Source organism: Siminovitchia sp. FSL H7-0308, from assembly GCF_037980985.1.
GTDB lineage: Bacteria > Bacillota > Bacilli > Bacillales > Bacillaceae_C > Siminovitchia > Siminovitchia thermophila.
Map to the genome: position 1 here is coordinate 173015 of NZ_CP150282.1, position 230686 is coordinate 403700.

Sequence of the window (230686 nt, forward strand, 5' to 3'; positions counted from 1 at the left end):
GCTTCACTATTTATCCCACCTTTAGATACTTTATGAGTTTTTCGACCCATTATAAAAATATGCGGAAACCACAAAAATGGTTATATTCAAAAAAACATTTGCTTTTCTTACCTGTACAAAAAATGAGTTAGAGGCTTAAAGTGAATCCAGCTTGAGGTGTTATGACAGTAAAAATAATCATCAGCATTCAGTACACTGGCAGAGAAAAGAAGAGTGGTGATGATAGCCGTCTCGATGTGTGCATGTATCGATATTTTCCTTGCATTTACGACAAAATCTTACTAAACTTCATATTTTTTTAAAAATTATGTTGCGGACTATTCAAAAATAATATATAATTCGGTTTAAAGTAAAGCGCTTTACTTTTGAATCGAGTGAGGAGATTGAAAAGTCTATGAACAGAGTAAAATGGGGAATACTCGGAGCCGCCAATATTGCATACGATCAAGTTGTACCGGCCATTCGCCGTTCTGGTATGGGGGACGTAATTGCTGTTGCTTCTAAAAGCAAAGAAAAAGCTAAGCGCTTTCATATCTCCAAGGTATATGACTCATATGAGGAATTGCTGCGGGACGATCAAGTCGATGCCGTATATATTCCCTTGCCGAACGCACTACATAAAGAGTGGGCCGTGAAAGCCATGGCGGCACAAAAACATGTATTAGTGGAAAAGCCTGCGACCATTTCTGAGGATGATATGCAAGAAATGTGCGAAGCGGCGCAACAGAATCATGTAATCTTTATGGAAGCCTTTATGTATCAATTCCACTCTCAGCATCAGTATGTAAAGGAGCTGATGGATTCAGGGGTAATCGGTGATTATCGATATGTAAAAGCACACTTTTCATTTTTTCTGGAAGATCGGGAGGATATCCGGTTTAACAGAGAACTTGGCGGGGGAGCGTTATGGGATGTCGGATGTTATGGCATACATGCAGTTACCCAGATTGTGGGATTGCAGCCGACACATATTTCCATGATTGGAAAAGTGGATCCCGAGCATCAAGTGGACACGACCTCTGTTTGTTTTTTACAGGATGATAACAATCGTTGCGCGGAAGTCAGCGCCTCTTTTGAAGGATCATTTCTTGATCGCTATGAAATTTTTGGGGAAAAAGGCGCGATTATCGTTGAGTCGGCCTTTAGGCCGGATGTTTCAAAAGATGGAAGCGGTATCGTAAAAATGTTAGATCTCAATGGTCATGAAATACAGAGAAAGTCATTTGAGGATGATCAATATGTAAAACAAGTTAACCACTTTCAAGAGTGTGTCATCCACAATAAAACTCCGATTTATAATGAAAGCGATTCACTGAAAATCGTAAAATATTTAGAAAGTGCTTACAAATCAATGCGGAATGCTTCCAAAGTGATAGAAATATAATACAATATACATATACTTTGGAAAAACATGGTGATAAAAATTGAAAGTAACTATTTATGATGTAGCAAAGGCGGCCAATGTTTCAATTGCGACCGTTTCAAAAGTGATCAATAATACCGGGAACATCAGTGACAAGACGAGACAAAAAGTAAAACGAATTATGAAAGAGTTGGATTATTACCCCAATATGTTGGCTTCCGCATTAATGGGCAAGCAAACGAAAACAATAGGATTGCTCATTCCCGATTTAGTCAACCCGTTTTTTTCTGAATTAGCTAGAAGGATTGAAGATAGAGGGCATGAATTAGGTTATAACATTGTCATTTGCAACACCGATTATGATAGTGCCAAAGAAAACAAATATCTATTGTTATTGAAGCAAAAAAGGGTAGACGGTTTTATACTGGCTTCAGGTTTCGAAGATCTCAAGAAAGTGGAAGAATTAATAAAAGAAGAAATTCCCGTAGTGATCGTCGCCCGCGACTTTCCCATGTTTTCGGTGAATGCCGTAGCAATAGATGACTTTATGGGCGGCTATGTGGCGGCGAATCATCTAATAGAATTAGGGCATCAAAATATGGGAGTCGTCGCCAGAGATTTATGGAGTAACCGGGAAAGGCTAAGAGGCTTTCATTATGCCTTGGAAAGTCATGGTTTGCAGATCAATAAAAACTTTGATTTTATAAAGGACATTAACGACCATATTAAAGCTGGAAGACATATGACTGAAAAGTATCTTACAGGAGATAACCGGCCTACAGCCATATTTGCCTGCAATGATTTGTTGGCCGCCGGTGTCATTCAAATGGCAAAAGAATGGGGCTTACAAATTCCGGAAGATTTGTCGGTTATTGGCTTTGACAACACATCTATTGCCACAGTCATAGACCCGCCGCTAACGACTGTTGCGCAGCCAATTGAAAGTATGGGTCGAGAAGTAATGGATTTGATGGTGTCTATTATCAATGGTGAAAAAGAAGAAAAGAGCCGAGTGACTCTTCTCCCTTCATTGGTCACCAGAAAATCAACCCAAGCTTTGAATGTAGCTTGTAAAACGAATTAAACTTTTAAATTTGAAAGCCGTGCTGCTTGAATGCGTTTTTTGTATAAGTAAAGCGCTTAATCCAATCAATAAGGAAGTGTTCAACGTTGGCAGGGAACTGTCTGATTGTCCAATCGGGCGGACCGACCGCGGTCATTAATAATTCTATGGTAGGACTGCTTGATCAAATGAAACTGACAGGCATGAAAGGGAAGGTGTATGGATCAATTGGCGGCATACATGGTTTAATCAATGAATCGTTTATTGATTTAAGTACGCTGTCAGACAATGATTGCCATCGGTTGCGCTGGACACCGGGAGCTGCTCTTGGCACTTGTCGGCATAAATTGACCGGTGATGAAGTAGATCAGATCGTTAATTTATTGAAGAGAAAGGAAATTCGATATTTCTTTTATATTGGTGGGAATGGTTCTATGAATGTGGCTAAGCTGATAGACGACAGGGCAAAGACGATGGGGTTTGATCTAGTTGTAGTTGGAGTGCCGAAGTCAATCGACAATGACGTAATGGGAACGGATCATTCACCTGGATATGGAAGTGCCGCTAAGTTTCTGGCGACTTCCATATTGGATATGAAGATGGATGTGGCGAGTTTCCCTTATAGTGAGCGAATTACCATTATTGAAACGATGGGGAGGCATACTGGTTGGCTGGCTGCGGCATGTTCATTGGCCACTTGCCAAACGGATGCCAATCAAAATCTGGTATACATTCCGGAAGTTCCATTTCATCTGGAGGAATGCCTGATGAAAGTGATGCAGGCGCACGAAGAAAAAAGAGATACTTTTGTGATTGTCGCGGAAGGAATTAAAAATGATAAAGGCCAGTTGATAAATGAAAAGGATGTGGAATTTGACGCGCTGGGCCGACCGAAACTAGGAGGAGTATCAACTTATTTACAAGCTGTCATTGGGTCTGAAACCGGAATAGAGACCAGATCCATTGCCCCGAGTATTTGGCAAAGAAGCAGCATGTTGCTTTCTTCCAAAACAGATGTCCAAGAAGCGTATGAGCTCGGAAAACAGTCATGGATGTATGCGGAAAAAGGATATTCAAGCATCATGGTCGGCTTGGACAGGGAGGAGAACATTCAACATGATTATGTCATTGCTTATCGTCCCAAACCATTAGCGAGCGCGGCCGGAAAAGAAAAATTTGTGCCAATCGACTGGTACGATGAAAAAGGCAATACCATGACTGCTGAATTTATCAAATACGCAGAGCCGTTAATTCAAGGAGAAGTTTCCCTCCCGATGGAAAGGGGTCTGCCCATCTATCAACATGTAATTTAAGGATTGTTTTTAAGCATTAGTTAAGCGCTATACTGAAAACGATAATCTGTTTAAGGGAAGTGGAATCGTGAGAAAGAAAGTGAGATGCGCAGTCATAGGAGTTGGACGCCTGGGCATGATCCATGCGGCAAATCTCGTTTATCATATACCGAATGCCGAAGTTGCCACAATTGTTGCTTCGCGAATGGAGAGCGCTGAAAAAGCTGCCCGAAAGTTGGGGATTGACAAATTTACAAGCAACCTTCGGGAAGTATTAGAAGACGATGCCATTGAAGCGGTTATCATCGTCACACCAACAAATACACATGCTGAAATCATTATACAGGCTGCCAAACATAAGAAGCATATTTTTGTGGATAAGCCCATCACCGAAACGAGTGAAGAGGCGGACTCGGTGATTGAAGAATTGAAAAAACATCAGATCATTTGTCAGGTCGGTTTTATGAGAAGGTTTGATCCCTCTTATTTGGAGGCCAAAAAAAGGATTGCGCAAGGCGATATTGGTGAACCCCTTCATTTTAAAGGAGTGAGCAGAGATCCCGGGTCGCCGCCTGAGGCATATATAAAAACAAGTGGCGGAATATTCTTGGATTTGTGTATACATGATTTTGATATAGCGAGATTTTTACTTGGAAGTGAAGTGAAATCTATTCAATCCTTCGGCAAAGTACTCGTTCATCCGTTCATGAAAAAATACGATGATGCGGATCAGGCCTTGTCATATCTTGAATTTGAAAGTGGCGTGACAGCTGATATAGAAGGAAGCAGGAATTCTACCTTTGGCTATGATATTAGGGGAGAAGTGTTAGGAACTGAGGGCATGATACAAATTGGCTCGCTGCAACAACATAACAATATTATTTTTACAAAAAATAAGTCTTATTATGATACGATTCCCGACTTTCCCACTTATTTTAAAGATGCCTTTTTAATAGAAATGGAACACTTTATTGAATGTATACAAACCAATACGCAACCGAGTGTGAATGCAATGGATGGAAAGATGGCATTGCAGATTTCTGAAGCGGCCACAAAATCGTATAAAACGAATAAAAAAATATATGTGCGTTAAATAAGGGGAGTTGAAAGTGATGAAAACGATTCGACTAACGATGGCACAAGCATTGGTCAAGTTTTTAGACAATCAATATGTTCATTTTGATGGAGAAGAAAGAAAATTTGTAAAAGGTGTATTTGGAATATTCGGACACGGGAATGTGACGGGAATAGGTGAAGCATTGGAGAATCACAAAGGCGAGCTGACATATATTCAAGGTAAAAATGAACAGGGGATGGTCCATGCCGCCACTGCCTTTGCTAAACAGAAAAACCGGCTGGAGATTTATGCTTGCACCACATCGATTGGACCGGGGGCATTGAACATGGTGACTGCCGCAGCCACTGCGACAGTCAATAGAATACCCGTCTTGTTGTTGCCGGGTGATATTTTTGCCAGTCGTCAGCCCGATCCCGTTTTACAGCAAATAGAAGACCCGCGTGACTATACCGTTTCCTCTAACGATGCGTTTAAACCGGTCAGCAAATACTGGGACTGTATTTCTCGCCCTGAACAGTTGATGACCGCGGCTTTAAACGCGATGCGGGTGCTGACCGATCCAGTGGAAACAGGGGCAGTGACACTTTCCATGCCGCAAGATGTTCAGGCGGAGGCATACGATTATCCAGTCGAGTTTTTTAAAAAGAGAGTTCACTATATTGAAAGGAAAATACCATCAGATGAAGCAGTTGAGCGCGCTGTTCAACTTATCTCGAGAAAGAAATATCCGGTAATCATCGCGGGTGGAGGAGTACATTACTCATTTGCGGAAAAAGAACTGGCCCAGTTTGCCGAAGAGTTCCAAATTCCGGTAGGCGAAACCCAAGCCGGAAAAAGCGCTTTATCATGGAAGCATCCATTTAACATGGGCGGTATGGGAGCAAACGGTTCCCTGGCATCGAATGTTTTGGCGAAAAAGGCTGATTTGGTGATCGCAATTGGAACAAGGTTAACCGATTTTTCCACCTCTTCCAAATGGGCCTTTGAAAATCCGGAAGTCGAGTTTTTAAGCATAAATGTAAGCGGATTCGATGCGATGAAAATGGAATCTCAAATGCTTGTGGCTGACGCTAAAATAGCTCTTGATAAATTAACAGAAGAGTTGAAAAACAAAAGTTATCAAAGCGATTATGACCTGAATAGATTAAAAGATTTGAAAGATGAATGGACAAAAGAAGTGGATCATTATTATTCTCAAACGCTTGAAAGCGGTTTATCGCAAACCCGGGTAATTGGCGAGATTAATAGATTTATTGGTGAAAAAGATATTATCACTTGCGCGGCTGGAAGCATGCCCGGCGACCTTTTGCGATTATGGAGAACAACGGAGCCAAAAACATACAATATGGAATACGGTTTTTCCTGTATGGGTTATGAAGTGGCGGGGGCTCTGGGGGCCAAAATGGCCGCGGATGATGATCAAGAAGTATATGCTTTCGTTGGCGATGGGAGTTATCTGATGCTTCATTCAGAACTCGTGACAAGCATTCAAGAAAAGAAGAAAATAACGGTGCTTTTATTGGATAATAATGGGTTTCAATGTATACATGGCTTGCAGGTCGGTCAAGGAAGTGAAGGGTTTGGCAATGAGTTTCGCTATCGTTCGGAGGAAGACAACCGGTTAAGCGGTCCATATCTGGATATCGACTTTGCGGCCAATGCCAGGAGTATGGGGGCAAAAGGTTATACAGCCCACACAATAGATGAATTGAAAAAGGCATTGGAAATGGCTAAGCAAGAAACAGTCACTACATTGATTGATATAAAAGTTTTACCTGGCACAGGTTCTAGCACTTATGAGTCTTGGTGGCATTTGGGGGTTGCGGAAGTGTCTGAAAGTCCGAAGGTCGAACAAGCACATACGGTGATGGAAGCACATAAAAGCAAAGCAAGAAAATATTAAAACGATTAACAAATAGGAGGAATGCGCCTTGTCTACATTATTAGTAAAACCAAAAGAACAGCCTGCTGAAGATGGAAATATTCTTCGTGTCACACCGGAATCCGCCAATTGGGAATATGTAGGTTTTGAAGTGTACACATTGCGACCCGGAGAAACGTTTGCAAAAGAGACTGGGGATAGAGAGATGGCCATCGTCCTTTTATCCGGCCGTGCCAATGCAGCAACAAAATCCCAATCGTGGGCCAACATAGGAGAAAGAATGAGTGTGTTTGACGAGACCCCGGCATATACCGTGTATATTCCAAATGATGACCAAGTAAAATTGGAAGCTTTGACTGATCTGGAAATCGCTGTTTGCACGGCTCCTGGAAAAGGGACTTACGAAGCACGGCTAATTCGGCCGGAAGATGTCGATGTGGCACAACGCGGCTCTGGTTATATGGAAAGGGAGATTAATGGAATTATTCCAGAGGATAAGCCGGCCGACAGCCTTTTCGTGTTTGAAGTCTATACCCCGGCCGGAAATTGGTCCAGCTACCCGCCGCATAAGCATGATACGGATAACTATCCAAACGAAACGTATTTGGAAGAGACTTACTATCATAAAATCGATCCGGCAGAAGGTGGGTTTGCCATCCAGCGAGTTTATACGGATGATCGCACTCTTGATGAAACGATCATCGTCAACGACGGCGATGTCGTCCTCGTGCCCAAGGGGCACCATCCTTGTTCGGCACCTCCAGGTTATCGACTATATTATCTAAATGTCATGGCCGGCCCCATCCGAAAATGGAGATTTACCAATGACAAAGACCATGAGTGGTTAACAAAGCTATGATGAGGAAAATAAAGTCCATATCAGGCTTGGCTATAGGTTTTTCTATAGCCAAACCTGCAAATTCAATATAGGGGGAAGAGCTATGCCGATTGATCATCTTCCATTTAAACTGGGCATTCATCCGATTAATTGGGTTGGCGAGGATGTTTTGGAGCATGGTGACTTTTTTACATATGAGCAGGTGATGCGGGACATATCTACATTGGGATTTAGAGGGACAGAAGTCAGTAGAAAATTCCCAAAAGATCCAATTGCTTTAAAAAACGCCTTGAACAAATACAATCTTGTTTTAACAACGCAATGGAAATCTGTCTTTTTCACAGACCCAACAAGACATAAAGCCGAATTACAAGCTTATCGGGATCATGTGAAATTTCTGGCATATTTCGGGTGTAAGGTTGTGAGCACAGCCGAAATTGGCGGATCGATGCTTAATCAAGATCCCCGCCGTAAACAGGACGAAACGTTCGTTGAGCGATTGGATGATGATGGTTGGAAGTATTTAGTAGAAGGACTGCATAAAGCTGGAGAAATATGCAAGGAACATGGAATGGATTTAGTGTACCACCACCATGCGGGCACCGTGGTGGAGCAGCCGGATGAAATTGCCAGGTTGATGGAGATGACGGAACCTCATCTCGTTTCATTACTATATGATACGGGGCATGGTTATTATGGCTCCAATGATCCCGTGACATTATTGGATACGTATTTTGACAGAATAAAATATATTCATTTAAAAGATGTCCGGGAAAATATTCTGCAACGCGCTAGAGAAGAATCTTTTAGTATTCGTCAATCAATCCGCAGTGGTATTTTCACAGTCCCGGGAGAAGGTTGTTTAGATTTTGAACCGATTATCACAACGTTAATAAAAAGAGGGTATACTGGCTGGGCGTTAATAGAAGGAGAGCAAGACCCGACAATTTATCAGCCAGTTGAATATGCGAAGCGATCGTTATCATATTTACAAAAAATGGTTCATCCATTCGTTTAAAGCGGAAAAATAGTCTGGAGGGGAATTCATGAAAGAGTTCATCAGGTGTGCGGTTTTGGGACTTGGCCGCCTTGGTTACTGGCACGCTGAAAATCTTGCCACCAAAATCGAGGGCGCCAAATTGGTAAAAGTTGTAGATCCGTTACAAGGAAGAGCTGAGCAGGTTGCGCGGGAGTTGAGCGTGGACAAGTGGTCACATGATCCAATGGCCGCTTTTGAAGACGAACATATCGATGCTGTCATTATCGTTACACCAACCAGTACACATGCCGAAATGATAAAACTGGCTGCGCGACATGGGAAACATGTCTTCATAGAAAAGCCATTGACTCAAAAATTGGAAGAAGCAGATGAAGTATTGCAAGTCATCGCGGAAAACAAAATTACTTGCCAAGTGGGCTTTATGCGCAGGTTCGACCCTGCGTATGTAGAAGCCAAAAGAAGGATAGAAGCGGGAGACATTGGAACACCTCTTTACTTTAAGGCGGTCAGCCGAGATGGCAACGTGCCCCCGGAAGAGTTCATCAAATACAGTGGAGGAATCTTTTTGGATGTAGCGATTCATGATTATGATATTGCGCGCTTTCTGATGAACGATGAAATTTACTCCGTTCAATCAAGCGGGAACATCTTAATGGAGTCCAATCGGTTGATGGAGAAATATAAAGATGTAGATCAGGGCTTGTCACAAATCAGATTCAAATCAGGCGCTGCAGGAGACATTGAAACGATGAGAATCTCTTCATATGGCTATGATATCAGAGGTGAAGTGGTCGGCACCGATGGAGCCATTCAAATAGGGTCCATGAGAAATAATGATGTCAGGATCTTTAAAAAGAATGAGAGCAGCCATGATCTGGTTCAAGATTTTCCAACAAGATTTAAAAACGCGTATTTATTGGAAATGATCCATTTTATTACAGCCCTGCGCAAGGGAGAGCAGCCATTGTGTACGGCTTTAGATGGAAAAAGGGCTCTTGAAATTGCCATTGCGGCTACAAGATCATTTAATAATGGTTGCCCCGTGTTACTAAGAAATCAAGAAAAATATAAAGAAGTGATGTTATGAGTGTTCATATTGGAATATGTCATTGGTCATTACCGATTGAAGGTCCTTACGCAATCAAATTGCGAATAAAAAGAATTTGTATGCGTTTTCAAAAAGGGCAAATGATGAATACTGGGAGTCTATTGCATTACTTTTGAAAAGATAGGGGTGATTTCATATGTTGCTGGAACTAAAAAACATTAGTAAAGCTTTTTCCGGTGTTCAAGTGCTGCATGATATGAATATCGACATCAAAAAAGGTGAAGTCCATGTTCTTTTAGGAGAGAATGGGGCGGGAAAATCAACCATTATTAAAATCATCACTGGCGCATATCAAAAAGATACGGGAGAACTAAAATGGAAGGGTGAAAATCTTGTCATCAATAAACCAAGCGATGCGATTAACGCTGGAATTGGAACCATTTATCAGGAACTGAACCTTATTCCGGAGCTTTCCATAGCGGAAAATATTTTCTTGGGGCATGAAAAAAAGCGAAGTGGCAAGTTTTCATTATTAGACCGTTCGACAATGAAAAATGAAGCAAAGCAGCTGATGGAGCGTTTAGGTCAAGATATTGACCCGGATGAACTGATCCAGAACCTGGGGGTTGGTCAACAACAATTAGTAGAAATTGCGAAAGCCCTTTCTTTAAATTGTGAACTCATTATTATGGATGAACCAACATCAAGTTTAAGTGAACGGGAGGCCGAGCAACTATTAGTAACGATAGAAAGATTAAAAAAGCAAGGAATGACGATTATATATATTTCTCATCGATTGGAAGAAATCAAAAGAATCAGTGACAGAATAACGATTTTACGAGATGGCAGCAAAATTAGGACTGTTGAAACCGCCGCAACATCAATAGATGAAATGATTGCGCTGATGGTTGGCCGTTCGCTTGACAATAAATTTCCCAAAATCCAGTTTGAAAAAGGCCAAGAAGTATTTAGTGTAAAAAACGTTAAACTAACGCCGGATGCGCCAGAAATTAACTTCTCCGCATATCAAGGTGAAATTTTGGGAATTTCTGGATTAGTGGGGGCGGGACGTACTGAATTGGCCAGAGCGTTATTTGGCGCAGACCCCATTTATTCGGGAGAGGTATTTGTTTTTGGAGAAAAGCAACATATTAGAAATCCGATTGATGCCATTAAAGCCGGTTTAGCCTTTATATCTGAAAACAGAAAAGAAGAAGGATTGTTTCTCGACCAATCCCTCACCTTTAATAAGACAATCACAAAGTTAAATAAAGTAAAAAGCAAAGGACTTATTAATGTAAGGAAACAAAAAGAAGTAGCGGAAAAATATATAAAAGATTTGAGCATTAGACCCAATAATATCAACTTGTTTGTAAAGTATTTTAGCGGAGGAAACCAACAAAAAGTCGTCATTGCCAAGTGGCTCTTTACGGATGCCAAAGTGTTTATCTTTGATGAACCGACAAGAGGAATTGATGTCGGCGCAAAAGTGGAAGTATATAAATTAATGAATTCATTGGTTGAAGAGGGTGCCGGGGTAATTGTTATTTCCTCTGAGTTGCCAGAGATCCTTGGCATTTCAGATAGAATCATTGTGATGCACGAGGGAAAAATCACAGCGAATTTAAATAGAAATGAAGCAAATCAGGAAGTAATCATGAAAGCCGCGACAGGAGGTTGTTCATAAATGAAAGATCAATCAGAAGTGATCCAACAAAGCGAAATGCGTATAAAGGATCAAAACAAGTTTCGGGATATGAAATATATGGTGAATAAGTTTGGCGCATTATTTGGATTGGTCATTCTGTCGGCTGTATTTGCGATCCTTTCACCGAGCTTTATGAAATTAGACAATATTATGAATATAGCGAGGCAATTATCTATCAATGCGTTGTTGTCAATTGGCATGTTATTGCCCATTTTAACAGCGGGCATTGACTTGTCGGTAGGTTCTATTCTCGCATTTTCCATTGTGATCACCGGTGTTGTAACGGTCATGTGGGGCATGCCCCCGATTCTGGGAATATTTGTTTGTCTCTTAGTTGGAGCGTTAGCCGGTTTACTCAATGGATTGCTGTTAACCAAATTAAAATTGCCGCACCCCTTTATTTCCACTCTGGGCACAATGAATGTGTTTCGGGGGTTGGCATTAATTATTACTGGCGCGTCTCCCATTTTTGGATTTTCCTACTTAATCAACTTTGCAGGACAAGCCGATGTTGGATTTATCCCTTTTAGTTTTATTTTAGTACTTTTTGTCTGTCTCCTTTTCCATATCTTTTTAACCCGAACTGCAACAGGAAGATATATTTATGCGATAGGAGGTAATAAAGAAGCAGCTCGCTTGTCGGGTATTCCTGTTGATCGCGTATTGGTGATCGTATATACCATTAGTGGTTTAATGGCGGCACTAGGTGGATTGGTTTTGATTGGGAGAACGAATGCCGCATCCCCAATTGCCGGATTAACATATGAATTGGATGCCATTGCCGCAGTCATTATTGGCGGGGCAAGCTTTTTTGGCGGGGTCGGCACCGTATGGGGAACTTTGATAGGAGCAATGATTATTGCGGTGCTTCGCAACGGGCTTAATCTATTAGGCACTTCAACAGATGTTCAAACCGTCGTAATAGGAGTAGTGATCATACTGGCCGTTTTTGTGGATGTATTGCGCAGACGTTCCAAAAATCAGTAAATGATTTAGCGGGGGAGGATTGAAATGAAAAAAAGACTCATCATTATTATGGTTGTATCTGCTTTATTCATGATAAGTGCTTGTTCCGCGAACAATAAAGCAGGCTCAAAAGGCGATTCCGACAAGAGTCGAGACAGTGGACAGGTAAAAATTGGCGTTGTTCTAATGGCGTTAAATTCCGAATATTGGAAACTCCATATGGCCGGAGCTAAAGAGGCGGCGAAAGAATTGGGTGTGGAAATTGAAATACTGGGACCGGCTGAAGAAACGTTATATGAAGAACAAGTAAAAATGGTAGAGGATTTAATTTCCGCTAATGTAAATGGGCTGGTCATTGCGCCAAGTTTACCCGAAGCGATTTTGCCGGCGCTAGAAAAAGCAAATAGCGAAAACATACCTGTTGTTTTAGCTGACGCGAATGTAGAAGCGTTTGATAACCGTGTTACTTTTATTGGAACAGAGAACTATGAAGCTGCCTTCAAAGGTGGAGAATTTATACGAGATCAGTTGGATAAGGGTGATAAAGTCTTGATTGTTCGCGGACAAATGGGGGCGAAAGTTCATGATGAAAGAACCCAAGGCTTCCAGGATGCTTTAAAGGAGAAAAATATTACTTTTATTGTACAAGATGCCCAAAGTGATCGTGTGAAAGCGGTCAATATTGTTGAAAATGCTTTAACGGTTGACTCGAATATAAAAGCGATATTTGCTACTTCCGACGAAATGGCTCTAGGTTCTTTTAAAGGATTGGAAAATAAAGATAGTCAAGACATTCCTTTAATCGGCTTTGACGGCACCCCGGACGGGCTGCAAGCTGTTGCGGATGGAAAATTGATCGCAAATATTGCACAGGACCCTTACCAAATGGGTTACCTGGGAGTAGAATCCGCCTACAAAGCGATAAAGGGAGAAAAAGTGGAGAAAAGGATTGATTCTGGTACTGAAGTGTACACAAAAGATAATGTTGAAAAAAGAATCGCGGAAGTTGATCAGTATTTAAATAAATAGTTACTTCTGATTTTTTTCAGTAAGGAGTTGAATATATGTTAGCGGCAGTATTTGAAGACATAGGAAAATTGACATTACAAGAAATAGAGGAGCCTGACATCACAAGAGATGATGAAGTGAAAATAAAAGTGGAAGTGGCAAGTATTTGCGGGTCAGATATTCATATTTTGGCAAATCCTCCCTCTCATCCCGCAACGAAAGGCATTATTCAAGGACATGAATATGTCGGGGAAGTAATCAAGATTGGAAAAAATGTCAGAAATGTTTCTGTAGGAGACCGGGTTGTTGTTGATCCAACGACTGTATGTGGCCATTGTTATTATTGTCAAACGGGCATTCAAAATGTATGTGAAAACTTCTCGACGATCGGGATTTTTCAAAATGGAGGTTGGGCTGAATATAGTGTGGTTCCTTCCAGAAATGTATGTAACATTTCAAAGGATGTGCCAGTCGAATCAGCCGTTTTAGCTGAACCCCTCTCATGTGTCATAAATGGCTGTGAAAAAATAAGGATCAACCCTGGCGATCGTGTAGTTATACTAGGCGCCGGCCCAATGGGACAGCTATTTACACAAGTACTAAAGGCGTCTGGAGCCGGACAGATTATCGTAAGTGATCTATCTGATTACCGTCTGGAACAGGCGAAGCGATCAGGCGCAACCCATATGTTAAATCCAGCAAATAACGATATAGGGGAGGTAGTAAAAGAGATAACGGGTGTAGGGGCTGACGTCGTTATTGATTGTGTTGGCGTTCTATTTGACCAAGCGTTACAAGTAGTTCGAAAAGGCGGTAAAGTTTTATTGGTAGGGATGAATGAAAGTGCCAATCGTCCCATAAAACAATATGAAATTACAAAAAAGGAAATAACCGTTTTCGGTACGATTATTCAAAACAATCATTTTCCCAAAGTGATCAAAATATTAGAGTCAAATATTTTAAATATTGAAAGCCTTATCACTCATCGGACATCATTGCGAAATATCCATCAAGCAATCGACGCGATGCGAAAAGGAGAGGCAATCAAAATCATGGTATATCCACATCATATGGAGGAGTAAAAAATATGATCAAAAAGTCTTTCCTATCAGTTGGTATGTTAATCGCTATATTATCAATAGTTGGTTGCGGCAATCAGGCAAGTGAGGACCATGCCGAATCCGCCAATACAAAAAAGAATGGCGGCGGGAAGCCACAAGTCGCTGTTGTGTTAAAAGGATCTGATCAAGAGTATTTTAAATTGGCGGAAGCCGGAGCAAAACAGGCGTTTAAAGATTTTGATGTTGAAGGAAAGTTTCTTGCAGCAACAAAGGAAACACAAGAGCAAGAGTTAATCAATTTACTAGAAGATTTATTGACCAATAATCCGGACGCGCTGGTTGTCATGCCAAGTACTAGCGCGGTTATTCCAACCCTAAGTAAATATCACGAAAAAGATATTCCGGTTCTATTAATTGATACGGACTTAGAGTGGGAAAATCAATTAACCTATATTGGTACTGATAATTATACGGCTGGCCAGAAAGCGGCCGAGCATTTAAGTTCCATGTTGTCTGAGGGGGATGAAGTGGCTATTATCGAGGGCGTTTCTGGTGCGGCGCAAAATGAAGCCAGGATTGCTGGCGCAAAGGATTATTTTAAGAAACATAAAATAAAGGTTGCTTCTGTTCAAGCAGCCGATTTTGACAGAACAAAGGCCGTGAACACGATGGAAAATATGATTACAGCTCATCCGAAAGTGAAAGGAGTATTCGCTGCAAATGATGAAATGGCCTTGGGAGCATCCCAGGCGATTCAAACAAACAAACTCGATATACCTATTATTGGGATTGATGGCACAACAGACGGTTTAGCATCTATTGCGCAAGGCGATGTCACAGCAACAATCGAACAGCAACCTTTTAACATGACGTATCTCGCTGTTGAAAACGCATTAAAAGCAATAAAAGGTGATCCGGTAGAGAAAAACATCAATAGTGGGATTGAACTCATTACCATTGAAAATGCGCAAGATAAATTGGAGAAAGTGAAGCAATTGCTCGGAAAATAAAATCATATGATCTGGCATCACTACATGCATCGGTAGTGCCAGTTTTTGATGATCCCGAAAATGAAATAATCGCGGAGTAACTATCCATCGAACAATCGCCGGTCAATCCAATCTAACATCATCCAAGCCAGCCAGATAAAAGAACTTGATGATAAGAAAATAGATAGCGGATTTCCTATAGACAATGATAAAGACATCCAAAAACCGCGGCCCAAAGGGACTACCGTGTAAAAGCTTCCAGAAACGTTTTAATGAAAAATATTTTATTAAAGAAAGATGGTTGAGAACAATGCCTCATGCAATCACGATTGGCATTATCGGTGCAGGGCGAATTGGCAGACTGCACGCTGAAAATATCGTTCATTTTCCCAATGTGAGACTGAAAGCAATTTCCGATTTATTTACAGAACATGTAAAAGACTGGGCAAAAGCAATCGGGGTTGAGCAAATAGTAACTCATTATGATGACATTCTTATGGATAAAGAAATTGACGCTATTTTTATTTGCTCCCCAACAGATACTCATGTGCCGATTATTAAACAAGCTGCCGAACTGGGCAAACATATTTTTTGCGAAAAACCAATCAGTTTTTCAGTAGAAGAAACCAAAGCCGTTTTAGAGTCTGTCAAAAAGGCAAATGTTACATTTCAAGTCGGCTTCAACCGCAGATTTGACCGGAATTTTTTGAAAATACATGAATCAGTGAAAAACGGTGTCATTGGCGCACCACATATCATAAAGATTACATCGCGGGATCCCGAGCCGCCACCGGTTGGTTATATAAAGCAATCAGGAGGGTTGTTTTTCGATATGTCCATACATGATTTTGATATGGCGCGGTACCTTGCCAATAGTGAAGTGGTTGAGGTTTTTGCAACCGGGGCCAATTTGATAGCATCATATATTGAGGATGCTGGAGACATAGATACCGCTATTACTACATTAACATTTGCCAATGGCGCTCTTGGAGTAATAGATAATAGTAGAAAGTCCGTTTATGGTTATGATCAAAGGGTGGAAGTGTTTGGCGAAAAAGGCAACTTAACTTGTGAAAATGATCGGCCAACAACGGTAGAACTAAGTACTTATGGAGGCTGTTACAAAGATGCTTTACAGCATTTCTTTTTGGAACGTTATAAAGATGCCTATATAGCTGAGACTCGGGCATTTATAGAGGCGATTCAAAACGATTGTCCGCCAGCTTGTGACGGAAACGATGGTTTACAAGCAGAGCGAATCGCCCAGGCCGCAAAACAATCATATATCGAAAAGCGCCCTATTAAAATGGATTCGCATATTGGTCAGTTAAGCTAACCCAGTGGGATGTTGCCACCATTGGAAACAAGCGCTTCATTCATTCATGATCCACATCAAAAAGTAGCGATGGTACCGAAGGAACAGTACTATCGCGATCTTTTAAAAACGATCTGGTTCAAGGTTCTGGATGCGTATGCTCTATCCACAAAAATGAGCAACTCTACTGAATGTAAAAAGAAAAGATCATGAGACAGTGATAGACGGAATACGGATGAAAGAAAGCTTTCAGTGTTATTCACTGGACGATGCGAATATACGCTTTTGCTCTCTTTTTTTAAAGAAAGTAAAGCGCTTAACCTTTTTTGAGACATGATCAACTTTATTATATCTGTTCCAATGTGGTTTAAATTAACTGTTTAAGTGCGCTACTTAGAATACAAGTCGAGCACGTTCTTTTTTCCATTCATGATTTATGACTTCATTCACGACAATAACTAATTGGAGATGTACTTTTAAAGAGATATCCGGCAAGTCCAAAATGAAATTGGAGGGATTTACATGGCATTATCAACTGCGGAATTAATCTATAAGGCGAAGAAGGCGAGACGTCACGTTATTGAAACAGTCCATTACGCCGGAGCGGGACACATAGGTGGTCCTATGTCAGCGATTGATCTATTAACTTATTTGTATTTTAACGAAATGAATATCGATCCAACAGATCCACGGGCTGAGAACCGCGATAGATTTGTTCTATCGAAAGGACATTCAGCGATTGCTCTTTATGCTGTAATGGCTTTGAGGGGATATATGCCGGTGGAAGAATTGAAGACTTTTGATTCCTTGAACTCCAGATTACAGGCACATCCCGATATGAACACACTTCCCGGTTTAGACATGTCTACGGGATCTCTCGGTCAAGGAATATCGGCGGCAGTGGGCATCGCATTGGGAGCCAAATTGCAACATAAAGATTTCCGGACTTACTGCATGATTGGCGATGGCGAGTCACAAGAGGGGCAGGTATGGGAAGCGGCGGATATTGCCTCTAAGTATCGGTTGGATAATGTAGTCGTTATGTTAGACAATAATAGACTTCAACAATTTGGCTGGAATGGCGAAAATGGCTCCAGGGAAATTCCTGTTACGAATCCTCAAAAACGCTGGGAGGCTTTTGGATGGCATGTGATCACTATCGACGGACACGATTTTGCCGAGATGTCAGCAGCCTTTCACGAAGCAAAGAAAGTGAAAGGAAAACCTGTGATGATCGTGGCCAATACAGTAAAAGGAAAAGGTGTCAATTTTATGGAAAATGCCTATCTTTGGCATTCAAGAGTTCCAACAGATGAAGAACTAAATAACGCGTTAGCAGAATTAAACATAGGGGGATAAACGATGGATCATTTACTAATGGACAAGCAAGAGACAATGAGAGAAATCTTTGGAGAAACATTGCTGCGGTTGTCAATGGAAGATGAAAGGGTTTATGTTGTGGATGGAGATTTGGCAAATTCAACGAAAATAGATGTGGTAGCCGAAAAAAATCCTCAAAAGTTTTTGCAAATGGGTATCGCCGAACAAAATATGCTTAGTGTTTGTTCCGGATTGGCTACAACTGGTTTGCAACCTTGGGCTGTCACATTTGCCGCATTTCTGTCCAAACGGGCCATTGATCAAATTCAAGTTCAAATTGCCCAACCGAATGTAAACGTCAAGATGATTGGGGGGTACAGTGGCTTGCTTACCGGTTTAACCGGAAAAACACATCAATCATTGGAAGATATCGCCATTTTCCGTTCATTAGCGAATGTGATCGTTCTTGCCCCGGCTGATAGTGTGGAAGTGAAAAAGATGATGCGGTTCGCCCATCAATATGACGGACCGGTTTATATTCGTTTGGCGCGAGATCCTTATCCAGTTATATTCTCCGAGGATGATGAATTCCAAATAGGTAAAGCAGTTTGCCTGAAAGAAGGAAAAGATTTAACCATCATTTCAACCGGTACTCAAACGAGCCGTTCGATAGAAGCCGCGAGACGATTACAAGAAGAAGGTTTTTCCATTGCTGTCCTCCATATGCCATCAATCAAGCCGTTGGATAAAGAAGCAATTGTAAAGGCCGCTGAGACAACAGGATTCATCGTCACCGCTGAGGAGCACAGTATTTATGGCGGGCTGGGCAGCGCTGTTGCCGAAGTTCTAGTTGAGGAAAAGCCTGCTCCTATGCTGCGGATTGGTGTAAAAGATCGAAATGCCGAGTCTGCCCCCAATGAGCAGCTTTTAGATAAATATGAGTTATCGGCAAGCTCCATGGTAAACGCAATAAGAAACTTTTTAAAAAGAAATAACCGGCCAGTAAAGTAAATAAAAATGGTCAATCATTTGTTGCATCACTCCATAGATTGTCTGGTTGTATAGCCAAAAGATGCTCAAACGATCCGGTCTAAAAAATGCAGGAACAAGCCGCAATTTCCGAAGTGAAAAGCAGGGTGGGGAAACCTCATTGGAAACAGTGGAGATTTTTTGTTGAAAACTTTTCAAAAGCGTTATAGAGCTAAAGCGGGAAGCAAAGCGGCAATAGAAACATAGGAATTCGTTCTGCGCCATAACTCAGGTGCTGGAGGTTTTATGATCGAACAAATCAAGGAATTAAACGCACAGCAAAAAATCACCAGGAGCAATCACCTTCATTTTCATGCAGCGGTTTTTTGCTTCTGGTTTTCTATTTATACTTACGCGCCATTATTTAGTGTTTATTTAGAATCCATTGGTTTTTCCTATGCCGAAGCGGGCATCATTTTAGGAGGTTACGGGATTTCTCAAATTCTTTTGCGTTTTCCATTAGGTATTTTATCCGATATGTTACTGAGCGTTAGAAAGCATTTGCTGATAGGCGGTTTTGTTTGCGCTTTCGCCAGCTGTCTGATATTGATCTTCTTTAAAGATTTTTGGGCTGTATTGTTCGCTAGATTATTGACCGGCATTACGGCTTCTATGTGGGTAATGGCGACTGTCCTATATTCAAATTATTTCACTCTTGAAAAAGCCACAAAAGCAATGGGAGCCATGCAATGTAACACGGTTGCCACCCAGCTTGTCTGTATGACCACAAGCGGTTATTTTATTCATGTCGGAGGCTGGGATTTTCCTTTTTGGTTAGGAGCCACTTTCTCCATAATGGGGATCTATTTTGCTTGGCATATAAAAGAAGTTGAGGGACAGCCGTTTAGCCGCCCCCATTTACATACCGGAGAGTATATAAAGAAGACATGTAGCATATCCGGCCTAAAAATAGTCACTTTTCTTTCTTTAGTGGCTCATGCGATTTTGTTTATAACCATTTTCGGATTCAGCCCTATTATCGCCGAGTCGATTGGTCTGAAAAATACACACGTTTCTTGGTTAATGGGAGCCTTTTTTATTCCACATGCCTTAACTTCATTAGGGCTCACCTTCTTACATTTAAACAGGAAAAATCATAAAGTGATTTTAATCATCTCTTTTGGATTAACCGCCTTTTTTCTGGCATGTATTCCATTTGCGAAGTCGTTGGTAGCGATCAGTATGTACCATGCAGGCTTGGGGCTTGCGCTCGGTTTTATTTTTCCTTTGTTGCTGGGAGAAGTAGTGAAGATTAGTCCCAGTCATTTAAAAACCTCGGCAATGGGCTTTTATCAGTCGTTTTATGCAATCGGGATATTGATCGGTCCTATGATTGCCGGGATCATTGCCGAAAAATCAGGGGTACATGAAGTGTTCTTTATGACAGCAATCATGTCTCTTTTATCAATAGCCAGTATAGGTTTTTACCAAACAAAATAACCTTTCATCTGTTCATACAGCCCCGTAAAAGCAAGCGATTTATGGAAGCGAAAAAGTTGCGATATCGAAAAAGAGGTTGTGTTTTGCCATCCGAGATTCCAATGGTTCATCATATCCGGGTCTAAAAAGGCGGTCATTCCTTCTTGGGCCCGTACAAAAAACTTAAAAGGATAACCGCTCAACCGAGGCATAAAATGAATCAAGACCATTGATCTGGAGGGTTATCATGAGTATACTCGCAGGAGAACTTACATGGAATATGTTCCTCTTGTCTGTCCTTATCATAACGGCCATTGTGTATGCCACATTCATCCACCGAAAGGAACAAGCAAAATGGCATGACAAGCGGCCCGTTCTTTTTTATACAGGCCTCGGCCTTTTTTTCTTGGCGGGAGGAACTCCTTTCACGCAGTTAAGCCATGTTTCTTTTACTCTCCATATGGTAAACATGAGTATTCTGTATTTCTTAGTCCCGCCGTTATTGCTGCTGGGCATTCCCCGCAAATGGTTCAATCCCAAAACAGGACCTCTCATTTCCGGCATCTTTCTCACTGTATTCGCCGCATTATTTCTTTTATATCACCTGCCCTTTTTGATCCAATACTTGCTAAACCGCCCAACCATCCACTCCCTATTTAAGTTCGGCCTTTTTGTCGCAGCAGCAGGGATGTGGTGGCCGATTATTTTTTCAGTAAAAAAAGAAGAGACGAAACGTTATGCCGTTTTAAGCGGAATATTGTTGATGCCGGCCTGTCTGCTTTTTATTGTAAATGGATTTATGAGCGGGGGAATCGGAGCGAATACGAATCCATTTCTCAAACAACTCTCCGCTCAACTATGTATCGCTCCCGAGCAAATCGACCATATTTTTCCTTATCAATTGAAATACGATCAGGTGATTGGTGGAATCGCCATGCTGGGTCTTCATAAATGCTCGATAATGTTGGTATGTAATCTTAAAGGCCGAGCGATGAGAGGGAACATAGGGAACTCCGAAAAGGATGTGTCCTTTAAAAGGTCAAATTCAAAATAGCAAAGGTCGCTTTCCTGCGGGATCTTCAGCTCGAGCTATTCCCGCAGGAGCCTACCTATTTTGCCGACGCTAAAAGCTTTCGTATCATACACTGGGATAATTTATCCCGCATGTAAGGTGCCGTAAAAAAGACTCCCACTTCAAAATCTTGGGTGAATACAAAAGGTCCAAGTGTGAGAAAACGGCACCTAAATGCCCGATTGGTTCAACTAACATTCAGTAGGGAAAACGCCTACTGAATGAAGTTTCACTTTATCCCGCATGTAAGGTGCCGTAAAAAAGACTCCCACTTCTGAATGAAGTTTCACTTTATTGTTTGTTTTTTAATCAACTGATTTAGTTGTGTCCCAGACTCGCGCCAACCCTTTATAGGAAATCGGGATTATGGCAATGACCCACAACTTCCTGAAAGGCGCGGGCCCCTGCCAGCGCGCATCCTATAGATGTTAAATAGGGACGGAGAAAACGATTTGTTGCCTTTCTCCTGGATTGATGTGCAGGAGATTTTTAGACAGTCTCCTGTCAAATTTTTTGAGGCCAAAAACTCCATTTGCGAAGGAGCGCCAAGGTAGCTGGAATCATGAGTGGCCGGACGATAAAGGTATCCATTAAAATCCCGACGGCCATCATAAATCCAAACAACTTTAGCTCGTAAATGGGCATTGTAGCCAAAACAAGAAATGTCGCAGCCAGGATCAATCCAGCCGAGCTGATGACGCCGCCGGTTTTATCTACGCCTCTTTTAATGGCCTCTTCAAACGGCATTGATTTCAATTCCTCACGAATCCGGGCAATGAGCATGATCGAATAATCGACTCCAAGGGCAACAAGAAATACAAAAACATACAATGGAATTCTGTAATTAATCGCATCAAGCTCCAAAAAAACTTTGAATAACCATATTGAGAGCCCAAGCGTGGCGGCGTAGGAAAGGACAATCGTACCGATCATATATAAAGGCGCAATGATGGAACGAGTCTGCCATCCGAGCATGACTGAAATGAAGATCACCATCAAGACCATTACAACGATTGTATCCCGATCATTGATATCTTGAAGATCCGCATTTACCGCACTTTCACCCGCAACGTACAGTTTTGTCTCGGATAATCCTGCGTCTTTTACAATGGCCTCACTGTTCTCACGTATTATGTTTACTGTTTCGAAGGCTTCGGTTTCATATGGATTTCCTTCTACAATAAACGAGAACTTGGCGCTTTTTCCATCTTTGGAAAGCGGATTTCCCTGAGCCGTTATTTGTTCAACGCCTTTTATATCGCCAACTTCTTTCAGGACAGATTGGAGTTGTTGCATGTCAAGTTTTTCCTCGGAAACGAGTAACAATGTTCCTGGAGCAAGACTTCCTTCCGAAAAGTCTTTGCTTAGCTGTTCGTAGCCTACGCGGGATGACAAATCTTCCGGGAATGACGCAATCAAATCATAAGATTCCTTTAAATGGGTTGTATTCCAGGCGCCAACCCCCATGACCACAATCAGAGGCAAAAGAAAGAACAGCGGGCGCTTTACCACAACTTCTGCTATTTTTCCCCATATCGATTTTTGATCAGTATTCTCTTCCCCAAATTTCGGAATAGACGGCCAGAATGCTCTTCTTCCAATCACGGCAAACAGGGCGGGCAGCAATGTCAATCCGGCAATTAGCATGGCGCCAGCCGCGATCGCAAAGGCAGGGGCGAAATTTCGATACGGTTCGTATAAGGTGAAAAATAAGGTGGCCACTCCGAGCAAAATCGTGCTTCCACTGAAAAATATCGGCTCTTTTACGTGACGCATCGTTTCGCGCATTGCCGCGTCTTTTAATTCATGTTTCCGAAGCTCCTCCCGGTAACGGGAGAAAATCAGCAATGAATAGTCCGTGACGACCGCAAACAGCAAAATCGTCATGATCGATACCGCCTGGCTGTCGATGGCAAAAAGTCCGGCTTTTGAAGCCAACCCTATGACTCTGTCCACGACTGCATAAACAATAGCCGCACCGATAAGCGGAATAAAAGTGAGCAAAGGAGAGCGATAAATAAACAATAATAACACAACAATCAAGCCTACCGTTGACAACAGCAAAATGATATCAGCGCGGCTGAACAATTCCACTGCATCCGCGGCGATACCGGCTGGACCGGTCCATGATAATGTCACATTCTCAGGTACAGAGATTTGCTTTTTAACTTTCCGAACCGCTTCGTACAGATCATTTCCTTCCAACTCTTCTGAAAGTGTAATCGGGATGAAAAAGGTTTTGCCATTTTCTGAAACAAAAGATTGCACTACTTCTGGCGGCATGTTGGATAATGGCAACAGTCCGACTTCTCCATACTGATCATCCAACTTGATTGCTTCCACTTTTTTTGAAAATCCAATGACTTCCTCTTCGGAAAAACCTTCTTTCTTGGAAAAAACAGCAAAAAGCGGTAATCCTTTGTCTTGAGGAAAGTGTTTTTCCAGCTGCCGGTCTGCAATGATGGATTTTGCATCAGCTGGCAATCCTGCGTTTTTATTCGCCGCGACAAACTCTTTTGCCCCGGGAGCAAAGCTTGATAAAATACCCGCGACCAACAGCCAGAGCACCAAGAAGAACCACCAGCGGCGATTATTTTGTATCGGCTTGTTAACCAATCTGCTTCACGTCTTTCTCAATCATAAATGTGATGAAGATAAACAAGGCAAAGCTGATAAGCAGGATAGCTCCGCCGCAAATATAAAAAACCAAAGAGAAAACTTCATTGATCCCAAAAGGCTTAATAAATTGGAGCCACATGCCGGCTGTTAAACCAATAGATCCCAAAATGGCCGTCCATCCATGAGCAGTGAGTAATTTTTTTGCACGCACTTTGTAGATTTTGTAAAATGCTCCCCAGGCAAACATCGATAACCATCCTACCAATAAAATATGCGCATGGATAGGGCGGAATGCATATGATTCGGCTCCCGCCATATGGGAACCTATTAACGCCCCAATCAACCCAAAAATAGCCGCAATTCGAATAAAGCGAAGGCTCCATTTTTCTTGTTCCATGTAAAATTCCTCCATCCAGTTCATGTGTTAGCCTAATGATAAGCTCCCAACATAAACGGAACATGAACGGATCATTACAATTTCGGTAATGAGATGATAAAAGTCATGCCTTGCTGTCCGTTTCTCTTTGCTGTAATATTGCCGCCATGCAGTTCGACGACCTGCCGGACGATGGCCAAACCAAGCCCGCTTCCTCCAATTTCTTTTGTCCTTGAATCATCCACCCGATAAAAACGTTCAAAAATGCGCCCTATTTTTTCTTCTGGAATACCGATCCCTGTATCACAAAACGTTGCTATAACGGTATTGTCCTGTTCCGTCAAAGTAATTTCGATGGAGCCGCCTGTCTCGGTATACTTAATGGCATTGGAAAGGAGATTGGCCCACACTTTTTCCAAAAAAGCCGGATCTCCTTGCAATTCAATCTCATCCAGCTCCAACGATAATGACATTTCTTTCTCTTCGAGTGCCCACCTGTAACGGCGAATCGTTTCTTTTAATTGCTCGTCCAGCCTGAATGTTTTGAGTTGAAGAGGTGATAAAAGCTGGTCAAGTGAGGTCAAGAGCATAAGCTGTTTCGTCAGTGCGGAAAGCCGTTCTGTTTCAGCTTGAATGACCTTGGCGTAATTTTTTCGTTCAACTGCTGGCGGGTCATTTTCGATCAGGTTGGCATATCCTTTTATATTTAACAGCGGTGTTTGAAAATCATGAGATACATTATTGATAAATTCCTTTCGGATCCGGTCATTTTCCCCAAGCCGCTCCGTCATTAATTGAAAGCTTTGTGCAAGCTGGCCAATTTCATCTTTCCGATCAATTTGCAGCGGGTCGGTGAATTTCTCTTCGCCAACCCTTTTCGTTGCTTCAGTCAACTTTACAATCGGTTCAATCAGTTTTTTCGCCATAAACAGCATGGCCAGCAAACTGAGTATCGCCATCGTTACGATCATTCCCGCAAGCAGGAAGTGAACTTCTGTAAACAGGAACTTAATGTCCGGTCGCAGAAATAGTGCGTAATTCATCCCGTTATAGGTGAAGGAGGTCCCAACCGTATTGGCCGACTCGTCGGCAAAAAAGCCGGTCATAAACGTTTCTGTTGGAAAATGTTTCATTCCATGATAGTCTTCGCCTTTCAGAACACGGTCAATGTTTTGCGGGGACAGATTATCGACACGAAAAGGAGTGCCATACGTTTCTTTTTCCCGTTTTTCATTGATAGCGATCAATTTATAACCGGCATCCGCTTGTGTTTGAAGAAATTGTTTCAAGTCATTCTCCTTCGTGCTTTCAACATAAGAAACGAATGATTTCACAATCTCCATATTTTTTTCATCATTGGCCGCTTTTAATGTTTGGTGGTAAAAAGTGTTGACTGCCAGAAAAGCAACCAAGGCACTTGTGAGCATGATAACGAGTGTAAAAATGAGAAATTTGCTATATAGTGACTTCATTTATCCAGGACCTCTAGTTTATATCCGACACCCCGGACTGTTGAAATGACAACATTCTTTGCCAACTTTTCCAGTTTATCGCGAAGTCTTTTAATATGGACATTCAATGTTTGTTCATCACCTTCATAATCAAACCCCCATACCCTCTCGAGCAGCATTTCCCGTGTAAGCACCTGGTTGGGACGGGAGGCAAGTATGGAAAGAAGTTCAAACTCTTTTAAAGGAAAGAGATAAATCTTTTTTCCAGCGGATACTTCATAACTTTTCCTGTTGATTGTCAGAGGACCGGCTTCAATCAGCATATCGATCGCTTTTTCGTACCGCCGTAAAATCGCATTCACACGAAAAAGCAGTTCTTTCGGCTCAAAGGGTTTTACGACATAATCATCCGAGCCGGCGAGAAATCCTTTTTCTTTATCTTCCAACTCGCCTTTGGCAGTCAGCAACAATACGGGGATATCGGCTCTGGCTCTTAATGTTTTCGTCAATTCATAGCCATCCATTCCGGGCATCATCACATCGACAATCGCCAAGTCGGGTATGTCGTTTTCAATCAGTTCAAGTGCTTGATAACCGTTTGCCGCTTTTTCAACCGCATAGCCCGCTTGGGACAAGTGAATATTCACAAGCTCCAAAATATATGGATCATCATCTACAACAAGGATTTTCATATTTCGCCAGCTCCTTCCCCTTTTTTCTGAAAATGATATTTATGCTTGTTTCATTATAAAAGATTGGCGGCGGGGAAGCGAGTGTATGGAAGATCATTCTAATTCAGGCCCATATAGGAAAAAGAATTTTTTGTATTTTGTAGTATTTTTGCTTCCGGAATCGTCTAATTAGGAGGAAAGGAGGAAAGTTTTATAAAAAAAGTTGAAACCTTTTCTGTTATCGTACGTAGAAGGAGCGACAATCTTTTTTTCTTTCAAAGGTAATAGAATAAACAGAAGAAAGCATGATTAGTAAAATCGGGGGGAATATCGTGAAGAAAAAAGTATGGATCTGGATTTTGTCTATTGTCGTAGGACTGGGGATCATAGCGGCCATTGTCTTTTTTTTCATTCAAAACAGAATCGCAAGTGTCTCGGAAGAAATGTCGGAGGAAACATTCACCGTTCAGAAGGCAGCGGAACGGGAATTGTCTGAAACGATACTTGTTACGGGAAAAATCGTTCCTGAAAGTGAACAGAAAGTCTTTATTGAGCCGGATAAAGGGAGCATCATAGAATATTCCGTAGCGGAAAACCAAAAAGTGAAAGCGGGAGATCCTCTATTTAAATATGATGCTTCCAAACTGCAAAGCGAGTTAAATAAAGCTGTTAGGGAAAGAGATTTAATTCAAAAAAGAGCGAAAGCAGAAGAAAAGCAAATAGCGGACATGAATAAGCGAATAAAGAATGCAAAGGCGAATTCCGGGTCTGCGTCTGCATCAAGTGAACAGGAAGCAGAAGTTCCTATAGAAAGCGTCGATGACCTGACGAAAGAAAAAACGGAAATAGAAATCCAACATGAAACCACAAAGGCAGAAATTGTTGCTGCCCAAGAACAAATTAATGATTTGGACAAGCAAATCAAAGAGATGACTGTCGTCAGCAAAATAGACGGAATGGTCGTTAAGGTAGACAAAAATGCTGTAAGTACAGAAAACGCATCACCTGAGCCTGTCGTACATATCATTTCGAACCAACCGTTTAAGGTCATTGGAACGATGAGTGAATTTGATGCGGTTAAAATTAAAGAAAAACAATCCGTTATTATCCGTCCAAAAGTTTATAAAGATAGGGAATGGAAAGGGGAAATAGAATCTGTCTCACAATTTCCAAATGAGGAAGGAAGCGGCGGCGGTGAGGACTTCTCCGGCGGTGGAGGTAGCGGCGGCAGTGTAACGATGTATCCGTTCAAGGTAAAGATAACGGACGATACATCTGAATTAAGGCAAGGATTTCACGTCTCTCTGGAGATTAATGTTGCCGCTGAAGGAAAGTCTCTTGCTATTCCACATGCCGCGTTGCACGAAGAAGACGGCGCGGATGTCGTATATGTATTAAAAGACGACAAACTTGAAAGGCGCGAGGTTCAAAAGGGCGCGATGAATGATGAGTTTGTTGAAATAAAAGAAGGCGTCAAAAAGGATGAACTAGTCGTCATTGAGCCAACGGAAGGATTGCATGATGGAATGGAAGTGACCTCTTTTGATGAAGTTGAGTAATATTACAAAAGTGTATGGAAACGGGTCACTGAAAGTTCCTGTATTGCATGATATTAATATAACCATTGAAGATGGCGAATTTATTTCGATCATGGGCCCGTCGGGTTCGGGAAAATCCACATTAATGAATATTATTGGATTTTTGGATTATCCGACAACAGGCACGTTTGAATTAAATGGTGAAAAAATCAGTTCCGCCAGTGAAAAAAAACTGGCGGAATTAAGAAACAAGCATATTGGATTCGTGTTTCAGCAGTTTTTTTTACTGCCGAGATTAAATGCTTTGAAAAATGTCGAGACGCCGTTAATCTATGCGGGTGTTTCAAAAAGAGAAAGATCGGACAGGGCGATGCAAATGTTGACGAAAGTCGGGCTGAAAGACCGGGTAAAGCATTTGCCGAGCGAACTTTCGGGAGGTCAAAAGCAGCGTGTCGCCATTGCCCGTGCTTTGGTGAATAATCCTTCGATCATATTGGCAGACGAGCCGACGGGAGCGCTTGATTCCACAACGAGCAAACAAATTATGGAACTGCTCGTCCAACTGAATAATGAAGGAAAAACAGTCATTATTGTTACCCACGAAGATGAAATTGCAGAATATACGAACCGAAGGATTATGTTAAAAGACGGCAGGATTACAGATGACCGGAGGAGAACGCCATGAGTATATGGGAAAGCTTTAAAATTGCGTTATCCTCGATTTGGAACCATAAGATACGCTCACTGTTAACGATGCTCGGCATTATTATCGGGGTGGCGGCCGTTATCATCATCGTGGCCATTGGACAAGGTGCCAAGACAGAAATGACAGACGAGTTATTCAGCATGGATAAAAATATTGTGGAACTGTATTATGAGGAGGATATGTCAGAAGATGGAATGGCCATGATGACGGGGGAACAGCCGGAATTATCTACGGCCGATATAGAAACTCTTGCCGAAGTTCCGGGGGTAGAAGCCGTTTTGGCAACAAACATGGCTTCGGGAAGCCTGTTGGTGGATGATGAGCAGGTTGACCTGGAGATTACGGGTGTTGGAAGCGAGTTTTTTTCGGCAAGAGATATTCAAGTTGTTGAAGGGCGGCCCCTGAACCAACTGGATAATGACGGGATGAACCGGGTACTCATGATTGATACCGTAGCCAAGAAAAAGCTTTTTAAAGACAGCGATGAAGTCGTCGGAGAAGTGGTTGATGTAAACGATAATCCATATAAAATTGTCGGTGTTTATGAGTCCCCGGTTCCGGAGCAATTCCGATTTTCAGAAAATGGGGAAGCGTTAATGCCGAGGTCGGTTGTTTCCATGATGTTTGGAACGATGGAAATAGAAAGTCTGGCGGTTATAGCCAATAATCCCGAGAGAATATCGGAAATAGGGCAGGAAGCGGCAGACACACTGACAGAAGCGAAAGGATTGGAAGAAGACCAAGGCCGGTACGCTATCTTCGATTTCTCCGAATATGAAAAAGAGTTTAATACGGTTATTACAGTAATGACATTGTTTATCGGCAGTATCGCGGCCATATCCTTGCTCGTTGGCGGGATTGGTGTCATGAATATTATGCTCGTATCCGTGACGGAACGAACGAGGGAAATTGGTTTGAGAAAGGCGCTTGGAGCCACACGCGGGAAAATACTTCTACAGTTTTTAATTGAGTCGATTACGCTAACCTCGTTGGGCGGTTTGTTGGGAATTAGTTTGGCTTTCTTTGTCTCAATGCTGATTTCCATTTTTGCGCCGATAAACGCCATTGTGAGTCCGCTCGTCGTCCTAATCGGAGTTGGATTTTCTGCATTCATCGGGGTTATCTTTGGAATTCTTCCAGCTAATAAAGCTTCCAAATTGAGCCCGATCGACGCATTGCGTTATGAGTAACAACTAAATATACGAATATGAGTAGCACAGACCAAGACCAAGGTTTGTGCTACTTTTTGTTAAAGCAGAAGTGAAAAAAGGCAAAACAGCTCATGAACAGTTTATATCTCTATTTAAAAGAGACGGCCTCTAACGTCTCAGATGCGGAACTGGCAATACCTGCTCTTGGAAAATGTTTAAATTGGCTAACCATACAAGAAGCTTTTCGGGAAGAACTATTGTACTTAATCCTAAATTGTCATAAAAATACAAAAATATCAAACGTGGGAAAATATAGAAAATTAAAGCGATTTATGTTATTATATATGCTGTTAGATGTAAGCGTGTTATCGGTAAATTTTATAAAAAGGGGAGGCATTTTATAGAGCAGCATAATCTTAAGTACCATAATAAATATTAGTTGTTAAGCTTTGAAACCAAATAGGCGCAAAATAATATCTATAGTGATAACGCTGGTGAAGAGTGAGATATTAAACTTCGCAAGCAAGTTAAAAAGAGGAGAAATGAAAATTGAAAAAAATAAATTTTTGTTTTTTTACTGTGCCTTGTTTTTTAAAAGTAATATTGCTCTTTCCCAATTTAATCATTGCTGAAAATAAAGACCAAGAGAGGGATATCCTTTTCTTAGGAAAATATTCTAAAGACGAAATACACCAAATCACGGAAACTAGAAATTCAATAAAAAAAGTAGAAGGTGCGGATATAATTCCTAGTTTTAGTGATGATATTAGTTCAGAAAATATAAACAAATATGATTCTATAGCTGTTTCATATGAAGTAGTTAAAAACAACAAATCACTATCAAAAAAGTTAAAAGAGAATCTGGAGAATGGAAAGAAAGTATATTTATATGGGGATCTTACTTTTGAGGATTATAGTAAAGTTTTAGAAGTTGATATATCGTTAGACACAAAGACTAGAAATAATGAAGTGAAGAAATTGGTATTTGGAAATAATAATAACAATGGCAACGATAGTAAAACTTTGGAAATAGAGGCTATTGATAAGTTGCAAATAATTGGGTATTCCCTAAACAAAGAAGATAATATTAAAGTTCTTGGTTTAAATATAAGTCACCATGATGAGAATGGAAAAACAGAAATTATACCGGACTCACTTTACTTAAAAGGAATATTAAGATATGAACAAAAAGATATAGAAAATGACTCAGTTACACTAAATAATGTTCCTGGTGAGCCAGTTTTACGAAATGATGTGTTACTTGTTGGAGAAGCATTTTATATAACAGATATAGTAGGAGAAATTCAGTCGAATTGGTATTTGTATAAATTACTTGACGAACAAGACCCTGATTGGGATTATTTTTTACTTGATAATGCTGTAAAACCAAAAATCATGAAACATAATGGGAGTTTTTTTGGATCCACATGGAGAGCAACCTTTATGCGTATAAATCATATCTTACCATCTCACCTAAAAAGTAGATTGATAGAATCTACTCCAAAAGATACTGAAGGAGATGATTATGGAAATTACTCTCTATCAATTTCTTTTCCCTGGCAGATTTCATTTACAATACCTTACAGAAGTAAGCCCACTATACAATTAGATGAAGATTTGAAACTGAATCAATCTGATTGGTATGTTGAAGCACAAATGTTTGGTAAATACAGAGGGCTTGAATCGAGTAGAGAGCAGTATAGATTTATTACTGCATGGACAGCTGGAACTGACCATCCTGTAGGTAATAATATAACAGAAATGATAGTTAGAAACTATGTTGAATTTACATCAGGAATAGATGCTTCAACAGATACGGGAAATCAGTTTTTAGTTAGGTATAGGCACTAAAATTAGAATTAACTAAATTTTAAATATATATTTTTTTCTGCGCTTGAACCTTTTTCAAGTTCGTTGTTGGCTTGTTGAAGGTTTTTTCTTTTTTGCGAACTGGAGATGAAGAAGCATTTATGGTAAAAAGCAAAGGAGGACAAACCAATTGAAAACTGCTTTAGAAGCTTTTGTAGAAAGAAACATAGAGTACTATGAAGAAAAATGGAAAAATGAATACAGTTGGAATTGGGCAGCTTTCTTTTTAACATTTTTATGGTTAGGTTATAGAAAAATGTATGGGGTTATCTTTGGTTTCGTGGGGTTAAACTTATTGATTGATTTTATATTATACTTTGTTACACACGAGATTTATTCGACTACTAGTAGTACCATAATGAGCATTATATTTTTCATAATTCCCTCAACTGTTTTAGGCTATACAGGTAACTATTTTTATAAAAGACAAGCTGAAAAAAATATAATCTATCTAAATAAGTTGAATTATGATACAAGTGAAAGCATGAGCGAACTAAGAAAAAAGGGAGGGGTGAGTTCAATTGGATTAATGTTAGCCATTAAAATAATGATGATGTATTATTTTCTCTCACAGATTATGTATGTGATACTATGAGATTTGAGCGCTTATCATAGTAATGCAATGGTAGAAAATAAATGATTGTAATCTAAAGGAAGTCGATGTTCCCTAAGGTTTTTGGTTAGTAATGAATGTAGTATCCTGTCTCATTATCCCGAATGGGGAAAATAAGTTACTGACCATTCATGTAAAGCTGGATGGCAAAAACCTATAACCTCGCATATATTTCAAGAGGCGGGGCGACGTAGAGGATGCACAAAGTGCAAGCGAAGTGTCAGACAAGGAAAGCACGGACTACATCGCCTACGCCCAAAGATAAAGCGCAAGCTTTTTCAGGGACGTTTGCTGGCTGGCTTGTAAACAGAGTTGCGGATTCGTTGTTGCATTCCGTCATTTGATCGTTGATATGACGGCTTTTTCGATTTCCTGGTAACTTGTACATCGGCATATATTGGATGACAGCCAGTTTTTCATCACATCTTTTGACGGGTTGCCATTATGTTGAAGGAGCGAATGGCAATTGAGGATGAAGCCCGGTGTACAGTAGCCGCATTGGAATGCGAAATGCTCGACAAAAGCCCGCTGTATGGGGGCATCCCGCAAACCTTCGATTGTTGTGATGGTATGGCCGGAAGCTTCGACAGCAAGCATAATACATGATTTAAAAGGCAGAGTGTCAACGAGTACAGTACAGGCCCCGCAATCACCATTCAGGCATCCTGGTTTCGCGCCCGTCAAGCCAAGCTTTTGGCGAAGAACGTATAAGAGCGTTTCCCCTGCGAGTACCTCAACTTCAACGATTTCCCCGTTTATGTCCATCTCGACTGTAAATCTTTGTTTTTCCACTAAGCTCCCTCCATTTCCATGATAAAATCCATCAACATGTTTCGCAAAACGAACAGGCGATATTCTCTTGATCCTTCAATGTCATCAAGGATAGGATCAGGTACTTGTTGCAAGGTGTGTTCAACTCTGCTTGCAAACGATAAACCCGTCCTGTTGATGGCTGTTTCCATTGCGGATGAGCGAAAAGGAAAGGGGCAAAGCCCGCTGAATGCCAGTCTGAGTTGTCCATCCGCTTTGACAGCCGCTCCGGTAATGAGGGGATAGCCGGTATCCCATTGCTTTCGTATTTTTCGCGAAATGTAGGGAAGCTGTAGAAAGTCTGTATCTGTTAGAATTTGGACGAGAAGCCGCCCTTCTTCCAGAATTAGTTCTGTGATCGGCACTTCTTTTACCCCTTGCATATCTGCGACTAGAACATGGCTGTTCGCCAGCAGAAAAGGCAAAATCGCTTCCCGGTAAAATATTTTTCCGCATATATTTCCTCCAATCGTAATCTTGTTTCGGGCGGTACGGTCGGCCACTTCACTGGAAACATCCGCTAATAATGGAAAGATATTTCGATTTTCAAGAGCGGTCAAAGGAACGGACGCGCCAATCGTTAAAAATGGAGATGATGTTTGTAAAACCATACATTCCGGAATTCCTTTTATATCAATAATGGAACCTGGCGTATCTATGTTCAATCGGCCAAGTGTTAAAATTTCGGTTCCTCCGGACCAATACATCGGCTGTTTATCGTCCTGTTTTAGTGTTTGGAACAAATTCACGGCTTCCTGTAATGTTGTTGGCTTGTAATACTTTACATAGGCTGGCAGCACTGCTTACATCCTCCTTTCTTTTGTTCTCCATAACAATTCAGGGGTGAGAGGCAAATGGTGAAGATCCACTTGCAACGCCGTGGACAAAGCGTTTGCCAACGCGGCCGGCATGCCGATGAGGCCATGCTCGCCAACTCCCCGCGCCCCATACGGCGCATCTATTTGAAGGGATTCTACAAAGTCGACGATATACTCGGGCTGTTCCCCGTACCGAATCGGCTGGTATGTTCGCAATTGCGGGTTAAGTACTCGCGCGTGTTGATCAAAAATAAAGGTTTCCCGGCCTGCAAAGGACAGGCCCATGCTCATGGCTCCCGTTACTTGCCCTTCTGCGGACTTTTGATTTAATACTTTGCCAATGTCGATGACGGATATCGCTTTTACTAAACGGTATTCGTATGTTCTTGTATCGACTTCAACTTCGACACCTTGGGCTCCGACAGTCCACTCAGGCCCGTGTTTGCCTGCGCCGGTTTCTTTATTGAGCTTCGTCATGTGTCTTAAGGTGTATGTTCCGTTTCCGATAATCTGTCCGCCAATTGATATGCCGCTGGGAAACGTATAGCCGTAGGCTATCTCTTTTACCGCAATATGAATCGTTGGGTCATCTCGTAAAAATATTTTTTCATAACCGACTTCCAAATCTTCAATCGGGGCAAGCAAAATGCAGGAAGCTCTCTCCTTTAATTGAAAAATAACATCATCCGCCGCATTCAAAAGGGCTCTTCCAGCCATGAAAGTTCCCCGGCTGGCAACGGTTTTCCAATGTTCCGGTGTATGTTGCGTATGAACGGTCATTTGAACGTGGATGTTCTCAACCGGCATTTTTAATTTTTCCGCTAACATCTGTGCCAAGATCGTTTTAGTTCCCGTGCCGATTTCAACAACGCCGGAAATGATATTGATGCTTCCATCCGGATTGAACGTTAAAATGACTCCTGAACTAGAATTTGTGTCGATCGTGGAGTTTTTCCAAAGGCAGCTGATCCCTTTGGCTCTTACTTTGTTCTTGCCAACGGCGGTGATCCGTCCTTCATCCCAACGGATCAGTTTCTTCAATCTGGATAGGCACTGTCGTACATTTCCGACATTGCTCGTATTCAGTTTTACTTGGGAAGGTGACGTATCGCCGGGCCTGATCGCATTTTTATATCTGAACTCGAGGGGATCCATGTTCAATTTATTGGCGAGCATATCCATCGTCCGCTCAAAGGCAAAGTGGACTTCCGAGTGGCTGAATCCTCTAAACGGACCGGGATACGGATGGTTCGTGTACATGCTAAGTGAGTCGCAATAAATATGTTCAATCCGGTAAGGCCCCGTACAATCGACGGCACCCGCCCGAGCCAAGTCAGTCGATTTATCGGAATAGGCTCCGCTGTCCCATAAATACAGCAATTCCGCCGCCTTTAATATTCCATTTTTCGTGCATCCAAGTTTTATCGTCGCGTCCAGCCCGATATGCCCCGGAGCCGTGACCATATCTTCTTCCCTGTTGTTGGCGATTTTCACTAATCTGCCGTTTACCGCTTTGGAGGCGATATACGCCAGAATCTCTAGTTGTATGGACGCTTTTCCGCCATATCCTCCTCCGACCAAGGGTGTTTTGACAATGATGTTGCCTGAGGGAATTTGAAAATACGCGGCAATCAGTTTTTTGATCATAAAGGGGGCCTGCGATGACGAAGTAATTTCAATGATCCCATTATCATGAATTTGAGCGAGGGAACAACGTGTTTCCATTGCGGCATGGTCTGAGGGATGGAACGAATAGGAGGCAAGTACAGTGACATCGCTCTCTTCCCAGCCCTTTTGCATATTTCCTTTGCGAATTTTTATTTTTGATGCGATGTTTGTTCCGGGTACGGGATACACGCCCTCTATTTTGTGATAACTGCCAAGCTGTTCATGAAGGAGCGGGGCGGCTCGGTGCAGTGCTTCGCGCGGGGAGTTTACAACTGGAAGGGGATCATATGCAACTTGGACTTGATTGGCCGCAAGCTGAGCGGTTGCCATGCTATCCGCGACAACAATCGCAACAACTTCTCCGTAATAACGCACCCGGTCGACAGCGACTGGCGGACGATCCCGAATCTCTTCACCGGTGAGCGGTAAGTTATCGCCTGTAATAATCGCTCGGACCCCTTTTATTTTGAGGGCATCGGATATGGTAATCTGGACGATTTTTGCATGAGCGTAGGGGCTTGTAACCAGTTTTCCGTGCAACATGCCCACTGTTTCATCATCATTTGTATATTTCGCTTTCCCGGTCACTTTTTCCCAAGATTCTTTACGATACACACTTTTCCCAATAACATTCATCGTTCAGTCACTCCATCCGTTTTCGGTTATAGTAACATCTTATGATGATGGTAACCGGTAACATTCATCAACCTTAAGGGAATTAACCAAGACTTGATGATCCGTTGAAATGGATGGGGCGTAAAGGAAATAAGGGATTACCATATTTTTGTTAAATGGCGAAAGTCGGCTAGTCGTATTTTCGGTTCTTTCGTTATGAAGCTGGTGTATAGGTTGTACCGGTCAGATTGCTTTGTTAATTTTTTGTAAATATCCTTTGTTTTTATGTTAAGTTCCTGTAAATGCGCTTAAATTGTAACGATTTATGTCGATTTAATGTATAACAAATTGGAATTCCGGAGTTGATGATCTATTTGAGTTGACGAACGTGCAATGCCATTGTTCAAAATTTTATCGGATAAAAAAGTGGGCGGTGTATGAGTGATGAATTGGTTTTTCAATTTAAAAGTGGGAGTGAAGTTGACCTCGGCTTTTCTCATTATCGCACTCCTTCAAGCCGGTACAGGTATGATCGCACTATCGCAAATGAGCAAAATCAATCAAGAGGCAGAAACGATGTATCGTGAAAGCCTTATCCCCACTCAAGAACTGGGGGAAGCCCGGAACCTTGTTCAGCAATTAAGATTGGCGAGCCGGGACTTATATTTATACCCGGAAGAAGCGGACAAGAAAGTGGAAGAAATAAAAAAAATGAAAGAACAAGTTGCGGCACACATTGAGGCATACAGTTCAAGTCAATTAACAAAAGAGCAACAAGTGAAGTTGGCGCAATTCAATAATAAATGGGAATCCCATAATATTTCTTATGATCAAGCCGTTCAGTTAATACTTGAAGGCAAACAGGCCGATTACTTGTTAACCATTAATGCGGGTTTGCTCAAATTTCAAAATGAGATGTTTGATGGGTTGAATGAGTTGATGAAATCAGAGATAGCATTGGCTGAAAAAGATCAAAAAGATGCCGAATCGGCTTATGAAACGACTCTGGTCATAATGAATGGCATTATTTTTTTCATTTTTATACTCAGTATGGTGTCTGGTATGTTCATTGCCAGAATGATTTCCCGTCCGCTGCGGCAAGTAGCTCGTTTAGTTGAAAATGTGGCTGATGGCGATTTATCGGAGACAACCAAAATACAGACAAAAGATGAAGTGGGAGTTCTTGCCCAATCGATCAACAAAATGATCTTAAACTTGAGAGCCACAATCCAACATATTTTAAGTGCGGCGGAAAATTTATCCGTTTCTTCCGGGCAGGTTTCCGCAAGCACTGACGAGGCTGCAAGAGCCAGTACGAACCAGGCAAATGTTGCACAAACGATGAACGAGTTGTTGAAAGAATTATCGGACGCTATCAGCTCGGTTGCACAAAACACGGAAGAAGCTGTAAAATTGGCCCATGAGACAATAGAGATTGCTGAAGATGGAGAAAAAGTCGTTCAATCTTCTGTAGAAGGGTCCGAAAAGGTTAGTGCGCAAATATCCAGCTTGGAAGATGGATCAACAAAAATCGGAGAAATCATCAAAGTGATGGATGAAATTGCTGAACAAACGAACCTCCTTGCTCTGAATGCGGCCATTGAAGCAGCCCGGGCAGGTGAACAGGGACGGGGATTTGCAATCGTTGCAGAAGAAGTTCGTAAATTGGCAGAAAGAAGTGTTGAAGCGACAGATGAAATCTCAAGGATCGTAAAAACGATGCAAGAAGCGATTATCCGCAGTGTAAAGTCTGTTGAAGAAGGAGTCATCAAAACGAAACAATCAGGTGAGGGTTTTGAAAAAATCATTACCATGATTCATCACACGAGAGATAAAGTAACAGAAATTGCGAGTGCAAGCGAAGAGCAAGCCGCACAATCTTCAGAAGTCCTTTCTTATATAGAAACCATTTCGGCCACAACCGAAGAAACGGCTGCCAGCAGTGAAGAAACGGCATCAACGGCAAATAACTTGACCAATTTGGCGACGAAATTAAATGCTTCAGTCGCAGCGTTTACTTTACACAAAAAAGACCGTATTTCTTCTTCAATTGAAAACCCCAAAGCGGCTCCATAATGATTTTCAACAGCGGCATAACGGTCTGATCCCGAAGCAACAGCGGGTTCAGGCTTTTTTTCTGAATAAAGGGCTGTAGTTATTAACAATTAGTGAAAATTCCCCGATATGTAGGTTTTAGACGAAAATCATATTATAATGGAGGGAGAATATTACGATCTGATCATTGTTAAGGGGACGATAGAAAATGAGTCAACAGAAGACAGGTGCAGAGCATGCATCTTTTGGAAATCAGCTTCAAATCACTTCTTTTTTAGCTGATGTAATTGCTCTTTTTAAAGGGGTTGTGTTAATAGCCAATGTACTGCCTGTCTTTACGGGTTTTTGGCTCGCCGCCCACTTTACAAATACAGTCATTGATCCCAATTTATTTTTCTTGATAATCATTGGAAGCACACTAGTCATGGCCGGGGCGCTCGTCCTTAATAACTGGTATGAGGCCGATATAGACAGAGTCATGGCCAGAACCCAAGTGCGACCGACAGTGACAGGCAATATTTCATTAAAAATGGCGTTGGGGTTGGGTATCGCATTAAGCGTCCTGGGATTTCTTCTTTTGTTTTTTACAACGATGGAGGCTGTCCTTTACGCTTTTATCGGGTGGTTTACGTATGTCGTCATGTACACGATGTGGACAAAGCGAAAATATACATTTAACACGGTGATCGGAAGCATCTCAGGAGCAGTCACACCGTTGATTGGATGGGGAGCAATTGATTCTGCCATGCATATTATCCCAATCGTTTTATTTATGATTCTGTTTATTTGGCAAATGCCTCATACATTCGCGATCGCGATGAAGAGGTATGACGAATACAAAGCGGCAGGCGTTGCCATGCTCCCGGTGATCCGGGGCTTTGAAATGACAAAGCGACAAATTTTTGTGTATGTAGCCTGCTTGTTGCCTCTGCCGTTTTTTCTGGTGTCGCTCGGGACCACCTTTATTGTGATTGCGACTTTACTAAACCTCGTCTGGCTGGTACTTGCGATCCGGGGCTTTTTTGTAAAAGATGATGTGAAATGGGCTCGTGCCAACTTTGTTGTTTCTGTTAATTATATTGCGATTTTGTTTATCACGATGGTGATTGTGACGATCTAATGTTTGGAAAGCAGTTAAAGGCTGCGACATAAGCAAATACGAAGTAGCAAAAACCGAACATTTTATTTATAATTGTTCGGTTTATTTGTGTAAAAAAAATCCCTATCATCGCTACGTCAACATATTTCGCTTTCCGCAGGTCTCTTCAGCTTCCTCGGAAAGCAAAGATCGCTTTCCTGCGGGATCTTCAGCTCGAGCGATTCCCGCAGGAGTCTACCTATTTTGACTACGCTAAAAGCTTGCATATTATACATCAGGACAATTGATCCCGCATGTAAGGTGCCATATACACCACTTCAAGACATGAGTTGATACCAAAAGGTCTAAGTGTAAGAAAACGGCATCTAAAAGCCCGATTGGTTCAACTAACATTTCTTGGAAAAGGCATACCAAGAAATGAAGTTTCACTTTATCCCGCATGTAAGGTGCCGTAAGCCTCCCACTTCAAAATTTTGAGTGAATACAAAAGGTCCAAGTGTGAGAAAACGGCACCTAAAAGCCCGATTGGTTCAACTAACATTCAGTAGGAGATGGAAGAAAACTCCTACTGAATGAAGTTTCACTTTATGGTTCGTTTTTTACTCGGCTGATTTTGTTGTGGCCCAGACTCTTTTTCGTGATTTCTAGGAAACGTTTAGGCCGGATATTGATGATTAAACTCGTGCTTTGCAAAAGTATGGCATACCCCAAATTTTTTTAACTAATTCAAAACACTTTCTTGCTTTAGTCTCTTATAGTCTCCACTGGAATAACCTGTTTCCAATAAGACCTCCTCATTATGCTGTCCAAGAAGGGGAGCAGGTTTTGTCAGTTCTCCGGGTGTTTCTGAAAATTTGGCAGGAAAGCCCAATGTTTTGACCGCCCCGGCAGCCGGATGTACATATTCCAGTATCATTTCCCGTTCTAGAATATGGGGGTCACTCAAGGTCTGATTGTAAGTATAAATCGGACCGCAAGGAATTCCGTGTTGTTCTAAAAGCTCCAGCCAATACACGGAATCGCGCTTTGATAATGTTTCTTCAATATCTTTTTCAAGTTCTTTGAGATGAAGCGTGCGCAGGCTGTTTGTCAAATAACGCGGATCTTCCATCCAATTTGGCCGATCGACGACATGCAAACAAAATGTTTCCCATAACTTTTGATTGGCGGCCCCGATTAAAATGAAGCCATCCTTTGTTTTAAAGCCTTGATAGGGTGCGGCGGCACGGTGGGCTGTTCCGGTTTTTCCCGCTACTTGTCCGCTGCCAAAATAAGCTGCTGCTTCCCATACCGTCCAGGCAAGCCCCGAGTCAACAAGAGACACATCAATATACTGCCCTTTTCCGGTTTTCAACCGGTAAATGTAGGATGTCAAAATGGATTGAATGGCTGTTTGGGCGGCAGCCAAGTCGTGAATGGCAATTCCGACTTTGACTGGCTTTCCGCCTTGTTCGCCTGTCATTTCCATGAGACCGGACAATCCTTGCGCCATAATATCGAACCCGCCTTTATTTCGATAAGGACCGGTTTGGCCATATCCCGATATGGAGCAATATATGAGCGCGGGATTTAATTCTTTTAAGGTGTCGTAGTCGATCCCGAGCTTCTTCGCTACCCCCGGGCGAAAGTTTTCTACGAAAACATCTGCTTTTTTGACTAATTCATATAAAATGTCTCGGCCTTCTTCCTTTTTGACGTTCAGGCACATGCCGCGTTTATTGCGATTGACCATCATATACATATGGCTTTCATTGTTGTGAAACGGTCCCATGGCCCGCGTATCATCGCCATTTGGATATTTTTCGATTTTAATGACATCTGCTCCCATATCGCCGAGCACCATCGTGCAGTATGGTCCGGCCAATACTTGTGACAGATCAATCACTTTCATGCCTTGTAATGCTTGATTCATGTCGTTTTCACCTGTTTCTAACTCTGTTAAAGTTCGGACGGCGCTTCTCTAAAAACGCCTGAATGCCTTCCTCGTAATCTTCGGAGCTGAACGAATCGAGAATGGATTTTGCCAATTCTTCATCTTCATCGGTGGCTCCGTCTATGATCTTGTGGATCACCTGTTTTATTCCTGAATTGGCCACCAAAGATTTTTCGGAAATGTTACGAGCAAACTGGATGCATTGTTCCTCCAGTTCGTCAGAAGCATACACATAATCGATCAAACCGATGTCGCGCGCTTCTTCCGCCCCGATTAATTTTGCCGTATAAAGCAATTCTTTTGTCTTAGTTACCCCAATTAGATTCATAAGCCGCTTCGTGCTTTTTACATTATAGATAATCCCGATATTGGCGGCTGTAATGCCGAATGTTCCGTCAGCAGATGAAAAGCGGAAATCGCATGAATTGGCCAGTTCCAGTCCACCGCCAATCGCAAGCCTTTGTATAAGGGCGATCGTTGGCCGGGAAAATCGGTACAACTTTTCAATCGCTTCTAGCGCGGCTTTATTATAGGCTTTTGCTTTTTCGGCCTGGTAGCGGACATCAAGAAATTCGGTAATGTCCGCTCCGGCGGAGAAGGCTGTTTTATCAACGCCGCGGACGATTAAAACTCTAATGGCGGGGTCCTTTTCCAGTTCATCCAAAATAGAAGACAGCTTGCGAAACATCTTGAGCGTAATGGCGTTTTTTTTCTCAGGGCGATTCAAAACGAGAATGGCAATATCTTTATTTCTTTCTACGTATAAAGGATTTGTCATTTGAAACCTCCGGTTGATTAATCGTTTCACTCTTACTCCCAGCTTACGATGATAGAGCCGCGGAACTCTTCTTCGATGAATGTTTTCACCTCATCAGATTGGTAAGCTTTCACAAGCTTTTTCACTACAGCGTCATCTTTATTTTCGTCCCTTACAGCAATGACATTTGTATAGGGCGAGTCCGTTGATTCCAGAAGGATGGCGTCTTCTTTTGGGTAAAGGCCGGCGTCGATGGCAAAGTTTGTATTGATCGCTGCCGCGTCGACCTCGCTGAGCTGCTTGGGAATTTGTGCGGCATCAAGCTCGATAAATTCAAGGTTTTTCGGGTTTTCTTTTATGTCTTTCAGTGATGCTGTCTCTTTCGCATCATTAGCCAGTTGAATGTGGCCGGCTTTTTCCAAAATAAACAGCGCCCGGGAACCGTTTGTCGGATCGTTGGGTAGTCCAAACTTGGCTCCCTTTGGAAGGTCATCAATACTTTGATAGTCTTCCGAATAAACCCCCATTGGATTTAAAATCGTTTTGCCTACAGATACCAAATCGGTATCGTGGTCTTTATTAAACTGATCCAAGAAGGGCTGGTGCTGATAGCTGTTCGCATCCAGTTCACCGTCAGCCAATGTTTTGTTTGGCAGGATATAATCAGAAAAAATCTTTAACTCAATGTCCAATCCGTCTTTTTTCGCCACTTCTTTAACCTTTTCCATAATTTGCTCATGGGGGCCGGCTGTAGCGCCCACAATAAGCTTTTCTTCTTCCGTCTTTGTTCCCGTCGCATTGTTTCCACATCCGGAAACAATAACAGCCAATAGTAATCCTAGTAACAATATTCTAATGTTTTTCATTTTCTTCCCCCCAGTTTTTTGGGGAATATCAAGAAACAAAAAAGCCTCTCTTCTTAAAAAAAAGAAAGAGAGGCTTAGTCATATACTCATCATAACTGGTTCCTCTCTTATCTTTCAAAACACATTCATGTTTTGCAGGATTTAGCACCTTTCTATTTTTAATAGATGGTTGCCGAGCTTCATTGGGCCAGTCCCTCAGCTACTCTTGATAAGAGAACGCTATTTCATTTACTTGTATTTCCCTATTATTTAAGAATGTAAAGCATGGGATAGATAATGTCAAGTTCATTTTTGGAAGTGGGCGAATATGGTACATTGTCAAAAGGCAGTGGTATAATGGACACATCAATATGCGGGAGAGAATGTAATGAAGAAATACATTGAGGCTTTAAAACCAACGGTTTACTCGTTGTTTGACCATTTTCACAACCATCCGGAGGTAAGCTGGAAAGAATATAAAACGACTGAATATATCCGGGATTTTTTAGTCAAAGAAGGATTTGCCGTTCAAACATTTGATGATGGCACTTGCACCGGTCTTGTAGCTGAAGTTGGAGCAGGAGAGCGGTGCGTTGCTTTGCGTACGGATATAGATGCTTTATGGCAGGAAGTCAATGGAAAATTTCAAGCAAATCATTCATGTGGTCACGATGCCCATATGACGATGGCAATTGGAACGATGTTGTTGCTCAAAAAAGTGGGATTTCCCGAAAATGCCAAGCTGAAATTTATTTTTCAACCGGCAGAAGAAAAAGGAACAGGCGCTTTAAAAATGTTGGAGAAAAAAGTGCTCGATGATGTAGATTATTTATATGGTGTTCATTTGCGACCTATCCAGGAACTGGAAGATGGTTATGCGGCACCTGCGATCCTTCATGGCGCCGGGATGTTTTTATCAGGTGAGATCAAAGGGGACGATGTTCATGCAGCAAGGCCCCATCTAGGAGCGAATTCCATTGAAATTGGCGCATCCATCGTGCAGCAAATCCAAGGCATTCATCTTGACCCGATGGTTCCCTATTCGGCAAAAATGACCAAATTCCAGGCAGGCGGCGCAGCGAGTAATATTATCCCTGGCAACGCATCCTTCAGTTTGGATGTAAGAGCGCAGACAAATGAAGTACTTGAGCAATTGGCCACAAAAATTGAACATATCGTCGCATCACTTGAAAAGCTTCACAACGTTAACATTCAGTTGGAGACGAAAGCGCATATCGCGGCTGCGAAAGCGAATCATGATGCCATTCGTATGATGAGAAAGGCGATTGTTGCAGCACTCGGAGAGGACAGATTGGAAGAGCCCATTGTTACATCCGGAGGGGAAGATTTTCACTTTTACACATTAAAAAAGCCACAGCTTAAAGGAACCATGCTAGGGCTCGGGTGCGGGCTTGCACCTGGTCTTCATCATCCGGAAATGACGTTTAATCGTGAGGCCATGCTTTCAGGTATAGAAGTTTTAGCTTACGCGATATTGAAGACATTGGAGGGAGGATTCAAGCATTGAGTTCGGAAGTACTCATTAAAACACTACAAAGTGTGGAGGAAATGGCTCTTGTAAAAGAATTGGAAGAATTGGTATGGAAGTGGGATGCCATTCCTGTTCACCAAACGGTTACGGCCATAAGAAATGGGGGCCTCATCGTAGGTGCCTTTCATGACGAGAAACTTGTTGGTTTCAGCTACAGTTTTCCGGGATTCTTGAATGGAAAGGTTTATTTATGCTCTCATGCGCTTGGCATCCATCCTGATTATCGGGTAAAAGGGATCGGCTATCAGTTGAAAGAAAGGCAGAAGTCTGAAGCAAGAAAGTTGGGCTATGACATGCTCACATGGACTTATGATCCGCTTGAAAGCCGAAACGCCTATTTGAATTTGACCAAACTTCGCTCAGTCTGCAATACTTATATCGTCAATTCATATGGCGAGGGGAAAGACGAGCTGAACAATGGCTTGCCGACAGACCGATTCAAAGTAGAGTGGTGGATCAATAGTGATCACGTAGAAAAGCCGTCTTCTTTTAAAGTAGATAAGAGTAACGCTTTTCAGGTGCCGTATCAGGAAGGTGAGGGAGGTTTACCGCGACTGGGAAATTTGGACCTTCCTTTTTCCGCCGAACAAATAGTAGTTCCCGTGCCTGCATTTTTCCAACAAATGAAAAAAGAAGACATGGGGCTCGCCATAGATTGGCGAATGAAGACAAGATCGATCTTCCGACAGCTTTTTAATGCTGGATACACGGCTGTGTCACTCATTCGCCATGAAGATGCGCCAGTTCATCACTACCTGCTTGTGAAAAGGTCTGAGCTGCAATTGGATGAAAAAGCAAATTAGTTAAACCGATTGCGGGGGTGAGAAAGTCCTCGACAGCCTCATTCGGCTTTTGATTGTGCCCAGTTTTCTGGAACGAAGAGGAGCCCTATAAAAAAGCTTGTAGAGAAAGAAGCGATTTTCTCTGCAAGCTCTTTTTTTACGGTATTGGGTGTGCCGTTTCAGCTGTTGAAATCCGTTCTTTATGGATGGTAACCCGATCCAATTTTTCACGGTCGACAGCAAAGCCGATCCCGGGACCAGTTTGCACTTGAATAATCCCGTGGTCCATCGTTACTTCCGGCTGGATGATGTCCTCAGTCCAATAATGGGAAGATGGCGCCGTATCTCCCGGAATCGTAAAGTTCGAGAGGGATGTCAAGGCGATATTGTGTGCCCTGCCAATCCCCGTTTCAAGCATGCCGCCGCACCAGACGGGAACACCGTTGTCTTTGCAAAGGTCATGGAGCCGCACCGACTCGCCAATTCCTCCTACGCGTCCAATTTTAATATTGATAATCCGGCAACTCCCCAACTGTAGTGCTTTTCTCGCATCTTCCAGGCTGTGGATGCTTTCATCGAGGCAGACAGGGGTTTGCAATTGTTCCTGAAGGGTGGCATGGTCGATAATGTCGTCATGGGCAAGCGGCTGCTCGATCATCATGAGATTGTATTGATCAAGTTTCTTCAAATGATTAATGTCATTTAATGTATAAGCAGAGTTGGCATCCGCCATGAGTGGAATATCCGGAAACTCTTTGCGTACGGCATCTATATAATCAAGGTCGGCGCCTGGAGCAATTTTCACTTTTATTTTCCTGAAGCCTTCATCCACATATTCAGCGACTTTTTCAACGAGTTTTACAGGCGAGCTTTGTATGCCGATGCTTTTGCCCACTTCAATCTCTGTTTTTGTGCCGCCGATCAATTCGGATAAAGCGATGTTGTTTTTCTTGGCAAATGCGTCCCAGATCGCGGTCTCAATCGCCGATTTGGCAATTTGATTTCTTCTGACAAAAGTCAGCATATCATGCACTTCAAGCGGATGTTGAATCGTTTTGTGCATCACTTTCGGAATGAGAAAATCTTTTAACATATATGTGGCTGTATACGTTGTTTCCTCATTATAATACGGCTCATCACTCGTAACCGTTTCGCCCCAGCCGGATACACCTGATTCGTCGACCGCTTCTACAAGGCACACATGTTTTTCCAATGCGGTGCCAAAGCTTGTCGTAAAAGGCGCAATCAATTTCATTTTAATCGTATGAAGAACAACCTCTGTCAATATGACGGGTTTCATTGTGACTCCCCCTTTGATTATTCGTAAATAAAGCATACGCTACTATCATCGCATTTTCAATTGACCCCGCAGGGCATTTTTATCTTCTAAACCAATCTGCATGTTCATCCATATGAACAAACGGGATGTCTGTATCCACTTCGCCTGTGATTCGTTCCATGGAAATGTCTTTTCCCGCGAGCCAAGCGCCAAAATCCAAGACAGTGGGAAATTGATCACCGCCAAGCGCAAACCAGACTTTCAATTCATTTGGAAAATAAGCGGCCGTATGAATCGTCCCTGCCCAGCTTGCATATAAATCGGAAAATATGCCTTTATCCGTGTCATTAAGCAGATGAAAGGCTTCTCGCGCTTCGCTCAAATGGGCCTGGTGTTCTTCCAAGATGGCAAGCCTTCTCTTTGAGTCGACGAGATGCCCCCGGTTTTCATGTTGTAATAGTTCAAAATGATTCGTACATATGCGTGATTCCCGAACTTTTACTTCACGTGGTGTCGCTTCTGCGATGAATGTTCGGCCACTGCGATCATGCATAATGTAACTAAAAGAATGCCGGTGGGGAATTTCTTTTAAAAGAGCCACGGCCTCCTCTACATGTGCACACGTTTCCAAAACAGTCCTGTTGATCATGCTGCAAATGAATCCGTCACCAGGTTTCTTCCGATTCATGAAATTATACCCCATAACCAATCCTTTTTCGTTCATCCCATCGGAGCGGCCCGTTATTCTTTGGCTTGGCCCGGCCGTTGCATATCCATGATCGGAAGGATGGAAAAATACAAACCGCCCTTCATATGTTTTCGGGTGGTAATCGTAATTACGTATAAAATAATCATTTCCCGTCAAAATTGAGCAACCGGAGCGGGGAATTTCCAGGCGGTAACCACCAAATTCCGTCAATACTTTTTCAATCGGCCACTGAAGCGCTTCTTGAAAACCAAGAAGCTCCTCCCAAATCGCGGGAGCAAACGAAGCGATCGCCTGTTTTGCTTCCGCGGCATTTATCTGAAATCTGGGTCTGCGGACTTTCCATTGATTCTCCCGATTTATAAGTGTAAGCGAGTCCTTTAAAAGCTGGCCTTGCATTTTGCCAAAATCGTAGTGCGTTCCGCGAAACGGGATGATGTCGCTATAAATAGTTTTCAAGGTATGCAACCTTCCTTTCCATTCTATACGGTTCATTTTATGGAAAGGAGGAAAGGAAAACAAATGGGAAGTCTTTAAGATAAAGTCAATGGTAAGTGAATGATAACAAGCGTTTTTACTTTTTCGATTAAAAAACCTTATCAGCAAAGTATTTTGACAGCGGGGAAGCAATCCTCGTATCTATTCTGGGTTCGCGCTTTGAGAATATTGGGGAAGAGAGAGAAGACGAAGAAACCTCGTTAAAAGTTCGAACGGCTTCACGCTCGCAGGCATGGTTGGTTTTCTGAAACGGCTTTGACCTTGCCTTATTTTTGAAAACTCTTGGCAAGCGGTCCGACAATTGATCACCACTTGAATTGGAACGATTTCCTATTACTTTACTGTTGGAGTGTGGCAATGGCACATATTCCAGAAAGTGGCGGCAATCCTAAATGAACATCGGGCGGATCATCATTTATCTCAATGACAAAAGGAGCCGGGGATAAGAAGTCTTAAATGAACCTATATGAGTTTTCATGATGTAAAGAGGCATGGTGTCCAGGAGCCCAAAGTCAAAGTTATTTCCCCCAGATGAAAAAGAAAAAAGCACACGATGCGATAGGGCACCGAATGCTATTAAAAGGGAGATTAAACATGAAACCGTTTTCTAAACTTTCATGAACCTGTTATCATTCTAAGCTTACTGTTACGAAGGATAATGTTCAAAACAAGGTTCTTTTCAACACTTTTCCCCAACCATTTTCTTCTGTGGCGTAAAAGTCTCCTTTTACAACCCCGCCGCCAAGGATATGAAGCGGTTCTAGTAAATGTAAAGGTTCAGTCACTGTTTGTGTAACACGCAGCTGCACAGGATGGAATGTCTTTTCATGCAATATGAAATCAGGTGATGTATCTCTTTCGATAATCTCTTGCATGTATATCCCGCCATCCGGTTTTGAAATCGTTCTCAGATTCAAATGTGGAGTGGTAATCGGTTCTTCTAAAGCGGGCATGGTCTCGTTCAAATTTACTGTCATTTTAATCAGTTCTTCGCCATTTTTCCTGGCTGCTCCATGAATTTCCCTATTATTCTCTACTATTTGTATATTGGCATATTTTTTCGGATAACCCCATAAATCTCTGCCTGCCGCAATTGCTGCATCATTATTTTCATATTCATATATATAATATCCACCGTATTGATTGCCATATGCTGCTGGAACAACGAAGGCGCAATCCATAAACGATACTTTGTCCGTGTTGCTGAAGTCTGTAATGGAAATAACGATTTTGTTGGTCACATATTCAAAGGGTGTATAAGATAGGATGCGTTTGATTTCGGATTCATTTGCTTCTGCAACCGCAAATACCGATAAATAATTTTTACATGAATAGGGAACAAACGGATCCGGAAATAATGGCGCATGAATCGGGACGTTATTTGTTGCTTTATTCAAGAACATCTACCTCCTAAACATCTTTTTTACTTACCAATAGCAAGACAAGTGTAGAGGCAATAGCAGCCGGAACTAATTCATATAGATAATCTACCCATGGTGTGTTAACCCAAATGATTGTCACTACTGTTCCCGTGATGATGCTCCAAACGGCCCCTTTTTTGGTAACGATATTTGTATAAAGCAGGAAAATCAATAATGGCCCAAAACTGGCGGCGAGACCGGCCCATGCATACAAGACGAGTTGAAAGACAGACTGGAGATTTAACAATGCGATTAAAGTGGAAATGATGCCAAGGCTAACCATCGTTATTCTTGAGATGAGCATGGACTGTTCATTGGTAAACGTTTTATTTGTAATCCCTTTTAACAGGTCGCTCGCGAATGCTTGTGTTGCGATCATCACTTGTGATGAAAAGGTGGATTGGATCGCGGCAAAAATGGCGGCTAGTACAACACCTGCCAGAATTGGATGCAAAGTATCTACTGAAATCTTTGGAAAAACATACTCAGGATCATCTAGGGTCGGAACAATTATTCTTCCAATTAATCCTAGTAAATTAGAGCCAGTCATAACCACTATTACCCAAAACATGGCGATAAACGCCCCTTGCGTAATGGTTTGATCATCTTTGGCAGATAAAAATCGCTGGACAATATGTGGTTGTCCAGGTTCGCCCACTCCAAAAAGGAATAGGCCCAAAAACACACCAATACCCGCTGCTCCGGTTGCTCCTCCCAACGAAGAAACTAAAATGGGGTCAATGTCATGTAAAGTTGAAAAAAACTGTACCGGTCCTCCAAATTCAAAAAAGATCATATAAAGCGGAAAGAGGATGAGGACAGCCAACATAACAAGCCCTTGGGTAAAATCTGTCAATACGACTGCCCGATACCCGCCAAAAATGGCGTAACCGATCACAAAAGCTGCAGATAAAATAAGACCGATGTTGTAATCAAAAGAAATCGTTGCATCGAGTGTTTTCCCGGCGGCGGTTAATTGGGAGGCCATCGATGCCACAAAGAAAACGATAATGACGATACTGGAAATAATTTTAATTGTTTTTTTATCACTATCCAACTTTAAACTGAAGTAATCCGGTAAACTTAATGCTCCCAATGCTTCTCCTTCTTTTCTCAGTTTGGGAGCTATTACGAACCAGTTTAAGAGATATCCAATGATGAATCCAGGCAGCATCCACATAGTGGATATGCCGGCTGCATAGGAATAACCTGCAGCCCCAATAAATATCCAACCACTCGTGTCGGTGGCACCTGCACTGATGGCAGTCGCCCATGGACCGAAATTTCGATCTCCCAAATAAAATCCTTCTTCACTTTTAGATATATATTTTTCCGACATGACGCCAATGATAAAGACGATAATCAAATAGAGAATAAAAACGGTTATCATGAATGTCCCCCTTCTCTATTTTTATATTTAGTGAGAATATAGGTTGCTAAAAACCCGAGCAGTGGGACAATAATATACAGAAACACGATTAAAAATGTATTTTCCACCTTCACTCACTCCTTTTCTATTTTTAAAGATTATTTTGTTATCTCGTCTATCACTTTTCCATACGTCAATGTAAAAGCTCCTTCTATATACATAGCGCCTAGTATTTCTTTCACCCCTAGTTGGTATAGTGGATCAGCCGCTGATTGTTCCATTATTAATTGTGCTTTGCCGTAAACTTGTTTCTTCAATACCGCATTTTGCAACTCATTTTTGATAATTTTATTGATATCCGTGCCATCATGCTCCGGATGCGGCATTCGTTTTACTTGTAGTCTGGGAGATAAGTTCGGGATGACTATTTCTTGGTCATCTCTCTCGAACACAATATCAATCACTTTTTTTCCTTTTCTTTGAACGCTTCCTTTGACCATATGTTCATTGCACTCAAATTGTACTTCCGCCAGTTTTTTCGGGTAACCCCATATTTCTCTTCCCGCACAAAGTGAATCATCAGTATTCACATATTCGAATGCCACGCATGCGCCTGAAATTCCCTTGTAAGCACATGGGATCACTACGCCTCCCTCGCTGTATACATCCAAACCTTCAATTTCATTATTTTGTAAAATAAATACTTCAAATATATCAGAAATCAGTTCAAATTCTTTTGGCAAAAATTGCTTTAACTTTTTAACATCTCCCCGGCAATATACGCTCACTTTCTGATAATCCTTATATTCATAAGGAAGCTTTGGATATAGTGGTGAATATTCGGGTAAGATGTTGTATTCATAGTTTGACATGTTACATTCCTCCTTCTGTTTTGCCAATATAAAAAGCAAGTTTTATGCCAATAAAAAAACCCTGATTTTACAGGGTTTGATCATTGTATAACTAGATTTTTACCTATATTTCAAGTATTAAATTGAGTAATTACCCATTTTTGAGTAACTTTACTTCTAAAATATACGTTCCTAATTGATACTTTTTGATTTTATTGCTTAGTGACTGTTGGGGCATATCCAAATTTCTTGCAGCTTGTGAGATATTTCCCCCCGAATGAAGCAATTCTTTTTTGATGATGTCAATTTCCGTCTCTTCCATCATTTCTTTGAAGCTTTTTTCTCCGTGCGGATAAGAGGCAAGTCTCGCATAGGCCTTGTCAATGATGCGCAGATCTTCCAAAACATTGTAGTATTCAATGTCACCGGCTTCAATATACCCGGAATCTTTCACGTTCATGAGACGTTCGACGGCATTTTTTAATTGTCTAATATTCCCGGGCCACTCATAATGGAGGAACTTCTCATAAGCCTCTTCGGTCAAGCCGAGAATGTGTTTATCGAACAATCTATTATAGTGGTCGATAAAATGATTGGCCAAAAGAGGAATGTCGATTCGTCTTGCACGTAAAGGAGGAAGTTCAACATTGATCACACTTAAACGGTAGTAGAGATCTTCACGCAACTCATTGTTTAAGAGAAGTTCTTTAGGATTAACATTGGAAGCAGCAATGATTCTAACGTTAATAGGCAGTTCTTTCGTTCCGCCGACTCTCCGTACTTTTTGTTCCTGAATGACTCTTAATAATTTGGCTTGTAATTCTATTGGAAGTGAATTCAACTCATCTAAAAATAATATTCCTCCATTAGCCAGTTCAAACAAACCTTCACGATCAGTTGCACCCGTGAAACTTCCTTCTACTGTTCCGAAAAAATACGTTTCCAGCAAATCTTTAGGAATTGCCGCACAATTTTGTGTGATTAATGGCATTTGTTTTTTGCCGGCCTTATGGAGCGCATTCACATATATTTCTTTTCCGGTGCCAGTTTCTCCATATATGAAAATAGGGGAGGGGCTGTTGGCAATGGCCGGTATTTCCGCCTTTATTTTCATAATCATTTGACTTTCTCCGATAAAATCAGAAAATAAAACATCCATATTGCCACTATCATGATTCGCATCCGTATGTTTATGTTGTTCTACTTGCAACTTCCGTAATTGATCCGAGATATCTTGGAGGGTTGAAATGTCTTGAAAAGTTTCAAATGCACCCGTTACAGAGCCATTTTGGATTAAAGGATAGGTAGATGATAAAGTAGTCTTTCTTTCACCCCGATAAGTGATGAACGTTTGTTGCTTTTCTATGATCGGTGTTTTTGCTTCAAAAACATGACAGAAAGTACTGTTTTCTTTCGTCAGGTTTGGAAAAACCTCGAATATTGTTTTGCCAATGATGGATTCATGATCTAAACCAATTGCATGAATCGCGTTATTCGCGTAAATAAACTTAAATTGGTGATCGATGATCATGACGCCTTCTTTAATTGTCTCGATGACATGCTTAAACTTTTCTTCCACGTCGCCACCCCTTTTGCTTATATTATAAACATAGTGCAAGCGGTGATCATTGAACAACCTGTTTATGAATGGAAATTGCTATTGTAAATACCAACAGGCGTCCCGACTTGTCACCGTTCCTTTAATTCTGGATGTACACTTCAAAAATACAAAGTAATGAGGATCAACTGTCAGTAAACGCCCAATTAAGTAAAAGCTTCGTTAGCGACACACCGCAAGTTTTTCAAAACGATGGCGATCACAAAGGCATCGCGCTGTACAGGAAGTACGAGAGCAAGCGAAGTGACAGGAGAAGGAAAGCTTGGACAGCCATCGGTAATACGAGATTCGAGGACGTCGCTGCCTGAGCTTGCAACAGGACGCTTTTAATCTAGCTTTTGTGCCGCTTCTTATCAGCGGATCGCAGTCTTAGAACACCCACATCACCAGCACGACCTATATCCCGCGGGCCTAACGCCATTGATTGCAAGTTTCGCGCATCTTATGGTTGGGTGTCCCCGTTTATGCGTCGAAAAAACGAGCGCTTGCCCTTTTCTTTGTAATAATAGAAAGAACTGGAGATTGTTATGGTGCATTTTTCTCTTGTCACAAACGCTTCTGTTGATTATGATAATTGTGCAAAGATTTCCTAAACAGGGGTGAAACGGTTGGCGGATGAAGTTGAATTGATGATTGTGGACGATTTAATGGAGGCGATTGTTCAGGGGAAGTTTAAGAAAAATAAACGGCTTCCATCTGAAACGGAGCTTACGGATTATTATAAGGTACCCCGCATTAAAGTGAGAAACGCTTTCCTCAAATTGGAGGAGATGGGCTATATCTATTCCAAGCAAGGGAAAGGCCGTTTTTTGAAGGACAAGCACCAGCAAGTCGAACTGCATTTGACAGGGAGTACAAGCTTCACGGAAAAAATGTTGAATGCCGGTTTAACACTCGAAACGAAAAATATTAGTTGTGAAAAAATTGCTTATCATCCCCGAATATATAAGACTTTACAATTGTCCGAGGATGCCGAGGTATTTAAAATTTCCCGCCTCCGTTTGCTTGAAGGGAGACCCATTGCCTTGCATAGCTCTTACTTGGCCAAGTCCACTTTTCCACATATCGAACAGGAAGGAAAGGAACTGAAATCCATCTTTTCCTATTACCGGAAAATGGGTTTTACGGAATTTACGAGCGGTGAAAGCCTGTTAAGCATCTCTTTTCCTACAAGAGAAGAACGTACCATATTGGAATGTCCCGTGTTGGTGCCGCTTTTGATAGTGGAAAGCAATTGCATTGCGGTTCCGCAAGATAAAGTGTTGGAATACACAAAGATTATTTATCGCAGCGATTCCTTCAACTATTTTATCACTACAAAATAACATAAAGGTATCACTTTTCAATAAAAATACCGGATGAATCACAAGATGATTCGTCCGGTATTTTTATTGAGTGGAAAAACGCCCAAAGGCGGCTTTTTTCCGGCGACACCGCTCGAAATAGAGCGCAAGTAACTGGGAAGGTTTTTATTCGGATAGCGAGATGTTTTTTCATAAAGTCCTTGTCATAATCTGTCCGAAGGCTAGGCGATTATAACGCTCCGCAACTTTACGCTTTCTTTGTAAACTCTTTACACAGGCTAAATTGGCAACAAGTTAAGATGGGTTTGTAGGAGGTGGAGTCATGAATAGAAAAAGAAGAATGCACATTTTAATAGACGGCTCCCGTGATTTATCAAAAAAAATGGCTCGTCAAATAGAGGAAAGCCATTCTGTTGAAGTGTTGATGGAACCTCAGGAAGCATTGACGATGATCAAGATGAGAGAAACAGCCCAAAAGTCACTTTTCTACCTTGGAGAAGTGCTGGTGACAGAATGTAAAGTAAGCGTAAATCATCAAGTCGGGATGGGCATTGTGGTGGGCATAGAGCCGGATCTTGCCTATTATCTTGCGGTCATCGATGCGGCATTTGAGGCTCAATGCGGTGAAGTGGATGGGTGGTTGCCGTTGCTGGCTGCAGAAGAACAGCGGATTGCTGCTGAAAAGAACGTGAAAGCGTCGGCGATTCATAAAACAAAAGTGAGTTTTGAAACAATGGATGTTTAACAGGGGGTGGAGAGATGTCGATCGATATGGTTCATGATACGCAGAAAGTATTTCGCACGATCCTTCATTGCATGTCGAGACCTGGAACGATTGAAAGTTTGAAGGAGGTGACGGACCGCCTTACAACTGCGGTGGAAAGTCTTCCCGGAACTTTCGTAACGGCTTTAACAATACTCGATCGAGAAGCTTCTTTTGCGGTTGTTGGTTTAGATACGAAGAAGACTGAAGAACTGATGGTTGCTTACACGATGGCCGCCCAAGAAAAGATTTCCGAAGCCGATTATGTGTTTATCACAAAAGAAGCCGCGAAGGAGCAAATTGCTGATGTATTTCAGCAAGTGAAAATCGGAACGCTGGAGGACCCGCAACAGTCGGCAACGATTATTTTCGAGACAGAATTTAGCCAGGGAGGTAAATGGTCTTTGGCAGGGCCGGGCATTAAAACGACAAGAGAAGTCTCCATTCATGATGAGTGCGAGTGGCTTGAAGCGCGAAACAATTTAAACAAAGAGTTTCCGTTGGGGATAGACATGATTTTCGTAGATGAACTGTCGAATGTCATGTGTTTACCGAGGACGACAGTCATTAAGAGGTGTGAGGTGTAAAGGATGGCTTATGTAGCTGTAAAAGGCGGAACTGAAGCGATAGAAGAGTCGCTCAAGCGCTTGACATATGAACGGATTCGCTCGGAAGAAGCGATGGAAGTGAAGGCAATCATGGCCGGAATGCGAGGAATGATTGATCAGGTCATGTCGGAAAGCAGTCTGTATTCCGAATTGCTGGCTGCCCTGGCAATCAAGCAGGCTGAAGGAAATATGGAAGAGGCTGTTTTTCTGTTGCGCGCCCATCGCTCCACTTTGCCGAGAAATTACTATACACGAGTGATCGAGACGGAAAACATGTTTGTCGAAAGAAGGATTTCCGCCAGTTTCAAAGACATTCCCGGAGGCCAAATCTTGGGAGCCGCTTATGACTATACGCATCGGCTCATGGATTTTGATTTACTTTCAGAATCGAAGGAAACGATACAAGATTGGTTGAGTGCATACGAGAAGCAACACAGTTCACAATTGGAAAGCAATGGAACAGATTTACAGGCTTTGCCGAAAGTCGTGGATTATTTGCGCAAAGAAGGATTATTTTCTTCCTATGAAGAGGATGATACGGAGCCGCTTGATGTAACAAAGCGCAGCGTCCGATTTCCAACTACTCGCAGTGAACGCCTGCAAATGTTAACGAGGGGGCAAACAGGGGCTGTGACGTCCCTTGGATATGCGGCAATACGAGGGTATGGCGCGGTGCATCCGACGGTCGGCGAATTGCGTGTCGGAATGTTGCCTTTGAGCATCGCGGACCCAATCGACCCGACAAATGAAGAGGAAAACGATTATTATATCGGTCAAATAAAAGTAACGGAAGTAGAATCATTCATTCCAATTACATCTAAAAATGAACAAAATGAAGATGAAATTGAATTCGAAATCGGCTATGGCATTTGTTACGGCCAAAATGAAACAAAGGCGATCGCGATGAGCATATTGGATCAAGCGTTGGAGCATGGCAATAAAGATTATCCAACACATGATGAAGAATTTGTGCTTTTGCATATTGATTCAGTTGAATCAAGCGGATTTATCTCTCATTTAAAGCTCCCTCATTATGTCACCTTCCAATCAAAATTAGACAGTGTGAGGAAAATCAAAAAGGGAGATGAACAGCATGAAGAATAAACTTCACTTTGCTTTGCTTGATGAAGGATCAAAAAAAGAGATTCGCAGGACAATCCTGAAAGCAGTCGCCATTCCCGGTTATCAAGTTCCCTTTGCATCACGGGAAATGCCAATTGCGCGTGGCTGGGGCACTGGCGGATTACAAATCACTCTATCCATTATTGGCAAGGAAGATGTGCTGAAGGTCATTGACCAAGGAGCAGACGAATCAGTCAATGCCGTGAATATTAAAAAACTTGTGAATCGAACAACAGATGTCCAAACAACGACGGAAACGGAAGAGGCAACAATCATTCAATCAAGACACCGAATTCCCGAAGTGCCGCTGACAGAAAAGCAAGTGCTCGTTTTGCAAGTTCCCATTCCCGAGCCGCTTCGTTGGGTTGAACCAAGTGAACGGAAAACGAAGCAGTTACATGCGGAAAGAGAATACAGCGGTGCTTGGCTTATGCTGTTTGAACAGATTATGAAGTATGGAAAGACAGCCACAAACGCGGACCACCCGGTTCTTGTACACGACAGATACGTCATGGCGCCGAGCCCGATTCCCCGCTATGATAATCCAAAGATGGATCAATCGGAATCACTGATATTGCTTGGAGCCGGCCGGGAAAAGAAAATTTATGCGGTACCGCCATATACGAAGGTAATCTCATTGGCGTTCGAAGATTATCCGATGGAAACAGAATCGTTTGCAGGCAAGCAATGCCATTTATGTCATTCGACTGATGTGTTCCTGGATGAGTTGGTCAACCCGGAGACGGACGAGACCTATTACCAATGCAACGATACAAGTTATTGCCTTGCGACTTTAAATAACAATGAAAAGAAAGCCGGGGTGGCGGTGCAAGATGCAAGATGAGCCTATTTTAAAAGTGGTGAACTTGAAAAAACAGTATGGTCCGGGCTGTCAATGGTGCAGCAACGGACATGAGTCCATTTTTGAGAAAAACCGTTGTCTCCGCTGCGGTACAGTTTATGCCTGTAATGATCTTTCCTTTGAATTATATCCTGGAGAAATTTTAGGGGTCGTTGGGGAAAGCGGAAGCGGGAAGTCCACCATGATGAAATGTCTGTATTTTGATGAAGAAGTGACATCGGGAGCGGCGTATATTGGCACATATGACGATGGTGAAACAAATGTCTTTCAACAATCATCACAACAAAAGCGCCATATCCGCAACACGATTCTGGGAATGGTCTATCAAAATCCGGTATTAGGCTTAAAAATGGACTTTTCCTCGATCGGCAATATAGCAGAGAAGATGATTGCCGCAGGAGACCGTCATGTAGAGAGGATGGAGAACCGGAGCAAAGAATTGCTCACACATGTTCATATTCCCCTTGCCCGCATAAAAGATGAGCCGAAAAAGTTTTCGGGCGGCATGCAGCAACGTGTGCAAATAGCAAAAGCATTATCAAATCAGCCGCCGATTTTATTGTTGGATGAAGTGACAACAGGATTGGATTTATCTGTTCAGGCAAGTGTTTTGGATTTGATCAAAACGATCCAACAGAAGTTTGGAATCAGCATGATTGTCGTTTCCCATGATTTGGCAGTGATACGCATGTTGGCAGACCGAACGATTGTAATGCTGGACGGAAAGATTATCGAACAGGGATTGACAGATCAAATTTTGGAAAATCCCCAGCATGCCTACACGCAGCAACTTGTATACTCGTTGATATAACGGAGGGATTTTGTGTATTTACTAACAAATGGCCAACTTGTTTTGGAGAATCAGATTTTGAGCGAGCATGCCGTAGTAATTGAAAATGATAGCATTGTTGATATTATCCCTGAACAGGATGCTGTGAAATACAAAGGTTATAAAATCTTGGATGCCAATGGCGGGTATATCTCACCAGGTTTCGTCGATATTCATTCCGACTATATCGAGGGGATCATCTCTCCGCGTCCAACGAGCATGATGGATTTTACGTTGGGGATTCGTGAAGCGGAGCGAATCTTGATCAGCCACGGGATTACAACGATGTTCCATTCACTATCCATTTACAAAGATGACAGCTTTGGAAAAAAACCGATACGTCATTCAGAAAACGTAAATCGGTTGATCAATGCTATTAACGAGACACATACGAGCAAGCATTTGATCCGCAACAGAATGCATGCAAGATTTGAAATTGACAATATTGAACAAGTAGACATATTTATCCAAAACATTCAGGAAGAAAAAGTTCATCTTATTTCGTTTATGGACCATACACCAGGGCAAGGACAGTTTCGCAATTTGGAAATTTACCGGGAAACACTAAAAGGTTACAACGATATTTCAGATGCTGAAATAGATGAAATCATTACCAACGGTATGAAGAAAAACAAAATTACGCTGGAACAGATGAGGGAAATAAGCAAAATCGCGTTGGATAAAAATATTGCCATTGCTTCCCATGATGACGATGAAATTGAAAAGCTGACTCTGGTCAAGAGTTATGGCACATCCATTAGTGAATTTCCGACAAGTCTTGAAGTGGCGAAAGCGGCAAAAGAAATGGGGTTGTGGACCATTGCGGGTGCACCAAATGTCATGCTGGGAGGTTCACATTCCGGTAATCTATGCGCTACAGAAGCTATTCGGGAAGATGTCATTGATATTTTGTGCAGTGACTATTATCCACCCGCGCTTTTGCACGCGCTCTTTAAATTAAGCGAGGAACATGACATGGCTTTACACAAGATGTTTCAGCTTGTCACTTTAAATCCTGCCAAAGCAGTCCGGATGGATGATCAAATCGGCTCTATTAAGAAAGGAAAAAAAGCGGATATCATCATTATCGAAAAAATGGATGATGGTTATCCAGTCATAACAGCCTCGTTTGTAGATGGAAAACTAATAACAAGGACGAATTATCGATGAATACAAAAGAAGTGAAATTGGGCTATGAACCGTTCATTCATGAGCATGTCACACTGAAAAATGTTCAGTTCGGCCAATATAACGAGATCGGCCCGTACAATTATTTTGAAAATGTGGCGTTGGGTGACTATTCTTATACAGGCCAATTTTGTTTCATCCAAAACACTGTCATCGGGAAGTTTTCCAACATTGCCGCGATGGTCCGGATTGGGCCGACAGATCATCCTTATGAGAGACCTTCGCTCCACCATTTTACTTACCGCAGAAGGATGTTTGGCTTTAGTGAAGAGGACGATGAAGAGTTTTTTGAGCAAAGAGTGAGCCGGAAAGCTTTAATTGGCCATGATACATGGATTGGACACGGCGCCATTATTCATCCGGAAGTCACGATTGGAAACGGAGCAGTGATTGGAAGCGGTGCGGTAGTCACAAAAGATGTCCCGCCATATGCCATTGCAGTCGGCGTACCCGCCAAAATCATTAAATATCGCTTTCCAAGTGAAGTCATCGACAAACTCCAAAGTATTCAATGGTGGAATTGGCCGTACGAGAAAATCAAAGAACAGGTGGATGATTTTCATCTGCATGTGGAACAGTTTATTAAAAAACATAGTGAGAGGTAAGATGGAATGTCTCAATTGCTTGAAGTGAAATCATTGTACAAATCCTTCACCATCCATCATCTTGCCAACAATATTCAGGCACTGAACGACATCAGTTTTACGTTGGATGAGGGAAAATTCATCGGAATCGTCGGCAAGAGCGGTAGCGGTAAGTCTACTATTTTAAAGTTGATTTATCGAACATATTTGCCGGAGCGCGGAGAAGTTATTTACAACTCCGAACGTTTTGGAAGCATTGATTTAATGAAAGCCAGCGAAAGAGAAATGATCTATTTACGCCAATATGAAATTGGTTATGTTTCGCAGTTTTTAAGTGTCATGCCGAGAACGACAGCCCGTGAAATTGTTGAACAATCCGTTCTGGAAATGGGTAAATCGCTTGATACGGCAAAAGTGACAGCAGAGGAAGCCCTTGCCCATTTCGATTTAGACCCGGAGCTGTGGGATAACTACCCTGTGACTTTTTCGGGAGGGGAGAAACTGCGGCTCAACATCGCCAGCGCCATTGTCAAAAAACCACGCCTGTTATTGTTGGATGAACCTACTGCCAGCTTGGATAATGACTCGAAGGTAAAGGTTCGGGAAGTCCTTGAAAAGCTAAAAAAAGAGGGAACGACACTAATTGGTATTTTTCATGACTTGGAGTTTATGGAAGGACTATGCGACAAAGTCTATGACTTTCACAAAGGAAAATGTGTGGAGGGAATAAAAGTATGAAGGCCGATTTGCATGTGCATTCCGACTTTTCCGATGGATCGAATACAGTGGAAGAAATAATGGAATTGGCTGCCGAAAGAGGCATTACACATATCAGTCTTACCGACCATGATACAGTTAGCGGAATTGAGCATGCCCAAAAGGTCGGTAAGCATCGGGGGATTACAGTGATCCCAGGGATTGAAATTTCTGCTTATGATTTTAAGAGAGAGCGCAAGGTGCATATATTGGGCTATGCCTTTTGTAAAAGCGCCCACCATATCCAAATGCTTTGTAACCCTCTTCTTCAGAGGCGGCATGCGAATTCTCTATGGCAAATTGAGCAGCTTCAAAAAAATGGGATAGACATAGAGGTTCAGGAAGTGATGAGGCGCGCGGCCGAAGGCGGAATCATTTATAAGCAGCATATTATGTCTTGTTTAACGGATGATCACTTTACAACCCCGGCATATCAACAGTTGTACAAACAGCTTTTCAAAGGCGAGGGCATATGTGCAAGGGATATCATCTACGTCGATGCAATTGATGCTGTTCAAGCGATTAAAAAAGATGGTGGCTATGCCGTTTTGGCTCATCCGGGCCAACTGGATTCATTTGACATGGTTGAAGAACTTGTACAGCATGGGCTGGATGGCATTGAAAGAAATCATTACGATCACTCCGAACAGGACAAGAGCAGAACAGAAGCCTATGCCAAGAAGTTTGATCTGTTCATGACGGGCGGAAGTGACTATCATGGCAGCTTTGGTGCTCCGATCCAACTCGGGGAATTTGATAGCCCTACAGAAGCAGTTTATTCAATTATCTAGATATTGTAAAAACTACTTAAGAAATATGTAAAACACCTCTTTAAGCCGGCGGGATATGTTTGAATAGTAAGTAAAAGAAGTCCATCTGTATCAGTGGGGTGAAATCATAACGAAAAAAGAAGCAAAAATACTCCAAACGAGTAATAAGAACTATTTTTTTAAAAGGAGACAGTGATGAAAAAATCATTCTTACCATTAGTAATGTTAATCGTCATTTCTGTATTTCTGGGAGCTTGTTCGAACACGAAGAAATCTGCTAGTTCAGAAGAAATTACAATGGTATGGTATCCAAATGAATCTGGAAATGATTTAAAAGCGGCTCGTGATGAGATTGGTAAAGTGATAGAAGAGGCAACAGGAAAAAAAGTAACCCATAAATTGACAACGGACTATGCGGTAGCCATTGAGACGATTGCCAATGGCAACGCCCAAATGGCATTTATGGGTGCACAAGGATATATCGAAGCAAAGAATAAAAGCGAAGACATTGAACCCGTTGTCGTGCCAAGTGGCGCATCGGGAACGTTAGAGGATGCGGTTTACCATAGCTGGCTGGCTGTCAGAGCTGAAGATGCGGAGAAGCACAAGGAGAACGGCGAATTTACTATAGATAAAATCGTTGATTCCAAATTCTCTTTCGTGTCCAATAGCTCAACATCTGGATTTAAAGTACCTTCCAACAGTATCGTTACTCATTTCTCTAAACAAGATCAATGGAAAGACTTGACTCCGGAAGATTTAATGGAGGGCGGAAAATTCTTTAAAGAAGTGCTATATGGCGATTCGCACCAGGGTTCAGCTGTAAATCTGTTAAGCAAACGCGCTGATGTCGCGGCGTTTTGTGATACATGTGTTGGAAATTATGTAGAAGTAGCGGACGGTGAAGAAAATACTGCAGGGTCAACTTATAAAGTAAGAGATGACGCCGCTGAGCCTTTTAATACATTGACTGGCGAGGAGTTTACTTTAATTAGCGTGACTCCGGTATTAAACGCGCCTTTCGTAGCCAATGCATCCACTTTAAGTGAAGAAGATTTCAAAAAGATCCAGGAAAGCCTCGCTTCGGATGAAGTGGCAAATAATGAAACAATCTTTGTTCCGGAGGATTCAGAACAAGCAGGGTTATTCAAGAAAACAGACAAGGAGCGTTTTGTAGTTACGGATGATGCCTGGTTTGATCCAATTCGTGAACTGGCAAAATAGCAGATACAGTTGCAAAGGAGCGTATTTCTCAAACTTCCATACGCTCTTTTGTTTGAGTAAAAACGAGTGAGGAGTAATATAGATGCCGCTTTTAGAAGTGAAAAATATCTCTAAACAGTATGAACAGGATAAAAAGGTGCTGGAGGAAGTCAACTTTAACATCGAAAGTGGAGAGTTTGTATCTATTATCGGACCTTCAGGGGCCGGTAAATCGACATTGCTTCGCTGCCTCAATCGCTTGGTGGATATTTCAAACGGGAAAATTATTTTTCAGAATGTCGATGTCATGAATTTATCTAAACGAGACTTGCGTAAACATCGAACGCAAATTGGCATGATATTCCAGCATTATAATTTGGTGTCTCGTTTGACTGTCATCGAAAATGTACTGCATGGCAGATTAGGCTATAAGACCAATATTCAAGGCATTTTAAAGCGATATTCAGAGACGGAAAAAGAGGAAGCATTTACCCTGTTGGAAAAACTGGGCATGATGGAGCATGTGTACAAAAGATGCGATCAATTAAGTGGCGGGCAAAAGCAACGGGTCGGTATTGCCCGGGCATTGATACAGCATCCGCAAATACTGCTTTGTGACGAACCGATTGCCTCATTGGATCCGAATGCTTCCAAAGTAATTATGGATCATTTACAAAATATATCCCGAAGCATGAATATTACGTGTATCGTTAATTTACATCAGGTGGATGTGGCGAAACGGTATTCAGACCGCATTATCGGGTTAAACGGCGGCAAGATCGTATACGATGGTCCGGCAGAAGGGCTGACACCGGATATCATTCATAGTATTTACGGATCTGAGGCTGGCGACCTGATTATGGAATAGGGGGAAAACAATGAATATCGATGTGCTTAGAAAAAAGAATCGCCAATTAACGCTTCTCATACTCGTTCTTATTGGAATGACACTCCTATCAGCCAATATAACCAACTTTAAATTTATGCATAGCCTCTTATCTGTCTCTGAGGCTTTTAAATGGATTGCATCGAATCTTATGATAACGGGTGAATCGTTGCAAAAGCTGCCCTCCATCCTGGATAAGTTGCTGGAAACCATCATCTTATCCATCATTTCCACTACTACAGCAAGTGTCTTTGCCTTATTGCTTGCCATTCTGGGATCACAAGCAACGAGAGTGAATATGTTTTTTAGTACGTTAAGCCGCTTTATCGCCTCTGTATTTCGTAATGTACCGATTGTTGCTTGGGCCTTAATTTTATTGCTATCATTCGGACAAAATGCCCTTACCGGTTATTTTGCTTTGTTTTTAACAACATTGGGATTTTTAACACGTGCATTTACTGAAACGATTGATGAAACGAGCAACAGTTCCGTAGAAGCCCTTAAAGCAACAGGGGCTACTTATTTCCAAGTAGTGCACAATGCCGTAATCCCCGAATGCGCTCCACAAATCGTCAGTTGGATTTTGTTTATGATCGAAACGAATATTCGCAGCTCGACATTGATCGGAATTTTAACGGGAACAGGAATTGGTTTTTCCTTCGATTTATATTACAAGAGCATGGATTATAACATGGTAAGACTGATTACCATGAGTATTGTCGTTGTTGTCATTGGAATAGAGCTAATCTCAAACTATGTAAGGAGGGTGATTTTATAATGATTACGGCCAAAAGCAGCCCGGCCTTGGAATTGAGGACAACCCATTCAGGTAAAATAAAGATCACGAACTGGAATAAATCAAAGATTGTCATGACAGCAACGTTTGTGAGCTTGGCGCTTCTAACCGTTTATGGGTTTTTTGCGCTTGATTATAAAGATATTCATTTTGCGCAGGCGACAATTGATACGCTAAACAATTTAAAACTGGTATTTCTGCAACCTTCCCTCAATAATTTTTCTTTGGGAGAGGCTTTATATCAAATAACCTTGACAGTCGGTCTGGGGTTTTTAGCTACGATAGCAGGTGCTGTATTATCTTTGTTTATTGCCTTATTTGCCGCCAGAAATCTCTCGCCAAAACCGATCGCCAATACAATCATTGTGATTGTGGCTTTTATCCGGGCTGTTCCTACAGTATTATGGGTACTTATTTTTGCGATTGCCGCGGGGCTGGGCAGCGAAGCAGCCGTCTTGGGCATGCTGTTCCATACCGTTGCCTTCTTGGTTAAGGCGTTCGCAGAGTCATTTGAGGAGCTGGATGACGGTGTTATTGAGGCTTTGCGTGCTTCCGGGGCAAGCTGGTGGCATGTTGTGACAAACGCTGTACTGCCTTCTGCGGCTACATCCCTGTTATCTTGGACATTCCTGCGGTTTGAGACAAACTTTACCGTAGCGGTTGCCATGGGAGCGGCGGCAGGTGCCGGAGGAATCGGTTTTGAATTGTTTATGGCGTCAAGCTTTTATTTTGACGTGCGGGAAGTCGGCTTTATTACGTACGCCATCCTTCTTGTCGCTGTGCTGTTGGAATTGACGTCTACTCGATTAAAGAAGCGCTATTTAATGAAAGAAGCTGTTCGATGATCGCAGAGCATCTCTACACATGATAAGTGATGGTTGTGTGTTTTTAATGATCGTAGATATACTTCCAGCTTTCAAAATTCTTAGGGACGATGAATAACACGCTGAGAAGAAGTCAGCCTGCAATACTACACTCTTGCAGGTTATTGGCTGTCCTATTTGATAGCACTACGTTTTAAATGAAGGGGGGAAGTCTAAGGGCCGAAAAATGGCTATTAGATCTCCCCTTCTTTTGCTGATCCATTCGACTATTCATATGAAGAGATACGAAAGCAATAACCATTGCTCCGTGCAAACCAAGGTAATCTCATCAAGGGCGATTGGCCGTTCCGTCTCTGGATTGTTGCGGAAAATTGGAAAGGTATACATGAAATCGGATGGATGACTACTTGAAATCTCCACTGCTATCAGAGGGAATCCTAACGATTTGATTTTAACCGCTTGCTTGATTCCAGCGGCTTTTTGACAACAGGAATGGTAAACAAGAAAGTCCATGAGCTTGATGTTTCATCCATTCTGCGCGTTAGAAAAACAAACAATGGGTTTTTTACGAACACAGCGATTTTATGCGACTGGTTATTTTAAAAATAGGAGGTAAGGTTTATGACACCGTTTAACCGGGAATGAAACAATGAAAAAGCAGGACAAATAACTAAAAAATCAGAATAAATGGTCGTGAAGGAGAAAAACCTCATCATATAAGAAAAAAAGAAAAATAAGAGAATGTGTCTAGTTATTTTCCACCTTCAAACAATTTACCAAAAAAAGGATAAATAAAGAGAGAATAGTAATGCTTCATAGAATGATTTTATTACTTTTGTTATATGTAAATGTTCATTGATAGGTACTTGTAAATGTATAAGCGTTTTTGATGGCGAATGAGGGCGCATTGACCTGCTGTACGGAAAGATGTTATTAACTATTATAGTAGGAAACTTTTTTTCTAACTTGATATTAAAGGAGTCACGAGGGAGAAAATGCTGGAATCGAAAAGAAAAGCGATTATATTTTTTTCTATATCCTTATTGCTGGCAATAACAGCAGGTATGCTCATATTAAAAAAAGTCCAAGCCCTAAATACAAATTTAGGAACAATGGTTCAAGTTGTGGCTGCGAACCAAGACATTCCATCCAGAACTTTAATACGGCCTGAGGACATAACGTTTGAAGAGATTCCTCAAAAATATTTAAAAGATTACCATATTACTAACACCGAAAAATTGGTAAATAAAGTGTCTATGGTTCCTTTATCAAAGGGAGATATTATTACAGGCAATATGCTCAAACAAACTTCTTCCGTAGTTGAAGAGAATAACCGTCTCATTTCCGTCATGAGATCGGACAGAATTATTTTTGATGAACAGTTGGAAGCGTTGGATCGCGTTGATATTATTGTTTCCCATCGTTTCGATTCCAAAGAACAAACGACCTATTTTATGAAAGATGTAAAAGTTGCCCGCGTTTCGAAGGAAAAAAATAAATTTAAAGGTGTCCAGTTGGAAATTCCTACTGAACAGGCGCCACAACTGATACATATGCAAAATTATGCGGACAGCGTTCGAATCGTAAAGGCAAATGTGGGAAAGCCGGGGGAAGGTCGAGATAAGGCCAAAGCAGCGCCGGAACAGCCAGCACCGGAAACACCAGCGGCGGAGCAACCAACTCCAGAACAACCCGCGCCGGAGCAGCCAACTCCAGAAAAAAAGTAAAAACACCTGAAAGAAAATGGGGAAAAATAGCGAAAACGAAATAAAATGAGAGCAGAAGGCAAACCCAAAAGAAACAGCCTAATTCAATATCGCTGTTGACCGGCACGGAATGAAGAAAGCCGTGATTATAGTTGGAGGTAACCATGAATACGAGTAAAGCCATAGTAATAGTTGGTGAACAAAATGAACTTTACCAATCGATTGAACAAAGACTAGATTCGTACGAGCTGCAGTTAATCCATCCCAATCAAATTCAGTCTCAGTTTCAACAAGTCGGTCTGGCTATTTTAATAAAAAACGAATCAGCCTCACCGCTGGATATAATACCTCAATTGCTGGAAGTAAATCCACATATGGCGATTTTATACATCCACGACAGTCAAGACTTTCTTTTGCTTCGTGATGTTATCCGGCTGGGCGCAATTGACTATATTGTACTGCCGGATGAAATCCACGTGCTGGAAAATCGTATTCGGGAACTGAGCATAAGGGAAGAAACCATGGCGGAAACAGCTTCTACCAGCGGTTTCAAGAGAGGAACCGGGCAAATTTTCGCCTTTTACAGCGGAAAGGGCGGTTCTGGCAAGACATTTCTCAGCACCACTTTTGCCCAAACCTTAAAATTGGAATCTACAGCCCAGGTACTGCTTATAGATTTGAATTTACATTTTGGCGGGGCAGAGACTTTTCTGGGGATGGATAGCGAAAGGTCCATCATCGACTTAAAACCAGTCATAAAAGAAATTAACGAAAACCATATTCGAAATATCGCAGAAGGTGAACCTTCCTCCAAATTGGAGATGCTGATCAGTCCCCGTGATGCAGAATTGGCGGAAAGTGTTGACGGCGAATTTATCACCCGGCTCCTTCGAGCCTGCCGAAGAACATATGATTTCATTATTATTGATCTGCCGTCAACGATTGATGAATCGACATACGCGGCTCTCGTAGAGGCGGATCGCATCTATTATCCGATTACGATGGACACCCCATCTATCCGCCTATTAAAAAGCGTAGAAGATCTCTTTCAACGGCTCGGCATTGCAACCGAAGACCGTTTCGAGTTTGTCATCAATAAAAAAGGCAGAGAGAATGAATTGACAAAGAAAGATTTGGAGAGATTTGTCTCCTACCCTGTCGCCGCAGAAATTAGAAGAGATATCAAAGGTGTTCAGGCAGCAATCAACAAAGGGAATCCTATTCGCACCCAGCCAAAAGAGAAGAAGATGATTTTGGCGGCAAAAGATATACATAAATGGGTACATTCCATGCTTAAATAAAACAGTAGTTTCAAAGAGTGAGGATAACACTAGGAGGTGCCGTCATTGTCGCTCTTTCGGAAAAAATTCGATCCAGTCAAAATTGAAGAGCCTGTTGAGGATCACCTTCATTTGTCTAAATCCAATCCGTTTATTGATGAATTGGTAGAGCACTATAAATTGCGCCTGTTGGCAGAAACGAATCTGGAACATTTGATCAGCTTAAGCGAAGGGGAAAGAAGGCTGACGATCGAACGGCTGATCAACCAGTTTATGGCCGAAGAAAAAGTCATCATTCCCCGAAGCGATAAAGATATTCTGCTATCACGCATTATTGATGAAAGTGTCGGATTCGGACCTTTGGAGTCCTTATTAAACGACGAAAGCATCACAGAAATTCTTGTGAATGGCCCCAATGAAGTCTTTATAGAAAAAAAAGGAAGATTAGAGCGGTCAAATATCACATTTAAGGATGAAGCACATATTCGTCACATCGTTGACAGGGTGATCGCCCCCCTTGGGAGACGCCTTGACGAAAGTTCGCCAATGGTGGATGCACGCTTGCCGGACGGCAGCCGTGTCAATGCGGTTATCCCTCCCATCAGCTTGAACGGGACGCTCATTTCAATCAGGAAGTTCAGAAAAACCCCATTTGAAATGGAGGATTTGATTTCCTTTGATTCTTTAAATGAGGAAATGGCCCGCTTTATTGAAGCACTTGTAGAGGTGAAAATGAATGTGCTGATCTCCGGAGGAACGGGAAGCGGGAAAACAACACTCCTCAATGCGGTGGCAAAAGCCATTCCGGGTTATGAACGTGTTATCACCATAGAGGATTCAGCGGAACTTCGCCTGAACCGTTCAAGTGTGGTCGGCATGGAAGCCCGCCCTGCCAACGTAGAAGGAAAAGGGGAGGTCACCATCAGGCAATTGGTACGAAACGCCTTGCGGATGAGACCCGATCGTATCATTGTCGGTGAAGTCCGCGGAGCAGAGGCTTTCGATATGCTTCAGGCAATGAATACGGGACATGAAGGATCATTGACAACCGTGCACGCCAACACGCCGGCGGATGCCATACGCCGAGTGGAAGGGATGGTGGTGATGGCCGGGATGGATTTGCCGCCCCATATCGTCAGGGAATATATTGTCGGAGCTCTTGACTATATTTTTCAGGCAGAAAGATTAAGTGATGGAACGAGAAAAATTGTGAATATCGCGGAAGTTTATGTCGATGATCAAAATCGGATTAAAGTCCAGGATATTTTTCGTTTTAATAAAACCGGCATTGATTCTAAAGGAAAAGTAGAGGGGCATTTTACAGCAACAGGCGTCATCCCAAGATGCCTGGAACAAATGAACGTGCAAGGCATCCATATAGATCCTGCGGTTTTTGAAGCAAAAGGAGGAGCAGCCCATGAATCTAAGCATTCCTATTTTGTATAGCTTATCTGTTTTGCTCCTGTTGTTTTCCGGTTATTATTTCCTTGGTTATCGATCCCAAAAAAAAGAGTGGTACAAAAAAGTCCGCAGCTGGTTTCCCGAGGAACAAAGAAAAAGCTTTATCAGCGTATGGGGCGACCGCTACGATCAATCTAGAGGCGCGGAAAAGATCAGTGGCAAGCTCCAAAATGCGAATTTAAAAATTCTTCCTTCAGAATACATAGGAATCCACATCTTGGGCTTTCTTGTTTTCACGGTATTATTTTTAAACATTTTCAACATGCCTCCTATTGTAAGCATATTGATTGCCATAGGTTTGCTGATCGTTTCACATTATACATTATTTTATCTCAGAAAAAATAAATACGAAGAAAGATTCAATGAACAGCTTGGCGATGTTTGCAGAATGCTTGGAAACGCTGCCCGCTCCGGCCTGACGATCAGCCAAGGAATTGACTTGGTAGCGAAGGAAATTCCGGAACCGGCGGGAACAGAGTTTAAACGGATATCCCATGAATTGAAGCTTGGGGTATCACTGGAAAGTGCTTTAAAATCAACACAAAAAAAGAATAAATCAAGAGACTTTCAATTGTTTATTGCGACGTTGCTCATTCAAAAGAAAACAGGCGGAAACTTGGCTTTGACGCTGGAAACGATGGCCAATACGCTGGAGGAAAGAAAAGTTCTCACCCAGGTGATCAAGACGATGACATCGGAGCAAAAGTATATTTCCTATATTGTCCCGGCATTGCCGATCTTTCTTTTGCTCGTGATGAATAACATCATCGAAGGTTTTATTGAACCGCTATGGACAGCCCCGGGCTTGGTCATTTTGACTTTGTTTTTACTGGGAATTGCCCTTTCTTTTTTCCTGATCCGCAAAATTACAAATATTAGGGTGTAACACATGGATGCATTAATCATTTTATGCGTAATCCTTTTCTGGCTGACAATCATACTGACAATGAGCCATTTATCCGCTTATATCAAACAAAAACGTCTGCTGATTGACCACGTTTCCGAGGTCACCCATACAGATGCGTTCAGCAAGAAAAAGATGAAAAAAAGCAGTCGGGCAACCATCGTCCAGAAAGTATTAAGATATGCAGATGAATTTTCCGATCTGGGAGAAAGGATCAATTTTTTCAGTGAAAATGAAGATGTTGCCGTTTGGCTGAAAAAATCCGGGAATGTATATCAGTTGTCCATTCAACAATTTCAAGGGATAAAAATATTCCTGATGGTGGTTGGCTTTTTTGTGGGAGTGCTATCTTTCATTATCGGGCTTCCTTTTTCCCAATATGGCTTGATCTTCCTTCCGCTTGCCGGCTACTTCACGCCGATTATCATCGTGCGGACACAAGCGAAGCAAAGGCAGGAAGCCCTGCGGCTTGATTTGCCGGATTTTCTCGATACGATCAGCACAAGTCTCCAGGCAGGAGTCAGTTTAGACCAAGCATTAAAGGAGGTGATTCGCTTCTTTGACGGACCTCTGAGGGAAGAATTTTCCCGTTTCCTTTATGAAATTAATTTAGGGGTGCCGCGCGATACAGCTTATCGGAATTTATTGGAAAGAAATGACAATCGGGAATTTCAAGGCCTCATTAAAGGTTTGATTCAAGGAGAAAGATTAGGTGTGCCAATAGCGACAACATTTAAAATCCAGGCGGAAGCCCTGCGTCAAATCCGTGAGGAGCAAATCAAGGAATTGGCGGCAAAAGCCTCGCCGAAAGTCACAATGGTGACCACTTTTGTAGTGGCGCCAGTATCCATTTTAATGATTGCCGGGTTGATGGTCTTGAACTTGATTTTTGGAGACAATAGCATTTTTAATTTATTAAATTAATAGTAGGAGAGATCAATATGAAAAAATTAACTGCATTATATGTAAAAAGCGTCAACAAAATGAATGGGTTCGTTAAAAATGAAAGAGGCTCGCAGACCCTTGAGTGGATTGGTATTGCGGCAGTTGTCGTCATCGCTGTCGGTGTTATTTCAACAGCTTTTTCGGGCGGGGATTTTGGTAACACGGTAAAGGATAAATTTGTAGAGTTTATTGATAAAATTGGATAAAAATTCAGATCGAGGGAGGTAACACAATGAAAAAATACGCATTCAGTTTGCTTTTTACCTTCCTTGTTCTTGCCGGCTGCAATGCCCAACAAGATGTGGACTCCAACAAGGATGATGTCAAGAAAGAACCAGTCCAAGAGGAAGCAAAAGATAAAGGATCTGAAAGAGAAAAAGATGGCAAACAAGCGGATAATGAAGAACAGCAGGAATCTTTTTTCTCCGACTTACAAGAAATACCGAAAAATGCAAACGATCTGATTAACCAGCCGGCAGGTCCGTTCGGAGACCGGGTTTTGGACTTGAATGAGGACAAGGAGAAAATCATCGAGGCCATAAAAGATATGCCTGCCTTGCCTAAAGAGGCGACGGAAGAGGATTATGACAAGTATTTTCGTTATGTATATGGCCAAGTGGCCAGCGACTTTCCTGATCCGCAAGATATAATGAGCAAGTGGGAATTTGCGATGTCCGGCAATCCTGATCTTCCAGATGAAAAATATCAATTCAAAGAAAACTATAATATTGAAGTCATTCTTGATTCGAGCGGCAGCATGGCAAATGTCATCAATGGAAAAACGATGATGGACCTTGCCAAAGAGACGATTACGGATTTTCTTTCAAGTGCTCCGGCAGAGGCGAATGTATCCTTGCGTGTGTATGGTCATAAAGGGAGCGGTTCAGATGGGGACAAGAAAATGTCTTGTTCCAGTATTGAGCAACTATATGGTTATGAAACCTATAATGAATCAACGTTTCAAGAAGCCTTGAAAACTCTTAAACCGAGCGGATGGACACCGATCTCAGGTGCTTTGAAGCAGGCGAGGGAAGCGATGGAAGCTTTTGATCCGAAAACAACTACCAACTTAATTTATTTGGTGAGTGATGGGGTTGAAACTTGCGACGGGGACCCCGTACAAGAGGCCAAGGCATTAAGCGATTCCGGTATTTCCCCCATTATCAATATTATCGGGTTTAATGTGGACTCGGACGCCCAGAAGCAGTTGAAAGAGATGGCAAGAATTGCTGACGGCACTTACACAACTGTCAACAATGGGGAGGAATTACAGGAAGAATTCAAACGTGCTGATGAAGTTTTGGAAAGATGGGAAGAGTGGAAGAAAGATTCCATTAGGGATGTTGACCATCAAAGAGTGGAACAGAGTTTTGAGATTATCGGGTTTTCTAATAATTGGGGAAGCAAAACGAGACAGCAGTTTCTGAATCTCAATAAGGTTCTAACAATCATGAAAGATGAAGGAAAGATCGATGTTCATCAGAAAGATGAATTAAGAAATAGAAATAAAGAGGTAGACGCACTGGCGAATCAGATACAGGATGAGATCAGAGATGAGTTGGACCAATTAAATGTGGAGAAAGCGGAAGAAATTAAAAAGCAAATAAATGAAAAATACCAATCGAATACAACCACTGAATAGACAGCCTTGGGTAATAAAGAGAGGAATCAAATATGAGGAACCCGAAAATATTAAATAGAACTGCTGCACTGATCGCGCTGTTTTTCATTTTGTTTCAATCGTTTGCGCTGCCAGTTGCAGCAGTCGCTCCTTGGACTGGCGATCCTTGGAAGGGTGACACTTGGGAAGGCGATACCTGGGAAGGTGATTCTTGGGAAGGTGATTCTTGGGAGGGTGACACCTGGGAAGGCGACACTTGGGAAGGCGACACCTGGGAAGGTGACACCTGGGAAGGAAAGTCTTGGAACCAGGGACCCGGAGAAGGAGTCAGCGACTGGAACGGATCAGAATTTAACGGGAATCCGTGGAATGCCCCTGGCTATAACGGGAATCCGTGGAATGCGCCCGGCTATAACGGGAATCCGTGGAATGCGCCCGGCTATAACGGGAATCCGTGGAATGCCCCCGGCTATAACGGGAACCCATGGAATGCCCCCGGCTATAACGGGAACCCGTGGAATGCCCCTGGCTATAACGGGAACCCGTGGAATGCCCCCGGCTATAACGGGAATCCGTGGAATGCTCCCGGCTATAACGGGAACCCATGGAATACCCCCGGCTATAATGGATCCCCGTGGAACGCTCCTGGAAATTCCGGTGGAGGAGCCTCAACCAACAGTCCCACTGCTTACGATGTAACCAAATATATAGCCAACGATGTCGTGGGCGGTCAAGTTAGTATGATAGGATCCTATACGAGTGGCGGAAGCGGTGGTTTTGGCGCTGCCGGCGGTTATATGACCGGGATGCTATTAAATGGCGTAAAAATGGGCATGGGGGAGAGGACCCCGTGGTACGTAAACGCTGCTTCTGATGCCAAAGATTTTTATGATAAAGGGAAAGGCGTCTACGACGCGGGTAGTACACTTCACCAACTTCGCACGGGTGGAAGTTTTGGCTCGACAGTTGCAAGAGGGGCATCCACCACCGCCCCTGCGATAGGAGCTGTTTCTAAACTGTCAGCAGTGGGCGCGGGAATCAGCGCCGGATTCTCTGCCGTTGACACAGCAATAAATACAAAGAAGGCAATTGATGTATGGAATAGCAATGCCAGTGGTGCCGAAAAAACAGCCGCCACTGCAGATGCTACGGCAAGTTTTGGGGAAACGCTTTTTAATGCCGGTATGGTATCATCCGCCATTCCGGGCGGCCAAGCCGTCGGTGCCGGTTTAATGGTTGCCGGTGGAGTTGTTTGGGGAGCATCCAAAGTAACGAAATTCTTTGCGGATGGCACTGCCAAAAAGGCATGGAACAAGACCAAAGACGTTGCCAAGAATACTTGGAACAAGTTCAAAGGCTTGTTTGGCAAATAATGATTGCGTGTTGTAGGGACAGCCTTGTCTGACGCTAAACATTCATCCATATTTGTTTATGAGTGCCAATCATTTACGTTTTCAGATGAGAAGGTTGGGATACAGATGGAGCATAAAAAGTTAATGAAGGAAGCCGCACGCTATAAAAAATGGTTTGAAGGTTATACCTTAAACCCTTTTGCTTATGACATAAACGGCAGAAAATATCATTATGTTCTTTATCATGGAAACAAGACGAGTGACTTTAAAGGGTACGCCATCATATCACTTGATGGCGGCCCCAAAAGTGAGTACAGGGAGGCCATTTTTCCGCTCAAAATGATGTCGGCTGCTTCCGCCAATATTTTTGAGGTAGTCGGTCCGCGAAGCAAAGTGTTGCCCGAATACTTTAAAGGTGTTATTGACACAGTAGAAACCTATTTTTCAGATGACCCCACAATGCGGGAAGGAAATCAGCTTCTTAAGGAAATAATGGACCTGCAAGTCCGCTTCAACAGTATTTATCATGAATATGAGAGTTACTATGATCATCATATATTAGTGAAAAGAGAGATTACGGATCAGGATATTGATGACACGTTCACTGTTTTAGCAAAACTCGATCTCCTGCAATTCAAACAGGGGCTTATGCTGGAAAAACTGGACAATCAATTTTCGGATTTCTTTCAAAAGATCATGAAAGAAAGAAAAGTACTGTCTAATCAAAGCCGACAATTTATAAAAGGGATGCAGTCCAGCAAAGATAGCTTAGAACAAGGGTTGGCGGGGTTCACTTATGAGCGGGATATAATGCATCTTCCGGAAGCAGAGCAAATCGAGAAAAAGAAAGAATACATGATAAAAGCCGCTGAAAAATTAATACAAGACAGGGAAAAGCTGTTGAGAGGTCCGGCGGCTTTATGAATGAATCCTGGAGAGTAAGGAGTTTTATATCATGAATAAGCCAATACCATATGCTTTTTCATTATTTGTCGGCAAGTATGAAAAATTTTTGTTGATTGCTTTTTTAGTGCAGGTTCCGATATTGCTCCTGCATTCATTTACAACCAATTACGTTCATGCAGTGACACCGACAATCGGTTCCATTTTTTCAGTTGCGGATATTTACTATGCCTACATTACAATGCTTCTATTAATCTATGCGATGGTTCCTTTTATCAAGTATACAGTTAATGAATATGAAGGAAGAGAGAATCCATTAAAAAATGCTTTCTATACATTTGCGGCACAGGGCTTCCATATCTTTCTGTTTTCGGCTGTTATTTCACTACTGACAGTATTGGGTTTTATTCTTTTTATTATTCCCGGGTTCGTCATATTGGCGGCATTTATTTCGGCTCCCATTATCGCAATCATGGATGGAAAGTCTGTATGGAAAAGCACGAAGGAAAGCTTTCAAATTTTTAAGAAGCATTCTTGGAAAATCATTTTGTTTATTTTCCTGATTAGCATATTGGAGTTTATCATAGGGATCGTATTAAATTTTCTTCTCTTATCAATAACGGATTCTTACGCCGCGGTCGTCATTACGCAAATCTTTTTAAATACGATCTTTTTTCCGGTGTTTGTCGTTATTTTAACCAGCTTGGTCATCAAATGGCGTGAAGGATTAAACTCTCTTGAAGTCAAAAATGAGGCGGTCATTTAAATGGAGGGGCTCACACATGATGAAGTGGATAAAAAAGTTAAAAGATGAGAAAGGCTCTGCCACCATAGAGTTTTTGGGAATCATGCCTTTTATGTTGCTTATTGCGGTCATTATATGGCAATTGGTTGTGACCATCCACGGCGTTGTGCTCATCCAATCTGCGGCGAATGAGGCGGGAAAGGTTTATTCCATTACGAAAGATAAAAGTGAAGCGGCTTCGGCGGCTCAGGATATTATTTCGACGGGCAGCGGTTATCTTACATTTCAAAGCGCGCCGATAAGTGGAGATCAGAATTATACGGCAGAGGTCAACGCGAAAATTCGGTTTGTGTTTCTTCCCAAAAAATATTTTGGTACAACCTCCTATCCTTTCTCTTCCACCGCAAAAGGCAGGGTTATTGAATGAAACAAATATGGAGCAAAAGGTTGAACAATGAACGAGGCAATGCGGCCATATTCATGATCGGCATTTTATCGGTTATGATGATCATGTTTGTTTTTGTGTTAAATTTATCCAAGGTATTGGCCGTAAAAGAGCAGGCAAACACGACTGCCCAACAGGCGAGCCTGGCGGCGACTGCCGTTTTATATGAACAAATTTGGGATTCAATTGATGCCTATGAAGATGACTTGAACAAAAAGCTGCTTGAGGGTTTAGATCCTGAATCGGAGACGACCATCAGTGAATTGTATCCGAAAACGATTGCCGAAAGAGTAGATGAAGAGACTGTAAAAATCCAATCAGCCAAACCCGAACTCAGTCAAAACGAAGCAAGAAGAAAAGCGATGAATCAAGTGATTTCAGATGAAATTAAGAATGGAAAATGGGGAGATATGTTACGGGATCAATTAGATGATGATTTGCGTTTTCACATTATACCCGCTATGAAAGCCGCGGCAAAAGATACAATCCATGAAAATAACGGAAATACGAGCGAAGCGGAAATTCGCATTTTTGAAAAAGAAAGAATCTATGTAAAAGCATCGAACAATGTGGAATCCACAGCTTATGGCGACTACCTCAAAGGAATCAAAAAGAAATTATTCCAAGAGTCAGCCGGACCCAAGATTGATTTTGTCAAGTTTTTATCGATTCGAGGAACCCATTCCCTGGATGAATAAAATGGAAAGTGGGTATGCGTGACATGACAAAGGAAAAGAAGTGGCGCAGAATATATCTGTTTATCATGATTTTTGTATACGGAATTTATACTCCTGTTACCGTCATCGAGTGGGTTGCAGGAGACGGTAAATTCCCGCTTACGGTAATCATTGCATGCCTGGCAATACCTTTCATAAGAAAGAATCATCTAATGAAGCTCAGAGAATAGTCGATCGTTTACCGAACAAAGATAAATTTTCAAAAGTAATACAAAGCAGAAGGAGAAAATGACTTGGTTCTTTCTGCTTTTTTTACATGTTGGATCGTAAACAGGTCAGAAGTTCCATTTGGAAATGCAATGAAAATCAATGGCGGATGGTGTTTCATCAGGGAACTCTTCTTGCACAAAGATGATCACAGAGCTGTGCTTTTTTGGGGAAAAATTCAAATGAAGGAAAAGGAAATACTCTTTCATTTAGTAGGGGCCTATCGAGCCAAAAGAAATACTCTCCAAATGAGTAGCTATACGATCGAGGAAAAGAAAATACGGTCCAATTTGGAAATTGTGCTTTTTACAACATGAATCATTCTCATTTACATATACCCAGATAGGGTATATAATGTCGAAGAAAGGAGCTGGAATAGGAATGAAACAATTCCATGTAGGAATCTTGATCTTCGACGATGTTGATGCCATGGACTTCGTTGGTCCATATGAAGTTTTTAATTTATCTACCAATAAAGAAAGTGATGTACCCAAGTTATTTTTAAATCAATTGCCCCTAAAGGAAAAGCCGTTCCTTGTAAATACTGTTTCGGTAGATGGCGAGCCAATAACGGTTCATAATGGCTTAAAAGTGCAGCCTGATTTCAGTTTTGATACAGCGCCCGGCTTTGATGTGATTGTTGTCCCGGGAGGGCCATATCGTGCCATCAAAAATGTATCTGGCCATGCAAGCATTATCGACTGGATCACGCAACAGTCAAAAAAGAGTTTGATTGTTTCTGTATGTACCGGGGCTTTTCTTTTAGCGAAGGCAGGATTGTTGAATGGAAAAAAAGCCACAACGAATCAAGCGGCGTTACATCTCTTGCAAAAGTCTTATCCTGAAATCGAGGTCATTCGAGACGTCAAATACATAGATCAAGGAGACATCGTGACATCGGCCGGCATATCATCCGGGATTGACATGTCCCTTTACATAGTTGAAAGACTTCTCGACGAAGAAGCGGCTATTCGAACGGCAAACACGATTGAATATCATTAGGAATATCTGAATATGCGGCTTTGTTGAACGAGAATGGCTTGAAGGATTGTGGAAAGTCACAAATACTATGATTATAAAACTATTAATTGGTTTGTATTTCCCAAGTCCGGATCGTATCAGTATCCCGTGCTGTCTTTAAAGACTGCATGGGTGCTTTCTCCTTCTGCATGTGGCATGCGCACGCGTCCCTGTCCTTTCGTTTTTTTTCTTGCGTATTCACTTCCCGTATTTACCTCCCCGTGCTCAAAACATATTTAAGCGACGCTTTTTCCGGTAAGTTTGATGATTGCCTGTCCCCAAATGTATTGCTACAACTGTAGCAGTTTTGAACACTTCACTCGCTTTTTCATCCTCATTTTGTTTATTAATGTCTTATTCTTTAAAAACATCAAAAGTTTTTGCGCCATTTGCTATATGAAGAGATATACATTTGCCCTCATTTGTGAGTTTGGCGAGCTATCTATAATGGTCCTTAAAGCAGATGGCGAGCGCATTGTTAATCCGACTGCGGTCACACATGATGCGAGGCCACTAATAACTGGAAGCCGCCGCATGCTCGTATTTTCGTGAGGGATACAGTAAAAAAGATAAACGTAATATCCGAAGCGGAGGTCTCCTGATCGGAGAGGCAAGGGTAATAGGGAATATGCTGTCCGGACTGCGCATAACTACGCCCCGTCACTCTTTGGTATCCCATCCTTGATCACCAAAATAAAAGAACGGCATTATTTATTTAAATATCTCGCACAAGATTAAAACAAAGCTTGCATGGTTTTGTCGAATATGGGTGATGATCTTTTCAAATGTCTCTTAAACAGATGAGTTGATGGCCTCCATAAATATCGCACAGTTTTTTTAAAAATTGGCTTAAATGATAGTTGAAAATGACGTTACGTCATCTTGTATACTGATGTTAAACACTCTATGTGAGGTGAAGTTTTCATTGCTATCCATTAAAGAAGTAAAAAAGCGGACCGGGGTGACAGTGAGGACGCTGCGTTATTATGATCAAATCGGATTGCTTCTTCCGGCGGGCAAGACGGAAGGAGGACATAGGTTATATGGAGAAAGAGAACTGATAAAACTGCAAGAAATTCAATTTTTAAAGTCGCTGGGCTTCAGTCTTGGCGAGATTAAAGAGATGCTTTCGAATGAACGGAATTGGACTGAGTGTTTGCAAGATCAGTTGACTTTTGTTTCCAATGAAAAGCAGAAATTGGAACAAATGGAAATGACCTTGCAAGGGTTATTAAACGAAATAGCGATAGATGGTGAAGTGGATCTGTTGAAAGTTCAGCACTTAATTAAGCTATATACAAAGGATCCTAACAGCAGAGACATATACAGGAAACAGGTATTTAATGAATCAGAAATGGAGCTATTACAGCGGCTTCCCAACATCAATCGAACCGATCCTGATACATTGGAGTGGATTTCCTTGCTAGCGCAAGTGAAGAAACATATGGACAAGGGGCCGGAAGCACCACAAATCCAAAAAATCATCAGACGCGTATTTGAAAAGTCGGAAGAAGCTTTTGGGAATAACGACGAATTTCTGGAAAAGGTCTGGCAAGTCCGGAAGTCTCCGGAAGCATCGGAAAAGGCCGGATTTTATCCGATTGAACCGGAAGTGCTTGATTTTTTTGAAGCGGCTTCCGATATTTATTTGAGTAAAAAAGGAGATTTGTGATGAGTACGGCCTTATTGCTTTCAGTAGGGGCATTGGCGCTGTTGGATACACTAAGCCCGACGATTTTGGGGGTTACCGTCTATATGCTCCTTTCGGAGAGAAGCAAAGTTACGGGCAGGCTGATGGTCTATTTGGGTACTGTTGCGTGTTTCTACTTTGTGGCCGGGCTCATTCTCATGTTGGGATTAGATACTATAACCAGGGCTATTTCCAATATAACCGACAACATGATAGTAAGCAGAGGTATGTTCATCATTGGACTGGCTCTATTGATTGGCAGTTTCTTTGTGCCAACAAAAAAAACTGCTCCTAAAGTGCGGAAGCCGAAGAGTGCAAGCATGCTGGCGATGGTGGCGCTCGGATTCACAACGGGAGTGGTGGAAGTCGGGACGGCGTTGCCTTATTTTGCGGCTATAGGCATTATGACGGCTGCACATTTACATCCGGTGGAGTGGCTCCCCATGCTGGCGGGCTATAATGTGATCATGGTTCTTCCAGGGATTCTGTTGCTGGCGGCACATTGCCTGTTTAAAGGGTGGCTGCAAGGACCATTGGAAAGAATCAGATTATCTATCGAAAAAAACTCGGGGTCCGCGCTTTCATGGATGATGACGATCGCCGGCTTGATTTTATTATTGAATTCGTAGTTTTTTGGTGTGTAATAGGGAGGCGAGCAAATTGAAAAAGAAGATGTGTATCTGTTTGGTTTTATCGGTTTTGCTTTTGGCTGGCTGCGCGACTGGTGGCGGAAATAAAAAGGAAACGGCCGATCTTAATAAAATCGAAGCAATCTATATTGATCATGGCAGTACGAACGTTCATATTAAAAGTGCGAATCAATCTCAGTTGGAGGCATCTCATCCAAAATTGATCATCGATAAGAAGCAAGGAAAAAAAGAATTATCCATAAAGATAAAGAAAAGCACATTCCATATTGGCCCAAAATTCAATAAAAATCTTCATGTAAATATTCCAAAGGATTATAAAGGAAAAATCATCATTAACGGGGGTTCGGGCAATATCACATCAGAAGGATTAGAAACGGAACATATAGAAGCGGCCACAAAGAGCGGAAACATCTCCCTTGAATTTACCGATTTTCACAGTGATGTTTATGCCAAAGCGGCAAGCGGTAATATAAAGCTTTTATTACATGAAAAGGAGGAGCCTGATATACAATTAACAACGAAGACGGCTAGTGGCCGGCAAATAATTTCCGTTCCGCTTTCAGTGAACAGTGAAGATAAAAAAAGAATCGAGGGCACAGCGGGTGCTGGTTTGTATCAGGTTGATATTGAGACTGCTTCAGGAAATATTACCGTGCAGTAAAGGTCCAGGCGTCGTAAAAAGCCCTCATTATACATTTTCCATGGAAGACTTTAAATAGGAAAGGATAGGTACGGCCAGCAAATTGTTTTAGGAAGCTTGGGTCTTGTCCTTGAATCGAACGGTTGAGGCATTAGCCGCCCTTCTGAATATGATATAAAGAACTTGAACAAAAGGGCGGGAATGAATGTGGAAAGCGCCTATCTTAATTGTCTGGCTTTTTTCGGAGTAGGGGGTGCCCATCCAGGCGGCATGCAATTGACAAAAAGTATCTTATCCAGGGAAAAAATCGTTGGAACTACGAAAATCCTTGATGTGGGGTGTGGAACAGGGCAAACTGCCGCATATATTTCAAAAAAGTACGGCTGTCACGTAACGGCCTTTGATTGTCATACAGTCATGATCGAAAAGGCAAAAAAGAGATTTCGCTCGCTGCAACTTCCAGTCGTTACGTGTTACGGAATTGCCGAAAACCTGCCTTTTGAAGATGGATCATTTGACATGATTTTGTCTGAATCGGTTACTGCATTTACAGATGTGTCACAGTCCATACCAGAATTCAAACGGGTGTTAAAGCCTAATGGCATATTGTTGGCCATTGAAATGACACTGGAAAATTCGGTTACCGAAGCTGAGTTAGCCCAGATTCTTCACTGTTATGGGGTGAAGCAACTGCTTAATGAGGCAGGATGGCGTGCACATTTTCAAAAAGCCGGTTTCAAACAAGTTCTTTCAGAGAATTTTAAGCTCCACCCAGATGCACAAAATATGTGTCATGCCTTGGATTTCTCACTTTCGAAAAATATAGATCCCTCATATTTTCACATACTCCATCAACACCAATGTTTATCCATGATGTATAAGGATATATTAGGCTGCCGAATATTTAGATGCCAGTAAGCATTTTTGATGGAAAGGGGATCGTTCTGAAAATCATATTTTTACAAAAGATGGAACAAAAGCGGAGTGAAAAAACTTCGCTTTTATTGTTGCTTCCAGCACTTTTCGTCAATTGTCTTTCTTGAACGACCACCCCAATAAATTCAACCCTTTTTGCACAAAATCTCAGTACTGAAGCATTTTGTACATGTGCTAATATAAGATAAGGAACTCCCTAAACAGAAAACACGAACTCACATTCGGATGGTGACGAAAAAATGACAACTATTTTAGTAGCCGACGATGACCAAGATATTGCTGATTTAATATCTCTGCACTTGGAAAAGGAAGGCTTACATTCTGTAAAAGTGTACAATGGCAAAGAAGCACTTCATGCCATTCATTCCCAACATATCGACTTGGCCATATTGGACATCATGATGCCGGAAATGGATGGTTATGAGGTTGTTCAGAAAATAAGGGAACAATACTATCTTCCGGTGATTTTTTTAAGCGCCAAGGCATCTGATTTAGATAAAATAACCGGACTTGTCATGGGGGCGGATGATTACATGGTCAAGCCATTTAATCCGATGGAGTTGGTGGCCCGCGTGCAGGCCCAGCTTCGGCGTTCAAAGCTGATAGATTATTCCATGGGAAAAAATGAAATCATTTCCGGAGGATTGGTTCTGAACGCTGATGAGCGAACTGTTAAACTGTATGGTGAGTCCATCGAATTAACGCCTAAGGAATTCGACATTCTTTATTTGTTGGCAAGCTATCCCAATAAGGTATTTAGTACGGAAAATATTTTTCAGAATGTATGGGGCGAAGCCTATTATGGAGGTAGCAACACGGTCATGGTACATATTCGCGGTTTAAGAAAAAAATTGAAAGAAGATGGGAATAAAAACAAGTTCATCAAAACCGTTTGGGGAATAGGGTATAAATTCAATGGGTAACATGCTGCGGAGTTTTCGAACCCAGATGATCATCCGTCTCTGCATGAGTATGGCTACCGCCGGAGGCATCACATACGGACTTTATAAAATTCTTCAGTTTTATTATCAAAAAGAGGTGAAAGCAGAGGATCCCCTTGCGCAAGTTCGGTTGAAAATAGCCGAAATAGGGGATATCAATTTTTTCCTGATCATTTTTATTCCGCTTGCCATCGTGTTTTTCTTTTTTTTCACTAAATCTTACAGTTCTTATTTTAAAGAGATTTCTACAGGGATTCATCAACTGGCAAATGGAGATTTTAATACCCGCGTCCGTATAAGGACAAGGGACGAATTTGGCGACATTGCAGAAGATATTAACAAAGCGGGAGAAAAGTTAAAAGACTCATTGGAACGTGGGGATTTTGCTGAAAGCAGCAAAGATCAGTTAATTGTCAATCTAGCTCATGATTTACGTACACCGTTGACATCCGTATTGGGATATTTGGACTTGGTTTTAAGAGAGAGCGATCTAACCAAGGATCAAATTCAGCACTATTTGACAATCGCCCATACGAAATCTGTCCGGCTGGAAAAGCTGATTGATGAGCTATTTGAAGTGTCTCGGTTAAATTATGGAATGTTAAAAATGAAAAAGGAACCGTTAGATCTCGGAGAATTGCTCATGCAATTAAAGGAAGAATTTTACCCGGAACTTGAAAAAAATCGATTGACAGCGAGAATGGATGTTGCGCCTGATTTACAAATATCCGCAGATGGAGAAATGCTGGCCAGAGTATTTGAAAATCTGCTTTCGAATGCGGTGCGCTACGGTGCGGACGGCAAATACATTGATATAAAGGCGTATGTTGATGAAGGTGATGCTGTTGTAGAAGTCGTTAATTATGGAAATTATATTGCTCCCGAAAGCTTGGCCCATATTTTTGACGTCTTTTTTACAGGAGACAAGTCCAGATCTGTCGATCAGGGCAGCACAGGGCTTGGCTTGTTTATTGCCAAAAATATTGTGGAACAACATGATGGGGCCATAACCGCCAAGAGTGATCCCGTTCAAACGATCTTTGCGGTGCGCCTTCCCATGAAAACTTAAGAAAAACTTAATCATTTCTTCCTGTTTTCTTAAGTGTCCTTTCCTACGATTGACCTTATAGGAGGGAGATTTATATGAAAAAGGCAGGCTCGAGTATTTTTATTTTACTTTTACTAGGGCTTACTGTTGCATTCATTGTTTTTGGACCGGAAAGCGACGTCCGGAAACCGAGCAACACAGCCGGGAAATCCACCATAACCATTAATAAAGATCATATTTATACGGGCCATCTGTTATTAATCAATCACGACCATCCTGTCCGAAAATCCGGAATGATGAAGGACATTATTCACTTATCGGAAAATACCTTTGTGTCCAAAGGATACGGATTGTTGCGATCAGATATCAGGCTTTCAGAACATGTAGCGAATGAATTTTCGAAAATGGTCAAAGACGCTGAGAAAGAAGGCATTGATCAATTTATGGTAAATAGTGGATTTCGTACCTTTGAAGAACAAAATCGGCTCTACTTAGAAATGGGAGCAGATTACGCCATGCCGGAGGGGTACAGCGAACATAACGCGGGATTCGCATTGGATATCGGTTCTTCTGAAATGAAAATGGAAAAAGCGCCAGAGGGAAAGTGGCTGGAAAAAAACGCATGGAAATATGGATTTATCCTGCGTTATCCCAAGGACAAGTCGGCTATTACTGGAATACAATATGAACCGTGGCATTTTCCGATATGTCGGTTTGCCGCACAGCGCTGTCATCCATCAGGAAGGCTTTGTCTTGGAACAATACCTGGAGTATGTTAAACAGAAACAGCATCTATTAGTACGCGTGGATGGGGAGGAGTATGAAGTATCGTATTATGAGTTAACAGATCACCCCTCCATCGAGGTGCGTGTCGGCAATATGTATGAGATATCGGGTGATAATATGGGCGGGGTTATTGTTACAAGCTGGTAACCATGAAAAGATCGTTTGGGCCTTGTCAAAACGCGATTCAATTTTATGGCGGCATCCATCTACTTCATACATTTGTTTCCAACTGCGTCCATCGGGTTACTTATTGAAATGGACTTTGATAGAATGAAAGGAAATATGAATGATTCCCCCTGCACATGGGTTATTTGGAGGAATGGACATGTCGAAAATCATTTTTACAAAGGGAAAAATATATACTTTTGATCAACATCACCCGGTAGTCGAATCGGTCGTCGTTGAAAATGGAAGAATCGTTGACCTTGGCATACATAAGGACATGATATTGCAGTGGGGAAGAAATGATGTGAAAATCATTGATTTGCAAGGGAAGATGGTGACGCCGGGCCTGATTGACAGCCATCTGCATCTGTCGGGAATTGCTTTTCAGTTTTTGGATTTGAACTTGACAGGAGTCAGATCGAAAAGGGAGATGCTGGAAAAAGTCAGGGAAAGGGCAAATGTGACTCCACCCGAAAAGTGGCTGTCAGGAATGGGGTTTGATGAAAATCTTTTTGATGATGGCGGAATTCCGTCGATTCAGGAGCTGGATGAAGCGGCGCCGCATTGTCCGGTTTTTATCAAAAGAATTTGCCACCACGCCTTCCTTGTGAACAGTAAAGCACTCGAAATGGCCAACTATCATTCTTCAGTGGAAGTTCCGGCGGGTGGAATCGTTGTTCTTGATCCCGATACGAAGAAGCCTACGGGACTGCTGCTTGAAACGGCTTCCAAACTAGTTACGGACCACATGCCGGAGAGAACATACGATGAATTGAAGCACGGGCTGGAACAGGCGATGAAATACGCAATGGAGCGGGGGCTGACCAGTGTCCATACGAATGACCCCAGATATTTGGGCGGTTTGGATCAAACATATACATTGTACGATGAATTGATCAATCGAGAGAAAAAAGGCCTGCGCTGTAATCTGTTGATCGATTATCCTTACCTCAACCGGTTAAAGGAAAGGGGAATGTATGCGGGATACGGGAATGAGTCATTGCAAATCGGCGCAATAAAAATCTTTGCAGATGGTGCATTTGGAAGAAGGACAGCGTTGCTCTCCGAGCCCTATCAGGATGCACCTGGTGAGTATGGTGAAGCGATGCATGATCAGGAAACACTGTTCCAAATGGTAAAAGATGCCAGGGAATTTTCCATGCCGATCGCTGTTCATACAATCGGGGATCAGGCGGTGGACAGTGTACTGCAGGTACTCGAGCAATTTCCAAGCGTAAAGCATCGCGACCGCATTATTCATGTATCGTTGCTAAGGGAGGATTTAATACAACGTCTGACAAAGCCAAGCCTCGCGGCAGATATTCAACCAAGGTTTGTAGTTGGGGACTTTCCTTGGCTACAAGACAGGCTTGGTGAGGAAAGGATTCAGTATGCATATGCATGGAAATCCCTTCTTTCTGCTGGGGTGTTGTGTGCAGGCGGATCAGATGCACCCATCGAACCTCTCGATCCGCTTTTGGGTATTCATGCGGCTCTTACACGGAGAAATCCTGCAGAATCCCACGACGGCTGGGGGAAAAAAGAAAAACTATCAGTGAAAGAGGCCTTGAAGTTATTTACAATTGGCGGAGCATACGCGACAAATGAAGAAGACATAAAAGGAACCATTTCAAGAGGGAAGCTGGCGGATATGACCATCTTTTCAAAAGATCTGCTGGCGATTGATCATGCGGATGAATTGTTAAGCTCCGAAGTTGAAATGACCATCATCGGTGGAGATATTGTTTATCAAAAATCATAAAGGCGGTGCTCCTTTCATGGAAGCACCGTCTTGCATGATGGGAGAAAATGCTACATGAAAAAGCGAATCTTTTTTTCACCTTATTCAGTATATATGTGTAAGAATTACATTTTTAGGAGTGTTTAAATGGGGATTTTAGCAAGGTTTAAGGATATTATGGCCAGCAATATTAACGCCTTATTGGACAAAGCGGAGAATCCTGAGAAAATGATTGATCAGTATATGAGAAATGTAAATAGTGACTTGGGAAAGGTAAAAGCTGAAACTGCTTCTGTCATGGCGGAGGAGCAAAGGTCAAAAAGAGAATTAAATGAGTGTTCTGCTGAAATTGAAAAAATGCAGCATTATGCGGTTAAAGCATTGGAAGCGGGAAATGAAGATGACGCGCGGAAGTTCTTGGAGAAAAAAGCAACTTTAACGGAAAAGGAAAAAGAGTTACAGCAGGCATATAGCCTGGCCGCCTCCAACGCCATTCGCATGCGGGAAATGCATGACAAGCTTGTGGCTGATATCGGCGAGCTGGAAGCCCGGAGGGCGATGATTAAAAGCAAGGCCGCCGTTGCGAAGACTCAGGAACGGATGAATAAAATTGGATCATCTGTAACAGGAGCGAACGCCTCCATGTCGGCATTTACTAGAATGGAAGAGAAAGTGGAACGGGCCCTGGATGAAGCAAATGCCATGGCCGAGCTGAATATGGCGCCAAAAGATGACATAGAAGAATTGACTGCCAAATATGATCGTAAGCCGGATGTAGAAGATGAGCTGACTGCGTTAAAAAAACAACTTGAAAATAAAGAATAATATTTTATGAGAAGGCGCTTGAACACAAATAGATAAATGATTTACTTAGTGTGAGCTGTAGCCCGGGCTGCAGCTTTTGTACTGTTTTAGCAAGTGTTTTGAGCGATGAAAGGGGGAGTATCTGTTGGTCATTCATTATAAATGTGCGAATTGCGGGGATGATATGGCCTTTGACAGCGAGACGGGGATGTTGGCCTGCCAAAGCTGTGGAAGGCAAGATCATATAGATCAAATTTCAGAAAACTTAAAGACAGTTGTTTTTTCAGATGATGAAGCAAAGGAGTATCATTGTGAAAATTGCGGAGCCGCCTTAATCACAGAAACGGAGACAGCAGCAACGACTTGCAGCTTCTGTGGTGCAGGGGTCGTTTTGCAGGACCGTCTGTCCGGTGTATTGGCGCCGGCAAAGGTGATTCCTTTTAAAATTAGTAAGGAAGAGGCGATGCGGGCTTTCAAGAAATGGTGCAAAAACGGTCTTCTTACACCAAGAGGATTCATGTCGGCCGACAGGATCAAAGGAATCACCGGGATGTATGTCCCTTTTTGGCTTTATGACGTAAACAGCAAAGCAGAGGTTGAAGCGGTCGCTACGAAAGTCAAGAGGTACACAAGGGGAGATTATGAATACACTGAAACGAAATATTATGAGGTGTACCGGGATATCGATTTGTCCTATGAGAAGGTTCCCATTGATGCATCTGAAAAAATGGACGACAATATCATGGATAAACTGGAACCTTTTCCTTATGATCAACTAAAGGATTTTAAAACACCTTATTTGGCAGGGTATATTGCGGAAAAATACAACTACGATGATCAAGAGCTTTTCCCGCGAGTGGAATCCAAGATCGAACCATTCATAGATTCATATATCAGCTCTACCATTTCGGGGTATTCTTCTGTTACATATCGTCGGAAAGATATTGATACTAAAAAGGTTCGCAGTGATTATGTCCTGCTCCCTGTCTGGATGGTTTACTATGATTATGATAAAACGGAACATACTTTTGCCATGAACGGCCAAACCGGCAAGATTGTCGGCAAACCGCCGATCAGTTATTCAAAGGCGGCCGCCTGGTTCGGAGGGATTGCTGGTTCTTCATTTATCACGTTGAAAATCGTCTCTCTCCTCATGGGAGGTAGCCTGTGGTGAGGAACAATTTTTTAAAAAGCACTTTGATGATGGCTGTATTCTTTTTGTTGTCCCTTTTGGTTTTCACAACCGCAGCAGCAAATTCTTCGGAAAAACAAAGAATTTATGATGATGCCGGACTTTTAAGTGAAAGTGAAGTTAAAAAGCTTGAAGCGCTGGCCAAAAAATATGGGGCGAAAAGAAATACAGACTTTATCATACTGACAACCAATAATGAGGAAGGCAAAGACACGAAGAAACTTACACAAGATTTTTATGATCAGCAGGCACCAGGCTACGATAAGCCCAATGGAAACACAGTGATGTTGACACTCGATATGAAAAAACGGAATGTATATGTGGTGGGTTTTTACAAGGGGAAAAAATATTTGGACAATGAGCGGGCAGATCTCGTCCGAAAAAAAATCACGCCGGACTTATCGGATGGCCATTATGACAAAGCTTTTCAATCTTTTATCAAGACATCGTCCAAATATATGGGATTCAGGCCGGGAGTGAATCCGGAGAATCTCTTTTTTAACGGGTGGTTTCAAATCATCGCTTCGCTTGGGATCGCATTAGCGGCGGTTGGCATAATGGCATTCAATACAGGTGGAAGAGTGACTGTCAATGCGCGCACATACCACGATCAAGAGAATACAAAGGTAAAACAAAGAAAAGACCAGTACATCCGAACAAAAACAACGAAGCGAAGAAAGCCTTCCAATAAAAACAGTGGCGGGAGCGCCGGGTTTGGCGGTGGCGGCGGAACCACAAAAGGCGGACATTCCCACAGCGGCAGTATGGGGAAATTTTAGGGTTGAAAGGAATGATCATCGATGGTCTTTTTTAAAAATCAATTTGCTAACGTAGTTGAATGGGAAGAATTCAGGGACGATATGATTTTTTGGAAATGGAGCAACCGGGAAATCAAAAAAGGAAGCCGGCTCATTATCCGGCCCGGCCAGGATGCGGTCTTTTTAAATAACGGCAAAATCGAAGGGATCTTTCAAGAAGAAGGAGATTATAATATTGAATCGCAGATTATCCCTTTTTTATCGACTTTAAAAGGGTTTAAGTTTGGCTTTAACAGCGGCATGAGGGTAGAAGTACTGTTTGTCAACACGAAGGAGTTTACAGTAAAATGGGGGACGAAAAACCCGATTAATATTCCCGCACCTCAGCTTCCGGGCGGCATGCCAGTCAGGGCCAACGGTACTTTCCAATTTAAAGTCAATGATTATATTCCCCTGATTGATAAAATTGCCGGAGTAAAAAATAGCTATCTTGTAGAAGATGTAAAAATCCGGATTTTGTCCATTCTTGACCAGCTTTTAATGAAGTGGATTTCAAAAGAAGGAAAAGACATGTTTAATTTGCAGGCAAACGCTTTTGAAATTGCTCGGGGAATTCAGGAAGATCTTGATATGCAAATTATCGACAGCGGCATGACGATCACGGGCTTCCATATCATGAGCTTTAATTATCCGAAAGAAATTCAGGACATGATTACGAAGACTGCTTCGCATGGCATGATTGGAGACCTCCTAACCTATCAGCAAGTATCAATGACGGACGGCATCGCATCCGGGAAGGTTCAAGGCGGCGGAACTGCCGCAGATATGGCGGGAATGATGATGGGGATGAGCATGGCCGATAAAATGATGAAAAATATGAATCAAGGCCAACAGGAGGCGCCGAATCAGGCTGGCCAACCGAAAGCAGGGGGAGGAAAAATACCGAACTTCTGTCCGAATTGCGGGGAGAAAACAAGCGGAGGGAATTTCTGCTCGAACTGCGGGCAGAAGCTGGTGTGAAAGTGAATGAGAAAAAGGCTCCTTATCGGAGCCTCAGCTTGCAGAGAAAGTCGCTGGCAATTCCCAAAAGTCGTGAGTAAATCTAAAAAATCACGAGTAATTACCTGGAATCGGCGAGTAAATTAAAAAAAGTGGTTAGTGTTTTCCAAAAGTCGTGAGTAAATCGAAATAGTGGATAGTAAATGGAAAAAGTCGCTAGTAAACTCCAAAAAAAGACGAGTAAATTCCAAAGGGTGGATGGATTTAAGCTTTCGATGGTTTCACGACAGCCTAAGGCTCCTTATCGGATCAGATGAAGGAGCCTTTACTTTTTATGCGGGAACAATTGGGTTTCTGACGATTTTCACTTCGTAAAAGGAAATGGAATTATCAATGATATAATCGGGTCTGCCTCCGGGATCACGGGAATGAGCCTCCCGAAAAGCTTCGCTTTTTGTCCATGCTTTGAAGGCTTCTTTTGATTCCCACCTCGTGCTGATGGTGACTTCATCATATTCTTTTATGTTTTCGGTAAAAAGAACTTCCAACCCTAGAAATCCTTCCATATATTCAATTTTTCCCACCTTATTAAATCTGTCGATCAGGCGTTGTCCTTCACCTTTCTTAATTTTATTCGTATTTGTGACTATAACCATTTCGATTCCTCCTTAATTTTTTTGTGTTCGGGATGATAATTGGGAACTCCCCATCAAATTGAACCTTGGCGTCTATGTCATAGATGTCTTGTAGAAATTGAGAGTTTAATATGGCTGCCGGACTTCCCATGGCTTGAATCAGTCCGTTTTTGACTGCAATTAAATGATGACTGTAAGCTGCTGCCTGCTGAAGGTCATGCAGAACCATGATGATAGTCATTCGGTAATGCTCATTAATATGTTGCAACATTTCCATCAAGTCAAGCTGATGGGCGATATCTAAAAAGGTGGTCGGCTCATCCAAGATTAAAATGTCTGTTGATTGCGCTAAAGCCATCGCTATCCGTGCTCTTTGCCGTTCTCCGCCGGAAAGGGTGTGGAGGAGTCGGTGTTCATATTTTTTTGTGTCTGTCAAATTCAAGGCCCAGTCGATGATTTTTTCGTCTTCCTTTGTCAATCGGTGTTCAAAGAGCTTTTTATACGGCGATCTGCCATAGGCAACCAATTCTTTGACGGTTAAATCCGGAAGTCCCTCTTTGGATTGCGGCAGCATAGATATTGTTTGGGATAATTTTTTCAAGGAATACTGATTGGCTTGTTTGTTATGAATATAAACCTGGCCGGAGGTTTGCTTCGTCAATTGTGTGATCAACTTTAAAATCGTTGATTTTCCGGAACCATTCGGCCCCACGATGGCAGTGATTTTTCCGGCCGGAATGGAGCATGAAATATCCTTCAAGTGGAAATGTCCAATATCCAATGTAATGTCTTTTGTTTGAATAGCCGTCATGTTGTGATTCTCCGTTTCCTTAATAAAAATAAAAAGAACGGTGCTCCCAGTGAAGCCAGCAGTATGCCAACCGGAAGCTCGATTGGATCAAACCAAGACCGGGCGGCAGTATCGGCCAGAACGACAAGTGCGGCTCCCCATACAATGGATAATGGCAATAAAAAGCGGTAGTCATCACCTATGATGAGGCGGACGATATGCGGGATGACAAGCCCGACAAACCCCACCAGTCCGGCAACACTGACTCCAATACCTGCCAAAAACGAAGCCAATATAATCAAGAGAAATCTTTGTTGTTCAACTCTTTGCCCCAGCAACTGTGCAGTGTCATCACCCAACAGGAGCATATTGGCCGGCTTTATGGCTAAAAAGCACAATAACAAACCCGCTGCTGCATAGGGAGACATGAAGTCAAAATGATACCAGCCTTTTCCGCTTAAATCTCCGGCCAGCCACGGCAATACTGCCTGCACACGGTCACTGTAGATAAGCATGATCCCGCTTGTAACCGCACCAAGTAAAGCGTTCACCGCCACACCGGCCAAAATAATTTTGATCGGAGATGTGCCTTGGTCCCAAGCCAACAAATAGATGACCATAGAGGTACAGAATGCTCCGAGAAAAGCTGTTAAAGGCAATAAATAAATCAATTGCGGCAAGACGATCATAGTAATGACAGCTGCCAGTCCGCCGCCGGCAGAAATTCCTATAATGCCGGGATCTGCAAGCGGGTTTTTCATTACACCCTGCAGCAGGGCGCCAGATCCGGCCAAACATCCACCTACGAAAAGGCCAATTAACACTCGGGGAAGCCTGACATCCATCAGGATTTTTTCGTGAATGCTCTCACCACTTCCTGAGATCACATGCCATATTTCCAGCAGGCTGATTTGAACAGATCCGTCCGTTAATCCATAGAAACACGCAACTAAAAATAGAACGGGAGTGACTATCCAGGCATATTTTTGTCTATGTTGTCTGTTATGTAAGGACATGTTCATTATTTCAACTCTTTAAATATCTCTTGAAGGAACTCAAGCGACTCTGTAACCCGTGTTCCTGGATTTGTGCCGAACAGGTCGGATGGCAAAATGACAAAGCGGTCATTTTTCACGGCCTCCAGGTCATTCCAGCCGGTATTTTTTTTCATCTCATTTAAAAAGCTGTCTTTTACTTCTTCAGGATTGCCATGACTCATGAGCAAAATGATTTCAGGATTTGCTTCTATAATTCTTTCCGTATTCAATTGGGCGTATTGAGGGTAACTGTCTAGTCCGGGAAAATCGCTGGCGATATTTTCTCCCCCTGCCAACTCCAACAGGTTTCCGCTTAACGAATTGGGCAAAGCGGCCATATTGGTTCCTGGAGCACCGTAAACTAATAATACTCTTGGCCTTTCTCCCGATTGCGATGCTTGGACTTCATCCACTTTATTTTCGATGTTATCGATGATCTCTTTGGACTTATCTTCTTTCCTCAGCAACTTTCCAAATAATTCTACTTGCTTTTTAATATCATCAACCGAATTGGCCCCAGTTAATATAACTTGCGCGCCGGTTCCTTCAATGGCTGGTATATCTTTCGTATTCATCGGATGATTCCCCAATACAACATCAGGCTGCAGGGCAGTAATTTTTTCAAGATCGACGGAATGGGTGGAGCCGACTTCTTCAACATTTTTCGCTTCGTTTATGGCGATCGTTCTATTGGAATTCGGCCTGCCGACAAGCTCTCCTCCGAGTTCATAAATGATATCCATTTCACCGTTGGATAATGCCACAATCCTTTCCGGAGGATGCTCAAAAGTGACCGTCCGTTCTGCAAAATCTGTAAGAGAAACAGCGGCGGAGCCTGGCGAACTATCATCTACTTTGGCAACATCTGCTTTGCTTTGGCTCTGAGCACATCCTGCCAGGAAAGCAGCAAGAATGACAGTGTTCAAAAGAGTATTTCTTTTCATGCTTGAATCCTCCATAAAAAAATGAAATGAGTAAATGAGAATGAATATCAATTACCATCTACATTAATGAAAATGATTATCATTGTCAATAGGGATATTATAAAAAAAATGAAATTCTAACAATAAGAGGGAAGCAGTATTAAATCCTACTTCATTCTTTCTCCTGTATTTTACGAAAATGTTAAAAAATGATTTGACAAACATTTTTTATTGGGTAAGATAGGATTTGAAGAATGGAATGAGAATGATTATCAGTTGCATTAATAATAAAGGAGGTGTTTCTGTCTGAAAGCTCATGATCGGCTAGAATTTCAGGGATTATAAGCATGAAATGGAGGGCTTTTATTTTTTTGATCTTTATTGAGAATGATTTTCAATATCATTAGTATGCGGTAATATTTATTTTATTCATCCAAAATGTAATGGAGGGAAAAGTTCATGAAGAGAAAAAGATATGCAATGATGCTAATCGTTGTTTGCTTAATATCTTTCATCATCATACCTGGAACAACTTTTGCAAATATGGCTGACGGTACATATCAGGTGAATTATCAAATTTTGAAGGCTGAAAATGATTCGGTTTCCATGGCAAATGATTATTTTGAAAAGCCGGCCACCTTGATCGTTGACAAAGGGAAGAAATACATCCAATTAACGATTAATCACAGCGACTGGATAAAAACGTTTACTACTGCAAGTGGCGAACCTGCGCAAGTGATAAGTGAAAATAAATCTGCAGATACACGAGTGGTAAAGTTTCCTGTAAATGATTTGTCCAAGCCGGTACCAATGAAAATGCACGTTTTAATCGAGACAATGGACCCTGTATATGACCATGAATATACCGTTCGTTTCGATTTCGATAGTGAGAATTTGAATACTGCCGGCAGCGGGCCAGAGCAAACAAAAAATGAAAAAACTGACGATAGCGGCAAACACTCAGAGAATAACGGAGCAAGCACCAATAAAGCTCCGGAAAAAAACCCGAAAACAAGTGATAATGCACCTGTTGGCTTCTATCTTTTATTATTTGTGATCGCATTGTTATTTTTTATCCGCAAAAAACAGATCAATTAAATAATTATAAACTTAAAGGAGAACGGGATATGAAGAAGTTTATACTAACCGCTTTGTCGTTTCTATTAATCTTTTTTACTGCAATGCCTTCTCTACAACCACATGCGGCCAAAGCAAATTCAAAATATGCAGTGGGGGAGTATGATCTTCCGTTTACAATCTTGAAAGACACCAGCGATGAACCATCCATGACCAACGACTACATTAAAAGTCCGGCAAAATTAATCGTTGAACAAAATGGCGAGATGCATGTGGTCATGACATTAAATAATAGTTCCTGGTGGCAATATCTCAAAGTCCAAACTACCCAACCGGGATCATTTCAAGATAATAATTTTGTAGATGCAACTGTTATCAGCGAAGATAAAGCAAGCGATACTCGTGTTGTTACATTTAAAGTGCAGGATATAGAGCAGGTCTTAAATGCGAAGATTCATGTCATAGTTCCCATGATTCATTATGACAATAAATATGATATCCGTTTCCAATTTGATGCAAGTGGAATTCCTCTTGCTCCTGAACCTGAACCTGAGCCTGAAATCATTGCGGATGGAGAATACACAATCGGATTTAGGGCGTTGCATGCTGAAGAAGAAAAAGATTCCGCAATGGGCAGATATATTGATCAACCAGCAACATTATCTGTGAACAATGGAAAGAAACAAATCAAATTTGTATTAAAGGATCATCAAGCGATTACCGGATTTCAAGTGGAAAAAGACGGTCAATATGTAGACGCGACGGTTGTCAGTGTAAATGAAGAAGCAAATACAAGAGTCGTCGCATTTGATGTGGAAAGGTTGGACTCCATCATTCACTCTAAAGTCCAAGTTCATGTCCCAGCACAAAACTACACTGGCAATCATATTGTTCGATTATCTTTTGACAAGGGGAGTATGAAAGTAAAACCTAAGGAAGATGAAAACGAAGAGAAGCCGGGTGAAGAGAATCCCAGCGAAGAACAGCCGGGCGAAGAACAGCCGGGCGAAGAACAGCCGGGCGAAGAGAAGCCAGGCGAAGAGAAGCCAGGTGAAGAACAGCCAGGTGAAGAGCAGCCAGGCGAAGAACAGCCGGGTGAAGAACAGCCAGGCGAAGAAAAACCGGGTGCGCCAAACCCAGATACAGAAAAAATAGACCCTCGCAATCTAAAAGACGGTGAATATTCAATAGATTACAGCGTACTAAAAAAAGAATCTGACGAACTTTCAATGATGAATGATTATGTCGTCAAACCGGGTTCATTAAAGGTTAAAGACGGTAAAAAATACTTGGCTGTCACACTGAAAAAAAGCTCCTGGATCACCGAATTCAAAGTTGAAAAAGACGGGAAGTTAATGGCTCCAAAACTTTTACAGTCCGATGAAGAAGCAGATACAAGAACAGTAGAGTTTGAAGTGGCGGATCTATCCTCCCTATTAAACGCATGGGTGAAAGTCGATATTCCTGAATTACATTACCATAATGAGTACGATATTCGCTTTTCGTTTGATACGGATTCTATCAAACTATTAAAAGAAGGTGTCTATCCGAAGGAAGACAATAATGCGACTTTACCACCAAAGTCAAATGATCAAAAGCCAAAAGCAAATGATAAAAATGACCGCTTGAATTTTGACAGAAATGGTGACAAAACAGGGAAAAGCATTGATCAACCACAATTAAAAGCTGATCAAAAAGGTATGAATCCCAAAACGGCAGATACGACTAAAATGCTTTTGTTTGCACTGTTATTTGTTCTTTCACTGGTGCCGCTTATAGCAAGATTCCGCAGCCGGCGGCATTTGCAGTAACGTATTTCAAACCCATATAGGTTGGCCTTGCTGTTCCCGCGGCAAGGTCGCTTCATAATGCCAATTATGTATTCATCGGGGGGGAAGAACAATGAGAAAGTCACTCGCCACTTTGTTCGGGACTGTCTTTATCTTGCTTTTCTTGATAACAACGTCCGGGTGCTCCAGCCAGCAGAAGAAAGAAGCCACTGAGGAGAAAGAAAGTCAAGATAAAGACCGAATCGTTTCCACAACTGTTGCAGTAACTGAAATAATGGACGCGTTAGAAATCGATTTAGTTGGAATACCGACAAGCTATAAAAAGCTGCCGCAACGATACGATGGAGTAACAGAAGTTGGAAATCCAATGAGTCCGGATATGGAACTGATCATGTCGTTAGATCCAACGGAAGTAATGTCGGTAACTACGCTAAAGTATGATTTGGTCTCTCATTTTGAAGAGCTGGGAGTGCCTGTCACATTTGTGAATCTGGAGAGCATTGATCATATGTTGAGTGAAATCAGGAAAATTGGTGAAAAGTATGACCGGAAAGAGCAAGCCGAGGCAATTGTGGAAAAATTTCATGCAAAGGCTTCTGAGATTGAAAAGAGAGTTAAAGGAAAAAAGTCGCCCACTGTTCTTATTTTAATGGGAGTGCCAGGAAGTTATTTGGTGGCCACCGAAAAATCCTATATTGGTGACCTCGTAAAAAGGAGCGGGGGAATCAATGTGGTACAAGGGGAAGATGTGGAGTACCTGGCTTCCAATACGGAATACTTACATCAATCAAACCCGGATATTATTTTGCGTGCGGCTCATGGCATGCCTGAAGAAGTCGTGGAAATGTTTGACAAGGAATTTAAGGAAAACGACATTTGGAAGCATTTTGACGCGGTAAAAAATGGGCGAGTGTATGACTTGGAGGAAACGCTCTTCGGTACGACTGGAAATCTGGCAGTGACCGAGGCCTTGGAAGAATTACAGCCAATGCTTTATCCATGATGGATAAGTTAATGATAGAAGGATGTTTGATCATGAATAGACAGTATTTTAGTTTTATTGGAGTTAGCACTCTATTGCTGGTGGCGATATATATTTCAATTAATACGGGGAGTATCAAAGTATCTCCACTTGAGCTGTTTACCGGACTTATTCTCGGTGCAGAGGGAGATATAGAAGTGATTAAAGATCTTCGGCTGCCGCGTATTATCATTTCATTATTTGCCGGGGCGGCATTATCGGTTTCAGGAGTATTGTTTCAAGCGGTGATGAGGAACCCCCTCGCTGACCCAAGTATTATCGGAGTAACATCCGGCGCTGGATTCATGTCGATACTGCTTGTTACCATCTTTCCGACTTTATTTTTCTACATGCCTTTGTTTGCTTTTCTTGGCGGAGCGCTGGCTTTTTTGCTTGTATATATGTTTTCCTGGAAAACAGGGTTGGACCCGTTGCGGATGATTCTTGTAGGTGTAGCGATAAATGCGGTGTTTTCCGGATTAAGCCAGTCTTTTAATTACCGTGGCAGTTATGCGGTAACCTCCGTCAGTCAGGCGACGACATCTACACTTGAGATGAAAAAGTGGAGTGATGTGGAAGTGATGGTTACTTATGGTTCAGTTGGCTTGATAATCGCAATGTTTCTTTTTGCTTTCTGCAATTATCTTGCTATGGAAGATAAAACGGCGAAAAGCCTGGGGGTACGGGTCAATCAAGCACGCTTTATTATTTCTGCTGTAGCAGTTTTATTGGCATCGGTGGCAACAGCTATTGCAGGGATGATCGCATTCATCGGATTGATTGTGCCTCATATTGGCCGGATACTTGTGGGCACTGACCATAAAAAGCTTATTCCCTTTGCCGCTTTGGCCGGGGCTTTTCTCATGTTGGCAGCAGATACATTGGGCAGGACGATGATTGCTCCTAACGAGATTCCCGCTTCGATCCTAATGGCCGTCATCGGCGGGCCTTTTCTCATCATTTTGATTAGAAAGAGTGGTCAATTATATGGAAATTGAGAATATCACCTTTTCATATAACAATAAAGCGAAGCATTTGGATGGCATCAGTGGAAAAATTGACATTGGAAAGATCACAACGATTATCGGGCCAAACGGATGTGGCAAGTCGACTTTGTTAGGTGTCCTTTCTAATCATCATCAGCCCCAGCACGGTAAAGTGATATTGGATGGAAAAAATGTAGAAAACTACAAGCCGAAGCAATTGGCTAAGAAGTTGGCTGTTGTTCACCAAGAAAATAAGGCCAGTCCCGATATGACCGTGGAAAGAATTGTCAGCTATGGAAGGATTCCATATAAATCAATGTTTTCCTCCCTTACGGATGAAGATAAACGAGCCATTGAATGGGCGTTATCTTGTACAAATCTGATAAAGAAAAGAAAAAAGAGACTGGATCAACTGTCAGGCGGAGAAAGGCAAAGGGTTTGGATTGCCATGTCATTGGCCCAAGAAACTTCTATTCTGTTTTTAGACGAACCTACAACGTATCTTGATATCTATTTCCAATATGAAATATTGGAACTGATAAAAAGGTTGAACGTTGAACATGGTTTAACGATTGTCATGGTACTTCATGATATTAATCAAGCCATTCGTTACAGTGATATGATGATTGTCATGCAAAATGGAAAAGTGATGGAGAAGGGGGCTCCCGAAGATGTAGTGACCGCTGAACTTATACGTGACATCTATGGTGTTCAGGCTGTGGTGAAATTTGATAAGGAATCTGGCCTTCATATCGTTCCCACAGGTATTTCATTTAATAGCTGAGGTGGTTTTGTTGGACAAAGTGCGGAATAGAAAAGGGCGTATAGGGCAAAGAGTATTCACTGCTATATGTTTCATTGTTCTTGTTTATTCGGGATATGAGTTAATGAAAATATTTCTGGACTATTATAAAAACCGGCAGATACTGGCAGATGTCCAGAGAATATACAATGAGCAAGCCGTAACGGCAGGGGCAAAGGAAGGAGAAATACGTCCTCAGTTCAGCAAGTTGCTCCCAATAAACCCCGATATAAAAGGGTGGATTACCATTGATGATACAATGATTGATTATCCTATTTTACAAGCGGAAACAAATGATTTCTATTTATATAGGAATTATAAAAGAGAAAATTCACGCGCTGGCAGCATTTTTATGGATTATAGAAATGATGTTACAATGTACAATCATAATACTGTCATATATGGGCATTCGATGAAAGATGGATCGATGTTCAACCATTTGAAGAAATTTCTTGAAAAAGATTTTTTAAATTCACATCAGACGATTTATTTCGATACATTATATCATTCATATGATGCGGAAATATTTGCGGTTTATCAAACCACAACCGACTTTGATTACATTCAAACGGATTTTGATTCTGATGAGGAATATCTCACGCTTGTACAGCAAATGAAAGAAAAATCTATGTTTGCGACAGATGTAGAATTGGATGCGGATGATCCAATACTTACGTTATCGACTTGTGATTTTATGCTCGATCCCGATAAGGGCAGACTCGTCGTACATGCCAAATTGCTAAAAAGGGAATAAAGAATCAATCCATTTAGAATGGGGAAGGGAACCTATGGGAATACCCGCGGAAACATGCTCATTGAAAAACTTTAAAGCAGGAACTGGCGCCATACCTTTTCATCGTTCACAATACCGCAGCCGTGAAGGGGAATGGGCGTCCCATTTGGTGAAAGTTTTTTACCGGCAAGTTTCCGAACGGCAGGCGAATTTCACAAGAGAGGCGCCCGTGCTCATCTGAACACGGGCGCCTATTAACTAGGATAAGGTGTAATGTTGGCCCTCGGAATTGTTATGTTTATGAACTTCAGCAAGGTTTGGTTAGCTTGCAAATAGCTTTTGAACATTATCCGCAAACTCATCGGCGGATTTTTTAACGGTCCCTTTCATTAAAATGTCTCCCAATGTGGCTAAACGGCCTGTCATTTGCAGATCCATCTCATAAATGATTTTTGTAACATTTTCGTCCACTTCTTCCAGCTGAACAGTCATTTTTGACTTGAATAATCCAGCCAGTTTCATGGGTTTACCAACCATTTCAACTTTTAGCTCTTCACCTTCCACAGCATCGGTCAGGACACCATTGGCTTTAAATTTAATGGTCATGAATTTTGTTTTTACAACCATATCTGCTTCATACTCCGTATCACTATGAGCCACTAAATTTTGACATCCTGGTAGGCAACTGGCCAGTTTTTCAACGTCCATAAAAACCGTCCAAACATCCTCTTTTGCCGCATTGATCGTAAATGAATCTTTTATCTTCATGAAAGTCGTTCCTTTCTTTACTGAAATAATTGCTTCACACTTGCCTCGATTCGTTCGCTTGCCACTTCGAATTGATCGGTGCAATGGCCAAAAGCCAGTATATTTTCCACGCTCGTTTGACCCGCATGATCGGTCACAACAAAGTGTTGATCATTTAATTCAATCCCGGTGCCTTTGAGGAAGAACGTTGACGGTATGAATCCTTCACTAAAAATGAAACTATCACAATCCAATGATTTAATTTGTTCATTATGATTATTTTTTATATCTATTTTTTCAACACGTGATGTCCCATGAATCTTGTGTACAGCATAATCATCTGCTTGGACCGTTACGACATCAACGCCTTGCTTTGCTAAAATGGCAGAGACAGCACGTGAGGTTTTACTGTTTTCATATACAGCTACTTTTTTTCCCGGGAGTAAGTTTCTGTTCATTAAGCCGATTGCCATCGTTGGCGTCATCACGCCGGCCGGTCTTGTTCCATCGATTTTATGCGCTTCTCTTGGTTTTTCCAGAGCGCCCGAGCAAATAATGATTTTTTCGGCCGTTATATCTTTTGTTCCCGAAGGCGTCTGGATATTCAATTCGTGATTTCCTCCGGCAAATGCTTCAAATAAACCGGTCACCGTTGCCTTCGTCCATTTTTCATAGGGCAGATCCTTGAATGTTTCGACTAACTTTTTTTCTGATTCAAATCCCTCTTCATGAAAAAGTGGGTTGCAAAAACCGCCAAATTCATCGTTATAGTCGACGACTAACACATCTTTCAGGCCTAACTCATGCGCTTTTAATGCAGTCTCGATTCCAGTTAAACCTGCGCCTATAATGACAAGTTCATACTTCATCTTTGTGGGCCCCCTTTTACGGCAATCGTTGAATGTTGGATACCTTTTAGAGGCACCTTATGATCATCCAATCCATATTCATGAAGGATATCGACGATTTTTGGAATGCAGCAGTTGCCTTGACACTCGCCCAAAGTCGCGCCAGTTCTCCTTTTGACTCCGTCAATGGTTGTTGGTGGAACAGGGCCTTCCATGGCATTTGTAATTTCGCTTCTTGTAATGGTCCGGCATAAACAAATAATTTCTCCCACATTTTCTTCTGAATCATCAAATAAGTTGGGGATCTCCAGTTTCGCCTCATGATTTTTTTCCAGTTCCAATCCGGCACTTTGTAATTGCTCAGCCACAACTTCGGCTATACCTGGTGAAGCGGATAAACCAGTAGAGCGAATACCGGCAGCGTGGATAAATTGTTTGTTTTTTTCTGAAGGTCTAATGACATAATCGCCTGTACTGCAGACGGCTCTAATGCCGGCAAATTGCCGGATGCTATCATATTCTCGTACTTGAGGGATGAGCTTTTCACAACCAGTTACAACTTGCTCCATTCCTTCCGTGCTTGTGGATTTATCCTCTTTATCTTGCTGGTCTTCTGCTGTCGGGCCGAGTAAAAATCCGCCAAAAACGACTGGTGAAACTAATGTGCCTTTTGATTTGGCAGTCGGCACCGGCAAAATAATTTGTGAAATGTCAATTTCTTCTTCTGTTAAGATAAATTGTCCTTTTCTTGGTGAAATGGTGAAACTCGTATCACCGATCATCCGGCTAATGTGATCCGAATACACACCCGCCGCGTTCACGATATACTTTGTCTTGATTTCCCGGCCATCTTCTAATATGACGGAAAAGCCATTCTCGATCTCTTTTATATCAGTGACGCCCGACCCTAAAAACAGTTCAGCTCCGTTGATGACTGCTAATTCGGCATAAGAACGGGTGGCGGTAAAAGGGTCACAAATCGCTTCACCAGGAATGGAAAGAGCGCCGACTACTTTGTCTGTAACAGCCGGATTCATTTCCAATACTTCGTCTCTATCTAACCATTCGACATGAGCACCGTTTGCTTCGGCATTGGGGATATATTTGTTTTCAATGATGTCCTTCTCTTCTTCGTTTGTAGCGACCATAATGGCACCACAAGGAATGTAAGGAATTTTTAATTGTTCTGTATAATCAGGCCATAAATCACGGGAACGTTTCAAACACTCCGCTTCCAAAGAATTGGGGGGCGCATCAAAGCCTGTATGGATAATTCCGCTGTTCGCCTTACTCGCACCTTCACAAACATCAGGCTGTTTTTCTACTAAAGCAATAGACAAATGATACAGGGATAGTTTTCGTAATATGGCAGTTCCTACAACTCCGCCGCCAATGACTACTACGTCTTTTATTTCATTCTGCATTTGGTTTCTCCCTTCATCAAACAGATCATGTTGTTAAAACTATTATACAATCAACATAAATACACGTCAAATTGTAATAAATACACAAAAGGTAGTCAATAACTTCAGCAAAAAGGGGCTGGGACTCATGCAAATACGAAATAGCAAAAGCCGAACAATTCATTTATAATTGTTCGGTTTATTTGTGTTAAAAAAATCCCTATCATCGCTACGTCAACATATTTCGCTTTCCGCGGGCACGGCTTCAGCTTCCTCGGAAAGAAAAGGTCGCTTTCCTGCGGGATCTTCAGCTCGAGCTATTCCCGCAGGAGTCTGCATATTTTGACTACGCTAAAGCTTGCGCATTATACACTAGGACAATTTATCCGGCATGTAAGGTGCCGTAAGACTCCCACTTCAAAATCTTGAGTGAATACAAGAGAAAACGGCACCTAAATGCCCGATTGGTTCAACTAACATTCAGTAGGAGATGGAAGAAAACGCCTACTGAATGAAGTTTCACTTTATCCGGCATGTAAGGTGCCGTAAGACTCCCACTTCAGAATCTTGAGTGAATACAAAAAGTCTAAGTGTGAGAAACCGGCATCTAAATGCCCGATTCGTTCAACTAACATTCAGTAGGAGATGGAAGAAAACGCCTACTGAATGAAGTTTCACTGTATTGTCCGTTTTTTCATCAGCTGATTTAGTTATGTCCCAGCCCCTTTCACGTTACTGTTACTCAGAGGTCCAATTTTTTGAGCGTTCCACTGCTCTTTTCCAGCCGGTCATTAATTTTTCTCTTTCTTCTTCTGTTATTTTTGGCGTATATCGTTTGCTTAACTTCCATTTAGAGGCGATTTCATCAAGGCTGTTAAATTCCCCAACAGCCAAAGCGGCTAAATAAGCCGAACCAAGGGCAGTCGTTTCGGTGATGACAGGAACATCAATCGGTATGCCGAGTAAGTCTGCTTGGAATTGCATTAAAAAGTCATTCACAACTGGACCGCCATCCACACGCATCACTTTTATGCTGATTCCCGAGTCTTTTTCCATGACATCCATGTTTTCCTTCACTTGATAAGCAATGCTTTCCAGTGTCGCCCTTACTATATGGGCTCTAGTTGTTCCGGCAGTAATGCCAACCATTGTACCCCGGGCATATGGATCCCAATGAGGTGCGGCCAAACCAACAAATGCAGGCACAAAATAAACTCCGCCTGTATCTGGAACAGACTTTGCCAAGTTTTCTGTTTCTTGAGCCGTTTCAATGATGTTAATTCCATCTCGCAGCCATTGAATAGCTGCTCCCGTAATATATATGCCGCCATCTAAAGCATAGGAAGTTTTATCGTTGATATTCCAAGCAACTGTCGTTAATAAACCGTTCTTGGAATCTACTATTTTTTCTCCCGTGTTCATTAGCATAAAGCAGCCTGTTCCATAGGTCGTTTTAACAGTACCTGGCTCAAAGCAAGCTTGCCCGAAAAGAGCGGCTTGCTGATCGACCACATTTCCGGCTATGGGAATTTCTCCGCCTAAAAAGCTCCCCGGATCTGTTTGTCCATAATGTTCGCAGGAAGGGCGAATCTGGGCCATCATTGATTTCGGGATGTTTAATTTTTCTAAAATATCATCATCCCAACAACCTTTATGAATATTCATTAACATCGTTCTGGAAGCGGTTGAATAGTCGGTAATATGGAGCCGTCCATTGGTCATTTTCCAGATGAGCCACGTATCTATGGTTCCGGCCAACAAATCTCCTTTCTCCGCTTTTTTTCTTGCCCCATCCACGTGATCCAAAATCCATTTTATTTTCAATGCGGAGAAGTATGATTCAACTAAGACACCGGTTTTTTCTTTTATGACTTTTCCCCATTCTTCATTTAATTTGTCTGCTTCTTGAGCCGTTCTTCTATCTTGCCAGACAATGGCATTGTAAACGGGTATGCCGGTATGCCGATCCCAAACAACGACTGTTTCACCTTGGTTATCTAATCCTATTGCTGTGATTTCATTAATCCTTAGATTTCCTTTTTCGAGAGCAGTCCCGATGGATTCTTTTGTTTTCTCCCATATTTCTAACGCATCATGCTCAACCCATCCCGGCTGAGGATAGTATTGCGTATGCTCTACATATCCTTGGGAGTGAATTTCCCAATCATCATTTAAAATTAACGTTGTTGTACCTGTAGTTCCTTGATCAAGTCCAATGAAATACTTTTTCATATTTAAGCACCTCTTTTACCAGATTCATGCTGTTTGTTTTGATTTTCTCTTGTAAACCAGTAAGCTAGTGCAATGGCCAAAATACCCGCGGCTATTTTACTTAATACAACAGCAGTAATCATATCGGGCCGTACTCCGCCGGTAAAACCCAAGTGATCTCCTAATGCCGCGGTTGCCGGCACCAGCCAAGCGGTATTGATGACTTTTCCTCTTACATCCATATCTTTCATCATCTTATAAACGGGGATACTATTGGCCATTGTAATGACAATGCCCGCCGCTCCAACAGCATTCATGCCTAATTTTTGGCCCGCTTTTCCCAAAGGCTTCTCCAAACCTTTCACTACCAAATGTAATATGGGAAAAGTTCCTAATAGGATAATCCCGATAAATCCTACAATTTCAATTCCATCCGATATGGGAGCCATTCCGGGTATAATTACTACGCCGGTTAATGATTCAAACGCGGCAGCCCCTAAACCGATCGTAATTATGATGACAATCAATTTCCCAAAAATAAGCGCACCTTTGATGAATACTTCCGGGATAATCGCTAAGCCTACTATTAAAATAAGAGATAAAATCATGACCGGAATTAAGTTGATAAAAATCATCTTGACATCAAAGCCGGCTATTAATCCACCGATTAATCCACCAAATGGGATCGTTACCATTCCAGCCAATAAGCCTTTAGCAAAAAATGGCCGATCTTCTTGCTCGATCAGTCCCAACCCGACTGGGATCGAAAAGACTAATGTGCATCCAAGCATTGAAGCTACAACCAAACCAGATAATAATCCCGCTTCTTCATTCACAGCCAATTCCATGGCCAATGGGTAGCCGCCCATATCATTTGCCAGAATAGAAGCGAACATTGCCGGATCGGCACCCATTACATCAAAGATTGGAATAATGACCGGTCCCAATACACGCGCAATGACAGGAGTTAAGGTGATAATCCCAACCATTCCAAGGGCTAATGGGCCCATTGAATGAAAACCTTCTTCAAATTTCTCGCCGAGCCCAAATTTATTTCCAATAATCCTGTCAAGTGCGCCGAGGAGTAGGCCTATCGCCATGATCCAAATAATCAATTCATCAAAACTCATGTGTATTCCCCCTAACATTCAAAGTAAAACAACATAAGAATAGTGCAGAAAAGGTGGATTCCTATTATGTTATTGTGTTTTAATAGCGGTTTTATAATAACTTTATGTGCGCTTTCGTGTATTATACTCCTTTATGCAAACGATTTCTATGAAAAAGAAGGGAATATAAAAAAATCTACTCTTCTTATCAATAAGAGTAGATTTTTAATCAGTTTTTATAGCCTATTACTTTAATGCCTTCCTCTATATATTCTTGTGCGATCTTCTTGTTTAATTTGTCGTTTGTCACAATGGTGTCTACGTCCCGAATAGAGCATACTTTTACTAGCGCTTTTATGCCAAATTTACTATGGTCGGCCACGGCAATGATTTGCTTCCCATTTTCAATCATTATTTTTCTAACCCGTGTTTCTTCCAGATGATAATCTGTAATGCCGGTATCTTTTGTAATGCCGCCAACACCAATGATTGTTTTATCCACATTGAACTCTTTCATAAATTGTTCGGAAATAAATCCGGACAGAGCCAGTTCATTCGGCCGTAATATTCCACCGGGTAAAATGACTCGAAATGTTGGAACATTTACTAGTTCTTGTGCGATGGTCAGGCAGTTTGTAATAATGGTAAGGTTTTTTTTGTTCTTTAAGTGGCGGGCAACTTCCAAGGTTGTCGTGCCGAGGTCGATCATTAATGTCTCTCCGTCAGAAATGAGCTCCGCGGTTTTTTTGCCGATCATTATTTTTTCTTTGGCATTTTTGGTAGATCGGGTATTATAAGAAGGTTCCGCGCCAGACTTGCTTTGTAACACCGCTCCGCCGTATACCCGTTTTAACTTGCCTTCCTGCTCAAGAAATTCTAAATCTCTACGAACAGTTTCAATGGACACATTGAATTTTTCACAAAGTTCGGGCACTTTGACGATTTTATTCAACTCTAACATTTCCATAATAATGTTATATCGCTCTTGTGCTAGCAATTGGATTTCCCCTTTTTAGAATCTTGCTTTTTGTCTATTAGAAAAGAAGAATCATGTATTGGTGGATCAAGATGACGTTGAAATTATGGTAACCCTTTTTTCACGTATCGTCAATTTCGTAATAGATTTTCTGATGAAATCATAAAACATGCAAATTTCCAGATAGAGAAATTTTAAAAAAATGGTCTTGGACTGATGCCTGAACAAGTGCCCAATCATCAGGAACCGTCGGCAAACGGCGACCTGCAACTTTTCCAAGGGGAATTCACTTTCCTGAAATTTTCTGAAAAGTGATTGTGCATATCGAGCAAATATGGTAAGTTTATATGTAACTATGAAGTTTAAACTGCATAATTAATTATTGGGAAAGGCTTGCCTTCTTTGCAAGGGTGAATGAAATGACATTAACGGAAATGATTCAATCTCACTATGGCCGACTGTCTAAAGGCCAGCAAAAAGTCGCCAAATATTTTCTTGAACAGCCCAGGGAATTTGTCGTCCATTCTGCCAAGGAAATCGGGGAGATGATTGGGCTGAGTGAGACGACCGTGATCCGGTTTTGTTACGCCATCGGCTTGTCAGGGTATTCAGAGCTGCAAAAAACAGTACGCGACCAAATTATTTATGAAAAAAGCAGTTTGTCCCACTACTATTCTTCAAAACGGGAGTTGGCAGACGGGCCTCGTTTTTTTGAGCAAATGATGGAAAAAGACCGCCAGCTCATTCAGGAAACGATCGTGCGTATAAATGAGGAAGATTTTAACAAGGCTGTTGACCGGTTAGTGCCAGCCGAGAAAGTGTATATATGCGGGCTGAGATCGTCATTTTCAGCAGCCAACTGGTTTGCCTTTTCACTCGGCATCGTCAGGGAAAACGTTCATCTGATCCGGAGGGATACAGACGACATTTTGTCCGCCGTTAGTGGAATGAACGCTGATTCCGTTTTCGTTGCCATTTCTTTTCATCGTTACATGAAGGAAACGTTTCATATTGCGGAAATGGCCAAAAGAAAGGGGGCGGCCATCATCGGAGTCACCGATTCTCCGCTTGCCCCGCTTCGGAACGTTGCCGATATTTTGTTGCCGCTTCATTCGACGGAAATGTCCACACTCGATATGACACCCGCCTTAATTTCTTTCATTAATGCCATTGTGGCGGGTGTAACCATCAAGGATAAAAAAGGCTTTGAAAAACGGAAAGAAGAATATGACCAAATACACAGTGACGAGTTATTTTTCAATTAATCTTGGTAAAAAAGAGGGAATCAAATGATCGAAATACGTACACTTCACACTATTCAGGAGTTACAGCTCATACAAAAGCTTGAAAAAAAGGTCTGGGGCATGGAGCCGATCCCAATCCATCAAACGATTACCGCCGTGAGAAATGGCGGACTGATGCTTGGGGCATTCGTTGATGGGGAGCTTGTCGGTTTCAGTTACAGTTTTCCCGGTTATGCCAATGGAAATAGCTTTCTATGCTCACATCTTCTTGGAGTTCACCCCGATTACCAGCATAGGGGAATTGGAAAAGCGTTGAAAGAAGAACAAAAGAAAGCCGCATTAAACAAGGGATATTCACTGTTGACATGGACATATGACCCGTTGGAAAGTAAAAACGCGTATTTAAATTTATCCAAATTGGGCGCCATTTGTTCCACTTATATTGAAAATTGTTATGGTGACATGAACGATTCATTGAACTCCGGCTTGCCGTCAGACCGTTTTAAATTGGAATGGTGGGTTGACCGGCAATTCCGTTTGCCAGACGATGGAAAAGAATGGAGAATTCCTTGGGAATATGCACAAAATGAAATGCCCAAACTGCCGAATATTGAACCTCATTTATCTGAAATAGAGGATTATGATCTCGTTTTTGTCCCGATCCCTGCCGCTTTCCAGCAAATGAAACAGCAAGACAACATGCTCGTCATCAATTGGCGCATGAAAACGAGGACTATTTTTCAAACATTGTTTTCCAAAGGGTATGTGGCCATAGCGCTTGAGAAAGAGCAGGAAGGACCTGTCCATTATTATAAATTGGTTAAAAGAGAATTATTGGAGGCGGAAAAACATGCGAATTAAGGAAGTTACATTGCGTCATATGCAAATGAGGCTGAAGTTTCCATTTACAACAAGCTTTGGGACACTCCAGAACAGAGATTTTATTTTACTTGAAGCAAAAGATGAGAACGGCCGCAGCGGCTGGGGTGAATCAGTTGCTTTTCATTCTCCTTGGTACAGTGAAGAAACAATGAAAACAAACTGGCATATACTGGAGGACTTTTTAATTCCGACTTTATTAGATCAGGAGATCAAACATCCCGACGAAGTTTCAGAACTTTTTTCCAATATCCGCAAAAATAACATGGCCAAATCAACGCTTGAAGGCGCAGTATGGGATTTATACTGTCAAGAACAAGGGATTTCTCTTGCGGCTGCGCTTGGCGGACAAAAATCAAAAATCGAAGTCGGTATCAGCATCGGCATCCAGGATACTGTTTCGGATCTTTTGCGCTTGATCGAAGGGCATGTTGAAGAAGGTTATAAAAGAATGAAAGTGAAAATCAAGCCCGGTTGGGACGTTGATGTCATGAGGGAAGTGAGGAAAGAGTTTCCGGACGTTCCATTAATGGCTGATGCCAATTCAGCCTATACTTTAAAAGATATTGATACGTTAAAAGCGTTGGATGAATTTGAATTAATGATGATTGAACAACCTTTGGCTTCCGATGACATTATCGATCATGCCCGGCTACAAAAAGAAATCGCAACTCCCGTTTGCCTTGATGAAAGTATTCATTCTTATGAAGATGCGAGAAAAGCGATTGAGTTGGGGAGCTGCCGGATCATTAATATTAAAATTGGCCGTGTGGGAGGGCTGAGCGAATCCAAACGCATTCACGATTTGTGCCAAAGCCATGAAATTCCTGTATGGTGTGGCGGCATGCTGGAATCGGGAATCGGACGAGCTCACAATGTGGCATTGACGACATTGTCAAACTTTACATTGCCTGGTGATACAGCCGCTTCTTCCCGTTATTGGGAAACAGACATTATCAAACCGGAAGTGACTGTTAAAGACGGTTATATTTCCGTTCCCGAAAAACCAGGAATTGGGTACGAACCGGATTTGGAAGCGATCGACCGTTTTACAATGGAGAAAAAAACGTTTTCGTAAGGTTCTGAAGGAGAAAAAATGTCTTTTTTCTCCTTATTTATCAAATTGACAAAAGATTCAAAAAAAGGAGAGTAATGGATGAAAAAGAGTATTCATATAGGGGGAGCATTTATCGGGCTCATTGTAGGCGCGGGCTTTGCTTCCGGCCAAGAGATATTGCAGTTTTTTACAAGTTTTGGCTGGCCGGGAATAATCGGGTCGGCAGTAGCCACTTTCTTGTTTGCCTTTTTGGGCATGAATCTTACACAGCTTGGATGCCGGCTGCAAACGAAATCTCATAAGCGGGTCATTTACCACATTTGCGGCAAGTATATTGGTCTTGCTGTTGATATTATCATGACATTCTTCTTGTTTGGAGTTACGGTAGTGATGTTTGCTGGAGCGGGTTCCATTTTCGAGCAGCAATTCGGGGTACCAGGCATTATTGGCAATATAATCCTTTCGTTCATAACTATTATGGTTGTTTGTCTTAATATTGAAAAGGTAATTTCTGCAATGGGTTTGGTTACGCCGTTTTTAATTTTGGCGGTCATCGTTATTGCTATCTATTCCTTGTTAACAATGGACGGAACCTTCGCTCAAATGCAGGAAGTTGCCCATTCTCAAAAACCGGCTGCAACTCATTGGTTGTTAGGGGCTTTTTTATATGTGTCCTATAATATTGCGGCTGGTGCGGCGATGCTTGCCGTGATGGGGGGAGCTGCGACAGATGAGAAGACTGCCGGGATTGGCGGAATGATTGGCGGGATCGGTTTGGGAGCATTAATTTTTTTCATTAATATTGGGATGTTTGCCAAACTTGATACCGTCTCTGGCGCGGATATGCCGATGCTTTATTTGGCTAACGAAATATCCCCGATTTTTGGCGGCATAATGTCGATAGTCTTGTTAGGGATGATTTTTAATACTGCGGTCGGGATGCTTTATTCATTCACGGCGCGGATCAGTCCAATCGATACACCAAGATTCAAAACCTTGGTAGTCGCTTGCGGAATCGCCGCATTTGCTGCCAGCTTTGTAGGATTTACGACGCTTGTCGGCACAGTGTACCCCGTTATGGGTTATCTTGGATTTACACTTATTGCGGCAATCATCATCGCGTGGTTTAGATGGAATAAACGTCCCAAAGATCGAGATGTGAATATACTTTCATCCTAATGGAACGTTTTACGAACATTGAAGGGGCTGTGTAAAAAGTCCAACTTAAAGTAAATCCAGTAAAAAATGTAAAGCCCAAGAATGTTGATTTTACAGCATTCTTGGGTTTTTTTAAAAAATTTCAAGCTGAAATTATGCTTTTTGGACAGCCCTAGCTAAAGATCATATTGCCGAAACCGCTCTTTTGGTATCACCCGATTTAACTGGCGGTAAGCTAGATAAAGGGAGATCATTTTACAGTAAAAGCCCAACTATTAGTGGACCCAATCTCACTTAATGGCAGTTTCGCTTTATGATTGTAAAATTGGCATCCAACACCGGCCAATTCTGCGAGAAAGCCTGCCCAAGCACCCAATAGGCAATTCCGCGGAGGCCATATTCCTTTACCGTGTCGTACTTTGCCTGTACACTGCGGGCATCTTCAAACCACACTTCATGCTGTTGGCCTGTTTCGTCTGTATAACGGAAAAAGGGAGATTGGTAGGTTTCGTGATAATGGATAGAGGCACCGTACTTGACCGCAAGGTCGACCGCCTCTTCCGGGGAAACTGTTTTAGCAAATGTTCCTTCTTCCCAAGGTATTTTCCAATCACGTCCATACAGCGGTACGCCCATAAGAATTTTGTGGCGGGGAATCGCCGTAACCGCATAATCAAGAACTTTTCTTACTTCATTAATGGGTGCGATGGCCCATGGCCTTCCGCCAGCCCATCCCCATTCGTAAGTCATAATTACTACAAAGTCGACGATTTCTCCGTGCGCAACATAATCATGTGCCTCATATAGCAGTCCTGGCTGATCCCCCCTGATTTTCGGCGCGACCGCGGTTGAGACCAAGTATCCTTCCGGCCGTAATCGTTCAACCACATTCCTGAGGAAGCGATTGTAACGTTCGCGATCTTCCGGATAGACATATTCAAAGTTAATATTGATCCCCATATATCCTTTTTCTTGAAGCAACGTTTGAATTTGGGTGATCACTTTATTTTGAATGTCCTCGTTTCGGAGGACAAGGGCCGCTCGATCGGAACTAAACGTATTTCCGTCAATATTCGTAAGGACAAGCAGCGGAGCAACGTTTCCGTTCTGAGCCGCTCTTATAATGCGGTCGTCCTTTAAAGGAGAAATCCGGCCATCTTCCAGCACAGTATGACTGAACGGGCTGATATAAGTTAAATAGGGTGAAAGTGATGAAACAAGGTTTACACCTTTTTGCCCCATATTAGTAATGTAGGCATTTACTTCGATCGCTCTCTTCGGCTTTTTTGGAATCCTTAGCCATTGTCCCACTTGGATCATGTCCGGGGTTTGAATGTGGTTGGCCTGAACAATGGCAGAAACTGTTGTCCCATAGTGTTTTGCAATGGCTGACAAGGTTTCCCCCGGTTGAACAATATGATACCGAACAGGAATGGTTATTATTTGGCCAATATACAAATTCGTTTGTTCAGTCAGATTGTTGGCATTCATGATTTCTTGTAAGGGCACACAAAAACATTTAGCGATTGACCAAAGTGTATCACCGTGTTGAACGACATATTGATGATAGGGTGTCGGAATCACCAATGCTTCACCTGGCACCAACCTGTTTGGATCTTTCAAGCCGTTCACGGCAACAATTTGGTCGATCGTTGCCCCATATTTTCGGGAGATGTTCCAAAGCGTGTCACCGCTTTTTACAACATGGATTTTCATCTATGGTCACCTCAAATAGGCGAATCAATCTCTTTTACCATATTCAAAGCAAAGATTTTGTGTCACTAAAAAAGGGGAATATGATTTTTTTAAGAAAAAGTGAGGCCGAGCCACAACTAAATCAACTGAATAAAAAACGAACAATAAAGTGAAACTTCATTCAGTAGGCGTTTTCTTCCTTCTCCTACTGAATGTTAGTTGAACCAATCGGGCATTTAGGTGCCGTTTCTCCCACTCAGACCTTTTATATTTACTCAAGATTTTGAAGTGGGAGTCTTACGGCACCTTACATCAGACTGTCTAACAAATAAAACCAAAAAAAGGTATAATATAGGTAACTTATAAGCAGAGGAGATTCTTTAGAATGGGCAATGTTCACGGTTTTTCAAGAGATCAAATAAGTTTTCAATTACTGTGTTTAGATGAAATGATTGATAAGGAAAACCCTGTTCGAGCAATTGATGCTTTCGTAGAATCACTCTGCTTGGTCGATATGGGAATTAAAGAATATAAAAAACATAATCCTGGACAACAACCTTATGAGAGAAAAGATTTATTAAAGTTGTTCATCTATGGATACTTTAACAAGATCAGATCTTCTCGTTCTTTAGAGATAGAATGTAAAAGAAATATCGAGTTAATGTGGTTAGTAAATGGAATACGTCCTGATCATGGGACTATTTCATTATTTCTAAAGGAAAACCGTAAAGGCTTTAAGAAAGTTATGCGCACTTTTACATACTTACTTAAAGGATGGGGATTAATTGATGGCAAGCTTATTGCCATTGATGGAACAAAAATACGAGCACAAAATAGTAAGAAAAATTGCATTACTTCAAATGGATTAACAAAGAAGATGAATTATATTGATGAAAAGATTGAACACTACCTCCAACAACTAGAACAAATAGCACAGGAGAATGAATTAACAGAAGAGAACGTTTCATCTATTGAATCGAAAATTGATAAATATCAAAAGAAAAAAGAATATTTAACAGAAATAAAAAAGAAAATGAATGAAGAAGAAAAGAACCAATTGACAACGACAGATCCGGAATCTAGAGCTATGAAAAATAATGGGAAAATAGATGTAGCTTACAATATGCAATCTTCTGTAGATAATAAGCATAAACTGATTGTTACTTTAGATGTAGTAAACGATGTAAATGATCAGAGTCAACTATCCCCGATGGTTTCAAAAACAAATGAAATATTATCAAAAAACACAGACAGAGTCATAGTAGCTGATACAGGATATTATAATGCAAAAGAAATAAAAGATTGTTTAGATGACGGAAACACTTTATACTTAAAACCTCAAAAAAAGAAAAGTATGTCAGGAGATCCTACTTATTCAAAAGATAATTTTCAGTATCAAAAAGAAACAGATAGTTATCGTTGTCCTCAAGGACAAGAACTTCCTTACAAGGAAAACACGTCTAAAAATGGCTTGAAGTACAAAAGGTATATTGGAGGAGATGTTTGTTTATCTTGTCCTGTATATAGTTTATGTACAAAAGCTAAAAGAGGAAGAAATATTCAACGCTGGGAACATGAAGAACTTATCGAAAAATTGAAAGAAGATACGGAAGCCAATAATGAAATTTATAAAAAACGATCACAAATTGTGGAACATCCTTTTGGAACCATTAAGCGATCCTTTGGTTATACTTTCTTTCTAGGGAAAGGGCTGGATTCTGTGAACGCAGAAGCAGCTCTAATTGGTGTTGCCTATAATTTCAAAAGACTAACGAAAATCAAAAAAATTTCGGAGATTGTGGAGCTATTAGTAGCTTAACCACACCGAAACTCTTTGTTAATTTCAATATTAGAAGTTTTGCAAGCAAAAAAGTACGTTTGAGTGCTGAAAATTGAATATTTGTTAGACAGTCTGACATGCGGGATAAAGTGAAACTTCATTCAGTAGGGCTCCAACTGAATGTTAGTTGAACCAATCGGGCATTTAGGTGCCGTTATCTCCCACTTGGCCCTTTTGTATTCACTCAAGATATTGAAGTGGGAGTCTTATGGCACCTTACATGCGGGATAAAGTGAAACTTCATTATTTGCTTATGTCCCAGCCTCCGGTATTCAAAGAGCCGCAAGGGGTTTGTGAAACCATAAACTCAAAACAATGCAACATAAAAAAGGAGCTATAGTAATGTCTATAGGCTCCTCTATGGATAAGGAAAATCATTGTTCCACACCGTTTAATATTAGTTTGTAAAAAATATTCGCTTTTAAAGATGCTGATACAGTACAATATTTTTCTTCGCCTAACCGGATGGCCCGCCACACTTTCTTTGGGGTAATCTCACCATTAATGTTAAATGTCACTTCAATATCCGTAAACTCTTTGGGGGTTTCTTCCGCGCGTAACCCATGTGTGACAATTTCGATATGATTGATCTTATCCAAATAAGGTTTTAAAATCATTGTGACATCAATGCCGATACAGCCGGCGAGTGAGCCCAAGAGCATTTCTGTCGGAGTGGCGCCTTTTTCCCTTCCGCCGTACGCCTTTGTGGCATCCATCCGGATCTCATATCCAGAGTCACCCACTGCGGTAAATGCCCGGCCGCCTGTCCATTTTGTAATTACCCGCATATCAACAATCCTTTCTACTTTAAGTGGTTAGTAAGTTAAACTTGTACCAGGGCCTACTGGGATGCCAATGAAATACCATATGGCAAAGAAAATGGTCCAGCAAATAAGAATAACGATTGAATGTGGCAGCATGAGTGAAACGACTGTACCAATTCCGTTATTTTTCCCGTAGCGCTGTGCGAAAGCCACGACGAGTGGGAAAAAGGGCATTAATGGAGAAATGATATTCGTCGAAGAATCACCAATTCGATAGGCTACCTGAGTGACTTCCGGAGCAATTCCCATTTGCATAAACATCGGAACAAACACGGGAGCCATAATGGCCCATTTCGCGGAATCCGCCGCAATGAACAAGTTGATGAATGCACAAATCAAAATGAATGCAATCAGTAACGGAACGCCGTCTACATGAATGGATTGTAAAAAGGCCGACCCTTTCACGGCCATTAAAGTTCCCAAGTTCGTGTAGTTGAATAACGCAATAAATTGCGCGGCGAAAAAGATCAATACAATAAAACCGGCCATCGTTTCCAACGAGGCGGACATTAAGCTGGCAACGTCTTTGTCGTTCTTAATTGTCTTTATTATCATACCATACACGATACCCGGCACTAAAAAAATCACCATCATCAGGAAGATAATACTGTTCATAAACGGAGACTTGATCAAACTTCCTCCTTCTCCGCGCAAAACCCCATTTTCGGGGACAGTTAATAAAGCAATGACAGCCACAGTCAGTAACACGGAAATATTTGCCCACAACAATCCTTTTTTTTCTTTGTCTGAAAGCGTCTGAACAGATTCAATTTGTTTATCGGGGACAAAGGTTCCCAACCGGGGCTCGACTATTTTTTCCGTTACAAGCGTGCCGATCAATACGATCAAAAAAGTGGAAGCAAACATAAAAAACCAGTTATCTGTCGGGTTAACCGTATAACCTGCATCTAGTATACGAGATGCCTCTGTCGTCATTCCGCTCAGGATGGGATCGTTTGTACCGAGGAAAAGGTTAGCGGAATACCCACCGGCAACACCTGCGAATGCTGCTGATAAACCTGCCAATGGATGGCGCTTAAAGCCAAGAAAAATAATGGCCCCAAGCGGCACGAGCACGACATATCCGACAGATGCAGCCACGTTAGAAAGGACTCCAATCAAAACAACGATGGGAGTAACGAGCTTTTTCGGCGCTTCTGTGACAGTGTTTGTCATCAATGCGCCAATATAACCTGTTTTTTCCGCGACACCCACTCCAAGCATGGCGACTAATACCGGACCAAGAGCCACGAATGAAGTAAAGTTGTTCACAACATTGGAAAACATATATGCTATGCCTTCAGGAACGAGGAGGCTGACTATTTTTACGGTCAAAACCTCCGTTTCCATTGTTTCCTTATTCACACCTTCATAGGTGACACTTGTCCCCATTAAATAAAAAATATGAGATAACATCATGACAGCTATTGTGAGTAACATAAAAATGGTAATGGGATGGGGAAGTTTGTTGCCTTTTTCTTCAATAAAGTTTAAAAGCTTCATTGATTTCTGGTTTTGTCTTGTATCCATTGTATGTTTTCCCTTCTATAGGTTGCAGATAATATCATAGTATACCTATAAGATTTGTTAAAATCCAGTATAAGATACCAAGATTTCGCACGTAAATTTTTCATATTCACAAGTAAGCGCATACTACCTTTAGCACGTCTCGCTCTGGAATATTTGATACTTGTTCCAATAATTGAATAGAAATGAACGCTTGTTTATTTCTAAAGATAAAGGAAGAACCCTAACGGGGTTCGAGAATTTCCATATATAAGCGCCGGGAAATTTCGGGTTGGTTTAGCCCAAACTTCAGATGACGGTTGATCACTTCAACTATTTCGGATTTCAATAAATTTCGGCGCATCCAACGGCTGTGTATGCGGAAGGTGCTATTGGTTTTAGTGAAAACTACAGAATAATAGGTTATGAACATTAATTTTATGTAATTTATTTACTTATAAAGCTTTTTTCCCAGTCTCAACTATTCAATCTACATGCCCAAATGTAAAAAATCACTGATGAGCTTCAAACTTTTTTCTTTGGGATAGTCTTGGTACAAGTTGCTGGCCATTTTGACGGGGTCGCCAAAAAAATATCTTTCATACTGAGTTTGTCTTGTACCGAACGAACTCATTGTCAGATCCCAGGCCAAACGGAATATTTTTACCCGGTCGACAGCGGATTTATCTGTTCCTTGAAGGCACTTATGCAAGTAGGGGCTTATGGGGGAAGCAAAGTCATTTTCAGTTGGTAATGTAACCAACCCACTGGCTCCAATTAATTGGACGATTTCCGCAAATCGGGGGTACAGCTTTGGAAAAATGGTGCCGGCTACTTTTAGTGGTACGAGGCTAGGGCGCATACAACCCCAATCATCCAATTCAGCATCATTTTCCGATTTTGCCAATAGTGATTTCATTGTTTCATATCCGCTAATGATCTCGGAAATTTTTTCCTGTACATGTTGATATTCGCCAACGTTGATCGTTTCGGCCAACATTTGGGCCACCCCAAGGAGAAATTCTGTTTTTTCTATTTGTCTAATGATTACTTGATGGTAGGCTAAAGGGTGGAAGGAGCTTTGCAGCTTGAAGTCGGTAGCTGCCTCCAAGTTGTCGTAAAAAAATACGTTTTCCCACGGCACTAATACGTTGTCAAATACAACGATAGAATCTATTTCTTCGTACCTAGAGCTGAGGGGATAGTTAAACGTTGACTTGCCTCCCACAAACGATTCTCTGCAGATAAATTTCAAGCCTTCCGTATTCGAAGGGATAGAAAAAGCAAAGGCCTCATTTGGATCAAAGAAGATTCTGGGAGCCGTATAAACCAGTACCTCATCTGTAAACCCTCCTAGGGTGGCAAGCATACGGGCGCCCTTGATCACAATTCCTTTTTCATTTCTTTCAATTACTTTGGCGGAAAGGGCTTCCTCCGTGAATCCCAAGTTTATTTGCGAGCGGTTTATCTGTGGAGTTATAAAAGCATGAGCAAATGATAAGTCTTCTTTCATTGCTCTTTTGTATAAAGAGATAATATGTTCGGGAAAGCAGTTTTTCATTCCTTTTAAAAAGGCAGCTGAGGAGGCAAAACTCATAATCACCGTATTCATATAATCGGGGCTTCTGCCAAATATCCCATGGGTATGTCGTGCCCAGCGCTCAATCATTTTTCTTCTTCTTATTAAATCGTCTTTTGTTTTTGGATGCAGATAAGAAAGCCCGACAGGCTCATCTTGATCCGGAAAAAGGAACGTCATTTGCTCTTTTAAATCGTCTTTATTTTGTAAATCATAAAGGGATGCGATCGTTCGGACAACTCCTTGAAAGGAGGGATGGTCGGAAATATGTCCTTCCACTTTTTTACCATCGAGCCAAATCTCGGCCCCCATCCTGTTTAATCTGTCGATATACCCTGTTCCATCAATGATTCCCATTTCACCACTCCTCATTCATAGGAAGTTGTGCACTCGTATAGTTGGTTTCAGTTTATTAGAGATGGAGATTGTTCTATTCCCTTTTTCTTTCAAGAACTTTCTTACAATGTCGGGAACAGTTTAGTACAATGTAAGTAGCTCGGGAGTATTCTGAATATTTTTGGCGGCTGATTGAAAGGCTGTCCACAGCGGTCTCCTAGCCTTAGTGGTGAACGAAGTTGAAGCCGGTATGGACAGCAATTGCAGGAGGGAACAGAATGAATCTCGGATGGGAGTATTTAAGAATTGTAAAAAAGAGGTTTCAACATATAAAACAACTCGGGGATAAGACTATGGAACAATTATCAGAAGAGGACATTCATTGGAGGTTGAATCAAGAATCAAACAACATCGCCATGATTGTAAAACATCTTAGCGGCAACATGATGTCCAGATGGACCAACTTTTTGGAGTCGGATGGGGAGAAGCCATATCGGAAGCGCGAGGAAGAATTCATTGATGACATCCCGACAAAAATGGAACTGGAAAAGGTGTGGGAAAAAGGGTGGGATGCCCTGTTTCATGCCTTAGACCAATTAAAGGAAGAAGAGTTGTTAAAGCAAGTTTTGATTCGCGGTGAAAGCCATACGGCGATGGAAGCGATTGAAAGGCAATTGGCCCATTACGCTTATCATATTGGCCAGATCGTTTATATCGGGAAGCAAATCAAGAATGAAGATTGGAGCAGTTTGAGTATCCCCAGAGGAAAGTCAGAAGAATACTTACAGCAAATGTTACAAAAACATCAACAAAAATAGTCTTGAGGGTTGAGGGAGAGCGCGGAGTTAGAAGCTATTAAAATATTTCACTATGCAAATGCATTATTTTTTGCTAGCGCCCTGATTGGCATTTACACAATCGCTTCTACTCATTTCATCGCAATTATTATTAAGCAGAGCAACATGAAATACGGCTACGAAGAAGAGTTGATGTGACTTATCGCAGTGCTTTGAACTCACTCAGAAACGAGGAGAGGAAGGGGAGAGTTGGCGGTAAGCGGTAGCGCCAGTTTATTGCGTGGAATATTTTTATGGGCAAATTGTGTGGAAACCCCAACATTTAGTATAGAGCCAAAATTTGATCTAAATTTAAAAATAAATAAGCTTGTAGAGAAAAAACATCATCTTTCTCTACAAGCTGAGAGAGGGTGTTCCCTCCTTTAGTATGCTTTTGCCCAGTATACCAATTCCTTCGCTTCTTTTCCGCAGCATACGCATGTGTCCGCTATTTTTTCCTGTTCAAATGGAATACATCGTGATGTAGCTAATGTGTCTTCTTTAATCTTTTCTTCACAGGCGATATCACCGCACCACATAGCTTTAATAAATCCAGCTTGTTCTTCTAAAATCGTTGCAAACTCATCCATGTTTTTAGCAACATTGGTTTTTTCTTGTAAATGTTTTTCTGCACGATTATATAAATTCATTTGCACTTCTTCAAGCAAAGCAGGTAAGCGCGTTGGTAATTCAGTTAATGTAACAAATTGCTTTTCACCTGTATCACGACGAACAAGTACCACTTGTTCTTTTTCAATGTCTTTTGGTCCCATTTCAATGCGGACTGGGATACCCTTCATTTCATACTCGTTAAATTTCCAGCCAGGCATTTTATCACTCGCATCGATATCTACTCTTACAAGAGCTTTTAATTGGTCACGTAAATGATACGCTTTATCCAACACACCTTCCTTATGTTGCGCAATCGGCACAATCATCGCCTGCGTTGGTGCAATGCGTGGCGGGATTACTAGACCACGGTTATCCCCATGAACCATAATTAAAGCCCCCATAATCCGAGTGGATAACCCCCAAGAGGTTTGATGGACATATTGACTGTCACCATTTTCATCTAAATACGTAATATCAAATGCTTCCGCAAACCCTGTACCAAAATGGTGTGAGGTTCCAGATTGCAAAGCTTTTCCATCATGCATAAGGCTTTCGATTGTCAATGTATATTTAGCACCAGCGAACTTTTCCTTATCCGTCTTTCTTCCTTTAAGGACTGGTATAGCTAAGTACTTCTCCACCACGTCCGCATAGATACTTAGCATCCGCTCTGTCTCTTGGGAAGCTTCTTCATCAGTTGCATGTGCAGTATGCCCTTCCTGCCAATGGAATTCGGAGGAACGTAAGAATGGTCGTGTTGTTTTTTCCCAACGAACAACATTTCCCCACTGATTATAAAGCTTTGGCAAGTCACGGTAAGAATGAATATTTTTAGAGTAATAATCGCAGAACAACACTTCTGAAGTAGGGCGAACGGCAAGACGTTCTACCAACTCTTCGTCCCCACCATGTGTCACCCAAGCTACTTCAGGAGCAAACCCTTCCACATGGTCTTTCTCCTTTTGCAACAGACTCTCTGGAATAAATAACGGAAACGCAACATTCGTGTGACCTGTTTCTTTAAATTTCTTATCTAACACATCGCGTATATTTTCCCATATTGCAAACCCGTACGGCCTAATGATCATCGTTCCGCGAACCTGACCATAATCAACCAACTCTGCTTGCTTAACGACATCGGTATACCACTGTGAAAAATCATCTTCCATTGCAGTAATTTTTTCTACAAACTGCTTGCTTTTCTTACCCAAAACGAAACACCTCATTTAACTATTTTATTTACATACTAATAACAACTCTACCTGCAGTGGAGACCAACTTCGGTCAACCGTATTGAAAATGTGTGTTACCGGAAAAAATTGGCAAATCGTTTCCCGCACGAACAGACATAGCGACGCTTTTTGTAGAAGAGGTAAGTCAACCGTTCAAACCACTTTAAATGTTTGATCTTTTGAATGCGATAATCATGAACTTTCTTAGTCCTCTCACCACAGCTGGGACACTTGTGTACCTTGACAGCCACTTCTATGAAGCGCAATACGATCTTCCATTTCCTCCACTTTAGTGATCCATACATCTTAAAGACCAGGCATTTTATGACAAATTCACTTGCACGCAACTCCAATCTTTTCTTGTTTCTAGTCAATTCAAGTATAAAAGAATGGGATGTTTGCGTGGAATATTTTTATGGGCAAATTGTGTGGAAACCCGAACATTTAGTATAGAGCCACACAAAAAAAAGCGCCGCCCGGGCGCTTTTTTTCATCATACTAACAAGTGAAACAATGTGCTGTCTTTATTTACTTCAGTATAAGAAATGCCTCTTTTGTTCATCCGTTCAATCAGGCCCGCGTAATCTTCACGGCGTTTCAGTTCTATACCGACCAAGCCCGGTCCTCTTTCTTTATTGTTTTTCTTGGTGTATTCAAAAGTGATGATGTCATCATCGGGTCCAAGGACTTCATCCAAAAACTCACGCAAGGCTCCGGCGCGTTGCGGAAAGTTCACGATAAAATAATGCAGCAACCCTTCATACATCAATGACTTCTCCTTAATCTCCTGCATTCTGCCGATGTCATTGTTCCCGCCGCTGATGACACAAACAACCGTTTTTCCTTTAATCTTGTCCTTGTAAAAGTCAAGTGCCGAAATGGGCAGGGCTCCGGCGGGTTCGGCGATAATCGCGTGTTGATTGTATAAATCCAAAATGGTTGTGCACACTTTTCCTTCCGGTATGGAAACAATATCGTCGACATATTTTTGGCAAAGCTCAAAGGTGTGATTGCCGACACATTGTACAGCCGCCCCATCTACAAATTTATCAATGGCCGGAAGCGCGGTAACGGCTTTATTTTCAATCGATGTTTTCATGCTTTGCGCGCCTTCCGGTTCAATCCCGATCATTTGCGTATGCGGAGAAACGTTTTTGATATAAGTGCTTAAACCCGCCATAAACCCGCCGCCGCCGATGCTTCCAAAAACAAAATCCACCGGTTCATGAATGTCATTCATAATTTCAACCGCAACAGTTCCCTGACCGGCAATAATCTGGTGGTCATCAAACGGGTGGATAAAAATCAAGTCTTGTTCTTCCGCAAATTCATGAGCGCTCTTGGAGCTGTCATCAAAAGTGTCGCCCGTTAAAACGACCTCGATGTATTCGCGACCAAACATTTTCACTTGGTCGATCTTCTGCTTTGGGGTTGTTTGCGGCATAAAAATGGTGCCTTTTATTCCCAAGTGGGCACATGCATATGCGACACCCTGGGCATGATTGCCGGCACTTGCACAAACAACGCCTTTTTCACGAGCTTGTTTTTCGATCGTTTTCATTTTATAAAAAGCACCGCGCAGCTTAAATGAACGCACATGCTGCAAATCTTCCCTTTTTATATATACATTGCAGTCATATTTCTCGGATAATCTTTCGTTTTTTTGCAAAGGCGTATGGGCCACTACGTCTTTTAGAAATTGATAAGCAATGAGGATATCTTCCAGATTCACGGTCTTTGTCTTTTCCTTAGTTGTGTTCATGGCGTCATTTCTACCTCCGCTTTCGTATAAACATTTCTATATTATAACATGATACTTATAAAAATAACACATATAATATTCGCAATATTTTGGGAAAGCGGTTACATTTTATCTTTTCTTAAAATATAGGCATTCTGCCGTGACGCAACCGATTATTTAGAGCGTCCCGGGTTTGCAGAGGAGTGAAACCAGCCTCTTTCCCCATTAGATGTTCGCACACCGGGGAAGATTCCTTTTGTGAGGGAACTTCCTTGATTGGTAATGGTTCTCGGACTAGTTGGACAATTGGCATGTACGCACGGGCAACAGTATCCCCCTTTCGGGCAGCATCCAAGACAGCTTGAGCCAGGGCTTGCCGGTAAAAAAGTAATTACGATGGGTGAGATAAATTGAATGCCGGCAACGATACTTGCTCCTGAATGGACTGCCGCATTAACATTGGCCTGCATGTTTTTTCATCTGAAGTACATGCTACCTTGTACCCCTTTAAATCATTTTTTTCCACCGTAACATCATGTTGTGGGATGCTGATGTAAGGTACAATTTGTATATCGGCATTTGCGATTCCATATGGTATAATTCTTGCTGAATGTAGGTTGCTATTATGGGATTATTTTCCAGTTCGCTTTATAGATATCCCCAATGTGAGGACGGTTGCATCCGACATAACAGATATGTTCCCTTCATCTTCTCCGGTCACGATATTTGGATTTGCTTTTCGGAAGCCGAGCTGTGAGCGAATCATTTTTTCGCTTTGATTTCTGGTAAAATTAGGGTGCCTATACATATCACATAATGATAAAATAAGCTGATAAGCACATTTTAGGAGGTAGAAAATTGGAATCAAAAATAGATACTCCGAAAGGGTTCGGGCAAATACTGGATTTGACTTTTAGTATCAGCAGGAAGAAGTTTTCGGAATTTATATTGATTATGCTCATATTTCTGGGACCCATTTTTGTGTTGCAAGCGGTGTTGGAACTGGCTTCAGGGGTCGGCTTTTTTCGGGAGGTTCAAGCGGAAGGTGCTTGGTATGACCGCACCTTGGATAGCTTCGATGAAATTTCAACTATGAGGGATGTGGCAATCGGTTTTTCGGCTTTGCTTTCTTTAATATTTGGACCGATAGCTGGAGCGGCCATTATACTTGCTGTAAACCATATGAGAAAAGGAGAAGAATACACCGTAGGATCGGTTATTAAAAGTGCATTTTCACGCTTTTGGCCTATTTTTGGAAGCAATATTTTGTTTTACATGATTGCGGGCGGCCTTTATTTTATTCCGTTGATTAGCATAATATTTTTAGGGGTTTTGGGCGCGGCTATATTTCCTGTTGCCGGCATTATTGTGGCTGTTTTTCTTTTTCTGGTAACCCTCTTTGGGCTCGGCCTGTTTTTGACTCGCTTGAGCTTTTATTTCGGTTCAGTTGTCTTAAAAGAAGAAACACCTGGTATTTCTAGAAGCTGGAAGCTGACGAAAGGCCGCCTTTGGCCAACATTTGGGATTTATGTTGTATTTACTTTGATTTTTACGTGCATTACCATGGCATTGGAATTTTCTTTTGGCCTTATGTTGGGTAATAGTGTTTTATTGGCAATGATCGTCAATGTTGGCACGCTGTTTACCTCGCTCATATTTGCCGTTGGTTATGCTGTCATGTATTTTGACTTGAAAGCACGTCACGATGCAGACGACTTAAAGGAAATGATTGGAGATTATCAGACTACTTAACAAGTCAGGTGATGATTTATGTTAGAAGCGGACGAGGCGGGCAAAAAGCTGAAAGAGATTTTGGGCAAAGATGAATACCAAGCGTATCAAAGTGATCCTTTATCGGAGTGGTGGGGAAAAATCAAGGAGCAGTTTGCAAATTGGCTCGAAGGATTATTCCCTTCTTGGGAAGCTCCTCAGTCCGCTTCAGGCCCGCTTTTTATTGCGGTTGTGGTAATGTTTGTCATCGTTCTTGGTATAACGGCATTTTTTGTTGCACGGACTGTATCGAGATCGCGTAGATTTCGTGATGACCAACCATTTCAATCCAAGAAATATTTGGAGTGGACATGTTTAAAGCATTTGTCTGAAGCCAAAAAGCTGGAAAACATTGGAGAGCTTTCTCCTGCAGTACGTCATCTTTTTTTGGCGCTCCTTCTTTATTCTGATGAACAAGGGTGGCTGAAAGCAAAAATATGGAAGACAAATTGGGAGTACTACGAAGAGATCAAACACATCAATATTTCTTGGGCCGAACGATTTTATGAATTGGCAAAGGTGTTTGACGAAATTGCTTATGGGGAGAAACAAATATCACCTGAAGAATTTAGCCGCTTCCGAAACAAAGTTATGGCATGGCTGGAACAGGTTGAAGAGAAAATGGGCAGTTAGGCTGGAAAGGGGGATGGGGCTTTGGAAAAAAGGAGCTCAAACAACAAATTGTGGTTTTGGGGCGTTATCGCCCTTTTGTTGTTGCTTGTATCCACCTACCTTTTGGACATGAAGGAGCCGAAAAAGTATCGGGATTATGATTCCGAATCGCCTTCTCCCACGGGTTTAAAAGCTTGGTATACATATTTGAAAGATGAAAAAAACGTTGTGCAAAGATGGCGTCATTCACCGGAACACTTGAACGTGGATTCTCCGAATCAAACACTGATCATGGTCCAGCCCGCATTCATACCGGACGGGGCAGAAATGGATGCTTACAAACAATTTATGGAAGCGGGAAATTCCATCATATTATGGTCAATGAACCCGCAAGGAATGTTTGGCTTGTCCACAGAACCTATAGATGGTGACGGTAATGGCAAGGTATCGGATCAAAACAAGAAAGAGCATGGCGCGATGATTTCATATAGGCAGCGGCTCATTGCCGCCCCTGATGATCAGGTGCTTTTAAACGATGAATTCGGCCCAATCGCTTTAAAGCGGCAGGTTGGCGACGGCCAATTGATTGTCTCTCTTTTCCCAAATTGGTTAGAGAATGGCCAGCTGATGGAGGAGGATCATGTATCATTAGTAATCTCCCTGCTTAATGAAGCTGGCGGGGACAAAGTCCTTTTTGACGAATATATCCATCGTGAAAAAGGCTCTGGGGAAGCATTGATTTTATATCCGCAATGGTTTTTATTAATGATGTTTCAATTGGGGATAATGGCGATACTTTGGCTGTGGTACAGAGGCAAACGTTTCGGCCCGGTATTGATTCCGAGGGAAGAGTCTGTTCGTTTCAGTGACGAAAGTATTCGAGCGATCGCGGCTTGGTATATAAGGGGGCAACGGTATCGGGATTCCCTTGCCATACAAGCTGATTTTTTAAAACAGATCTTTAAAGAACGGCGGGGTGTGCCCTTTCAGAATGGCTGGACAGATTTAACACCTTACTTTCTACAACGGGGATGGAAGAAAGAAGAAGCAACTGTTTTTTTGGAAGGGTTGGCTGACGTTTTACAGAAGGAAAGTGTTAGCAAACAAGAATACTTGCTATGGTCCAAGAAAATAGATCGTGTGAGAAAAGAGGTAGAGCGTGGATGAGACAAAAGATACAATCTTTGCTGGAGCAATATGAGGGTGCTATTTTAGGACAACGGTCAAATCTGCGGCTGTTATTGTCGGCTATTTTGGCTGGCGGCCACGTATTGGTCGAGGGGGTTCCCGGAACGGGAAAAACAGCGATGGCAAAGACACTTGCAAAATTGTTGGACGGGAAGTTTGAGCGGATCCAATTCACCCCTGACTTGCTTCCCAGTGATATTACGGGAAGCATGATTTTAAATATGCAGGAAGGAAAATTTGAAACGTTAAAAGGTCCAATCTTTACAAATATTTTACTGGCTGATGAAATTAACCGGACGCCTGCCAAAACACAAGCCGCTCTCTTGGAGGCGTTGGAGGAAAAACAGGTGACGATTCAGGGAACAACGTACCCGTTGCCGGATGTGTTTTTTGTCGTGGCCACCCAAAACCCCATTGAATTTGAGGGGACTTACTCACTGCCGGAAGCACAACAAGACCGCTTCTTATTCAAGCTCAATATCAATTTTCCGGAATTTAATGAGGAAATGGAAGTATTAAGGAATGTGTTGGAAAACAAACTGGATGCGAGTTTAATGTCTCCTGTCATGGATTTGGATGACTTTTCGGCCATTCAATCAGAGATTGAAATGGTTACAGTAGGAGATGGCATTTTGGAATATATCATGCACATCGTAAGAAGAACGCGCGAAACTAATGTCATTCGTTTCGGAGCGAGTACGAGGGCGGGCATTTCGATCGGAAAAGCCGCGAGGGCATGGGCATATCTTGCAGGCCGGGATTATGTGACTCCGGATGATATTAAAATGGTGGCAAAGCCCGCATTAAGGAACCGGATCCAATTATCCCCGCACGTTGAACTGGAGGGAGCAGCCGTTGACCAAATTATCGAAGAACTGGTGGGGGCGGTTCCTGTTCCGCGATAGAGGGATTTTGCCGACGAAACGCCTGCTCATTTTATTTGGCGTGTTGTCTATGGGCCTGTTCATGATCGGATTTTTTTCCGAAATTTCTTGGAGAGCAGTCATCATCATCAACATACTGCTTTTCTTGGCAAGTCTTCTTGATTTGCTTTTGTCCCCAAAGAAGGGTGAACTGACTTTTGAAAGGGAGCTTCCGGAGCAAATGGAAAGAGGGCTTCCCAACGAAATACAAGTAAAAGTAAGGAATCTGTCGCAACACTTCGTCTCATACAAATTTATGGACGATCTTCCGCAAACGTTTGAATGTCCTTTTCCTGTTTTTGGCCATATGCAAAAGGAATCTTCAGCATCCATTTCATATGAAACGACCGCTTGGCAGCGGGGAAGATATGAAATTATAAAGCTTTATGTCAGATACAAAAGTGTGTTGGGTCTTTGGGAAAAGCAAACAACCTTTGATTTGCCGAAAACAGTCAAAGTCATTCCAGATTTAACGGAGACAAAACGATATTTGGAGAGCGCTCAACGATATTTACTTTATGAGGGAACGAAAATCCGGAAATTACAAAAAGGAACGGGAGAGTTTTCTCAAATTCGCCGCTATGTTCCCGGTGATGATCCGCGAATGATTAATTGGCGGCAAACGGCTAAGTTGCGTGAAGTGATGACAAATGAATATGCGCCGGAACATGGGAAATATATTATGATATTGATTGATTGCGGGAGAATGATGGGGGCAGAGCTCGCAAAAGGGAGCCGCTTGGAAAGAGTATTGGATGCGGTTGTGGCTGTAACAGCAGCAGCTCTGCAAAAAGGCGACTATGTTTCCGTTCTTGCTTTTTCCAAAGAGATTAAAAAATACGTTCCGCCCGCCAAAGGGATGGAACACCTGCAAACGATTCTGGAAGCCATTTATGATTTGGAAGCAGATCCAGTTGAGCCGAATTATGCCGCTGTTTTTGCCTTTTTGGAAACCGTCCAGAAAAAACGGAGTCTCCTTCTGTTGTTTAGTGATGTAAGGACCTTCCTTCATGAGGAAATGGCACTGAGTTATTTGCAATCGCTCAGAAGAAGGCACCAGTTTTTGATCATGGGGATGGAAGACTTGCCACTCTTGGAAAGGGCCGATGACGAGCCGGTTACGGTACAGGCTGCTATGATAAAAAGCATCGCCCAACAGCAGATCCTTTTTAAAAAGCTCGAAAAAGCAAAATGGGAAAGGCAGGGTCTGCAGTTGATCGAAGCACCCGAAGAAAGCTTGGCGGCAAGTGCAATTTCCGGCTATATCGAGATTATGAATCGCAATGTTTTGTAATTTTTCCGGGGCTGTCCGAAAAGAATATTGCGGCTTGATAACTTAAAAACAAAACCCAAGATTGCTGTAAAAATCAACATTCTTGGGTTTTACATTTTAATGCATATATTCCTAATTTGCCTTTTAAGACAGCCCCAGCTTATATGTGGTCTACTCCCTCTTTTTCTCTTCCCTCAGACAAATATGATCTATATTATCCAGAGTAAGAATGATGAGTCTTGGATGAAGACCGGTGCTTTTCAATCCGCATCTTGCCGATCACAATGTAGAAAATAAGACCTATGACGGTGGCGAAAGCTGTAAAATACTTGGCTTCCAAAGAAATGGCGGCAGGAGTAATAAAACCTTCGATCAATCCGGCAATGACAAATAGTGGAACGGTGCCTAAAAGCAGTTGAACGGACCGTTTTGCTTGTATTTTTAAATGAATCCTTCTTGGAAGTGACCCGGGTACAAAAAGTTTGTATCCCATTAATAATCCCGCGCCTCCGGCAATAAAGATGGCCGTCAGTTCAATCATTCCGTGGGGAACGATATACGCCCAGAATTCATATGTTTTATTTGAATGCCAAAACAAGGCGAAAAGCGCTCCGATCAATATGCCGTTATAAATAAGTACATAGACGGTTAACAGACCGAATGTAATCCCGCCGGCAAAAGCCAATATGGCAACCTGTATATTATTCGTCATGATGCTGGCCGACATCATCGAGGAGAGCACTTTTCCATCGTGACTGCCCAGCTGGTCCGGGTCGACGTTTTGAGCGATATCAGCAGGGATGATGGAATAAAGATTTAAGGGGTCATTCACGACAGAAAAGAAACTCCCGAGTCCGCCTAATGTAAAAAGAACGCAAGCCGCCAGTACAAATTTCCATTGCTCCGATAGGAGCCCGATAAATGTTGTACTGAAAAAATGGCGCATTTGTTTTACACTTGATATTTGATCTTTATATAATAAGTTGTGGGCTTTTGAAACAAGACCGTTCAAATAAAGAGTCACATCTTCTTGTGGAAAATATGTTTGGGCATATGACAGATGATTGGCTGCTTTTTGATAATGTTTGTAAAATTGGTTGATGCCAGCCCCATTAATATCAGGCTTTCTTTTACTTAATTCTGCCATCAATCGTTCAAGTTGTTTCCAATCATCTCGATGATTTTTGACAAATTGCTTTGCGTTCATATGTAGTCTCCATTTTCTTCTGTTATTCTATTATCATAGTCATTTTTTCTTTTGGAATCAAATATTGAAAGCGAGTGTATCTATTGGAACAAGAACAAGTTGGCATTAAAACGCCAGAATATGTCTCTCTGCAATTTAAGCTGGCCGGCCTGGGGAGCAGGGCCACCGCATTTTTAATTGATTCAGCCATATTGATGGTGGCCAATCTGCTGATGTACGTTATCGCATTTGTTATTCTTACTGGAGAAATGGTTCTTTTTGATACCTCCTCTATCAGCTTATTTTTGTTTGGGATCATCATTATCATGATGTTTGTCATCTATTGGGGATATTTCATCGCGTTTGAGTTTTTTTCCGGAGGAAGGACGATCGGAAAAAAACTCATCGGCATCCGTGTCATTCAGGATAACGGCCATAGTCTGACATTGCTTTCAAGCTTTATTCGCAACTTGCTCCGCATCATCGATGCCTTACCCGGCAGCTATTTGGTCGGCATTTTTATGATCTTTTTTCATCCCCAGCATAAAAGGGTCGGTGATCTTGTTGCCGGAACGATTGTTGTTCACGAGCGAAAGGCCCAAAGCAAAAAAAGCCTTTCCCCGGTTGAGAAGGAAATAAGCAGACGAGGCCTTGCGAAACATGATCTCGATCTTGGTGAGTGGGCACTCGATTCTTTGGGTGCAAAAGATTGGAAATTGATAAAAACATACGGAAACCGGCTTTCTGGACTAACGGCACATGAAAGAAGCGCACTTACGAAACAAACAGCAGATATTCTCTTTGGAAAACTCGGTATGGATATGAGCGAAAAGGAGCAGGTTGAGTTGGAAAACGCGCTTCTCGTTCTTTATTTGCATATGAAAGATGAGTGGGAGTATGAATTATAATGAGTTCTCTATCTCCCTTTTATCACTCAACAAGAGAGGCAACGCCCAAAAGGAAGTTGCCTTTTTTGGTGCGCCCGGGCTTGGGCATCTTTCGCAGTCCGATTTTACACCAAGTCTTTCGGAATTCGAAAAGCCTCAAGTGACACTTTACTGTATTCTCCATTAGCGAAGGTTTGCTGGAAATTGGTACGAAAAAATCGCTCTTTAGGAAGATCAGAGGTCTATGACATGAACTTAAAATCTCAGTATTGGCGCGCAAGAAGTAGAAGTTGAGGAAGATTAGAAGCTTATGACATGAACCCCAACTTAGAGAAAGTTTGGTATTTCATCGGCATATATGTGAAAATACAAACACTGTTGGAACAAGGATAAAATCAAAGGATCATCGGCTTACATTTGTTTGTTGGAAGTGGTTAACATATCTTCTAATCTCTCCTTCGCTGATTTCCACTCACTCTCAATTACGCTGTAATATACTGAGTTACGATAGGTTCCATCTTTACGTATCATATGATTTCTTAAAATGCCTTCCTTCAGTCCACCTATTTTTTCATCGCTTTTTGTGATCTGACATTTTGCTCGTCCGTTTTAAATTGAACTCGTATTAGTTTTAAAGTTTCAAAGCAATACGTTAATAACAAGTATTTACATTCTGTATTAATATGTGTTCCCCATACAGATGGAGAATACCATGTCCAGCCGATTTCCAAGCTTTTGTTGGGGTGTGAAATATCAAGAAATCGTGTAGAACCAACAATTTGATTGTTTTCACGAAGGAATACAACGAATGGACATTCTTTTCCCGTTTCTTTTTTGTTTAACGCTTCTTCAACCAAAGACTCCATATCATTTAATGAATAAATGTTTCTTGGTAAATGATCCCAAATCATTTTATCCTTGCCGACATCATATAAACCTTGTATATGCTGTCTATCCATTGGAACAATCCGCACTTTCTCGCCCGCAAGTTCATTAAACATATTGTTCATTCCCCATTTCCTCTTTATAACGTACACACACGATGAATTGATTTTCTTTGTTGTGATAAACATTATAATACTCATTTATTCAAAGCGCATCGCTGGCAATGTAAAATTTTTAAGTGGACAACCATGAATGAGCGCAAGCTTGTTTTAAAGATTGATTGCGAGAGCAATAAGAAGTGTGGTGTCAAGAGGAAGTGAATAAAAAATGTGAATAAAAAATGAAAAATTTTTGTTTGCAAAGATGTCCTTCAGGATATATACTAATTACACAAATTCCATGGAGGTGCAAGTATATGAACAAAACAACTAAGCAAGGAATTATTTTCGCAGCAGTGCACACCATCTTTTTTCTAAATTTGGCTTTTGACTTCTATTACTTGTTTTAAACCCGTCTCTTTTAAAGCGTTTTCATATACAGTTTTTCTCATCATTAAAAAGGGCTCTCCAAATACTGGAGGGTTCGCTTTTTGCTGCTTACCCTCAATCATTACCCTATGTTCAAGCTGAAGATGTTTTACTTACGTGGAAATGATTTTTACAAACATTCCTTCTTCCGCTTTTCTCTTCGCCTTTTCGTTCATTTTTTTAATTTTCTTTGATAATGCAGAAGCGCGTATGAGTTGACCGTCACAAAGTACTGATGGGTCAATAAGCCTTATTTTATTTTTACGGTGTAAATCATATGTAAGTTTATCTTCTTTGACATTTACATGACGCTTTATGTTGTTAACAAGATTGTTAACTTCCTTGTCTTGGGTCATTCGTAATAAGTACATGACCTCTTCATCCGTTAAAAGCAGCGTATCGAGATCAATAATCTTTTTTTCCAAAGCTATTTTTATCGTCTTGGCCAGCATATCATAGCCATAAACATTCAGAGGATTCATAAAGAAATCAATGACTTCTTTATAGTAAGTTTGTACAAACCATTCAGCCGCTGTTATACTTTTCAGGTATATTTTCCCGTCGCGCAATCGTAAATGATTTAAGAACATGTTTATTTCTTCGGATGTAATCTCTCCGTATTGGTACATATCTCTCAGTGTATAATCAATTCTGTCCGCACATAATTCGGGAGCGGGCTGCTCAAGTATTGTCCATTTAGAGTGATCCAAAAGGATGCTCTGATAATCAAAACCGTATTGATTAAGAATACGGGGGATTTCAGAATCGGCTATGACTCGATCATAAATTGTTTCGTGGTAATCTTCCGCTTTATTTTCAAACACAAAATCAATTACGTGTGAAAATGCCGTATGCGAAACGTCGTGCAGCAAGCCCGCTACTTGTTCTTCTAAAGAGCCGCCAAGCTTTTGAATCAGAAGCATGACACCTATGGAATGATCATATCTTGTTACATTCCACTTTTCATTCACAAAATAACTGGCTCCTCCTTGGTAAACTCCTTTTAATCTTTGAACGGGACTGCTGAGAATAAGCTCTTTAAGAAGTCCATCTACCGTATATTTTCCATAAATAGGATCTGAGATATTCATTTTCCCGATTCTCCTTGTTAAATAGAATACGCTGGCTTTTCGCCACCGCGATCCCTCACGAAGTTAGAAATCTCCATCAATACATGTGGTTTTGTTTTGGCTCCGTATTCTAATCTGATAACGCGGCAAAACAGGAACGTGCGTTCTATTTATATTATGGAATATAGGTTGTCTTTTGTCAAATGCCAATATAGGAATCTGTAAGTGCGTACCAATCTCTGAATATAAATGAAAGCGGAACTCTCCATATGCGTGCTTGGACAAGTGGTCTATGCTGATATGGAGCCGATGAGAACGGGAGAGGTTAAAATGAAAAAATCTTTGATCATGTCATGGGGGGAGGCAATGTGAGGGGGAAATGCGTGCTTGGCCGGCGTTCAAAACAAAGTGAGCCATATCGAACGGCAACATGGCATTGATGCCATAAGCTTTCAGAGAGAAACTCATTTTTGTGGTAAAAGGGGGAAACAGAGTTGGAAAGGAACTTGCGGAAATAGGGAGAAGTCCTTCACATAAATCAAGCATCTATTGGTTGGTTTCATACAGATTCTACACAGCGAAGCTTGCCGAGCAATGCTTATTCATCTCAGTTCATCATGCCCAGCCACGCTGATACAGCCTGGTCATCGAAGGAAAGGGAGAAAACCAGCCAGTCTCTTTGGTGAATCGAGCCAAGTTCTTTTTGACTACGTTCCTGCTTGAGTTTTTCTTGGGACGGGGCTGGGACATAAGTTGAAAGCTGATTCATATTCGTAAAAATCGTAAGAATAAAACCGCGTGAAATCAAGGGGGAACCACCAGGTTTTTAAATTGTTTCCATGCGGTTTGTTACATTTTTACAGGGTTTTGTGCGGGCCCCGTTCTCTTTTCATTTATTTCAGACAACCCCTGTCATGGCATTGTTTAACGTAAATAATGCCAAGCGTTGGTAACAGCCTCTCTTGCCCTTATCTTTTTATAATCTATTTTTGTATGTTTGGCGGCAGTTTCCAGCATTCTAGCGGCGGCTTGTGCTTGGGTGGAAAGCAAAGCTTCATTTACATTCACTAGCCGGCCATCTTGCACGACTACTTTCCCGCCAACAATAGTCGTATCAACCTGTGATGTCCCCGTGATGATCGGGAGTGAGGCATCATCAAATAGTGCCCCGGCAAATTCAAGTCTACCGGCGTCCACCATAAACATATCCGCTGCCTTTCCCACCTCTAAAGAACCGATACCGTCTTCCCAGCCAAGAACTTTAGAGGAACCTCTTGTAGCCACATGTAAACAATCTTCGGCACTTAGTGCTGTTGCGCCATGCTGAAGCTTATGGAGCAAATTCATGATCTTTAATTCCAGCAGCATGCTTGATGAATCGTTTGAAGCAGAACCATCTACCCCTACCCCTACTTTTACACCCGATTGAAGCATTTTCAAAATCGGAAAGGTTCCTGAAGATAGTTTCATGTTGCTGCTTGGGCAATGAGCGACGCCACAGCCACAAGTTCCTATCTTTTTAATTTCATGATCATTAAACCAAATTCCATGAGCGTACCACACATCATCACCTACCCAACCTGTTTCCTCCATAAATTCCAAAGGACGCAAGCCGAGCTTTTCTTTACAGAAATCTTCCTCATCTTTTGTTTCGGCTAAATGTGTATGCATCCGGACACCGTAGCTTCTTGCCAGATCGGCCGATTCTTTGAGGAGATCCCGGCTTACAGAAAATGGCGAGCAAGGGGCGACCCCCACTTTTACCATTGCAAAACGATGATGGTCATGATACGTTTCAATGACCCTTCTCGTATCCTTGAGAATGATATCCTCATCTTGGACGACTTCATCAGGCGGAAGCCCTCCCCTTGATCTTCCTAAGCTCATGGAACCCCGTGTAGGGTAAAAGCGAATACCCAAATCATGTGCGGCCCTAATTTCTTCATCAATCAGTTCCCCGGAAATCCCATTGGGAAACACATAAAAATGGTCTGAAGAAGTAGTACAGCCACTTTTTAATAATTCTCCCAATCCAACCATCGCACTCAGGTAGACATCTTCTGGCCTTATATGCCGCCAAATATCGTAAAGTGTCATTAACCAATCAAAAAGCTCACAGTCTTGTGCCCACGGAATGTTTCTAGTAAAGGTTTGATATAAATGATGGTGCGTATTGATTAAGCCGGGGTAGATGATTTTTCCTTCGGCATTGATCACGGTGTCCGCTGTTTCATAAGGAATGTTGGTCCCGATTGCCTTTATTTCCTGATCCTCGACAAAAATACTTCCCCCGGGATACCGCTGGCGTTGTTGATCCATAGAAATAATATTTCTTGCATTTTTTATTAATAAACTCGGCATATAAAAAAACCTCCATTAAAAAAATCTTGCTTGGAACAGTTTGGACTATGGTCATATCACAGCACCGGAACATGATATCTTTTCCTCATCCGCCCCCTTTTTACAAAAAAAAACCACACAGCTGCAAAGTGGCAGCTGTGTGGCGAAAATAGAGAAACCTCTAGAAAAATCCACACTTTCATTTTAGGATTCATTGTAAGTTTACTGTAAATTGAAAAATAATATTTGTCAACACTAATGTGTAAACAGCGGCTGATTCATTCCTCCTTTCTTGCTTTGCGATAAACTCTGTGTAAGTATGGGTCGACAAGGTAAAATAGCGTACCGGAAAGAGAGCCGGTCAGATTCCTTAGATTTTAAGCTAAACCTCCATACTAGAGAACTGAAAAAGCTGTCTGATCCCGCATGTTTTTTGGCGATAGCTGAAAACAACAAACAAGAGGATTAAGCATAGGGTGGGAGACGGTTGTAACCTATGTACATTCATTCTGCCTATATCTTGTTGCTTTTGACTAATGACCCGCCCTTTTTGTGGAGATACAATGTAAAAGTAAATAAAAGCACGTTTTGCGAATCTAAAGCGGATTTGTAAGCGTTTTACTTAAGGGGAAATATAATGGGGTGATACATTTATCAGTAAGTGAAGTAAACTTATACATCAGATTTTCGCATGTATGGAAGATCCATGTCAATGAAACTCTTACGAGAAGAGAATCTGTTTCTTGCTTTGCCCAAGTTCCAGGGAAAGGACAGGGGGAGAATATTGTTGGCTGTGTGGTATTGTAAATTTGATTTACAATGTCTATCCCGATTTTTTCATAACAAATCTGTCACAACTTTTTCTCCACATTAAATTTTCTAAAAATTTAATGTATTACTAAAATTAGGCATCTATTTGTTTGACAGCTTACGCTCTTGTGATGACAGAAGCCGCTCGACAATGAACATTGAGGAGGAAATCGAATGGGAAATACAAGCTTAATGAAGACAACTACCTTGGGATTTCAACACGTTTGCGTCATGTATGGCGGCGCTGTGGCAGTACCGATCATTGTGGCACATGCTATCGGATTAACGCAACAACAGCTCGTTTATCTTATATCATTTGACTTATTGGCATGTGGAGTCGCCACGTTGATTCAGGTAATCGGCGGGAAGCATATCGGAATCAAATTGCCTGTATTGATGGCTGTCTCTTTTATTGTAGTGGAACCAGCCATTGCAATTGGAAAGATCTATAGTATAACGGGAGTTTTTGGCGCCGTTATCGTCTCTGGCTTAATCATTACACTTTCCGCGCCCTTGATCGGAAAATTGGTTAAGTTTTTCCCGCCTATCGTTTCAGGTTCCGTGATCCTGATTATAGGAATTTCTTTGATGCCGGTTGCGATGAACAATGCGGCAGGAGGAGCAAATTCCCCTACTTTTGGGGAACCGAAGAATTTGATATTGGCGGTGTTTACTTTAATTTGCTTTTTAATTATAAACACTTTGTTCAAGGGATTTATTAAAGTCGTATCGATTTTACTTGCGTTAATTATTGGTACGGTTGCGGCCAGTTTTTTTGGGTTGGTGGATTTTAGCGTATTCAATGAAGCGAAATGGCTCAATATACCCCGGCCATTTTACTTCGGAGCCCCGACATTCCAGCTTTCGTCCATTATTGCCATGACGATTATTTCTTTTATCATTGCGATTGAAAGTATTGGTGTGTTTTTTGCGCTGGGGGAGTTTACAAATAAGGAAATCGGTGAGAACGATGTGAAAAAAGGGCTCCGCGCAGAAGGTCTTGGCTCTTTTATTAGCGGGTTTTTTAATTCCTTTAACCATTCGACTTTTTCCCAGAATGTCGGACTAGTTCTCCTTACAAAAGTAACACAGCTAAAAGTTCTGATCGCCGCGGGTGGAATCCTGATTTTGTTGGGGCTTGTGCCAAAAGTGGCGGCGCTGACAACGATGATACCTGCTCCCGTATTGGGTGGAGCCATGGTACCGATGTTTGGGATGCTCATTTCAGCAGCCTTAAAAATGATCAGCAGTGAAAACTTGTCCTTGCCTTCCAATCAATTGATTATCGCAGTAGGTGTTGGAATTGGAATAGCGATTAAGGGTGTTCCGGCTTCATTTGAACAATTTCCTGATACGATCCGCTTAATTTTTGGAAACGGGGTAGTAATGGGCTCATTGGTTCTCATTCTATTAAACGTTATTTTAAATGGTATCAATGGTCCCAGGCATACGGACCATGTTCCAAGTAATGCGAATGCCATGAATATGGAACAAAAAGCTGTTAGCGGTGACAGTTGAATCATGTTGGAATGAATTTGCTTTTACATTTGTTTATTTTTGTTAACCTCTACCTTTATATATTTGAAATCCCCTAACATATATCTGGGGGATTTTTTTTTGGTAAGCTTAGCGATGTGTTTCTATTTTCAATATTTGCCGTATAAAGGGACAAAGCTTGTAATATGCTTGTTAGCAGGGAAACTTTATGAAAAAATGAACTTGTGCCTGCAGTCATTTATTGATCTTAGTATGAGCTTAAAGGGAGTCATTCCATTATGGCAGACTTTTTTATGTATTTTAGTCCAGTTACACAAGCATTGATGGCTACTTTATTTACGTGGGGAATGACAGCGTTTGGTGCTGCCCTCGTTTTTGCTACAAGAACAATAAACCAGCGGCTATTGGATAGTATGTTAGGATTTGCCGGTGGTATCATGATTGCAGCCAGCTACTGGTCTTTATTGGCTCCAGCCATCGACATGTCAAATGGGAATTCCGTCGGGGCTTGGTTTCCTTCGGCAATTGGTTTTTTGATGGGCGGCGTTTTTTTGTGGGGGATTGATACAGTACTGCCTCATCTCCACCCGAATACTTCCTTTGGCAAAGCGGAAGGATATCAGGCGAAAAAAAGAAAAAGAAGTACATTGTTGGTGCTTGCAATCACGTTACACAATATTCCAGAAGGGTTGGCGGTTGGGATTACTTTTGGTGCGCTTGCAAGTGGGGGAACGGAAGCTTCTTTAAGTGATGCTTTAACCTTGGCGCTGGGAATCGGCATTCAAAATTTCCCTGAAGGAGTTGCGGTTTCCATGCCGTTAAGGGCGGAAGGTATGTCGCGAAGAAAAAGCTTCTTTTACGGACAGTTATCAGGTATGGCGGAACCGGTTGCCGCAGTTATCGGGGCATTTGCTGTTGCGATTATTGAACCGTTACTGCCTTATGCGTTAAGTTTTGCAGCTGGAGCAATGATCTTTGTTGTAGCGGAAGAAGTTATTCCGGCTTCTCAAGAGAAGGGTAATAAAGATTTGGCTTCAATGAGCTTAATGGTCGGCTTTGTAGTGATGATGATTCTTGATGTGGCATTAGGATGAACACCCCCTCCCTGGGAAGGGGTCTTTTTTTTTCGCGGTCTGCAAAGGCGCGGGAGGTATGCGCCATGATAAGTCCAAACTAACTCCCCCGGTAGGTGCTGTAACCGCCAGGAGCGACCAAAAGCGGAACATGGTAATGGGAATTCATATCAGAAATTCCGAATCTAACAGGGACTTGATCCAGAAACGGGGTTGCCGCTGGAATAACCCCTTTTTTCTTAAAGTAATCAGCCACATAAAATACGAGTTCATACTCCCCCGGGTTGAATTGCTCATTACAGAGCAGGGGAGAATCAACCCTGCCGTCGCTGTTTGTAGTAACGGTTTTGATAAAGGTCCGTTCTGGTTCCAACTTCCAAAGGTCGATGTTTAAACCTTCCGCAGGAATACCGTTCATTAAATCAAGGACATGAGTTGTTAATTTTCCATTCATGCTTTTACACTTTCCTTTGCTTTTTCCAAACCTTCATTGACAAGATCCTGGCGGCTGACCACAAATCCTTGGAAACCATATGGCGGCCTCGGTTCTGTCCAGACAGCGCCTTTGTATCCAGGAATATCTTCAATCACCGCTTCCCAAGTACGATTATTGGATAAAAATTGAACTTCGGCCAGTTGCGGAAAACGTTGAAGAACCCGTAAGCCAATTCGATAAATCAGATCCTGTATTGATTTATTATCTGCTTCATGGAACACCGAAGCGGCTATATCACGGACTTGCTCTGCCGGCACATAAACAGCAGGGTTATCTGCGACGGCATCTTCTTTCTTATTGTACCGATAGAGAATGTCGAGATAAATATATAAAGGCCGATCTTTTGCTTCTGGCAAGGTCGTATACTCATCCCGAATATAGCCGTAAAAGGAACTGCCCGAAACCTTAATCAAATGCAGATCCCGAATGCCGCTTTCCTGTTTGGCAAGTTCATAGCCTGCTTTGCTTCGCTGGACCTTCACCGTCGTAGTGATCAACTCATTTCTTGAATGTCTATATACGAGCGGACTTGTCTCCAAATGCGTGTCACCCGCGACTTGAACTGCCTCGAATGGAATTTCGTCTGCCGTTATTTCAACTGCAGTTATGTGGGAATACACATCAAGAAAGCGCTTGCAAACAAAGTGTAAAAATCCTTCGAAAGTGGAGCCGTGATATTCAGCAGCTTTGCGAAGAATAAAGTTTTTCATAGAGTCAGTTGCGACCACACGGGAATTATCCGCTTTTGTAAATGATTCCAGGAACTCCCCTTCAAGTGCAATCTTTGCATTCATCCCAAAAATGACATTGTTTCGTCCCGTAAACCCTGATTCTGGAATCGCTTTAATTCCATCGAGCGGCTTTTGATAGGTGCGGAACACAAAGACGTCACCTTTCCCATAGTACATTAATCTTTTTTGTGAACTCATTCAAATTCCTCCTCAAGCTTTATATTGTGATCCCTCACTTGCAAAACGTTCTTTTTGCAAAGCGAATGGTAACACCCGATAGGTGGGAAAAACGCGAAAACACTCTAGGAAGCGATAAAGTCTTGTAGCCGAAAATAGGCAATTTGATATACTTGTTCAAGCGCTTCTTTGAATTCAGCTTCTTGAGAATGATCGAGGCGTTCCTTCATTTTTGCCAGAATGGTTTCCTTCGTGTGGTTTCTGACAGCCAAAATAAACGGAAAATGAAATTTGGTTGTATAGGCTTTATTGAGGGATAAAAATTCTTCTCGTTCGTCTTTTGTCAGTTGGTCAAGGCCTGCACCGGTTTGTTCTTTCACAGAAGCTTCAGCCATTTTAACACGGGCAGCTAAATCGGGATGTGCCCTTAAGAGGGCCAATTTTTCGTCAAATGCCGCTTTATTTACTTCGTTTACCATCGTCTGATGGAGTTCGGATATAGAAGCAAATGGCCGTTTCATCCATACTCGCTCGGCGACCCAGGGGGAATATTCAAAAATCCAGCCAAGCGCCTCGGTAAAATCGGTTTGATCCATCCCATTGAGAATTTCGAGACTTAAACGCACAATCGTTCATCCTTTCGTTATTGTAAAGATGCGACTTTTCAGAGTAATGAGTAAATTATATAGCAAGCTTTCGGGAATTACTATTATTTTATCTTCCATTTATATATAAGGTCATTAGTGTCGAAAGACAAATTCCCAAATATGGATTGTGCATAAAGCACAATATTGCTTTGGTGTGCTGTCATGGCCTTATGGGGAAAGGAATATGAAACATGAATGATTGTGCTTGACGGTTAAACGAAACATTTGAAGGACGGCGCTCCTTTTTAAGAGCAGCGATTTTGCAGGAATAATCAGTAGATTGTTTTCGGAGAATTTCTAAAGCACTTCACTAGTAAACGGGTATAACAATTGTTATTTAAGTATAAGTGCGACGAGGGATCCATAAGAAAGATGCTCAAACATATGTTTAACTCGACAGTACGAAAACATTTGAAAATTAAACATAGTTCCACCATCTTTTACCTATTCGCCATGGCTTTTAGAGTGGTGACGTATGTAGTCGGACTAACATATTCCTTAACAAGATACAACATACGTTTTCTTTTACACATTTTCACTGCCCCAACAAACTAAAATACACATGAGGGGGGAAGCTGAAACGGACTATGTCGATCCTAGGGGTTTTCTACCGCAAAAAATAAAGTAGCACAAACCATTGCCTTGGCCTGTACTACTAATGTTAGTATATTTTTCTTCAGTTGTTATGTAAGATGATAGACGGAAAATAAATCTTCAAAACTCGTTTTTAATATTCGACTTTATTAAATTTGATTTTAGAATAAAAGTATAGCAATGTTGAGTAGATAATGAATATACATATCACCAATCCCACAAGAATTCCCATATGAGTAGACCCCACTAGTGATAGATAACCATTAGGGAAGAAGTACTTTAACGTACTGAGCATTGGAGCAGTTCCAGTGATAATGAAAAACACAATCCCTCCAAAAATAGCATACCCTGTAGAGAAGTTAATGGATAGCGCTGTAACAACTTGAATAAAAAGTAAATCAATAAAAAACACGCCTAGAAATTCGATTAAAGCATATCCAAAATCAGCCATACTTGCAGGAAAAAAATTGCCGGATGTGTAATCGAACTGAGTTAAGTGAACATAATAAACGATAATGCTAGAGACAAATAAAATAATCAAATATATCAAGTAAAGCGATAGTAAAGAAAACCACTTTGCGTTCAAAATAGAAGTCCGGTTGAGATCTTTATATAGAAATAAAGTACCTTTATCAATTTCAGTGAAAAATAATGTTGACGCAATATAAGCAATAATAATTAGTGGCAATACCGCATTATGTTGAACTACTGAAGTAGATACAAAAAACTCAAGTGCGCTTAGAGATCCAGGCTCCCCCGTGAGCTGCATAAAGTTAGTATTTATAAGAGAGATGATAATCAAGATCATTGGAAAAAGCCCGAAAGCAAAATACAACAAAGACGACTTCATTTTTAGTGTATTAGAAAAGACTGGAGGGAATAGTTTATTCATGATCATTTTCCTCCTTAAAATATTTCTGAATGGTGTTTTCTTTTGTTGTAATAGCAACAATTTGGTTCTCTTTAGTTAAGTCTACTAATAGGCTATTGAATGATTCTCCTTTTAAATTCACTTCGAGATAATCTCCATCGCCGGTTAAAGTAATTTGACCTGAATATTTCTTTTTTATAGAATCAAAGCTATTTACCGGTTTACTCAATTGAATGATGGTTATATTTTCCTGACTCTGTATAAAATCATCTTTTAATCTGCCGTTTTCTATAAAAAGGTATCGCTCTGCTAATTCTTCTAATTCATTCAATTGGTGACTTGAAATAAGAATGGTTGTTTTTCTTTCTTCAGCCCACTTTTTCAATGTTTTTATTAACATTTCAACACCATTAGGATCTAGGCCAACAAATGGTTCATCTAAAATTAAAAACTCAGGATTTGTTACGAGGCAGAGTGCTAGTCCAAGTCGTTGCTTCATTCCGAAAGAAAATCCGCTTGGCTTTTGGTCTTTTTTTTCTAATAATCCGACAAGATCAAGTACTTTTTCAATGTTTTCATGATATTGTTTCTGATTATGAATTTGCAAATAAAATTCTAGGTTTCGATAGGCACTTAAATGGGAGTAATATACGGCTTCAATCATCAAGCCGACATTATGCAATAAATTGTCTCCAGAAAAAATATCCTTTCCTTGATAGATAATGGTACCACTTGTTGGCTTGATCGTTTTAGCAATCATCTTCATTAAGGTTGTTTTTCCAGCTCCGTTTTTACCAATCAATCCCACAATTTCTCCAGGTTTAATGCTAAAACTGACATCTTGCAAAGAAAAAAACTCATTGCTTTTAAATTTTTTGCTTACATTTTTAACTTCTAACAATGATGCTCACCTCTTTTGTTTAATCTTTTGATATAAAAATAAAATAGAGAAATTCACCAAAAATACAAAAAGTAGTTGTGGGAGACTAGAAAAATCATCACTAAGTTCAATCGCTATGTCACCGATAGTCATTGTATGTTTTTTAATGAATAAATCAAAGTTAGGATTTGACATAATAATCAAGCTAAATACAAAATAAAAAATTGTAGTAATAAGAGACAAAGAAAAAATACTTACATAATTTGTATTGCTCGGAAACATATACTCTAAAATTAAATTGTACATTACGGGTATAATGTAAATTAAACTGATTAAGAGAAGTAGTGAAATATCAATGTTTAAAAGACTTGCTATTCCAAAGGTTATGCAATTTAATACTATAGATAAAAATATTTTCAGTCTCATTTCATATCACCTGTACTTTGAAATTTATTGAGAATAAACTGTAATAGCTAGATTATGTAGCCAATGAAAAGCAATTGCATCTTGTAATCCATATTTATCTGCCAAGTAGTATAGTATTAAACTTGAGGGAAACTTTATCATTATATTTAAAAGCCAATCTCCATTTAAGTGAAGTAACATAGCGAATAAAATAGAACCTATTATAAAGCTCCAAGATTTCGAGAACTCCTTTCTTAGAATGATTAAGATTAAATATCTAAATAAGAATTCTTCAAAAGTAGCAATTAAAAAGGGGTGGAATGTCGTTTCAACATCACTAATGAGCAATCCCAAAATTAGAGATTATGTCATCTTCCCTCAATAATAATATTCATAGTTTCGACTTTTTCCTTCTTTTTCACTTCACACATACTTTTTAAAGCCATAGAGTCTTCATCTCTACGGCTTTTTTGTCACTGTATTACCCCACTTGTACTTGATGATTCCAAGGCTGATCTCATTCAGAGAAAAGAATTTAAATAGCGCTTTCATATTTAAATTCCTCTCTTTTTATCTATAGTATTCAATACTGTAGCACAATTAAAATTTTTTGCAAATATAAAATATAAAAGTTATTTTATTGGGAAAACTACTTTTTGGATGGAAAGCCGCTAGTTGATGTTATTACAAATGATATGGGGGAGATAAAAGGTGGATCAGCAATGGCTGAAAAGAGTTCTCTCTTTATGTAAGCCCTTTAAAAATGTATTGACTTTTATAGTTGAATAAACTAGAATCTGAAAATAAAGAGACAACGTCTTTATATATGTCTTTTAGTTAAAGGAGGGGAACTTATGTTTGAGGGGCCAACATTGTGGGGGCTTTTGCCCTTGATTATTTTTGTCGTATTGGCGTTTAGAAAATGGCACCCGGTCGTTGCCATTGCCATAGCAACAATTGTTGGAGCGGTAATGGGCGGGCACGGCATTACATCTATTGCTACACAAACAAAAGAAGGGTTAGGTTCTTTCCTTGCCTATGTCGGATTAATTATCCTGGCGGGAGCAGGGCTTGGGAAAATTGCGGAAAGAACGGGTGTGGCAGAAAATATTGTCCGCTTTGTCATGCACCGGGTCGGGGTCAATACACCGAACAAAGCAATTATTGGAACGATGGCATCATCTGCCTTATTAACCGGTTCCCTCGGAACACTGGCTGGTGCCAATGCGGTCATCGCACCTGTCGTAATTCCGATTGTTGCATCAGCCGGTCTTTCGTCCAGCGCGGTGGCAATCATTTTTCAAGGGGCTGGTGTGACGGGCTTATGGCTCGGGCCATTTACTCCACCCATGGTCACCTTTATGGAAATCACCGGCTTGTCATACGGACAGATCGTTTTATATGCGGGTCTGCCATTAGCGGTTGTTATGTGGCTCGTTACTTTTATTTTTGTGAAAAAGACTTTACCGCAGACATTGAAACAGTTTCCTTACTCAGATGAAGATATTATGCTTTCCAAAAACAGTCAATCAAAGCAACCAGGCAACGAAAAAGTTAAGAAACAGGCAACCTTCGTCTTTTTGGTGACACTGTTTGCCTTAATTGTGTACGGCATCCTTACGGAAGGCGGGTCAACGTTTGCCATTGCCGTAATCGTTATCACTGCCGTAGTGACCGGATTGGCTGGGCGTCTGACACCGAATGAAATAGCGGAACATTTCTTTGAGGGGGCAAAGCCGTTAATTTGGCTGTTCTTCCAGTTTGTCTTGTTTTCACCGTTTATTTTTTATATAGAGCAACTTGGCGGGTTTGAAGCGTTGAAAAATCTGCTCATGCCGTTTATTGAAAAAGGCGGAGACATTACGCTTGTCGCTTTGACCACGATTACGGGTATTGCAGGCATTCCTGGAGCGGCGGTTGCGCAAGTTGTTGTTCTTGATGAAATGTTCAAGGGACTTTTCACTTCTGCCGGTATTCCGATCAGTATCTATATCATGGTCCTTCTTGTCGGCTCGCAAATGACCGAAATGCTATATCCGATCGGAGATACCCTTGGCGCAATGGGAATTGCCCGCTCGAAAGACTTGAAGAGCATGGTCATATTCGGAATCGTGGGGACAGCCGTGATCGTTGCGTTTGTCATTTTGCGGACTATTATTATATAAGGTGAGTGAATGGGATGGATTTTTCATCATATAAACGCCACATTGAAACATTGGCTCAAGAGGCCAGTGGAAAAACCGCCGTTTATATCTGCACACCTGATGGGGAAATAAAAATCAATGAAGCGGAAAGAATGCAGGCGGCAAGTGTCATAAAAGTACCAATCGTCATGGCCGGTCTCCATGCTTCTGATCAAGGTATGCTCGATCTTAACAAAAAAGTTGTTGTTCAAGATAAAGTGGCGGGCACGGGTGTACTGAATTATTTATCTGGTAATATGGAATTAAGTATTTTAAACATGATGACCCTTGCTTTGATTGTATCTGACAATACAGCCTCCAACTTGTTGATCCATGAAATTGGACGAGAAAACATTAACGCTTTTTGTCAAAAGGCGGGGGCAAGCCAAACAGTTCTTGGTCGTTATTTTATGGATCACGAGGCGATGAAGCGCGGGATCGACAATTACACCTCGGCCGGTGATATGATCCGTTTTTTCCGGTTAATCGGCCACGAAAACAAACTATTGTCAAATGAAAGCAGAAAAGTCATTTATCAAATGTTAGAAAATCAGCAATTTAGGGAGAAGCTTGCAGCACACCAGGCCATGTTTCATGACAAGGTATCAATCGCCAACAAGACGGGAGAGTTAAACGGCATTCAGCATGATGTCGGGATGTTTACCTTTGAAAATAGACAGGTGTATGCTGCGATATTATCTTCCAACTGGAACAACAATTATCAGGGCCGGGAGTTTATTTCGCAGATCGGCAAACTGACGATTGAATACATGACGGCCACTGAATAAAAAGGGAGAGTCTTATGAATATCCGAGTCGCGGCTTTTGGTACGAAGGAAACAGTAAAAGGGTTGGAGAATTACAGCAAGTTGTTTTCTAATATTTCTATCGTTCCGTTCACGTATCAACAGCCAAAAGAATGTGTAGATTTGGTGGAAGAAGCCTATACGTGCGACGTGTTCTTGTTTGCCGGCCCTGTGCCTTATCTGTATGCCAAAAATGCCTTGGAACAAATGAATGTCCCTTATACTCACGTGCCGTTTGATGAATTGATGGTTTCACATACATTCTTTTTATTGGCGACGGAATATCAAATGGCGATTCGCAGGCTTTCCATTGATATTATGAACCCGGCGCATGTGACAGAAGTATTGAACGATCTTGGGATGGAGCAAAAAGATATTTTTATCCATGATATTCATGAAATTCCGGGTTTGGACATTGCGGAAATTGTCAAGCGCCATCAACAGCTTTGGGATCAAGAGGCGATTGACTTTGTATTAACAAGTATCGATGCAGTCGCCCAAGCATTGAAAGAGCTGAACATTCCTTGTCTGAAAATGCCGATTCCGAAGAAAAACTTTTTGCATGGCTTGCAAGAAGCTAAAACGCTCGGACAAATAAAGCTGAGTGAAACGTCCCGGATCGTGATGGGGCTCGTGAAAATTAAAAATTTGGACCGCGTATCGGACAGTCTGGGAGATTTTCAATTTGAGCAATTGTTATTGGCTTTTCATCAAATACTGCTGAATTACACTCATAAAATGGACTTCTCTTTATATAAGGGCCATTATCATCAGTTCATCATTTTTGGGACAAAAGGCAGCTTCGACAAGCTGATTTCGGATAATCATTTGTCCTGTTTTGTAAAAGAAATAGAAAAGAAATTAAACATTACAGTTGCCGTCGGATTTGGTTCCGGACTGACGGCAAGGCAGGCGGAACATAATGCCCAAAGTGCGTTACAACGCGCATTGGAAGAAGATGAAAGTATTTGCTATTTATACAACGAGTCAGGAGCTTATATTTATTTGCTGAACGAGGAAGAGGATGTCAACAAAGAATCATTGATGAACGCATTGCTTACTTGTGGGCTGACGCTTGAAACAGCGTCCAGATTTGCCGACTTTTTATTGCTTCGTCAATTCCGCCCCTTCACTTCCCAGGAGTACGCTGAGTACGCGAACGTAACAACGAGAACCGCTGCGCGTCTCATTAAAAAAATGACAGACACTGGCGTGCTTGAATCGGTTGGCGAAAGAAAGATTCACGATATGGGAAGGCCAAGGGCAATTTATCAAATAAAGGAGAATTTCAATTGAGTCATCACATCAAAGAGGTTAATACGTACATTGTTGAAGTGCCATTAGTAAATGAGTGGAAAATATCGCTTTACTCTTCTAAAGTGAGACAACATGCCATTGTGGAAGTAGTCACTGAAGATGGAGTTAAAGGGTACGGAGAAGCATCTCCTTCTCCTGCGTTCATGGGCGAAACGGCGGAAACAATTAAGCTGGTGAATGATCAATATTTGGCTCCTGTTATCACTGGACTGCCGCTCCAATCGTTGAGTCAAATCCATAGGAATATGGATCAGACGATTTATGGCCAAAGTGCCGCAAAATCTGCGATTGATATCGCCATCCACGATGCTTGGGGAAAAATGGAAAATAAACCTGTATACGATCTTGTTGGCGGGCTTTACCGGGAAGAAATTCCTTTGACTTATGTGATTGGAATGAAAAGTGACGAAGAAGCCTATGAAGAGGCTGTAAAAGTAATGAATCTCGGGTTCCAAACAATCAAAATCAAAGTTGGAAAGGACCCTGTCAGGGATATACGTGTAGTCCAATCAATCAGACAAGCCATTAAAGACAACAAGAAAGATGTTCGCATCCGTCTGGACGGGAACCAGGGATATCATGTAGCGGACGCGATCAAAGTAATCAGAGAACTGGAAGAGACAGGTGACTTGGAATCAGTTGAACAGCCAATTGAAAAGTGGAATATATTCGGATTGAAAGAAATAAGAAGTGCAGTCAAAACGCCTATCATGGCGGATGAGCTGGTATTCTCCATTCATGATATGACTAATATTATCAAAATCGGCTGTGCCGATATTGTCAACTTGAAAATTTGTAAAGTCGGGGGAATCCACCAAGCTAAAAAAATTGCCGGAATGGCGGAAGCAGCAGGAATGACTTGCACAATCGGCAGCAACCTGGAGCTGGGCATCGGGATCGCAGCCAGCATGCATGTCGCAGCCAGCACTCCGGTTATAGTAAATCCGAGTGATTTTATATGTGGCGCTTATCTGCATGAACATGATATCGTCCAAACCCCTATGTGGGATTTAGTGGAAGACGGTAAAATCAGAGTCAGCAACGCAGCCGGACTTGGCGTTCATTTGGCGGAAGACCTAATCAAATAAAATGTTCGGCAGTTCTCTTTAAATCACGAATGAGAAAGGTGTTACAATGAGAATCAATATAGATCGGCTTATGAGTGATATAGAACGTTATGGAACATATGGTTTAGATCCAAAGGGCGGGTTGACCCGCCCCAGTTTCAGCGAGCCGGATTATCAAGTGAGAGAATTATTTATGAAAGAACTAAAGGAGATGGGGCTCGCGGTATATGTCGACCCGATCGCAAATATATGGGGACGCTGGAGCGGTGAAGATACCTCTAAAAAATCCATCGTAATCGGGTCCCATCTCGATACTGTTCCAAATGGCGGCATGTTTGACGGTGCTTTGGGCGTCTTGGTGGCAAAAGAAATCATGAAAACGATCATCGAGCATGAGGTTCCATTAAAGCACACATTGGAAATTGTCTCCTTTACAGCAGAGGAGCCCAACGACTTTAACCTTTCTACGATGGGAAGCAGAACTTTTACCGGCAAACTGACAAAAGAAGATCTAATGACAGTTACCGATTCAAAAGGGACGAAATTGAAAGATGCTGTTGAAAAAGCTGGCGGTTCATTGGAACGTCTCCCTATTGAAAAAGACGATATCGCGGCATTCGTGGAGCTTCATATTGAGCAGGGGAAACAGCTCGAATCAGCAGAACTTCCAGTAGGGGTTGTCGATCGGATCGTTGGAATCTACAGGGATAAAGTCACGATTATTGGCGAATCGAATCACTCGGGCACAACGATGATGAACGACCGGTTTGATGCTTTGACCGCAGCTTCCGAGATGATACTCGCGGTAGAAACAATTTTGAGAAATCATGGCACTGATGCAGTGGCCACAATCGGCAAATTGGATGTTTTTCCGAATGCGGCGAATATTATACCCGGAAAAGTAGATATGGTGCTTGAAATCCGTTCCGGAACGGCAGCGGAACGGATAGAGTTGAAAAAAATGATCTATCAAAAATGGGATGAAGTTATAGACAGACGGAAAGTGAGCATCAACGTTGTCAATATACTCGATCAACAAGAATGCCAATTTGATGAACAAATCGTTCAGTGGATTCAAGAGTCTGCCAAGGATCTTCAAATCCCTTACACAACATTTTCATCCATGGCCGGCCATGATGCCACGCATATGGCGGACGTGGCAAAAACAGCCATGATTTTTGTAAAAAGCATCAATGGCAAAAGCCACTGTCCCGAAGAATTCAGCAAAAAAGAAGACATTGAACAGGCCGCAAATGTGATGCTGAACGCCGTACTAAACATAGATCAAAAACTATCGTAGCAGGAAGGTTAAGTGGAAGTTATAGAAAGCTTTCTTTTAATGACTTGAGCGCCAATTTGTGAAGGGGAGGCTGATCACCCTCCAAAAAACCAATACAAAGCCAAGCATGTTATTTTGGCTACGGGAGCGTTGGTCACATTGGCTGAGAAAATCGGTGTAGATACGGAGTAAGGAAGAGAACCGAGAATCAAAACAGTCGTACAAGTAGATTTGGCAGGTAAACAATCATCGACGGGATCTGGACTGCAGGAACCGTTGCCGACGTCAGTGTCCATACAATCGTCTCGGCAGGTGACGGTGCCAAAGTTGCCAACAATGTCATCTCCGAATGGAAGAGAAGCGCTACGTCACTCATGATGTGCTCAAAGGTTATATAATAGATTGGAAGAAAAAAGAGGATGTCCCATTTTAGACCTTCCCCTTTAGATGAACCCTTTTTCTTTCAGGCTGCTATATTCGCCAGTTGCATTCACTATGACATGATCCAGCAATTCAATTCCTAATATCCTGCCAGCTTCAACTAATCGCTTAGTTACCTCTACATCTTCCCGGGATAATGTTGGCGAAAACGAGAGTCAAGGGTCGGCTTGCCTTTTCGCCCGCCCTTGACCGAGTTATGAGCCAATCATTACACTTAGGAGACACAAAGAAGGATATCCCTAGGTAGGAGGAACGCTTTTTCGAGTTTTCATATTCGAGAAAAAACAAATGAAGCGAATTAGGCAGATTCGGCCAACATGTTTTTGGTTGGCCGGATCCCCGGAATGAGTGTACTATTTTCATGAAATGAAAATAGTCAGTTTGTTGAAGCTCGATGCCGAAAACAAACCGTCCACTCTTTTGTGTTTTCTCTCTCCTCCAAAAAGCAGTCATCATAGCTGAAAATAAATCATGTATATAAAAATTTTTTAGGTTGTACTTTTATTATTAAACCCCTCTTTATTATTTACATATTCAAAATACCACTAATAACCGGTTAATTAGTAAATAGTTTAGGACTTGAATATGTAAGAAATTAAAAGAGGAGGAATTAATATGAAAAATAATGAACAAATCCAACCATTTGTGACATGCTATGGGAATAATGGGATAGCTAAAATTGAAGATCGTGGAGGAGGAACCCTATGGTGGTACGTCAAACCAGGCTTTAGTACGCTCTATTCCTTTATTGGCGAAATCACGATCAAAGACGGAGCTAGATTTATAGCTTCACTCCCTGTAAGTGGAATGGGGCAACCATATAAAGCCCTATCCGGCTTCAAAGGAGGAGGACCAAAAACCAAAGGAAAAACTTACAAAGCAGTATTTACTGGGGTAGCGAGGGACAATCAAGGCACTTCAAGTTTTGTAGTACCAAAATGTGAAACAGCATATCGCAATTAATGAAAAAACTAAGCCATCTTGGCTTAGTTTTTTGTTATTATAAAATTAAAGCCATCTAATTTTAAGAGAGGGGATGAGGGTAATGACCCTTTGTAATCATTGTTCAGCTAATTTAAACTTTCTAATTTATGTTTCAAACATGTATAAAAATCGATATATATACGATGGAGAACCAATCTTATTTCCTTATTTCCCTCTTAATAATAATGCAATTTTACCAATGGATACTTTCAAAAATGAAGTTTCTTTACATTGGGAAAGCTATATCCAATCTGTGCAAAATACAATTGCTTTAGATGAAAGTCCGACAACCTTGGATCTCAATTTTATCAATAACCCAAACGATTATAATTACCAATCCCTTTTTAAAAAGAATAAGGAAGGTATAGAAGCATTTAATCAAGTACTCAAATCATTCATGGGTTGGTGGAATAGCTTTTATAGTGGATACAGAGTAATTGACTATATATCCGGGAAATTTATTCCAGAGATTGGAACCAATATTGATAACAAACTTCTTAAAAAACATAATCGGCTACCTAATTATAATCTTTTTTTAATCGCCGTATATGATAAAGTTCCATTTAACTTAAAGAATGCAGGAAGAAATTTTATCATTGAACCAATTTCACACCTTGATTTGACATATCAAGATGAGAATAGACGTTCAAATAGTATCGGCTGCTTAGTTGATAAACTTACACAACATTTAATATACGAATAGGGTTGTTATATCTTTTCTTAACGCCTCTTTATATATCAAAGATTAAATAAATACTATATAAGGGGTGAAATATTTGATGTTTGACAAGCTATTACAGTGCTTATGCGAATCTAGACGAACGCAAGCCTTTTATACAAAATGTTTAAATGAGGCTGTAACAGAGGAGGAAAAAGATTTCTTAGGAGAATTGGTGAAAGATGCTACCAGAACTTCTAATGACATCAAAAAATTCTTCGAATCAATGCCTAAGGAAAAATAGACATTTTTCATCATGAATTAACCGAAAAAATAGCGTGAAATTTTTTTATGTAATTAATCGAACATACGCTCCTAAAAAGGTTGGTTTTAAGATGGAAAATCAAAAGTCTTGTTGTAAATTCCTTGAATTTATTAAAGAAAATAAAAAATTTTTGAGTAATCCTATCATCAAAAGTTTTCTGTCCACGAGAAAACATTTTGAGTTATTCAAGCAATCCATTTGCCATCCTACTCCCCAGAATCAAGAGTTGCTAGATCAAGCCTTCCGGGAATTTTATTTCCGTATCCGGTTTACTGCCTATGTATCTAAAACGCTTCACTACCATGGGGTTAATATGGATAAAAAGATTCGCCAAGATCTTTACCGTTTTCCCGCAATGTTAGACGAACCCGTAAAGGATGACACAGAGTTAACCTATAAAGACCTAGCGGCAATTGAGGAAGACTTCGAATTAAAGTCGGACAATATTTTGGATTATGTTACCGATCCAGCCCTTTACAAAGCTATTCAAAGTTTAACCCCTAATCAAAGAGATATTTTATCCCTGTCATATATAAAAGGACTGACAGATTCTGAAATTGGCACATTCTTAGGAAAATCCCAGCAGGCCGTATCCAAGGCCCGGAAAAAGGCACTCAGCAAGATGAGAAAATTATTGCGGAAGGATGATTAACTTTCAGAATGGAGGTTTTTAAATTGGAATCCAATTTATATGAACTAACTACAAAAAAAGATGAGAAAGCCATTGAAAAGGTCATTAACCTCTTTGCACCCAAAATCAAAAAAACTTTGCTTCAGACAGACACCCAGATTAGGGAAGATTTGGAGCAGGAGCTGCATCTCAAATTGATCCATATTGTAAAACGATATGACCCGGAAGATATCGTCGGTTTTTGGGAGTTTTATGAAATGTTCCGGCAAAAAATTTCTTGACAAAAGATTGTGGAATTAGGGACTTATTTTTGGGAGGGGGTTGTAATTTAGTAAAAAAAACTCTTTATTGATAAAAGAGGTGAGAGAAATGACACCAACTGAATTTCCATTTTGGATAACTCTAATCGGAAATTTTGGATTTCCTATAGCTATAACAATTTATCTGTTTCTCAGGTTCGAAAAGAAACTTGAAAAATTAGCCGAGGTTATAATGCAGTTAGCCGAGGTCATTAACACTACAAAAAAGTAATATTAATGGTTGTTGGAGAATAGAAAGTCAACAAAGCAGCTGCGGCCATCAGGTTTTAGTTTTCCGCAATTCCGAATGATTACTTTTTTATTCAGTTATGATTACCGTTTTATGTTTTCTTTTTTAGAAAAAGAGGGTATACTGTAAATAGAAAATGAATAAATTAAAAAAGACCAAAGGTAGCTGGTACACCTTCGGTCTAAGCAATAGCCCTTCATTGGGGTAGCTCAAATTTTGAGTTATCACAAAAAATAACCAACCCAAAATGCTCGCTAGGCAGCCATGAGGTGGTTATTTTTTTGTTGCGACAGTATAGCTACGATTAACGTTGCAAAAGAGATCATCAAAATCAAACTCTCGAATACTGTCATAAGGCATCACCCCCTTTACAGGGAATGAGCCACCACCCATGAAAGCCCTATTGCTCAGTCTATTATAGCATCTTAAAAAGCTAGATACATATTATCTAAAGATAAAAAACCACCCTTAAAGGGTGGCTTACGTGCTTTAGCAACTAATAGTACTTTATTTTGTCATCTTCTTACTTTTAACCATTACGGCACTCATGACATCAATAGCGTTTTGCAAAGCTTCTTTTTTATCATTGAACCATGCAATGTATTCAACCCCAAGCTTTTCAAACAGTTCAAGATCGGTGGAGCTAATTCTTTTAAAATCTAAAAAAACATTTTCATGATTTATTTGGAAGATCGTTTCGGTAGTCTAGAAGTGCGTCTCGATAATTTGGAAGATCGCTTCGCCATTCTCGAAACCCGCCAAGAAAATCTGGAAATCCGCCAAGGTAACTTGGAAGCCCAATTAAAGTCTATGGAGCAAAACCTGACAGACCACATTAAGCACCTGGAAACAAAGTTTACGATTGTGCTGGAAGAATTGGTAGAAACAAAAGCAGATGTGAGAAGAATACAAAGAGCAAAATGAAGAGCGGCGACACAACGCCACTCTTATTTATTCGCGAGATTGGGTTATTCATCACTATTAGTTAAATGATCTCCTATTTGTTAAGACCTCATTAAGTGTTTTTCAATCATTGGGACACTTCAACATATGAATGTAATAGAAAGAACCTGAAAAGGAGGAATAACAATGCCACACAAAGCTGAGCAATCCGCTTATATTGAGTCCTCTGAAAAGCAAATGGAATTATATCGCAGGACGTTAATCATTGTAGTCATTTCACAAATTTTCGGGGGCGCGGGACTCGCCGCAGGGATAACTGTTGGAGCATTGCTTGCGCAGGAAATGCTCGGCTCGAACAGTTTTGCCGGAGTTCCGGTTGCTTTGTTTACATTGGGGTCTGCTGGATCGGCATTTATTGTAGGACGTATTTCTCAACGTTTTGGCCGCCGCATTGGACTGGCAGGGGGGTTCTTTGCTGGAGCGCTCGGGGCTGCGGGTGTAGTGATCGCCGCTATCACGAGTCATGTTTATCTGCTGTTTGCTTCACTATTGATTTACGGCGCCGGAACCGCTACAAATTTACAAGCGCGTTACGCGGGTACAGACTTGGCCGGTTCGACACAGCGTGCTACAGCCGTGAGTATTGCCATGGTGGCTACGACTTTGGGTGCTGTGGCAGGTCCCAATTTGGTCAATGTCATGGGAGACTTTGCTGAAGCAATCGGCATCCCATCCTTGGCCGGTCCGTTTATCTTGGCCTCCTTTGCATATTTTCTAGCAGGACTGATCCTTCTTTTCTTCCTTCGCCCTGATCCCCTCTTTGTAGCAAGAGCCATTACTAGTGAACGAGTGGAAGCGAATCAGATAAAGGAAAAGGCCCTTGAAAAAACAAATAGCAAGGGGATCGCGGTAGGCTTTACAGTAATGGTTTTATCTCAATTTGTGATGGTTGCCATTATGACAATGACACCTGTACATATGGAAAATCACGGACATGATTTATCCAGGGTGGGATTAGTCATTGGCATCCATGTCGGTGCCATGTATCTGCCATCTTTGATTACCGGTATCCTTGTCGATAAATTTGGGCGCGGCACAATGGCTGTCGCCTCGGGAATCACATTACTTTTTGCGGGAGCATTACCGGCTATCGCCCCGAGCGATTCCTTGGTTACGCTTATTTTTTCCTTGGCATTGCTGGGGCTTGGATGGAACTTTGGCCTTATTAGTGGAACAGCCCTCATCGTTGATGCAACAAGTTTGGCTACCCGGGCCAAGACACAAGGGGCAGTTGATGTGTTTATTGCTCTTTCAGGAGCGCTTGGCGGGGGAATTTCGGGCATTATTGCAGCGCAAACAAGCTATACCACGTTGTCAATTGCGGGCGGGATGATTTCCTTACTCATTATCCCGATGGTGGTTTGGAGCAGAAGCAGTTTGAAAAGTGTTGCCGGAAGTTGAAGAATCCAGTCATATAATATCTAGAAATAAGAAGATAAAGCCTTGGTTTCCGACGCCATCTAAAAAGAAATCCCGGCTGCAAGAGTGCTTTCTTCTGAGGTAAGGCTTGAAGATTTTTCATCAAGCCTTCAAAATGACTAAGTCTTTTCTATTCGTATCTGCTTTTTGTCCAGAAATGCAGTTCGTCATTGGGTCAGAAAGAAAAACCAACTTTTTTTTGGAGTATTCCTTTACAAGAATATTCCTTATAAGGTATATTTGAAATAAGCAAGAAAATATGAATCATCTTGATTTTTAATCCATACATGTTGGGAGTGATGGATAAATAACGGAAGATAAGGGTGGGTTCAATTATGGATACGACAACTTTGAGCGCACTTGCGGAACCTAACCGCTTGCGGATTGTTGAACTTTTGCGGGAAGGCCCCTTTACCGTTGGAGAAATTGCCGATCGTTTGCAAATTCGTCAGCCTCAGGCATCCAAACATCTCCGCGTTCTCAGCTCTGCGGGAATTGTGGAAGTACACCCAGATGCGAACCGCCGCTTTTATACATTGCGGCCTGAACCATTTATCGTTTTAGACGCATGGTTAGCTTCATATCGGCACATCTGGGAAGAAAGACTCGACCGTTTGGATGATTATTTGGATGAAATGCTCAAAAATGGCGATGGCTGATCAACGCACAGCCAGCAAAATTTCCTTTCGAGCAGAAGTATCATTGTCAATAGAGTTTTCAATGCCTCCGTACATGATCGTTTTGTAGAATAGTTGAAAAGTATGTTTCAAAAATAACTTCTGCTAAGGAGAAATGACATGACTGATCATAATACAGTAAATAAGGTAAGAGCGGTTGCCGAAGGAAAAATTCTTATTATAGAGAGGAGTTTTCAGGCTCCGCGAGAGCTTGTATTTACGGCTTTTTCGGAACAAGAACATTTGGAAAAATGGTGGGGACCTAAAGGGTGGCAGACGAAAAGCGTCAGTTTTGAGTTTAAGCCCGGCGGCATTTGGCATTATTGCATGACATGCACCGACCCAAACATGGGTGAGTATTATCAACAAGAGTCTTGGGGCAAGATGTTATTTCATGAAATGATTGTTCCTGAGAAAATCGTATACACAGATGTTTTTTGCGATAAAGATGGAAATTCGGTCGAAGATATGCCGGAAATGTCAGCATCAATGGTCTTTACTGAACAAGAAGGAGTCACAAAGGTTACTATCAAAACGGAGTTCCCGTCTGTAGAAGCGCTTCAGAAAGCCATGGAAATGGGAGTAGTTGAGGGAGTCTCTTCACAATACGAGCGCCTGGATGAACTCTTAACAAAAATAGGATAAACCAGACCAACCTTCGATTTTAAAGCTATGCTTATTTTTTAAGCATGGCTTTTTTGCACACCTAATGATAGCTTTTACAGTATCCTTCTTAAAGGTTTGTTAAAGTTTCCTTTAAACAAGGATTTATTTGTTCCATGCACCGATCCTGCGTAAATACCATCTCCTGTTGTGTCTCCACCCGGATATCTGCCCTCAACTTGAAGCGCCTTTTCAATCCTTCATCCAGTTATATGATATTTGGCACAAAGTGCTTGACGCATCATTAACCGACAGCTGCTTTGGGTATATTTACGATACCGAAGTGGCCAATAAAGCTCATCAAGCAGGAGTCGGTGCCAATATTCAAGTTAGGCTGGGAGGAAAGACAGATCACCTCCATGGAAAGCCATTAGAAATAAATGCTTATGTGAAAACACTCACTGACAGTGTATTTTACCAATCATCCCCTATGTGGAAGGGAATGAAAAACAACCTTGGCAAATCAGCTCGATTAGTTGTTGAGGGGCTTGATATCATCGTTTGTTCGTCAAATCCCAAGTTTTAGACGAACAAAACTTTTTACTTCATGGGATAGACATAGCGAATTATAATCTTGTTGCATTTAAGTCAAGCCAGCATTTCAGAGCCGCTTTTGAACCAATAGCCCGCGAAATCATCACATTAGATTCACCCGGATTAACAACACTCGATTTCACGATCTTTGATTATAAAAAACTGAAACGGCCGCTATACCCGCTAGATCATTTTGAAAGAAGCCCAAAGCCGAAAACGGCACAAGTATGAGATCGAACCTGGTCGCCTGATAAAAAAATACATGACGGGCGACCGAACGACTTGCTTTACGAAGGGAGATGTTCCGTGGTCAGTGGACATGACCAGCGGTCGTCTCCTTTCAATTTTTCGTGCAAGCATGAAAAAAAGATGATGCTCTTCAACAAAAACAGACTGTCCTTTTAGAAGCCATCAGTTTTTCATTTGGACATCTCCCTATTGTTTTACAATGAACGGATCATTTATTGTTTTACATCAACTAGCTGAAACCGTTCGCACACTAGCAGCATTTCTTCTGAAAACTCAAGCCCCATTCGGCTTAATTCTTCTGAAAAATACTTGACATGGGTATGCTTCCAATATGCATATGTCCCGTCCCCCTCACCTTCCGCGGCAGCAAAATCTTCGGGAACATTTTTCATCGGCATGATGTCAACTTCAACTGTCTGAATGATGGCCACCGGCTCATCACGACTGTTGAGAATAATGCTGTAATCACCAACAGATGGTACCGGTTCATTTTCAACCTCATAAGAAACAAAGCTTGAACAAGTTGCGGTTTTTACGCCATCTATGACCAGCTGGGCCAAGTGGTCCGCATCAGCCCCAAATTGCCAGGCGCTGACAGATGCGGGCTTCTCCTGTCCCTTCCAATAATCATTCCAATATGTTTTGGCAGCTTGGTTCATCGTTTTTTCTCCTTTGCTTTTACTATGTACCTAAGACTAGTATACAAGGAAATAAGCGGTTGACAGAACATTTTCTTCAATCTTGTTTTCACAAGTATTGTGTTATGCAGGGGCGCTATTCAACCCTCAAAACACTCTATTTAAATAAAGTGCTTGCGTTTTGTCGTGGTTTGATAAAGTAACCAGCATTTTCAGTATTCGGCTATTTTCGCCCTTGCCGCCATAGGTTTTCAGGTACTTCCTCTTTTTCCCTTCGGAGATATTGAACAAATAAAGAATTGTTTTTTGTTCATTCATACCAAAAAAGTAGAAGCTATTGGACGGTTTTTTGTTTGTTCATATATTCAAAATGTTTAAAAATTTTGTTAAGATCAAATAAAGTAATGAAAAGAGTCTGACAACTGCATACGCCTTGCATCTAATGAAATAGCTGACATTCTTCATGATGGAAAAAAATGTAACAAGGAGGAATGAAGTTGATTAAAGTACCGAACGGGGAAGAAATTTTCGTAATTGATGCCCATATCGCTTTATGGGACGCAAGGAAAGAAAATCGATTAAACATCCATGGGGAGCAATTCATTAATTGCTTCTATGATTATCACAAAAACTTGAGCCCAAAAGAATTCTTGTGGTCAAGGGAAGAATTCGACACATATTCCCCGGAAAAGTTGGTAGAAGATGTATTTGTTAGAGGGTATGCGGACATCGCCATTTTCCAGCCGGTTTTATTAAGCGAGTTTTATAAGAATGGTTTTGGCGATTACGATGTGAATGAAGAGTTATCCAGGCAGTTCCCGGGCCGTTTCATTTGTAATGGAGGCTTTGATCCTCGGCATGGGGACAGGGGGTTAAAGGAGTTGGAAGAAAATAAGGAAAAGTATGGTTGGCAAGGAGTAAAATTATATACAGCAGATTGGTATGGAAATTCCAAGGGATACAAGCTTTCAGATGATTGGTCCAAAAGATACTTGGAAAAATGTCAAGAGATGGGAATTAAAAATATCCATATCCATAAAGGACCAACCATCACCCCGCTGAACCGTGATGCCTTTGACGTGGCAGATGTGGACGATGCGGCAAGCTGTTTCCCTGAATTGAACTTTATCGTAGAACACGTCGGGCTTCCCAGATTGGATGATTTTTGCTGGATTGCTACACAAGAAAAAAATGTTTATGCCGGATTGTCTGTTGCCATTGCTTTAATTCACACACGACCGCGGTATTTTGCTGAAATAATTAGCGAACTATTGTATTGGCTTGATGAAGATCGGATTATCTTCGGAAGTGACTATGCCATTTGGGAACCAAAATGGCTCATTGAAAAGTTCTTGGAATTAGAGCTTCCGGAAGATATTCAAGAAGAGACTGGTGTTACGTTTGATCTTGATGTGAAAAAGAAAATTTTAGCTGAAAATGTTGCAAGATTATATAACATTAATATTGAAGAACAAAAGGAAAAATTAAAAAACAGCCCATTGCCAGTACAGATGGTTTGATGAGTTCTTGTATTTTGCACAACGAATGGTTTGGGAGGTGTTGCATAGCGATGACAAAAGAGGAAGAAGTTTACCAAATGCTTGAAAAAGTATATGATCCCGAACTGGACGAGCCACTCACCGACTTGAATTTCATCGACCGCGTTGAAATAAACGGCCCATCCGTTCATGTTGTTTTCCGCTTGCCCACTTATTGGTGCTCTCCAAATTTTGCCTATATCATGGCTGAAGATATAAGAAAATATGTTTCAGAACTCGATTGGGTGACAACTGTACAAGTTAGTTTGCTGGACCATTGTGCTTCAGACGAAATAAATAAAGGTGTGACAAATCGGCGGTCATTCAATGAGGTTTTTAGTGGATTATCTGACGGGGATCTCGAGGATTTGCGCCGGACATTCGATATTAAGGCCTATTACGCCAGGCAGGAAAAGCTGTTAAAGCATCTTCTTAACAGGGGAATGACTGAGGAAGAGATAATAGGTCTGTCCATTCAAACATTAAAAAATTTACCATTGTCAGAGAAAGGCAGGCTGCTTCGAAATAAGTATTTGGAAAAAAAGAAGGCATTACATCACTCCAGCCTCCTAGCTGTTACAACTCCGGAGGAAGAGCCGTTAACGAAAAAAGTGTTTAAGGATTATCTGCGAGGGGCTAAAAGAACACGTATGAGCATGGAATTTAATGCTCACTATTGCCGGGGATTGTTGGAGGAGAGATACAATTTGCCTCCTTCCGAAGAAGTCGACTTGGTTAAGGAATAAACGGATCTTTATCTGATCCGGTTCATTAAAAATAAAAAAGGAATGGTGAGAAGAATGAGCAAAAAGGTATTGATCCTTACTGGAGATGCTGTAGAGGCTTTAGAAGTATTTTATCCTTATTATCGCTGTATTGAAGAAAACATTGACTGTACAATCGCTTCTCCCACAAAGAAAAAGCTTCAGACAGTTATCCATGATTTCCTTCCCGAGATGGAGACATTTACTGAAAAGTGGGGATATAAGATCGAGTCCCATGCTTCTGTAGATGAGATTGATCCAAATGATTATGACGGTCTTATCATACCGGGCGGACGTGCTCCGGAATATATTCGAATGAACCCGAAGGTTCAGGAAATAACGGCTCATTTCTTACAAGAAAAAAAGCCTGTTGGGGTCATCTGTCATGGCCAGCTCGTCTTAACGACAGTCAGGGAGTATATTAAGGACAGAGAGATGACGGCATACTCAGCCTGCAGGCCGGAAGTGGAGGCATCGGGGGCCATCTATATGGAAAAGATGCTGCATGTGGACGGTAATATAGTTTCAGGACATGCCTGGCCGGACTTGCCAGGTTTCATGAGAGAATTTTTTAAGCTATTGAAAGCGAAAAAAGAAATCTCTGTTTAAGGCTTGACAAGGATCGAGGAAACTCGGTCCTCATTACTTTTATTCCGCATCTAAGGTGCCATCTACACCATTTCAAGACCTGAGTTGATACAAAAAGTCCAAGTGGGAGAAAACGGCACCTAAATGCCCGATTCGTTCAACTAACATTCAGTAGGAGATGGAAGAAAACGCCTACTGAATGAAGTTTCACTTTATGATGGTCAGAAATTCGGATTTAACAGCATCGAGGCGATATATAATATCACAACTCCTTCCGTTGTTTTGGGATTAATTCCTATAAGTTCCTCAATCTTATTTAAACGGTAATGCAGAGTGTTGATGTGTATGTTCATCGCTTCGGCTGTATTTTTAATGGACTGATTATTTTTTATATATTGTTGCAGGGTATAAATTAAATGCTTTTCCTCTTTCATTTTGTAAATGGTTTGTTTTAAAAATTCGGTTTGTATTTCTGCTGATATATCTTCTAGTATGATTTCAAGAATTAAATCATCGTAAAATACGATGCCCTTGCTTTTTTGAGCAACTTTTAACGCTTTTTGGGCCTCTTTATATGTTTTCTTGATATGATGTTTGCATATATTTTTACCAACACCGATGGACAAGGATTGAAGGTGTCTTCGCTCGAAAGAGTCTTTAAACCTTTTTAATTGATAGTGGAATGCGCTTTTACTATAGGCAGGACCGGCTTTTTTCAAAACTAGAAAATTTTCTTGTCCCCAGCGGATTATAAAGGAATTATTTTCACCAAAGATGGAATGAAACAGTACAATGACATCTTTTTGCAATTTGCTCATTTCATAGTTGGATACCTTTTTGATATCCAAATGTATGAGGGCGCAAATAAGCGGGGAAGCAACCGGAATTCCCAGCATCATGCCGTTTTCCAAAAACTCATTATCAATGGAGACGACGTTCAACCATTCATGAATATAGGATTCGATACCTCTTATTTCCCATTCATGTCTTTCGGTATAAAAAGCTTCTTGTATGATAAGCTCTGTCATTCTTCTAATTAACTCAGCATATGGCTCCACTTTTTTTGGATTGCCGGTAATGCCGACAACGCCAATCACTTGATGGTTAAACATAATGGGCATATTGATACCGGCTTTTACCCCCTTCAAGGTCATCGCCTTTTCTTTATCGATATAGAGCTTTTTCTTTGTGTTAATGACGATCTCGGCACCTTCGTGAAAAGAACCGACTCTGCTTTTTTCTGTAGACGATATAATGAATCCGTTTATACCCATTAGTATAATATCCTCTTTCATGACTTGGCGTACTTCAGAAGTGATTCTGGAAGCCAGTTTTGGTGATAATTCCACTTGTATTCACTCCTTTGGATAAACACACAAGAAAAAGCGTATGATTTGCCTTTTAATTATATCATCATACATAGATTGCGAGAAGAATATCTTCTATAATGTATTGAAAATTAAAAAACAGGGGGCTTGTCATGCTTACCTCTCAGATAAAGGAACACTTGATCAATATAACGGGGGCGGAGAACTTTGTCGATTCCCAAGTTGAAAGACTCGTATATTCATATGACGCTACACCAGACTACCAATCAATGCCCGATGCTGTTGTGTCGCCAAGGAGTTCGGAAGAAGTGGCTAAAATACTAGCTTTATGCAATGAATACAAAATCCCCGTCATCCCCAGAGGATCAGGAACAAATCTATGCGCCGGTACTTGTCCTGTTAAGGGAGGCATCGTCATCCTTTTCAATCATATGAATCAGATTTTGGAGATTGATGAGGAAAACTTGACAGTCACCTGCCAGCCGGGGGTCATTACTTTGGATCTGATACGGGAGGTGGAAAAAAAAGGACTATTCTATCCGCCTGACCCTAGCTCCATGAAAATATCAACCATTGGAGGAAATTTGAATGAAAATTCCGGGGGATTAAGAGGCCTTAAATATGGTGTCACCAGGGACTATGTGTTGGGGCTGGAGGTTACTCTTCCAAACGGTGAAATTGTCCGAACAGGCGGCAAGCTTGCCAAAGATGTTGCCGGCTATGATTTGACAAGATTGTTTATTGGTTCGGAAGGGACATTAGGGATTATAACTGAAGCTACCTTAAAGCTTATTCCAATTCCTAAAACGAAAAAGACCATGCTTGTCCATTACCAAGATTTAGAAGATGCGGCACGGTCCGTTTCGAAAATTATCGCAAACAAAGTGATACCGGCAACTTTGGAGTTTTTGGATCAACCTACATTAAAAGTGGTGGAGGATTATTCACGAATCGGTCTTCCGACAGACGTAAAATGCGTATTGCTGATTGAACAGGACGGGGAAGGACACAGTGTTGAAAAAGATATGATAAAAATAGAGGAAATATGTAAAAGTGAGAATGCATATTCCATTCAAATCGCCCAAACAGAAAATGAAGCTGAAGCCTTACGGACGGCCAGAAGAAATGCCTTATCCGCACTCGCAAGAATGAAGCCAACGACCATATTGGAGGACGCGACTGTTCCGCGGTCGGAAATAGCTAAAATGGTGATGGCCATTAATGAAATAGCCAATAAGCATCAAATAAACATATGTACTTTTGGTCATGCCGGGGATGGAAATCTGCATCCAACTTGTCCGACAGATGTACGGGACAAGGATGAAATGCAAAGGGTGGAAAATGCGTTCGATGAAATATTTGATAAAGCGATTGAGTTGGGCGGGACAATTACTGGAGAACACGGAGTAGGGATTGTGAAGGCTCCTTATTTGGAATGGAAGCTTGGCGAATCAGGCGTCAATGTAATGAAATCGATCAAAGATGCCTTGGATCCCAATCATATTATGAATCCCGGTAAAATGTTTGCAAAAGATACTCGAAAACGGGTGGTAGTATCGAGATGACGACAATGACGGAAATGGAAAATATTCAAAAGGGTTTTCAAGAGCGAATGGACGAGAAAGAGCTGCTCAACTGTATGAGATGCGGCTTTTGTTTGCCATCTTGCCCAACATATATTGTTTCAGGATATAAGGAAAGCCAATCGCCAAGAGGAAGAATCGCCTTAATGAAGGCGGTTTACGATGGTTTAATAGAACCGGATGATGAATTTGAAAGATCTTTGAATCTGTGTTTAGGATGCAGAGCTTGTGAACCCGTATGTCCAGCGGGGGTGAACTATGGATTTTTATTGGAGGAAGCTCGAGACATCATCAACCAAAATAAAAAGCGTTCCCTGTCAAGCCAACTCGTTCATCAAGCGGTTTTCAAACACCTTTTTCCGAACCAGAACAACATAGAAAATATCACAAGTCTCATTGGATTTTATCAACGCTCCGGCCTGCAAAAAGCGGTTCGTAAAATTGGCTTTTTACACCTTTTTCCCAACCATTTAAGAGAAATGGAAAGAGTACTGCCTGAAGTTCCAAAGAAAACAAACATGACAAAGCGCATAACGCGAGTAAAGCCTGACAGTATAAAAAAAGCAACAGTCGCGTTTTTTACCGGCTGCCTAATGGATACAGTTTTTCGGGAAACAAATGATGCGACAATCAAGCTATTGCAAAAAGCAGGGTGTGAAGTCGTTATCCCTCAGACACAAGTATGCTGCGGGGCGTTGCACGGACATAGCGGCGAAAAAGAGCTGGCGAAAAAAATGGCCAAACAGAACATTGAAGCTTTTGAAAAAGAGCATGTTGATTATATCGTTACCAATGCCGGAGGTTGCGGTGCTTTCTTGTCCGATTATGACCACTTGCTAAAAGATGAACCTGGCTGGGAAGGACGGGTAAAAGAAGTCGCGAAAAAGATCAAAGACATATCAAGCGTCCTTTATGAAGTTTCTTTTCATAAAGAAAACCGTCTGGTTTTAGATGAACAGATCATCACTTTTCAGGATTCCTGCCATTTACGGAATGTCATGCATGTCAATGAAGCGCCCCGGAAATTATTGAAATCCATCAAGGGGGCCAAGTTCTGTGAAATGGAAAATGCTGATAGCTGTTGCGGATCAGCCGGCATCTATAACATTGTAGAACCCGAATCATCAATGAATATTCTTAATCAAAAAATGACTGTTATAAAAGAGACGAATGCAACAACCATTGTAACGGCCAATCCAGGCTGTCTACTGCAAATGAAGCTTGGAATAGAAAGAGAGAACCTGCGCGGAGTTCGGGCAGTTCATATAGTGGATTTACTACAGGAAGCCTTGATGTAAATGAAAAACCGAGTTGAAGAAGTCCCCCGGCTGAAGCCGGGGGTATAGATATCAAACAAAAGGGGAGTGGAGTATCGTTTCCTCTTACTTTTGATAATGTCCTGGACTCGCTTTTTTGATCGGACACCACGGGCAGTTTTGGCCAGTTTTTTATTATCGCCGTTATATTCTTTCGTTTCGGAATTGAGATAAGGAAATGTTTTGTAATCCCCGTGTTGCCCATATTTTTAAGCCCCTTTTTACCAATGTTTTATCTGATTGGTCACCCGTTTTTTCAGACTCTAACTCTATTTGCTTTTCCAACTGGTTTATGTGCCGCGCCTTCCGTACAAAAGGACAAGCAGGAGCAGTCCAAGAGAAAGATCATCTTCTTCATTAGGGAACGCTCCGGGAAGCCAAATCAAACTTTTCAACAGGGGAACATAGGGAAAAATCAGCTCATTCTACTTGGTTTGGTGAAACCAGGTGACTATATTTGGAAATGTCCCTTACTCCGTCTCTTCTTCATTTTTTTCCGACAAGACTTACTTACTGTTTTGGTGAATTTGCTTGCTTATTCGTATCGTTTTCTTTACCTATTTTTGGAAGGATACTTTTTCATCGCTCACAAGGACCTGTCTGTAGGCTAAATACCTTATTAACAAGATCTTCAAGGTTTCGAAAAAATAGGCTTTTTTCACCTGGATTAGGAAAATGCATCGTCCAGAAACTTGCTATTTTATGATTTGTCTGGTATTCTAGAGAAGAGTTATTTTTGCTCTCTCAGATTTTGTTTTTCGTCTAAGGTATTAGAGCAAGGATAGTAACATATGTGCGAACAAGCGCACCAGGAGGAAATGTTTTGGAACAAGGTAAAGTTAAGTGGTTTAATGCAGAGAAAGGTTTCGGTTTCATCGAAAGAGAAGAAGGAGACGATGTATTCGTACATTTCTCAGCTATCCAAAGTGAAGGGTTCAAATCTTTAGACGAGGGTCAAAGTGTCACTTTTGAAGTTGAACAAGGCCAGCGCGGCCCACAAGCTACAAACGTACAAAAAGTTTATTAAAAGGTTGGAAACAGGCCCCTACTTGGGGCCTGTTTTTTTTGTCCACCCGGTTCGGGCTATAAACTTGTTGATGAAAGTTGGCTGCAGGCTGGGCATTTCGACTACTCCCCAAGCCCTTCCGCGATCCCTAGTAAAATAATTCCCAGCATGACAATGGCGATCATGACATAATGACGCTTGCTCAACACCTCATTGAGAAACATCCGCGATAAGACCACCGAGAATATGCCATGGGCTGCAATCAGCGGGGCGGCGATGATGGCATTGCCTGCCAGCGCGAAAACATAGAAGAATTGTCCGATTGTTTCTAAGATGGCAGCCAATCCTTTATCATGCTCTTTAAGTATCACAAATGGCTCTTTTTTAATAATTTTGACATATAAATAGGAAAGTAGGCCGACAATAAAGAATGTGAATTCATAGGCAAGTAAAGCCGAATCTTCACTGATCAGTTTTAATTCATCCAAATACATGCCATCTACGAATGTGCCTAAGCCATCGAAAATACTGTAGAGAATAGGGAAAGTGATGGCCAATATGCCGATTTGGTATTTTTTGGGGATGACCGCATTGCTGGCCCGCAAGCTTTCTATTTCACCCTGTTTTTCCAAAATTGCCAGTCCGATCACTCCGGCTGTTACGGTGACGATTCCAAGAATGTTGATTAAGCTCATTTCCCGTGGAAAGAAAATAAATAATAAAATTGCGCTGACAGCTCCTGAAGAGTTTTGCACAGGTGCGGCAATAGACAATTCAATATATCTCAATCCGACGTACCCGATTGTCATCGACAAAATATACAGTGCCGAAACCGGAAAATACCGAATCATATCAAAAGGGTCAAAGGCGATCCCTTTGATTAGCATATAGGAAACAGCATGAATCCCCATGACAAAACCAACCATCGTAACAATTTTAAGATGACTGTATTTGTCGCTGCTATCGGAACCTTTTTTATAATACAGATTGGCGGCGCCCCAAGAAATGGCTGTTAAGATAGAAAAAATAAACCACATGTCGTTCGTCCCTCTTTATTTTCGTAAAAACCTCTTCTATATTATCATAAAGTCAGCCACGCACAACCCCCAAAATATGTTGACGGAAAAGAGGGTTGTGACGTTGATAAGACAGTTACATACTGTATTTAAAAATAAAAATCCGAAGTTTACTCAGTAACCTTCGGATTTTTGTTTGGGCTTCTGTCTACTCCGTTTTAAATGTTTGAATAAACTGGCTTAGTAATTTTCGTTGCATCGGTGTCAGAGCATTCATGGTTTCAATAAACTCTTTATATTCTGCGGTTTGTTCGTTTGCGCTATCAGAAAAAAATTCTGAAAGACTAATGTTTAATACCTTACAAATTCTTTCAAGGGCATCTAGGGATGGTTTACTGACACCTTTTTCTATTTTAGAGATTTGGGAAGGGTCTAGGTTTGTCTTTTCTGCGAGCAGGCGTCCGGACATATTCGCTTGTTCTCGGAGACTTTTTATACGTTTTCCTACGTTAATCATGATATTCACCAACTTGGATGGAATTTTATTCAATGAACGCAAAACAAACTGGAAATTCATTAAAACTTTCCGTTGACATATTGAATTTAATTCAATATAATATGACGTAACATGAATTAAAGGGCTATTAAAAGAGAGGGGTGTAAAAACGGCTCAAAACGTGTATACATCAATATGAAACATACATAGTCGTCAAGTGACTCATCCGTTATTATTTGAATATTGCAAACAAAAATAACTAACCGCTTTGAATTTCAAACTATTTTTTATGATGTATTACATCATAAGTAGATTGTACCAACAAATAGGAAGGTCAACAAGAACAACTCAAACTATAAAGGTGATGTACTTGTCAAGATTTCAGATTAAACAATTAAGAGAAGAAAAAAATATGACCCAAGCTAAATTAGCCGAGATTATCAATATTCGCCAGGAATCTCTTAGCAGAATTGAATTGGGGCGAATTAATCCATCGATTGCAACCCTTGAAAAAATTTCTGATGTCTTGGAAGTACCGATTAGTCGGCTGTTTAAGAAAAATTGAGCCGTAAAATTGTTGTACATGTATCATTGTGATTTTTTAAAGAGTATTTCTCTTATATTTTTCATATTTCAATAATAATATCCCTGACCGGCTTTGCTCGTTGAAGCTGTAGTCGTTTTCTTTTTGATCACCTTACACTAGGGGCAGTCATTCTGGGGACAGATGCTGCCCCGTAGGATGTAGAAAAGTTAGAATGGAGCGGGTTTGGACCTGCCTTCGTTCCGTATTTAATTAACCATCGGGTGTATAAAAGAGATTTGAAGATCCCTGGTTAAGGAGCTATTGGTTTTGAAAGCGCTCTTAATGCATTGACCCAGCCATTTTGTCATCTTGGCTTTCAAAATACTTCCATTATCATTGTGTTTTTCTTTGTAATTCTTGCCGCCAGGAGATAGAGGGGCATGGTCGATCATGGGACCCCCTCTCATTCTGTTGTTCGCAGTTCAGTTATAGTATTGGCTTCGGGACATGGATGGTGAATCGTTATGTACGGATATTACAGAAGCGATTATGTTCCATCAAAAGTGAGGAATACGAAATCGTAATGTCACGATTGATCGGGATTCCGGCACCGGAGGACAATGTGAACGTGATAACCCCATGACATAAAAGGAAAAACATTACATTGCCATTTGAGAAAAGAGGGGAATACGTATGAAGAAGAGTAATGTTCTAGTATTGGTTATGCTTTTGGTTATTTCTTTATTTGGTTGTTCATCTGGAAAAGATGCAACTACCAAACAGTCTGACAACGGCGGAAAAGTAACAGGAGGGGAGCTGCAGGTTGCTTATAATGCTCAGCCGCCGACCATGGATCCGTTATTAACCTCTGCTGTCGCAACAAGAGATATTACAAGACATGTTTTTGAGTCACTGGTTACTTTTAATCAAAAATTTGAAGTTGAACCAATGCTGGCTGAGTCATATGAGGTGAGTGATGATGGAAAAACGATCACGTTTCAATTAAGAAAAGGCATAAAGTTCCACAATGGGGATGAGATGACTGTTGAAGACGTAGTTTCTTCCATGAATCGTTGGAAAGATACGACCCCGATGGGAAAAGCTTATTTCTCAAAGGCGACTTTTAAAGAAAGCGGCGAAAACGCCGTCGTATTGGAAATGCCTGAACGGCTTTCAACAGCTCTTGCCATGCTCGCTGATCCGGGACAATCCGCGGTTATTGTGCCTAAGGAAGTCAATGAAGGGGCAACAGAGAAAGGTTTATCTGAATTTATTGGAACCGGCCCTTTTCAGTTTAAAGAATGGAAAACGGATCAATACATCCATTTGGAAAAATTTGAAGATTACCAATCATTAGAAAAGGAAAGTGGTGGCTTGGCTGGTAAAAAAGAAGCGCTCGTCGATGATATTTATTTTCAATTTATCACAGACGCTTCCACAAGATTGGCTGGCATCCAGACAGGAGAATATGATGTGGCCAATGCGATCCCATTTGATAATGGGGAACAGCTGGAAGCTAATGCGGATGTGACCATCTATGTTGATCACAATGGTTTCAATGGGATTGTATTTAATAAGAAGCAAGGCCTTTTTAAAAATGTAACTGCCCGTCAGGCAGTGAATGCGGCATTGGATTTGGAAGAAGTGCTTAAAGCTTCATTTACAAATGAAAATTACTATGAATTAGAACATGGGTTAATGATCAAGGATCAAGAAAGTTGGTATAGCGAAGCAGGTAAAGATCAATATAACCAAAATGATAAAGAAAAGGCGAAAAAAATCCTTAAAGATGCCGGATACAACGGTGAAGAAATTGTGATGTTGACGAGCAGAGATTATGAAGATCACTATAATGCCGCGGTTGTCGTTCAACAAGAACTTGAGAAGATTGGCATGAAGGTTAAGCTGGATGTTTATGATTGGCCAACTCTATTGGAAAAGCGAGAGGATCCAAATGCCTTTGATATTTTTGTGACAGGGTTTCCAACCGAGCAAATCCCGGCTAAGTATTCATTTTTAGATTCCGCCAAGGAATGGCCGGGATGGAGTGACAGTCCCGAGATTGATGAATTGCTAGATCAAATTAATAGGAGTGCTTCTCAAGAGGAAGCCAAGAAATACTTTGCTCAGCTTCAAGAAGAATTCTATCAATATTTGCCCATCATTAAATTTGGCAATAAAACGACCATTACTGCTACTCGTTCAAATATTGAAGGCATGGGTTTTTTACAAGGAATCATCTTATGGAATGTTGAGAAAAAATAGCCAGTATTCAGAGAGTGGTGAGACATTTGAAGGGATATATACTAAAGCGGTTGCTTTCGTTGATTCCTGTATTAATGATTGTTTCCGTTGTTGTTTTTCTTCTTATCCACATAACGCCTGGTGACCCTGCTGCTGTCATATTGGGTCCGGATGCAAGTCCCGCCGAGGTTGCCGAGCTTCGAGAGCAGCTCGGCCTTAACCTCCCGCTTTACGAACAATTTGCGAAGTGGTTGCTTGGAATTATACAAGGAGATCTTGGATATTCTTACTTCATGGATGAATCTGTCTTGCAAGCGTTCATGTTACATCTGGGACCGACTTTTTCTTTAGCTGTAATGGCACAGCTTTTTGCGGTCATACTTGCTATTCCTCTAGGGGTAATAGCTGCCAGAAAGCGAGGCACAATCATAGATCAGACGTTTATGGGTTTCTCCTTGATGGGGATTTCCGTACCCAGCTTTTTATTAGGATTATTTCTCATATTGTTTTTTGCTGTAAAGCTAAAAATACTTCCGGTTGCAGGATATAAACCAGTAAGTGATGGACTGTTCCAGCATGTAAGATATTTACTATTGCCAACGATCGCTTTGGGCTCTATGCAGGCGGCACTGATTGCCAGAATGACACGATCCACCATGTTAGATATTTTAAATGCGAATTATATCAAAACAGCCCGCTCAAAAGGAGTCAAAGAAATCATTATCGTTTATAAGCATGCGCTTAAAAATGCTTTTATCCCTATCTTAACCGTCATTGGCCAAACATTTGGCACTCTCATAGCAGGGGCAGCTGTAGTGGAGACGGTATTTAATATTCCGGGAATAGGACAGTTAATTGTTAATTCTGTGGAACGGCGCGATTTTGCGGTGATTCAGGGGTCTGTTCTACTCATAGCGATTAGTTATGTCGCCATTAATCTGGTCATTGATTTGCTTTACAGTGTGATTGATCCGCGTGTGCGATTAGCAAAGAAGTAGAAAGGAGGGACATCTCATGCATACATCAACTTTTAAAGATGAATTGGGATTGTCAAATGTGGCACAAAAAATGAAAAAAGAACGGCGTCATTTAATGGTTCGCCGTTTTTTATCAAATAAATTAGCCCTTACCGGAAGTATCATTATTATTCTTATACTCTTATTTACTATTATCGGTCCATTGATAACCCCACATGATCCTTATGATCTGCATGCGAAAAATCGGTTGCTTGCCCCCAGTTCGGAATATTTTTGGGGGACTGATAACTATGGCAGAGATCTTCTCAGCAGAGTGGCACATGGAGCAAAAGTGTCTATAGGAGTGGGGCTTTCAGTCTCTTTGATTACATCTATCCTTGGAATGATTATCGGGCTCTATGCCGCTTATTTCCATGCGCTGGATAACATTTTGATGAGAGTTTGTGATGGACTGATGGCTTTTCCGGCTATTTTACTGGCAATTGCTATCATGGCAGCCATGGGACCGAGGATTGAAAATGTCATTATTGCGTTAAGTATTGTCTTTACCCCTTATGTAGCACGAACGGTACGTTCGGCGGCTTTAGTCGTCAAGGAGCAAACATACATTGAAGCGCTACGGTCTCAAGGCGCTAGCTCTACCAGAATTATATGGTCTAACATGGCTCCCAATGTGATATCACCCTTGGTTGTCCAGGCTACTTTTATATTTGCCGACTCGATCATAACAGAAGCCGCATTAAGCTTTCTTGGGGCGGGAACTCCGGCGCCGGCTCCTAGCTGGGGTAACTTGCTATATGACGGTAAAATGGTCATTTACAATGCTTGGTGGATGACTGTCTTCCCAGGAGTAGCCATTATGCTGACCGTTTTGGGCCTAAACTTGTTTGGGGATGGCCTGCGCGACCTTTTGGACCCTCATCACAATAAAGCTGGAAAATCATAGGCAACGGAGGTGGAAACATGAGTGAAAAGCTATTAGAGGTTAAAGAGCTAAAAACCCATTTTCAAACCGAGTGGGGTACTGTTACAGCAGTAGACGGAGTCTCTTTTACCGTTTATGCCGGAGAAACGGTTGGAGTAGTGGGCGAGTCAGGGTGTGGAAAGAGTGTAACGGCAGAATCCATATTAAGACTCCTTAATGAAGCATCCACTCGGTATGAAGGTGAAATTCTATATATGGGAAAGAATTTACTAAACTTTTCTGTCAGAGAAATGCAGGATATTAGGGGTAACGATATTTCAATGGTTTTCCAAGATCCGATGAGTTCATTGAATCCCGTTTATACAGTGGGAAATCAGATTGTTGAAGCCATCCTCCTTCATCAAAACTGCGGTAAAAAAGAAGCATACACAAAAGCAATTGAAATGTTGCGGATCACGGGAATTCCTTCACCTGAAAAGAGAATTCACGAATATCCTCATGAGCTTTCCGGAGGTACAAGACAACGGGTAATGATTGCTTTGGCGCTTTCTTGCAAACCCCGGCTTCTCATAGCGGATGAACCAACGACAGCCCTTGATGTAACAACCCAAGCTCAAATTCTCGATTTAATCGATCGTTTGAAAAAGGAATATAACATGGGGACTGTGATGATTACGCATGACTTGGGTGTCGTAGCGGAGGTATGTTCAAGAGTCGTCATTATGTATTTGGGACAGGTGATTGAGGAAGCTGATGTCAAATCCATCTTTCGGCAACCGTATCATCCATACACCCGAGGTTTATTACAATCCATTCCGCACTTAAATGGAGAGCGAAAAAAGGAACTCTATGTCATCAAAGGCAAAGTCCCAACACTATACCAAGTTCCCAAGGGGTGTCGGTTTGCCCCGCGTTGCCAATTTGCCAGTGAGAAATGTAAGGAGCTTATGCCCAGGCTAGTAGAGGAGAAAGATGGCCGCAAGGTTAGGTGCTGGCATTACAAAGAAATCACTGAAAAAAGGGAGGATGTCTATGCCAACACAGCCAACTAAAGGAGCCAGTCCCCTCTTGCGGGTGAAAAACGTAAAAAAACACTTTCTTGTGACAAATTCTCTCGGGCGAGTAACTGGAAAAGTCAAAGCGGTAGACAATATTTCTTTTGAAGTAAGATCTGGGGAAACTTATGGCTTGGTGGGTGAATCCGGATGCGGGAAAAGTACGACAGGACGAACAATTATGCGTTTGATTGAACCAACTGATGGAGAGGCGATCTATAGAGATAAAAATATTTATCAATTGAAGGAAAAGGAGCTCCTTGAAATAAGACGGGCTATACAAATGGTATTCCAAGATCCTTATTCATCCTTAAATCCGCGTAAAAGGGTTGGTCATATTTTGGAAGAGACTTTGAAGATTCATCATATCGGAAATAAAAAAGAACGAATGGACCGAGTGATGAGCATGTTGAACGTAGTAGGCTTTCAGCCGGAACAATATTTTCGATATCCGCATGAATTTTCGGGAGGACAAAGACAAAGAATTGGCTTGGCCAGAGCCTTAATGGTGAATCCCGAATTGATCATATGTGATGAGCCGGTTTCAGCTTTGGATGTATCCATTCAGTCTCAAGTACTAAACCTTTTGAACAAAATCCAAAGAGAATTCAATCTTTCATACTTATTTATTTCTCATGACTTAAGTGTTGTGCGTCATATATCTGATCGTATTGGGGTTATGTATTTAGGGAAAATAGTGGAAGAAGCGATAACGGATGAATTATATAAGAATCCACTTCATCCGTATACTCAGGCCCTCTTTTCAGCAGTACCGATAGCCAACCCGGAATTAAAAAGAGAGCGAATTACGTTAAAAGGAGAGGTTCCTTCACCCCTAAACCCTCCTGATGGATGCGTGTTTCATACTAGGTGTCCTTATGCCACCGAGACATGTAAACAGGAAATACCGATGAAAAAAATGGTTGCGCCCAATCATGCGGTTGCATGTCATTTATATAATTGAGGAGGAAATTCAGATGAAAATCGAAAAAGTGGTATTAAGAAAACTGAAAATGGATTTAAAGTTCCCTTTTCAAACTAGTTTTGGAACATCAGAGGGTCGAGAGTTCCTCATTACGGAAGTATACGGCGAAAATCATATTGGATATGGAGAATGCGTGGTCGATACCAAACCTTTTTACAGTGAAGAAACGGTTCAAACTGCTTGGCATATGATGAGAGACTTTCTGATTCCGTTTCTATTTCAAAAAGAAGAAATTCTTCATCCAAATGAGGTGCGTGATATTTTTCGGAAAGTTCGTCGCCATAACATGGCTAAATCAGCACTGGAAGGCGCGATCTGGGATTTGTACGCCAAGGAACAGGGAAAGCCTCTTGCTGAAGTCATTGGTGGCGAGAAGAAACAAATATCCGTTGGAGTCAGTATCGGAATTCAGAAAACCAAGGAAGATTTGGTTGAAATTGTTGGAAAATATCTCGAGCAAGGTTTTCAAAAAATTAAAATAAAAATCAAGCCTGGAAAAGATATTGAAATGTTACAAGCTATCCGGGACCAATTTGGAGACATTCCCTTGATGGCCGATGCCAACTCTGCCTATACACTTGACGACATTCATCTTTTTAAACAAATGGACCCTCTTCATTTGATGATGTTTGAGCAACCGCTAGCCCATGACGATATCATTGATCACGCAAAGCTGCAGGAGGCGATTAAAACCCCGATTTGTCTTGATGAAAGCATCCATTCTGTTGAGGATGCGAGAAAAGCGATTGAATTGGGAAGCTGTAAAATCATCAATATTAAAATCGGTAGAGTCGGCGGTATTGCCGAAGCGATCAAGATTCACGATTTATGTAAAGAAAACCAAATTCCTGTATGGTGCGGGGGCATGTTGGAGTCCGGTATTGGCCGCGCCCATAATCTGGCCATTACAAGCTTGGATAACTTTACAATTCCTGGCGATACCGCACCATCCGCCCGCTATTGGGAAGAGGATATCATACAACCTGAAATTGAAATGAATGAGAAAGGAGAAATTGAACTGTCAGCAAAGCCGGGTTTGGGATATGAAATTAATCAGGGCGCATTGGAACGATATACAGTTTCTACAGAAACGTTTCTTAAAAGCAAACTTCAAACGGAAAAATAACATGAATGAGTAGAGAAAATATTGCGTCATAAACTGGGGGATTTAAGATGGTTGAAACAATTAGTGTCGATGGGCTTGAGGCTGATTTATATAAAATCTTCGACTATTTACATGAAAATCCTGAAGTAAGTTGGAAGGAATTCAATACGACAAATTATGTTGCCAAAATATTTCAACAGGAGGGAGCAGATGTTATTACTACGTTTGAAGATAGTCCTGGTTTAGTTGCTGAGATAGGGGATGGTCCCATTACTGTTGGAATCCGTGCCGATATGGATGCTTTGTGGCAAGAAGTAGATGGAGTGTGGCGGGCAAACCATTCTTGTGGTCATGATGCTCATATGACTTTAGCTTTGGGTGTATTTTTAACTTTAAAAAAATTAAGGACTAGTCTTCCGGGAAAGGTTAAGTTTATATTTCAGCCAAGTGAAGAAAAGGGAGATGGCGCCTTAGCAATGATAGAAAAAGGTGTTATCGATGATGTTGATTATTTATACGGGGTTCATTTACGCCCTGAAACGGAAGTTGGGAACGGGAAAGCCACTCCCGCAATCATTCACGGGGCGGGGAGTTCTATTGCAGGTAAGATATCGGGAGAGGATGGCCATGGCGGTAGGCCGCATCTACAACCAAACGCCATTGAGGTTGGCGCGGATTTGGTTAATCATTTAAGGGGAATACGTCTTGACCCAATGGTACCTTATTCTGTAAAGATGACAAAGTTTCGTGCTGGAGGGAATAACAGTAACATTATACCAGGTTCCGCAGAGTTTAGCTTAGACCTTCGTGCTCAGACTAATCAAGTGATGACCCTGTTAAAAGACAAAGTAGAAAAGGTTTTAAGCGCCATTTCGAATTTGTATGGAGTAGAAATAAATTATAAGTATACATCCAGTGGGGTAGCTGCTAAAGTTGATGAAGAAGCAAAAGATATTATGGCGGAAGCCATTCAGCAATCCATTGGCGCGGAAAATGTATTGCCGCCGAGCTTAACGCCCGGCGGAGAGGATTTTCATTTTTATAGTGTTAAGCGCCCAAAAGTAAAAGCAACGATGCTTGGATTAGGATGTGGATTAACCCCTGGGTTGCATCATCCAAAAATGACATTTGATCGTAAGGCTTTAATAGCTGGTACAGAAATTTTAACGAGAGCCATTATGCTGACTTTTAAAAAGAACGGGTTCGATATGATGGACAAGTGCAAAGGACAAACCTTATATCAAAGGTGAAGTTGTTCACTTGGTGAAAAATGTGAAGTTAAGTTCCGGGCAGAGATAAAGCTGATTTTCCATTCGGTTGTTCCGTTCGGTCATGGGAAGCTCATAGGTATTATGATGAAATGGTGGTAGTTGTATTCATTTTGTTGGGGCACAGACAAAAGAAAAGTAGCGCTTTACGCAAAAAGGACTGTAATTGGAAGCCATCATCTCTTGTGTGTTGCTCAACATCAATTAAGTATGAATGAAACGGGAAGAAGGCGGGATTATGCAAGGAAGGCCTCTATTCATGGTGTTGTATGTACCTTGGTAAGCATATAACCATGATAGAGCGCCTTTTCTTTTTTCCAAAATGTTGCCGTACGCATGCAACCAAAGAATGCTATTTCTCAATTTCAAACACTCAAGTAGCTTTTTTAAAAAGGAATTTCGTCATTTATTTCGAAGAACCTTTCTGGTTCCTCCAAAAAATCACCCTTTCTGCTTATGTGACTCCACCAATGGATATTAGCCTATTTAACTTGGCTTGCCGTATTTAGTTTGGACTGCGCTTCAGTGCCTCCTACAGTGGAAAAATATGTTAATTTTTTGAAAAAAATACAATTTTTTTACTCGAAATTCATCGTTTGTGTGCTAAAATAGGTTCACAATGTTCGTTGTAGTAACAAGTGATGATGTAGCGAAGAACCTGAAATAAAATAGCTGTTTATCAAAATGAAGAGGTGATCATGATGGGAGCACTCAAACTAAACAATATTTTTGTAAACTTGCCAGTGAAAGATTTGAATCGGTCGGTTACTTTTTTTACTCACGTCGGCTTTGAATTCAATCCCCAGTTTACTGATGAAACGGCAACATGCATGATGATTGGCGACCATATATTTGCAATGCTGTTGGTGGAAGATAAATTTAAAACGTTTACCGATAAAGAAATTGTAGACGCGACGAAAAGTACGGAAGTGCTCCTAGCGTTAACTGCGGAGAGCAGGGACCATGTAGACGAGATTGTCAATAAAGCTTTGGCTGCCGGTGGCAAGCCCTCTAAAAAGCCTACGGACCATGGCTTTATGTACGAATGGGGATTCCAAGATTTGGACGGGCATACTTGGGAAATTTTCTATATGGATCCAAGTGCAATCAATCAGCAATCATGACATGTTGTTAAAAGGGACCTCAAATATAGGTGTCTCAAAAGAGAATATGGGGAGCGAAAATGATCGATTTTGATCCATCCTCTGCAATAGATAAAGAGCTTGTTTCGCGGGATGTTACAAGCTTTTTTCAAGATCACTTCCTATGACGTGGCGAAAGAGCTATTCCAGGATTTTCTTAGCTTACACCGGGGCAAAGCAGAGTACCCCTGACCAGCGAGAAACTTGGTAAAAACCTGCACCTCCAATGATTTTGAAATAACGACAGATCCTAAAGCGCTATTTTCGGGTTTGTCGTTATTACGTCTTATGGGCCCTCATCTTTTGGCTTACCAAGTGATTTGTATCATGTTATCATCGAGCATAAGAATAGGTAAACGGATTGATGAAGATGCAACGGGAGGTGCTCTTATGATCATTTGGATTAACGGAGCTTTCGGAGCTGGTAAAACACAGACGGCTTATGAGCTGCATAGAAGAATCCCAGGCTCGTATGTATTCGATCCGGAGAACGCAGGATTTTACATAAGAAAAATATTCCGCCAGAAACCTTGGAAGCAGATTTTCAAAACTACCCGATGTGGCGTGAATGTAACTACTCGATGTTGTCTTACATTGATCGTAAATATAATGGGGTCATCCTTGTGCCGATGACGGTCGTCCATCCTCATTATTTTGATGACATCATTGGCAAATTAAGAAGGGATGGCGTACAGGTCAATCACTTTACGCTGTGTGTTTCCAAAGAGACATTGATGCAAAGATTGCGCAGCAGGGGAGAGGGCAGACAATCTTGGGCGGCACGGCAAGTCGAGCGTTGTATCGATGGACTGTCCAATGAAAAGTTTCAGCAACATCTGCAAACCGATCATCTGTCTATTGAGCAAGTGGCAGAGCAGATCGCTTCAATGTCGAGCATTTCACTTCTTCCCGACAACAGGGGAAAACTGAGCAAAGTATGGGCTAGAATGATAACGAAAATCAAGCATTTCCGGTTTTTCTAACCCGTGGGAATGATCCAGCATGCATGTCATACAACTCTTCGATTGGTCAAAATGGATATTCGCCATCGGTTTTGTATCGGCCTATATCTTCAACAAATAGCCAAAAGAGCAGAATGGAACACCTACGCCGTGGAAATTGGAATGAGTGTGTAGTCCGGTGCTAAGGTCGTGACAAGAGAAGTAAGCCAATTTCCTATCAAACTTTTACGATTCTCTTTCTGCAAGAGAAGTGGCCGCGTAAAAAAGCTTGTAGAGAAAAAATGTCCACTTTCTTTACAAGCTGAAAGAGTTGGCAAAACCAGCTCTCGTTTTAAGATCACTGATATTGTTTGGCAACGAGAAATTCAACGAGAGGGAGTATAATCATCGCGAAACCTAGCACTGCCAACAAGAATATGTTATTCGTTCCGTTTACTAAATGATCAGCGGTGACAGCCGCCAATATGATGAATAATAAAATAAAATAACTTATTTTTGAGCTTTTCTCTGTAATTCTTTGGCCAAGTTCTTCTTCTTGTAATATACCGTCCTTTTCTTCTTTATTTCCCCAAGTGATCGCGGAGAAAAACATCATTAACAATATCGAGATTGTTATAATTTCATTGAATCCAATCGCTTTTCCAGTACTTATTTTATAGATTGTGAAAGCAATGACAATGAGTGTGGCAGTCCCGATGATGAGTGCGCCGATTTTTTTCGTGCTCATTTTTCGATCTCTCCCTCATGTAAGAATAAATCATCCACTTTGATGCCTAACGTTTTCGCAATGTTAAAGGCTAGTTGCAAACTAGGATCATATTTGTTATTCTCAATCGCATTGATCGTTTGCCTGCTGACGTGGCACAAATCCGCTAATTTTCCTTGGGAAAAACCTTTCTTTTCCCGGTATTCTTTTATTCTATTTTGCATCGGACAGCACCTTTACATTTGAAATAGTGTAAAACTTATTTTACACCCATCATTGTAAAATAAGATGAACTACCTGTCAAACATTTTTTACAGCTGATAGTGGAATATTTTCTCGTTTTCCATTTTTCGATCGTATTAGGGAACGGTTATGGCACATTGAAAGAAAGTTGCCGGGTCATTTATGTGTAATGTAATGCGTGATGAATCGTCTAATATGTAAAGGAAGGAGGATTTTGATGACGAAAAAAAGGTTTTATATATGGCTTCTTTGTATAATCACGGTGTTTGTCTTGGCGGCTTGCAAGTCTGATGATTCCGCGGACAGCAGTGGAGAAATGGCCAAAACGAACGAGTTATCCGATTCTAAAGAATTTGCGGTGCGAGATGATGCGGAGAAATCTACGGAGGATGAACCAGCAGGAGAAGAGAACATAGATGTTACAGGCGACCGAATGATCGTACACCGGGGCAATCTGGAAGTAAAAGTGAAAAATTTGGAGACGGCCCGGAAAGACATCGAGAAAAAGGTGAAGGAATACGGGGGATATATCGTAGAATCGAATATTTACAGAGAAGAAAATGAACTGATGAGCGGGTATTTAACCATTCGCATCCCTGAAAAACACTTTCAACAGTTCCTAAATGATACAGAGAAAGCGGCTGTCGAAGTGATGGAAAGAAGTGTCACGGGACAGGATGTAACGGAGGAATATGTGGATTTGGAATCCCGCTTAAAATCAAAGCGGGCGGTAGAACAACGGTTGCTTGATTTTATGAAAACTGCTCAAAAGACTGAGGATTTATTGAAAATCTCAAGTGATTTGGCGAAGGTCCAGGAAGAGATTGAGGTCATTGTTGGCAAAATGAAATACTTGGAAAACCAAACCGCCTATTCTACAGTTGACATTTTTATGAAGGAAAACAAAGTGGTTGTTCCAGGAGTGGACGGAAACAAGTTGAATACGTGGGAAAAAACAAAACAGCAGCTTGCTGTCAGCTTGAACTTTTTACTTGCGGCCGCTTCGGGGATTGTCGTATTTTTTGTCGGAAACCTGCCGATTTTGACTTTAGTCACATTGATCGGTGTGGGAGTTTATTATTTTGTAAAAAGACGGAAGAGAAAAAAACCCCATATAAAGGACACGAAACAGGACTGATTTTAGCAGTAATTTTGAAAGAGTCTCTTGTCAGAGCCTTTGCCATAGATTTAGTTGTTCGCAGCGCACTCTTTTTTGACACACTTCCGATTCAATAGGGGCTGGGACATAAGTAAATACGAAATAGCAAAGGGGCCGGGACAGAGCCCTGTAAAAAAGAATAAACCGCGTGAAATCTAGTTTAAAACCTTGATTTCACGTGGTTTTATTCTCACGATTTTTACGAATATCAATCAGCTTTTAACTTATGATCCAGATCCCGGTCATCGCTCGTCAAATATTTCGCATTCCGCAGGTCTCTTCAGCTTCCTCGGAAAGCAAAGGCCGCTTTCCTGCGGGATCTTCAGCTCGAGCTATTCCCGCAGGAGTCTACATATGTTGATTACGCTAAAAGCTTGCGTATGATACACTGGGACAATGTATTGTTCAGCTGATTTAGTTGTGTCCAGACTCTTCAAGCCTATCATTCTTAACTTTTACTAAATAACCTGTAAACACAAGGAATCAATAACAAAGTTATGAACGTTGAAAATAACATACCTGAAATGATGACGATTGAAAGCGGGGCTTGGTAATCGGCAGACATTCCAGTTGCCAATGCTAAAGGAAGCATCCCACCTACTGTCGTTAACGTTGTCATAAAAATGGGGCGTATACGATTTTCGCCGGCTTGTAACAAGGACTCGATCACTGGCAGTCCTTTTTTTCGCAGTTGGTTCGTGCGATCAATGATTAAAATCGCATTGTTTAAGACAATTCCAATCAGTATGATGAAACCCATGCCTGACATAAAGTGTAATTCCGCTTGGGTGATGAATAATCCAAGGATAGCCCCAACAATCGTAATCGGTATGATGCTCATGACAATGAGTGGTTGCCCGAGATGATTAAATTGCACGGCCATCACCACATACACTAAAAACAGAGCAATACCAAAGGCGAATAGGAACTCATTCATTAGTTGGTTTTGTTCTTCCAAGTCGCCGGCTAATGTAACGGTAAAGTCTTGTGAACTGTCAAAGCCTTTCAAAACTTTTTGAATGTCATTGTTGATTGTGCCGAGATCTTCCTTGTCTGCGTCAGCCATGATCGAAATATATCTTTCTCCGTTTTTATGAAAGATTTGATCGGGCCTATATTCTTTTTCAAAGGCTACAAAAGATGAAAGCTTTTTTTCACCATTGGCCGTTGGAACGGACAATTCCAGCAACGCCTCTTTTGTCAACTTCTCATTACCTTGATGAGCATATACTTGTAATTCGTCGCCACCCCATTCAACTGTACCGATAGGTTCTTGCAACAAAAACGCTTCAATCGTTTGTTTGATATGTAACGTTGATAGGCCTGCCGCTTTTATATTTTCTTCTTTTAATTGAATGGTTGGTGTCTCGGAAAAGTTGTCTAGTGAGCTTGTGACATCTGTAATCCCCTTAATAGACTTTAATTCTTTTTGTAAAGCGTTTGCGCCTTTTCGTAATTCAGCATACTCATCACCACTTATATGGATTTGCACCGGGTATCCGCTGATGCCATCCAAGGCTCTTTCAACGCCCCGAATGGGTTGCGTTTCTTCCAAGACCCGCAACTTTTTTAAAATATTTTCTGTAACCTTCTCTTGTTCTGTTGTTATTTTACTGCCCGTTGTCATCACAATATTCACTATTAGTCTATCGTCAAGGTCAAGTACATAATTGGCCTTTACATCTTCTGTAGAACTTACGGTTTCATGTACTTTTTCTGCGATCATCTCTTTCTCTTGTTGAGAAACCCCATTTTCTAAATCAATCACCATTTCAGTATACCGATTAAACATATCCGGCATGATTTTCATTGTTATTTTGGGAATGAGAAAAAGTAATAAAGAAAATACGATAAAAAACGCGATGATGACGATGAAACTGCGACTTTTTTTCTGAATACACCATGCTACCGTATTTTTATATATGGACATAAAAAACGTTTTTTGATGATTGCTTTTTTGTTTCTTTAATCTTATGAATTCATTGGCAAGTGTTGGGATTAATGTAAAAGCAATGATTACAGAGCTTATTAATGTGATGGCGGTCACAACTGACAAAATCATCATAAATTTTCCGGAATCTCCCCCAATCAGGCCAATTGGAAGAAAGACTACGATGGTTGTAAGGACAGATGCGATAATGGCTGAAGCCACTTCCTTTGTTCCTTCAAGCACTGCCTGTAAATTGTTTAACCCTTGTTCTTTTTTCTTATAAATAGCTTCCAGAATCACAATCGAGGAATCTACCATCATCCCAATACCGAGCCCTAATCCAATGAGTGTCAGCATGTTCATACTATAATCGAGTAAGCCTATGGCTATGAAAGTGAGCAATATGGACGTGGGAATCGATAAGCCAATAATAAAGGCAGCTCTGATATTGCGCAAAAAAAGATACAATACAACGATCGCAATCATTCCGCCAATCCACATATTAGTTGTCACATCATTCATCGAGTCATTGACAAAGTCCGCATGGGCGATTACTTCATTGACGGTAAAGCCTTTCACCAAACCTTCTTCATCAATCTTTCGTAATTCATTCCTGACAGCTTCCGCCATATCTGCTTGACTCGCGCTCGCTTTACGGGCAATTTGAACCATTATCATATCTTTTGAGCCATTTTTCCATGTGTTGGAGGAATTTGTGACTGGATTGATTGAAATAGCAGAAATATCCTTTAACTCAACCAATCCATTTTCCGTCGGGATTTGCAGTGTTTTCAAGTCTTCCATATTTTTCAAAGCAGTGTCCCAACGCAAAGAAAGGCTTTCATGTCCATCTGTTAGTTCTCCTACAATTGCTTCGTTGTTCAATTGTTGAATCACTTCGACTGCTTGCTGTATCGTTATATGTTTTTCGTTCATTTTGTCTTGATCAAAATGAATATCTACTTGCTGTTCGGTGAAACCATCCAACTTTACTTCGCGTACTTCAGAAAGTTTTTCCAAACGAGGTTTCAAAATATCCTTGGCAAAAGCAGACATCTGATCGGGATTTCCGCCTGAAACATCTACAATAAATTCAAAGGATGGATTTTTCCCGTCCTGCAACACTTGATAGTAATCGAGGTTCGGAATATCGCTTAAGACGACATTCGCTTTAGATTCGACATCCTTAAATATTTCATCCCCTTTTCCACTTTCAAATAATATCTTGATAGAACTGCGTCCAATTGAAGTAGTAGATGAAATTTCTTTTATTCCTTCCATTTCTTGGAGAGTTTGTTCAAGAGGATTGGTAATCTTTCTTTCTACATCATCTATATGTAAGTTACTGGCCTCGACATGAATCGTGGCGCTATCAAGTCCAACTGTTGGAGTCAATTCTTTGTCTAAATTAAAAAATGTAAAAATACCTAACACGATGGTAAAAAAGGTTGCTAATATGATGAGTATTTTTCTTTGAACGAGCATTTGAAGTAAACGCAAAAAATATCCCTCCTAAAAATGTAAAAATAAATCGTAGGGGCTGATAATTGGGCAGTACGATTTCCTGAGACACAATTTAGTAAAATGAGCTCCCGCTTCTACTCCTTTCATGGCAACTTTCAACCACTTGGCCGTTGGAAAACATATCTTCCTTTTGTGGGATTACATCCTGAAGTTTATATTAATTGTTCCCGGTACCGCAGGAGGCAACATGGATGTTCATCGCCAGCCATTTCGTTTTTAGATGGCCCCTTTCACCAAGTCAAAATGAACATGTCAGGCAAATTATACGAGATGACGCAAGGTCGCTTTCAACCACTTCTTGTAAATTTTTATGGGGGTGGGATGGTTTTTTTCAGCAAAATAGTTCTGGCTTACAGGATTGCGGCATTGCAAGTGGTCAGACAAGATAGGTACAATAGTCTTATACATCATGTAAAGTGGTGAAGAGGATGAAGAAAATTTTTGAAGAGAGGTTAAAAAAGCACAAGTTGATTGCCGCGGTCAAGCAGCCCAAGTCTATTGAACAAGCCATCAAGTACAAGGAGCATATATCGGCGGTTATCCTGATGACAGGGAATATATTGACGGTCAAACAATATGTGGATGTGCTCCAAAAAGCGGGGTTGCCGGTGATTTTACATGTGGAGAAAATTGGCGGTTTGCAGGTAGACCATTATGGTATTGATTTTATTCAAGAGTATGTGAAGCCATTTGCCATTGTAACGACGAAATCCGGTATTATCAAAAAAGCAAAATCGAAAGGAATGTATGTCATTCAAAGGGTTTTTCTCATTGATACGGAGGTATATGATCAATTGCTTGCCGGCTTGGATCATCTTCAGGCCGACATGATTGAAGTGATGCCGAGTCGGATCATCGATTTTTTGGCGGATTTATCAAAAGCATCACATGTTCCGGTGATCACCGGTGGATTGTTGACAACTCCTTATCATGCGAAGGAGGCTTTGGAACATGGAGCTGCCGCCGTATCAACATCCAATACTGAATTGTGGAAAATGGATTTGAATGATCTTTATTAAATGTTTACATTTTATTTATATGTCATTAACAAAGATTGGCTATCATCAGTATTGAAAAGTACATAGAAGAAAAGGCGCGATAAGAGAGGCCGCAAATAACTGTTGATGAAAAACAGTCTATTTGCGGTTCTTTTATGCTTTGAAAGGGGGCAATCATAAAACGGCTTACGGGAATGGAATTGAAGATAATGCGGTTTGGTATCATAACAAATTTAATAGAAAAGAGAGGTTTCATACAGTGAAGATACGTCTTTTCATGTTGGCATTATTGTTCTTTGTTTTTAGTATATTGAGTGCATGTAACAGCAATTCTTCCAAAAAGGATTCGGGAGATCAAGAATCAGCCGCTTCCAAAGAATCTTCCGGAGATACGATTGATTTAACCTGGTATTATCCCGTCAATGTCGGTGGTGAAATTACAAAGGTAATCGATGGTTATGCAGAGGAATTCAATAAAGAGGGAATTGAAGTAAATGGAAAAAAGGTAACCGTGAAGCCTGTTTATAGCGGCAACTATGATGAATCCATGACCAAAGTGCAAACGGCCGTTAAAAATGGCAAATCCCCAGACATGGCTGTTCTATTATCGGTGGATCTTTTTCAAATTAAGGATTCCATCATGCCGTTGGATGATTTGATCGCTGAAGATCCGGAAGCAAAAAAAATGATGGATGATTTCTTCCCGGGTTTTATGCTCAATTCACAAGCGGAAGGAAAAACGTGGTCTGTCCCATTTCAACGGAGTACAGTTTTGCTCTACTATAACAAAGATATGTTTAAAGAAGCCGGATTGGATCCGGAAGCTCCTCCAACTACATGGGATGAGGTCGTTGACTATGGGAAAAAGCTGACAAAAGATGGAAAGTGGGGTATTGAGCTGCCTGCGACAATAAGCGGATATTGGATTTATCAGGCGCTTGCTCTCCAAAACGGAGAAGAAAACTTGATGAGCGATGATGGAAAAGAAGTCTATTTCAATTCTGATGAAGCCAAAGAGGCGCTTCAATATTGGATTGACCTTTCCAAGAAGCATAAAGTGATGCCGAAAGGTGTTCTCGATTGGAATACGGTTCCGACTGATTTTATTGAAGGCAAGACAGCAATGATGCTTTCGACAACCGGTAATTTAACCAATGTTAAGAACAATGCTGATTTTGAGTTTGGTGTTGCCTTTTTGCCGGCAAAAGAGCGAATGGCTACCCCAACAGGAGGCGGAAACTTCTACATTTTTAAAGATATTTCAGAGGACAGACAAAAAGCATCCATGGAGTTTATTAAATGGATTGCCGACCCTAAACGCGCGGCTCAATGGAGCATCGATACGGGATATATTGCAACGCGTCAATCAAGCTACGAAACTCCTGAATTAAAAGCTTATACGGATTCTTTCCCGCAAGCTTTGACGGCGATGAAACAGTTGGAAAATGCGCATAAAGAAATATCAGTGTATGAGCAAGGAAAAATTATTAAAATCCTGTCGGATGCCATCCAAGCGGCGATTAATGGTGAAGATGTGGACAAAACATTGGATCAAGCCCAGGAACAGGCCGATGCTTTATTAAAACAATATAAGTAATTCATTTTTTGTTTGAGGTGAAGGAATTGGGGAGAAGCAAACTGGTCAAAGAAAATACTGCAGCTTGGATTTTTCTCCTTCCGTCCTTCATCTTTCTCATCATATTTACGTTATATCCAATCATAAAAACGGTATATTTGAGCTTTTTTCAATCAGATTTATCAACAAATGAGCCCGTTTATATCGGTTTGGATAACTTTAAGGTGATGCTGGAAGATGAGGTTTTCCGGAAGGCGTTTATCAATAATGTTTGGTTTGCGATTGGAACCGTACCAACAAGTGTTTTATTGGGACTGCTGCTTGCCATTTTAGTCAACAGGTCGATGAAGGGGAGTGGATTGGCAAGAACCTTTTTCTTTTACCCCGTTGTCATCCCAATGGTAACCGCGGCGTTTATATGGCTGTTCTTTTATACACCGGAATATGGGATGATCAACAGTTTGTTAAAAGTATTCGGTGCGGGGGAATTGAATTTGCTGGGAAATACAGAAACCGCGCTAATGGCCATTATGGTGATGGTCATCTGGAAGGAAGCCGGATTTTTTATGGTTTTTTATTTGGCAGCCTTGCAAAACATTCCCAAGGAATTAATGGAAGCATCTTATATTGACGGCGCATCGAAGTGGACTCAATTTCGAAGGATTGTCTTTCCCCTTCTTATGCCGACAACCTTATTTTCTTCTGTGATTGCAACGACTAATGCCTTTAAAACCGTGGATCAACTTGTTGTCATGACTCAAGGTGGACCAAATAATGCCAGTAATCTATTGCTTTACTATATTTATGAAAGCACATTTCGGTTTATGGATTACGGAAAGGCATCGACTGTCACAGTTGTTGTTTTAATATTGATGTTGATCATTGCGGCCGTTCAGTTCTTTGGAACAGATCGGAAAATTCATTACAGTTAAGGTGGTATTCCATTGAATCGGCTTATTAGTATTTCAACGCATGTTTTAGCTTTTCTTTGGGCGCTTCCACTTTTTGGAATCATTTATATGGCTTTTAAAGACACGAAGGCAGAAGGATATTCCTTTACCCTTCAGCACTTTGTCGAAGCTTGGCATTCAGCTCCTTTTGCCCAATATTATATCAATACGCTGATCATTGTTACCGTCATTTTAGCGGTGCAACTCATTACGATCACGCTCGCAGCCTATGCTTTTGCACGGATGAACTTTATCGGTAAAAGTGTGATTTTTCTTCTTTATCTCGTCCAAATTATGATTCCGGTAGAATTATTGATTTTCCCCAATTCGGGGACAATCGCCCAGTTGGGAATCTATGATACGAAATGGGCGATTATGTTGCCATATTTTACTTCCGCTTTCGGTGTGTTTTTACTAAGGCAAACGTTTAAAGGCATACCATATGAACTGGAAGAAGCGGCCAAAATGGAAGGGTGCAATCGGCTGCAAACGATTTGGCATGTGTATGTTCCGCTGGCGAAGCCAACTTATGTTGCCTTTGGTTTAATTTCTATTTGTTCACAATGGAGCAATTTTTTGTGGCCTTTGATCATTACTGATTCAGATTCCAATCGCCCATTGACCGTGGGGCTTTCCATGTTTGCCAAAGCCTCCGATTCCGGAGCTCAATGGGGGGTTGTTGGAGCGGCAACGTTATTTGTTGCATTTCCTCTATTGCTGGCTTTCTTTATTTTTCAAAAGCAATTTATTTCCAGCTTTATGCATTCGGGAATTAAATAGCGGGGTAACGGGAATGGGTGTTCAATTTCAACCTATACAATATTTTCATATCCAATGATGTTGATGAAGCGAGGGCTATTTTGATCGGCAAGAGTTGGAAGTCGATTGAAATCATGTAGAAGGCAGTCGGTACGGACGAAGTTTATTTATTGGAAGTGAGCCGAGCGCAATGGGGAAAATGCGGATAGCTTGGCAATGGCGGTGAAGTTTCGTTTATACTCCGTTTGCCGATCGGCCGCTTTAATCCTGCTTTACCCGATCATTTGGAAAAAATGTTTGCCTATTATGGACATATGGAATGTTGATGATGTTGTTCTGAAAATCCGGGTAGCAATTCTGGCACAAGAAGATGGGATAGAATCAGCGGCTCGTTTTCCCCTGAACATGTTGGGTGATTTACCCGATGAAACCAAACTTGCCATTGAAAATGCTCCAATCGGAAAATGTCATCGGAGCAACTATGGAGGAAGTGTTTTTCATCGTTTGAAAAATAGCAACCGCCGTGCCGGGATCATGTTGGAAACAGGTCATTGTTATGTATTGGAGAATGGTGTATTCGGCTTGCATATCAATGACTACCATGGCCATAGTATGAACATTTGCAAATTGGTAGGGAATCGCTCTTTTCTCATTTCAGGGAAGCACCTTCTGAATTGATCCTGAAAACAAATACGATGAAAAGGACAGAATGTTCAAAGAAACAAATTATGACATTACTTCAACGTTAATGGCTGGAGGATGAGAAGATGCCAAACATTCAACTAGATCATATATACAAAAAATATCCCAAAAGCGGGGAATATTCCGTCAAGGATTTTCATTTGGAAATTGAAGATAAAGAATTTATCGTGCTTGTCGGACCTTCCGGGTGCGGGAAATCAACTACATTAAGAATGATTGCCGGATTGGAAGATATTTCCGGAGGGGATTTATTCATTTCCGGGAAAAGGGTAAACGATTTGCCGCCCAAAGACCGAGACATTGCCATGGTGTTTCAAAACTACGCGTTGTATCCTCATATGACAGTGTTTGAGAATATGGCGTTTGGCTTGAAGATTCAAAAGGAGCCCAAGGATCAAATTGCAAAAAAGGTCCATGAGGCAGCTGAGATTCTCGGCTTAACCCATTTGTTAAAAAGAAAACCAAAAGAGCTTTCCGGCGGCCAAAGGCAAAGGGTAGCATTGGGACGGGCCATTGTACGGAATGCCGGAATTTTTCTTATGGATGAACCACTGTCGAACCTGGATGCGAAATTACGGGTGCAAATGAGGGCGGAAATTAGTAAATTACACCGTCAACTTGGGACTACAACGATTTATGTCACTCATGACCAGACAGAAGCCATGACGATGGCAACGAGAATTGTCATCATGAAAGATGGATTGATTCAGCAAATCGGCTCCCCGGCAGAAGTATATAAACGGCCGGCAAATATATTTGTCGCTAGTTTTATTGGCTCGCCTGGTATGAATTTCTTGAAAGGCGACATTCGGGAAGATGGCTTCTTTATAGGTTCTGGCGATATCCGTTATCCTTTTTCGGCCAGCCAAAAGGCTCTTATTGAAAAAAATGGGCGCAAGCCGGTCATGATGGGAGTCAGGCCGGAAAATATTATCATACATGATGAAAAAACCCCTTTTAAAGCAATCGTGGATTTAGTAGAGGTAAATGGGGCTGAAATGCTTGTTCACACTCGGTTTGCCGATCATTCCATTATCATTAAGTCCCAAACAAATGAAGCTATAAAGACTGGGGATACGATTTTTCTTGCAATTGAGGAGGATTCGATTCACTTATTTGATCAAGAGTCGGAGGAACGGCTTACAGATTGATGTTGCTTGAACTTCTACTGAAAAAGGCGGAGAGTCCAATGGTAAATATAGATCATTATGATGCATTTTGTTTTGATTTAGATGGTACGATTTTTTTGGGCGATGAAATTTTACCAGGAGCAAAAGACAGTGTTGACTTTATTAGGGCACAAGGTAAGAAGGTGCTGTTTATTACAAACTCCCCCACTTTAACACGCAAAGGATGTCAGGAAAAGTTGGAACGGCTAGGGGTGGCTTCGTCTATTGAAGAAGTGTTTACAGCATCTTATATTGCGGCATTGTATTTTACCAAATATTTCCCGGAATCCTCGGTTTATGTCGTTGGTGAGAAAGCAATCAAGGAAGAGTTCAAGCAATTTTCATTACAATTGACTGAAGCTCCTTTAGAAGCAACACATGTAATTGTCGGTCTCGACCGCTCCTTTAATTATGAAAAGCTGAACGCGGCCATGACGGCGGTACGCAACGGGGCGAAGTTAATTGTAACGAATCCCGATCCATTTTGTCCGGTTCCAGGAGGATTTATTTCAGATACATTGGCCATTGCCCGGGCAATTGAAACGGCGTCTGGGCATGATATTTTTAAAGTAATCGGAAAGCCCTCTACTTTTTATGGCGATATGATCCTTACGCAACTGAATGTTTCAAGGGAACGCTGTTTAATTATAGGAGATCGCCTTGAAACAGATATCATGCTGGGAAAATTAAATGCTTTTCGCACTTGTCTCGTATTGACAGGAGTAGCCAGCCATGAAGATATTGAAAAATTGAACATATTTCCCGACTATATCATTCAGGGTTTACAATCAATGTTTGCACACCTTTTAAAGTCATAGATATAGTCGACGACTGTCTCGCTCCCAAAGCTTTGCTTTTTGAAAGACAGAACTTGGTATTTATCATTAAGAAAGATGAAGTTTCAATCAGGCCCACAAAAATGTCAATCATAAAGATGGTGTCACAAGATACGGTGTTTTCCCTACTGAAAAGAAGCGGAAAAAGGTAAAGGTCGAAAGTGTCCTACTGGCCACCTTAAACAACATCGCCCTCAAAGCTCGCGCATTTTTAGGGACGATGACAAAGCCGGAAAAACTTTTCTTGTCCTGTCGCTGCGCTTTCACGAGACATTGCGAAAAACCATAAAAGATGGCGATGTGTCACTGCCGAATTTTTTGTCCTGTTGATCTAAGTCAATCGAGTTTTTACTGGCGGTTGTTTTGGGGATTCTTACTGCCCGTGAAGTGCTTTGCGAAAGAGGAAAGTGAAAAGAGTGGGCCTGCCACTCTTTTATTTACATATCAATATGAACATGCCAATTTTGAGGATCCGAATGGGATTGACATACCAATTCTGGTGAAAAAACAAACGACCACGGATATACAGATGCACTGTTTATACGAAGATTGGGTGAAAAGATTCCTTTTGCAATGACTGTATGCTTTTCCAAGATTTCAACTTTGATTTTTTGAATATCCAAGCTTTGAGACATTTCGTTCCGTAAAAAAACAGTGGCGACAAGTCCCCCGTTTTTTTTATACTTTCCCCTAAATAAAACAGCGCTATATTGGGAAGATGAGGGTGGAAGCTGTTCCGCTGCCTGAAGGAGCTCATTTTTTTGTTTTGGAGTTAATTTGCTTGCCCAAACAGGATGAAATTGTATCATCTGTATCCTCCTTCCTTTCGTTAGAATCCCTCCTCTTCTTATGTTAAATGAATGGACGAGACATGTCACCCTCCCTGTCATATTTCCCGAGAAATAACCAGCATTTTTGTTTTTGCGACAGACTGATTTCCCAATTTGTCAAATGAGTTGGATCTTACAAACATCTATAATCTTATAAGGATATGGACGGAAAGTAATAGCTTTCCCAGCTAGGTAACCCCATTTGAAAAAGATGGGGTGCTTCAAAAATGATAGAGAAGCCTTTTTTGTTATACTGAGGAAATAAGGAAATAATTACCTTTTAAGGCATTTGCCATGAAATGCGATCAGAGGAGAGAAACATGGATGAACGAAAAAACGTCAGCAACAGAATGCCCAAAATGCGGCGGGAAGGCTTTGGGAAAGGGCAAGCACATTGAATACGGCAGGATGAATGCGATCAATAATATAAACCTGGGATCCAATGTGGAATGGCTTACAGCACTGCTTTCTTGATCCGGACAGACAACATGAACTTCCCCAAAATGCAGAAGAACTTCTACGAGAGCTTCCAGACCCGGCGCAAAACTGCCGTCATCGTTTGTTACTAAAAACTTCAACTTGATCTCCTCCATTGCTTGGCGGCATGTCTCCAAATAAGATAAGTGTTTCTGGAGCATCCAAGCATTTTCACTCGTGTCAAATCCATCCAAAACCGTTATATAGTCTTTGTTCATGATTCGTTCCAGGAATTGTTTTTGTTTTATTTTACCGTCTCCAAGAGGAGCATGAGGTTGTTCCAAGGTTGAGTCACGCAAATACATTTTATTCACACGTTGCAAATCATTCAATACGTTATCGAGCGAGATATGCGTTATATGGAATGTCGTCTGAATCGCTTCGGATCGATGAGTGATAAATCTGTTTAAGGCAGCGGCCGTCGTGATCAATTCTTTATCGACTTCTTCCATTAATTCAACTGATAAAGTAATCCCATAATGATTTGCTATTTCTTCTAATTGATCGAGGCTCTGGTTTAATATTTTTTCATGCCACAAAGTCCATTCGGCGGATAACGTCCTTTTTCCGGGATGGACGGTTACATTCTTTGCTTGAATGGCATCCGCAAAAATAATGGAGCGAAAAATTTCCTCCAACGATTTTCTTCGTATCCTTTCATTTAATGAACAAATATTTGTATCCCAACTAGCCGCATGGACCGTTACATCCAATCCATATTGTTTAAGCACCTGGACAATCTCCCGTGTATTCATATGGCAAAACCAAGCCTGCTCTGCCCATAATTCGATTCCATCCAGATGAAACTCATGTGCCAGTTGTGCCATTTCGCGGATTCCTTTTCCCCACATTAATGTCGATGAGGCGTATAACTTCAATATACTCCCTCCTCAATAGAAAGCTCTTTCAACCAGGCCAACACCTCATTTTCGTTAAAATGAACCGATCCAATAGGGTAAGGGCTTCTTGATGTGGGTCCGTGAAAGTTGCTTCCGACACTTTTTAACAGGTTAAATGTATCAGCCATATGATTCCAATATAATGTGGTCATTTGTTTATGTCTGGAATAGTAAACTTCAATTCCGTCCAGTCCCCGGTCTACCAATTTTTTTAAGGACCATTCCCAACTATATTCTCCCGGATGGGCCACAAATGCCTTTCCGCCGGCGTGGTGAATGAGCTCGATAGCTTCTGTCGCCGACAGTCCTTCGCGATCAACAAAGGCTGGCGCGCCTTTCATGAGCAACGCTTGAAAAGCGTGCTCTCGATCAGAAAAGTAGCCTTGATCAACAAGTTCATCTGCAATATGTGTTCTGACAATGACTTTTTCATTTGCGCGTTTCCAACAAGCGTCCCAGTCGATCAAATAACCGAGCTGCTGCAACTTTGCGACAATTTTTTTGCTCCAAAAAACCCGCTCTTGTTGCCGCCAATGAATATATTCGCATAATCTTTTATTCTCAACATCAAACCCATAGCCTAAAATATGAAGTTCTCCTTCTTCGCCGTCGGTGTTTAATTCGATTCCTGAAATGATAGTTATCCCTTTCTTGGCAGCGCTTTCCCGAATTTCTTTTGAACCTGCCATTTCATCATGATCTGTAATCGCCATGATGGAGACGCCGCGGAAACTGGCTTCTTCTACTAGTTTGAAAGGCGTCCACTGACCATCTGAATACGTACTATGGATATGTAAATCGACCTTCATGATCACCCTCCATTTCCACAAAAATCCTCATCTATAACAATAGCGGAGGAATATCAATCACTTATTAGGTTTCATTAAGTTAGTCGTAAAGTTATTGTAAAGTAGATCGCCTGTGTCGTATTCGGCTGTTTTTTTGAAAAAAGTGGATCCATACAAGCATATAGAGACATGAAGTCGGGGGACTTTTCAAGTGGTATTTACCCAATGTAAAAATTTTAACACTCAGTTTACATTTGGCGGGCAATGGCGGTTGTAAAACCAAGTTTTCAACTCGGAAAGGATCGGACAGGCATTTTTTAAACGTAAGTAAAAGAAATATCAAGCGATTCTTGGTACAATGATATCGGACAATTTTCTTGTATTATTCTAGGTTATGGCAAAAGCTGGCTGCAAAGTGTTGCCAGGGTAGTTATACGCCATACAGGTTTTTTATTCGGGAATCTGAAAAAAGCAAATGAAAGGAATTGGTAAGATGAGTATACATAGAGCATTATCCATTGCGGGTTCTGCCGCGAGAGGAGGAGCGGGGATCCAAGCGGATTTGAAAACATTTCAGGAACTGGATGTATTTGGAATGAGCGCCATTACGGCCATTGTGGCTAATCACCCAAGGACAGACCAGGGGATTTTTCCTCTGCCGGTGGATGCGATAGAAGCACAAGTTTACACTGCCCTTCGGGACATTGGAGCGGATGCCATTAAAGTGGGAATGCTGTTTACGGAAGAAAATATTGGCAGCGTGGCAAGCTGGATTGAAGAGTCCGGTGTGTCTAGTGTTGTGGTAGATCCCGTCATGATTGGGAAGATGGGCTCGCCTTTATTGAAAGACGAAGCGATCATCGCGCTGAAAGAGAAACTACTGCCGCTCGCTACGGTTATCACACCCAATATGCCGGAAGCTGCTCGGTTGCTTGAGACAGACGAGCTGAAAACGGTCGAAGATTTGAAAGAATCCGCGAAAGCCTTGGCCGACCTGGGTCCGAAATATGTTCTTGTCAAGGGAGGGCGCTTAGAAGGACCTGCCACCGATGTGTTATATGATGGGGAAAAGTTTTATGTACTGGATGCTCCGCGAATTGACACGATTCATACGAATGGGGCGGGTTGCAGTTATTCTGCGGCCATTGCGGCAGAATTGGCAAAAGGCAAAGCAGTTCCCGAAGCGGTGGAGGAAGCAAAGAAATTTATCACTGCGGCCATCCGCCATTCGATTCAATTCAAGCGGGGCGTTGGCCCGACTTATCATGCCGCTTATCATAAATACGGAGAAGAAGGCGTAAAAGTAACAGTCGAATAAACATTTACTCAAAGTACAAATAAGCTAACAGTACAAGCATAACGATATCTAGTCTTGCATTAAAAGCAAACTGCATAAAACTATCATTCAACACGGGAAATTTTGTTAAAATAATCGCGCCGATCATAATGCCAATTAATGGGAACGTGGCCTGTTGCACCCATTTTTTTAAGATGATAAGTAAGCCGCAAATGATTTCAATAACGGCTATAGCAGTCATGAATTGCAGCGGAAAAGGCAAATTCAAGCTAATAAATGTTTCACCCAATTCAGGATTGACAAATTTCATGATTCCGGAAGTCATAAACACATAGCCGACGAGATATCGGACGATTGTCAAAGTACATCCCCCCAAATAAGAGCTTGTCTTTGTATATAGATATGAACATAATGAACGTAAATGCGTTATTTTTTAAAAATAAATGCCCGCAAACCGTGTACTGTTCCAATGTCTCCCTTGTCAGCCATATTGCATAGACTAATATATGGGGCCGCAAGGGGGTGGAAAGATGGCAATATACTTCAATGATGAGGAACATCCTTATATTTTTAAAACGGAAGAGGAAATCGACGGGCAGAACCAATCGATTGCCAAATATGATTATTGGTCCGATCTCATTGAAGAGCAAAAGCGAGTACAGTCCAAGATTGATCAGTCCTTAAAGGGCTTAAATCATAAAATAGAACAGCAAGAACATGCCCAGCAACAGCGTTGGCGAAAGATATACTATAAATTTAATGAACAGCGTAAAATCAACGGAAAACGCAAGGAATTCGAGGATTATGTAAAGAACTGGCTGGAGAATATTGAGAGCCAGAACGAGCATCTTCAGATATTGCTGAATGAGGACAGCCAATTAAAACAGGACATCCTGGAAAAATTGCACAATCTTAAGCAAACGCAACAAGATATTGAAAACCGTCTGGAAAAGCAGGAAGCGACAATCGAAGATTTTCTGGCCGATTTGCGCGAGCACCATGAGTTCCAAAAGGACATGGGGATTCAGATATCCAAGCAAGAAGAAAGGCACCAAGAACTCCTTGACAGGCTCGATAATCAGGAGGCGTTAACGGAAAAAGTGTTACGGCAAGTTACAAATCTTCGCTCCATTATATTTGAAAGGGCGGGCCACTTGGCAGAAAAAATCGAAAATGGCTACCAGCTTACCTCTTCATATATTTATAAATTATTGACCGGCCAGGTTTTCCTGTTAGAGCAGAAGGAGAAGCAGAAAAAAGGTACGGATTAGACCAGTCCCGAATGCGAGCCATATGGCTTGCGTTCGGGAATTTTTTGTCCGAAAGAAACTTGAAATATAGTCCAAGTACTTGGAACACGAAGCAATACTTCCCAAATGATCAAACGAAACTCCGGTTATCGGCAAATACTTCAAGGATTGAAGGCCACTCTGGTTGTAGGTACATGTTCTCAAGGATTGAACTCCACTCCGTTTGTTGGAAAATACTCGCCAAAAGGTTGAAGGCCACTTGGTTTATCGGCTAATACACTTCGGATGATCGAAGGCCACTCCAGTTATCGGTACAACACGATCTAAAAGATTGAACTCCACTCGGTTTGTTGGAAAATACTCGCCAAAAGATTGAACGCCACTCCGATTATCGATACATACTCTCAAAAGATTGACTAACCTCGGTTATTGGTAAATGCTCCTTCTCCGATTTTCCGTGAGAACTACCAATATGCACATGATCTGTGAATGACAGGGAATGCTATGTATGAGTATTTTTTGTCAAGGAGGAATGTTTCATGAAAAAGATGTGTGCCGGAATGCTGTTGCTGTTAACTTTGGTAGTTGGTTTCGCCGGAACAGCGATGGCGGGCGATGTTGAATTAGGCAAGGAATTGGGGAAGCGCAATTTTACGGCGGAGCAAGTAAATAAAAGTGATCCGGAGTTAACGAAAAAATACGCCGAGATGTTGGGCATCGACACGGAAGGGAAAGATACGGAAACCTTACATAAGGAAATAAAAGAAAAGTATTTGCAAAAGCAAGCAGAGGAATTTGGTATCAGCACTGAAGGGAAAACAACGGAACAATTAGAAAAGGAAATCCAGATGGTTTGGATGAAAAATATCGCGAAGCAATATGGCATTCAAACAGAAGGCAAGGATTTGAACACATTAAAGAAAGAGGTCAAAAAGGCGAGGCTCAGTGAGCAAGCACATGAACTCGGCATTTCAACAGAAGGAAAGTCGTTAAAGGAGTTAAGGAAAGAAGTTTGGGAAGCACAAGTTCTGAAGCATGCAGAAGAGTTGGGAATCTCCACGGAAGGAAAGGATCTTCGCGAACTGGCCAAAGAAGTGAGACATACGATGATTCACCGGGCCGCTGAAAAGCTGGGAGTGAATACAGACGGAAAGTCTGACGAAGAAATTTTCCATGAGATTATGATTAACCACGGTGAAAAAGCAAGGGAAATGAAATTGTTTCCTTTTAAGGAAGAGAAAATTATTTTCATGGAAGGACATCCGGGAATGTAAAGAAAAACGCGCCCACCTAAATGGAAAAGTGAGGCGATCTCTACACGTTAAAGCTTTATATGAAGCAGTCTGTTGGCTGGAATGAAGACGGTACAGAGCCGGACTCATGCCAGCCAATTTCTGTTCGGTGGGTTAGTATTGTAGTACTGGATGTATGTCTCAATTTTTTTAAACTCTTCGTATGTAGCAGGTTGCTTCCCCGTCATACATCATATATGCGCTTCTTTTATGCCATTAAAGCGCCCGTTTATTGAACGTTTATGACATATCATATAGTGAGTAAGGAAGATTTCTTTTCAATGACAGCTTTTATCGTTGAAACACTTTGTTCGATTGATCATAAATATCTCCTCTTCCATCCGGGACGTTATCCCAAGGTTTTTTAGTTGTCTCAAAAAAACATTAGAAGAGTGATCGAACGAATTTTCTTAAGTGATACCGGCTTACTGATAAAGCCCTCCAGTGTACAGTTTCACAAGGTTTACCGCCACTTTTTCAAAGTCCTCGTCTACTTCTTCCAACACGAGATCCCACATGAGCTGTTCGTTCATGTAAAACCAACCTTTGGCGATAAGGGATGCATCCAAGTCCGGACGCGCAAGACCTGTTTTTTGAACGAAGTCGATATCGGTGGTAATGCCGTTAATAAAGCGGGTGCGAATGTTATTCCATTTTTCACTGACAATTTCTGAAGCGCCGATGGCTTCCTTTACAATTTGCATGATCGCTTTTTCTTCCAATGCGGCTTTTAAAAATAGCTGTGTTTGTTTTTGTATCTGGGAAAAGGCTTCTTCTTTTGTTTTAGGTCGGAACGGAAGATCCGCCACCTCATACATCTTTTGCATGATCGTTTCCATTAACTCCACAAACAATTCATCTTTGTTCCGGAAATACACATACGCGGTGCCGTATCCTGTATGGGCCATTTTATTAATTTGGGTCATTGTTGCTTTTTGAAATCCATTTTCGAGAAAAACGGCGCGGCCGGCCTTCAGCAGATTTTCTCTCGTTTGAAGGGCTTTCATTTGCCGTTTCGTTAATTGTTCTGTTCCTTCCATTTTGTTCGTCCTCTCAGAATGAAAGATGTCTATGTATATATTAGCTTGTATGTATGTAACAGGCAAATATTTCATTGACATTATGTCATTGACTTGATGTCATCGTCTGGGTTATATTATGATTATAGTCAACTATCGGTTATGAAGGAGAATTTTATATGAATGAAAACGCTTATTTAACACAAGAATATGCACGTCAGCTGGATGAAGAGGACGAACTGAAGCAGTATCGGGAAGAATTTTATATTCAACCCGGAATCATTTATATGGATGGAAATTCGCTCGGTCTGCTGTCGAAGCGGGCAGAAGACTCTCTTTGGCGGATGCTGGATTCCTGGAAGACATATGGTATAGATGGCTGGACGAAGGGAGAACATCCGTGGTTTTATTTTTCCGAGAAACTGGGCGAGATGACTGCTCCTCTTATTGGCGCCAAGCCCGAAGAAGTCATTGTCACCGGATCGACGACCGTGAACTTGCACCAAATCGTCTCAACTTTTTTCAAACCTAAAGGAAATAGAACAAAAATTCTTGCCGATGAGTTGAATTTTCCGACAGACATTTACGCATTGAAAAGCCAACTGGGTATACATGGTCTTGATCCGGAAGAGCATTTGATTCAAGTAAAAAGCGCTGACGGCCAGACGCTTTGCGAAGAGGATATTATCAATGCAATGACGGACGACGTGGCATTGATTGTCCTTGCCGGAGTACTCTATCGCAGCGGGCAAATCTTGGATATGGAACGCTTGACGAAAGAAGCGCATAAACGGGGGATTTTGATTGCCTTTGACTTGTGCCATTCAATCGGCGCTATTCCCCATCAATTAAGTGAGTGGGGTGTCGATTTTGCCTTTTGGTGTTCATACAAACATTTAAATGGCGGTCCCGGCGCGGTGGCTGGCCTGTATGTCAATGAAGCGCATTTTGGAGCGAACCCCGGACTTGCGGGCTGGTTTGGATCGCATAAAGAAAAGCAATTTGATATGGAACATACACTGACACCAGCGCCTGATGCGGGAGCATTTCAAATGGGAACGCCGCACCTTCTGAGCGCGGCGCCATTATACGGTTCTTTAACGATGTTCAACGAAGTGGGCATCGAAAAAATTCGCAAAAAATCGCTGGACATGACAGAATATATGATGAAGTTAATTGACGCAGAATTAAAGGATTTCGAATTTGTCATAGCCAATCCGCGTGACGAGGATAAAAGAGGCGGACATATTTATCTTGAACATGATGAAGCGGCGAGAATTTGCAAGGCGTTAAAAGAAAATGGCATTATTCCGGATTTCCGGACGCCGAAAGGAATACGCTTGGCTCCGGTTGCCCTCTACAACACGTATGAAGAAGTATGGAGAACGGTTCAAGCATTGAAGAAGATTATGGCCGAAGAACAATACAAGCAGTTTGAAAATAAAAGAGACGTAGTCGCATAGTGTATGTTGGAACGGGACGCGGTCGGCACTGCCCGTTCCATTTCATCTAAAGTGGAGGCGATTTCACTAACTTTGTGAATGTTAAAAGGGGGAGACAACATGGCAAAATCCATTTCGGAACTTCATCAAAAACTTGAAAGTGAAAAGGGTATTTATACGGATTTTAAAAAAGACATGACATATGGGGAGTATTTGGGGCTAGAGAAAATTTTATCGAGTCAGAAAAGGCTGTCCGATCACCATGATGAAATGTTGTTTATCATTATTCACCAAGTGAGTGAGCTGTGGATGAAGCTCATATTGCATGAAATGACAGCAGCCATCCAGGCAATTGAAAAAGGGGAATTGCATGCCGCTTTCAAAATGCTGTCACGAGTATCAAAAACACAAACACAAATTATTCAAGCTTGGGATGTTTTATCGACACTTACACCCGCGGAATACTTGGAGTTTCGCGATTCCCTTGGTCGGGCCTCGGGTTTTCAATCGTACCAATACAGATTGATCGAGTTTGCCCTCGGCTACAAATCAACCCATATTTTAACAATATACGAGAAAGATCCAAAAGTGCATGAAATGCTTCAGCAGGCCCATCAAGCTCCAAGCATTTACGATGTGTCCATTCAAGCATTGGCTCGCGCAGGATTTCCGATCAATCCGGAATTGTTGAATCGCGACTTTTCCAAAACGTACGGAGGAGATCCGACGGTTGCGGCTGCCTGGAAGGAAGTGTACCGTAATGTGGATCAATATTGGGATTTGTACGAGCTGGCAGAAAAGCTCGTCGATATTGAGGATTGGCTCCAGCAATGGCGCTTCCGCCATATGAAAACTGTCGAGCGTATTATCGGCTTTAAAACAGGGACAGGTGGTTCTTCCGGAGTTAATTATTTGAAACAAGTATTAGATCACCGTTTCTTCCCTGAATTGTGGGATTTGAGAACAGAGCTGTAAAATAGAAAGATGAAGCACCCGGGAACTTTTAAAATTTCGCGGAAGGGAAGGTGGGGAGCGCACCTTCAGCATACGTCAACGCCGGTAAGCTGCCGGCGGTGTTTTATATAAATTGAAAGACTATTTGGACAAACAGGGGGAAATGGTATGGAAGAAAGAAAGGAACAATGGTCATCCAAGCTTGGCTTTATTTTGGCTTCCGCCGGGGCGGCGATCGGCTTGGGGGCCATTTGGAAGTTCCCATATGTAACTGGAATGAGCGGCGGCGGAGCTTTTTTTCTCATTTTTGTCGTATTCACTTTGTTAATCGGACTGCCAATGCTCATTTCGGAGTTTATTATCGGGAGAGGGAGTGGCAGGGAGGCGCTTAGCGCATACAAAAAGTTGGCTCCCGATAGTTTCTGGGTGTGGGTCGGCAGGCTCGGCTTACTTGGTTGTTTTTTGCTTCTTTCCTTTTATAGTGTTGTCGGGGGCTGGGTGCTTATTTATAGCGGTTTGTCGCTCCCCGGGAAAATTATTGGCGACGGCGCCAATTATCCGGACTTGTTTGGAGCAGTGACCGGTTCTCCGTGGATCACGCTACTGGGACTGCTTTTGTTTACGCTCGCCAACGTGCTTGTCATTGCCTCGGGAGTTCAAAATGGTATCGAAAAAGCGAATAAATATATGATGCCGCTTTTGTTTCTCTTTTTTATCATTCTTGTCATTCGCTCCTTGACGCTTGATGGCGCGATAGAGGGTGTCAAATTTTTCTTGGCTCCCGACTTCTCTAATATAACGGGCAAATCATTGTTGTATGCGTTAGGACAGTCGTTTTTTTCGCTTGCTGTCGGCTTTTCGTGCATGGTCACGTACAGTTCATATTTGAAAAAAGATGTCAGTCTGACTTCCTCTGCCGGATCGGTTGTGGGAATGAATATATTTGTTTCATTATTGGCGGGATTAGCGATTTTTCCGGTTGTATTCGCTTTCGGATATGAGCCGGCGGAAGGTCCGGGACTACTATTTATTGTGTTGCCGTCTGTTTTTTCGCAGTTGCCTTTCGGTGAAGTGTTCTTAAGCATGTTTTTGCTCTTGTTTTTATTTGCCACATTGACGTCATCATTCAGTTTATACGAAATCATAGTTGCAGCTTTTACGGCAAATGGAAAGCGGTCAAGGAAACAAGTCACCTGGCTTGCGGGAGTTGTGATTTTTATTGCGGCGATCCCGGCTGCATTGTCTTCAAGCAGTCTTGCCGACTTTACAATTTTTGGCAAAAGTGTTTTTGATGCGACCGATTATTTGGTGAGTAATCTCATGCTTCCATTTGGCAGTTTGTTGATTGCGCTGTTCATTATCCATCGCATGGATAAGGTCCTCGTTAAGGAAGAATTTTTGTTGAATGGCACCATCGCTCCAGGTTTCTATTCCGGATGGCGCCTGCTGATGACTTGGGTTGTCCCCGCTACGATTGTGGTGGTATTCTTAAATACGTTGGGACTCATTTAAATGGAGTGATATAGATGGAGAAAAAGAAATGGATTGATATTTCACAGCCGCTGACAAATGAAATGGCTGTTTGGCCGGGGGATACGCCGTTTTCTTTTCAACTCAGCTTTACGAAAGAGCAAACGGGCTCGGTCAATATCGGCCAAATCACGACAAGTGTTCATTCCGGAACGCATATTGATGCGCCATTTCATTTTGATCATGAGGGGAAAAGGGTACATGAACTGGATCTTGACCTCTATATTGGGCCGGCCCGGGTCATTGATGTCACGGGATATGAGAGCGTGGGTCGCGCTGAGCTTGAGTCGTTAGGGATTGAAGGAGTACAGCGGCTTCTTTTACGGACCATGACGGACAGGGATCTGACGGTTTTTCCGGAAAAATATACCGTTTTGCGTGAAGATGTTGGGCCTTTTTTAAAGGAAAAAGGGGTGCGTTTGCTTGGAATCGATACGCCATCCGTTGACCCCGTTGACAGCAAAAAAATGCTGGCACATCACTCTCTCCATGAAAACGACGTGTTTATTTTAGAGAACATTGTATTGGAAAAGGTAGAACCTGGTAACTATGAATTAATTGCCCTCCCCCTTGCGATTGAAGGAGCGGACGGAAGCCCGGTTCGCGCAGTGATAAGGCCTATTTAGCCAACAAGAATGGACTCTGCGGGGGAGTCCATTTTCTTTTGGCGGCTCCGAATGGCTCCCAGCCAACAGATAGCGATTCCTGTTCTCCCTACTAGAAACAGGACGGATGCCTATTTCCTGGGCTATATCAAAGAAAGTATCCATTTTCAGGAAAAAAACCTTTAGCTCCAGCTTTTAATGAGGCCGCTGTTAAAAGGCTGCTTCTGGTTCACAGTCCATGTTATTCAATCAAGTTTGATTTCCTGACTTGCTATCATCCCTTTCGGTTTTGTCGCAAACTTATGATAAAATAACTTCAATTATAATGAAGAAAAACGAGTGATGGATCATGAACGAAGAAGATATTCTTGAAATGGAGTTAAAAGCCATATTGGACGCTTCGTATGACAATATCGTCATTACGGATGGTCAAGGAAAAGTGTTGAGGGCAAGTCCGAACTGCTTATCCATTTATGGAAAAGTAGCGGAAGAACTGATTGGAAAAAACGTTGATGAGTTGGAACGGAAAGGAATTTTTTCTCCCTCCGTTACGAGAAGAGTACTCGCCGAGAAAAAAGAAGTTCAGGTGATGCAGCATACACTGACGGGCCGCTCGGTCATGGCAACGGCTCTTCCGGTGTTTGATCATGAAGGCAACATGATCCGGGTCATCAGTTTTTCACATGATTTAACGGAATTACGGCAGCTCAAGGAAGATTATGAAGAACTGCGCGCCAAAATGGAATATTATGAGAGCGAAATTCAGGAATTACGGGATAAAGAACAAATTCTTGAGGGCATTACATTTAAGAGTAAAGAAATGCACAACATTTGGCAGCTTGTGCAGCGGGTCGCCATATCAGATGCGACCGTCGTGTTTCTGGGAGAATCGGGCGTCGGTAAAAACGTGTTTGCAAAAGCGATCCATGAAAAAAGTGATCGGAGAAAAGAGGCATTTATTGAGGTAAACTGCGGAGCTATTCCGGAAACATTGTTTGAATCGGAAATGTTTGGGTATGAGCGGGGAGCCTTTACCGGGGCGAACAAAGAAGGCAAGCCCGGATTAATTGAGCTGTCCAATCATGGCACACTTTTTTTAGATGAGGTCGGGGAGCTGCCGCTCGGACTTCAGGCAAAATTGCTGAAGGTGATTCAGGAAAAGAAAATAACCCGAATTGGCGGGACACAGCCGAAAAATATTAATTTCAGAATCATTGTCTCGACAAACAGGGATTTATGGGAGATGGTCCAGAAAGGACAATTTCGTGAAGACCTCTACTATCGCCTGAATGTAGTGCCGATTACGATTCCGCCGCTCAAGGAGCGCAAGGATGATTTATTGCAGTTGTGCCACTTTTATTTGGAGAAATTTAATGAAAAATATAAAACCGATAAAGTTTTTCATCAGGCGACAGTCAACGCAATGCTCGATTATCAATGGCCGGGGAATGTCAGGGAGTTGGAGAATTTGGTCGAGCGGCTCGTCATTACGACAGAAGGCAGGGTAATTTATCCAAATGCTTTGCCTTTTTATGCACATGCTGCCGCAGCTTTACCTGACCTGGAGCCGGAAGGGGAAGGATGGGAAGAAGAAGGGGGAAGCTTGCAGCAGGCATTGGAGCAGGTGGAGATCCGCTGGTTGAAACGGGCCGCCAGACAATATAAAACAACCTATGAAATGGCCGAATACTTGGGCATCAGCCAGTCAAGCGTTGTTCGTAAGCTGAAAAAATACGGAATTAATTCATAAATGAATTATAATCCATTAATGAATCGAAAGAAGTCTTTTTGATGCATTAATGGATTTTTTTTATGGGCCAGATTCAATACCCGCGCTTCTCGAAAGTTGGCACGGATTTTGCAATGTATATTTTGAGACTATAAAAACTGACAGGAGGTTATTTTATGTATAAACCAAAAGATTCTTCACAGTCCCCGCGATTTGTCGGAACGAGGACTTTTATGAGATTAGAACAAATACGAACAACTGAAGGAATTGACTTTGCCGTTCTGGGTTGCCCGTTTGATACAGCGGCTTCAAATCGGACTGGCCAGCGTTTCGGGCCGCAGCATATCCGCAACTTTTCAGTGCTCCTTCGCCCCTACAATCCGGATATGGATATTGATATTTTTGAATATTGTTCCGGGGTGGATTATGGGGATATTAACGTCATTCCGGGAAATGCCCTTCGAACTTATGACAATATGGTGGAAGAGCTGACACCGCTTTTAGAAAAAAACGTCATACCGATTATTATGGGTGGCGATCATTCCATCTCATTGGGAAACTTGAGAGCTTTTCATAAAAAATTCGGTAAAATCGCTTTGGTTCATTTTGATTCCCATGGCGATACGTGGGAGCATTATTACGGGGAAAAATATATGCATGGAACACCTTTCCGCCGTGCCGTGGAAGAAGGGCTTCTTGATGTCGAGCACTCGATCCAAGTTGGAATGAGAGGGCCGCTGTATAGCCCGGATGATATTGAGGATGCACGAAAGCTCGGTTTTGAAGTCATTCCGATGAAGGAAATGCGGAAGATTGGCTTTGAACAGGTAATGAAAAGAATCCATGACCGGGTCAAAGACCGTCCAGTATTTGTCACATATGATATCGATTTCGTAGATCCCGCATACGCTCCGGGTACAGGAACACCGGAAGTTGGGGGACCAACTAGCTATGAAGCGCTTGAATATGTACGGGGTCTTGATGGGTTGGATGTGGTCGGTTTTGACTTGGTGGAAGTGCTGCCGAGCTATGATGCCAACGAAATTACGGCTGTACTCGCTTCTTCAGTGATTTATGAAATGATTACGCTGACGGCTTTAAAGAAAAGACGCCAGTTGAAAAAGGAATCTAAAGATTAAAAAGTTCAGAGAAGTAAAGGGGGAAGCAGCATGAACTTTAACACATTAGACGTTGCTATCATGATTGCCTATTTGCTGCTGTTGGTTATTGTTGGGATTATTGGTTCCCGACGGGCCAAAACATCTGAGGATTATGTATTAGCCGGAAGAAATCTTGGTTTCTTTATGTATTTCGGCTGTCTCGGAGCTGTTATTTTAGGTGGGGCATCAACGATTGGCTCCACCAAACTTGGTTATGAATTTGGGATATCCGGCATGTGGCTTGTCGTTATGCTCGGTTTGGGGATTATGCTGCTCGGCATTTTTCTCGCCAAAAAAATCTCCAATCTTTCTGTCATGACTATTAGTGAATATTTGAGTAAGCGCTTTGGGGTGGAAGCAGGCCTTGTCAGCGCTGTGATTGCCGCGACATATGCGATGATGGTTTCCGTTACGCAAGTAATTGGAATGGGTACGATTTTAAACGTTTTACTTGGCTGGAATTTAACCGTTTCCATGCTGGTGGGAGGAGGAGTTGTTTTATTCTATACAATCCTTGGCGGCATGTGGTCGGTTACGATGACGGATATTGTACAATTTATCATTATGACGATCGGGGTTTTCTTCATCATGCTTCCGCTCGGTCTTTCCAAAGCCGGAGGCTGGTCCAATCTGCAAAGTCAATTGCCGGACACATACTTTACTTTTACCGGAATCGGCGGCCAAGAAATATTTCAGTATTTCTTGCTTTTTGCCCTTGGAATGGTTGTGGCCCAGGATATTTGGCAGCGAATATTGACAGCGAAAACAATTAAAATTGCACGGGCCGGTACTGTTGCAGCCGGTGTTTACAGCTTGCTTTACGGCGTTGCCGTTGCGATTATCGGCATGTGCGCTTTCGTCATCTTGCCTAATTTGGAAGATACACAAAATACATTTGCCAGCATGGCTGTTGCCATTTTGCCTTCCGGGGTATTAGGCTTGGTGATCGCGGCGGTTGTCTCAGCGCTCATGTCTACCGCTTCCGGTACATTGCTCGCCTCTTCGACATTGATTTCAAACGATATTATCAAACGGTTTTTCTTGAAAAATATAACAGATGATCAATACTTGGCATTATCGAGAGTCGTTACAACAGTCATTGGCATATTGACGATTGTCTGTGCATTATGGATTCAGGATGTGCTTGTGGCGCTTGATGTGGCATATGCCGTATTATCGGGAGGCATTTTTGCGCCGGTTATTCTAGGATTGTTCTGGAAAAAAGCAACGGCCAAGGCCGCATTTTATGCCATTATCGCGAGTACCGCCGTTATTTTGGCCGGATTGGCCATTGAAGGCATTACATCTACGGCACCCATCATCTACGGTATTGCCGTCAGCTTTGTTGTCATGATTACAGTTTCAATATGGTCGCCCAACAAAGGCAAAGAAGTTGACCTGAACGTAAAGGAAATGTAAGCGGTAAACGAAAGGTTTTATAAAGAAGCAATTTACTTGCTGAAAAAGGATTACCATGCAGGTTTCAGCGTAGCATGGTAATCCTTTTTAAAATTCTCTCCTAACTGGTAAATGCTGCTTTTCATAAATGGTTGATCCCCGTTTAAAAATGGACCCACCCCAAAACGGCCGTCACGTTACTCCATGAATTCCGGACGTTGGAGACCAAAATAATGGTGCATTTCACCATACATTTTACATCATTCAGCATATCTTTCCTTATGTAAATAAAAGGTTGTTTCATCCGCTGAGATGCTTCTTATATTCTCCTGCCGTAACTGCTCCTAAAACGGCTGCTCCAACTGCTGATGCGTTGACTGTTGAAGAAACATGTAATCCTTTTTTTCAAATACGTCCACATAAACTTGCATGAGTAGCCGGTTTTTTTGAATGTAGCGGCGGCAAATTTTGTGAGACTGTCATTCATCGAGCCATTGATTTAATTTCTCGTAATGGTAAATTACTATTATTGGGAGTATCAGAAGATCACGTTCCAATCAATACGAGAGATGTATTGGAGAAAGGAATTCCCATTTTCAGCCGCTCAAGAAGATCCTTTTCAGAATCTGGGGGCCTTACACATTGCAAAAAACCTTTCTGAAACTAGTTCCGGAAACTCCTTTTTACATCAAAACAATTGAAGATTTGGTGATCGCTATGGATCAAATTGTGCAGGAGAAAAAATGGGAAAAATCATATTTATACTTTGATTGGGGTGACTACATTGCTCATACTCGACAGGCAAAATAAAGTATTGGAGTTTGTCAGGAAAAACAGGGTGGCAACAGTGGCGGAATTGGCACAGCACTTTAGTGTTCATGAAGCGACGATTCGAAGAGACTTATCTCTCCTTGAAAAAGAAGGAAAGTTGAAGCGGACTCATGGTGGAGTCATGATTGAGGATGAAGTGCATTCTGAACCGCCATTTCAAGAACGGGAATCAGTGTGGTACGAAGAGAAAAAAAGAATGGGCAAACTGGCGGGAGAGTTTATCAATGATGGAGATAACATCATTTTAGACTCAGGGACGACTACTGTGCATGTCATTGATGCCATTTTACATAAAAAGGACATTACTGTCATAACGAACGATATTAATATTGCCGCCAAGCTGCGCTTTTCGAAGTCAACGAAGGTGATTGTCACCGGGGGAACGCTTTTTCCGGAAAGTTATATGCTAAATGGCATGTTGACAGATCAGGCATTAAAAGAGCTGCATGTACACACGGCATTTATTGGGACGCCCGCCTTCCACCACACACACGGCCTCACTCATTTTGATGATTATTTAGTGTCAGCAAAAAGGGCGATGATCCGTTCCGCCAAAAAAGTGATTGTTATGGCTGACCATACTAAAATCGGCAAAATATCTTTATACAAAGTAGCGGATATGAAAGAAATTGACACCCTCATTACTACTAAGGAATTAGACGCAGAGCAAAAATACATTTTGTCAAATGCCAACATTGATTTTCATTTAGCCTAAGTATAAAAGGGTTTCATTTGAGCTTCTCTAGTGTATCATTTATACAAGACTCATTGGATGTGGCGTACAGCGCATTTTGTAGAGTGCTATTGACACCTGTATTGTATAAAAATACATCAATGCAGGGTAAAAGTATTCAGTCAAACGATTTCCATATGAATCACTATTTTGCAAAGCTTCTCTGAAGCTGGGTAAAAACTGTTAAGCGTCCAGTGAAGAACTTGAGTCGGTAAGGCCTAAACTCGGTATCGTATAGAGATCAGGCCTTATATTTCTTTTTTAAATGCGATTTCATTAAAGTACCAACGTTTGTGTGGAACTTGTCTGTTCAGTTTCTTCTCACAACCCCGTTAGCCATAGTGCTTTTTCCCTCATTATTACCATCGAAAATTGCTTTACAATAAGATTTAATCGCTCTGTGTTCCATTTAATTGTTCATGATGTTTAGTGTTCCCTGTGAAGTGGTTCGTGTATTTTTGCAAGTAAGCGGCAAATTCTCTACCGGTTTTTACGGTTCATTGTGGACGCGAATATTGTTACAATTTTAAATAAATTGACTTAAAAGTGAGGAGAGATGAAATGGATACGAGAGAATTTCGAAATTGTGCAGGGCAGTTTGCTACGGGTGTAACGATCATTACGAGTGAGACAGAAACAGGCACTCATGGATTTACAGCAAACTCTTTTACATCTGTATCGCTTGATCCAATGTTAATTTTAGTTTCTGTCGATCGGAAAACAAGAGCTTTGAGTGTCCTTGAAAACAATCGATTTATTGTCAATATTTTAAAAGAGGATCAGCAAGATATCGCCATGCATTTTGCCGGAAGGCCTCAAAAAAATCAACCGTTTGAATGGGAAAATGGTATGCTGGGAAAAAGAATTAAAGAGGCGCTGGCCTATATCGAGTGTGAGCCATGGAAGTCATATGATGGCGGGGATCATGTTCTTTTTCTGGGGGAAGTAAAAAGCTTTGAATATCATCCGGGACAGCCGCTTCTTTATTATGGTGGGCAGTTTTCCAAGATACATTCAAATCATATTCTCTCTTAAATATAAAGGGGGTCACTGACGAGTGAAGGCGAGCCAATTATTGTTTGACAATCTGATCGAAACAGATCCTCGAACAGGGATTATCAAGTTCAATCATAAGAGAAGCGTCTTGGTTTCCGTTGAAGCCTTGGGCCTTTTGCGGCGTGATTTAATCAATACGCTCGGAATGGAGCGGGCCAAAGGGTTTTTAATGAGATATGGATGGGAATGGGGAAAAAAGGACGGAGAAACAATTGCTTCCATGTATAATTGGAAAAATCCCAAGGAATTGCTGTTGGCCGGCCCGGTGCTTCATACCTTGGAAGGGGTTGTCACCGTTGAGCCTGACACAATTGAACTAACGGAAAGCTCGATTCACTTTACCGGATTTTGGAGGAATTCCTTTGAGGCCCAAGAACATATTGAATATTTAGGAGCGGGCAATGATCACACTTGCTGGATTCTTGTCGGCTATGCAAGCGGTTATTTAACAAGCGCTTTTGGAAAAGATGTCATCGCCTATGAAGAATGCTGCTTTGGAAAAGGAGACTCCTATTGCCGTTTTGTTGCGAAAACCGTTGAACAGCTTGAAGAAAAGCATAAGTCCTATTTGAATTATTACAAAGCCGAAACTTTGGTTTCCGAACTGGACCGGGCTTATCAAGAGCTGAACAGCATCAATCAAACCATTATCGAATCAGATAAAATTCACGAAGAATTAACGAATTATTTGTTGGAAGATAAAGGGCTATCGGAAACGGTTCAATTTGTTGCCCGCGTTTTAAATAGAAGTCTGGTGATTGATTATTATAACAAACAGATTGAAAGCGCTTTTTTAGATAGGGAGGATGAGGCGATTTATCATAATTGGGCTGATCGGTTTATTTATACAGAGGAAAGGCATAATGACATTTCAACATTTCCTATTAGAGCAAACACGGTCAATCTTGGCCGGTTGGTAGTCATAGGCCGTGAAAAAATGACTCAAAAAGATCAGCTTATGATAAGCCGGGCACGAAGCATCTTTACCGTCCAAATGTATCATGATTGGAAAATCACTCGTTCACTATGGAAAAAGAAGGAAAATTTCTTTGAGGAAATGCTTCATCATTCCATTGATGAAGGTTATGAAAAGTTTTCGCATTTGTTTCATTTTCTTCCCAATAATCCGAACCGAGTCATTTCCATTAAGGTGGAACCTTCCGAAAAACGGCAGGATGTCATGCAGTTTTTAAAACTGCATCCAGATTATTCTAAGAAAGATTTCTTTTCCAATGATGAGTTTATTATCATGATTTTAACCAACGAAGATATGGAGCAAATTCTTCATGTTTCTGCAAATCTCCTTACACAGTTGAAACAGCAGTTTAAAAACGGCGGATTTTATATTGGCGTTGGCAGAAAGTCGAAGAATCTTGCTGATTTGAGGAAGAGCTATGAAGATGCTCGTTCCATCAGCAATTTTATCCATCTGACTCATCCAGCGGACAGTTTGATATCTCTGTATGAAGATATGGGGTCCATTATGATGTTTTTAAAAGGAACGGACCAAACGGAGCTTATAGAATTTTATAAAAAGACAATCGGTGAATTGGTAGAGTATGACAAGGTGAATGAGTCTCATTTTTTAATCACCTTAAAAACGTATCTTGATTATAATGGAAACCTGCAACAGACCGCTGATAAGCTCCATCTTTCGATTGCTGGATTACGATATCGTTTGGACCGGATTGCAGAGTTGTGTGACGTTGATCTAAAGACGGGAGAAGGTCGATTTCATTGTCAATTGGCTCTCCAAATTTATTTTGCCATGCTAATTAATGGAAAAAAACCCCCAATTATACATTCTTAGTGGAATCCTGCTGACTCGGCAGGATTTTTTTATGGGAAGCATATCTAACATATGGAAAGATGAGTCAAGCATACATACGGCATTTGCTTTTTCTTCAATACCACAAAAATGAGTGGTAATAGGAGGAATATTCATATTCTTTTGCACTTACGATTGTATTGAAACACATTCATAATAAAAACAGAGATTGAAAGCGCTTTAAAAAAGTGTGTTTAAGGAGGGCTTAAATGGTCACGCAAAAACAAAAAGTAAAGCTGCCATTGACAGGAAAAGAGTACTTAGAAAGTTTGAAGGACAACAGAGAGGTTTGGATTCATGGTGAAAGAGTCAAAGATGTCACAACTCATCCCGCTTTCAGAAATGCGGCGAGATCCATTGCGCGCCAATACGATGCCTTACACGATGAAAAAACGAAAGCAATTTTAACAACTGAAACAGATACGGGAAACAACGGTTATACGCAGAGATTTTTTCAGTATGACAGGACAGTGGATGATCTCATTGGTTCAAGAGATGCGATAGTGGAATGGGCTAAAATCACCTATGGGCAAATGGGGAGGTCACCGGATTACAAGGCCGCTTTTTTGGCTACGTTAGGGGCGGACCCTGATTATTATGCTCCTTATGAAGATAATGCCAGATATTGGTATAAAGAGGCCCAAGAAAGAAACTGGTTCTTTAATCATGCGATCATCAATCCTCCTGTTGACCGTAATAAACCATTGGAAGCTGTCCGGGATGTCTTTGTCAGGGTGGAAGAGGAAACAGATAAAGGTGTTATTGTCAGCGGTGCGAAAATGGTTGCGACTGGTTCTGCTCTTACAAACTACAACTTTGTTGCTCATTATGGCGCTGTTCCGGTTGGCTCAGAGGATATGGCTTTGGTGTTTATTGCCCCTATGGATACGCCAGGAGTGAAATTAATCTGCCGTCAATCGTATGAAATGCAGGCAGCGGTGATGGGCAGTCCTTTTGACTATCCGTTGAGCAGCCGCTTCGATGAAAACGATGCTGTACTTATTTTCGACCGGGCACTTATCCCTTGGGAAAATGTTCTTATTTATCGGGACGTCGAAAAGGCCAACAATTTTTTTCCCGAGAGCGGTTTTCTTCATCGCTTTACGTTTCACGGGGTAACGAGACTGGCGGTGAAACTCGATTTTATTTCCGGATTGCTTTTAAAAGCCGTCAAAACAAACGGAACGGATCAATTTCGCGGCGTCCAGGCAAATGTGGGCGAAGTGTTGGCTTGGAAAAATATGTTTTGGTCACTTAGTGATTCGATGGCCATGAACCCTGATCAAGGGCGGAATGGAACGGTTTTGCCGAACTTAAAATATGGGCTTTCCTATCGTGTGTTTATGTCTGATGGCTGGCCAAAAATCAAAGGGATCATTGAAAACGTAGTGGCCGGCAATTTGATCGTGCAGCCTTCCAGTGCGGCCGATTTTAAAAACCCCGAATTAAGACCGTTGATCGACCGACTATACCGGGGGTCCAACGGCATCACTTCTCTTGAAAAAATCAAGCTGATTAAGCTGTTATGGGAAGTTGTCGGTACGGAATACGGAGGGCGCCATGAGTTGTACGAACGAAACTACTCCGGAAACCACGAAAATATCCGATTGGAGAACTTGACAGTTGCCAACCAGACGGGTGCGGCCGATCAATATATTGCATTTGCCGAGCAATGCATGGCTGACTATGACCTCGATGGCTGGGTGAACGACACTTGGCTGAACCCGGATGATGTAAATTATTTCCAAAATTGATATTTTTTCATATTGGCATGAGGAGGAAAACAGCATGAAAGTCTTTCGTGAAAATGAGCTGATTCTGAAATCTTCTGTAGTTTCCATCGGAGCTTTTGACGGCTTGCACCGTGGACATCAAACATTGATTAAACGGGCGGTCAAAAGGGCTCGCGAATTAGATATGCCATCTGTCGTTTACACCTTTGATCCTCCTCCTCGGGTTTATTTTCAAAGCGAGCGGATGTTAACAAGCATTGAAGAGAAAATGGCTTTGATTAAGGAGTTGAATGTCGATTATACGATAGTCGCACATTTTAACAGACATTATGCTTCCAGGCCTCCATTAGAATTTATCAAGGAGCTACGTTTGTTGGGAGCACGTGATATATGGGTGGGACCGGATTTTCGGTTTGGGAAGGACAAAGAAGGCAGCGTGGAATGGCTCTCGGAATATTTGAAAGTGAATATTCATCCTGTTGTAACATGTGAACAAGGAAAAAGAATTTCATCTACGAGAATTAGAAAATTGCTTCAGAAGAATGACTGGATCAAAGTGCGAGATTTGTTGGGGAGACAAAGCCTGGAAATTCAATAATATCTAGGGAGGAATTATCTATGCAAAAGCAAGCGGTACAAAAAAATGAACGTGTCGAGGAAGTGTTTCATTTATTTGTTAAGCACGTGCAAAACTTTTTAAAGGAAGCGAAGTTAAATCATGAAGAGTACACGAACTTTGTCAACTGGGCGGACCGTCTGGGACGAGCCGGTGAACTTCCCCTGTATACGGATGTTTTCCTTGAATCCCATGTGCTCAAAGCGATGTATACAAATAAACCTGGAACCCAGCCGTCGCTATTGGGACCGTATTTTATTGAAGGGTCACCATTGCTGAAGAAAGAGTCCGGAAAGCCTCTCGTATTGACGCAGCGGCACGATGAAGCGGGTGAGGTGTTGATGTTTAAAGGAAATGTGAGCAGCACGGATGGCATGCCGCTTCCAAACACCCGTGTTGAGATGTGGCAAAATGACCATTCAGGGAAATACTCCGCTTTTGATGCAGATGCACCGAGATACAATCTAAGAGGGCATTTTTATACAGATGTAAACGGAGATTTTGAAGTGAAGACAATCGTGCCTGTTCCGTACTCTATACCGGCAGACGGTCCGACAGGAGAATTCTTGAAGTATATGGACCAGCATCCGATGCGCCCGGCCCATCTTCATCTCATGTTTAAGGCGGAGGGACATGAAACGTTGATTACCCAAGTGTTTTTTGAGGGGGATGAGTGGCTGGAAACAGATGTGGCAGACGGGGTGCGGACAGACCTTGTCACAAAGCTGGAGGATAAAGGTGGACATAAGGAGGCTTCTTTGAATTTCGTCATGCGCCCGCAGTAAGATGTTGTAAAAAAGTGACCACAAAGCAGGTGGAAAAAGCGGCGTTTCCACCTGTTTTGTATTTGGGGATTGCTAATAGCGGACCGCTTGGATCATTTTTGTATTTATATCGACTGTCGCCTTTCTTCTGACGTGACCGGATTCAGGGGAACATCGGTCATCTATAGCAACGAAGAATCGTAAGTTGCCAGATCCTTGCTTATTTTTTCTGCTGTTTTTAAAAGCAATGGAAGAAACTGCTCTTGGATGACTGATGAGCTGATCCTTCCGGCGTGCGCAGAGCAATTGATTGCTGCTATTACCTTGCCATTAGAATTTCTTATTGGCACTGCTATAGATCGCAGCCCTTCCTCCAATTGTTGTTCAACCATTATCCATCCGTTTTCCCTGATCTGCTCAAAGACGTTAAGTAGTTGTGACTTATCTGTAATGGTGTTGTTTGTGAACGATTCTAATGTTGCCCGTTTAAAATATTCTTCCAACTCGGCTTCCGAAAGGTGGGCCAGTAATACTTGCCCCATGGAGGTTGCGTGTGCCGGGAGCCTTGTGCCCACATCAATGGCAATAGTCATGATTCTCTTTGTGGCAACCCGGGCGACATAGACAACTTCTGTTTCATCCAATACAGAAATAGAAGAGGATTCCCCCGTTTTATCAACAAAATGTTTCATATGAGGCTGAGCGATATGCCAAATATTTTTTGATGAGAGGTAGGCATAACCAAGTGACAGAGTACGGACGGTAAGTGAAAAGCGGTCATTGGCACATTCTGCATATCCGAGCTCTTTTAAAGTAAGAAGAATTCTTCGAACAGCCGGACGGCTAATGCCAGTTATTTTTGCGGCTTCACTAATGGTTAAAGACGGATGTTCTTCAGAAAAAGCCTGGATAACAGCTAGTCCGCGCTTAAGTGATTGCACGAAATCTGCAGACTTTGTTGAATTTTTTGTTTTTTCTATTGACAATCTCGTCATCTCCCTTGCTATAATAAGGTTGTACGATAATTAAATATTTGTACGTATATCGTACAATAAAAACAAAGAAAATGCTAGCGCTAACATGAAAAAACATCCGGGGCAATGGAGCGAAGAAGGTGATGGTAGTTAATATCGAAAACTTGTAGTATTCGATAGTTTGCAATGGACAAATTCATTTTGCGATGACGATCCGTTTGGAGTTGCGAATGGTTGCGACTTCATTTATTTGTCGTGGCGGGCATGGCTAGAGCTTGGAAATGAATTTTAAGCAGCAAATATCAATTTTCCTGTCGCGTACGAAAAATATGTTAGGAGGGTAGAAATGGAAAAAACGAAAATAAAAGAAATAAAAACGGTCATTGTTGATATTCCGATAAAAAGGCCTCATCAATTTTCAACTGAAAAAGTTTCCACCAAAAGCTTTGTATTGATCAAGTTGGCGTTAAGCAATGGGGTAGTGGGGATTGGAGAAGGCACCACACCGGGGATCTGGTGGAACGGCGAAAGTGTGGAAACGATGAAACTCGTCATTGATCGGTATGCCGCCCCTCTTTTACTCGATGAAGAGCCCGAGTATATTGAAAAACTTTTGCAGAAGTTGAATCGCCAAATTCGCGGGAACGCTTTTGCCAAAGCGACGGTGGAGATGGCGCTGTTTGATGCATTGGGAAAAAAATATGGGGTACCTGTCCACCAATTGCTTGGGGGCCTGCGCCGTGAAAAAATACCTGTCCGCTGGGCGCTTGCTTCCGGTACGCCGGAAGGTGATATCGAAGAAGCCAAAGGTCATGTCCATTCGAAAACTTATGCCCATTTCAAAACAAAGTCTGGGCACGATGCTCCGGAAGATGATGCAAGGCGCAATATCCGTATTGCCGAAGGAATCCACGGGCGGTCTACAATCGGCATTGATCCGAACGGCTCATGGGACCGGATTTCCACAATGAAATGGATGGATGCTTTCTTTGATGCGGGCATTGATTTCCTGGAGCAACCTCTTCCTCCCGAAGATATTGAGGGATTGGCCCGGCTGTCGGCGATGAAAAAGGTTCCGATCATGGCTGATGAGAGCCTGGCTTCTGTCCAGGATGCTTTGCGCCTGGCGAAAGAAAAAGCGGCAGATATTTTCTCCTTGAAAATTCATAAATCCGGCGGGATGAAAAATACAATGAAGATTGCCGGAATTGCTGAAGCCGCAGGGATTTCTTGTTTTGGAGGAACATCACTTGAAAGTTCCATTGGAACAGCCGCCTGCGCCCATGTCTATGCCTCGATTCCAAATTTGAATGAGGGCAGTGAATTGTTCGGTCCCGACTGGCTGGCCGATGACCTGGTGAAAAATCCGCTGACGACCAAAGACGGCTTCCTCTTTGTACCGGACCGCCCCGGGCTTGGCGTCGAGCTGGATGAGCAAAAAGTGGAAGAATATAGGAGAAAAGAAGAGAAAGGAGTGTTGATCTGATGAAACATCTGCCCGCCCCTGCTCTCTCTTTTTTATGTGATATGGAATTAACGGTTGAAGGGGCTCATCTGCTTGGAAAAACGCCCATTGGGAACCGCCGGATCATCCGTGTGACCGGGGGAGCCCTCCGGGGAGACAAATTGACTGCCGAAGTGATTCCGGGAGGAGACGACTGGATTACAGTACGGGATGACGGCACGATTATCCAAGACGTCCGGATTTTGCTCAAAACGGATGACGGGGAGCTGATTTTGATGACTTACCGGGGAATTCGCACTGGGGAACCCGAGGTGCTTCAGCGCCTGGACAACAATGAAGAAGTGGACCCGGACGAGTACTATTTCCGAACGGCTCCCATTTTTGAAACGGCCTCTTCCAAATATGACTGGCTGAACCGCAGGCTGTTTGTATCAAGAGGAATCAGGTTGCCGGGAAAGGTCAATTATTCCATCTATGTAGTCGATTAAAACGGAAAGAGGGGATCGGTATAACATGGAACGGTATGTAACAACAAACAGTGGACGGACTTTTTATATCCGGGAAACTCCCGGGGAAAATGGCACGATTATTGGCTCCCATGGACTGACCGGCCATCATAAACAGCTCCGTCATTACCAGGAAGCTTTTTCTGGAACTTATCGATTTATTAGCTATGACATCCTTGGCCGCGGAAACAGCGGGCCGGCGCCGGAGGGAAGCTCGATTGATACCCACGCCAATGATTTGCTCGACTTGATTGCTACATTGGAAATAAAACGTCCCATCCTGCTTGGATATTCGATGGGGGCGTATATCAGCGCTATTGCCGCCAGCCGGCTGTCCGATGTGGAAGCGTTGATCCTTCTTGATGGAGCCGGCAGGGCGGATGACGGTACAAGACAGTTGGTTCTCCCTTCGCTGGAACGCTTGAAAAAAACCTATTCCACACCAGATCAGTATGTGGAGGAAGCAAGGAAGCTTTATACGAAGCTGAATATTGAATGGAATCAGCAGATGGAAGAAGTTGTCCGCTACGAAATAACAGAAGAAGATGGCGTATGGAAGCATAAATCGGATCCCGGCATCATTACGCGTGACTTTGACAGTTTTTATACATTTCATCCGGAAAAAATACTGCCGCTCATCCAATGTTCCGCTTTTCTGTTAGTCGCGACCGGAAGCATTGGGGGAAAGGGCCCGCTGTTTCAGAAAGGCGGCTATGCCCAGACAAAAGAATGGATCTCAGATCTTCACACCGAGGCCACTTCAGTGAACCATTATGAGCTGGTATTTCATAAACAGCCAGAGATCATTGGGCAGATTCAGGCATTTTTATCCGGCATGTAAGGTGCCGTAATACTCCCACATCAAGACCTGAGTTGATACAAAAGGTCTAAGTGTGAGAAAACGGCACCTAAATGCCCGATTGGTTCAACTAACATTCAGTAGGAGCCCTACTGAATGAAGTTTCACTTTATCTCAATTAAGGGAGTGACGGCATGAGCGCCTCAAAAGTGATGGATGCAAAAGAAGCAATACAAAAAGTTATTCAGTCGGGGGACGTCATCATGGTCGGGGGCTTTGGCCTGATTGGCAGTCCGCTGACATTAATTGATGAGCTGACACGCCATGATGTTAAAGCGCTGACGATCATCAGCAATAATGTGGGTGAAGCTGGTAAAGGCTTGGGCCTGCTGTTGCGTCAGGGGAAAATTAAAAAAGCGATCGGTTCCTATTTTACGAGCAATCGTGAAGTGGCCAAATGGTATAACGAAGGAAAACTTGAAATTGGATTACTGCCGCAAGGAACCTTTTCTGAAGCGATCCGTGCAGGCGGAGCAGGGATTGGGGGTTTTTATACGAAGACAGCAGTAGGAACGGAGTTGGCAAAAGGAAAAGCGACAAAAGTGATTGACGGGGAGACGTATCTTTTTGAAAAGGCGTTGAAGGCGAATGTCGCCCTCATTCGTGCCAAAAAAGCGGACACAAAAGGCAATGTTGTCTACTATAAAACGGCCAGGAATTTCAATCCGATCATGGCCACTGCCGCAGATTATGTAATCGCTGAAGTGGATGAAATTGTGGAAGCCGGAGAGCTGTCGCCGGAAGAAATCATTACTCCGCATCTGTATGTAGATACCATGGTCATGAGCCGTCTTGTTTTAACGAAAAAAGGGGTGGTCGAAGTATGAACATGAAAGAAATAATTGCCAAGCGCGCGGCCAAAGAACTCACTCCTTATTCGATTATCAATCTGGGGATTGGCATTCCGACCCTTGTCCCAAATTGTTTAGATGAAAGTAAATACTATTTACACACCGAAAACGGTCTATTGGGGGTTACCTCCGTGGAAGACGATGAGATGGACCCGCTGTTAGTGAATGCGGGGAAGCTGCCTGTTGGTGAAGCGGTGGGAGCTTCCTATTTTCATAGTGCCGATTCTTTTGCCATGATTCGCGGCGGCCACGTGGATGTCGCCATTCTGGGTGCCTTGCAGGTTGATGAACAGGGACTTGTGGCCAACTGGGCCATTCCCGGAAAAGATATTATCGGTGTCGGAGGGGCCATGGATCTTTTGTCCGGAGCGAAAAAGATTATTATTACGATGAGCCACGTCTCAAAAGAGGGTTCGCCGAAGTTTGTGGAACGCTGTACTTATCCGATTACGGCGACGAGGATTGCAGATGTCATTATCACCGACCTGGCGGTGTTTCAATGGAAGAAGGGCAGCTATGAATGTATGGAACTGATGGGTAACGCCACACTAAATGAAGTGAAAGAAAAAACAACAGCCTCTTTCCGGGTTAGTGAAGAGCTTTTGCAGATGGAGGGAAGCTGATGAATGACGTGGTGATTGTGGATGCGGTACGAACACCGATTGGGAGATACAGAGGAGCTTTGAAAGATGTCCGTCCGGATGATCTGGGCGCCATTGTCATCAAAGCGTTGTTGGATAGAAATCCGGATTTGCCGCAAGAGGAGATTGGAGATGTGCTGTTCGGCAATGCTAACGGTGCCGGAGAGGATAACCGGAATGTGGCCCGGATGTCTCTTCTTCTTGCGGGCTTGCCTGAAACAGTCAGCGGAACAACGATCAACCGCCTCTGCGGATCTGGCCTGGATGCTGTCAGTATGGCCGCCCGAACGATTTTGTCCGGTGAAGAAGAGACTATCATTGCCGGTGGAACAGAAAGCATGACAAGGGCGCCTTTTGTTATGAAAAAGCCTGAACAGGATTTCCCAAGGGGAAACATGGAATTATTTGATACAACGATCGGATGGCGGTTTATTAATCCGAAAATGCAGGAGATGTACGGAACAGATTCCATGCCCCAAACAGCAGAAAATGTAGCAAAAAGATATGGTATTTCACAGGAAGAGCAAGACGAATTTGCTTACATCAGCCAGCAACGGGCAAAAGCGGCTATTGAAAACAAGCGATTTTCCGAGGAAATGGTTCCGGTTGTGCTTATAGACAAAAAAGGCCGGGAAACAATTGTTGATCAAGATGAACACCCGCGTCCAAACACGTCGCTGGAGAAGTTGGGCAACCTCCCTCCTTTGTTTCCCGGTGGAACAGTCACAGCAGGCAATGCATCCGGGGTGAATGACGGCGCTTCGGCACTGCTGCTCATGAGCGCAAGACGGGCAAAGGAACTGGGAATGCGACCACTAGTGAAATTTACCGCATCCGCGACGGCAGGGGTGGAGCCAGCCGTCATGGGACTTGGGCCGATTTATTCCACGCGAAAATTAATAAAGAAAACCGGGCTTTCTCCACAGGACTTTGATCTCGTTGAATTAAACGAAGCCTTTGCGTCACAATCATTGGAATGTATCAAACAGCTCGGCCTTGATAGGGAACAAGTTAATGTAAATGGTGGCGCGATTGCGTTAGGGCATCCCCTTGGCGCGAGCGGCGCCAGAATTCTAACTACATTAATTTACGAAATGAAAAAACGAGAGTCCAGGAGAGGACTGGCCACTATGTGCATAGGAGTTGGCCAGGGGATTTCAGTCGCGATAGAAAATCTCTTTTGATCAAACCTACGTGCTTGAAAAAAAGCAAACACGGCTTCATGCAAGATTAAATTTTCTAGAAAACATCAGGTGGAGTTTTTTTCCACCTGTTTTTATATTTGTGAATAAAAGCAACTGTCGGATGATACTCCTTTAACGAGACAAATCCAATGCGTGAAATGATCAAAGGCGGGATGTCTCGTATTTGGATGAACGAGCCTACTTTTCCTACGATTAGTCAAGCATACATTTTAATTAATGTACTATTCTACTTTCCTATTTTTGTGAATGGGAAATAAACCTCAGCCAATTCAAATTTTTAAACTGAGGGTATTCGTGGTATAATACTTATATATTATTGGTCCAAAGAGACCGTGTACGAATAATCGTACTTTGTATTGTTCCCGACCATGGTAAGATACATTTTAGTAGCTTATTCATGCGAGCTACAGTGGCAACCTTATCCTTTTTGGGAGTAGGTTGCTTTTTTAATTTATAATAATAATCCTCGATATGATTGGGTACTGCTTGTTGTTGACGTATCATGTTCCGAACAATGAGGTATAAAATGTTCCTTCCTTTTGGATTTCCATGTTTATTGATGTGATCCTGACCTGTATATTTCCCTGATTGATACCTTCGGATATCAATACTAATAAATGCGTTCACTTTTTTATGATTCGAAAAGCGAGAAAGATCACCAAATTCACCTATGAAAAGCGCCGCGCTAATTCCACCAACCCCTGGAAGGCTTATAAGTAGCTCAAACTCCGTTATTTTTTTTGCATTCTCTATCAATTGATCAGAAATGCTTTCTTTATCCTCCAATAGGTGAAGTAGTTGTCGCGCGTAGTATTGAACTTTTTGTGTTTGAACACTGTTCGAAGAAACAGCAGGATAAGACTCCTTTGCGTATTCCATAATTTGACTTGCTTTTTGTTTGGCGATTCTCTGATATCTTTTTGGTGGTGCTTTTCATCAAAAGCTTTTTGATTGTTGTTCGACTTGTTTGTAAGACAAATTCCGGATGTGGAAATAATTCAATTAGAGTCAAGGCATATGGCGTAACTCTACTTGAAAAGAATTGTTCAAGTTCTGGAAAGCTTAATTGAAGTGCATTATGTAAGTGCATTCGTGTACGCTTTATTTCCTCCTCTATTTCTTGGTAGAAACGAGAAAGATCTCGGAGTTCATTATCAATTTCAGGTTGTTGTTTTTTTCGTTCGGTAATGATGTTGATGGACTTGTGCAAGTTTGTGAGCATCGTGCTTGTCCGTTTTCCAGCTTCTTAGGGTTCCTTGTTCTTGCCTCAAAAGGGTTTAATACACAATAACGCAGCTTATTTCTTTGACAAAGGGTTTCAACTGGCTTTGAATAGACCCCTGTTGATTCAAAAACAAGAATAGGTTCTTCAGGGAGACTTTGAATTTCCGCAAGCAACGCTTGAAAACCCTCCTTATTGTGAATAATTTCTCCTTCCGAAAGACAAGTTTGATCATCATAGGTGACTTTGTAGCTTTTCCCCATAGAGATATCTAAAGCAATGACTAATCCCAATATTTTTGCCTCGCTCTTCTTGATTATTTGAAAGATCTCCACTTATTCATTTCGATTCCAATTTCCTATACACGAGCTCTATGGCTCCAACATACTTAAACCTGATTCAAAAATGAAAGTGAAGAAGCCCGGTTTATCATTTGGATTCGCAATCCCCGAGGCTTCAGTCGGACTTTCTTTCACTTCTATTATAAAAATAGTAGCACAAACCATGGCCTTGGTTTGTGCTACTAATCTTAGTATGTTTTAATTGGAAATTACTTTAATACCTCTTTTTCTTCGTAATATTTTTTTGCGCCGTCATGCAACGGAATGTCGGCAAGCTCTGTAGTTGCGTCTTCCAACTTCATTTGCTTGACGATGGCATGTGTTGATTCCAATTCGTTCAGATTTTCCCAGAAGGATTTGGTCAATTCATATATCACTTCATCGTCTACTGAAGCGTCAGCCAAAAGCAGCATTTTAATGGCGAGCGTATCTACGTCTTCTTTTTGGTTGTCATAAGTTCCTGCCGGGATGGTCATTTCTGCGTACCATGGATATTTTTCCATTAATTCTTTGCGAACTTCCGGCTCAATGCCAATTAATGTTCCATCCGCCGTTGAAATCATTTCTGTTACCGCAGCAGTTGGGAGACCCGCCTGAATCAATGCGCCGTCTATTTGTTTATTTCTCATTAAATCAATGGCTTCTGTAAATCCGACGAAGTTTTCTTTGATGTCTTCAGGGTATTTAATCCCGTATGCAGGGAGAATAATACTTGATACAACTTCAGGTGTACTTCCTACAGATCCTGGAGCAAAACGTTTCCCTTTTAAGTCTTTTAGCGATTCAATTCCGGAATCTTTTCGAACAACGACTTGGTTTGGGTTGTAATAGAGGCCGGCGATGACACGGAGATCCTCATATTTGCGGTCTTTGAATCCTCTTTCTCCATTATAGGCTTCCCAAGCGATACCCGCGGTGGCAAATGCAATTTGTGCTTCGCCTTCTTTCATCATATTCAAATTGTCAACACCGCCGTTGGAGGCTTGCGCATTGACACGTACGCCTTCGACCTTTTTACCCCACATGTTGGCCATTGCCGAGCCCAATGGGTAGATTGTTCCGGTAGTAGAAGCGGTCGGGAAGTTAAGATTTGTATTTTTAGAACCTCCGCTTTTTCCGCCATCCTTACTTCCACATGCTCCAAGAGTTAAAATGAATAACGTTAGACATAAGAAAATAAGCTTATTTTTCATTTTCATAATCCTTTCTCTAAGTTGATTACGTGCCAGATGGTTTGACATCCTGGGCTTTCTTCTTTGTTGCAGCTTGCCAAGCCAATACGATAACGAGCAGGGCGATTCCGATTAAATCTGTTATATAATCGGGTGAAATCATGAATAAGCCAGTGGCTGTGAGCAGGACGCGTTGTATATTTGACGCCCATGATAAAAGCCAGCCCTGCAACCCAGCAGACAGGGAAATGACCCCGATCGCTGCGGTAATCGAAGGCAAGATACTTTTTGAATAGGCAGCTTCTCCCAACAGCAGGGCCGGTTCAAAGATAAAGAAGAACGGTAGAATAAATCCGGTGATTCCGAGCTTCACCGCAGTCATGGAGACCTGGTGCTGACTCGTATTCGCGATCCCGGCCGCCACATAGGAGGCTAGGGCAACAGGCGGCGTAATATTGGATAAACAGGCGTAAATTAAAACAAACATATGCGCGGCAAGCGGTGTGACACCGAGGTTGACCAAAACTGGTGCGCCTACCGTCGCCACGATGACGTAAGCCGCTACGCCGGGTACACCCATCCCTAACACGATGCTCATCAGCATGACAAGAAACGCGGCAAATAAAACACTGTCATTTGTATAATTCATGACACTGTATCCGAAATTCAGGCCAAGGCCTGTTAATGACACCGTTCCTATAATGACTCCGATGACAGCACAAGCTACGGCTACGCCAATTGCCCCTTTCGCTCCTTCTTCGAGCGCCAACAAGATATCTTTTAAGCCCATCCGCGTTTCTTTCCTGAGCCAGCTTGCGACAATACAGGCCGCGATGGAAAAGACCGCCGCATAAAGCGGAGTGTAACCAAGAAACAACATGCCAAGCAAGACGATTAATGGAAGAGATAAATGGCCTTGCTTTTTTATGACTTCCATGGCCTTGGGGATATTTTCCTTGGACAGTCCTTTTAAACCGAGACGTTTTGCCTCAAAGTGGACAACCATAATCAAGGCCAAATAATAAAGAGCAGCCGGAATAATGGCAGCGATCATTACCGTCGTATACGGAACGCCTAAATATTCGGCCATGACAAATCCGGCGGCGCCCATAATTGGTGGAGCAAACTGTCCTCCAGTGGAGGCAACTGCTTCGACAGCCGCAGCAAATCGGGCTTTATAGCCATTTTTTTTCATCAAAGGAATCGTTAATGTTCCGGTAGTTGCCACGTTCGCAATCGCGCTTCCATTAATCATTCCCATCAAGCTGCTAGCAATAACAGCCACCTTTGCAGGTCCCCCCGGTGAACGTCCGGCTATCGTCAATGCAAAATCATTAATAAATTGACTAAAGCCGCTTCGGCTTAAAAATGCGCCAAACAAGATAAAAAGAAAGACGAAAGTGGCAGATACGCCGATCGCTATTCCAAAAATCCCTTCACTACCCCAGAAAAGATAGTCAATAATACGATTTACTGAAAATCCGCTGTGGCCAAATGTCCCGGGTATGAACGGTCCCAAAAAGTTATATAACAGAAAAATCAGTGCTAATATGGCGAGATTTCCAACTACCCGGCGGGCGGCTTCGAATACCATGAGAATGCCTATGGCTCCGAAAATGTAATCCGCTGTTATTAAAAATCCCCCTCTAAGGACAATCGCCTTATAGTTGAGCAAAACGTAACTAATAGACAGAATACTTAGAATAATAAGGATCGAGTCAATAACAGATGGAAACACAATATGTCTTTTGCTTTTTTTCGTTGCGGGATATAACAAGAACGTCATGACCAGTAAAAATAATAAATGCCATCCCCTAAGAGTCATGGCATCGAAAACCCCCGAACTGGAGGTGAAAATTTGGAATATGGACCAAATGACTGCTATCCCTGTGACCACCTTTGCGGCTTTTCCTGCGTAATGCTTAACTCGAAATTCACTGTCTGCTTTTTCAATCAATTCATTTGTTGCATTCCCTTGATTTTCCAACTAAAAACTCCCCTGGTTCTTAATAGATTTATATATAATGGTAATGAATTATTATCATTATAGCAAACTGATTTAACAAAATGTGACTACTTTCCAGATTTATTTAAGCCATTTTTATGAAAGAAATCAGGTGGATTATCGGTAACAAAATGGTTTTGACGTTGACAAAGTAGAGAAACGATTAATTTCTTACTTTTTGACCGTTTGGCGAATGCATATTCCCCAAAAGTTTATATGATAGTATAATAGTCCTTGACGCGACTTGAATTTAAAGGAGTGCAGGTTTATTTGAATAATAATTTCAGACTGCATCTTACCTTCATTATGATTATATTTTCGATTTTTATATCTTTTGTCGTTGCGTTGCTCAATCAAAATAACCTTAAAAATACGCTGTTTGAAGCTCATAAGTTGAAGCTGGAAATGGTCGAGGACAATATTTTAAGTTCTCTGAATACGATTGACAAAGCGTATATGCTATTTGACAAAAATATTGCCAAGGATATGGAAGATAAGTCTAAAGTCCTGCTGGGATTGTATCAACAAAATCCTGATTTCAGGACTTGGGATTTTACATCTTTAAAAAAACAAATCGGCATGGACATTTACATCATAAATAATGAGAATGTCATTATTCACAGTAGTTATGAGCCGGATATTGGCCTTGATTTTCGTAAATGCTGCGCAGAGTTCGCCAATTTGCTGAATATCAG

The 230686-nt window shown here is 41.7% G+C and carries 209 protein-coding genes, 6 pseudogenes and 1 riboswitch (2 of these 216 cut by a window edge); of the genes and pseudogenes, 152 read left to right on the forward strand and 63 right to left on the reverse strand.

The genetic code is table 11. From position 1 onward, the window contains the following. Positions 1 to 7: the start of a YheC/YheD family protein gene (locus MHB50_RS00850; RefSeq protein ID WP_339161178.1), read on the reverse strand. It extends 833 nt beyond the left edge of the window; 7 of the gene's 840 nt are visible here — the first part of the coding sequence; it begins with the start codon at positions 5 to 7; its stop codon lies off the left edge, out of view. A 387-nt stretch (positions 8 to 394) separates the two neighbouring features. Here MHB50_RS00850 and MHB50_RS00855 point away from each other — a divergent pair, with 387 nt between their 5' ends. The 18 genes from MHB50_RS00855 to MHB50_RS00940 all read left to right on the forward strand — a co-directional run bounded on the left by MHB50_RS00855 (position 395) and on the right by MHB50_RS00940 (position 21433). Next, positions 395 to 1384 carry a Gfo/Idh/MocA family oxidoreductase gene (locus MHB50_RS00855; RefSeq protein ID WP_339161179.1) on the forward strand — a complete coding sequence of 330 codons (990 nt, stop codon included), beginning with the start codon at positions 395 to 397 and terminating at the stop codon, positions 1382 to 1384. A gap of 40 nt (positions 1385 to 1424) precedes the next feature. Continuing rightward, on the forward strand, positions 1425 to 2447 hold the full coding sequence (locus MHB50_RS00860) for a LacI family DNA-binding transcriptional regulator (protein WP_205179773.1): 1023 nt from the start codon (positions 1425 to 1427) through the stop codon (positions 2445 to 2447). An 86-nt stretch (positions 2448 to 2533) separates the two neighbouring features. Further along, positions 2534 to 3739 (forward strand): diphosphate--fructose-6-phosphate 1-phosphotransferase, encoded by a 1206-nt coding sequence (locus MHB50_RS00865; protein WP_339161183.1) that lies wholly within the window; start codon positions 2534 to 2536, stop codon positions 3737 to 3739. 67 nt (positions 3740 to 3806) lie between these two features. Then, the gene (gene iolG / locus MHB50_RS00870; protein WP_339161185.1) at positions 3807 to 4811 is read left to right on the forward strand and encodes an inositol 2-dehydrogenase; all 1005 of its coding nucleotides are present in this window, start codon (positions 3807 to 3809) and stop codon (positions 4809 to 4811) included. Positions 4812 to 4830: 19 nt separating this feature from the next. Then, entirely contained in the window at positions 4831 to 6699 is a 1869-nt protein-coding gene (gene iolD / locus MHB50_RS00875) for a 3D-(3,5/4)-trihydroxycyclohexane-1,2-dione acylhydrolase (decyclizing) (protein ID WP_339161187.1), read from the forward strand. A 28-nt stretch (positions 6700 to 6727) separates the two neighbouring features. Next, positions 6728 to 7537, forward strand: a complete 810-nt coding sequence (gene iolB / locus MHB50_RS00880) for a 5-deoxy-glucuronate isomerase (protein ID WP_339161189.1) — start codon at positions 6728 to 6730, stop codon at positions 7535 to 7537. An 88-nt stretch (positions 7538 to 7625) separates the two neighbouring features. Continuing rightward, the gene (iolE, locus tag MHB50_RS00885; RefSeq protein ID WP_339165555.1) at positions 7626 to 8534 is read left to right on the forward strand and encodes a myo-inosose-2 dehydratase; all 909 of its coding nucleotides are present in this window, start codon (positions 7626 to 7628) and stop codon (positions 8532 to 8534) included. Positions 8535 to 8562: 28 nt separating this feature from the next. Then, positions 8563 to 9603 carry a Gfo/Idh/MocA family oxidoreductase gene (locus tag MHB50_RS00890; protein WP_339161192.1) on the forward strand — a complete coding sequence of 347 codons (1041 nt, stop codon included), beginning with the start codon at positions 8563 to 8565 and terminating at the stop codon, positions 9601 to 9603. Positions 9604 to 9760: 157 nt separating this feature from the next. Next, positions 9761 to 11251: a sugar ABC transporter ATP-binding protein gene (locus tag MHB50_RS00895; RefSeq protein WP_339161194.1), complete on the forward strand. Its 1491-nt coding sequence runs from the start codon at positions 9761 to 9763 to the stop codon at positions 11249 to 11251. 69 nt (positions 11252 to 11320) lie between these two features. Further along, positions 11321 to 12259 carry an ABC transporter permease gene (locus MHB50_RS00900; RefSeq protein WP_339165557.1) on the forward strand — a complete coding sequence of 313 codons (939 nt, stop codon included), beginning with the start codon at positions 11321 to 11323 and terminating at the stop codon, positions 12257 to 12259. Positions 12260 to 12283: 24 nt separating this feature from the next. Continuing rightward, positions 12284 to 13267, forward strand: coding sequence for a sugar ABC transporter substrate-binding protein (locus MHB50_RS00905; protein ID WP_339161197.1), 984 nt, complete (start codon positions 12284 to 12286; stop codon positions 13265 to 13267). Between the two features lie 35 nt (positions 13268 to 13302). Then, positions 13303 to 14328 (forward strand): alcohol dehydrogenase catalytic domain-containing protein, encoded by a 1026-nt coding sequence (locus MHB50_RS00910; protein WP_339161200.1) that lies wholly within the window; start codon positions 13303 to 13305, stop codon positions 14326 to 14328. Positions 14329 to 14333: 5 nt separating this feature from the next. Next, positions 14334 to 15317, forward strand: a complete 984-nt coding sequence (locus tag MHB50_RS00915; protein WP_339161202.1) for a sugar ABC transporter substrate-binding protein — start codon at positions 14334 to 14336, stop codon at positions 15315 to 15317. A gap of 289 nt (positions 15318 to 15606) precedes the next feature. Then, the gene (iolG, locus tag MHB50_RS00920) at positions 15607 to 16632 is read left to right on the forward strand and encodes an inositol 2-dehydrogenase (RefSeq protein ID WP_339161205.1); all 1026 of its coding nucleotides are present in this window, start codon (positions 15607 to 15609) and stop codon (positions 16630 to 16632) included. Positions 16633 to 17133: 501 nt separating this feature from the next. Next, the gene (locus MHB50_RS00925) at positions 17134 to 17970 is read left to right on the forward strand and encodes a transketolase (protein WP_339161209.1); all 837 of its coding nucleotides are present in this window, start codon (positions 17134 to 17136) and stop codon (positions 17968 to 17970) included. Positions 17971 to 17973: 3 nt separating this feature from the next. Then, entirely contained in the window at positions 17974 to 18942 is a 969-nt protein-coding gene (locus MHB50_RS00930) for a transketolase family protein (protein WP_339161212.1), read from the forward strand. Between the two features lie 264 nt (positions 18943 to 19206). Further along, positions 19207 to 20400 carry an MFS transporter gene (locus tag MHB50_RS00935; RefSeq protein WP_339161215.1) on the forward strand — a complete coding sequence of 398 codons (1194 nt, stop codon included), beginning with the start codon at positions 19207 to 19209 and terminating at the stop codon, positions 20398 to 20400. Between the two features lie 226 nt (positions 20401 to 20626). After that, the gene (locus tag MHB50_RS00940) at positions 20627 to 21433 is read left to right on the forward strand and encodes a cytochrome c oxidase assembly protein (RefSeq protein WP_077111958.1); all 807 of its coding nucleotides are present in this window, start codon (positions 20627 to 20629) and stop codon (positions 21431 to 21433) included. Between the two features lie 522 nt (positions 21434 to 21955). On the opposite strand, the gene MHB50_RS00945 is transcribed toward MHB50_RS00940, so the two are convergent. From MHB50_RS00945 to MHB50_RS00960, 4 genes are all read right to left on the reverse strand, one after another. Continuing rightward, positions 21956 to 24019: an MMPL family transporter gene (locus MHB50_RS00945; protein WP_339161218.1), complete on the reverse strand. Its 2064-nt coding sequence runs from the start codon at positions 24017 to 24019 to the stop codon at positions 21956 to 21958. A gap of 40 nt (positions 24020 to 24059) precedes the next feature. Beyond that, complete coding sequence (locus MHB50_RS00950) at positions 24060 to 24467, reverse strand: hypothetical protein (protein WP_077112952.1); 408 nt, start codon at positions 24465 to 24467, stop codon at positions 24060 to 24062. Between the two features lie 74 nt (positions 24468 to 24541). After that, a complete protein-coding gene (locus MHB50_RS00955; protein ID WP_077112951.1) occupies positions 24542 to 25918 on the reverse strand; it encodes a HAMP domain-containing sensor histidine kinase in 1377 nt (458 codons plus the stop codon). Further along, a complete protein-coding gene (locus MHB50_RS00960; RefSeq protein WP_077112950.1) occupies positions 25915 to 26589 on the reverse strand; it encodes a response regulator transcription factor in 675 nt (224 codons plus the stop codon). The genes MHB50_RS00955 and MHB50_RS00960 overlap by 4 nt, the downstream gene beginning before the upstream one ends. 311 nt (positions 26590 to 26900) lie before the next feature. On the opposite strand from MHB50_RS00960, the gene MHB50_RS00965 reads away from it, so the two are divergent. The 5 genes from MHB50_RS00965 (at position 26901) to MHB50_RS00985 (ending at position 32427) form a co-directional block, all read left to right on the forward strand. Further along, complete coding sequence (locus MHB50_RS00965) at positions 26901 to 28127, forward strand: biotin/lipoyl-binding protein (RefSeq protein ID WP_077112949.1); 1227 nt, start codon at positions 26901 to 26903, stop codon at positions 28125 to 28127. Further along, the gene (locus MHB50_RS00970; protein WP_339161225.1) at positions 28111 to 28791 is read left to right on the forward strand and encodes an ABC transporter ATP-binding protein; all 681 of its coding nucleotides are present in this window, start codon (positions 28111 to 28113) and stop codon (positions 28789 to 28791) included. The genes MHB50_RS00965 and MHB50_RS00970 overlap by 17 nt, the downstream gene beginning before the upstream one ends. After that, positions 28788 to 30002, forward strand: coding sequence for an ABC transporter permease (locus tag MHB50_RS00975; RefSeq protein ID WP_077112948.1), 1215 nt, complete (start codon positions 28788 to 28790; stop codon positions 30000 to 30002). The genes MHB50_RS00970 and MHB50_RS00975 overlap by 4 nt, the downstream gene beginning before the upstream one ends. Before the next feature lie 510 nt (positions 30003 to 30512). Beyond that, the gene (locus MHB50_RS00980; protein ID WP_339161227.1) at positions 30513 to 31814 is read left to right on the forward strand and encodes a hypothetical protein; all 1302 of its coding nucleotides are present in this window, start codon (positions 30513 to 30515) and stop codon (positions 31812 to 31814) included. 148 nt (positions 31815 to 31962) lie between these two features. Further along, positions 31963 to 32427 (forward strand): DUF2628 domain-containing protein, encoded by a 465-nt coding sequence (locus tag MHB50_RS00985; protein ID WP_339161230.1) that lies wholly within the window; start codon positions 31963 to 31965, stop codon positions 32425 to 32427. Between the two features lie 354 nt (positions 32428 to 32781). Here the strand turns inward: MHB50_RS00985 and MHB50_RS00990 are convergent, their stop codons facing one another. Genes MHB50_RS00990 through MHB50_RS01000 form a run of 3 tightly spaced genes read right to left on the reverse strand, consistent with a single transcriptional unit; the run spans position 32782 to position 36377 of the window. Continuing rightward, positions 32782 to 33210 (reverse strand): (2Fe-2S)-binding protein, encoded by a 429-nt coding sequence (locus tag MHB50_RS00990; protein WP_077112954.1) that lies wholly within the window; start codon positions 33208 to 33210, stop codon positions 32782 to 32784. 26 nt (positions 33211 to 33236) lie between these two features. Then, positions 33237 to 34055, reverse strand: coding sequence for an FAD binding domain-containing protein (locus MHB50_RS00995; RefSeq protein WP_339161233.1), 819 nt, complete (start codon positions 34053 to 34055; stop codon positions 33237 to 33239). Positions 34056 to 34058: 3 nt separating this feature from the next. Further along, on the reverse strand, positions 34059 to 36377 hold the full coding sequence (locus MHB50_RS01000; RefSeq protein ID WP_339161236.1) for a xanthine dehydrogenase family protein molybdopterin-binding subunit: 2319 nt from the start codon (positions 36375 to 36377) through the stop codon (positions 34059 to 34061). Positions 36378 to 36800: 423 nt separating this feature from the next. Between MHB50_RS01000 and MHB50_RS01005 the strand changes: the two genes are divergently transcribed. Further along, on the forward strand, positions 36801 to 38432 hold the full coding sequence (locus MHB50_RS01005; protein WP_340085269.1) for a methyl-accepting chemotaxis protein: 1632 nt from the start codon (positions 36801 to 36803) through the stop codon (positions 38430 to 38432). A 187-nt stretch (positions 38433 to 38619) separates the two neighbouring features. After that, on the forward strand, positions 38620 to 39531 hold the full coding sequence (gene cyoE, locus MHB50_RS01010; RefSeq protein WP_339161239.1) for a heme o synthase: 912 nt from the start codon (positions 38620 to 38622) through the stop codon (positions 39529 to 39531). A gap of 700 nt (positions 39532 to 40231) precedes the next feature. On the opposite strand, the gene MHB50_RS01015 is transcribed toward cyoE, so the two are convergent. Genes MHB50_RS01015 through MHB50_RS01025 form a run of 3 tightly spaced genes read right to left on the reverse strand, consistent with a single transcriptional unit; the run spans position 40232 to position 43066 of the window. Continuing rightward, positions 40232 to 41422 (reverse strand): CoA transferase, encoded by a 1191-nt coding sequence (locus MHB50_RS01015; RefSeq protein WP_339161240.1) that lies wholly within the window; start codon positions 41420 to 41422, stop codon positions 40232 to 40234. Between the two features lie 7 nt (positions 41423 to 41429). Then, entirely contained in the window at positions 41430 to 42221 is a 792-nt protein-coding gene (locus MHB50_RS01020) for an enoyl-CoA hydratase/isomerase family protein (RefSeq protein WP_339161243.1), read from the reverse strand. A 32-nt stretch (positions 42222 to 42253) separates the two neighbouring features. Then, the gene (locus tag MHB50_RS01025; protein WP_077112938.1) at positions 42254 to 43066 is read right to left on the reverse strand and encodes a MetQ/NlpA family ABC transporter substrate-binding protein; all 813 of its coding nucleotides are present in this window, start codon (positions 43064 to 43066) and stop codon (positions 42254 to 42256) included. Between the two features lie 104 nt (positions 43067 to 43170). Continuing rightward, positions 43171 to 43281, reverse strand: a riboswitch (SAM riboswitch). Positions 43282 to 43433: 152 nt separating this feature from the next. Here MHB50_RS01025 and MHB50_RS01030 point away from each other — a divergent pair. Continuing rightward, on the forward strand, positions 43434 to 44573 hold the full coding sequence (locus tag MHB50_RS01030) for a M20 peptidase aminoacylase family protein (protein WP_077112937.1): 1140 nt from the start codon (positions 43434 to 43436) through the stop codon (positions 44571 to 44573). Continuing rightward, positions 44570 to 45400: a GNAT family N-acetyltransferase gene (locus MHB50_RS01035; RefSeq protein ID WP_236017112.1), complete on the forward strand. Its 831-nt coding sequence runs from the start codon at positions 44570 to 44572 to the stop codon at positions 45398 to 45400. The genes MHB50_RS01030 and MHB50_RS01035 overlap by 4 nt, the downstream gene beginning before the upstream one ends. A 136-nt stretch (positions 45401 to 45536) precedes the next feature. Here MHB50_RS01035 and menC (MHB50_RS01040) read toward each other — a convergent pair whose 3' ends face one another. The 6 genes from menC (MHB50_RS01040) to MHB50_RS01065 form a co-directional block, all read right to left on the reverse strand. After that, positions 45537 to 46679, reverse strand: coding sequence for an o-succinylbenzoate synthase (gene menC / locus MHB50_RS01040; protein ID WP_339161248.1), 1143 nt, complete (start codon positions 46677 to 46679; stop codon positions 45537 to 45539). A gap of 79 nt (positions 46680 to 46758) precedes the next feature. After that, complete coding sequence (locus tag MHB50_RS01045) at positions 46759 to 47823, reverse strand: C45 family peptidase (RefSeq protein ID WP_339161250.1); 1065 nt, start codon at positions 47821 to 47823, stop codon at positions 46759 to 46761. A 701-nt stretch (positions 47824 to 48524) separates the two neighbouring features. Continuing rightward, entirely contained in the window at positions 48525 to 49259 is a 735-nt protein-coding gene (locus MHB50_RS01050) for an acetoacetate decarboxylase family protein (protein WP_340084705.1), read from the reverse strand. 13 nt (positions 49260 to 49272) lie between these two features. After that, the gene (locus tag MHB50_RS01055; protein WP_077113630.1) at positions 49273 to 50673 is read right to left on the reverse strand and encodes a sodium/proline symporter; all 1401 of its coding nucleotides are present in this window, start codon (positions 50671 to 50673) and stop codon (positions 49273 to 49275) included. 137 nt (positions 50674 to 50810) lie between these two features. Then, positions 50811 to 51524, reverse strand: coding sequence for an acetoacetate decarboxylase family protein (locus MHB50_RS01060; protein WP_077113631.1), 714 nt, complete (start codon positions 51522 to 51524; stop codon positions 50811 to 50813). A 130-nt stretch (positions 51525 to 51654) separates the two neighbouring features. Further along, on the reverse strand, positions 51655 to 53082 hold the full coding sequence (locus MHB50_RS01065) for a sigma 54-interacting transcriptional regulator (protein WP_083717699.1): 1428 nt from the start codon (positions 53080 to 53082) through the stop codon (positions 51655 to 51657). Positions 53083 to 53720: 638 nt separating this feature from the next. Here MHB50_RS01065 and MHB50_RS01070 point away from each other — a divergent pair. The 40 genes from MHB50_RS01070 to MHB50_RS01265 all read left to right on the forward strand — a co-directional run bounded on the left by MHB50_RS01070 (position 53721) and on the right by MHB50_RS01265 (position 91313). Further along, on the forward strand, positions 53721 to 54446 hold the full coding sequence (locus MHB50_RS01070) for a GntR family transcriptional regulator (protein ID WP_321189697.1): 726 nt from the start codon (positions 53721 to 53723) through the stop codon (positions 54444 to 54446). A gap of 301 nt (positions 54447 to 54747) precedes the next feature. After that, positions 54748 to 55170: a phosphonate C-P lyase system protein PhnG gene (phnG, locus tag MHB50_RS01075; protein ID WP_077113633.1), complete on the forward strand. Its 423-nt coding sequence runs from the start codon at positions 54748 to 54750 to the stop codon at positions 55168 to 55170. Positions 55171 to 55184: 14 nt separating this feature from the next. Continuing rightward, a complete protein-coding gene (gene phnH / locus MHB50_RS01080; protein ID WP_077113634.1) occupies positions 55185 to 55775 on the forward strand; it encodes a phosphonate C-P lyase system protein PhnH in 591 nt (196 codons plus the stop codon). Between the two features lie 3 nt (positions 55776 to 55778). Beyond that, a complete protein-coding gene (locus tag MHB50_RS01085; RefSeq protein WP_077113635.1) occupies positions 55779 to 56900 on the forward strand; it encodes a carbon-phosphorus lyase complex subunit PhnI in 1122 nt (373 codons plus the stop codon). Next, positions 56890 to 57762 (forward strand): alpha-D-ribose 1-methylphosphonate 5-phosphate C-P-lyase PhnJ, encoded by an 873-nt coding sequence (locus MHB50_RS01090; protein WP_077113636.1) that lies wholly within the window; start codon positions 56890 to 56892, stop codon positions 57760 to 57762. The genes MHB50_RS01085 and MHB50_RS01090 overlap by 11 nt, the downstream gene beginning before the upstream one ends. After that, positions 57752 to 58591, forward strand: coding sequence for an ATP-binding cassette domain-containing protein (locus tag MHB50_RS01095; RefSeq protein ID WP_077113637.1), 840 nt, complete (start codon positions 57752 to 57754; stop codon positions 58589 to 58591). The genes MHB50_RS01090 and MHB50_RS01095 overlap by 11 nt, the downstream gene beginning before the upstream one ends. A gap of 12 nt (positions 58592 to 58603) precedes the next feature. Next, positions 58604 to 59779 carry a phosphonate metabolism protein PhnM gene (gene phnM / locus MHB50_RS01100; RefSeq protein WP_339161264.1) on the forward strand — a complete coding sequence of 392 codons (1176 nt, stop codon included), beginning with the start codon at positions 58604 to 58606 and terminating at the stop codon, positions 59777 to 59779. Then, positions 59776 to 60402, forward strand: coding sequence for a chloramphenicol acetyltransferase (locus tag MHB50_RS01105; RefSeq protein ID WP_077113639.1), 627 nt, complete (start codon positions 59776 to 59778; stop codon positions 60400 to 60402). The genes phnM and MHB50_RS01105 overlap by 4 nt, the downstream gene beginning before the upstream one ends. Before the next feature lie 6 nt (positions 60403 to 60408). Beyond that, positions 60409 to 61119 carry an ATP-binding cassette domain-containing protein gene (locus tag MHB50_RS01110; RefSeq protein WP_077113640.1) on the forward strand — a complete coding sequence of 237 codons (711 nt, stop codon included), beginning with the start codon at positions 60409 to 60411 and terminating at the stop codon, positions 61117 to 61119. Continuing rightward, entirely contained in the window at positions 61116 to 61928 is an 813-nt protein-coding gene (locus MHB50_RS01115) for a PHP domain-containing protein (RefSeq protein ID WP_077113641.1), read from the forward strand. Before MHB50_RS01110 ends, MHB50_RS01115 begins: the two co-directional genes overlap by 4 nt. A 174-nt stretch (positions 61929 to 62102) precedes the next feature. Further along, on the forward strand, positions 62103 to 63131 hold the full coding sequence (locus MHB50_RS01120) for a PhnD/SsuA/transferrin family substrate-binding protein (RefSeq protein WP_077113642.1): 1029 nt from the start codon (positions 62103 to 62105) through the stop codon (positions 63129 to 63131). 82 nt (positions 63132 to 63213) lie between these two features. Then, positions 63214 to 63978: a phosphonate ABC transporter ATP-binding protein gene (phnC, locus tag MHB50_RS01125; protein ID WP_077113643.1), complete on the forward strand. Its 765-nt coding sequence runs from the start codon at positions 63214 to 63216 to the stop codon at positions 63976 to 63978. A 10-nt stretch (positions 63979 to 63988) separates the two neighbouring features. Continuing rightward, entirely contained in the window at positions 63989 to 64774 is a 786-nt protein-coding gene (locus MHB50_RS01130) for an ABC transporter permease subunit (RefSeq protein WP_340084706.1), read from the forward strand. Next, positions 64774 to 65637 (forward strand): ABC transporter permease subunit, encoded by an 864-nt coding sequence (locus MHB50_RS01135; RefSeq protein ID WP_077113645.1) that lies wholly within the window; start codon positions 64774 to 64776, stop codon positions 65635 to 65637. Before MHB50_RS01130 ends, MHB50_RS01135 begins: the two co-directional genes overlap by 1 nt. A 974-nt stretch (positions 65638 to 66611) precedes the next feature. Further along, a complete protein-coding gene (locus MHB50_RS01140) occupies positions 66612 to 67343 on the forward strand; it encodes an SAF domain-containing protein (protein ID WP_340084707.1) in 732 nt (243 codons plus the stop codon). 143 nt (positions 67344 to 67486) lie between these two features. Further along, positions 67487 to 68623, forward strand: a complete 1137-nt coding sequence (locus MHB50_RS01145; RefSeq protein ID WP_077113647.1) for an AAA family ATPase — start codon at positions 67487 to 67489, stop codon at positions 68621 to 68623. An 81-nt stretch (positions 68624 to 68704) separates the two neighbouring features. Beyond that, a complete protein-coding gene (locus tag MHB50_RS01150) occupies positions 68705 to 70048 on the forward strand; it encodes a CpaF family protein (protein ID WP_077113790.1) in 1344 nt (447 codons plus the stop codon). Beyond that, positions 70020 to 70949 (forward strand): type II secretion system F family protein, encoded by a 930-nt coding sequence (locus tag MHB50_RS01155; protein ID WP_077113648.1) that lies wholly within the window; start codon positions 70020 to 70022, stop codon positions 70947 to 70949. Before MHB50_RS01150 ends, MHB50_RS01155 begins: the two co-directional genes overlap by 29 nt. Before the next feature lie 3 nt (positions 70950 to 70952). Then, complete coding sequence (locus tag MHB50_RS01160; protein ID WP_340084708.1) at positions 70953 to 71891, forward strand: type II secretion system F family protein; 939 nt, start codon at positions 70953 to 70955, stop codon at positions 71889 to 71891. A 17-nt stretch (positions 71892 to 71908) separates the two neighbouring features. Further along, positions 71909 to 72118 (forward strand): hypothetical protein, encoded by a 210-nt coding sequence (locus MHB50_RS01165; protein ID WP_077113650.1) that lies wholly within the window; start codon positions 71909 to 71911, stop codon positions 72116 to 72118. 26 nt (positions 72119 to 72144) lie between these two features. Next, positions 72145 to 73554 carry a VWA domain-containing protein gene (locus MHB50_RS01170; RefSeq protein WP_339161284.1) on the forward strand — a complete coding sequence of 470 codons (1410 nt, stop codon included), beginning with the start codon at positions 72145 to 72147 and terminating at the stop codon, positions 73552 to 73554. 32 nt (positions 73555 to 73586) lie between these two features. Then, a complete protein-coding gene (locus MHB50_RS01175; RefSeq protein ID WP_340084709.1) occupies positions 73587 to 74906 on the forward strand; it encodes a hypothetical protein in 1320 nt (439 codons plus the stop codon). Between the two features lie 105 nt (positions 74907 to 75011). Then, a complete protein-coding gene (locus MHB50_RS01180; protein WP_340084710.1) occupies positions 75012 to 75809 on the forward strand; it encodes a hypothetical protein in 798 nt (265 codons plus the stop codon). Positions 75810 to 75840: 31 nt separating this feature from the next. Then, positions 75841 to 76554 carry a hypothetical protein gene (locus tag MHB50_RS01185; RefSeq protein ID WP_340084711.1) on the forward strand — a complete coding sequence of 238 codons (714 nt, stop codon included), beginning with the start codon at positions 75841 to 75843 and terminating at the stop codon, positions 76552 to 76554. A gap of 16 nt (positions 76555 to 76570) precedes the next feature. After that, on the forward strand, positions 76571 to 76960 hold the full coding sequence (locus MHB50_RS01190) for a TadE family protein (protein WP_083717701.1): 390 nt from the start codon (positions 76571 to 76573) through the stop codon (positions 76958 to 76960). Then, positions 76957 to 77676 (forward strand): Tad domain-containing protein, encoded by a 720-nt coding sequence (locus MHB50_RS01195; protein WP_077113657.1) that lies wholly within the window; start codon positions 76957 to 76959, stop codon positions 77674 to 77676. The genes MHB50_RS01190 and MHB50_RS01195 overlap by 4 nt, the downstream gene beginning before the upstream one ends. Positions 77677 to 78303: 627 nt before the next feature. Continuing rightward, the gene (locus tag MHB50_RS01200; protein ID WP_340084712.1) at positions 78304 to 78924 is read left to right on the forward strand and encodes a DJ-1/PfpI family protein; all 621 of its coding nucleotides are present in this window, start codon (positions 78304 to 78306) and stop codon (positions 78922 to 78924) included. Positions 78925 to 79867: 943 nt separating this feature from the next. Next, a complete protein-coding gene (locus tag MHB50_RS01205) occupies positions 79868 to 80614 on the forward strand; it encodes a MerR family transcriptional regulator (protein WP_340084713.1) in 747 nt (248 codons plus the stop codon). Continuing rightward, positions 80614 to 81261: a GAP family protein gene (locus MHB50_RS01210; protein WP_340084714.1), complete on the forward strand. Its 648-nt coding sequence runs from the start codon at positions 80614 to 80616 to the stop codon at positions 81259 to 81261. Before MHB50_RS01205 ends, MHB50_RS01210 begins: the two co-directional genes overlap by 1 nt. Before the next feature lie 31 nt (positions 81262 to 81292). Beyond that, a complete protein-coding gene (locus MHB50_RS01215) occupies positions 81293 to 81943 on the forward strand; it encodes a DUF4097 family beta strand repeat-containing protein (RefSeq protein ID WP_340084715.1) in 651 nt (216 codons plus the stop codon). Between the two features lie 180 nt (positions 81944 to 82123). Next, complete coding sequence (locus MHB50_RS01220) at positions 82124 to 82840, forward strand: class I SAM-dependent methyltransferase (RefSeq protein ID WP_340084716.1); 717 nt, start codon at positions 82124 to 82126, stop codon at positions 82838 to 82840. 257 nt (positions 82841 to 83097) lie between these two features. Beyond that, positions 83098 to 83781, forward strand: coding sequence for a response regulator transcription factor (locus tag MHB50_RS01225; protein ID WP_340084717.1), 684 nt, complete (start codon positions 83098 to 83100; stop codon positions 83779 to 83781). Beyond that, positions 83774 to 84868 (forward strand): HAMP domain-containing sensor histidine kinase, encoded by a 1095-nt coding sequence (locus MHB50_RS01230; RefSeq protein WP_340084718.1) that lies wholly within the window; start codon positions 83774 to 83776, stop codon positions 84866 to 84868. The genes MHB50_RS01225 and MHB50_RS01230 overlap by 8 nt, the downstream gene beginning before the upstream one ends. Positions 84869 to 84942: 74 nt before the next feature. Beyond that, the gene (locus tag MHB50_RS01235) at positions 84943 to 85626 is read left to right on the forward strand and encodes a M15 family metallopeptidase (RefSeq protein ID WP_340084719.1); all 684 of its coding nucleotides are present in this window, start codon (positions 84943 to 84945) and stop codon (positions 85624 to 85626) included. Beyond that, positions 85601 to 85780 (forward strand): hypothetical protein, encoded by a 180-nt coding sequence (locus MHB50_RS01240; protein ID WP_340084720.1) that lies wholly within the window; start codon positions 85601 to 85603, stop codon positions 85778 to 85780. Before MHB50_RS01235 ends, MHB50_RS01240 begins: the two co-directional genes overlap by 26 nt. A 178-nt stretch (positions 85781 to 85958) precedes the next feature. Continuing rightward, the gene (locus MHB50_RS01245; RefSeq protein WP_340084721.1) at positions 85959 to 87560 is read left to right on the forward strand and encodes an amidohydrolase; all 1602 of its coding nucleotides are present in this window, start codon (positions 85959 to 85961) and stop codon (positions 87558 to 87560) included. Positions 87561 to 87686: 126 nt separating this feature from the next. Next, entirely contained in the window at positions 87687 to 88364 is a 678-nt protein-coding gene (locus MHB50_RS01250) for a PspA/IM30 family protein (RefSeq protein ID WP_340084722.1), read from the forward strand. 124 nt (positions 88365 to 88488) lie between these two features. Next, positions 88489 to 89517, forward strand: a complete 1029-nt coding sequence (locus MHB50_RS01255; protein ID WP_340084723.1) for a TFIIB-type zinc ribbon-containing protein — start codon at positions 88489 to 88491, stop codon at positions 89515 to 89517. After that, the gene (locus MHB50_RS01260; protein WP_340084724.1) at positions 89514 to 90314 is read left to right on the forward strand and encodes a TPM domain-containing protein; all 801 of its coding nucleotides are present in this window, start codon (positions 89514 to 89516) and stop codon (positions 90312 to 90314) included. Before MHB50_RS01255 ends, MHB50_RS01260 begins: the two co-directional genes overlap by 4 nt. 21 nt (positions 90315 to 90335) lie before the next feature. Then, the gene (locus tag MHB50_RS01265) at positions 90336 to 91313 is read left to right on the forward strand and encodes an SPFH domain-containing protein (protein WP_340084725.1); all 978 of its coding nucleotides are present in this window, start codon (positions 90336 to 90338) and stop codon (positions 91311 to 91313) included. 311 nt (positions 91314 to 91624) lie between these two features. Here MHB50_RS01265 and isdG read toward each other — a convergent pair whose 3' ends face one another. The 4 genes from isdG to MHB50_RS01285 are packed head-to-tail and all read right to left on the reverse strand — an operon-like array spanning position 91625 to position 94698. After that, the gene (gene isdG, locus MHB50_RS01270) at positions 91625 to 91948 is read right to left on the reverse strand and encodes a heme oxygenase (protein WP_340084726.1); all 324 of its coding nucleotides are present in this window, start codon (positions 91946 to 91948) and stop codon (positions 91625 to 91627) included. Next, positions 91923 to 92738, reverse strand: a complete 816-nt coding sequence (locus MHB50_RS01275) for an ABC transporter ATP-binding protein (RefSeq protein WP_340084727.1) — start codon at positions 92736 to 92738, stop codon at positions 91923 to 91925. Before MHB50_RS01275 ends, isdG begins: the two co-directional genes overlap by 26 nt. Next, a complete protein-coding gene (locus MHB50_RS01280) occupies positions 92735 to 93733 on the reverse strand; it encodes an iron ABC transporter permease (RefSeq protein WP_340085271.1) in 999 nt (332 codons plus the stop codon). Before MHB50_RS01280 ends, MHB50_RS01275 begins: the two co-directional genes overlap by 4 nt. Positions 93734 to 93738: 5 nt before the next feature. After that, the gene (locus MHB50_RS01285) at positions 93739 to 94698 is read right to left on the reverse strand and encodes an ABC transporter substrate-binding protein (RefSeq protein ID WP_340084728.1); all 960 of its coding nucleotides are present in this window, start codon (positions 94696 to 94698) and stop codon (positions 93739 to 93741) included. A 438-nt stretch (positions 94699 to 95136) separates the two neighbouring features. Here MHB50_RS01285 and isdC point away from each other — a divergent pair, with 438 nt between their 5' ends. The 7 genes from isdC (at position 95137) to MHB50_RS01320 (ending at position 101327) form a co-directional block, all read left to right on the forward strand. After that, complete coding sequence (gene isdC / locus MHB50_RS01290; RefSeq protein ID WP_340084729.1) at positions 95137 to 95775, forward strand: heme uptake protein IsdC; 639 nt, start codon at positions 95137 to 95139, stop codon at positions 95773 to 95775. 29 nt (positions 95776 to 95804) lie between these two features. Then, on the forward strand, positions 95805 to 97565 hold the full coding sequence (locus tag MHB50_RS01295; protein WP_340084730.1) for an NEAT domain-containing protein: 1761 nt from the start codon (positions 95805 to 95807) through the stop codon (positions 97563 to 97565). A gap of 91 nt (positions 97566 to 97656) precedes the next feature. Beyond that, positions 97657 to 98547 (forward strand): heme ABC transporter substrate-binding protein IsdE, encoded by an 891-nt coding sequence (gene isdE / locus MHB50_RS01300; RefSeq protein WP_340084731.1) that lies wholly within the window; start codon positions 97657 to 97659, stop codon positions 98545 to 98547. Positions 98548 to 98579: 32 nt separating this feature from the next. Next, complete coding sequence (locus MHB50_RS01305) at positions 98580 to 99563, forward strand: iron ABC transporter permease (RefSeq protein ID WP_340084732.1); 984 nt, start codon at positions 98580 to 98582, stop codon at positions 99561 to 99563. After that, positions 99553 to 100335 carry an ABC transporter ATP-binding protein gene (locus tag MHB50_RS01310; protein WP_340084733.1) on the forward strand — a complete coding sequence of 261 codons (783 nt, stop codon included), beginning with the start codon at positions 99553 to 99555 and terminating at the stop codon, positions 100333 to 100335. The genes MHB50_RS01305 and MHB50_RS01310 overlap by 11 nt, the downstream gene beginning before the upstream one ends. A 103-nt stretch (positions 100336 to 100438) precedes the next feature. Continuing rightward, positions 100439 to 101107: a class B sortase gene (gene srtB / locus MHB50_RS01315; protein WP_340084734.1), complete on the forward strand. Its 669-nt coding sequence runs from the start codon at positions 100439 to 100441 to the stop codon at positions 101105 to 101107. Positions 101108 to 101141: 34 nt separating this feature from the next. Continuing rightward, complete coding sequence (locus MHB50_RS01320; RefSeq protein WP_340084735.1) at positions 101142 to 101327, forward strand: hypothetical protein; 186 nt, start codon at positions 101142 to 101144, stop codon at positions 101325 to 101327. Between the two features lie 80 nt (positions 101328 to 101407). On the opposite strand, the gene MHB50_RS01325 is transcribed toward MHB50_RS01320, so the two are convergent. From MHB50_RS01325 to MHB50_RS01350, 6 genes are all read right to left on the reverse strand, one after another. Continuing rightward, the gene (locus MHB50_RS01325) at positions 101408 to 101854 is read right to left on the reverse strand and encodes an SRPBCC domain-containing protein (protein WP_340084736.1); all 447 of its coding nucleotides are present in this window, start codon (positions 101852 to 101854) and stop codon (positions 101408 to 101410) included. Positions 101855 to 101871: 17 nt separating this feature from the next. After that, on the reverse strand, positions 101872 to 102702 hold the full coding sequence (locus MHB50_RS01330; RefSeq protein WP_340084737.1) for an FAD-dependent oxidoreductase: 831 nt from the start codon (positions 102700 to 102702) through the stop codon (positions 101872 to 101874). Continuing rightward, positions 102699 to 104105: an NAD(P)/FAD-dependent oxidoreductase gene (locus MHB50_RS01335; RefSeq protein ID WP_340084738.1), complete on the reverse strand. Its 1407-nt coding sequence runs from the start codon at positions 104103 to 104105 to the stop codon at positions 102699 to 102701. Before MHB50_RS01335 ends, MHB50_RS01330 begins: the two co-directional genes overlap by 4 nt. A 717-nt stretch (positions 104106 to 104822) precedes the next feature. Then, complete coding sequence (gene glpK / locus MHB50_RS01340; RefSeq protein WP_340084739.1) at positions 104823 to 106316, reverse strand: glycerol kinase GlpK; 1494 nt, start codon at positions 106314 to 106316, stop codon at positions 104823 to 104825. Positions 106317 to 106318: 2 nt separating this feature from the next. Next, complete coding sequence (locus tag MHB50_RS01345) at positions 106319 to 107425, reverse strand: ethanolamine utilization protein EutH (RefSeq protein WP_077113683.1); 1107 nt, start codon at positions 107423 to 107425, stop codon at positions 106319 to 106321. A 208-nt stretch (positions 107426 to 107633) separates the two neighbouring features. Further along, entirely contained in the window at positions 107634 to 108401 is a 768-nt protein-coding gene (locus tag MHB50_RS01350; protein ID WP_340084740.1) for a DeoR/GlpR family DNA-binding transcription regulator, read from the reverse strand. A gap of 398 nt (positions 108402 to 108799) precedes the next feature. Here MHB50_RS01350 and MHB50_RS01355 point away from each other — a divergent pair, with 398 nt between their 5' ends. From MHB50_RS01355 to MHB50_RS01370, 4 genes are all read left to right on the forward strand, one after another. Beyond that, the gene (locus MHB50_RS01355) at positions 108800 to 109645 is read left to right on the forward strand and encodes a MurR/RpiR family transcriptional regulator (RefSeq protein ID WP_340084741.1); all 846 of its coding nucleotides are present in this window, start codon (positions 108800 to 108802) and stop codon (positions 109643 to 109645) included. A 24-nt stretch (positions 109646 to 109669) separates the two neighbouring features. Beyond that, positions 109670 to 110485, forward strand: a complete 816-nt coding sequence (locus MHB50_RS01360; RefSeq protein ID WP_340084742.1) for a GNAT family N-acetyltransferase — start codon at positions 109670 to 109672, stop codon at positions 110483 to 110485. Next, a complete protein-coding gene (gene menC, locus MHB50_RS01365; RefSeq protein WP_340084743.1) occupies positions 110475 to 111581 on the forward strand; it encodes an o-succinylbenzoate synthase in 1107 nt (368 codons plus the stop codon). Before MHB50_RS01360 ends, menC (MHB50_RS01365) begins: the two co-directional genes overlap by 11 nt. A gap of 78 nt (positions 111582 to 111659) precedes the next feature. Then, positions 111660 to 112739, forward strand: coding sequence for a hypothetical protein (locus tag MHB50_RS01370; protein ID WP_077113688.1), 1080 nt, complete (start codon positions 111660 to 111662; stop codon positions 112737 to 112739). 273 nt (positions 112740 to 113012) lie between these two features. Here MHB50_RS01370 and MHB50_RS01375 read toward each other — a convergent pair whose 3' ends face one another. Beyond that, complete coding sequence (locus MHB50_RS01375; protein WP_340084744.1) at positions 113013 to 114434, reverse strand: LysM peptidoglycan-binding domain-containing protein; 1422 nt, start codon at positions 114432 to 114434, stop codon at positions 113013 to 113015. Between the two features lie 364 nt (positions 114435 to 114798). On the opposite strand from MHB50_RS01375, the gene MHB50_RS01380 reads away from it, so the two are divergent. Beyond that, positions 114799 to 116232, forward strand: a complete 1434-nt coding sequence (locus tag MHB50_RS01380; RefSeq protein ID WP_340083911.1) for an IS1182 family transposase — start codon at positions 114799 to 114801, stop codon at positions 116230 to 116232. Positions 116233 to 116627: 395 nt separating this feature from the next. Here MHB50_RS01380 and MHB50_RS01385 read toward each other — a convergent pair whose 3' ends face one another. The 3 genes from MHB50_RS01385 to hpaB form a co-directional block, all read right to left on the reverse strand. After that, positions 116628 to 117041 (reverse strand): OsmC family protein, encoded by a 414-nt coding sequence (locus tag MHB50_RS01385; protein WP_077113690.1) that lies wholly within the window; start codon positions 117039 to 117041, stop codon positions 116628 to 116630. A 27-nt stretch (positions 117042 to 117068) separates the two neighbouring features. Next, on the reverse strand, positions 117069 to 118607 hold the full coding sequence (locus tag MHB50_RS01390) for an AbgT family transporter (RefSeq protein ID WP_340084746.1): 1539 nt from the start codon (positions 118605 to 118607) through the stop codon (positions 117069 to 117071). Positions 118608 to 119073: 466 nt separating this feature from the next. Continuing rightward, positions 119074 to 120519, reverse strand: coding sequence for a 4-hydroxyphenylacetate 3-monooxygenase, oxygenase component (hpaB, locus tag MHB50_RS01395; protein WP_340084747.1), 1446 nt, complete (start codon positions 120517 to 120519; stop codon positions 119074 to 119076). A 257-nt stretch (positions 120520 to 120776) separates the two neighbouring features. On the opposite strand from hpaB, the gene MHB50_RS01400 reads away from it, so the two are divergent. Then, positions 120777 to 121316, forward strand: a complete 540-nt coding sequence (locus MHB50_RS01400; RefSeq protein WP_340084748.1) for a DUF1572 family protein — start codon at positions 120777 to 120779, stop codon at positions 121314 to 121316. Positions 121317 to 121717: 401 nt separating this feature from the next. Here the strand turns inward: MHB50_RS01400 and proS are convergent, their stop codons facing one another. The 3 genes and pseudogenes from proS to ilvA form a co-directional block, all read right to left on the reverse strand. After that, on the reverse strand, positions 121718 to 123157 hold the full coding sequence (proS, locus tag MHB50_RS01405; RefSeq protein WP_340084749.1) for a proline--tRNA ligase: 1440 nt from the start codon (positions 123155 to 123157) through the stop codon (positions 121718 to 121720). Positions 123158 to 123270: 113 nt separating this feature from the next. Then, positions 123271 to 123457, reverse strand: a pseudogene (locus tag MHB50_RS01410) (transposase family protein); the annotation flags it as partial. A gap of 214 nt (positions 123458 to 123671) precedes the next feature. Next, positions 123672 to 124940, reverse strand: coding sequence for a threonine ammonia-lyase IlvA (ilvA, locus tag MHB50_RS01415; protein WP_077113695.1), 1269 nt, complete (start codon positions 124938 to 124940; stop codon positions 123672 to 123674). 837 nt (positions 124941 to 125777) lie between these two features. Here ilvA and MHB50_RS01420 point away from each other — a divergent pair. Genes MHB50_RS01420 through MHB50_RS01440 form a run of 5 tightly spaced genes read left to right on the forward strand, consistent with a single transcriptional unit; the run spans position 125778 to position 130706 of the window. Continuing rightward, positions 125778 to 126671 (forward strand): hypothetical protein, encoded by an 894-nt coding sequence (locus tag MHB50_RS01420; protein ID WP_339161348.1) that lies wholly within the window; start codon positions 125778 to 125780, stop codon positions 126669 to 126671. 18 nt (positions 126672 to 126689) lie between these two features. Next, entirely contained in the window at positions 126690 to 127322 is a 633-nt protein-coding gene (locus MHB50_RS01425) for a DUF4129 domain-containing protein (protein WP_340084750.1), read from the forward strand. Between the two features lie 21 nt (positions 127323 to 127343). Continuing rightward, the gene (locus MHB50_RS01430) at positions 127344 to 128468 is read left to right on the forward strand and encodes a DUF4350 domain-containing protein (RefSeq protein WP_339161350.1); all 1125 of its coding nucleotides are present in this window, start codon (positions 127344 to 127346) and stop codon (positions 128466 to 128468) included. Continuing rightward, complete coding sequence (locus MHB50_RS01435) at positions 128465 to 129394, forward strand: MoxR family ATPase (RefSeq protein ID WP_340084751.1); 930 nt, start codon at positions 128465 to 128467, stop codon at positions 129392 to 129394. Before MHB50_RS01430 ends, MHB50_RS01435 begins: the two co-directional genes overlap by 4 nt. Further along, positions 129345 to 130706: a DUF58 domain-containing protein gene (locus MHB50_RS01440; RefSeq protein WP_340084752.1), complete on the forward strand. Its 1362-nt coding sequence runs from the start codon at positions 129345 to 129347 to the stop codon at positions 130704 to 130706. Before MHB50_RS01435 ends, MHB50_RS01440 begins: the two co-directional genes overlap by 50 nt. 193 nt (positions 130707 to 130899) lie before the next feature. Here the strand turns inward: MHB50_RS01440 and MHB50_RS01445 are convergent, their stop codons facing one another. After that, positions 130900 to 131892 carry a stage II sporulation protein M gene (locus tag MHB50_RS01445; RefSeq protein WP_077113702.1) on the reverse strand — a complete coding sequence of 331 codons (993 nt, stop codon included), beginning with the start codon at positions 131890 to 131892 and terminating at the stop codon, positions 130900 to 130902. Positions 131893 to 131966: 74 nt separating this feature from the next. Between MHB50_RS01445 and MHB50_RS01450 the strand changes: the two genes are divergently transcribed. Then, positions 131967 to 132779: an RDD family protein gene (locus MHB50_RS01450; RefSeq protein ID WP_321189698.1), complete on the forward strand. Its 813-nt coding sequence runs from the start codon at positions 131967 to 131969 to the stop codon at positions 132777 to 132779. 390 nt (positions 132780 to 133169) lie between these two features. Here the strand turns inward: MHB50_RS01450 and MHB50_RS01455 are convergent. From MHB50_RS01455 to MHB50_RS01470, 4 genes and pseudogenes are all read right to left on the reverse strand, one after another. Next, a pseudogene (locus MHB50_RS01455) lies at positions 133170 to 133768 on the reverse strand (GNAT family protein). Between the two features lie 515 nt (positions 133769 to 134283). Further along, positions 134284 to 135261: an HD domain-containing protein gene (locus tag MHB50_RS01460; protein WP_205179653.1), complete on the reverse strand. Its 978-nt coding sequence runs from the start codon at positions 135259 to 135261 to the stop codon at positions 134284 to 134286. Between the two features lie 586 nt (positions 135262 to 135847). Then, positions 135848 to 136048, reverse strand: coding sequence for a hypothetical protein (locus tag MHB50_RS01465; protein ID WP_205179654.1), 201 nt, complete (start codon positions 136046 to 136048; stop codon positions 135848 to 135850). 116 nt (positions 136049 to 136164) lie between these two features. Further along, on the reverse strand, positions 136165 to 137601 hold the full coding sequence (locus tag MHB50_RS01470) for an 8-oxoguanine deaminase (RefSeq protein ID WP_205179656.1): 1437 nt from the start codon (positions 137599 to 137601) through the stop codon (positions 136165 to 136167). A 963-nt stretch (positions 137602 to 138564) separates the two neighbouring features. Here MHB50_RS01470 and MHB50_RS01475 point away from each other — a divergent pair. Beyond that, positions 138565 to 139908, forward strand: coding sequence for a nucleobase:cation symporter-2 family protein (locus tag MHB50_RS01475; RefSeq protein WP_077113707.1), 1344 nt, complete (start codon positions 138565 to 138567; stop codon positions 139906 to 139908). 257 nt (positions 139909 to 140165) lie between these two features. Next, a complete protein-coding gene (locus tag MHB50_RS01480; RefSeq protein ID WP_077113708.1) occupies positions 140166 to 140981 on the forward strand; it encodes a ZIP family metal transporter in 816 nt (271 codons plus the stop codon). 79 nt (positions 140982 to 141060) lie between these two features. Here MHB50_RS01480 and uraH read toward each other — a convergent pair whose 3' ends face one another. From uraH to MHB50_RS01505, 5 genes are all read right to left on the reverse strand, one after another. Continuing rightward, positions 141061 to 141414, reverse strand: coding sequence for a hydroxyisourate hydrolase (uraH, locus tag MHB50_RS01485; RefSeq protein ID WP_340084753.1), 354 nt, complete (start codon positions 141412 to 141414; stop codon positions 141061 to 141063). Further along, positions 141411 to 142385: a factor-independent urate hydroxylase gene (gene pucL, locus MHB50_RS01490; RefSeq protein ID WP_077113710.1), complete on the reverse strand. Its 975-nt coding sequence runs from the start codon at positions 142383 to 142385 to the stop codon at positions 141411 to 141413. The genes uraH and pucL overlap by 4 nt, the downstream gene beginning before the upstream one ends. A 104-nt stretch (positions 142386 to 142489) precedes the next feature. Next, positions 142490 to 142990, reverse strand: coding sequence for a 2-oxo-4-hydroxy-4-carboxy-5-ureidoimidazoline decarboxylase (gene uraD, locus MHB50_RS01495; RefSeq protein WP_328799774.1), 501 nt, complete (start codon positions 142988 to 142990; stop codon positions 142490 to 142492). Between the two features lie 748 nt (positions 142991 to 143738). Next, positions 143739 to 144497: a hypothetical protein gene (locus MHB50_RS01500; RefSeq protein WP_077113711.1), complete on the reverse strand. Its 759-nt coding sequence runs from the start codon at positions 144495 to 144497 to the stop codon at positions 143739 to 143741. Further along, positions 144490 to 145377: an ABC transporter ATP-binding protein gene (locus MHB50_RS01505; protein ID WP_077113712.1), complete on the reverse strand. Its 888-nt coding sequence runs from the start codon at positions 145375 to 145377 to the stop codon at positions 144490 to 144492. Before MHB50_RS01505 ends, MHB50_RS01500 begins: the two co-directional genes overlap by 8 nt. A gap of 1238 nt (positions 145378 to 146615) precedes the next feature. Here MHB50_RS01505 and MHB50_RS01510 point away from each other — a divergent pair. From MHB50_RS01510 to MHB50_RS01535, 6 genes and pseudogenes are all read left to right on the forward strand, one after another. Further along, positions 146616 to 147926, forward strand: a complete 1311-nt coding sequence (locus MHB50_RS01510; RefSeq protein WP_340084754.1) for a TRAP transporter large permease subunit — start codon at positions 146616 to 146618, stop codon at positions 147924 to 147926. Between the two features lie 14 nt (positions 147927 to 147940). After that, positions 147941 to 148732: a serine hydrolase gene (locus MHB50_RS01515; RefSeq protein ID WP_205178813.1), complete on the forward strand. Its 792-nt coding sequence runs from the start codon at positions 147941 to 147943 to the stop codon at positions 148730 to 148732. Between the two features lie 14 nt (positions 148733 to 148746). Next, positions 148747 to 150045: a winged helix-turn-helix domain-containing protein gene (locus MHB50_RS01520; RefSeq protein WP_205178815.1), complete on the forward strand. Its 1299-nt coding sequence runs from the start codon at positions 148747 to 148749 to the stop codon at positions 150043 to 150045. Then, entirely contained in the window at positions 150042 to 151154 is a 1113-nt protein-coding gene (locus MHB50_RS01525) for a dipeptide epimerase (RefSeq protein ID WP_077113718.1), read from the forward strand. The genes MHB50_RS01520 and MHB50_RS01525 overlap by 4 nt, the downstream gene beginning before the upstream one ends. 46 nt (positions 151155 to 151200) lie before the next feature. Further along, positions 151201 to 152433, forward strand: coding sequence for a Zn-dependent hydrolase (locus MHB50_RS01530; protein ID WP_340084755.1), 1233 nt, complete (start codon positions 151201 to 151203; stop codon positions 152431 to 152433). Positions 152434 to 152526: 93 nt separating this feature from the next. Continuing rightward, a pseudogene (locus tag MHB50_RS01535) lies at positions 152527 to 152845 on the forward strand (hypothetical protein); the annotation flags it as partial. 10 nt (positions 152846 to 152855) lie between these two features. Here the strand turns inward: MHB50_RS01535 and MHB50_RS01540 are convergent. After that, positions 152856 to 152996, reverse strand: a pseudogene (locus tag MHB50_RS01540) (JAB domain-containing protein); the annotation flags it as partial. 472 nt (positions 152997 to 153468) lie between these two features. Between MHB50_RS01540 and MHB50_RS01545 the strand changes: the two are divergent. The 5 genes from MHB50_RS01545 (at position 153469) to MHB50_RS01565 (ending at position 155982) form a co-directional block, all read left to right on the forward strand. Next, positions 153469 to 153816: a hypothetical protein gene (locus tag MHB50_RS01545; protein ID WP_077113720.1), complete on the forward strand. Its 348-nt coding sequence runs from the start codon at positions 153469 to 153471 to the stop codon at positions 153814 to 153816. 82 nt (positions 153817 to 153898) lie between these two features. Continuing rightward, on the forward strand, positions 153899 to 154540 hold the full coding sequence (locus tag MHB50_RS01550) for a hypothetical protein (protein ID WP_077113721.1): 642 nt from the start codon (positions 153899 to 153901) through the stop codon (positions 154538 to 154540). A 350-nt stretch (positions 154541 to 154890) separates the two neighbouring features. After that, positions 154891 to 155472, forward strand: a complete 582-nt coding sequence (locus MHB50_RS01555) for a sigma-70 family RNA polymerase sigma factor (RefSeq protein WP_205178821.1) — start codon at positions 154891 to 154893, stop codon at positions 155470 to 155472. 23 nt (positions 155473 to 155495) lie between these two features. Then, a complete protein-coding gene (locus MHB50_RS01560) occupies positions 155496 to 155732 on the forward strand; it encodes a helix-turn-helix domain-containing protein (protein ID WP_236016978.1) in 237 nt (78 codons plus the stop codon). 88 nt (positions 155733 to 155820) lie between these two features. Continuing rightward, the gene (locus MHB50_RS01565; RefSeq protein ID WP_077113724.1) at positions 155821 to 155982 is read left to right on the forward strand and encodes a YvrJ family protein; all 162 of its coding nucleotides are present in this window, start codon (positions 155821 to 155823) and stop codon (positions 155980 to 155982) included. A 272-nt stretch (positions 155983 to 156254) separates the two neighbouring features. Here the strand turns inward: MHB50_RS01565 and MHB50_RS01570 are convergent, their stop codons facing one another. Continuing rightward, complete coding sequence (locus MHB50_RS01570; RefSeq protein ID WP_236016979.1) at positions 156255 to 156353, reverse strand: putative holin-like toxin; 99 nt, start codon at positions 156351 to 156353, stop codon at positions 156255 to 156257. 322 nt (positions 156354 to 156675) lie between these two features. Between MHB50_RS01570 and MHB50_RS01575 the strand changes: the two genes are divergently transcribed. From MHB50_RS01575 to MHB50_RS01595, 5 genes and pseudogenes are all read left to right on the forward strand, one after another. Beyond that, on the forward strand, positions 156676 to 156924 hold the full coding sequence (locus MHB50_RS01575; protein WP_077113725.1) for a hypothetical protein: 249 nt from the start codon (positions 156676 to 156678) through the stop codon (positions 156922 to 156924). A gap of 165 nt (positions 156925 to 157089) precedes the next feature. Then, positions 157090 to 158364 carry an MFS transporter gene (locus tag MHB50_RS01580; protein WP_340084756.1) on the forward strand — a complete coding sequence of 425 codons (1275 nt, stop codon included), beginning with the start codon at positions 157090 to 157092 and terminating at the stop codon, positions 158362 to 158364. A gap of 353 nt (positions 158365 to 158717) precedes the next feature. Further along, complete coding sequence (locus tag MHB50_RS01585; protein WP_077113727.1) at positions 158718 to 159041, forward strand: metalloregulator ArsR/SmtB family transcription factor; 324 nt, start codon at positions 158718 to 158720, stop codon at positions 159039 to 159041. A 138-nt stretch (positions 159042 to 159179) separates the two neighbouring features. After that, positions 159180 to 159704: an SRPBCC domain-containing protein gene (locus MHB50_RS01590; protein WP_077113728.1), complete on the forward strand. Its 525-nt coding sequence runs from the start codon at positions 159180 to 159182 to the stop codon at positions 159702 to 159704. A gap of 301 nt (positions 159705 to 160005) precedes the next feature. After that, a pseudogene (locus tag MHB50_RS01595) lies at positions 160006 to 160487 on the forward strand (MlrC C-terminal domain-containing protein). Positions 160488 to 160717: 230 nt separating this feature from the next. On the opposite strand, the gene MHB50_RS01600 reads toward MHB50_RS01595, so the two are convergent. Continuing rightward, entirely contained in the window at positions 160718 to 161164 is a 447-nt protein-coding gene (locus MHB50_RS01600; protein WP_340084757.1) for an ASCH domain-containing protein, read from the reverse strand. Positions 161165 to 161640: 476 nt separating this feature from the next. Here MHB50_RS01600 and MHB50_RS01605 point away from each other — a divergent pair, with 476 nt between their 5' ends. The 3 genes from MHB50_RS01605 to MHB50_RS01615 are packed head-to-tail and all read left to right on the forward strand — an operon-like array spanning position 161641 to position 164054. Then, positions 161641 to 162663 carry an amidohydrolase family protein gene (locus tag MHB50_RS01605; protein WP_340084758.1) on the forward strand — a complete coding sequence of 341 codons (1023 nt, stop codon included), beginning with the start codon at positions 161641 to 161643 and terminating at the stop codon, positions 162661 to 162663. Positions 162664 to 162713: 50 nt separating this feature from the next. After that, positions 162714 to 163427: an iron-sulfur cluster assembly protein gene (locus tag MHB50_RS01610; RefSeq protein WP_340084759.1), complete on the forward strand. Its 714-nt coding sequence runs from the start codon at positions 162714 to 162716 to the stop codon at positions 163425 to 163427. Positions 163428 to 163481: 54 nt separating this feature from the next. Next, a complete protein-coding gene (locus tag MHB50_RS01615) occupies positions 163482 to 164054 on the forward strand; it encodes a DJ-1/PfpI family protein (RefSeq protein ID WP_077113734.1) in 573 nt (190 codons plus the stop codon). A gap of 200 nt (positions 164055 to 164254) precedes the next feature. On the opposite strand, the gene MHB50_RS01620 is transcribed toward MHB50_RS01615, so the two are convergent. Then, the gene (locus MHB50_RS01620; protein WP_077113735.1) at positions 164255 to 165382 is read right to left on the reverse strand and encodes a sugar diacid recognition domain-containing protein; all 1128 of its coding nucleotides are present in this window, start codon (positions 165380 to 165382) and stop codon (positions 164255 to 164257) included. A gap of 131 nt (positions 165383 to 165513) precedes the next feature. Here MHB50_RS01620 and glcD point away from each other — a divergent pair, with 131 nt between their 5' ends. The 3 genes from glcD to MHB50_RS01635 all read left to right on the forward strand — a co-directional run bounded on the left by glcD (position 165514) and on the right by MHB50_RS01635 (position 169287). Beyond that, positions 165514 to 166926 carry a glycolate oxidase subunit GlcD gene (glcD, locus tag MHB50_RS01625; RefSeq protein WP_340084760.1) on the forward strand — a complete coding sequence of 471 codons (1413 nt, stop codon included), beginning with the start codon at positions 165514 to 165516 and terminating at the stop codon, positions 166924 to 166926. Beyond that, a complete protein-coding gene (locus MHB50_RS01630) occupies positions 166923 to 168242 on the forward strand; it encodes a (Fe-S)-binding protein (protein ID WP_077113737.1) in 1320 nt (439 codons plus the stop codon). Before glcD ends, MHB50_RS01630 begins: the two co-directional genes overlap by 4 nt. 841 nt (positions 168243 to 169083) lie before the next feature. Then, positions 169084 to 169287 carry a cold-shock protein gene (locus MHB50_RS01635; RefSeq protein WP_077113739.1) on the forward strand — a complete coding sequence of 68 codons (204 nt, stop codon included), beginning with the start codon at positions 169084 to 169086 and terminating at the stop codon, positions 169285 to 169287. Positions 169288 to 169388: 101 nt separating this feature from the next. Here the strand turns inward: MHB50_RS01635 and MHB50_RS01640 are convergent, their stop codons facing one another. Next, positions 169389 to 170303: an EamA family transporter gene (locus tag MHB50_RS01640; protein ID WP_339161403.1), complete on the reverse strand. Its 915-nt coding sequence runs from the start codon at positions 170301 to 170303 to the stop codon at positions 169389 to 169391. Between the two features lie 187 nt (positions 170304 to 170490). Next, the gene (locus MHB50_RS01645) at positions 170491 to 170799 is read right to left on the reverse strand and encodes a helix-turn-helix transcriptional regulator (RefSeq protein ID WP_205178833.1); all 309 of its coding nucleotides are present in this window, start codon (positions 170797 to 170799) and stop codon (positions 170491 to 170493) included. A 391-nt stretch (positions 170800 to 171190) separates the two neighbouring features. Here MHB50_RS01645 and MHB50_RS01650 point away from each other — a divergent pair, with 391 nt between their 5' ends. The 10 genes and pseudogenes from MHB50_RS01650 to MHB50_RS01695 all read left to right on the forward strand — a co-directional run bounded on the left by MHB50_RS01650 (position 171191) and on the right by MHB50_RS01695 (position 181988). Beyond that, complete coding sequence (locus MHB50_RS01650; RefSeq protein WP_205178835.1) at positions 171191 to 171343, forward strand: helix-turn-helix transcriptional regulator; 153 nt, start codon at positions 171191 to 171193, stop codon at positions 171341 to 171343. 654 nt (positions 171344 to 171997) lie between these two features. Continuing rightward, positions 171998 to 173569, forward strand: coding sequence for an ABC transporter substrate-binding protein (locus tag MHB50_RS01655; protein ID WP_339161406.1), 1572 nt, complete (start codon positions 171998 to 172000; stop codon positions 173567 to 173569). Between the two features lie 26 nt (positions 173570 to 173595). Further along, positions 173596 to 174546: an ABC transporter permease gene (locus MHB50_RS01660; RefSeq protein WP_077113744.1), complete on the forward strand. Its 951-nt coding sequence runs from the start codon at positions 173596 to 173598 to the stop codon at positions 174544 to 174546. A gap of 16 nt (positions 174547 to 174562) precedes the next feature. Beyond that, the gene (locus MHB50_RS01665) at positions 174563 to 175471 is read left to right on the forward strand and encodes an ABC transporter permease (RefSeq protein ID WP_339161410.1); all 909 of its coding nucleotides are present in this window, start codon (positions 174563 to 174565) and stop codon (positions 175469 to 175471) included. 17 nt (positions 175472 to 175488) lie between these two features. Further along, entirely contained in the window at positions 175489 to 176502 is a 1014-nt protein-coding gene (locus MHB50_RS01670) for an ABC transporter ATP-binding protein (RefSeq protein WP_077113746.1), read from the forward strand. Then, entirely contained in the window at positions 176483 to 177469 is a 987-nt protein-coding gene (locus MHB50_RS01675) for a dipeptide ABC transporter ATP-binding protein (protein WP_139345715.1), read from the forward strand. The genes MHB50_RS01670 and MHB50_RS01675 overlap by 20 nt, the downstream gene beginning before the upstream one ends. Positions 177470 to 177482: 13 nt before the next feature. Beyond that, positions 177483 to 178616: an o-succinylbenzoate synthase gene (gene menC, locus MHB50_RS01680; RefSeq protein ID WP_340084761.1), complete on the forward strand. Its 1134-nt coding sequence runs from the start codon at positions 177483 to 177485 to the stop codon at positions 178614 to 178616. Positions 178617 to 178663: 47 nt separating this feature from the next. Further along, a complete protein-coding gene (locus MHB50_RS01685; RefSeq protein ID WP_340084762.1) occupies positions 178664 to 179845 on the forward strand; it encodes a M20 peptidase aminoacylase family protein in 1182 nt (393 codons plus the stop codon). A gap of 716 nt (positions 179846 to 180561) precedes the next feature. Continuing rightward, the gene (locus MHB50_RS01690) at positions 180562 to 180987 is read left to right on the forward strand and encodes a VOC family protein (protein ID WP_236016980.1); all 426 of its coding nucleotides are present in this window, start codon (positions 180562 to 180564) and stop codon (positions 180985 to 180987) included. A gap of 408 nt (positions 180988 to 181395) precedes the next feature. After that, positions 181396 to 181988 (forward strand): annotated as a pseudogene (locus MHB50_RS01695) (AAA family ATPase). 316 nt (positions 181989 to 182304) lie between these two features. Here the strand turns inward: MHB50_RS01695 and MHB50_RS01700 are convergent. Both MHB50_RS01700 and MHB50_RS01705 read right to left on the reverse strand, forming a co-directional pair. Further along, the gene (locus tag MHB50_RS01700; protein WP_077113751.1) at positions 182305 to 182694 is read right to left on the reverse strand and encodes a hypothetical protein; all 390 of its coding nucleotides are present in this window, start codon (positions 182692 to 182694) and stop codon (positions 182305 to 182307) included. Next, positions 182691 to 182897, reverse strand: a complete 207-nt coding sequence (locus tag MHB50_RS01705) for a helix-turn-helix transcriptional regulator (protein ID WP_077113752.1) — start codon at positions 182895 to 182897, stop codon at positions 182691 to 182693. Before MHB50_RS01705 ends, MHB50_RS01700 begins: the two co-directional genes overlap by 4 nt. A 236-nt stretch (positions 182898 to 183133) precedes the next feature. On the opposite strand from MHB50_RS01705, the gene MHB50_RS01710 reads away from it, so the two are divergent. Beyond that, positions 183134 to 184054 (forward strand): DUF4349 domain-containing protein, encoded by a 921-nt coding sequence (locus MHB50_RS01710; protein WP_205178839.1) that lies wholly within the window; start codon positions 183134 to 183136, stop codon positions 184052 to 184054. A gap of 469 nt (positions 184055 to 184523) precedes the next feature. On the opposite strand, the gene MHB50_RS01715 is transcribed toward MHB50_RS01710, so the two are convergent. Continuing rightward, positions 184524 to 187505 (reverse strand): efflux RND transporter permease subunit, encoded by a 2982-nt coding sequence (locus tag MHB50_RS01715; protein WP_340084763.1) that lies wholly within the window; start codon positions 187503 to 187505, stop codon positions 184524 to 184526. Positions 187506 to 187957: 452 nt separating this feature from the next. On the opposite strand from MHB50_RS01715, the gene MHB50_RS01720 reads away from it, so the two are divergent. The 7 genes from MHB50_RS01720 (at position 187958) to MHB50_RS01750 (ending at position 194501) form a co-directional block, all read left to right on the forward strand. Next, a complete protein-coding gene (locus tag MHB50_RS01720; protein WP_077113755.1) occupies positions 187958 to 188548 on the forward strand; it encodes a glycerol-3-phosphate responsive antiterminator in 591 nt (196 codons plus the stop codon). Between the two features lie 238 nt (positions 188549 to 188786). Then, entirely contained in the window at positions 188787 to 190124 is a 1338-nt protein-coding gene (locus tag MHB50_RS01725; RefSeq protein WP_253191938.1) for an ABC transporter substrate-binding protein, read from the forward strand. Between the two features lie 17 nt (positions 190125 to 190141). Continuing rightward, positions 190142 to 191035: a sugar ABC transporter permease gene (locus tag MHB50_RS01730; RefSeq protein ID WP_077113796.1), complete on the forward strand. Its 894-nt coding sequence runs from the start codon at positions 190142 to 190144 to the stop codon at positions 191033 to 191035. A gap of 12 nt (positions 191036 to 191047) precedes the next feature. Next, a complete protein-coding gene (locus MHB50_RS01735; protein WP_077113756.1) occupies positions 191048 to 191833 on the forward strand; it encodes a carbohydrate ABC transporter permease in 786 nt (261 codons plus the stop codon). Between the two features lie 195 nt (positions 191834 to 192028). Further along, positions 192029 to 192490, forward strand: a complete 462-nt coding sequence (locus MHB50_RS01740; protein WP_139345716.1) for a hypothetical protein — start codon at positions 192029 to 192031, stop codon at positions 192488 to 192490. Positions 192491 to 192579: 89 nt separating this feature from the next. Continuing rightward, positions 192580 to 193665: a sn-glycerol-3-phosphate ABC transporter ATP-binding protein UgpC gene (gene ugpC / locus MHB50_RS01745; protein ID WP_205178843.1), complete on the forward strand. Its 1086-nt coding sequence runs from the start codon at positions 192580 to 192582 to the stop codon at positions 193663 to 193665. Positions 193666 to 193703: 38 nt separating this feature from the next. Beyond that, complete coding sequence (locus MHB50_RS01750) at positions 193704 to 194501, forward strand: HAD-IIA family hydrolase (protein ID WP_077113797.1); 798 nt, start codon at positions 193704 to 193706, stop codon at positions 194499 to 194501. A gap of 455 nt (positions 194502 to 194956) precedes the next feature. Here the strand turns inward: MHB50_RS01750 and MHB50_RS01755 are convergent, their stop codons facing one another. From MHB50_RS01755 to MHB50_RS01765, 3 genes are all read right to left on the reverse strand, one after another. Next, positions 194957 to 195328, reverse strand: a complete 372-nt coding sequence (locus tag MHB50_RS01755) for an SLAP domain-containing protein (protein WP_077113759.1) — start codon at positions 195326 to 195328, stop codon at positions 194957 to 194959. A gap of 326 nt (positions 195329 to 195654) precedes the next feature. Next, positions 195655 to 196704 carry a TIM barrel protein gene (locus tag MHB50_RS01760; protein WP_340084764.1) on the reverse strand — a complete coding sequence of 350 codons (1050 nt, stop codon included), beginning with the start codon at positions 196702 to 196704 and terminating at the stop codon, positions 195655 to 195657. Further along, the gene (locus MHB50_RS01765; RefSeq protein WP_340084765.1) at positions 196701 to 197534 is read right to left on the reverse strand and encodes a PHP domain-containing protein; all 834 of its coding nucleotides are present in this window, start codon (positions 197532 to 197534) and stop codon (positions 196701 to 196703) included. The genes MHB50_RS01760 and MHB50_RS01765 overlap by 4 nt, the downstream gene beginning before the upstream one ends. Before the next feature lie 472 nt (positions 197535 to 198006). Between MHB50_RS01765 and thiD the strand changes: the two genes are divergently transcribed. Further along, positions 198007 to 198831 (forward strand): bifunctional hydroxymethylpyrimidine kinase/phosphomethylpyrimidine kinase, encoded by an 825-nt coding sequence (gene thiD / locus MHB50_RS01770; RefSeq protein ID WP_077113762.1) that lies wholly within the window; start codon positions 198007 to 198009, stop codon positions 198829 to 198831. Between the two features lie 4 nt (positions 198832 to 198835). Here thiD and MHB50_RS01775 read toward each other — a convergent pair whose 3' ends face one another. After that, on the reverse strand, positions 198836 to 199171 hold the full coding sequence (locus tag MHB50_RS01775) for a DoxX family protein (RefSeq protein ID WP_339161456.1): 336 nt from the start codon (positions 199169 to 199171) through the stop codon (positions 198836 to 198838). A 169-nt stretch (positions 199172 to 199340) separates the two neighbouring features. Between MHB50_RS01775 and MHB50_RS01780 the strand changes: the two genes are divergently transcribed. Together MHB50_RS01780 and MHB50_RS01785 are read left to right on the forward strand one after the other, a co-directional pair. Next, positions 199341 to 200081, forward strand: a complete 741-nt coding sequence (locus MHB50_RS01780; protein ID WP_339161459.1) for a hypothetical protein — start codon at positions 199341 to 199343, stop codon at positions 200079 to 200081. Positions 200082 to 200599: 518 nt separating this feature from the next. Next, complete coding sequence (locus tag MHB50_RS01785) at positions 200600 to 201334, forward strand: hypothetical protein (protein ID WP_339161461.1); 735 nt, start codon at positions 200600 to 200602, stop codon at positions 201332 to 201334. Between the two features lie 443 nt (positions 201335 to 201777). Here the strand turns inward: MHB50_RS01785 and MHB50_RS01790 are convergent, their stop codons facing one another. Further along, a complete protein-coding gene (locus MHB50_RS01790; RefSeq protein WP_340084766.1) occupies positions 201778 to 202392 on the reverse strand; it encodes a TetR/AcrR family transcriptional regulator in 615 nt (204 codons plus the stop codon). A gap of 158 nt (positions 202393 to 202550) precedes the next feature. Here MHB50_RS01790 and kynU point away from each other — a divergent pair, with 158 nt between their 5' ends. The 14 genes from kynU (at position 202551) to MHB50_RS01860 (ending at position 218771) form a co-directional block, all read left to right on the forward strand. Continuing rightward, a complete protein-coding gene (gene kynU / locus MHB50_RS01795) occupies positions 202551 to 203834 on the forward strand; it encodes a kynureninase (protein WP_340084767.1) in 1284 nt (427 codons plus the stop codon). 99 nt (positions 203835 to 203933) lie between these two features. Continuing rightward, the gene (kynA, locus tag MHB50_RS01800; protein ID WP_077113769.1) at positions 203934 to 204788 is read left to right on the forward strand and encodes a tryptophan 2,3-dioxygenase; all 855 of its coding nucleotides are present in this window, start codon (positions 203934 to 203936) and stop codon (positions 204786 to 204788) included. A 147-nt stretch (positions 204789 to 204935) separates the two neighbouring features. Then, a complete protein-coding gene (locus MHB50_RS01805) occupies positions 204936 to 206279 on the forward strand; it encodes a sodium-dependent transporter (protein WP_340084768.1) in 1344 nt (447 codons plus the stop codon). A 14-nt stretch (positions 206280 to 206293) separates the two neighbouring features. Further along, positions 206294 to 206923 (forward strand): arylformamidase, encoded by a 630-nt coding sequence (kynB, locus tag MHB50_RS01810; protein ID WP_340084769.1) that lies wholly within the window; start codon positions 206294 to 206296, stop codon positions 206921 to 206923. 328 nt (positions 206924 to 207251) lie between these two features. Then, entirely contained in the window at positions 207252 to 208652 is a 1401-nt protein-coding gene (locus MHB50_RS01815; protein WP_340084770.1) for a sigma 54-interacting transcriptional regulator, read from the forward strand. A gap of 155 nt (positions 208653 to 208807) precedes the next feature. Beyond that, entirely contained in the window at positions 208808 to 209770 is a 963-nt protein-coding gene (gene speB / locus MHB50_RS01820; protein WP_077113773.1) for an agmatinase, read from the forward strand. Positions 209771 to 209800: 30 nt separating this feature from the next. Further along, complete coding sequence (locus tag MHB50_RS01825; protein WP_077113774.1) at positions 209801 to 211210, forward strand: sodium:solute symporter; 1410 nt, start codon at positions 209801 to 209803, stop codon at positions 211208 to 211210. A gap of 621 nt (positions 211211 to 211831) precedes the next feature. After that, complete coding sequence (locus tag MHB50_RS01830) at positions 211832 to 211999, forward strand: hypothetical protein (RefSeq protein ID WP_171974024.1); 168 nt, start codon at positions 211832 to 211834, stop codon at positions 211997 to 211999. Further along, on the forward strand, positions 211974 to 212735 hold the full coding sequence (locus tag MHB50_RS01835; RefSeq protein WP_077113775.1) for a DeoR/GlpR family DNA-binding transcription regulator: 762 nt from the start codon (positions 211974 to 211976) through the stop codon (positions 212733 to 212735). The genes MHB50_RS01830 and MHB50_RS01835 overlap by 26 nt, the downstream gene beginning before the upstream one ends. 579 nt (positions 212736 to 213314) lie before the next feature. Further along, positions 213315 to 213788, forward strand: a complete 474-nt coding sequence (locus MHB50_RS01840) for a flavin reductase family protein (RefSeq protein ID WP_077113776.1) — start codon at positions 213315 to 213317, stop codon at positions 213786 to 213788. Positions 213789 to 213810: 22 nt separating this feature from the next. Then, on the forward strand, positions 213811 to 215619 hold the full coding sequence (locus MHB50_RS01845; RefSeq protein ID WP_340084771.1) for a XylR N-terminal domain-containing protein: 1809 nt from the start codon (positions 213811 to 213813) through the stop codon (positions 215617 to 215619). Between the two features lie 227 nt (positions 215620 to 215846). Next, on the forward strand, positions 215847 to 217391 hold the full coding sequence (locus MHB50_RS01850) for a 4-hydroxyphenylacetate 3-hydroxylase N-terminal domain-containing protein (RefSeq protein WP_340084772.1): 1545 nt from the start codon (positions 215847 to 215849) through the stop codon (positions 217389 to 217391). Positions 217392 to 217425: 34 nt separating this feature from the next. Further along, positions 217426 to 217968 (forward strand): FAD synthetase family protein, encoded by a 543-nt coding sequence (locus tag MHB50_RS01855; protein ID WP_340084773.1) that lies wholly within the window; start codon positions 217426 to 217428, stop codon positions 217966 to 217968. Between the two features lie 20 nt (positions 217969 to 217988). Further along, positions 217989 to 218771 (forward strand): dioxygenase, encoded by a 783-nt coding sequence (locus MHB50_RS01860; protein ID WP_340084774.1) that lies wholly within the window; start codon positions 217989 to 217991, stop codon positions 218769 to 218771. Between the two features lie 161 nt (positions 218772 to 218932). Here the strand turns inward: MHB50_RS01860 and MHB50_RS01865 are convergent, their stop codons facing one another. Beyond that, positions 218933 to 219736 carry an IclR family transcriptional regulator C-terminal domain-containing protein gene (locus MHB50_RS01865; protein WP_340084775.1) on the reverse strand — a complete coding sequence of 268 codons (804 nt, stop codon included), beginning with the start codon at positions 219734 to 219736 and terminating at the stop codon, positions 218933 to 218935. 334 nt (positions 219737 to 220070) lie between these two features. Between MHB50_RS01865 and MHB50_RS01870 the strand changes: the two genes are divergently transcribed. From MHB50_RS01870 to MHB50_RS01895, 6 genes are all read left to right on the forward strand, one after another. Beyond that, positions 220071 to 221210, forward strand: a complete 1140-nt coding sequence (locus MHB50_RS01870) for a muconate/chloromuconate family cycloisomerase (protein WP_340084776.1) — start codon at positions 220071 to 220073, stop codon at positions 221208 to 221210. Continuing rightward, positions 221210 to 221677, forward strand: coding sequence for a DUF3237 domain-containing protein (locus MHB50_RS01875; RefSeq protein ID WP_340084777.1), 468 nt, complete (start codon positions 221210 to 221212; stop codon positions 221675 to 221677). Before MHB50_RS01870 ends, MHB50_RS01875 begins: the two co-directional genes overlap by 1 nt. 25 nt (positions 221678 to 221702) lie before the next feature. Next, on the forward strand, positions 221703 to 222536 hold the full coding sequence (locus MHB50_RS01880) for an alpha/beta hydrolase (RefSeq protein ID WP_340084778.1): 834 nt from the start codon (positions 221703 to 221705) through the stop codon (positions 222534 to 222536). A 152-nt stretch (positions 222537 to 222688) separates the two neighbouring features. Continuing rightward, complete coding sequence (locus tag MHB50_RS01885) at positions 222689 to 223381, forward strand: CoA transferase subunit A (protein WP_340084779.1); 693 nt, start codon at positions 222689 to 222691, stop codon at positions 223379 to 223381. Then, entirely contained in the window at positions 223378 to 224028 is a 651-nt protein-coding gene (locus tag MHB50_RS01890) for a 3-oxoacid CoA-transferase subunit B (protein ID WP_340084780.1), read from the forward strand. The genes MHB50_RS01885 and MHB50_RS01890 overlap by 4 nt, the downstream gene beginning before the upstream one ends. Continuing rightward, complete coding sequence (locus tag MHB50_RS01895) at positions 224028 to 225230, forward strand: acetyl-CoA C-acyltransferase (RefSeq protein ID WP_340084781.1); 1203 nt, start codon at positions 224028 to 224030, stop codon at positions 225228 to 225230. Before MHB50_RS01890 ends, MHB50_RS01895 begins: the two co-directional genes overlap by 1 nt. 327 nt (positions 225231 to 225557) lie before the next feature. Here the strand turns inward: MHB50_RS01895 and MHB50_RS01900 are convergent, their stop codons facing one another. From MHB50_RS01900 to MHB50_RS01915, 4 genes are all read right to left on the reverse strand, one after another. Beyond that, a complete protein-coding gene (locus tag MHB50_RS01900; protein WP_236016983.1) occupies positions 225558 to 226130 on the reverse strand; it encodes a transposase in 573 nt (190 codons plus the stop codon). Between the two features lie 234 nt (positions 226131 to 226364). Next, on the reverse strand, positions 226365 to 226766 hold the full coding sequence (locus MHB50_RS01905) for a transposase (protein ID WP_077109887.1): 402 nt from the start codon (positions 226764 to 226766) through the stop codon (positions 226365 to 226367). A 257-nt stretch (positions 226767 to 227023) separates the two neighbouring features. Further along, a complete protein-coding gene (locus MHB50_RS01910; protein ID WP_340084782.1) occupies positions 227024 to 228007 on the reverse strand; it encodes a TAXI family TRAP transporter solute-binding subunit in 984 nt (327 codons plus the stop codon). A 25-nt stretch (positions 228008 to 228032) separates the two neighbouring features. Next, a complete protein-coding gene (locus MHB50_RS01915; protein WP_077109888.1) occupies positions 228033 to 229973 on the reverse strand; it encodes a TRAP transporter permease in 1941 nt (646 codons plus the stop codon). A gap of 288 nt (positions 229974 to 230261) precedes the next feature. On the opposite strand from MHB50_RS01915, the gene MHB50_RS01920 reads away from it, so the two are divergent. Next, a protein-coding gene (locus tag MHB50_RS01920; RefSeq protein ID WP_340084783.1) for a GGDEF domain-containing protein crosses the window boundary here: on the forward strand, positions 230262 to 230686 show its start. The gene runs 1072 nt beyond the window's last position; 425 of the gene's 1497 nt are visible here — the first part of the coding sequence; it begins with the start codon at positions 230262 to 230264; its stop codon lies beyond the right edge, outside the window.

Coding starts and splice junctions, on each gene's coding strand:
- MHB50_RS01590 (WP_077113728.1), top strand. CDS start 159,180: ATGACTGATCATAATACAGTAAATAAGGTAAGAGCGGTTGCCGAAGGA.
- MHB50_RS01105 (WP_077113639.1), top strand. CDS start 59,776: ATGAATACAAAAGAAGTGAAATTGGGCTATGAACCGTTCATTCATGAG.
- MHB50_RS01025 (WP_077112938.1), bottom strand. CDS start 43,066: ATGAAAAACATTAGAATATTGTTACTAGGATTACTATTGGCTGTTATT.
- MHB50_RS01900 (WP_236016983.1), bottom strand. CDS start 226,130: ATGGAATACGCAAAGGAGTCTTATCCTGCTGTTTCTTCGAACAGTGTT.
- glpK (WP_340084739.1), bottom strand. CDS start 106,316: ATGAAAAAGTATTTCATTGGACTTGATCAAGGAACTACAGGTACAACA.
- MHB50_RS01895 (WP_340084781.1), top strand. CDS start 224,028: ATGAATGACGTGGTGATTGTGGATGCGGTACGAACACCGATTGGGAGA.
- MHB50_RS01550 (WP_077113721.1), top strand. CDS start 153,899: ATGACCCTTTGTAATCATTGTTCAGCTAATTTAAACTTTCTAATTTAT.
- MHB50_RS01520 (WP_205178815.1), top strand. CDS start 148,747: ATGAATATCCGAGTCGCGGCTTTTGGTACGAAGGAAACAGTAAAAGGG.
- MHB50_RS01275 (WP_340084727.1), bottom strand. CDS start 92,738: ATGACGGCTATTCAAACAAAAGACATTACATTGGATATTGGACATTTC.
- MHB50_RS00940 (WP_077111958.1), top strand. CDS start 20,627: ATGAGTATACTCGCAGGAGAACTTACATGGAATATGTTCCTCTTGTCT.
- MHB50_RS01850 (WP_340084772.1), top strand. CDS start 215,847: ATGGTCACGCAAAAACAAAAAGTAAAGCTGCCATTGACAGGAAAAGAG.
- MHB50_RS01805 (WP_340084768.1), top strand. CDS start 204,936: ATGGAAGAAAGAAAGGAACAATGGTCATCCAAGCTTGGCTTTATTTTG.
- MHB50_RS00975 (WP_077112948.1), top strand. CDS start 28,788: ATGAGTATATGGGAAAGCTTTAAAATTGCGTTATCCTCGATTTGGAAC.
- MHB50_RS01005 (WP_340085269.1), top strand. CDS start 36,801: ATGAATTGGTTTTTCAATTTAAAAGTGGGAGTGAAGTTGACCTCGGCT.
- MHB50_RS01360 (WP_340084742.1), top strand. CDS start 109,670: ATGATCGAAATACGTACACTTCACACTATTCAGGAGTTACAGCTCATA.
- MHB50_RS01385 (WP_077113690.1), bottom strand. CDS start 117,041: ATGCGGGTAATTACAAAATGGACAGGCGGCCGGGCATTTACCGCAGTG.
- MHB50_RS01335 (WP_340084738.1), bottom strand. CDS start 104,105: ATGCAGAATGAAATAAAAGACGTAGTAGTCATTGGCGGCGGAGTTGTA.
- MHB50_RS00935 (WP_339161215.1), top strand. CDS start 19,207: ATGATCGAACAAATCAAGGAATTAAACGCACAGCAAAAAATCACCAGG.
- MHB50_RS00925 (WP_339161209.1), top strand. CDS start 17,134: ATGGCATTATCAACTGCGGAATTAATCTATAAGGCGAAGAAGGCGAGA.
- MHB50_RS00905 (WP_339161197.1), top strand. CDS start 12,284: ATGAAAAAAAGACTCATCATTATTATGGTTGTATCTGCTTTATTCATG.
- thiD (WP_077113762.1), top strand. CDS start 198,007: ATGAGTATACATAGAGCATTATCCATTGCGGGTTCTGCCGCGAGAGGA.
- isdE (WP_340084731.1), top strand. CDS start 97,657: ATGAGAAAGTCACTCGCCACTTTGTTCGGGACTGTCTTTATCTTGCTT.
- iolG (WP_339161205.1), top strand. CDS start 15,607: ATGCCTCATGCAATCACGATTGGCATTATCGGTGCAGGGCGAATTGGC.
- MHB50_RS01585 (WP_077113727.1), top strand. CDS start 158,718: ATGGATACGACAACTTTGAGCGCACTTGCGGAACCTAACCGCTTGCGG.
- MHB50_RS01790 (WP_340084766.1), bottom strand. CDS start 202,392: ATGGAAGGAACAGAACAATTAACGAAACGGCAAATGAAAGCCCTTCAA.
- MHB50_RS01470 (WP_205179656.1), bottom strand. CDS start 137,601: ATGCCGAGTTTATTAATAAAAAATGCAAGAAATATTATTTCTATGGAT.
- MHB50_RS01575 (WP_077113725.1), top strand. CDS start 156,676: ATGATTTATTTGGAAGATCGTTTCGGTAGTCTAGAAGTGCGTCTCGAT.
- MHB50_RS01355 (WP_340084741.1), top strand. CDS start 108,800: ATGACATTAACGGAAATGATTCAATCTCACTATGGCCGACTGTCTAAA.
- MHB50_RS00900 (WP_339165557.1), top strand. CDS start 11,321: ATGAAATATATGGTGAATAAGTTTGGCGCATTATTTGGATTGGTCATT.
- MHB50_RS01190 (WP_083717701.1), top strand. CDS start 76,571: ATGATGAAGTGGATAAAAAAGTTAAAAGATGAGAAAGGCTCTGCCACC.
- MHB50_RS01115 (WP_077113641.1), top strand. CDS start 61,116: ATGAAGGCCGATTTGCATGTGCATTCCGACTTTTCCGATGGATCGAAT.
- MHB50_RS01175 (WP_340084709.1), top strand. CDS start 73,587: ATGAGGAACCCGAAAATATTAAATAGAACTGCTGCACTGATCGCGCTG.
- ugpC (WP_205178843.1), top strand. CDS start 192,580: ATGCCAAACATTCAACTAGATCATATATACAAAAAATATCCCAAAAGC.
- MHB50_RS01530 (WP_340084755.1), top strand. CDS start 151,201: ATGAGAATCAATATAGATCGGCTTATGAGTGATATAGAACGTTATGGA.
- MHB50_RS01170 (WP_339161284.1), top strand. CDS start 72,145: ATGAAAAAATACGCATTCAGTTTGCTTTTTACCTTCCTTGTTCTTGCC.
- MHB50_RS01085 (WP_077113635.1), top strand. CDS start 55,779: ATGGCTTATGTAGCTGTAAAAGGCGGAACTGAAGCGATAGAAGAGTCG.
- MHB50_RS01435 (WP_340084751.1), top strand. CDS start 128,465: ATGAGACAAAAGATACAATCTTTGCTGGAGCAATATGAGGGTGCTATT.
- MHB50_RS00910 (WP_339161200.1), top strand. CDS start 13,303: ATGTTAGCGGCAGTATTTGAAGACATAGGAAAATTGACATTACAAGAA.
- kynA (WP_077113769.1), top strand. CDS start 203,934: ATGGCAAAATCCATTTCGGAACTTCATCAAAAACTTGAAAGTGAAAAG.
- MHB50_RS01500 (WP_077113711.1), bottom strand. CDS start 144,497: ATGAATAAACTATTCCCTCCAGTCTTTTCTAATACACTAAAAATGAAG.
- MHB50_RS01370 (WP_077113688.1), top strand. CDS start 111,660: ATGAAAAAGAGTATTCATATAGGGGGAGCATTTATCGGGCTCATTGTA.
- MHB50_RS01600 (WP_340084757.1), bottom strand. CDS start 161,164: ATGAACCAAGCTGCCAAAACATATTGGAATGATTATTGGAAGGGACAG.
- srtB (WP_340084734.1), top strand. CDS start 100,439: ATGAAAATATTTCTGGACTATTATAAAAACCGGCAGATACTGGCAGAT.
- MHB50_RS01155 (WP_077113648.1), top strand. CDS start 70,020: ATGAATCTAAGCATTCCTATTTTGTATAGCTTATCTGTTTTGCTCCTG.
- MHB50_RS01475 (WP_077113707.1), top strand. CDS start 138,565: ATGGGAAATACAAGCTTAATGAAGACAACTACCTTGGGATTTCAACAC.
- menC (WP_339161248.1), bottom strand. CDS start 46,679: ATGAAACCCGTCATATTGACAGAGGTTGTTCTTCATACGATTAAAATG.
- MHB50_RS00955 (WP_077112951.1), bottom strand. CDS start 25,918: ATGAAGTCACTATATAGCAAATTTCTCATTTTTACACTCGTTATCATG.
- MHB50_RS01235 (WP_340084719.1), top strand. CDS start 84,943: ATGAAAAAGGCAGGCTCGAGTATTTTTATTTTACTTTTACTAGGGCTT.
- MHB50_RS01825 (WP_077113774.1), top strand. CDS start 209,801: ATGAACTTTAACACATTAGACGTTGCTATCATGATTGCCTATTTGCTG.
- MHB50_RS01675 (WP_139345715.1), top strand. CDS start 176,483: ATGCCAACACAGCCAACTAAAGGAGCCAGTCCCCTCTTGCGGGTGAAA.
- MHB50_RS01345 (WP_077113683.1), bottom strand. CDS start 107,425: ATGAGTTTTGATGAATTGATTATTTGGATCATGGCGATAGGCCTACTC.
- MHB50_RS01710 (WP_205178839.1), top strand. CDS start 183,134: ATGACGAAAAAAAGGTTTTATATATGGCTTCTTTGTATAATCACGGTG.
- MHB50_RS01265 (WP_340084725.1), top strand. CDS start 90,336: ATGGTCTTTTTTAAAAATCAATTTGCTAACGTAGTTGAATGGGAAGAA.
- MHB50_RS01330 (WP_340084737.1), bottom strand. CDS start 102,702: ATGAAGTATGAACTTGTCATTATAGGCGCAGGTTTAACTGGAATCGAG.
- MHB50_RS01690 (WP_236016980.1), top strand. CDS start 180,562: ATGATGGGAGCACTCAAACTAAACAATATTTTTGTAAACTTGCCAGTG.
- MHB50_RS01245 (WP_340084721.1), top strand. CDS start 85,959: ATGTCGAAAATCATTTTTACAAAGGGAAAAATATATACTTTTGATCAA.
- MHB50_RS01665 (WP_339161410.1), top strand. CDS start 174,563: ATGCATACATCAACTTTTAAAGATGAATTGGGATTGTCAAATGTGGCA.
- MHB50_RS01015 (WP_339161240.1), bottom strand. CDS start 41,422: ATGAATCAAGCATTACAAGGCATGAAAGTGATTGATCTGTCACAAGTA.
- MHB50_RS01295 (WP_340084730.1), top strand. CDS start 95,805: ATGAAGAAGTTTATACTAACCGCTTTGTCGTTTCTATTAATCTTTTTT.
- MHB50_RS01280 (WP_340085271.1), bottom strand. CDS start 93,733: ATGTCCTTACATAACAGACAACATAGACAAAAATATGCCTGGATAGTC.
- MHB50_RS01855 (WP_340084773.1), top strand. CDS start 217,426: ATGAAAGTCTTTCGTGAAAATGAGCTGATTCTGAAATCTTCTGTAGTT.
- MHB50_RS01870 (WP_340084776.1), top strand. CDS start 220,071: ATGGAAAAAACGAAAATAAAAGAAATAAAAACGGTCATTGTTGATATT.
- kynB (WP_340084769.1), top strand. CDS start 206,294: ATGGAGAAAAAGAAATGGATTGATATTTCACAGCCGCTGACAAATGAA.
- MHB50_RS01225 (WP_340084717.1), top strand. CDS start 83,098: ATGACAACTATTTTAGTAGCCGACGATGACCAAGATATTGCTGATTTA.
- MHB50_RS00950 (WP_077112952.1), bottom strand. CDS start 24,467: ATGGAACAAGAAAAATGGAGCCTTCGCTTTATTCGAATTGCGGCTATT.
- MHB50_RS01135 (WP_077113645.1), top strand. CDS start 64,774: ATGATTACGGCCAAAAGCAGCCCGGCCTTGGAATTGAGGACAACCCAT.
- MHB50_RS01740 (WP_139345716.1), top strand. CDS start 192,029: ATGGCGGTGAAGTTTCGTTTATACTCCGTTTGCCGATCGGCCGCTTTA.
- MHB50_RS01860 (WP_340084774.1), top strand. CDS start 217,989: ATGCAAAAGCAAGCGGTACAAAAAAATGAACGTGTCGAGGAAGTGTTT.
- MHB50_RS01460 (WP_205179653.1), bottom strand. CDS start 135,261: ATGAATATCTCAGATCCTATTTATGGAAAATATACGGTAGATGGACTT.
- cyoE (WP_339161239.1), top strand. CDS start 38,620: ATGAGTCAACAGAAGACAGGTGCAGAGCATGCATCTTTTGGAAATCAG.
- MHB50_RS01515 (WP_205178813.1), top strand. CDS start 147,941: ATGGATTTTTCATCATATAAACGCCACATTGAAACATTGGCTCAAGAG.
- MHB50_RS01325 (WP_340084736.1), bottom strand. CDS start 101,854: ATGAAGATAAAAGATTCATTTACGATCAATGCGGCAAAAGAGGATGTT.
- MHB50_RS01750 (WP_077113797.1), top strand. CDS start 193,704: ATGGTAAATATAGATCATTATGATGCATTTTGTTTTGATTTAGATGGT.
- phnG (WP_077113633.1), top strand. CDS start 54,748: ATGAATAGAAAAAGAAGAATGCACATTTTAATAGACGGCTCCCGTGAT.
- uraH (WP_340084753.1), bottom strand. CDS start 141,414: ATGAATGGAAAATTAACAACTCATGTCCTTGATTTAATGAACGGTATT.
- MHB50_RS01645 (WP_205178833.1), bottom strand. CDS start 170,799: ATGATTAACGTAGGAAAACGTATAAAAAGTCTCCGAGAACAAGCGAAT.
- MHB50_RS01785 (WP_339161461.1), top strand. CDS start 200,600: ATGAAAAAGATGTGTGCCGGAATGCTGTTGCTGTTAACTTTGGTAGTT.
- MHB50_RS01880 (WP_340084778.1), top strand. CDS start 221,703: ATGGAACGGTATGTAACAACAAACAGTGGACGGACTTTTTATATCCGG.
- MHB50_RS01320 (WP_340084735.1), top strand. CDS start 101,142: ATGGGAATACCCGCGGAAACATGCTCATTGAAAAACTTTAAAGCAGGA.
- isdG (WP_340084726.1), bottom strand. CDS start 91,948: ATGGTTATAGTCACAAATACGAATAAAATTAAGAAAGGTGAAGGACAA.
- MHB50_RS01160 (WP_340084708.1), top strand. CDS start 70,953: ATGGATGCATTAATCATTTTATGCGTAATCCTTTTCTGGCTGACAATC.
- MHB50_RS01755 (WP_077113759.1), bottom strand. CDS start 195,328: ATGATACAATTTCATCCTGTTTGGGCAAGCAAATTAACTCCAAAACAA.
- MHB50_RS01390 (WP_340084746.1), bottom strand. CDS start 118,607: ATGGATACAAGACAAAACCAGAAATCAATGAAGCTTTTAAACTTTATT.
- MHB50_RS01020 (WP_339161243.1), bottom strand. CDS start 42,221: ATGACAAATCCTTTATACGTAGAAAGAAATAAAGATATTGCCATTCTC.
- MHB50_RS01305 (WP_340084732.1), top strand. CDS start 98,580: ATGAATAGACAGTATTTTAGTTTTATTGGAGTTAGCACTCTATTGCTG.
- MHB50_RS01180 (WP_340084710.1), top strand. CDS start 75,012: ATGGAGCATAAAAAGTTAATGAAGGAAGCCGCACGCTATAAAAAATGG.
- MHB50_RS00890 (WP_339161192.1), top strand. CDS start 8,563: ATGAAAGAGTTCATCAGGTGTGCGGTTTTGGGACTTGGCCGCCTTGGT.
- MHB50_RS01165 (WP_077113650.1), top strand. CDS start 71,909: ATGAAAAAATTAACTGCATTATATGTAAAAAGCGTCAACAAAATGAAT.
- MHB50_RS01685 (WP_340084762.1), top strand. CDS start 178,664: ATGGTTGAAACAATTAGTGTCGATGGGCTTGAGGCTGATTTATATAAA.
- MHB50_RS01670 (WP_077113746.1), top strand. CDS start 175,489: ATGAGTGAAAAGCTATTAGAGGTTAAAGAGCTAAAAACCCATTTTCAA.
- MHB50_RS01445 (WP_077113702.1), bottom strand. CDS start 131,892: ATGAACGCAAAGCAATTTGTCAAAAATCATCGAGATGATTGGAAACAA.
- MHB50_RS01910 (WP_340084782.1), bottom strand. CDS start 228,007: ATGAAAAATAAGCTTATTTTCTTATGTCTAACGTTATTCATTTTAACT.
- MHB50_RS00990 (WP_077112954.1), bottom strand. CDS start 33,210: ATGGACATAAACGGGGAAATCGTTGAAGTTGAGGTACTCGCAGGGGAA.
- menC (WP_340084761.1), top strand. CDS start 177,483: ATGAAAATCGAAAAAGTGGTATTAAGAAAACTGAAAATGGATTTAAAG.
- speB (WP_077113773.1), top strand. CDS start 208,808: ATGTATAAACCAAAAGATTCTTCACAGTCCCCGCGATTTGTCGGAACG.
- MHB50_RS01185 (WP_340084711.1), top strand. CDS start 75,841: ATGAATAAGCCAATACCATATGCTTTTTCATTATTTGTCGGCAAGTAT.
- MHB50_RS01875 (WP_340084777.1), top strand. CDS start 221,210: ATGAAACATCTGCCCGCCCCTGCTCTCTCTTTTTTATGTGATATGGAA.
- isdC (WP_340084729.1), top strand. CDS start 95,137: ATGAAGAGAAAAAGATATGCAATGATGCTAATCGTTGTTTGCTTAATA.
- MHB50_RS01700 (WP_077113751.1), bottom strand. CDS start 182,694: ATGAGCACGAAAAAAATCGGCGCACTCATCATCGGGACTGCCACACTC.
- MHB50_RS01095 (WP_077113637.1), top strand. CDS start 57,752: ATGCAAGATGAGCCTATTTTAAAAGTGGTGAACTTGAAAAAACAGTAT.
- ilvA (WP_077113695.1), bottom strand. CDS start 124,940: ATGAACACAACTAAGGAAAAGACAAAGACCGTGAATCTGGAAGATATC.
- phnH (WP_077113634.1), top strand. CDS start 55,185: ATGTCGATCGATATGGTTCATGATACGCAGAAAGTATTTCGCACGATC.
- MHB50_RS01890 (WP_340084780.1), top strand. CDS start 223,378: ATGAACATGAAAGAAATAATTGCCAAGCGCGCGGCCAAAGAACTCACT.
- MHB50_RS01545 (WP_077113720.1), top strand. CDS start 153,469: ATGAAAAATAATGAACAAATCCAACCATTTGTGACATGCTATGGGAAT.
- MHB50_RS00855 (WP_339161179.1), top strand. CDS start 395: ATGAACAGAGTAAAATGGGGAATACTCGGAGCCGCCAATATTGCATAC.
- MHB50_RS01110 (WP_077113640.1), top strand. CDS start 60,409: ATGTCTCAATTGCTTGAAGTGAAATCATTGTACAAATCCTTCACCATC.
- MHB50_RS01145 (WP_077113647.1), top strand. CDS start 67,487: ATGAATACGAGTAAAGCCATAGTAATAGTTGGTGAACAAAATGAACTT.
- MHB50_RS00930 (WP_339161212.1), top strand. CDS start 17,974: ATGGATCATTTACTAATGGACAAGCAAGAGACAATGAGAGAAATCTTT.
- MHB50_RS01375 (WP_340084744.1), bottom strand. CDS start 114,434: ATGAAAATCCATGTTGTAAAAAGCGGTGACACGCTTTGGAACATCTCC.
- MHB50_RS01400 (WP_340084748.1), top strand. CDS start 120,777: ATGAATCTCGGATGGGAGTATTTAAGAATTGTAAAAAAGAGGTTTCAA.
- MHB50_RS01140 (WP_340084707.1), top strand. CDS start 66,612: ATGCTGGAATCGAAAAGAAAAGCGATTATATTTTTTTCTATATCCTTA.
- MHB50_RS01055 (WP_077113630.1), bottom strand. CDS start 50,673: ATGATAACCGTTTTTATTCTCTATTTGATTATCGTCTTTATCATTGGC.
- MHB50_RS01555 (WP_205178821.1), top strand. CDS start 154,891: ATGGAAAATCAAAAGTCTTGTTGTAAATTCCTTGAATTTATTAAAGAA.
- MHB50_RS01120 (WP_077113642.1), top strand. CDS start 62,103: ATGAAAAAATCATTCTTACCATTAGTAATGTTAATCGTCATTTCTGTA.
- MHB50_RS01640 (WP_339161403.1), bottom strand. CDS start 170,303: ATGTGGTTTATTTTTTCTATCTTAACAGCCATTTCTTGGGGCGCCGCC.
- MHB50_RS01650 (WP_205178835.1), top strand. CDS start 171,191: ATGACCCAAGCTAAATTAGCCGAGATTATCAATATTCGCCAGGAATCT.
- MHB50_RS00895 (WP_339161194.1), top strand. CDS start 9,761: ATGTTGCTGGAACTAAAAAACATTAGTAAAGCTTTTTCCGGTGTTCAA.
- MHB50_RS01210 (WP_340084714.1), top strand. CDS start 80,614: ATGAGTACGGCCTTATTGCTTTCAGTAGGGGCATTGGCGCTGTTGGAT.
- MHB50_RS01815 (WP_340084770.1), top strand. CDS start 207,252: ATGAACGAAGAAGATATTCTTGAAATGGAGTTAAAAGCCATATTGGAC.
- MHB50_RS01720 (WP_077113755.1), top strand. CDS start 187,958: ATGAAGAAAATTTTTGAAGAGAGGTTAAAAAAGCACAAGTTGATTGCC.
- pucL (WP_077113710.1), bottom strand. CDS start 142,385: ATGAGTTCACAAAAAAGATTAATGTACTATGGGAAAGGTGACGTCTTT.
- MHB50_RS01705 (WP_077113752.1), bottom strand. CDS start 182,897: ATGCAAAATAGAATAAAAGAATACCGGGAAAAGAAAGGTTTTTCCCAA.
- MHB50_RS01250 (WP_340084722.1), top strand. CDS start 87,687: ATGGGGATTTTAGCAAGGTTTAAGGATATTATGGCCAGCAATATTAAC.
- MHB50_RS01510 (WP_340084754.1), top strand. CDS start 146,616: ATGTTTGAGGGGCCAACATTGTGGGGGCTTTTGCCCTTGATTATTTTT.
- MHB50_RS01030 (WP_077112937.1), top strand. CDS start 43,434: ATGAAGAAATACATTGAGGCTTTAAAACCAACGGTTTACTCGTTGTTT.
- MHB50_RS01780 (WP_339161459.1), top strand. CDS start 199,341: ATGGCAATATACTTCAATGATGAGGAACATCCTTATATTTTTAAAACG.
- MHB50_RS01580 (WP_340084756.1), top strand. CDS start 157,090: ATGCCACACAAAGCTGAGCAATCCGCTTATATTGAGTCCTCTGAAAAG.
- MHB50_RS01565 (WP_077113724.1), top strand. CDS start 155,821: ATGACACCAACTGAATTTCCATTTTGGATAACTCTAATCGGAAATTTT.
- iolD (WP_339161187.1), top strand. CDS start 4,831: ATGAAAACGATTCGACTAACGATGGCACAAGCATTGGTCAAGTTTTTA.
- MHB50_RS01285 (WP_340084728.1), bottom strand. CDS start 94,698: ATGAAAAGAAATACTCTTTTGAACACTGTCATTCTTGCTGCTTTCCTG.
- MHB50_RS01230 (WP_340084718.1), top strand. CDS start 83,774: ATGGGTAACATGCTGCGGAGTTTTCGAACCCAGATGATCATCCGTCTC.
- MHB50_RS01000 (WP_339161236.1), bottom strand. CDS start 36,377: ATGAATGTTATTGGGAAAAGTGTGTATCGTAAAGAATCTTGGGAAAAA.
- MHB50_RS01630 (WP_077113737.1), top strand. CDS start 166,923: ATGACGACAATGACGGAAATGGAAAATATTCAAAAGGGTTTTCAAGAG.
- MHB50_RS01200 (WP_340084712.1), top strand. CDS start 78,304: ATGAAACAATTCCATGTAGGAATCTTGATCTTCGACGATGTTGATGCC.
- MHB50_RS01840 (WP_077113776.1), top strand. CDS start 213,315: ATGGATACGAGAGAATTTCGAAATTGTGCAGGGCAGTTTGCTACGGGT.
- kynU (WP_340084767.1), top strand. CDS start 202,551: ATGAATGAAAACGCTTATTTAACACAAGAATATGCACGTCAGCTGGAT.
- MHB50_RS01425 (WP_340084750.1), top strand. CDS start 126,690: ATGTTAGAAGCGGACGAGGCGGGCAAAAAGCTGAAAGAGATTTTGGGC.
- MHB50_RS01220 (WP_340084716.1), top strand. CDS start 82,124: ATGAATGTGGAAAGCGCCTATCTTAATTGTCTGGCTTTTTTCGGAGTA.
- phnC (WP_077113643.1), top strand. CDS start 63,214: ATGCCGCTTTTAGAAGTGAAAAATATCTCTAAACAGTATGAACAGGAT.
- MHB50_RS01380 (WP_340083911.1), top strand. CDS start 114,799: ATGGGCAATGTTCACGGTTTTTCAAGAGATCAAATAAGTTTTCAATTA.
- MHB50_RS01610 (WP_340084759.1), top strand. CDS start 162,714: ATGACAAAAGAGGAAGAAGTTTACCAAATGCTTGAAAAAGTATATGAT.
- MHB50_RS01765 (WP_340084765.1), bottom strand. CDS start 197,534: ATGAAGGTCGATTTACATATCCATAGTACGTATTCAGATGGTCAGTGG.
- MHB50_RS01480 (WP_077113708.1), top strand. CDS start 140,166: ATGGCAGACTTTTTTATGTATTTTAGTCCAGTTACACAAGCATTGATG.
- MHB50_RS01090 (WP_077113636.1), top strand. CDS start 56,890: ATGAAGAATAAACTTCACTTTGCTTTGCTTGATGAAGGATCAAAAAAA.
- MHB50_RS01885 (WP_340084779.1), top strand. CDS start 222,689: ATGAGCGCCTCAAAAGTGATGGATGCAAAAGAAGCAATACAAAAAGTT.
- MHB50_RS00960 (WP_077112950.1), bottom strand. CDS start 26,589: ATGAAAATCCTTGTTGTAGATGATGATCCATATATTTTGGAGCTTGTG.
- MHB50_RS01655 (WP_339161406.1), top strand. CDS start 171,998: ATGAAGAAGAGTAATGTTCTAGTATTGGTTATGCTTTTGGTTATTTCT.
- hpaB (WP_340084747.1), bottom strand. CDS start 120,519: ATGGGAATCATTGATGGAACAGGGTATATCGACAGATTAAACAGGATG.
- MHB50_RS01570 (WP_236016979.1), bottom strand. CDS start 156,353: ATGACAGTATTCGAGAGTTTGATTTTGATGATCTCTTTTGCAACGTTA.
- glcD (WP_340084760.1), top strand. CDS start 165,514: ATGCTTACCTCTCAGATAAAGGAACACTTGATCAATATAACGGGGGCG.
- MHB50_RS01130 (WP_340084706.1), top strand. CDS start 63,989: ATGAATATCGATGTGCTTAGAAAAAAGAATCGCCAATTAACGCTTCTC.
- MHB50_RS00915 (WP_339161202.1), top strand. CDS start 14,334: ATGATCAAAAAGTCTTTCCTATCAGTTGGTATGTTAATCGCTATATTA.
- MHB50_RS01310 (WP_340084733.1), top strand. CDS start 99,553: ATGGAAATTGAGAATATCACCTTTTCATATAACAATAAAGCGAAGCAT.
- menC (WP_340084743.1), top strand. CDS start 110,475: ATGCGAATTAAGGAAGTTACATTGCGTCATATGCAAATGAGGCTGAAG.
- MHB50_RS01195 (WP_077113657.1), top strand. CDS start 76,957: ATGAAACAAATATGGAGCAAAAGGTTGAACAATGAACGAGGCAATGCG.
- MHB50_RS01060 (WP_077113631.1), bottom strand. CDS start 51,524: ATGTCAAACTATGAATACAACATCTTACCCGAATATTCACCACTATAT.
- MHB50_RS01615 (WP_077113734.1), top strand. CDS start 163,482: ATGAGCAAAAAGGTATTGATCCTTACTGGAGATGCTGTAGAGGCTTTA.